This is a genomic window from Acetobacter sicerae (assembly GCF_011516765.1).
GTDB classification, from domain to species: Bacteria; Pseudomonadota; Alphaproteobacteria; order Acetobacterales; family Acetobacteraceae; genus Acetobacter; species Acetobacter sicerae.
Genome location: NZ_JAAABN010000007.1, coordinates 56,938 through 222,845, shown reverse-complemented (window position 1 = coordinate 222,845; position 165,908 = coordinate 56,938). Strand labels below are relative to the sequence as shown.

142 protein-coding genes and 5 tRNA genes (1 of these 147 running past the window's edge) are annotated in these 165,908 nt (G+C 56.2%); 55 read left to right on the top strand and 92 right to left on the bottom strand.

All coding sequences use genetic code 11. From position 1 onward, the window contains the following. From GVI59_RS10205 to GVI59_RS10180, 6 genes are all read right to left on the bottom strand, one after another. On the bottom strand, positions 1–331 hold a 331-nt coding region (locus GVI59_RS10205), incomplete at its 3' end, for a hypothetical protein (protein WP_173574162.1). A gap of 216 nt (positions 332–547) precedes the next feature. Next, the gene (locus GVI59_RS10200; RefSeq protein WP_173574161.1) at positions 548–742 is read right to left on the bottom strand and encodes a helix-turn-helix transcriptional regulator; all 195 of its coding nucleotides are present in this window, start codon (positions 740–742) and stop codon (positions 548–550) included. Positions 743–834: 92 nt separating this feature from the next. Beyond that, positions 835–1,515, bottom strand: coding sequence for a hypothetical protein (locus GVI59_RS10195; RefSeq protein WP_173574160.1), 681 nt, complete (start codon positions 1,513–1,515; stop codon positions 835–837). 243 nt (positions 1,516–1,758) lie between these two features. After that, the gene (locus GVI59_RS10190) at positions 1,759–2,157 is read right to left on the bottom strand and encodes a hypothetical protein (protein ID WP_173574159.1); all 399 of its coding nucleotides are present in this window, start codon (positions 2,155–2,157) and stop codon (positions 1,759–1,761) included. Then, a complete protein-coding gene (locus GVI59_RS10185; RefSeq protein WP_206752368.1) occupies positions 2,154–2,447 on the bottom strand; it encodes a hypothetical protein in 294 nt (97 codons plus the stop codon). The genes GVI59_RS10190 and GVI59_RS10185 overlap by 4 nt, the downstream gene beginning before the upstream one ends. An 8-nt stretch (positions 2,448–2,455) precedes the next feature. Next, positions 2,456–2,626: a hypothetical protein gene (locus GVI59_RS10180; protein WP_173574157.1), complete on the bottom strand. Its 171-nt coding sequence runs from the start codon at positions 2,624–2,626 to the stop codon at positions 2,456–2,458. A gap of 190 nt (positions 2,627–2,816) precedes the next feature. On the opposite strand from GVI59_RS10180, the gene GVI59_RS19380 reads away from it, so the two are divergent. The 3 genes from GVI59_RS19380 to GVI59_RS10165 all read left to right on the top strand — a co-directional run bounded on the left by GVI59_RS19380 (position 2,817) and on the right by GVI59_RS10165 (position 4,267). Beyond that, complete coding sequence (locus GVI59_RS19380) at positions 2,817–3,311, top strand: hypothetical protein (protein ID WP_173574156.1); 495 nt, start codon at positions 2,817–2,819, stop codon at positions 3,309–3,311. A 212-nt stretch (positions 3,312–3,523) separates the two neighbouring features. Beyond that, positions 3,524–3,817: a hypothetical protein gene (locus GVI59_RS10170; protein ID WP_173574155.1), complete on the top strand. Its 294-nt coding sequence runs from the start codon at positions 3,524–3,526 to the stop codon at positions 3,815–3,817. A gap of 246 nt (positions 3,818–4,063) precedes the next feature. After that, positions 4,064–4,267: a hypothetical protein gene (locus GVI59_RS10165; RefSeq protein ID WP_173574154.1), complete on the top strand. Its 204-nt coding sequence runs from the start codon at positions 4,064–4,066 to the stop codon at positions 4,265–4,267. Between the two features lie 167 nt (positions 4,268–4,434). Here GVI59_RS10165 and GVI59_RS10160 read toward each other — a convergent pair whose 3' ends face one another. From GVI59_RS10160 to GVI59_RS10140, 5 genes are all read right to left on the bottom strand, one after another. Continuing rightward, positions 4,435–4,755 (bottom strand): XRE family transcriptional regulator, encoded by a 321-nt coding sequence (locus tag GVI59_RS10160; protein ID WP_173574153.1) that lies wholly within the window; start codon positions 4,753–4,755, stop codon positions 4,435–4,437. Beyond that, positions 4,752–5,123 (bottom strand): type II toxin-antitoxin system RelE/ParE family toxin, encoded by a 372-nt coding sequence (locus GVI59_RS10155; protein ID WP_173574185.1) that lies wholly within the window; start codon positions 5,121–5,123, stop codon positions 4,752–4,754. The genes GVI59_RS10160 and GVI59_RS10155 overlap by 4 nt, the downstream gene beginning before the upstream one ends. A 232-nt stretch (positions 5,124–5,355) precedes the next feature. Further along, positions 5,356–6,564, bottom strand: coding sequence for a tyrosine-type recombinase/integrase (locus tag GVI59_RS10150; RefSeq protein ID WP_173574152.1), 1,209 nt, complete (start codon positions 6,562–6,564; stop codon positions 5,356–5,358). Between the two features lie 286 nt (positions 6,565–6,850). Next, complete coding sequence (locus GVI59_RS10145) at positions 6,851–7,111, bottom strand: hypothetical protein (RefSeq protein ID WP_173574151.1); 261 nt, start codon at positions 7,109–7,111, stop codon at positions 6,851–6,853. A gap of 292 nt (positions 7,112–7,403) precedes the next feature. Then, on the bottom strand, positions 7,404–8,564 hold the full coding sequence (locus GVI59_RS10140; protein WP_242013048.1) for a glycosyl transferase family 2: 1,161 nt from the start codon (positions 8,562–8,564) through the stop codon (positions 7,404–7,406). Between the two features lie 468 nt (positions 8,565–9,032). On the opposite strand from GVI59_RS10140, the gene GVI59_RS10135 reads away from it, so the two are divergent. After that, positions 9,033–10,928, top strand: a complete 1,896-nt coding sequence (locus GVI59_RS10135; protein ID WP_173574149.1) for a superinfection immunity protein — start codon at positions 9,033–9,035, stop codon at positions 10,926–10,928. 77 nt (positions 10,929–11,005) lie between these two features. Here the strand turns inward: GVI59_RS10135 and GVI59_RS10130 are convergent, their stop codons facing one another. From GVI59_RS10130 to GVI59_RS10110, 5 genes are all read right to left on the bottom strand, one after another. Next, positions 11,006–13,183 (bottom strand): beta-N-acetylhexosaminidase, encoded by a 2,178-nt coding sequence (locus GVI59_RS10130; protein ID WP_242013047.1) that lies wholly within the window; start codon positions 13,181–13,183, stop codon positions 11,006–11,008. A gap of 69 nt (positions 13,184–13,252) precedes the next feature. Next, a complete protein-coding gene (locus GVI59_RS10125) occupies positions 13,253–14,263 on the bottom strand; it encodes an aldo/keto reductase (protein WP_173574148.1) in 1,011 nt (336 codons plus the stop codon). 179 nt (positions 14,264–14,442) lie between these two features. Next, positions 14,443–18,996 (bottom strand): glutamate synthase large subunit, encoded by a 4,554-nt coding sequence (gene gltB / locus GVI59_RS10120; protein WP_408736611.1) that lies wholly within the window; start codon positions 18,994–18,996, stop codon positions 14,443–14,445. 5 nt (positions 18,997–19,001) lie between these two features. Further along, complete coding sequence (locus GVI59_RS10115; protein ID WP_173574146.1) at positions 19,002–20,435, bottom strand: NAD(P)-dependent oxidoreductase; 1,434 nt, start codon at positions 20,433–20,435, stop codon at positions 19,002–19,004. 257 nt (positions 20,436–20,692) lie between these two features. After that, positions 20,693–21,649, bottom strand: coding sequence for a complex I NDUFA9 subunit family protein (locus tag GVI59_RS10110; protein ID WP_173574145.1), 957 nt, complete (start codon positions 21,647–21,649; stop codon positions 20,693–20,695). 266 nt (positions 21,650–21,915) lie between these two features. Here GVI59_RS10110 and GVI59_RS10105 point away from each other — a divergent pair. Beyond that, positions 21,916–22,002: transfer RNA gene (locus GVI59_RS10105), tRNA-Leu, on the top strand. A gap of 182 nt (positions 22,003–22,184) precedes the next feature. Here the strand turns inward: GVI59_RS10105 and GVI59_RS10100 are convergent. After that, the gene (locus GVI59_RS10100; RefSeq protein ID WP_173574144.1) at positions 22,185–22,496 is read right to left on the bottom strand and encodes a hypothetical protein; all 312 of its coding nucleotides are present in this window, start codon (positions 22,494–22,496) and stop codon (positions 22,185–22,187) included. Positions 22,497–22,650: 154 nt separating this feature from the next. Between GVI59_RS10100 and GVI59_RS10095 the strand changes: the two genes are divergently transcribed. The 7 genes from GVI59_RS10095 (at position 22,651) to hpf (ending at position 29,232) form a co-directional block, all read left to right on the top strand. Next, positions 22,651–23,307, top strand: coding sequence for a ribonuclease D (locus GVI59_RS10095; protein WP_173574143.1), 657 nt, complete (start codon positions 22,651–22,653; stop codon positions 23,305–23,307). A gap of 76 nt (positions 23,308–23,383) precedes the next feature. Next, a complete protein-coding gene (locus tag GVI59_RS10090) occupies positions 23,384–24,427 on the top strand; it encodes a KpsF/GutQ family sugar-phosphate isomerase (protein WP_408736613.1) in 1,044 nt (347 codons plus the stop codon). Continuing rightward, positions 24,427–25,212 carry an LPS export ABC transporter periplasmic protein LptC gene (gene lptC / locus GVI59_RS10085; protein ID WP_173574142.1) on the top strand — a complete coding sequence of 262 codons (786 nt, stop codon included), beginning with the start codon at positions 24,427–24,429 and terminating at the stop codon, positions 25,210–25,212. Before GVI59_RS10090 ends, lptC begins: the two co-directional genes overlap by 1 nt. After that, a complete protein-coding gene (locus GVI59_RS10080) occupies positions 25,213–26,310 on the top strand; it encodes an LptA/OstA family protein (protein WP_173574141.1) in 1,098 nt (365 codons plus the stop codon). 1 nt (position 26,311) lies between these two features. Further along, positions 26,312–27,115: an LPS export ABC transporter ATP-binding protein gene (lptB, locus tag GVI59_RS10075; protein ID WP_232878358.1), complete on the top strand. Its 804-nt coding sequence runs from the start codon at positions 26,312–26,314 to the stop codon at positions 27,113–27,115. A gap of 9 nt (positions 27,116–27,124) precedes the next feature. After that, positions 27,125–28,570 (top strand): RNA polymerase factor sigma-54, encoded by a 1,446-nt coding sequence (gene rpoN, locus GVI59_RS10070; RefSeq protein WP_173574140.1) that lies wholly within the window; start codon positions 27,125–27,127, stop codon positions 28,568–28,570. A 65-nt stretch (positions 28,571–28,635) separates the two neighbouring features. Then, positions 28,636–29,232 carry a ribosome hibernation-promoting factor, HPF/YfiA family gene (gene hpf, locus GVI59_RS10065; RefSeq protein ID WP_173574181.1) on the top strand — a complete coding sequence of 199 codons (597 nt, stop codon included), beginning with the start codon at positions 28,636–28,638 and terminating at the stop codon, positions 29,230–29,232. An 85-nt stretch (positions 29,233–29,317) separates the two neighbouring features. On the opposite strand, the gene GVI59_RS10060 is transcribed toward hpf, so the two are convergent. From GVI59_RS10060 to fliF, 7 genes are read right to left on the bottom strand one after another with little or no spacing between them, the layout of a single operon-like run. Beyond that, complete coding sequence (locus GVI59_RS10060; RefSeq protein ID WP_173574139.1) at positions 29,318–30,268, bottom strand: flagellar biosynthesis protein FlhF; 951 nt, start codon at positions 30,266–30,268, stop codon at positions 29,318–29,320. Positions 30,269–30,286: 18 nt separating this feature from the next. After that, positions 30,287–32,437 (bottom strand): flagellar biosynthesis protein FlhA, encoded by a 2,151-nt coding sequence (gene flhA, locus GVI59_RS10055; RefSeq protein WP_242013046.1) that lies wholly within the window; start codon positions 32,435–32,437, stop codon positions 30,287–30,289. Next, positions 32,437–33,762: a sigma 54-interacting transcriptional regulator gene (locus GVI59_RS10050; protein ID WP_173574138.1), complete on the bottom strand. Its 1,326-nt coding sequence runs from the start codon at positions 33,760–33,762 to the stop codon at positions 32,437–32,439. Before GVI59_RS10050 ends, flhA begins: the two co-directional genes overlap by 1 nt. An 11-nt stretch (positions 33,763–33,773) precedes the next feature. Further along, positions 33,774–34,067, bottom strand: a complete 294-nt coding sequence (gene fliN / locus GVI59_RS10045) for a flagellar motor switch protein FliN (RefSeq protein WP_232878394.1) — start codon at positions 34,065–34,067, stop codon at positions 33,774–33,776. Positions 34,068–34,089: 22 nt separating this feature from the next. Then, positions 34,090–34,800: a hypothetical protein gene (locus GVI59_RS10040; protein ID WP_173574136.1), complete on the bottom strand. Its 711-nt coding sequence runs from the start codon at positions 34,798–34,800 to the stop codon at positions 34,090–34,092. After that, the gene (gene fliG / locus GVI59_RS10035) at positions 34,797–35,804 is read right to left on the bottom strand and encodes a flagellar motor switch protein FliG (RefSeq protein ID WP_173574135.1); all 1,008 of its coding nucleotides are present in this window, start codon (positions 35,802–35,804) and stop codon (positions 34,797–34,799) included. The genes GVI59_RS10040 and fliG overlap by 4 nt, the downstream gene beginning before the upstream one ends. Before the next feature lie 3 nt (positions 35,805–35,807). Beyond that, a complete protein-coding gene (gene fliF / locus GVI59_RS10030) occupies positions 35,808–37,475 on the bottom strand; it encodes a flagellar basal-body MS-ring/collar protein FliF (protein WP_173574134.1) in 1,668 nt (555 codons plus the stop codon). Positions 37,476–37,815: 340 nt separating this feature from the next. On the opposite strand from fliF, the gene GVI59_RS10025 reads away from it, so the two are divergent. Then, on the top strand, positions 37,816–38,622 hold the full coding sequence (locus GVI59_RS10025) for an NAD kinase (protein ID WP_173574133.1): 807 nt from the start codon (positions 37,816–37,818) through the stop codon (positions 38,620–38,622). 11 nt (positions 38,623–38,633) lie between these two features. After that, positions 38,634–39,794: a serine hydrolase domain-containing protein gene (locus GVI59_RS10020; RefSeq protein ID WP_173574132.1), complete on the top strand. Its 1,161-nt coding sequence runs from the start codon at positions 38,634–38,636 to the stop codon at positions 39,792–39,794. 148 nt (positions 39,795–39,942) lie between these two features. Here the strand turns inward: GVI59_RS10020 and GVI59_RS10015 are convergent, their stop codons facing one another. Beyond that, positions 39,943–40,956 (bottom strand): ferritin-like domain-containing protein, encoded by a 1,014-nt coding sequence (locus GVI59_RS10015; RefSeq protein WP_173574131.1) that lies wholly within the window; start codon positions 40,954–40,956, stop codon positions 39,943–39,945. A gap of 102 nt (positions 40,957–41,058) precedes the next feature. Beyond that, entirely contained in the window at positions 41,059–41,748 is a 690-nt protein-coding gene (locus GVI59_RS10010) for an ATP-dependent Clp protease proteolytic subunit (RefSeq protein ID WP_173574130.1), read from the bottom strand. 145 nt (positions 41,749–41,893) lie between these two features. Here GVI59_RS10010 and GVI59_RS10005 point away from each other — a divergent pair, with 145 nt between their 5' ends. Continuing rightward, entirely contained in the window at positions 41,894–42,922 is a 1,029-nt protein-coding gene (locus tag GVI59_RS10005) for a hypothetical protein (RefSeq protein ID WP_173574129.1), read from the top strand. Positions 42,923–43,005: 83 nt separating this feature from the next. Further along, a tRNA-Glu gene (locus GVI59_RS10000) sits at positions 43,006–43,081 on the top strand. A gap of 415 nt (positions 43,082–43,496) precedes the next feature. On the opposite strand, the gene GVI59_RS09995 is transcribed toward GVI59_RS10000, so the two are convergent. Beyond that, positions 43,497–43,790 (bottom strand): transposase, encoded by a 294-nt coding sequence (locus GVI59_RS09995; RefSeq protein WP_173574128.1) that lies wholly within the window; start codon positions 43,788–43,790, stop codon positions 43,497–43,499. Between the two features lie 398 nt (positions 43,791–44,188). On the opposite strand from GVI59_RS09995, the gene GVI59_RS09990 reads away from it, so the two are divergent. The 10 genes from GVI59_RS09990 (at position 44,189) to GVI59_RS09945 (ending at position 53,750) form a co-directional block, all read left to right on the top strand. Then, positions 44,189–45,226, top strand: coding sequence for an NAD-dependent epimerase/dehydratase family protein (locus GVI59_RS09990; RefSeq protein WP_173574127.1), 1,038 nt, complete (start codon positions 44,189–44,191; stop codon positions 45,224–45,226). 564 nt (positions 45,227–45,790) lie between these two features. Further along, positions 45,791–46,813, top strand: a complete 1,023-nt coding sequence (locus GVI59_RS09985) for a Dyp-type peroxidase (RefSeq protein WP_173574126.1) — start codon at positions 45,791–45,793, stop codon at positions 46,811–46,813. Between the two features lies 1 nt (position 46,814). Further along, positions 46,815–47,630: a family 1 encapsulin nanocompartment shell protein gene (locus GVI59_RS09980; RefSeq protein ID WP_173574125.1), complete on the top strand. Its 816-nt coding sequence runs from the start codon at positions 46,815–46,817 to the stop codon at positions 47,628–47,630. A gap of 115 nt (positions 47,631–47,745) precedes the next feature. Beyond that, the gene (locus GVI59_RS09975; protein ID WP_173574124.1) at positions 47,746–47,988 is read left to right on the top strand and encodes a hypothetical protein; all 243 of its coding nucleotides are present in this window, start codon (positions 47,746–47,748) and stop codon (positions 47,986–47,988) included. Positions 47,989–48,147: 159 nt separating this feature from the next. Next, complete coding sequence (locus GVI59_RS09970) at positions 48,148–49,524, top strand: aminotransferase-like domain-containing protein (RefSeq protein WP_173574123.1); 1,377 nt, start codon at positions 48,148–48,150, stop codon at positions 49,522–49,524. A 52-nt stretch (positions 49,525–49,576) separates the two neighbouring features. Beyond that, a complete protein-coding gene (locus GVI59_RS09965) occupies positions 49,577–49,891 on the top strand; it encodes an antibiotic biosynthesis monooxygenase (protein WP_173574122.1) in 315 nt (104 codons plus the stop codon). Positions 49,892–49,909: 18 nt separating this feature from the next. Further along, entirely contained in the window at positions 49,910–51,130 is a 1,221-nt protein-coding gene (locus GVI59_RS09960; RefSeq protein WP_173574121.1) for a Tm-1-like ATP-binding domain-containing protein, read from the top strand. After that, positions 51,117–51,947, top strand: a complete 831-nt coding sequence (locus GVI59_RS09955) for a phosphoenolpyruvate hydrolase family protein (protein ID WP_173574120.1) — start codon at positions 51,117–51,119, stop codon at positions 51,945–51,947. The genes GVI59_RS09960 and GVI59_RS09955 overlap by 14 nt, the downstream gene beginning before the upstream one ends. Before the next feature lie 41 nt (positions 51,948–51,988). Continuing rightward, entirely contained in the window at positions 51,989–53,113 is a 1,125-nt protein-coding gene (locus GVI59_RS09950; RefSeq protein ID WP_173574119.1) for an L-dopachrome tautomerase-related protein, read from the top strand. Between the two features lie 22 nt (positions 53,114–53,135). Continuing rightward, complete coding sequence (locus GVI59_RS09945; RefSeq protein ID WP_173574118.1) at positions 53,136–53,750, top strand: nitroreductase family protein; 615 nt, start codon at positions 53,136–53,138, stop codon at positions 53,748–53,750. A gap of 137 nt (positions 53,751–53,887) precedes the next feature. On the opposite strand, the gene GVI59_RS09940 is transcribed toward GVI59_RS09945, so the two are convergent. Next, on the bottom strand, positions 53,888–54,838 hold the full coding sequence (locus GVI59_RS09940; protein ID WP_232878767.1) for an MIP/aquaporin family protein: 951 nt from the start codon (positions 54,836–54,838) through the stop codon (positions 53,888–53,890). A 759-nt stretch (positions 54,839–55,597) separates the two neighbouring features. On the opposite strand from GVI59_RS09940, the gene GVI59_RS09935 reads away from it, so the two are divergent. The 5 genes from GVI59_RS09935 (at position 55,598) to GVI59_RS09915 (ending at position 60,604) form a co-directional block, all read left to right on the top strand. Further along, entirely contained in the window at positions 55,598–56,395 is a 798-nt protein-coding gene (locus GVI59_RS09935; RefSeq protein WP_173574116.1) for a tetratricopeptide repeat protein, read from the top strand. Positions 56,396–56,773: 378 nt separating this feature from the next. Beyond that, positions 56,774–58,144 (top strand): amidohydrolase family protein, encoded by a 1,371-nt coding sequence (locus tag GVI59_RS09930; protein WP_408736610.1) that lies wholly within the window; start codon positions 56,774–56,776, stop codon positions 58,142–58,144. After that, positions 58,144–59,208: an aldo/keto reductase gene (locus tag GVI59_RS09925; RefSeq protein ID WP_173574114.1), complete on the top strand. Its 1,065-nt coding sequence runs from the start codon at positions 58,144–58,146 to the stop codon at positions 59,206–59,208. The genes GVI59_RS09930 and GVI59_RS09925 overlap by 1 nt, the downstream gene beginning before the upstream one ends. Beyond that, positions 59,205–60,365 carry an L-dopachrome tautomerase-related protein gene (locus GVI59_RS09920; RefSeq protein WP_173574113.1) on the top strand — a complete coding sequence of 387 codons (1,161 nt, stop codon included), beginning with the start codon at positions 59,205–59,207 and terminating at the stop codon, positions 60,363–60,365. Before GVI59_RS09925 ends, GVI59_RS09920 begins: the two co-directional genes overlap by 4 nt. Before the next feature lie 164 nt (positions 60,366–60,529). Beyond that, positions 60,530–60,604: transfer RNA gene (locus GVI59_RS09915), tRNA-Val, on the top strand. Positions 60,605–60,929: 325 nt separating this feature from the next. Here the strand turns inward: GVI59_RS09915 and GVI59_RS09910 are convergent. The 4 genes from GVI59_RS09910 to GVI59_RS09895 all read right to left on the bottom strand — a co-directional run bounded on the left by GVI59_RS09910 (position 60,930) and on the right by GVI59_RS09895 (position 63,474). After that, on the bottom strand, positions 60,930–61,298 hold the full coding sequence (locus GVI59_RS09910; RefSeq protein ID WP_242013045.1) for a hypothetical protein: 369 nt from the start codon (positions 61,296–61,298) through the stop codon (positions 60,930–60,932). Between the two features lie 267 nt (positions 61,299–61,565). Next, a complete protein-coding gene (locus GVI59_RS09905; RefSeq protein ID WP_173574112.1) occupies positions 61,566–61,814 on the bottom strand; it encodes a hypothetical protein in 249 nt (82 codons plus the stop codon). Positions 61,815–61,853: 39 nt separating this feature from the next. After that, positions 61,854–62,339 (bottom strand): Hsp20 family protein, encoded by a 486-nt coding sequence (locus GVI59_RS09900; protein WP_173574111.1) that lies wholly within the window; start codon positions 62,337–62,339, stop codon positions 61,854–61,856. A 142-nt stretch (positions 62,340–62,481) separates the two neighbouring features. Next, complete coding sequence (locus GVI59_RS09895) at positions 62,482–63,474, bottom strand: glycoside hydrolase family 5 protein (RefSeq protein WP_173574110.1); 993 nt, start codon at positions 63,472–63,474, stop codon at positions 62,482–62,484. A gap of 276 nt (positions 63,475–63,750) precedes the next feature. On the opposite strand from GVI59_RS09895, the gene GVI59_RS09890 reads away from it, so the two are divergent. The 5 genes from GVI59_RS09890 to GVI59_RS09870 all read left to right on the top strand — a co-directional run bounded on the left by GVI59_RS09890 (position 63,751) and on the right by GVI59_RS09870 (position 71,173). Next, positions 63,751–66,021, top strand: a complete 2,271-nt coding sequence (locus GVI59_RS09890; protein WP_173574109.1) for a GumK N-terminal domain-containing glycosyltransferase — start codon at positions 63,751–63,753, stop codon at positions 66,019–66,021. Next, on the top strand, positions 66,018–66,986 hold the full coding sequence (locus tag GVI59_RS09885; RefSeq protein ID WP_173574108.1) for a glycosyltransferase family 2 protein: 969 nt from the start codon (positions 66,018–66,020) through the stop codon (positions 66,984–66,986). Before GVI59_RS09890 ends, GVI59_RS09885 begins: the two co-directional genes overlap by 4 nt. 576 nt (positions 66,987–67,562) lie before the next feature. After that, positions 67,563–69,008: a flippase gene (locus tag GVI59_RS09880; RefSeq protein ID WP_173574107.1), complete on the top strand. Its 1,446-nt coding sequence runs from the start codon at positions 67,563–67,565 to the stop codon at positions 69,006–69,008. A gap of 20 nt (positions 69,009–69,028) precedes the next feature. Beyond that, positions 69,029–70,132 (top strand): glycosyltransferase family 2 protein, encoded by a 1,104-nt coding sequence (locus GVI59_RS09875; RefSeq protein ID WP_173574106.1) that lies wholly within the window; start codon positions 69,029–69,031, stop codon positions 70,130–70,132. A gap of 90 nt (positions 70,133–70,222) precedes the next feature. Continuing rightward, on the top strand, positions 70,223–71,173 hold the full coding sequence (locus GVI59_RS09870; protein WP_173574105.1) for a glycosyltransferase family 32 protein: 951 nt from the start codon (positions 70,223–70,225) through the stop codon (positions 71,171–71,173). Between the two features lie 301 nt (positions 71,174–71,474). Here GVI59_RS09870 and GVI59_RS09865 read toward each other — a convergent pair whose 3' ends face one another. The 11 genes from GVI59_RS09865 to GVI59_RS09815 all read right to left on the bottom strand — a co-directional run bounded on the left by GVI59_RS09865 (position 71,475) and on the right by GVI59_RS09815 (position 81,457). After that, on the bottom strand, positions 71,475–72,206 hold the full coding sequence (locus GVI59_RS09865; protein WP_173574104.1) for a JAB domain-containing protein: 732 nt from the start codon (positions 72,204–72,206) through the stop codon (positions 71,475–71,477). Between the two features lie 94 nt (positions 72,207–72,300). Next, positions 72,301–73,884, bottom strand: coding sequence for a DHA2 family efflux MFS transporter permease subunit (locus tag GVI59_RS09860; RefSeq protein WP_173574103.1), 1,584 nt, complete (start codon positions 73,882–73,884; stop codon positions 72,301–72,303). Next, positions 73,881–75,053, bottom strand: coding sequence for an HlyD family secretion protein (locus GVI59_RS09855; protein ID WP_173574102.1), 1,173 nt, complete (start codon positions 75,051–75,053; stop codon positions 73,881–73,883). Before GVI59_RS09855 ends, GVI59_RS09860 begins: the two co-directional genes overlap by 4 nt. Before the next feature lie 190 nt (positions 75,054–75,243). Continuing rightward, a complete protein-coding gene (locus GVI59_RS09850; RefSeq protein ID WP_173574101.1) occupies positions 75,244–76,716 on the bottom strand; it encodes an ATP-binding protein in 1,473 nt (490 codons plus the stop codon). 28 nt (positions 76,717–76,744) lie between these two features. Further along, positions 76,745–77,977: a TIGR03862 family flavoprotein gene (locus tag GVI59_RS09845; protein WP_173574100.1), complete on the bottom strand. Its 1,233-nt coding sequence runs from the start codon at positions 77,975–77,977 to the stop codon at positions 76,745–76,747. A gap of 109 nt (positions 77,978–78,086) precedes the next feature. Beyond that, positions 78,087–79,172, bottom strand: a complete 1,086-nt coding sequence (locus GVI59_RS09840; RefSeq protein WP_173574099.1) for an EscU/YscU/HrcU family type III secretion system export apparatus switch protein — start codon at positions 79,170–79,172, stop codon at positions 78,087–78,089. Between the two features lie 34 nt (positions 79,173–79,206). Then, positions 79,207–80,010 carry a flagellar biosynthetic protein FliR gene (locus GVI59_RS09835; protein ID WP_173574098.1) on the bottom strand — a complete coding sequence of 268 codons (804 nt, stop codon included), beginning with the start codon at positions 80,008–80,010 and terminating at the stop codon, positions 79,207–79,209. Next, positions 80,007–80,279 carry a flagellar biosynthetic protein FliQ gene (locus tag GVI59_RS09830; protein ID WP_010668844.1) on the bottom strand — a complete coding sequence of 91 codons (273 nt, stop codon included), beginning with the start codon at positions 80,277–80,279 and terminating at the stop codon, positions 80,007–80,009. The genes GVI59_RS09835 and GVI59_RS09830 overlap by 4 nt, the downstream gene beginning before the upstream one ends. 22 nt (positions 80,280–80,301) lie before the next feature. After that, positions 80,302–80,643, bottom strand: coding sequence for a flagellar hook-basal body complex protein FliE (locus GVI59_RS09825; RefSeq protein WP_173574097.1), 342 nt, complete (start codon positions 80,641–80,643; stop codon positions 80,302–80,304). Continuing rightward, positions 80,640–81,047, bottom strand: a complete 408-nt coding sequence (gene flgC / locus GVI59_RS09820; RefSeq protein WP_173574096.1) for a flagellar basal body rod protein FlgC — start codon at positions 81,045–81,047, stop codon at positions 80,640–80,642. The genes GVI59_RS09825 and flgC overlap by 4 nt, the downstream gene beginning before the upstream one ends. A 14-nt stretch (positions 81,048–81,061) precedes the next feature. Then, positions 81,062–81,457, bottom strand: a complete 396-nt coding sequence (locus tag GVI59_RS09815) for a flagellar basal body rod protein FlgB (RefSeq protein ID WP_173574095.1) — start codon at positions 81,455–81,457, stop codon at positions 81,062–81,064. A gap of 207 nt (positions 81,458–81,664) precedes the next feature. On the opposite strand from GVI59_RS09815, the gene GVI59_RS09810 reads away from it, so the two are divergent. Together GVI59_RS09810 and fliP are read left to right on the top strand one after the other, a co-directional pair. Further along, positions 81,665–81,946: a flagellar biosynthetic protein FliO gene (locus tag GVI59_RS09810; RefSeq protein ID WP_232878011.1), complete on the top strand. Its 282-nt coding sequence runs from the start codon at positions 81,665–81,667 to the stop codon at positions 81,944–81,946. Beyond that, positions 81,943–82,737 (top strand): flagellar type III secretion system pore protein FliP, encoded by a 795-nt coding sequence (gene fliP / locus GVI59_RS09805; RefSeq protein WP_242013044.1) that lies wholly within the window; start codon positions 81,943–81,945, stop codon positions 82,735–82,737. The genes GVI59_RS09810 and fliP overlap by 4 nt, the downstream gene beginning before the upstream one ends. Positions 82,738–82,840: 103 nt before the next feature. Here the strand turns inward: fliP and GVI59_RS09800 are convergent, their stop codons facing one another. The 7 genes from GVI59_RS09800 to GVI59_RS09770 all read right to left on the bottom strand — a co-directional run bounded on the left by GVI59_RS09800 (position 82,841) and on the right by GVI59_RS09770 (position 92,683). Next, positions 82,841–83,521 (bottom strand): ABC transporter ATP-binding protein, encoded by a 681-nt coding sequence (locus tag GVI59_RS09800; RefSeq protein WP_173574093.1) that lies wholly within the window; start codon positions 83,519–83,521, stop codon positions 82,841–82,843. Further along, positions 83,514–84,767: a lipoprotein-releasing ABC transporter permease subunit gene (locus tag GVI59_RS09795; RefSeq protein ID WP_173574092.1), complete on the bottom strand. Its 1,254-nt coding sequence runs from the start codon at positions 84,765–84,767 to the stop codon at positions 83,514–83,516. The genes GVI59_RS09800 and GVI59_RS09795 overlap by 8 nt, the downstream gene beginning before the upstream one ends. Beyond that, positions 84,767–86,083: a proline--tRNA ligase gene (gene proS / locus GVI59_RS09790; protein ID WP_173574091.1), complete on the bottom strand. Its 1,317-nt coding sequence runs from the start codon at positions 86,081–86,083 to the stop codon at positions 84,767–84,769. The genes GVI59_RS09795 and proS overlap by 1 nt, the downstream gene beginning before the upstream one ends. Before the next feature lie 193 nt (positions 86,084–86,276). Next, complete coding sequence (locus GVI59_RS09785) at positions 86,277–87,536, bottom strand: allantoate amidohydrolase (protein WP_173574090.1); 1,260 nt, start codon at positions 87,534–87,536, stop codon at positions 86,277–86,279. A gap of 41 nt (positions 87,537–87,577) precedes the next feature. Beyond that, a complete protein-coding gene (preA, locus tag GVI59_RS09780) occupies positions 87,578–88,846 on the bottom strand; it encodes an NAD-dependent dihydropyrimidine dehydrogenase subunit PreA (protein ID WP_173574089.1) in 1,269 nt (422 codons plus the stop codon). 17 nt (positions 88,847–88,863) lie between these two features. Beyond that, positions 88,864–90,222: an NAD(P)-dependent oxidoreductase gene (locus tag GVI59_RS09775; RefSeq protein WP_408736609.1), complete on the bottom strand. Its 1,359-nt coding sequence runs from the start codon at positions 90,220–90,222 to the stop codon at positions 88,864–88,866. Between the two features lie 139 nt (positions 90,223–90,361). Next, the gene (locus GVI59_RS09770) at positions 90,362–92,683 is read right to left on the bottom strand and encodes a TonB-dependent receptor (RefSeq protein ID WP_408736612.1); all 2,322 of its coding nucleotides are present in this window, start codon (positions 92,681–92,683) and stop codon (positions 90,362–90,364) included. 308 nt (positions 92,684–92,991) lie between these two features. On the opposite strand from GVI59_RS09770, the gene GVI59_RS09765 reads away from it, so the two are divergent. After that, positions 92,992–94,047, top strand: coding sequence for a 2OG-Fe(II) oxygenase (locus tag GVI59_RS09765; RefSeq protein ID WP_173574087.1), 1,056 nt, complete (start codon positions 92,992–92,994; stop codon positions 94,045–94,047). A 145-nt stretch (positions 94,048–94,192) separates the two neighbouring features. Here the strand turns inward: GVI59_RS09765 and hydA are convergent, their stop codons facing one another. Then, positions 94,193–95,593 (bottom strand): dihydropyrimidinase, encoded by a 1,401-nt coding sequence (gene hydA, locus GVI59_RS09760; RefSeq protein WP_173574086.1) that lies wholly within the window; start codon positions 95,591–95,593, stop codon positions 94,193–94,195. 127 nt (positions 95,594–95,720) lie between these two features. Here hydA and GVI59_RS09755 point away from each other — a divergent pair, with 127 nt between their 5' ends. Next, positions 95,721–97,181, top strand: a complete 1,461-nt coding sequence (locus GVI59_RS09755; RefSeq protein ID WP_173574085.1) for an NCS1 family nucleobase:cation symporter-1 — start codon at positions 95,721–95,723, stop codon at positions 97,179–97,181. Here GVI59_RS09755 and GVI59_RS09750 read toward each other — a convergent pair. The 25 genes from GVI59_RS09750 to GVI59_RS09630 all read right to left on the bottom strand — a co-directional run bounded on the left by GVI59_RS09750 (position 97,102) and on the right by GVI59_RS09630 (position 123,365). After that, complete coding sequence (locus tag GVI59_RS09750) at positions 97,102–97,779, bottom strand: TetR/AcrR family transcriptional regulator (RefSeq protein WP_173574084.1); 678 nt, start codon at positions 97,777–97,779, stop codon at positions 97,102–97,104. The genes GVI59_RS09755 and GVI59_RS09750 overlap by 80 nt on opposite strands. Before the next feature lie 157 nt (positions 97,780–97,936). Continuing rightward, positions 97,937–99,586, bottom strand: coding sequence for a ribonuclease J (locus GVI59_RS09745; RefSeq protein ID WP_173574083.1), 1,650 nt, complete (start codon positions 99,584–99,586; stop codon positions 97,937–97,939). Between the two features lie 9 nt (positions 99,587–99,595). Beyond that, entirely contained in the window at positions 99,596–100,411 is an 816-nt protein-coding gene (locus GVI59_RS09740; RefSeq protein ID WP_173574082.1) for a type III pantothenate kinase, read from the bottom strand. Beyond that, complete coding sequence (locus GVI59_RS09735; RefSeq protein ID WP_173574081.1) at positions 100,395–101,201, bottom strand: biotin--[acetyl-CoA-carboxylase] ligase; 807 nt, start codon at positions 101,199–101,201, stop codon at positions 100,395–100,397. Before GVI59_RS09735 ends, GVI59_RS09740 begins: the two co-directional genes overlap by 17 nt. Then, positions 101,194–102,618: an NADH-quinone oxidoreductase subunit NuoN gene (gene nuoN, locus GVI59_RS09730; RefSeq protein WP_173574080.1), complete on the bottom strand. Its 1,425-nt coding sequence runs from the start codon at positions 102,616–102,618 to the stop codon at positions 101,194–101,196. Before nuoN ends, GVI59_RS09735 begins: the two co-directional genes overlap by 8 nt. 46 nt (positions 102,619–102,664) lie before the next feature. Further along, the gene (nuoL, locus tag GVI59_RS09725; protein WP_173574079.1) at positions 102,665–104,608 is read right to left on the bottom strand and encodes an NADH-quinone oxidoreductase subunit L; all 1,944 of its coding nucleotides are present in this window, start codon (positions 104,606–104,608) and stop codon (positions 102,665–102,667) included. A gap of 5 nt (positions 104,609–104,613) precedes the next feature. Next, on the bottom strand, positions 104,614–104,937 hold the full coding sequence (gene nuoK, locus GVI59_RS09720; RefSeq protein WP_149026452.1) for an NADH-quinone oxidoreductase subunit NuoK: 324 nt from the start codon (positions 104,935–104,937) through the stop codon (positions 104,614–104,616). Then, positions 104,934–105,659: an NADH-quinone oxidoreductase subunit J gene (locus tag GVI59_RS09715; RefSeq protein WP_173574078.1), complete on the bottom strand. Its 726-nt coding sequence runs from the start codon at positions 105,657–105,659 to the stop codon at positions 104,934–104,936. The genes nuoK and GVI59_RS09715 overlap by 4 nt, the downstream gene beginning before the upstream one ends. 60 nt (positions 105,660–105,719) lie before the next feature. Further along, complete coding sequence (gene nuoI, locus GVI59_RS09710) at positions 105,720–106,208, bottom strand: NADH-quinone oxidoreductase subunit NuoI (protein ID WP_173574077.1); 489 nt, start codon at positions 106,206–106,208, stop codon at positions 105,720–105,722. Then, positions 106,208–107,230, bottom strand: coding sequence for an NADH-quinone oxidoreductase subunit NuoH (gene nuoH / locus GVI59_RS09705; protein WP_173574076.1), 1,023 nt, complete (start codon positions 107,228–107,230; stop codon positions 106,208–106,210). The genes nuoI and nuoH overlap by 1 nt, the downstream gene beginning before the upstream one ends. A gap of 4 nt (positions 107,231–107,234) precedes the next feature. Beyond that, positions 107,235–109,271 carry an NADH-quinone oxidoreductase subunit NuoG gene (nuoG, locus tag GVI59_RS09700; RefSeq protein WP_173574075.1) on the bottom strand — a complete coding sequence of 679 codons (2,037 nt, stop codon included), beginning with the start codon at positions 109,269–109,271 and terminating at the stop codon, positions 107,235–107,237. Between the two features lie 5 nt (positions 109,272–109,276). Continuing rightward, entirely contained in the window at positions 109,277–110,611 is a 1,335-nt protein-coding gene (nuoF, locus tag GVI59_RS09695) for an NADH-quinone oxidoreductase subunit NuoF (RefSeq protein ID WP_173574074.1), read from the bottom strand. A 15-nt stretch (positions 110,612–110,626) separates the two neighbouring features. Next, the gene (locus tag GVI59_RS09690) at positions 110,627–111,256 is read right to left on the bottom strand and encodes a complex I 24 kDa subunit family protein (protein ID WP_173574073.1); all 630 of its coding nucleotides are present in this window, start codon (positions 111,254–111,256) and stop codon (positions 110,627–110,629) included. After that, positions 111,253–112,545 carry an NADH-quinone oxidoreductase subunit D gene (locus tag GVI59_RS09685; protein WP_242013043.1) on the bottom strand — a complete coding sequence of 431 codons (1,293 nt, stop codon included), beginning with the start codon at positions 112,543–112,545 and terminating at the stop codon, positions 111,253–111,255. The genes GVI59_RS09690 and GVI59_RS09685 overlap by 4 nt, the downstream gene beginning before the upstream one ends. A gap of 13 nt (positions 112,546–112,558) precedes the next feature. Further along, entirely contained in the window at positions 112,559–113,215 is a 657-nt protein-coding gene (locus GVI59_RS09680; protein WP_173574072.1) for an NADH-quinone oxidoreductase subunit C, read from the bottom strand. Beyond that, positions 113,208–113,780 carry a NuoB/complex I 20 kDa subunit family protein gene (locus tag GVI59_RS09675; protein ID WP_010668904.1) on the bottom strand — a complete coding sequence of 191 codons (573 nt, stop codon included), beginning with the start codon at positions 113,778–113,780 and terminating at the stop codon, positions 113,208–113,210. Before GVI59_RS09675 ends, GVI59_RS09680 begins: the two co-directional genes overlap by 8 nt. 53 nt (positions 113,781–113,833) lie before the next feature. Then, positions 113,834–114,199 (bottom strand): NADH-quinone oxidoreductase subunit A, encoded by a 366-nt coding sequence (locus tag GVI59_RS09670; RefSeq protein ID WP_077814404.1) that lies wholly within the window; start codon positions 114,197–114,199, stop codon positions 113,834–113,836. 366 nt (positions 114,200–114,565) lie between these two features. Beyond that, positions 114,566–114,640: transfer RNA gene (locus tag GVI59_RS09665), tRNA-Val, on the bottom strand. 139 nt (positions 114,641–114,779) lie between these two features. Then, the gene (locus GVI59_RS09660) at positions 114,780–115,064 is read right to left on the bottom strand and encodes an HU family DNA-binding protein (RefSeq protein WP_010668906.1); all 285 of its coding nucleotides are present in this window, start codon (positions 115,062–115,064) and stop codon (positions 114,780–114,782) included. 151 nt (positions 115,065–115,215) lie between these two features. Beyond that, positions 115,216–117,708 (bottom strand): endopeptidase La, encoded by a 2,493-nt coding sequence (gene lon / locus GVI59_RS09655; RefSeq protein WP_173574071.1) that lies wholly within the window; start codon positions 117,706–117,708, stop codon positions 115,216–115,218. A 240-nt stretch (positions 117,709–117,948) separates the two neighbouring features. After that, positions 117,949–119,214 (bottom strand): ATP-dependent Clp protease ATP-binding subunit ClpX, encoded by a 1,266-nt coding sequence (gene clpX / locus GVI59_RS09650; RefSeq protein WP_173574070.1) that lies wholly within the window; start codon positions 119,212–119,214, stop codon positions 117,949–117,951. Between the two features lie 123 nt (positions 119,215–119,337). Further along, positions 119,338–119,976, bottom strand: coding sequence for an ATP-dependent Clp endopeptidase proteolytic subunit ClpP (gene clpP, locus GVI59_RS09645; RefSeq protein WP_010666849.1), 639 nt, complete (start codon positions 119,974–119,976; stop codon positions 119,338–119,340). Between the two features lie 256 nt (positions 119,977–120,232). After that, positions 120,233–121,564: a trigger factor gene (tig, locus tag GVI59_RS09640; RefSeq protein ID WP_173574069.1), complete on the bottom strand. Its 1,332-nt coding sequence runs from the start codon at positions 121,562–121,564 to the stop codon at positions 120,233–120,235. 120 nt (positions 121,565–121,684) lie between these two features. Then, positions 121,685–121,769, bottom strand: a tRNA-Leu gene (locus GVI59_RS09635). A gap of 162 nt (positions 121,770–121,931) precedes the next feature. Further along, positions 121,932–123,365: an NAD(P)H-hydrate dehydratase gene (locus GVI59_RS09630; RefSeq protein WP_173574175.1), complete on the bottom strand. Its 1,434-nt coding sequence runs from the start codon at positions 123,363–123,365 to the stop codon at positions 121,932–121,934. Positions 123,366–123,503: 138 nt separating this feature from the next. Here GVI59_RS09630 and GVI59_RS09625 point away from each other — a divergent pair, with 138 nt between their 5' ends. The 5 genes from GVI59_RS09625 (at position 123,504) to GVI59_RS09605 (ending at position 129,736) form a co-directional block, all read left to right on the top strand. Beyond that, positions 123,504–123,953: a hypothetical protein gene (locus GVI59_RS09625; RefSeq protein ID WP_173574068.1), complete on the top strand. Its 450-nt coding sequence runs from the start codon at positions 123,504–123,506 to the stop codon at positions 123,951–123,953. A gap of 172 nt (positions 123,954–124,125) precedes the next feature. Beyond that, positions 124,126–126,342 (top strand): DEAD/DEAH box helicase, encoded by a 2,217-nt coding sequence (locus GVI59_RS09620; RefSeq protein ID WP_173574067.1) that lies wholly within the window; start codon positions 124,126–124,128, stop codon positions 126,340–126,342. Further along, the gene (locus tag GVI59_RS09615; protein ID WP_173574066.1) at positions 126,326–127,696 is read left to right on the top strand and encodes a class I SAM-dependent RNA methyltransferase; all 1,371 of its coding nucleotides are present in this window, start codon (positions 126,326–126,328) and stop codon (positions 127,694–127,696) included. Before GVI59_RS09620 ends, GVI59_RS09615 begins: the two co-directional genes overlap by 17 nt. Positions 127,697–127,914: 218 nt before the next feature. After that, a complete protein-coding gene (locus tag GVI59_RS09610) occupies positions 127,915–128,229 on the top strand; it encodes a hypothetical protein (protein WP_173574065.1) in 315 nt (104 codons plus the stop codon). Positions 128,230–128,398: 169 nt separating this feature from the next. Then, a complete protein-coding gene (locus GVI59_RS09605; RefSeq protein WP_173574064.1) occupies positions 128,399–129,736 on the top strand; it encodes a hypothetical protein in 1,338 nt (445 codons plus the stop codon). Between the two features lie 283 nt (positions 129,737–130,019). On the opposite strand, the gene GVI59_RS09600 is transcribed toward GVI59_RS09605, so the two are convergent. The 3 genes from GVI59_RS09600 to GVI59_RS09590 are packed head-to-tail and all read right to left on the bottom strand — an operon-like array spanning position 130,020 to position 133,669. After that, the gene (locus GVI59_RS09600; protein WP_173574063.1) at positions 130,020–131,384 is read right to left on the bottom strand and encodes a c-type cytochrome; all 1,365 of its coding nucleotides are present in this window, start codon (positions 131,382–131,384) and stop codon (positions 130,020–130,022) included. After that, positions 131,377–133,014, bottom strand: coding sequence for a GMC family oxidoreductase (locus GVI59_RS09595; protein WP_173574174.1), 1,638 nt, complete (start codon positions 133,012–133,014; stop codon positions 131,377–131,379). Before GVI59_RS09595 ends, GVI59_RS09600 begins: the two co-directional genes overlap by 8 nt. Before the next feature lie 19 nt (positions 133,015–133,033). Continuing rightward, entirely contained in the window at positions 133,034–133,669 is a 636-nt protein-coding gene (locus tag GVI59_RS09590; protein ID WP_242013042.1) for a sorbitol dehydrogenase family protein, read from the bottom strand. 355 nt (positions 133,670–134,024) lie between these two features. Between GVI59_RS09590 and GVI59_RS09585 the strand changes: the two genes are divergently transcribed. From GVI59_RS09585 to GVI59_RS09550, 8 genes are all read left to right on the top strand, one after another. Beyond that, entirely contained in the window at positions 134,025–135,257 is a 1,233-nt protein-coding gene (locus GVI59_RS09585) for a multidrug effflux MFS transporter (protein WP_173574061.1), read from the top strand. Between the two features lie 126 nt (positions 135,258–135,383). Next, positions 135,384–136,079 carry a 2OG-Fe(II) oxygenase gene (locus GVI59_RS09580; RefSeq protein WP_173574173.1) on the top strand — a complete coding sequence of 232 codons (696 nt, stop codon included), beginning with the start codon at positions 135,384–135,386 and terminating at the stop codon, positions 136,077–136,079. Positions 136,080–136,404: 325 nt separating this feature from the next. Then, the gene (locus GVI59_RS09575; protein ID WP_173574060.1) at positions 136,405–138,036 is read left to right on the top strand and encodes an electron transfer flavoprotein-ubiquinone oxidoreductase; all 1,632 of its coding nucleotides are present in this window, start codon (positions 136,405–136,407) and stop codon (positions 138,034–138,036) included. A gap of 127 nt (positions 138,037–138,163) precedes the next feature. Continuing rightward, the gene (locus tag GVI59_RS09570) at positions 138,164–138,913 is read left to right on the top strand and encodes an electron transfer flavoprotein subunit beta/FixA family protein (protein ID WP_173574172.1); all 750 of its coding nucleotides are present in this window, start codon (positions 138,164–138,166) and stop codon (positions 138,911–138,913) included. Between the two features lie 2 nt (positions 138,914–138,915). After that, positions 138,916–139,851, top strand: a complete 936-nt coding sequence (locus GVI59_RS09565; protein WP_173574059.1) for an FAD-binding protein — start codon at positions 138,916–138,918, stop codon at positions 139,849–139,851. A 200-nt stretch (positions 139,852–140,051) separates the two neighbouring features. Beyond that, positions 140,052–142,409, top strand: a complete 2,358-nt coding sequence (locus GVI59_RS09560) for an EAL domain-containing protein (RefSeq protein ID WP_173574058.1) — start codon at positions 140,052–140,054, stop codon at positions 142,407–142,409. Positions 142,410–142,607: 198 nt separating this feature from the next. Beyond that, the gene (gene mtnK, locus GVI59_RS09555) at positions 142,608–143,825 is read left to right on the top strand and encodes an S-methyl-5-thioribose kinase (RefSeq protein ID WP_173574057.1); all 1,218 of its coding nucleotides are present in this window, start codon (positions 142,608–142,610) and stop codon (positions 143,823–143,825) included. A gap of 234 nt (positions 143,826–144,059) precedes the next feature. Beyond that, the gene (locus GVI59_RS09550; RefSeq protein WP_173574056.1) at positions 144,060–145,790 is read left to right on the top strand and encodes a tetratricopeptide repeat protein; all 1,731 of its coding nucleotides are present in this window, start codon (positions 144,060–144,062) and stop codon (positions 145,788–145,790) included. Positions 145,791–146,322: 532 nt separating this feature from the next. On the opposite strand, the gene GVI59_RS09545 is transcribed toward GVI59_RS09550, so the two are convergent. From GVI59_RS09545 to purD, 8 genes are all read right to left on the bottom strand, one after another. Then, positions 146,323–146,868, bottom strand: coding sequence for a gluconokinase (locus tag GVI59_RS09545; RefSeq protein ID WP_173574171.1), 546 nt, complete (start codon positions 146,866–146,868; stop codon positions 146,323–146,325). Positions 146,869–146,958: 90 nt separating this feature from the next. Next, the gene (gene rpiA / locus GVI59_RS09540) at positions 146,959–147,648 is read right to left on the bottom strand and encodes a ribose-5-phosphate isomerase RpiA (protein WP_173574055.1); all 690 of its coding nucleotides are present in this window, start codon (positions 147,646–147,648) and stop codon (positions 146,959–146,961) included. Continuing rightward, positions 147,645–148,400, bottom strand: a complete 756-nt coding sequence (gene pgl / locus GVI59_RS09535; protein WP_173574170.1) for a 6-phosphogluconolactonase — start codon at positions 148,398–148,400, stop codon at positions 147,645–147,647. The genes rpiA and pgl overlap by 4 nt, the downstream gene beginning before the upstream one ends. Before the next feature lie 163 nt (positions 148,401–148,563). Then, positions 148,564–149,430: a Cof-type HAD-IIB family hydrolase gene (locus tag GVI59_RS09530; protein WP_173574054.1), complete on the bottom strand. Its 867-nt coding sequence runs from the start codon at positions 149,428–149,430 to the stop codon at positions 148,564–148,566. 29 nt (positions 149,431–149,459) lie between these two features. Continuing rightward, positions 149,460–150,455: a phosphogluconate dehydrogenase (NAD(+)-dependent, decarboxylating) gene (gnd, locus tag GVI59_RS09525; RefSeq protein ID WP_173574053.1), complete on the bottom strand. Its 996-nt coding sequence runs from the start codon at positions 150,453–150,455 to the stop codon at positions 149,460–149,462. Positions 150,456–150,477: 22 nt separating this feature from the next. After that, positions 150,478–153,333, bottom strand: a complete 2,856-nt coding sequence (locus GVI59_RS09520; protein WP_173574052.1) for a bifunctional transaldolase/phosoglucose isomerase — start codon at positions 153,331–153,333, stop codon at positions 150,478–150,480. 93 nt (positions 153,334–153,426) lie between these two features. Beyond that, positions 153,427–155,517, bottom strand: a complete 2,091-nt coding sequence (gene tkt / locus GVI59_RS09515; RefSeq protein ID WP_173574169.1) for a transketolase — start codon at positions 155,515–155,517, stop codon at positions 153,427–153,429. Between the two features lie 246 nt (positions 155,518–155,763). After that, complete coding sequence (gene purD, locus GVI59_RS09510; RefSeq protein WP_173574051.1) at positions 155,764–157,044, bottom strand: phosphoribosylamine--glycine ligase; 1,281 nt, start codon at positions 157,042–157,044, stop codon at positions 155,764–155,766. A gap of 75 nt (positions 157,045–157,119) precedes the next feature. On the opposite strand from purD, the gene xseA reads away from it, so the two are divergent. After that, positions 157,120–158,592: an exodeoxyribonuclease VII large subunit gene (gene xseA, locus GVI59_RS09505; protein ID WP_173574050.1), complete on the top strand. Its 1,473-nt coding sequence runs from the start codon at positions 157,120–157,122 to the stop codon at positions 158,590–158,592. Further along, on the top strand, positions 158,589–158,834 hold the full coding sequence (locus GVI59_RS09500; protein WP_173574049.1) for a hypothetical protein: 246 nt from the start codon (positions 158,589–158,591) through the stop codon (positions 158,832–158,834). Before xseA ends, GVI59_RS09500 begins: the two co-directional genes overlap by 4 nt. 145 nt (positions 158,835–158,979) lie before the next feature. On the opposite strand, the gene GVI59_RS09495 is transcribed toward GVI59_RS09500, so the two are convergent. The 5 genes from GVI59_RS09495 to hpnE form a co-directional block, all read right to left on the bottom strand. Continuing rightward, on the bottom strand, positions 158,980–159,669 hold the full coding sequence (locus GVI59_RS09495) for a fumarylacetoacetate hydrolase family protein (RefSeq protein WP_173574048.1): 690 nt from the start codon (positions 159,667–159,669) through the stop codon (positions 158,980–158,982). A gap of 235 nt (positions 159,670–159,904) precedes the next feature. Beyond that, on the bottom strand, positions 159,905–162,421 hold the full coding sequence (locus tag GVI59_RS09490) for a glycosyltransferase family 2 protein (protein WP_173574047.1): 2,517 nt from the start codon (positions 162,419–162,421) through the stop codon (positions 159,905–159,907). 215 nt (positions 162,422–162,636) lie between these two features. Continuing rightward, complete coding sequence (locus tag GVI59_RS09485; RefSeq protein ID WP_173574046.1) at positions 162,637–163,326, bottom strand: phosphorylase family protein; 690 nt, start codon at positions 163,324–163,326, stop codon at positions 162,637–162,639. A gap of 3 nt (positions 163,327–163,329) precedes the next feature. Beyond that, entirely contained in the window at positions 163,330–165,321 is a 1,992-nt protein-coding gene (shc, locus tag GVI59_RS09480) for a squalene--hopene cyclase (protein ID WP_173574045.1), read from the bottom strand. A gap of 110 nt (positions 165,322–165,431) precedes the next feature. Beyond that, positions 165,432–165,908, bottom strand: partial view of a hydroxysqualene dehydroxylase HpnE gene (gene hpnE, locus GVI59_RS09475; protein ID WP_173574044.1) — the 3' portion only. It continues 828 nt past the right edge of the window; only the last 477 of its 1,305 coding nucleotides appear in the window; its start codon lies off the right edge, out of view; it ends in the stop codon at positions 165,432–165,434.

Sequence of the window (165,908 nt, the reverse complement as noted above, 5' to 3'; positions counted from 1 at the left end):
CATCACATGCACCCTGAAGCGCCATGCAGTAGGCGTCCTCAAAGTCGTCGCGTACGAAGCCGAATTGCCTGAACGCTCCAATAGCGCCCTGCGCGACAAAGTGCGGAGCGATCAGAACACGTCCTGCGGCCGTCTCGATATTACGGACATCATCCTGCCATGGACCGGTTGCGGTCATATTGAGAAAGAGCTCCTGCCCGTCCTCTGGCAACGCAGCAGCCGACACCAGATCGGCGCAGGAATGCCATGGCAGAGCAACCACACCGTTGGGTGCGCGGAAGAAGCGGATGGCACGACCATTCAACTGGCCAGTAAATAGAGGGTCAGTCATGCGATGCCTCCCCTTTGCAAAGGCACCTTTGCCAGAATTTCGGCAAAGTTCGACCGTTCCCGTTTTTCAGGGTTCATTTTGCGTACTCCATGGCACGCACTACGATTTTTCTATGGACAGACCGACCTGAAATTCGTTATCAGAAGGGTGTTGGATGCCTCGTGATACTGATTTTCAGATCGCCGTCCTGTCTAATCGCAGGCGGCGTTTCTGTTTTCAGGAAGCATTCTGATTCAGAGACGCAATCCACTGCTCATAGCTTTCTGCCGGGATCAGTGTGTTACTCCCCACCTTTACCTTCTTGAGCGTTCCTGCAGCCAAAAGCCGGTCCACAGTCGCACGGCTCAATCCCGTCTCACGCCAGATATCTTCCCGGCGGTAGAAGCGGCGGCCTTTCTCATCTTTGTTCATGCTGTCTCCTGAGGACTTTTGTGCGTCTTGAAGCGCTGAGAGGACAATGGCCGATATTCATAAAAAGCCTCAAAGGAATAAGTTCGCACAACTTATTCCCGTGCCTTCGTCTGCGATCTCTTCAGTTTTGGAGAAAGATGTGGAGCAAATAAATCTATCGCGTCATCCAAAAGATCGTTTGCTCGTTCGTCATCGACGCCTGCCCATTCTTTTATGCGTGGAATAATTTCTTTACGAGAATGACCAAAACTATCAGCTGCAGAGAGAAATATAGAAATATGGTTCAATTTTTGTATTCTAGAAAAATCAGAAAGAGGTCCATGACCACGGCCCTTAGAAAGTAAAAGTGCTTTCAAAACAAAATTTCTTGCCTCTCTGGCATCAAAAGAACGCATATCTTTTTTTGTCGTTTTCTTATCTTTTTTGCGTGCTTTTTCTGACCTCATATAAGTTAAAAATTCCGATATGTCTTTTGGGGCGTTTTCTAAGAAAGATTTTCTTTCTTTTTCACTCTCTTCTTCAATTTCGGAAAAAATTTGCTCTCTGGATTTTTTCCATCCAGGGACAGGAACTGTGGTAACCGGCTCCTGTCCCCAACTTACGTTCCGCATATTGAAGGATGCCAAGAGTAAGTAATTAGCCACATTTGAAGGAATTGTCGCTTCGCCCTGAATAGCTAATGTTCCATCTTTCTGTACCGCTTGCTTTTCGAGCGCTCGATACAATTCTCCCCAAAGGAAAAGAGGATTTTCTGCAATATCTCGTAGACTCACAACTCTACATCTCCACTATGCATTTTTATTTTCATGGGTAGGGATGTGGCGATACTCTACTGCCATATCCTGATGTTTCGCCCGAACCAGGCACCACCTCCAGCACCTCAGTCCAATATCGTGAGCAAGTGATATGCGGCTTGCCAAGCGCTAGGCCGATCTCCCGCCATGTCTTCCCTGCTCGTCGCATACGCACAAGCAAGTCGATCTCATTGGCTTCCCATTGTTTACGGGGGCGTCCCATTACAGGTCAGCCTCTGGCGTAAACAGCTCAATGCGTTCATCAAACCAACTGAGACTATCCAAGCCTTGGGAAACTGCCCAATCGATCAATTCGACAACGAGGGCGTTTTCGTCGATCTGACCTCTCTGAACAGCGTCACGCATAAGGCATTTGATGACACAGAAGGCAGACGCGGTTCCCCCTGAAATTATTTCCGCTTGTGATTTGAAGAGTTTGACGTTCCGATGCCGTTGCTCTCCTTGGTATCTTATACGAAGAATTTCAGCTTCTTTTGCCGCTTCATGAATGGCTATTTTCTCTTGGGTGCGCGCTCTGGCGGCAGCAAGCTGTTCTTCATGCTGCGGAGGAATGTCCCCAGACCTTTTTGCGCCGCCCCGACGCGAAACTGTCTCGCTCATTCCACACCTCCATCTCTTGGAAGCGCCAGGTTCGCTTCGTCCAGATTATTGGCGATCCGCTTCACCCAATCGCGCAACTGTTCCAGCGGCGGCGGCTCGGACGCTCCAAGGAAACCGCCCAGAACCGTGGCGAGTGCATACAGGTCGCAGGTGGCTGCATGCGTGGCATCGTCAAGACGTTTGATAGCCTCTCGAAGCAGGAGCATCTTCTCAACTTGGTTATCTGCTTTGCTGAAAGTCTGAGGGTGCTCTCCACGTGCCTTTGCTTTAACCGGACGTTCGGCTGTCATGACTGCACTCATCGTACGGCCTCCACTGCATAAGCATGGCCGGTCGTGACAGGATCAGACGATCCCAGTCCAACTATGGACAGCACGATCAAGAAAGGGACGATGAGCGCCGTCAGAATGCTGGCGCGTGAGTCTGCTGCCTGCATGGGCGTAGGTGTGCTATGGGCGTTCTTAGCCATTGCCGAAACTCCGGTTCGGTTGTGGTTAGGCCGGATTTGGAGGTCCTACGCTCCTAATTCGGCCGTTATGCAGTGCTTGTTAAACACCGCACTTTTGCTGTAACCTAACCATGAAAATGAAGTCAACATTTTTGATGTAAGGTTTGTAGTGAAATTATCGTCTGCCCAATGCCGAGCCGCCCGTGCCCTTATGAATTGGTCACAGGGAGAGCTTGAATCTGCATCAAAAGTGACAAAAAAGACGATTGCTGATTTCGAAAGAGAAGCACGCACCCCTTATCCGCGCACCCTAGCCGCCATCCGTGCTGCCCTAGAATCCGCAGGCATCGAGTTCATCTCCGAGAACGATGGTGGTGCTGGGGTTAGACTGAGGAAAAGCGGTGTTTTAGCGCAGGGAATATTAGAAAATTTGGAGGGTAAAATGCTCGTGAAATTCTTTTCTATTTACATTGATCCGTCTGAAATCGAATGGATTGAAACTCGCGCTAAATATGAAGGGGAAAAACCTTTTTCAAAACGAATATACACAATAGAAATACACACAAAAAGCGGATCAAGTCTGCCTGTTCAAGAGATATCGGCAAATATGGAAGATAACGATGATATACAACGTGTAAATTCGCTCGTTGATAAAAATTTTGAGGCAATAGGAATTAAAAAAGAGGATATCGGGTTCAGAGTCTAAGCGCTCTTTTACGGGAACCCATCACCTACCCATCCGACTACCACCTTGCCACCCATCTGCCACCCAAGCGGCTACCTATCTGAAGGCGGCCCTTCATACACCATTGCACCGTTGGTGCGGGTGGCCCTGCGACGCGGCGCTATTAACCTCCAGCAAGGCGTGATACTGAAAACGCATCACTCATCTGCATGCCGGGTCGCCCGGAAAATTTGATGAAGCACGAAGAGTTCCGTGAGGGCGCGTCATTCTGGACAGCTTCCGGTGAATGGCGCTGCACAGACGTGGGGCGCCGCACCATCATAGCCATTCAGCTTGAACCCCAGTTGGATCCGTCCTGGTTCAAGGGGCCACCCTACGCCGTCGGCGAGTCGGTATTCGACGAATATGATCTGGAAGGCTGCTATCCAAGTGAGGCTGCCCTGCTGGCTGATATAGGGGGGTGCCGCCTTGTCACAGCGTGCACAGTGATAGTGCAGCGGTTTTGTAAACCGAAGGCCGGTGCTTGAGGGCGACGTGTGAGACGTGTGCACAGTGTGCACGCGCTCGATCATAGTTCTACGCAGTGCGCAAAAGATCTATCGAGGGGTGAAATCGCTCTCCCATGCCGTAGAGCATCGCCTTCACACGGCGGGGGTCACAGGTGCGAACAGGAAGGCACTGTGTTCGGGACGCAGGGGCCGAGGTTGCGAGCGTCGAGTCCATCGCCGAGAATGGGGGTGCGCCGGTGTGAGGCTGAGGAAGGAGGATGCGCCGTGAAGGTTTCTGTTTCGATCGACCAGGCTAAAGATCTTGAACAAGTGGTTGACGCTTGGTGCAAATGGCAAGCTGATCAGGGTTTGCCTGGGTATGTGAAACGCAACGGCAGCGGATCAGACAAGCGGATAACCTACACTGATCTGCCTAGCGATCTGTTCGATTTTGTTGGAAGAATGCTGCCCAACGCGGAACTTGATTAGCTATTTCTTTGGCTGCGATGAGGTGGATCGCGGAGAAAGGTGGCGGGGGCGCTGGGGTTAGGCTGAGGAAGCGCTGAAGCTGAAGCTGATGCTTGCGCGTTGAGGATTTTGCGCACACAAAAAAACCCCGCCGAAGCGGGGCCGCTAATTTTTCGTTCGAGAACTTTTTATAGACAAGCGTCTTCTTCTATTGGATCAAAGCGCAGTGACATCCGTAAGCTAAGTGCCTTAGCGGCACGCTGAACAGTATCAAGCTGAACTTTTGTATTTTCTGGATCTAGTAAACGGTCAACCTGTGTGCGACTAGTCGACATACTATGTGCCATTGCGGTTTTTGTCATTCCATCGGCCCGCATTTTATCAGCCAACTGCCAAGCAATAACTCTTTTAAGAGCAATTGCATCGACATCATCAAGGCTTCCATCCTCAATCAGGAAGTCCTCAAAGCTGCTCTCATTTGCTACAGATGCAACTTCTCGTTCCGTCATGACTTTTCCCCTTTTAGCGCTTTTTCGTGCGCACTTTGTCGCTTTAAAGCGAGTTCAATTTCAGTATCTGGGGTGGTTTCTGTTTTTTTTATAAACCCAGATAACAAAACCATCTTTTCTCTAGAGTCTATATAAAACAGCACCCTAGATATTCTATTAGTAAGGTTTGTGCGTACTTCGCATATACCTCCACTTAATGGACGACAGGTTGGCATGCCAATCGGCCATCCGTATTCTACTGTGCGAATATCAGCGTTGATTTTCCGCCGGTCTTCTCTGGGATCGATTGATCTCAAATAGTCCTTGACTGGCTCACGCCCAGAAACTGAGCGATAAAAAACAGCTTCGATTCGCTTTGGCATCTTCATACAGGCGTGATGCAATCTGCTCACCTATCCCGCAATTGATAATTTTATGTACCTCGCGAGGTGCATAGATGTAAATTGCTATTTTCCTTGCTTCTCCGGACGAGACATGTTCCACGCGCATATCAAGGTTAAAATTAAAGTGATCCCAAAAAAATCTTAATAAAGAATTTGTGAAAATTTCTTCCAGAATATCGCCGCAATAAATTCTTCGTATGGTTTGAAGCTCTTAATCTCAACACGTCTCTAAACACATTATCCACCACTCCTTCATCATCTCTCGCCGCTTCTCGAACAGATCTCCACGACGATAAGCGGCCTCTACCTTGTTGCTGATGGCGTGCGCCAGCGCCATCTCAGCCACTTCGCTTGGGTAGTCTGTCTCTTCGGCAGCCCAGTCACGAAATGTGGATCGCAGGCCATGCACGGTGACGTCCTTCGTGCCGGCCGCAATGTGCAGCGCCTTGGACAGAGCTACGTCTGATAGCGGCCTACCCCGCTTCTGGCCGGGGAACACCAGATCGCCGGCACGCTCATCGCGTAGAGGCATGATTTCCTGCAGGATGGCCACAGCGCCTTCTGACAGCGGGACGCGGTGTTCCTTCCCCATCTTCTTCATCCGGTGCGCTGGAATCGTCCACACACGCGCTTTCAGGTCGATCTCTGACCATGTGGCGTTGCGGACCTCGCCAGAGCGGGCCGCAGTCAGGCAGGTGAAGCGTACAGCCTTCGCTGCCACGCCCTGAGATTCAGTCAGTGCAGCCATTACGCGGCCAATGTCTTTGCGATCGATGGCCTTGTGGTGCTCCACCTTGGAAACATTCGAGGGTTTGGGGAGAATCGCGGAAATGTGGCCTTTCCAGCGCGCCGGGTTCTCGCCTACCCGCCAGCCATGGGTGCGAGCATAGTCGAGAATGCGCTCCATCCGGCCACGAAGCTTGTCCGCGGTTTCCGTCTTCTCCACCCAGATCGGGCGAAGAATGGAAAGGATGTCGTCAGTCTCGATCTTGGCGACCGGCTTATCACCGATCAGGTCATAGGCATGCAGTTCCAATGACCGACGCCAGTTCTTCGGACGCAGTGGAACACGCCAGCCAGCCGCTTGGTCGGAGATGTATCGCTCAGCCACATCACGGAATGGGATGCCCGCCTCTCGCCTTCTGACAGCGTCTTCACTCCGACGCTGCTCCAGCGGGTCAACCTTCTGGTTAAGCTGGCGTCGTGCGTCCGATGCGAGCATACGGGCCTCGGCTAGAGATATGTCATAGCCAGACCCGAGACTCATCTCCCTGCGTTTGTCGGTAACGGGGCTTTTATAGCGGAAGGTCCAGATCCGGGATGCGCCACGAACGACCAGCCAGAGGTTCCCGCCGTCACACAGATCACCCTCTTTATGGGCTGCAATCTGTCTGGCTGTTAAACGGTTTGGTGCAAGCCGACTCATAACCTTATCTGCCCCTCATAATGCCCCTCTTAAAACATGCGTTTAGCAGAGTCGTCGTGAGAAGTACAGAGATAAGGTATATCGCAACTTACTGTATTTTATAACGATTCCTGATGCCCACAGAGACTTACTGAGATGCGGGTTTCCTTCCTGCTTCGGGAACCACTTGTTATTATCTCCCTATAAAATCAAACAATTGAACCGTTCCCCGGAATGGTTTCCCTGCATGTTGCTCCCCGTTGCGGACTGACATTCAGAGCGCTGTCCCGCGGCTTGAAGAGGCGCTTCAGTCCTCAGCCTTCCCCAGAGCATCCTGCACATTACGGTTTCGGCTGACGCCATGAGCAGGAGGATTGTTTCCACTCCTCCGTCTGGGCTTGCCGGTCAGTGGATTGATCCTGACTTCCCTGACCTTCTTTGTCGTGTCCGGCACCACATGACAGTCGATCACCTCAGCCCGTCTTGCGGCGGCAAAATTCTCCGCATGGGACAACTGCGCCGCCTGATAGAGAATCTTATCTCCAATCATCACTTTGTGCTGCTTCATGAGTTCCTCCTGCACAGGAGGATAGCTTCCCGCAGCATCAACCCCCGAGATATTCAGCTCAATACATTCAATGGATTGGCTGATAATATGTCACGATTTCATATTTTGGATCTGCTGTCAGTCAAACCCGATAGAAATGCCGCTTCCGTGCCGACTGCTTTCTGACGTGATGTCAGGCGGCGGGTTACGCCCTTACCACTGACATCGATATTGGCATGGCTTCCCATGGTCAGACCGTTACGTGATTCGTTTAAAGAGCCGAACGCAGCGACAAGCTTTGATGGCCCGGATGCTAACTGACGACAGACCCGAGTAGTTTTTCGAATGCTCTGGGAGACCATCGACTGAAATCGAAACGATCACTTATCGGATCAGCACTGTTTATGATCTGGCTCCACAGGTCGCCCATGTAACCATGACGGTCGAGACACTCGTGAACTTCGTGACAGTATCCATTGGAAAGAAAGGCCATCACTGCGGCCCTCTGCATGGGCGTCAATGATGGAGTGGTGGAGAGTTGGTCCGGAGAACGGGCCGACAGACCATCCAACATGGAGCGCCCATAAGTGAGGACGCATTTGCCATCAAGCAGGCCCATCATTCCAACAGAAGATGAAATAGTGAGAACCGCCTCTACAAAAGGCAGAAGTGGTTCTGACGCGCCATCACTCAGATCTTTCGGGATAGGACGGAAGTTCGGGAATTCGCTGGCAATCGCTGCTTCCATTTCTGGGGGCAACCGCCAAAGCGGATGATAGGTCGGTATGGCAAGCCATTCCGGGGGAAGATCGGAAAGCCACCGCATGAGGAGCGCATCCAGCGGGATGGTCTCATAGGCGCCTTCATAAGTGAGCCAGTCGGGAGGCTGAAAGGCCAGAAGCGCGACAGGACGTCCTTCTTCCCTGACACTGGCCAGCCACCGGTCCAGTCCCCGTGTCCTGGCGGCTTCGATGCATCGATCGCGGACATTATGCTGCCACAGCGAGAGAACCTCATCTGCGTCGGCCTGCGGCAGAACGACGTTTCGCAGGCGGGAAGCGCCTTTCCGAAGAAGACTGGCGGTCTGATGACCACTTGGATCGAAGAAGAAAGCGGACTGACCGGTTATGCGTGGCAGAGGCGCCATTTCACTGAACACGTGCCGTTTGTCGTGAAATGCCGCTTCGATATAGCGGTTCTGGGCATAGTTCAGGATCAGGTCCGGGTTAAAGCTGTCACGGATTTCTGCAAAGACATCGACCAGAGCCTGATTAACAGGTGGGGTGGATGCAGGAGCATACAGATCTCTTAAATACCGGAACCGATCGCCACCGAATGGCTCAAGGACACGCCAAGGGCTGACCTCGATCTGCAATGTCGCTGTTTCCGGACCGGTCCCGCGAAAGAAGTCGCAGAGCCACGGACTGGTCGCGATGGCGAAATTGAACCGACCACCGCCCGCAGCGTTTTCCATTCTGACAAACTGGGCGACCCAACTCACCCACACACTGAGCAGCTTTGGGTCATTTCTGAAGCACACGGGCTCCACATAAAACAAGATGTTTTTCATGACCTGTGAAACAGTCGTTGTGCGGGGCGGAACATGGCATGTGCCGTATGAAGTGGACAACCAGCTTAGTACGCCACCTTGATGAAGAGGCCGTTACCGTACCCAATCCTGCCGGAACGGAGGACATCGCATACCGATAGAGATGACATAAAATATGCAGCTCTGAGAAACCGGCAGCATTTTCTGGCACAAGGCTGCCTGTTGCCCAAGCAGTGCGGCTACGCCCCGTCAGATCAGAGGGTGGGATCTTCATCCTGCATTTCCTGACAATATTTTCATTCCGTCGAGGCCCCGGCAAATCAACGGATTGATGACTTCAAATCACTGAAGTCTGCGCCTAAGCTCTCTGCAAACTGAAGGGAACAGGCTTCAATGAAGCGCCTGATTACAAAAAGTCTTTTGGCCATGCTGTGCGGTCTGTCGGCTGAAACCGTTGCTGCGCATGCTCGGGAAAGTTCGCCTCCGCTCGCTCACGCCTCGCTCGATGAACATGAGCATATCAGCCTGAACAACGCGGGACTAAATGCTTCTGTCGATCTTGTGGAAAAACCTGACTGTAGCGTTTCCACGCTGCTGAGCGGGAATGATGCGCTGGTGTCAGGGGCCTGCCGCATGGCGGTGCTCACCCTGAAAGACAGCACCCATCCGGATCGACCGGCCTTCACCACGTTGCTGACTCCCTACAGTCGGGACGGCAGCGATGTCCGGGACCTTCAGCTTGATCTGCGCCACCTGGACGCTGCCTCGCCACTCCCTCAGGCCGTGGTTTCGGTTTATACCGGCGGCGCTCACTGCTGCGCCCTGACATCAGTTGTCGGGATGACGAAAAGCGGCACGTGGAGTGCGACACGGACCTCTGAACTCTCCGGAGAAGATCGGCCGTTTTTTGCCGATATCGACAAGGATGGCGCTCAGGAAACTGTCATCAGCGATAGCAGTTTTCTCTACACCTTTGCGTCCCACGCGGGGTCTTACACACCGGCGATCATTTATCGCTACATCGACGGCCGTCTTGTGGACATCACGACGGACAGCGTGTCCCGGCCCTATCTGGAACAGACCCTGAAAGAAAACGAAGGGTTCTGGGTCCAGCAGAACCGCAATGAACCCAACGGTTTTCTTGCCTATTATGTCGCGACAAAAGCCAACATGGGCCAGTTTCAGGCAGGCTGGTCCTACATGCTGCCGCGCTATGACCACGAAATCGATGCCGGTTTTTCCCTTTCCCGCTGCGCACTCGGAGGACGGCTGGAGGCGGAATGCACCGCCGATGAACAGGCTCCCCTTCCCTTCCCGCAGGCGCTCGCCGGCTTTCTGGTTGCCGGAAATTATGTCACGTCCGAGCAGGCTCTGACCGCAGCACCGGAAGCCGAAGCCGCGATCCGGGCGGCAGATCATTACAGCCCGGACTTCTCCTGCCGCACCCCGCCCCAGAAAAACGGCGTAGCCATGATGCTGTGTGAAAACAGTCAGGCGGCAGAACATGAACTTCAGTTCGATCAGGTTTATTACGCCCTGCGCCAGCTTGTCGGTCCCGCTGGCTGGCGTGCGTTGAAGCAGGAAATCATTCTGGCTGAAAACACTGTTGACCAGCAATGCGGTCTTCCGGTTCCGGGTGAGGCAGACCAGACGCTGCCGTCTAACGCCACAAGCTGTTACGCAACAGGCATGGACAACCTTTCAGAACAGTATCGTAAAAAACTGTCCGGACCTGCTCTGGAAGAGTCAAAACGACCGATTGCCCGGCATATCGCCCTGCAGCGTCGCCTTATAAAGCTCGGTTATCTTCCGGCAGGCTCAACGGCTGACGGCGTGTATGGTGAATCCACACGAGCCGCCATTGCAGCATGGCAGCGCGACACGGGCCGTCCGGAGGTTTCATCTTTCCTGTCTGACGCAGATGCGGCTGTCCTGCTGGGCATCCCGTCTCCTGTCGAGGAAACCAGTCGACCTGCTGAGGCAACATCTCAAAAGACAGCTCCGCCTCCTCCGGCGATTGCAGCGTCCAACTCTGCTCAGCCCACGAAAAACACGTTCCAGCTGTTCGGACTTTCAGGAATCACAGCTCTGCTGGCTGCTGCTGCCGGGATCGCGCTGTATTTCGTGCCGTTCGTGATTGCCTGCGTCCGTGACACGGTGCGGAAGCCCGCTGTCTTTGCCGTCAACCTGTTCTTTGGCTGGACAGGTCTGGGGTGGATTGCAGCACTGGTCATGGCAGTGACATTTACACGGCTGAACACAGAGTTTTCCGCAAGAAATCAGCACTGAGAACAGCGCAGGACCGCCCTGTCGTGGCGGTCCTGATCTTTTGAAAACAGTATTCCCAGACCGATTATCCGACTGGATCAATGGACTGTGGGTATCCCGTCGACCAGCGCCCGTATCCCCGGCACGATATCAATCAGAAGACCACCCGGAGGCTGAGGCAAAGGCGGAGACAGCAATTGCCACGATGACGCGGCGAATGTTTCCTGCTGCTGGGACAGAAGTTTTTCAATCTGCGTTCTTCTGGCTGTGTTGATATGTCCATCCAGCGCTTCAAGACCTGCCTGCGCGAGCAGAGAAAGCTGTTGCGAGACAGGACGTATCATTTCCAGCGCCGCAACGCCTCCGCTTGTCTTCTCAAACTGCCCATCATTGGCGGCCCATTGTTCAAGATCATGGCGAAGTTCCGAAGCGCCGGAACGATCACCCTGAACATAGGCTTCAGCAAGCCGGTTAAACCGCATGGCCGGGAAGGAAACAGGCTCCGCCATGGCGACCGGCCAGGTGAGCAGATTCTCTCCCGCTTTCTTGATCATTCTGTTGATCGTGTAATTCCTGACCGGACTGGTCACCTGCAATAACGTATCCAGCGCGTGCGTGCTGGCAGCCGGATACCGTGACAGCATCTGCTCGTGATCCTGCTGTGTCGTCGTCAGAGCCAGCCTGTTCAACTGCGAGGCGACGTGTGGCAGACGGCGCTCCATATCGGCAACATCTCTTACCGTTTCAGGTGACCACAGACGTTCCGCAATCACGGCAGCACGGGGCCAGACTCTCTGATTCAGCATCTGTTCTGAAACGGCTTCCGTCCACAGAACCGCCTCACCACCCAGAACATATTGCTTTTGCCGGGCGCTCAGAGGCGGCAGCGCAGGATCAAGTGCAAACGCATCCGCCAGCCTGAAATGAATCTGCCGGGCGTGTTCCAGTTCCGGCCCCGCCAGACCGCTCGCCATCAGGTCATAGGGATCAACCTGATAATACTCGCTCGCAGGCCGTAAAAGATCGAGATAATATCCGGAAGAGACAAGAGTCGGATGCAGCTTGATCGTTGCTGCGCTGATCCATTTGGAAGAGCGCCATACATCAGCGACAACGGATTTTGGCACAGGTGCGGACAGAACCTCGTCCCATCCGATCATTGTCTTTCCCTGCCCCGCCAGAAAAGACTGTATTTTCGCTGTAAATTCTCCCTGAAGCGCTGAGGCGTCAGGATAGTTGTGGGCTTTCATATAGCTGGCGATCTGCGGATTGCCTGTCCACTGAGAGGCGACGACCTCATCACCGCCCGCATGGAAATAGGCATCCGGGAAGAGATGCATCATTTCCACAAAAAGCTTTTCTACAAAATCGAGCGTTTCCGGTCTGGTGGGATCAAGAGCCGGATTGTTGGCGTTACTACCCGCGATGCAGGCCGAGCCACCCGTGCAAGCCGCATTGGCGGCAGGCAGTGGCTGTGCTGCGAGTTCAGGATAGGCTTCCAGAATAGCCAGCGCATGACCGGGCACATCGAATTCCGGCACAACGCGAATACCGCGCTCAGCGGCATACGCGACAAGATCACGGATCTCGTCCTGCGTATAATACTGCCCATGTGAAGAAACAGCCTGTAGCCGGGGAAAAAGCTGGCTTTCCACGCGGAAGGCGGATCCATCACTCAGATGGAGATGAAGCACGTTCAGCTTGGTCAGTTCCATCGCATCGATCTGACGCCTGAGCGCAGGCACGGACATGAAATGTCGCGCCACGTCGATCATCAGGCCCCGCCAAGGAAAGCGGGGGGCATCGCTGATCGTCACATCGCGGAATGACACGCTATCTGGCGTTGATCCCGCCAGTTGCACCAGAGTTGCAAAACCATGCAGAACCCCGGCAGGCCCTTCCGCATTCAGCACAATCTTTCCCTGATGGATCGTGAGTCGATAATTTTCCTGCTCACCGATTGCAAGATAAGCGGGGTCATTCTTGCTGTGGATTTCCACAGAACAGGTCGTCTGTTTTTTATCAGAGCGTGAGGATAAGCGCAGAGAGTGCAGCAGGCGCTCACTGGCCCGTTCCAACATGGGACTATGTACGCCGTGCCAGTTGACCGTTATCTGATCACAGATTTTCACTTCGTCACCCTGCCATGAAATGGCGGCGGGGATTGGCATCAGTCCAGAAGAACTGGCGGCCTGCGCGAAAGAGTGTGGCAGCAGACAGAGAGAAGAAGCCCCCGCCAAAAAGAGGATTGCCCGCAGCCGGTTTCTTTTTGTCATAACGTGCTCTTCCACCCTTCCGACGCCATTATCCGACGAACAACTCTCTTCGCATTTTCTGAAATTATCTTAGGAGATTTTCCCGGTTACCACCTTCTCGCTGTCCAGAACCGCCATCTGTTTTGGATCATACCGCTCTCCTGCGGCTGCTCCTTTGGGTATAGCCTGCTCAATGGCTGCAAGGTCGGCTGGCGTCAGTGTGAGATCAGGAGCGCCAAGAGCTTCTGAAAGCCGGTCACGCCTGCGTGCTCCCACCAGCGGCACGATATCATCGCCCTGTGCCGCAACCCATGCGATGGCCAACTGGGCGACTGTCGTGTTTCTGGCTTTTGCAATTTCGCGCAATATTTCGACCAGAGCCAGATTCTGCTCGACGTTGCCTTCCTGAAAGCGCGGGCTGTGCACACGAAAATCACCGGGTGTTCTGGCTGTCTGCCAGTGTCCGCTGATCAGGCCACGCGCAAGTACACCATAGGCGGTAATGCCGATCCCGAGTTCGCGACACATCGGAAGAATGCTGTCCTCGATGCCGCGTGAAATCAGAGAGTATTCTATTTGCAGATCGCTGATCGGATGGACTGACGCCGCACGCCGGATGGTTTCCGGTCCGACTTCCGAAAGCCCTATGTGCCGTACATATCCAGCCTGCACCATGTCTGCGATGGCGCCAATCGTGTCTTCAACAGGCACTGCCGGATCGAGCCGGGCAGGTCGATAGATATCGATATGATCAAGGCCCAGTCGTTGCAGTGTATAAGCCAGAAAATTCTTCACTGCGGCAGGCCGAGCATCGTAAGCGCCCCAGTTTCCGGCCGGATCACGCATAGCGCCGAACTTGACGCTGACGAGGAATCTGTCGCGAGCAACGCCTTTGAGCGCTTCTCCGAGCAGCATTTCATTATGGCCCATGCCATAAAAATCACCTGTGTCGAGCAGCGTAACACCCGCGTCGAGTGCAGCATGGATCGTGGCGATACTCTCGGTTCGATCTGCAGGACCATACATGCCGGACATGCTCATGCAGCCAAGACCGATCTCGGAAACCTCGGGACCGCTCTTGCCAAGTTGCCGTAATTTCATAGCGGGGAATCTCTCTGTTCTCTGAACGGATGTCTTTTCAGACTGACGTTACTGAAAGTTCTTTTCTTCATGGGTAGTTTCCTGCGCGAACAGTCATCCTTCCTGAATGGGGAAACACTGTCGCAAATAAAAACGGGCAGCCCTGAGACTGCCCGCTGGAAACATCGCTGACCGTGCGATCAGGCGGAAATCGCCACCTGTTCCGGTGCCGCAAACCCGATGATTTTTGCATAATCTTTCGGAACTACCTGCCAGAAACGCGGCAGGACTTCCTCCCATTTATGCAGCAGCATCGCGGCATAGGAAGACTGTGTTTCGGTCGCATGCGCCTCGACAAGAGCGCGGAGTTTTTCTTCCCACTCCTTCTGATCGACACGCACCCAGAACACATTGTCCGGATTGACCTTCTGCTCGAACGATCCGTCCTCGTCGTAGACGAAGGCCATGCCGCCCGTGAAGCCCGCGCCAAAATTGTCGCCGGAGTCACCAAGGATTACAACCGTTCCGCCCGTCATGTATTCACAGGCATTGGAACCACAGCCTTCAACCACGGCGGTCGCACCGGAGTTACGCACGGCGAAACGCTCACCCGCGAGACCTGCGGCATACAGCGTGCCAGCCGTTGCGCCATACAGGACCGTATTGCCGACAATCGCGTTTTCATTCGACGCCAGCACGCTGGATGCCGAAGGACGCACGACGATGGTCGCACCGGACAGACCCTTACCGACATAATCGTTGGCGTCGCCATGCACTTCCAGCTTCAGGCCCTGCACGGCGAACGCACCGAGCGACTGACCGGCGGAGCCGCGCAGACGCACCGTCAGATGACCGGGCGCCAGCGTGGCCATGCCATACTGCCGCACGATCATGGAGGAGATGCGTGTGCCGATGGCGCGCATCGTGTTCTGCACGTTGTACTGAAGCTGCATCTTCTCGCCGTGATCGAACAGCGGACGGGCATCCGCGATCATCTGCGCGTCGAGCGTGTCAGGCACTTCGTTCCGACCTTCAAGCGTGCAATAGCGCGCGTGTGGGCCGGGGTCGGCCTGAACCAGAAGCGGGTTCAGATCGAGGTCATCGAGATACTCCGCGCCACGTGAGACCTGATGCAGCAGATCCGTGCGGCCGATCACTTCGTTCAGCGTCCTGAAGCCGAGCGATGCAAGAATATTCCTGACATCTTCGGCAATGAACGAGAACAGGCTGATGACCTTCTCAGGCGTGCCTTCGAACTTGGCGCGCATGGCCGGGTCCTGCGAGCAGACGCCCACCGGACAGGTGTTCGAGTGGCACTGACGGACCATGATGCAGCCCATCGCCACGAGGCTCGCCGTGCCGATGCCGAACTCCTCCGCGCCGAGCATGGCGGCGATCACCACGTCACGACCCGTCTTGATGCCACCATCGGTCCGCAGCGTGACGCGATGACGCAGACGGTTGAGCATCAGGACCTGATGCGCCTCCGCCAGACCAAGTTCCCAAGGCAGACCGGCATACTTCACGGAAGACAGCGGGCTGGCGCCCGTGCCACCGGAATGACCGGAGATCAGGATCGCGTCGGCTTTCGCCTTCGCCACACCTGCCGCAATGGTGCCGATACCCGAACGGGCCACCAACTTCACCGTCACGCGCGCATCCGGATTGATCTGCTTCAGGTCATAAATGAGCTGGGCAAGATCTTCGATCGAGTAAATATCGTGATGCGGCGGCGGGGAGATCAGCGTCACGCCCGGCGTCGCATGACGCAACTTGGCGATCAGTTCCGTGACCTTGAAGCCCGGAAGCTGTCCGCCCTCACCCGGCTTCGCACCCTGTGCAACCTTGATCTCAAGCTCGCGGCAGTCGTTCAGATACTGCGCCGTAACGCCGAAACGACCTGACGCAACCTGCTTGATGGCCGAGGAGGCATTGTCACCATTCGGGCGCGGCTTGGCGCGGGCCGGATCTTCACCACCTTCGCCGGAATCGGACTTCGCGCCGATACGGTTCATGGCGATGGAGAGTGTCTCATGCGCTTCCGGGCTGAGCGCGCCAAGCGATATGGCTGGGGCGATCAGGCGCTTGCGCAACTGGGTGATGCTCTCGACCGCTTCCACCGGAATGGCTTCACGGTCACTTTTGAAATCGAGCAGATCACGCAGAGCCACCGGCGGCTGACGACGCACGGCGTCGGCATAACGCTGATAGATGGAGAAGCTGTCTGTCCCGACCGCTGTCTGGAGCATGTGGATCAGCGTGCCGTCGAAGGCATGCGTCTCACCACTCCGGCGCAGCTTGTAGAGACCGCCAACCGGCAGAACCGCAGCCGACGTGCCCCATGCCTGCTCGTGGAAGCTCAGGATGTTCTTGGCGATACCGCCGAGGCCGATTCCCGAGATACGCGAGGCCATGCCGGGGAAGAACTCGGCGACCAGCGCGCGGGACAGGCCGACAGCTTCGAAATTGCAGCCACCACGATAGGACGCCATGATCGAGATGCCCATCTTGGACATGATCTTGAGCAGACCCTTGTCGATGGCCTTGCGATACCGCTCGACCGCCGTGCGCAGGGACATGTCGCCACAGAGGCCGCGACGGATCCGATCCGCAATGCTTTCCTGCGCGAGATACGGGTTCACCGTCGTCGCACCGACACCGAGCGTCACCGCCACAGCATGCACGTCCAGCACGTCCGAAGTCCGGACGTTCAGTGAGGTGAAGGTCCGCAGCGAGTTGCGCACCAGATGCGTATGCACGGCGGCAACGGCAAGGATGGTCGGAATGCCGGCGCGTTCGGCTGACTGGTTCTCGTCGGTCAGGAAGACATGCGAGCAGCCTTCCCGAACGCGCTCTTCAGCCTCCCGACGGATACGGGCGATGGCCTCACGCAGACCGGTCTCGCCTTCCGCCGCCACGAAGGTCGTATCAATGCTGCCGCCGCGATCGCCACAGAACTTGCGAAGCGCTTCGAACTCACCGCTCGTCAGGATCGGGCTGGGAAGCTGGAGCAGATCGCACTGATCTTCCGTTTCTTCGAGAATGTTCCCAAGGTTACCAAGCCGCGTAAGCAGGCTCATCACGCGCGCTTCTCGCAGGGAGTCGATTGGCGGGTTCGTGACCTGGCTGAAACCCTGACGGAAATAATGCGCCAGTCCGCGATACCGTTCGGAGAGAACCGCAAGCGGCGTGTCATCACCCATGGAGCCAACAGCCTCGCCGGCCGTTTCGACCATCGGCTGGAGAATATGCTCGAGTTCTTCAAGCGTGTTGCCGACAGACAACTGACGGCGACGCAGTTCTTCCGGCTGATACATGACGGGTTCGACCACGTCATCGCGCACCAGCGAACCGATCTTCTGGATCTTCTTGACCCACTGACCGAAATCCTGACGTCCCGCCAGCAGATCGAGCAGTTCGTCGTTGCCAAAGAGCTTGGCGTTATCGAGATCGACGCCAAGCATCTCGCCCGGACCAAGGCGACCCCGGCTGACGACAGCGGCTTCCGGCACCTTCACCATACCGGCTTCTGACCCGATGATCAGAAGATCACTTTTGGTCTGGGTATAACGCAGCGGACGCAGACCGGAGCGGTCCAGACCGGCGATGATCCAGCGTCCGTCCGTCGCGCACAGGGCGGCGGGACCATCCCACGGCTCCATGACGGCGTTGCAGTAGGCGAACATGTCGCGATGCGACGCTTTCATGTGGGAATGCGCGCCAACGCTGGCCGGAATCATTAGCGCCTTGACCGCAGGCGCGTCACGTCCGGCGTGGGTCAGCAGTTCGAAGACATTGTCGAGCGTCGCCGTGTCGGAACCGCCGACCTGCACTACCGGCTTGATGTCGTTCATGAACGGATCAAGTTCCGGATCGGCCAGCCGTGTTTCGTGGCTGCGCATCCAGTTCGCATTGCCGGAGATCGTGTTGATCTCGCCGTTATGGGCCACGCGACGGAAAGGCTGCGCCAGTTTCCAGGTCGGGAACGTGTTGGTCGAATAACGCTGATGATAGATCGCGAAACGGCTGGTGAAACGCTCATCCAGCAGATCCGGATAGAAATCCGTCAGGTTTTCCGCAAGGAACATACCCTTGTAGATCAGCGAACGGCAGGACAGCGAACAGATATAGAGATCGACCTGATCGGCAATTGCTGACTTTTCGATGCGGCGACGGATCACATACAGATCGCGCTCAAAGTCTGCTTCAGACCGGTCCGTTTTGCCCCGGATGATGATCTGTTCGATCTCGGGGCGTGTCGCATTGGCTTTTTCACCGATGCAGGACGTGTCGATCGGCACCTGACGCCAGCCATAGATGCTGTAACCGAACATGAGGATTTCGGTTTCGATGATCTGACGGCAGCGTTCCTGCGCGGCGAGATCGGTCTTGGGGAGGAACACCTGCCCCACGGCCAGTGGCACGCCCGCGTCACGCTCCGCCTGCGGCACACCGATGGCGTCGGCGAAGAAGTCCTGCGGGATCTCGACATGGATACCCGCGCCGTCGCCTGTCTTGCCGTCAGCATCGACAGCGCCACGATGCCAGATCGCCTTCAGCGCTTCGATACCGGCTTCGACAACGTCACGACGCTTGCGGCCATCCAGTGCGGCGACAAGGCCGACACCGCAGGAATCGCGTTCATCAGCCGGATCATACAGGCCGTTCTGCAGCGCGGTGCTGTTGCGCTCCCAGTTGGCGACAAAAGCCTCGCCGCTTTCGCTGGCGGGGGAGAAACCTTCAAATGAGTCCATTGTCATTACTCCGCAGCCAGAGAAGAAGAACGGGCGACAATCCACTGATCGATCTGCGCCGCCGCATCACGGCCATCACGGATGGCCCACACGACAAGGCTCGCGCCGCGCACAATGTCACCCGCAGCGAACACACCCGGCACCGAGGTTTCGAAGCTGACGCGGTCAACCTGCAACGTGCCCCAGCGCGAGGTCTTCAGTTCATCAGCTTTCCACAGGTCCGGCAGCGGCTCCGGGTCGAAACCGAGCGCCTTGATGACCATGTCGGCCTGCACAGTGAACAGACCATCCGGCTCGGCCTCAATCGACTGACGTCCGGAGCCGTCCGGCAGACCGAGGCGCATCTTCTGCGCCCGCACGCCGGTTACCGTCGTATCGCCAAGGAAGCTTTCCGGAGCCGCCAGCCAGACAAACTCGACGCCTTCTTCCTCAGCGTTTTTCACTTCACGCACGGAGCCCGGCATGTTCGCCCTGTCACGACGATACAGGCACTTCACGGACTTCGCGCCCTGACGGATGGCCGTGCGCACGCAATCCATGGCCGTATCACCGCCACCGATGACCACGACATCCTTGCCCGCGGCATCCAGTTCGCCTTCCGGCAGCGCATCACCCAGCGAGCGGCGGTTGGACGCGGTCAGATAGTCCAGCGCCCGCACAATTCCGCCAAGTCCGGAACCCGGACCGCCGATCTCGCGGGATTTGTACACACCGGTCGCAACCAGCACGGCGTCGTGCTTTTTCCGCAGATCCTCAAAAGCGATCTCACCTTCGCCCGCGCCAATGCCCTTGCCGAGATGGAAGACGACACCCTGCTCCTCCAGAAGCTTCTGGCGACGAAGGACAATATCCTTCTCCAGCTTGAAGCCGGGAATGCCGTAGATCAGCAGTCCGCCGACACGGTCATGACGATCATAGACATGCACCTGATGGCCACTTGCCCGCAGACGTTCAGCCGCCGCCAGTCCGGCAGGGCCTGCGCCGATGATGCCGACGGAGCTTTCCAGCTCCACGACCGGCATGACAGGCCTGACCCATCCATTCTCGAACGCCGTATCGGTGATGTAGCGTTCGACAGCACCGATGGTGACGCTGTCGAAGTCCTTCTCGATGACGCAGTTACCTTCACACAGCCGGTCCTGCGGGCAGATACGGCCACAGATCTCCGGAAAGGTGTTTGTCGCCTGGGAAACACTGTACGCTTCTTCAAGACGCCCGTCCGCCGCCAGCATCAGCCAGTCCGGAATGTTGTTTCCCAGCGGGCAATGAATGGAGCAGAACGGCACGCCGCACTGGGAGCAGCGACTGGCCTGTGTGGCCGCCTGTTCCGGCGAGAATTCATTATAGATCTCGTCGAAGTCCTTGCGCCGATCGTCTGCGAGACGTTTGGGCGGCTGGGCCTGCGGAACAGAGACGAACGAGAGCATCTTTGCAGACATGCGCTGGCTTCCTTAACCCGGCCGGACACTATTGGGCGGGGCATTCTGGCTAACTGAGAACCTTTCCCGTCGAGGCACGACTGGTCATCCGGCATTTCCGGCAGGTCTGAAACTGCGATAGCGCAGGGCCGCACACGACAAAAGACAGCAAAGCTGCCCTATTAACCGAAACGATCTCCGCCAGCCGCCCCAGAGCCCTCAAAGCAACCAAAAAACACGACAGCAAATCATACCTAAATATAATCAGATATATGATTTCAAACGTTAATTCTATCACCGCCCGGTGCATAGCGATTCATGTAGGCGGGAGCGATCATGTCCATAGCGACGGGGGCTATTCCCAGATCACGGAACCCCGGCAGGCTTTCATCGACCACATTATCGACCGTGAGCATCTTCAGCTGATCGCGAGTCAGCATGCGTCCGGGCAGACGTTCCAGCACTGCCGCCTGCAAGGAGGCAAGGCCTGAGGGCACTTCAAAAATCGGCTTATTCCGCCCCGTCATCGCCAGCACGCGTTCCGCGATGGCGCGCATGGTCAGGATTTCCGGACCACCCAGTTCGCACAGATTCGAACGGGTGGACGGATTCTCGTCAAAGGCCCTGACAATAACCCTGATCGCTTCCGCGACATCCGCCACATAAACCGGCTGCAGTTTGGCGGCAGCCCCATACACCGGCATGACGAACGGCGTGTAGCGCGCCACACCTCCGAGCATGTTGAGGAAATGATCCTCCGGGCCAAAAAGCACGGACGCTCTTACAATGGTGGCCGCCGGGAAATGCTTTGTGACTCCCTCTTCCCCTGCCGCCCTACTGCGTCCGTAGGCTGAAGGCGAAGTTGATGAGGCGCCAATGGCTGACATGTGGATAAACGTCTGCACCCCGGCGGCGGCGGCCAGCCGCGCCACGCGGCCGGCGCCCTCCACGTTCACGGCATTCAGAGCTGCAGCCGCAGGCGCGCCAAGAATAGCGGCGAGATTCACCACGACCGAGGCTTCGGACACGACCTCCGCCACTGCGCCTTCATTCTGGACAGGCGCATAAAACGGGACGACCTGCCCCACATCACCCAACTGCCTCAGATCGTTCGCCAGATCCGTACGACGGCATGCGACGCGGATGGTGTAACCGTCAGCCGCCAGCTTCCGAACCACATATTTTCCGAGAAACCCCGCTCCCCCGAACACTGTTGCCGTCTTGCGACCGATCATGGCGTTGTTCCTTCATGTCCAGTTTCTGCGAGGAAAATAGCACAGGCTCCTCTCGACACACCTTGCGCCACATCACCAGTTCCACAAAGCCGCAAAAGAAAAGCCGAAAGACGCGACCGGACACGGGGCGATACAGGTGCACGACAGCAGCCCGTCTCCCGCGATTTCATATTCCGCACAAAAATCTTCACAATGCCCCTTGACCCTGCGGCAAGAGGCCTTTAAACGCCAGCTCCACCACCCGGTTGCACCGGGTTGTCATCTCAGCCCAGATGGCGGAATTGGTAGACGCGCAGGTTTCAGGTACCTGTGGCCGCAAGGTCGTGGAAGTTCGAGTCTTCTTCTGGGCACCACAAATCATTGTCTCTCAATGATTTGTAATCAGGTTAGGTGACGGTCACACAGAGCGTGATGTCATCATCAACCTTTTGAGCATACGCTCCTCTCCCAAAATATAACAGACACTGTCTGCATAGAGTTCACCCGCCCGGGTCGGGCGCAATGCGCGACGCATCGCATCTATACACAGCCTGCGTCAGATCTTCTGCTCCCCGAATAGCTCAGGCTTCCTCCGCGCGAACCAGCCCATCATTTTTGCCGAGATACTCCGGCAGAATGAGACGTCTTCGGCCAACAAAAGCAGCCCGAGAGGCAGCATCCAGATCCCAAGCACAGGAAGAAACGACAGAACGCCCCCTGCACAAAACAGGAGTCCTGATGGCACTCTGGCCCACCAGCGCGATGGCTCAAGCAACCAGAGAGCGCCCTTCTCCAGACGATCCGGCAATTTGGCCAGAAGAACCGACCGGCGTTGATCAAAGAGAAACATGTCGGATTTTTTGTTCATGTCGCAGTCTATGCCAATCTGACGGATTAGCGAAACAAATCGGCGCCAGCGCGAGATTTCCCTGCCGCGTTTGGCAGCCCCTGCTTGCACAGGCGACTTCGGATTACTATTGCTCACGACCGGCAACCATTACCCCTGAAGGATAAGGCACTCCATGCGCGACAGGATCAGTAACGATGGGCCAATAACGCTACATCGGGACGATCTCCCCGATGATCTCGACCTCGGGACCTGCGTCGCCATCGATACCGAGACCATGGGGCTGAGACCCTATCGTGACCGCCTCTGTCTGGTTCAGCTCTCCGCCGGTGACGGATCAGCCCATCTGGTGCAGATCCTGCCGAGCGAACCTGGTGGCCCGCCAGCGGACTGCCCCAATCTGAAGCGCCTTCTCTCAGACCCGGCCGTCACCAAGCTGATGCATTTCGCACGATTTGATGTTGCGATCCTCCAGCATACCTTGGGGATTACGGTTGCGCCGGTAATCTGCACCAAGATCGCGGCGCGTCTCGTCCGCACCTTCACGGACCGGCATGGACTGGCCGCACTCTGCAGGGAAATGCTCGGCGTCGAGATGAGCAAGCACCAGCAGAGTTCGGACTGGGGCGCTCCGGACCTGACCCCGGAACAGCTGGCGTATGCCGCGTCCGACGTGTTGTATCTGCATGCTCTCTGGGGAAAGCTGGAAGCCCTGCTGGTCCGGGAAAATCGCCGCGATCTGGCGCAGGCCTGCTTCGACTTTCTGCCTGCCCGTGCCCGCCTTGATCTTCTAGGTTACGACGAACCCGACATTTTCTCTCATCGCGCCTGACTTTATTGCCCGGATTTTAGGTGTGGATCAGGTGGTTATGATTGACCGTCGCGCCTTCACGGACGATAGAAACGGCATGAGCCATCCTGCCTCTCCCGGATCATCCGCCGTCCTCGACAGTGTGACCGCGCCTCCATCAGACCGTGACCCGCTGGGTGCGGCCCGACGCACGCTGGCCATCGAGGCTGACGGTCTGGCGGCGCTTGGACGCGCCATGGATGCCGGAGATGGACTGGGCGCAACCTTTCGTCAGGCCGTCGACCGGATCGCAGACCTTGCAGGCCGTGTCGTTGTGACCGGGATCGGCAAGTCCGGCCATATCGGGCGCAAGATACAGGCCACGCTCAGCTCGACCGGCACACCCGCCATCTTCGTGCATCCCGTCGAAGCGTCGCACGGCGACCTCGGCATGGTGGCGCGGGGCGACGCGGTGCTGGCTCTTTCCAACTCTGGAGAAACCGCTGAACTGGCGGATATCGTGGAGCACAGCCGTCGCTTCGGACTGTTGCTAATCGCCATGACGGCGCGACCGACGTCGACGCTTGCACGCGCCGCCGATCTTGTTCTGCTGCTTCCCTCCGTTCCGGAAGCCTGCCCGATGGGACTGGCCCCGACGACAAGCAGCCTGCTTCAGCTTGCGCTCGGCGACGCTCTGGCCGTCGCGCTGATGGAGAGACGTGGCTTCACCGCCGGCGACTTCGGCGTTTTTCATCCGGGCGGCAGTCTCGGCGCCCGATTGCGGAGTGTAAAGGACCTGATGCGGACAGGCGAGGCACTGCCGCTTGTGTCGCCTGATACCGTCCTGCGGGATGTTATTGTCGAGATGACCCGGAAGGCGTTGGGCTGCGTCGGCATCGTTGACGCACAGGGGAAGCTCGTCGGCATCATCACCGATGGCGATCTCCGCAGCGCGTTGGATCGGGATCTCGCCACCACACCCGCATCGGCCGTGATGAATTCTTCTCCGCTGACAGTGTCGGCCGACATGCTTGGTGTTGAGGCGCTTCGCATCATGAATGACCGGCCCAAGCCGATCACGTCCCTGTTCGTGCTCAATGACGACCGGAATCCGACCGGCGTGCTGCACATCCACGATCTTCTGCGTGCCGGAGTCGCCTGATGTCAGACGACAAGACGCCCAATGATCCGGCCCAGAATGACCCCACCCGCAATAATGAGACCGGAAGCGGTGCGCGGGTAGAGAGACAGGATTTCAAACGCTCAGCAACGTCCGTAAAGCGCCAGCGCGAAGTCATTGAGGCGGCGATCGTCACCGCCCGCAAGGCTCCGGGACAGAAAGAGCTCGCACGCCGTCAGGCGACGCTCAAATGGGCGAAATGGCTTCTGCCCTCACTGGCGCTGCTCCTGCTGGCTTCAATCGCCATCTGGCCGGAAATCGACCGTCTGATGAACGCCAATCGCGCGGCGCTGACGGAAGTCACACGCCTCAAGATAGAAAGCGGCAATCTGGAAGGCGCCGTGTATCGCAGCGTCGACGTGCACGGACGGCCTTACATGATCACGGCGAAAACGGCGCACCAGATCAACGAAGACCGGATCGATCTGATCAATCCGGCAGCCGATACGCTGTCGCAGGGGGGAGAATGGCTCTACCTTCAGGCGGAAAAAGGCGTTTACATGCAGCATGAGCAGATCCTCGACCTGAAGGACGAGGTCACCCTTTACCGGGATGACGGTCTGATGATGCGGGGCCCGGTCGCTGACGTGTCCATGCATGACGGCGTGATCGCCTCTGATTCCTGGGTTCATGCAGAGGGTCCGTTTGGAGTCCTTGACGCCAGAGGGTATTGGCTGTCGCAACATGAAGGTATTGCCCAGTTCCGTGGTCCCGGGCGATTCATCCTGAATGACGATCGTAACGGACCGCACGACAAGGCCAGCTGAATGGTATCGCTTCGCACCTCTTCCCTGTTGTTCACCAAGCGCTTCTGGCGGAACCTTGCCCTGACGGGCGTCCTCGCCGCCTCTGGCGCCAGCCTCACCGTTTTCGGCACCGCCCCCGCCTTTGCTCAGGCCATTGACCTGTCGCATGGCGGCCAGATTACCGTAACGGCGGTAGGTGGCTTCGACTGGGATCAGAACGCACAGAAGGTGACGGCCTACAATCAGGCGCAGGCTGTCAGGGGCGACGTTACTGTCACTGCCGACAAGCTGATCGCGTATTACCGCAAGAAAGCCGCCTCACCCGATGCGCAGACGCCGGGCGCAGCGCCTCCCGCCACACCGGGAGCGCCCGCTGCAACGCCTCCTGAGGCCGACCATCCCACAGCGGTCAATCCCGGTGGAGCTGAAGAAAGCCCCGCCCCCGCCAAATCAGCAGACGCGCCTTCAGGAGGACCGGACTCTTCGGGATCGAACGAGATCTATCGTCTGGAAGCAATCGGCAACGTTCATATCTTCACCCAGACCGATCAGGCATGGGGTGACAAAGCGATCTACGACATTGACCAGGCCACGCTGGTCATGACGGGCCACGCGCTGAAGCTGACCACGCCGCAGGATCTCCTCACGGCGCGTGACACGATGGAATATTATTCCCAGACACGCATCTCCATCGGGCGCGGGAATGCAACGGTCACCACCAACGAAGGCAAACAGATCAGGGCTGACGTGCTGGTTGGTTACAGCGCTCCACCTGCGGATACACCCGCTCAACCGGCAGATGCGAAGAAAGCCGGCGGTGATCCAATCGCCAACGGTTCCGGCAAGCTGGAGAAAGTCAATGCTTTCGGCCATGTCTGGGTGCGCACGCAGACCGAAACCATCACTGGTGATCGTGGCGTCTATGTGCCGGACACCGGGATCGCCCGGATTGTCGGCAACGTCCATATCACCCGTGGCCAGAACCAGCTTCAGGGGTCTGCCGCCGTCATCAACATGCACACCGGTGTAGCGACCATGACTGAACAGCCCGGAGCCCGTGTCAGCGGACTCGTCGTGCCCAACGGTGACGGCAACGGCAACAGCAAGGGTGGACACTGAGATGAACGCAGAAGATTACATGCAGGATTTCGCGCCTGCCGCTGTTGACGCGGGCCCGGGCGCGCCTGTCCTGCGTGACCGCAGACATGGCCTGTTCGCAGACGGAATCGGCAAGTCCTATAAAAAGCGCGAAGTCGTACACAACGTCTCGATCGAAGTGCATCGTGGCGAGGCTGTCGGCCTGCTCGGCCCAAATGGCGCGGGCAAGACGACCAGCTTTTACATGATCGTCGGGCTGGTGCAGCCTGATACGGGCAGCATCACGCTCGACGGCGCGGACATCACCCGCCTGCCCATGTATCGACGCGCCCGTCTGGGAATCGGCTACCTGCCCCAGGAAGCCAGCATTTTCCGCGGTCTGAATGTCGAGCAGAACATCATGGCGGCGCTTGAAGTGGTCGAGCCTGATCCCGACAAGCGCGACGCAATGCTCGACGGACTCCTCGGCGAGTTCGGCATCTCCCATCTCCGCCGATCCCCTTCTCTGGCCCTCTCCGGTGGTGAACGTCGCCGTCTGGAAATTGCCCGCGCTCTTGCCAGCCAGCCGCACTATATCCTTCTGGATGAGCCGCTTGCCGGTATTGATCCGATTGCCGTCGGGGAAATCCGTGATCTGGTGTCGCATCTGAAGGATCGCGGCATCGGCGTGCTGATCACCGATCATAACGTGCGCGAGACGCTGGAAGTTATTGACCGGGCCTACATCATGCATGGCGGTCAGGTGCTGATGCAGGGTGTTCCGGAAGAGATCGTGGCGCACGAAGACGTCCGCCGCGTGTACCTTGGAGAAAGCTTTTCCCTCTAGTCTCACCGTATGGTGACACTCCCCGGGCTTCATCTCAGACAGACGCACAACCTTGCCATGACGCCGCAGTTGCGTCTGGCAATCCGGCTTCTTCAGATGACCAGCGCAGAGATCGAAGCGCTGGTGGAGGAAGAACTCGAACGTAATCCTTTCCTCGTTCGGGAAGCAACAGAAGAGCCTGTTATCTCGGCAGAACCTGTCGGTCTGCCTGCCGACGAAGCAGTCTCCGCTCAGGAGAAAGCCTCTCTCGATACCAGCTTCGCGCAGGAAGCGGCGGCAGGCGGATTCGACGACACTTACTCGGAAGACGGCTCTCCTGAGGACTGGCGACAGAGATATAGCGGCGAGGATCATGATGTCGCCGCACAAGTCCCCTCCCTGCCTGAACGGCTTGATGAGCAGCTTCGCCTGACATCGCACTTCACCAGGCAGCAACGTCTTATCGGCCGCAGCCTCATCGAGCATCTTGATCGTGCCGGGCGACTGGATTGCCCACCCGGCACGATCGCTGAAGAGATTGGAGTATCAGTCACCGCCGTCGAGAACGTCCGGCAGAGCATGATGCTGTTTGAGCCGGTCGGTCTCTTTGCGTGCTCACTGAGAGAATGTCTGGTGGCGCAACTGAGAGCCAGGAACCGCTACGATCCTGCCATGGCTCTTCTGCTCGACAATCTCGATATGGTCGCGCGCAAAGAGTATCGCGCCCTTCGGCAATTATGTGATGTCGATGAAACCGATTTTGCCGAAATGATTTCGGAACTGCATCATCTTGATCCCAAGCCCGGATTTGAAGCGCTTGCAGCCAATACCAGCAGCCGCATCGCAGATGTTTTCGTGCAACAGGATCCAGACGGACAATGGTCTGTGCGGATCAACGAAAACACTCTCCCCCGTCTGTATCTGGATCAGGGACTCCTTGCGAGGGCAAGGGAATCCAGTTCTGCCTCAGACAGACCGTTTATCAGAAATCAGGCTCATCATGCGTCATGGTTATTGCGGTCTATTGAACAGAGAACCAAAACGCTTCTCCGTGTTTCTTTAGAAATAATTAAACATCAGAACGATTTTTTGTCTTCTGGTCCTTCATTTATGCTGCCGCTCACAATGAAAACAGTGGCAACTGAAACCGGTCTGCATGAAAGCACCATCAGTCGTATCACCACGGGAAAATATATCGCGACTCCTCAGGGCCTCTTCGAACTAAAATATTTTTTCACACGAAAGATAGGTAGCATCCATCTTTCAAAAGAACACAGTTCAGAAGCCGTAAAATATAAAATTCAAAAAATGCTCTCGCAAGAAACAGGCGCACACATCCTGTCGGATGAGGAGATTGTGCAAAATCTTCGCAAGGAAGGCATAGACATCGCCCGCCGAACCGTGGCCAAATATCGGGATGCGTTGCATATCGGAAATTCAGTGCAGCGCAAACGGGAGAAAGCCGCCTCCGCCTGATGGCGCAGTACGGCACCATCAATGCTGGGGCGACCGGTTTCCTCAATAAAAAGGAGCCTGGCAGAATGCATATCCACGTTTCAGGTAAACAGATTGACCTTTCTGACGCACTAAAACATCGGGTTACCATGCACCTTGGTAATATTGCTGACCGATATTTCGAACAGGCGCTTGAAGCCAATGTCACCTTCAGTAAAGCCCGATCATTTTTCACATGCGATATCAATGTCCACGCCGGTAGAGGGCTGACATTAAGAGGGGAAGGCGAGGCCTCTGATGCGCACGGAGCGTTCGATGATGCTGCAGAACATATTGCACGACGCCTGAGACGTTACCGAAGAAGAGTTCAGACACACTCCAGAGCATCCGCACGTATTCAACGGCCAGAAATCGGTCGGAGTTATATTCTCCAGCAGACGGACGTGCAGGAACCTCCCAAGAACTCTCTGGAAGGCGCTTCGGAAGGGCCTTACGCGACCATTATCGCAGAACAGCCGACAGAAATTGCTTTTTTAAGTGTCAGTGAAGCTGTCATGCGACTGGATCTGGCTGACCGTAACCTTCTGGTTTTCCGCAATAGTGTCAGTCGACAGATCAATATTATTTATCGACGTGATGACGGAAACATTGGCTGGATCGAACCCAACGGACCCATAAATTAATCCGCACAATCCAGAAACATCTTCCTCACAGACAGATATGTCTGTGAGGCTTTTTATATCAGGCACACAGTATTCGTAACTGCCTTTATCTATTTTTCTCGTAGTCTTCCAATTTTTCGATGAGCAATGAAGCGAGTTTTTTTGCTGTCATTTTCTCAAGACCGCCATGACAATTATCAGATACACCATATTCAGTCATGACCAGCCCACAGGCCGCGGCTGTAATGATGTTGCCTAACCTACGCACCTGATCAAGTCTGGAGGCAATCATCATGCGGGCTCCAGCATTCCAGAACAACTCGGCCACATCAGCCGTTTCTTCAGAATCATACCCTGCGGGCATAACCACACACAATTCAGAACGCGTGACCAGTTCAAGTTCCATCAATATGGCCAGAGCATTTTGGTCATAAGGGTCGACAGGCGCTGTATCAATCAGCACAGGCTGATTGTTTCTTCTCTGGGCCATAGCCTGCTGGAGCGTCTTTTTGTCGTTTGCAACGATAAGAGGCAGTCCCAAACGGCGTGTATGGGTGGCCAACTGATCAATTCCACCTGCCCTTTCTCTGTCCGTCGTGATGACGAGCGGAGGATTTCCTGACAGAACAAGGCGGGAAGACAATTTCGCGACTGAAAGGCTTTTCCCCGCACCAGCGGTTCCAACCAGCGCCAGCGGTCTCTTGGCCTGTGAAAACGAAAAAGAACCAAACTGGATATTTCTTGCAATCACAGCTTCAAAATTAGCCGAAGAAAAAACATCAACCAAAGTATCCGGCACTCTATGCCATCTCAGAACGTCAGAAATTCTGGATATTTTCTGAATATCTTCTGCATAAAAGGATTTTTCCAAATCAACAGAATTCTCCTCTATCCCAGTCTCTATAGGAGAATGTTCCACAGAATCTTTTCTTGCAACAACCTCTATCCCATTATCCACCACACGCTCGGAAACAATCAAAGCAGTCTCACCCAAATTAGCCCGGGCTTTACGGACGGCATCTTTCATGTTGATTCCGACAAAAATCTCATTTTCCATAAAAGCACCAAATAAAAATTATTGTATTGTGGAAACAGTTCTAATTCTTGCTCGCGGTGCGATTTCAGCCTGCGCCATAACGGCAACTGATGGCTTCAGACGCTCCATAATAGCATGCACAGCATCACGGATTCCCCCATTCACAACAACAACGGGAGTTTCATTTACGCTCGCAAGATGATCAAATGCAGTCCGTAATTTTCCAATAAACTCATTGAGTTTGCTGGGCGCCATCGCCAACTGGCGATCGTCAGGCGGCCCCACCATGCTATCCAGAAATACCCCTTCCCATATCGGGCTCAAGGTTACGATGGGAATATAGCCATTGGGCCCCACCACAGACGCACTAATCTGGCGTGCCAGTCTGATACGCACGTGAGCGACGATCTGCGGCACAGCACGAAGTCCCTGTCCACACGCTTCCTGAATCCCTTCAAGGATTGTGGGCAGATCTCTGATCGAAACACGCTCAGATAAAAGCGCCTGCAGAACACGCTGAACTGCCCCCAGGGAAATCTGGGATGGAATCATATCCGCAACAAGCTTTTGCTGATCACGCGGCAATTCGTCCAGAAGTTTCTGTGTTTCTGCATAGGTCAGGAGATCAGAAAGATTTTCTCTTACCAGTTCGCTCAGATGCGTCACGATAACACTGGCAGGGTCAACAACAGTATAATTTGCAAAAGTCGCTTCCTCCCGCAAACCAATATCAACCCACATCGCCTGCAAACCAAAAGCTGGTTCTTTGGTTACTTCTCCCTGAAGCGCAGGCAGTCCACCCTGCGGGTTCATCACCAGCAATCTGTTGGGACGAACCTCACCTGACCCAACTTCAAGTTCCTTGATTTTAATAACGTACTGATCTCCAGAGAGCTGCAGATTATCCTGAATACGCACTGGCGGCAGAATAAAACCCATTTCACTGGCAATGGTTCTACGCAAAATTTTTATCTGTTCTGTCAGTTGAGGGTTTTCGCCCCCTGCCAGACCAAGAAGACTAAAACCAAGCTCCAGCCGGATCATGTCAATGCGAAGGGAATCCGTAATCGGGGGTTCCGCATTGTGCGGCACAACATGCGTTGCAGCTTCCTCTTCATCTTTTTCCTCAATCGGATGCATATGACGAGACCAGGCAACACCGCCGCAAATCGCAGCAATTCCTAAAAACGGAAGCGCTGGCAAACCAGGCATAATAGCCATGATTCCCGAAATACCGGCGGCTAGCGCTAGCGGTTTGGAGCCACCAGCCAGTTGCTTCAGCAATGTAGCGTCAGCTGCTCCTTCGGTCCCTCCTTTTGTTACAACGATACCGGCCGCAGTCGAAACCAGCAAAGCAGGAATTTGGGCAACAAGACCATCGCCGATAGTCAATGTTGTAAATGATCCAGCAGCTTCGCTCAGTGGCATTCCATGCCGCACAACGCCAATAGTCAAACCACCAATAATATTAATTGCAGTGATTATCAGGCTCGCAATGGCATCCCCTCTTACAAATTTAGCAGCGCCATCCATGGAGCCATAAAATCCACTTTCTTCTTCAAGTTCTTTTCTTCTCTTTCGCGCAACCTTGTCAGAAATTGCGCCTGATGCGAGCTCAGCATCAATCGCCATCTGTTTTCCCGGCATTGCATCAAGAGAAAAACGGGCTGCCACTTCAGCAATACGACCCGAACCCTTTGTAATAACCATAAAGTTAACGACAAGAAGAATCGAGAATAGAATGCCGCCGATAACGACATCCCCTCCCATAAGGAAGCCGCCGAACGCCGCCACGACATGACCGGCAGCGTATACGCCTTCATTGCCGTGTCCCAGGATCAGACGGGTAGTAGCCACTTCCAGCGCCAGACGCAGAAGTGTTGTCAAAAGCAGAAGTGTGGGAAAAGACGTAAAATCGAGAGGCCTTTGCAGAAACAGGGCCACCATCAAAATCAGCACGGAAATGGTAACTGAAATCGCCAGTCCCATATCCAGAAACATGGTCGGCAATGGGATAATCAGCACAGAAAGAAGAGCGGCAACGCCTAGCGCCAACCCTACGTCACTGCCGGGAACGAAATGACGCCAGCCACCGTTCCTCAAGGACTGAATATTAAAAGACTTTATGTTCCTCAGAATAAGCTGGACGTCAAACAGGCTTTTCAAAGAGGAATTTGTCGATTCTGACATTATATTTCTGTCAAGCTTTGATATGGAGGTGGAACTGCAACACCCTGCCCGGCGTATTCGCGCAATTTATTTCTCAGGGCCCTGATAGAGATTCCCAATATAGAGGCTGCCTGAGTCCGATTGCCATCCGTATGCGACAGCGTTTCTATGATAAGAGCCTGTTCGACTTCATCCACCCGATATCCAACCCAGGATGACAGGGAATGTTCCTGAGAATTTTGCTCTGACTGCATTTCAGGGAGGTCAAAACAATCGATATCTATAATATCACCCGAAGAGACGACAACGGCGCGATGAACCGTATTTTCCAGTTCCCTTACATTTCCCGGCCATCTGTAATGCTTTAATTTTTCAAGGGCGTCCTCAGATATAGTCTTTGGCGGAAGAGCGTTTATTTTACTGTAATAAAGGGAAAAATGATTTGCCAGATAAGGGATATCCATCACACGATCACGCAATGGAGGAATTTTTATCGATACAACATTCAATCTAAAATACAGATCTTCCCTAAATTTCTGCGCCTTGATCTCAGCCAAAAGATTCCTGTTGGATGTTGCAATAATGCGTACATCCACAGGAACAGGCGCATTCCCTCCTAACCTGTCTATTTCTCGTTCCTGAATCGCCCTCAATAATTTTGCCTGAAGGCGAATATCCATCTCGCTGATTTCATCAAGCAATAATGTTCCGTGATTGGCTGCTTCAAAGCGCCCAATCCGTCTGGCTGTTGCGCCGCTAAAAGCACCGCGTTCGTGACCGAAAAGCTCTGACTCGACCAATGTTTCAGGAAGCGCCGCACAATTCAGCGCAATAAAGGGACCCGTAGCCCTCTTTGACTGGAGGTGAATGTAGCGTGCAATAATTTCTTTTCCTGTCCCAGATTCTCCGGTCACAAGAACAGATGCTCCTGAAGCAGCTATCTTATCGACCTGCTTCAGCAATTTTTTCATAACAGGATCGACAGTATGAAAAATAGTCTTTTCGTTACTGGCATCCTGCAAAAATGCAGCGATTATGTCAGGATCTGGTGGAAGAGGAATATAATCCTCAGCACCATTGGCGATGGCATCTGCTGCAATGACAGGATCTTCTGGACCGCAGGCAATAACAGGAACAGCTATTCGCTCCTGCTTCAATGATTCAATTAAATTTGAAATATTCTCCTTTACCGAGCATATGATGAATTTATAGTCTCCACATGAACATATCTTCTTGATGGCATGCGTATTGCTCTCTGCATGATCCACACACGCTCCCCGCGCCAATACAATCTTTGCGGCCTTTCCCAATTCATCCGAAAGAGAACCAATGATCAGTATGCGCACAGGGAATAGCCTTAATTATTTTTTTCGGATTTGATAATTTCAGTCATGGTTATGCCGAGACGGCTCTCGTCAACCATCACAATCTCCCCTCGGGCAATGAGCCTATTATTGACGTAAATATCGATAGCTTCCCCAACTTTTCTATCCAACTCGACAACAGCTCCCCTGCCCAGTTTCAGCAACTGGCTCACCTGCATTGTCGCTCGGCCCAGAACAGCACTGACGGTAACAGGAATATCATAGACAGCTTCAATCGAATGCTCATGCTCACTTTCCGTGGGCACACCGGCTTCGTCCTGCTGCATCAAATCTTCCTGTAATGGCGCATTAACCATTAGCAATCTCCTCTTTCCCACTTAAGTCCACAGAATTTGATAAATCGGTTAATATATTCGAAACAATTGAATCTATATGACGAAATATTTTTCCATCGGAGTATTGTATCTCAAAGTCCGTTCGATTCAGATCTGAATCTTCTACAAATTTTATATGATCATCTTTTACATCTTTGTTTTTAAACAGTTTTTCTTTTATATCCTCACAAGCGTCAGGATGAATTTTTACACAAACGCTAAAATTCTCTGAAAAATATAAGAGTATTTTTTCCAATATACTTGGGCACCACAACTTTTCCTGAGAATTACTCCATACAGGAAATGCAGCCACAACAGTTGTCAATATCGCTCTTGATAAATTTTCAGAATATAACCGTAATGAAGAGTCTATATTCTCATTTATTGATTCAAATATTGATTGTATTTTTTGTTCATTCTCTTCTTCTATTTTTTTAATTTCTATCTGATGGACATTTTCCATCTCACTTCTGGTTTTTCCAATTGCTTCTGAAACAGATTCAGCAATAGCGGCATCCAGCTCTTCTTGCGAATAAGTCGGAGCTGGAGGCGCAGCAGGTTCTTCTGGAATAGTATCTTCATTAATATCGGCACATTCCTGCACGGCTCCAGGAATATCATCAAAATCCTCAGCAAACAGGATTCCAGACTTATTTTCTCCTGAAAGAACAATACACGTATTCATGCCAACATCTCATTGTTGTCACTTCCCGGATTGAGATCAATTTCTCCCTGATTTGCAAGATTTTTGGCAATATTAACAATTTCTGATTGTGCCGCATCAACATCCTTTATACGGACAGGACCCATTGCTGAAATTTCGTCTTCCAGTATTTTCCCGGCTCGTGATGTCATTGAGGACAGGAACAGTTTTCTTATATCTTCTGAGGCGCCCTTGAGTGCGAGAGGCAGTTTCTCCCGGTCAATATCTCTCATGATCCTCATAATTGCGTCGCGTGGCAGACGTTTCAGATCTTCAAATGTAAACATGAGCGCTTTAACCTGCTCAGCATCTTCAATATTGCGTTTTTCCAGCGCATTCATGAACTGGCCTTCGACACGCCGATCGAAATTATTGAAGACTTCGGCAAGAAGTTCATGACTATCCTGCTTGGACGAACGGGCAAGACTTGCCATGAATTCTGAGCGCAGGGTTGTCTCAAGGCTGTCGATGACATCTCTCTGGACATTTTCCATGTGCAACATACGCATCATGATATCGACGGCAAAATCTTCGGGAAAAAGCGACAACACCCGAGCCGTCTGCGATGCTTGAAGCCGGCTCAGAATAACAGCAACTGTCTGGGGATATTCATTACGGAGATAGTTGGCCAGAATATTTTCCGGAACATTTCCCAGCTTGTCCCACATGGTCCTGCCCGCAGGACCACGAATTTCTTCCATGATGGCGTTCACCCGGTCGCCCGGGAGTGCCTTTCGTAAAATCCGTTCTGTTGTATCGTATGTTCCGACCAGCGTATCAACAGAAGAAAATGCTCCTGAGAATTCGGCGCAAACAGCTTCGACCTTTTCTGCGGGCACAGCTCCCATGGTCGCCATTGCTGCTGAAATCTCACGAATTTCATGTTCCTGCATCGAGGAGACAAGCTGAGTGCCGTTTTCCTCCCCCAAAGCCAGCAAGAGTATCGCGGCCTTTTGCACACCGGTTAAGGCTGTTTTCACCAACATATCTCAGCCCTCATGCTGCGGGGTAAGCCAGCTGCGGATAACATTAAGGCTCTCTTCAGGATTTTCGGATGCCAGTTCACGCACATGACGAATAGCTGATGCCTTGAGACGCCCCTCGATACCAGAAAGATTCATGAAATCAGACGTCTTTTCACGAGGCCCTTCCAATGCGAGTTGTGTCGGAGAACCCTGCATCAGTTCATCCCCATCCGTTTCTGTCAACGGAGTAACAGAGCGCTCCTCACCAGCATTCAACGTTGCTGGCAACGCGGATGCCTCTCCGCCACCTTCACCTGCGTTATCTTTTTTCAGGAGTGGTTTGACGAAGAAGATAAGCGCCAGAAAGATAAGAAGGCCTGGCGCCAGACTGCGCAGCATCTGAATGGCGTCTGCCTTTTCGATCGGCAGGCCCATCCATGAAGCATGTGTGCTGGCTATATCAGTAGCTTCCGAAGCAAAACGCATCGAGACGACATTGACTGTATCGCCACGTTTTTCATCAAAACCGATGGCAGTCTTTGCAAGCGTCGTGATTCTATCCAGTTCGGCCTGGTCCAGCGGAGCCCATTCGATCTTACCGTCCGCGCCTTTGTTGGTCTTGCCATCAACCATGACCGCCAGACTGATACGTGACACGCGCGGTTGATCCTGAACAACGGTACGAACACGCTTGCCAATTTCGTAGTTATTCGTTTCTTCCCGTCTGTCATCCTGACTGCCGGCCCGCGGCTGTCCAGCATTCGCATTAGGCAGGTTATTGGCTACAGAAGTATTCTGCTGACCTTCTGTATTTACCGACTTGTCCGTTGTGCTCTGCTGAGAGCGCAAAACCTGTTGGTCAGGATCATAGCTCTCCTGAGTTTCATGCACCCGATCGAGATTCATCAGAACAGAAGCCTCGGCCCGCACATGCCCGGCACCGAGCGTCGGCACAAGCATGGCCTCCACTGTCTGGGAAAGCCTAGCCTCCATGGCCTGCCGCTGTTCATCGATATTCTGGGCAAGACCTGCCGGGCCATTACGATCTCCCGGTCGGGCCAGAACATTCCCGTGATTATCAATGATCGAGATATTCTGAGGAGAAAGCCCCGGAGTGGCTGCTGCGACAAGATTGAGAACAGCCTGAACACTTTCCGCATCCGGGCGACTTCCGCTCATCGTAAGCAGCACACTTGCCTGCGCCGCCTGCTGATCCGCTGAAAACATTTCCCGATGTGGAAGCACCAGATGAACACGAGCATTCCTTACGCCGTGAATCAGGCGGATTGATCGTTCCAGTTCCCCCTCAAGCGCACGGGTTTCGTCAATATGCTGCTCGAATTCCGTGGTTGTCAGCGTGTTGGAATGATCAAAGATCTCATATCCGACAGAACCTCCGGACGGCAGGGAATCACGGGCCAGAAGCAGGCGTGCGGCCGCCACCTGTGCAGGGGCCACATAAATCGCATCCCCCGACGGTGAAACGGTATGGGCAATGTGGGCTTTCTCAAGATCCTCCGCCATCTGCGCGGCTTCATGCAGATCGAGATCCCGGTACAGCAGCGCAGTAGCCTGCCCACCACCATGAAACGCGAAAACTGCCAGCATGCCCAATATGCCCAGACCAACGGCCCCCAAAGCAATCAGACGAGGCAGTCCGAGCGACTTCAGGCCGGAAAGTGTCGCTTTCAATTTTTATTTTCCGAACAATGAGTTAAGCTGCATGGGACTCCGGATGAGCGTCTTATTGGACCTTGCACGTGAATCACTTGGTTCCTGGTGTATCTCGAAACCAATCGTGCATAAGTGCCATTACTCTGGAGTTAATATCGGCAAAATTTGCCGGGTTGCTGACAAACAAAAAACTCCCATCACGAACACTGGAGCTCGAAACCTCGGGAATCAGCCACTTTATCCCTCAAAGACTATTTCCCTGACGCTCAGGAAGCCGTTGCCCGTAGCGTTCTATTCAGGTCACGTATAAGTTTGCGGCGACAACCAGTTCACAGCAGAAAGACGCGGACCGGGATATATGGATAGAGACTCCCCAGAGACCTGCTGGCCCCCCGCCACGCGCCCTGAACGCCTTGCCTTCGTCGCAGCGGATACTGCGACTGCTCAGGAAGAAAAGCTTCGGCTCTCCCGTCGTTACGGCAATTACGATCCAGAGAATGCAGAGGTCATCATCTGTCTGGGGGGTGATGGTTTCATGCTGGAAACGCTCCGGCAGGTCATGGACCAGAGCGTGCCTGTCTATGGAATGAACTGTGGCTCCGTAGGGTTTCTGATGAATCCGCTGGACGAGGACGATCTGCTTGAACGCCTTGCCGTGACCCAGAGCGCCCAGCTTCATCCCCTGCACATGAAAGCCGTCTGCACTGACGGCTCCGTCCATGAAGCCGAGGCCCTGAATGACGTCTTTCTGTTCAGGGAAACCCGTCAGGCGGCCAAGATCAGAATCGATGTGGACGGACGCGAACGCCTGTCCGAACTGATCTGTGACGGCGTGCTGGTCGCAACACCAGCGGGGTCAACCGCCTACAATCTATCCGCACATGGTCCCATTGTGCCGCTTTCCGGGAACCTTCTGCCGCTTACCCCCATAAGCGCCTTCCGTCCCCGTCGATGGCGTGGCGCGCTGCTTCCATCGAGCGCTGTCGTGACATTCTCGATTCTTGAGCAGGACAAAAGACCGGTCGCCGCTGTTGCGGACTTCACCGAAATACGGGACGTCAAAACCGTGTCCGTTCAGGAAAACCGCAACCGCTCGGTCACCGTCCTGTTTGATCCCGGACAATCCCTGTCAGAGCGCATTATTGCTGAACAGTTTTCGGCCTGAGATATCCAGTCATGAGCAGACGCCTCTTTCTCAAATGTTTATCGGGAGCCTTTCTTCCCGGCGCCGCAAGTCTCGCCGGTTGCACTGCCAATCGTCCCTCATATGATTTTTCCGAGGTTGACCGCCTTTTATCCGGCGCTGTCCAACGCGAAGAGATTCCGGGCGTTGTCGCCGTCATCGGACAGGGCGACCTCATCCTTCACGGCGCCGTCATGGGTCACAGGGCGCTTGTTCCCGCACCTGAGCCCATGTCGTGGGACACGCGATTCGATATGGCTTCGCTCACCAAAGCGACCATCACAGCACCGGCTCTCATGCAGTTCTGGGAACAGGGAGCGTTTCAACTTGATGACCCTGTTTCCCGTTATCTGCCTGATTTTGCGCAAAATGGAAAAGCGGCGATCACCATTCGCCACCTACTGACCCACTATTCAGGCCTTGCTCCGGATCTCGATCTGTCCACACCGTGGAGCGGCAAGGACGAGGCCGTCCGCAGAGCCATGGCCGCCATGCCTCAGGCTCCCGCCGGACAGCATTTTGTCTATAGCGACATCAATTTCATCGTTCTGGGGCTCCTGGTCGAGCAGTTCAGTCAGTTGCCGCTGAACGTCTACGCGACACGCCGCATCCTCCAGCCGATCGGCATGCAGGAATCCGGTTTTCTGCCATCAGAAACATTGCGGCCACTCATCGCTCCGACCCAGTATGATGAGAATCACATCCCGCTACGTGGTGTCGTGCATGATCCCACAGCGCGGCGCATGGGCGGTGTCGCCGGACATGCGGGCCTATTCTCAGACGCTCACGACATGGCGCTCTACGCTTCCAGTCTTCTTGACCGTCTTGCTGGGCGTGCCAGCAATTACCCGCTGCGCGCTGAAACGCTGCGACTGATGACATCTCCCCAGTCACCCGGAGCAACGGACAGACGCGGGCTCGGCTGGGACATCGCGACGCATTATTCCACCCCTCGGGGCGATATTTTTCCTGTCGGTTCTTTTGGCCACACCGGATATACCGGCACCTCTCTCTGGATGGATGCCGCCAGTTCTGCGTTCGTGCTGATCCTGACCAATCGCGTGCATCCGCTGGACGCCAACGGCAAGGCTATCGTCAAACTACGCCATGGTGTCGCGACAGTCGCCGCCCGCGCATTACGAGCCAGAGCGTAAGATCCGTTCCAAGCGTATCGGCTGAAAGAGCCAATCCATAAACCAATGGGAGCCGCAGTCAGTAAACTGCGGCTCCCATTAAAAAACTTGTATGATGCACAAGATAGGCGGGGACCCAGAAAACTACACCCCGCTCTCAGAACACACTTCAGGCGGCGACCGGAGCGCCTGTTTTCAGCGCATGCGGCTTGCGACCGAACAGACGCAGCACGAACAGAATCGTCTTGGCGATATTCGGAGCCAGTTTTGGCCTGAGCAGACGCGGATCATAACCCGAAAAACGTCTGGCGTTCTCGGTGAGGCAAAGCTGCATGAAGTCCGCCAGCGTAATATCCTGGCTGGTCATGTCCTTCGTGCCGGTCACCGTGAAGTTGTTATCCTGCTTATGCTCTTCACCATCCGCATCGACGGAACTCACAAGTCCGAGCCGCTCGTAAATCAGGAAGCCCCATACGGCGAGGATCTTCAGCTCGAACCAGGGCCGCTTCCATGCCGGCATGACCGCACGATACCAGGCCAGCCAGTTGGCGAAGAGCAGGATGTGACGACATTCTTCCTGCATTACGGGCTCAAACGTCTCGATCAGTTCCGCCGGGAAAAAGCCTGAGGTCTGGGCCACACGGAACATGCCGAACGCAAAGAAGCTGTCCACACATTCAGAGAAACCGGTGACCAGATAAGCCCATTCTACGTCTTTTGGCTCGATGTAAGGCGGCTCGGGCGCCATCTCGATTCCATAGGCTTCGACAAGCTTGCTCAGAACTTCCTTGTGCCGGTTTTCTTCCCAGGCATTGCGGGAAATCGCGTCCTTGATGTCCGGATCGTCGATCATACGGGCATAGGCCGCCATACGCAGGCGCGCCTTGCCTTCCGTCTGCACGGCGATGTCCCAGATCGGCAGGGACGTCACACGCTTCAGCGCATCCGGCTCCAGCTTGGGCCAGTTGATGACGGACGGACGGTAGGGATTGAAGGTATCCCGGAACATATCCGCCATCGCCCGCTTGTGCTCCGGTGAGCCGGGCTTGAGCGGACCGGGAATGGAAGAACTCCAGTGACGGGCGCGGTAATCGGCCTGCTCTACAGCCTCTGCGTTCGGCGGAGGGGGCAGGTCATCAATGCTGTCAGGGAGTCTGGTGTAGATATCAGCAAGTGCAGTCATTTCCACGTACCCATGTTGGAAAATGGCGTATCCCCGCAACGGAGACACGCCATATCTGATGATGGATCTCTTTCCGCGCACACAGCGCGGGACAGAGCGCGGTTAGTGGATATCGGACGGCTTGGAAATGATCCGTGTCACGAGACCGTAAGAAATCGCCTCTTCAGCCGACATCCAGTAATTACGATCCGTGTCCTTGCAGACTTTCTCGTAAGGCTGACCCGTTTCACGGGCGAACAGATGATTCAGACGCTCGCGCATCTTGATGATCTCGCGGGCCTCAATGTCGATATCGGTAGCCGGACCACGCACACCGCCCATCGGTTGATGCAGCAGGAAGCGCGTGTTGGGCAGACAGAAGCGGCGATCCTTGTGACCGGCCGCAAAAATCAGCGCCCCTGCGGACGCAACCCAACCGGTGCCGATCATGTTCACTGGCGCAACGGAATCGACAAAGCGGATCATGTCGTGAATCGTGTCACCACTTTCCACATGCCCGCCCGGGGAGTTGACGTAGACGTCGATCGGCTTGTCGGACGCACCGGCGAGAGCCAGCAGACGACCCGTCACATCACGAGCGATCTTGTCGTTGATGCCGCCGAAGATCAGAATCTTGCGCTGGTCGAAGAGCTTGGTTTCCAGCTCGTTGATCGGCGAGGACAGCGTCTTGTTGTCATCAGGCTCGGACGGCTCCGGACCTTCCGGAGCAGGAATGTCTGGGCCGTTCGGATCCTCGTCATCGAGTCTGATCCGCCCTTTGGTGACATCGTCGAGCATGCGATTGGCGCCCATCAGGTCGGCCTCCTTGGTTGGGTAATGTGATCTCATTCTTCTTATTCTGCGCCGCCCTGCTGGCAATGCCAAGAGGCACAGCGCAACATCGCTTTCACGACAGTGGCTCTCGCCAGAGAAACCCGAAGCGATTAAGATGAACTCAATGACAATTTTTCCGTTTCAGTCGGCTGTGAGCCGAAGCTTCCTCAGGATCATCCTGCCGTTTTCCTGTGCGCTTATGGCTGGCTGCCAGCATCGCGATCTGGTCGACACGACGGTGGACTGGTACCACCAGCATGAAGGCGGAGTCATTGCCCAGCAGCGTCCTCCCGCACCGGGACAGTTCGACTCTTATCCCCGTGTCGGCCTGACGCCCACCACGCCGCCGGAGCTTCCATCCCCGGAGCTGCGTCAGTCCATCACCAACAATCTGATTGCTTCCCGCAACCTTACCATGCGGACGGCAGCGCAGAACGGCACCCTGACCCCCGTCATTCCTCCTCCGCCCAATGCGGCCAGCGCGAACAAACCTGCGTCGCCTGATGCATCCAAGGGAGGAGCAACGCAGACCCCGGCGGCAGTCTCCACCCCGGTTCCTTCCGGAGGGATGGGCGCTGTCCTTGATGCGGCAGATTCTTCGCCCGCTCCGACAGGGTCTGGATCACCCACAGCCCCCTCTCCTGCCCCCAAGACCAAACCGGACGCTGCGCCAACAGCATCAGAGGCGGAACTCGCCATGCCCGAATTTCGGGGGGATGCTGCGGTTGTACAGACGTCCGTGACCCAGCCTCTGCCAGAGATTCCTGCCGGACCGCCCGCGATCCCGTCCATCCCGGGTTTCGCCCCTCCCCGCGACGCACTTTCCATGGAGCCGATTCGACCGGATTACGATGTCGCGCCCAAGGACGGCACGCTGATCGGTTTCCTTCCGGGATCGGATCAGATGAAGCCCGGACAGGATGGCGCTCTGAACAAACTGATCAACAGCCGCCACGGTGCCTCCTTGTTCCTGCACTGCAGCGGCGAGACAGTCTCCCTGTCACCGGAAGACCAGACACAGGCTGTCGAACTTGGTCTGTTGCGCGGCAGGACACTGGCAGACGCACTGATCAAGAAGGGGGTTCCCGCTTCCGCCCTGCATATCACCAGTTCCGCATTCGGCCCTGCGGCACGCGTCAGCACGCAGGGTTAGTCCCCGAAAGACATAAATTTATTTTTTCTTTCGTATCCCGCTTGACGCCCCTCACTCTCTCGCCTAATTACGCCCTCGCCTCTGTCCCGTTCGTCTAGAGGCCTAGGACACCGCCCTTTCACGGCGGCAACACGGGTTCGAATCCCGTACGGGACGCCATTGATTTTATTGGATAAAATCATAAGGCCGTAAGAGCGTTAATGGTTCAACTGAACCACTACAGCTCAAACTCATCAGCAATGCTCCACAGACAGGTCAGATCAAACTTCCGATAAGCACGGCGAAGCGTGACTGGATCGGTTGCAAGCCAATCTGATGCCTGGCCGATCAGCACCCGATCCATGGTAAGCCACGAAGCCACAGAGTGCTTGATGTGATGCGGTGTCGGCTTCCATGTCAGCCCTGCTCGCTCGCATGCTTTAGCGAATGATCAGTACAGGCCGTTGAGAACTGGCTTTCCGCGCCACTGGACGACATAGTCACCGACCGCCAACGTTTTGGCTTTTTCCATTTCAACTCTGAGCACCCTTGTCATGGGTGCGATAGACCGACGCTTGCTTGTCAGGACGTGTCGTCAGTTAATCGCGATACCAACTACGACGAGTTGTACAACCGCGATGAAGGCTGATTTCAGCTTGTCGTAGCGTGTTGCTGTGTCTCTGAACTGCTTCAGTCTGGTGAAGAAGCGCTCAATGATATTTCGTTTCTTATAAAGCAAGAACAGGATTTTCCGGGGATTGCGTCGGTTTTTCTTAGAAGAGATAACCGGTGTGATCTTCCGCTCTTCAAGCTTTTCGATGAGGGGATCGGCGTCATAAGCCTTGTCGGCGATGAAGGCCTCGAGATCGCCTTCATCGAGCAATGGCATGGATTTTGGTGATCAGCCTGCCACGGGATCGGCCGGTGGCCTGATCCGCGCCGCTTTTTAAGGGGGCCGCGCTGTGCTGTGTACCCGGACAATCATGCTGTCGATCATCATATATGCAGTATCGCGACAGGCAGCCATATCCGAAAAATCCACTCAATCACACCACTTTCACACCAGCGACGTAGCCCCCGAACCGGACAGGCAGAAACATTCACAGCAATGATCTGTCAGGTCGGGTTAAAGCTCTGCCCGTGAAAGCCAATGACACGCAAAGAGATCACCCTGATTTTACAATAATACAACAACAGGCAACCGGCAGGCTTCGTCTACAAGGAATGAAGGACATCTCCGGCGTTGCCAGACGCCATGCATCATCGCCGCTCAACAGGAGGACAGACATGGTTCACAAGGCACTGGTCGCCGGCGCAAACGGCATCATCGGCAAAGCCCTGCTGGAAGAACTGTCTGAAGCTTCCGAATGGGAGGGCCGCGGTCTTTCCCGCAGCCATGGAGATATCCGCGCCGATCTGACTGACGCCTTGCAGACGCGACGAGCGCTGGAAGCGGCTGCGGACACTACACACCTGTTTTACGCGGCCTATGGCTCTGGTGGAGGTCTGGCAGAGGAAGACACTCGTAATGCGGCCATGTTGCGGAATCTTCTGGACAGACTGAATCATGTCGGCGCACCGCTCAAGCGTGTCGTCCTTTATCAGGGCGCCAAGGTCTATGGGGTGCATCTCGGTCCTGTTTCCACACCGTTTTACGAAGACGAAAACCCCCGTCCCATCGGTCCGAACTTTTATTTTACGCAGGAACGCGAATTACAGGCACGCCACGATGCCGGTGGCCCGGAATGGACAATCCTGCGTCCCGATGTGGTCGTGGGCGATGCCGCCGGGAATGCGATGAACATCGCAACCGTCATCGGGGCTTACGCGGCAATCTGCGCTGCCGATCAGGCCGCCTTCCGGTTTCCGGGCTCTTACACGACGTATGACCGGTGTCTGGCGCAGGTCACTGATGCCCACGCGCTGGCCCGCGCAAGTCTGTGGGCGGCGACGGCGAACACCGCGGCCGGGCAGGCATTCAACTACGTCCACGCGCCTTTCAGGTGGCGACGGATCTGGGAACGTCTGGCCCAGCATTTCGGTCTGGAAGTGGGCGAACCGATCCCGTTTTCGCTGGTGAAGCATATGCCTGCGCTTGCTCCTGTCTGGGAACAGATCAGCGGGAATCTGGTGCAACCTGACTTTGCCATGGCGGTTAGATGGGAATTCGGAGACTTCGTATTCGGCACGGAGGCTGACGTCGTCTCCGACATGACGAAAATCCGACTGGCCGGATACTCCGCAGATGCGGATCCGCTCGACGCCCTGATCCGTGCGATCGAACGCCAGCAGAAACAGGGTGTGCTCCCGCGCATCGGACCGTAAGGACAGTCGGGATAGCCTGCATCACCTACCGCTATCCCGTGGCTACTGACGAAACCAGCATGACCGGACAGAATTGTGTCTCGACGCTCCAGCTTCGGTGCAATTGCACCGGAGGTCTTCTTGCGAGCCCGCCGATCCAATATCGTGACGTCCGTCATCCGTGCCCACGCGGTCCAACATATCCTTGCCGTTAAATGACCCACGACGGACCTGTTCATCAGTCCGATCAGCAGTTCACTCTGTTTCTACTGTGCCATCTACAGAAGCCTCAGCTTTCCATTACCCGGAAGGATCAATGATGCTGCATAGCAGATCATGCCATTCAGAAAGTCTTTCCATGAAGGAAACGCAGACGCTGACGTATCCAGAGACCTCCGGATATAGCTGCGCTCCCAAAAAAGACTCAAAAATACGATCTTGCATTCCATCCAGATTTCAAACCGGCCAGCAAATACAAACGCATAGTGATTATTTTAATTCGCGGCGTCCCTTGTCACAGTCGGGCGACAATTTATGCTTACTCCCCATTGTCACATGAAAACCGTATCAGAGGAGCATCGGTCATTGGCCACGCCTCAAGCCGTCGATACCAAATTGACCCAGGCCGCAGTTTTTATGGTCGCCACCCTCAACGATGGCGTCCCCGCATCGGCAACTCCCCAGATACGTGACCTGCTGGGCGATCTTTCCTCTCTGGTACGTGGCGTGGGATTTCGTGTTCCTGACGGACGTCTGAGCTGCGTAACGGGAATTGGTTCCAACGCCTGGGATCTTCTGTTCGGCACCCCACGTCCGAAGGATCTCCATCCGTTTCAGGAGATCCACGGGGTGCATATCGCCCCTTCGACCCCCGGCGATTTCCTGTTCCACATCCGCGCCACACGCATGGACCTCTGCTTCGAACTGGCCAGCGTGATCGTCTCGCGTCTGGAAGGCGTGGCGACGATTATCGATGAGGTGCATGGGTTCAAGTATTTCGACGAGCGGGATCTGCTCGGCTTTGTCGACGGCACCGAGAATCCCTCCGGTCAGGCGGCGATCGACGCCACACTCATCGGTGATGAAGATCCTGCCTTTGCCGGTGGCAGCTATGTCATTGTCCAGAAATATCTGCATGACATGAAAAAATGGAATGCGATGCCGACTGAAACGCAGGAAGACGTCATCGGTCGCAAAAAGCTCTCCGACATCGAACTCGCGGACAGCGCCAAGAAAAGCTACGCGCATAATGTGCTGACGAATATCGAGGAAAACGGACAGCAGCTTCAGATTGTCCGCGACAACATGCCATTCGGAAAAGCCGGTCAGGGCGAGTTCGGCACCTACTTCATCGGTTACGCCCGCTCCCCCGCGCGGACAGAGCAGATGCTGCAGAACATGTTCGTGGGAAAGCCACCGGGCAACTACGACCGGCTTCTCGATGTCAGCACAGCTGTCACCGGGACGCTGTTCTTCATCCCGACATCCGATTTTCTGGACAGCGCCCCTGATCTTGCGCCACCGGACAGTACGCCCGCAACGCCAGAGACACAGCCAGACCAGACCGACACCTCCCTGAGCATCGGCTCACTGAAAGAGGAACAGTGATATGAACAATCTCCATCGCCATCTCGCCCCCGTTTCCGGAGCAGCCTGGAAGGAAATCGAAGAGGAAGCCTCGCGCACCCTTCGACGTCACCTTGCCGGACGGCGCGTGGTTGATACGTCCGAGCCGCACGGCGAGGCATTCGCAGGCGTCGGAACAGGACGGTTCAGCGCGATCCAGACGCCCGATGCTGGCGTCCGCGCCGTGAAGCGTGAAGTGCTGCCACTCGTGGAACTGCGCGTCCCCTTCACCCTGTCACGTGAAGAGATCGACGCCGTGGACCGCGGCTCTCTGGACTCGGACTGGCAGCCGGTGAAAGACGCCGCAAAAAAAATCGCTTATGCCGAAGATCGCGCCATCTTCGATGGCTATGCGGCAGCCGGCATTCAGGGCATCCGTAAAGGCACGTCCAACGCTCACCTGAAACTGCCTGCTTCTCCCAAGGACTATCCCAAGGTGATCACTGAAGCGCTGGACGTCCTGCGTCTCGCCGGTGTGAACGGTCCTTACTCGATCGTTCTGGGCGCACAGGCCTGGCTGGCCGTAAACGGCGGCGATGATGAGGGTTATCCGGTCCGCAAGCATATCGAAAGCCTGATCGACGGAAAGCTTGTCTGGGCTCCGGCCATTGAGGGAGCGTTCGTCGTTTCCATGCGTGGTGGTGATCTGGCGCTCGATATCGGTCAGGACTTCTCGATCGGCTATCTGAGCCACACGGCGGACACGGTCGAACTCTACCTGCAGGAAAGCTTCGTTTTCCGCGTTCTGACCAGCGAGGCGACTGTCGCCATTGATGCGGCGTCAAAACTGGCGTCCTGAACAGCGGAATATTTGCTTAGCTGTTTCGTTTAATCCTTTGCAATGCTACAGAAATTATATGAAATCTTCTGTAGCATTCGTTACAGCTCTGCATGATTTCTGAGAAGGATCCATCATGTCACATGACCGCGCACCCCACGTTTCCAGTTCACTTCACGACCTCGCTCGTAAAGCCACGCACTCTCCAAAGCTCCTGACGAAGGAAGAAGTTATTCTTCTCGCCGAGCATGTGCTGAAAGGCGGAGAACACGCGACCGAGCAGGAAAAGGAAATCGCGAAAAAGGCGACCCACAATCCGGAAGGTATGGAAGCCGACGAACTGGCTCTGCTTGGCAAAAAGACGCTTGACGTCAAATAAAGCAGTTTTCTGATTTCAGAACTGACAGGGGCGCGTCTTTCTCACGGAAGGCGCGCCCCTGTCAGTTCTGGCATTTGAATCCTGTGGTGACCTGCGCGAGACTATCTTTCCGGAAATAACAGGATACTTCTGAAACGTGAGGTCCGGGCAGAGGAAAATATGCGCCTTCAGTCATCTTGGGACCCTCATCTCGCAGATGGAACCGCCTCTCCGGCGGAGCGGCTTGCGGAAGCGATGGGCAATGACATCCTTTCCGGAAAGCTCAAGGTAGATTCACGGCTCCCCGCACATCGGGACCTCGCCTGGCGGCTTGGTATCGGTGTCGGCTCTGTCTCGCGCGCTTACGCCATCCTTGAACGCCGTGGACTGGTGCGCAGTGTGCATGGCCGCGGCATGTTCGTCTCTGTCCGACAGGAAAATCCCGGAACCAGATTCGATCTCGCCACGAACATGCCGCCACCGATGTTCAGCAACAGGGCGCTGGCCAGCACGCTCAACCAGTTGGCGAAACAGGTCGATCCGGACCTGTTCAACGTCTATCCACCGGTCGCAGGACATCCAGAACATCGACGCATCATGGCGCACTGGCTTGCCGGCCTGGGCCTCGATGTGACACCGGAACGCCTGCTTCTGACGGCAGGCGCGCAGCAGGCGCTCAATGTGGCGCTGAACGTGGTCCGGCCACATGTGACCTGTGCCGTGACGGAGGAACAGACCTATCCCGGCATGCTGGGAGCCATGCGACAGAACCATCTGCCCGTTCATGCCGCCATGATGGATGCGGAAGGAATGCTTCCCGCCTCCCTCGACGAAATTCTGCAACGGAACCGGCAGGAACGCGCCGTCATCTATCTGACGCCCACCATGCATAATCCGACAACGGCGACCATGGAATTGCAGCGACGACAGGATATCGCCGCCATCTGCAGGAAGCACGACGCCCTGATCATCGAGGACGGGGTCTATGTCGCCGGGCGCGATCCATCGCGACCGTCCTTCATGGAACTCGCGCCGGAACGCACGTTCCACGTCAGCAGCCTCTCCAAGATCCTGAGTCCCGGGCTGCGCATCGGGGCGCTGATTCCACCTGCCAATTATATGGAAGAGTGCCTGCCCGCTCTTCTCGCCTCATCGCTGATGATCGCGCCGCTGTCCTACGCCATGATGGCGCTATGGATGCAGAACGGAACGGCGGAAAGCGTGCGCAGCGCGCTTCAGAACGAGGCCATCCGTCGTCAGGAACTCGTGGCCGCCAGCCTGCCTCAGGCCATACAGCCCCGCCATCATGCCTTTCATGCGTGGCTGCCCATGCCGTTGGAACAGGCTGCGCGGGTCATCGCTCAGGCACGAGACCTCGGCGTTTCCCTGCCTGCCGCAACGTCCTTTCAGGCGACAGAGACACCGCACAGCACCGGCGTGCGTCTTGCGTTGGGCAGCGTATCGTTCCGGCGACTGCCCGAGGCGCTCAGGCGTGTGCAATCAGCCTGTCTGTGCGCAGAGGGAAAAGTGTCACGTGACACTATACCGATATACTGAAAGTGTGTCTTTCGATTAGGCTCCCCTCACACCACCATTCGGGGGAAAGCCAGTGCACGAAACTACACAAGCTGTGACTGTCGTTGCATCCTTTCATCTCAGGAAAGAGCATCTCGACGCGGTTCTGCCTGCTGTGACGGCCTGCATCAAAGCATCCCGTCAGGAGCCGACCAACCTTTTCTATACCTGCCGTCGTGATCTGAATGATCCGCTGCATCTGGTGTTCATCGAACAATGGCAAAGCGTGGCGGCCATCCATGAACATGAGAAACAGCCCCATTTTCTCGCCATGAAAGCCGCGTTCGAGAAAGGCATGGAAGGAACACCGACGGTGACCATGCTTGAAGACGTGGCGACCTTTTCCTGACGACGGATGACGCGGATCATGACGCCGCATGTCTATCTTCTCGGAACGGCCGACACGAAATCAGCTGAACTGACCTATCTGCGCTCCATTCTTGTCGAGAATGGCGTTAAAGCCCTGATCGTGGATGTCAGCACCAGTTCGACGTCCTGTCCAGCGGACATATCAGCGCAGGAGGTGGCGGCCCATCACCCTGATGGCGCAGCAGCCGTTTTCTGCGGAGAGCGGGGGCAGGCGATCACCGCCATGTCCGTGGCGCTGGAACGCTTCCTGCCGGGATGCGCCGATCTGGCAGGAGTGATTGGTATCGGCGGTTCGGGCGGAACGGCCATCGTCGCACCGGCCATGCAGGCGCTGCCCATCGGTTTGCCGAAGATCCTGATTTCCACAGTCGCTTCGGGCAACATCAAGCCCTATGTGGGCGAGTCCGATATTGCGATGATCTATCCAGTCGTGGATTTGCAGGGGCTGAACCGCATATCCCGTCCCATTCTCGCCAATGCGGCCAACGCCATGGCGGGCATGGTGCGCCATCGGTATATACCTGCTCCAGAAATCCGACCGGCAATCGGGATCACCATGTTCGGCGTGACAACGCCCTGCGTCACGGAAGCAGTCCGGGTGCTTGAAAAGGATTTCGAATGTCTCGTTTTCCACGCGACCGGCTCTGGGGGGAACTCGATGGAGCGTCTTGTCGCACAGGGCGTTCTGCGAGGTGTGCTGGACATCACCACAACCGAGTTCTGTGATTTCGTCGCGGGCGGTATCTTCCCCTGCGAGGCGTCACGTCTCGATGTGATTGCCAGGACAAAGGCGCCGTATGTCGGCAGTTGCGGTGGTCTCGACATGGTCAATTTCGGCGCGATGGAGACAGTGCCGGAGCGTTATCGCAACCGCGTTTTCGTACGGCATAATCCGTTCATCACCCTCATGCGCACGACCGTTGAGGAGTGCCGCGAGATGGGACACCTGATCGGCGAACGCCTCAACCGCTGTGACGGACCCGTCCGGTTCTTTTATCCGGAAGGCGGTTTTTCACAACTCGACCGACCAGAACAACCTTTTTACGATCCGACAGCCGATACAGCTTTCCGCGATGCGTTGCTTGAAACATTGCAACAGACAGCGGATCGCCGTTTCATCAGTCTGCCGCTCGCCATGAACGATCCTGCCTTCGCTCGGGCCATGGCAGGAGAACTTATTGATCTTTTCAAGGAGAATGACTTCCATGCCCCGCATTGAACGTAGCGCCATCCTGCACCGTCTGCGCGGACTGATCGCCGAACGCAAACCGATTGTCGGCGGTGGAGCCGGCACTGGCCTCTCCGCCAAGTGCGAGGCGGCTGGCGGCATCGACCTGATCGTCATCTATAATTCCGGTCGTTACCGGATGGCGGGACGCGGATCGCTCGCAGGGCTTCTGGCCTATGGCAACGCCAACCAGATTGTCATGGACATGGCGCGTGAAGTGCTGCCGGTCGTGCCGAACACGCCGGTTCTGGCGGGCGTCAACGGCACCGATCCGTTTGTGGATTTCGACGTATTTCTCGACGACGTGCGTCGCGTCGGCTTTTCCGGCATTCAGAACTTCCCGACAGTGGGTCTGATCGACGGAAACTTCCGCAAGAATCTTGAAGAAACGGGTATGAGCTACAGTCTTGAAGTAGACGTGGTCGCCCGTGCGAACAAGAAAGATCTGCTGACCACGCCTTATGTTTTCGATGCCGAACAGGCGAAGGACATGGCCCGCGCCGGCGCCGATATTCTTGTCGCGCATATGGGTCTGACAACGGGCGGCAGCATCGGGGCCGAAACGGCTTTCACGCTGGACGATTGCATCAAGCTGATCAACGAGATTTCGGACGCGGCCAAGAGCGTGCGCGATGATGTGATCCTGCTCTGTCACGGCGGCCCTATCGCCATGCCTGTCGATGCGCAGAAAGTGCTGAGCGCATGCCCTGACTGTCACGGCTTCTACGGCGCTTCCAGTATGGAACGCCTGCCAACCGAGACCGCGCTGGTTGAACAGACCCGCACCTTCAAGGCGATGACACGCTGACGTTTCCCCAAGGCTGCATGTCCGTGCAGGAGGTTTTTCTCATGAAGATTTCACGACGCCTCGCTCTTGCTGCTTCTCTGACCCTCGCCGCCGGTTTTCCGGCGCTGTCTGCACGGGCGCAGTCCTATCCCGGTTCGGCGCTCCAAACGGTCTATTCGTCCGATCGCATCATGAACGCCGTGACGACCACGAACACAGGCCGTGTGTTCATGTCATTCCCCTATTGGGGCGGAGGCGGATCAGGGCCGACGGTGGGCGAGCTTCTGCCCGACGGTTCGATGAGACCTTTCCCGGATGCGTCGTGGAATGACTGGGAGCATTCACATGATGCGCTGAGCAGTTTCGTACGGGTCAACGCCATCCGCATCGGTCCGGACGGACTACTCTGGGTGGTGGATTCTGGCGAGGCGAATGTCGGAGGCAAACCCAACCCGGCAAATGGCGCTGCTCCGAAACTGGTCGCCTTCGATCCCGCCACCGGGCGTCCCGTACATCTGATCGTGCTTCGTCAGGGGATTACGCGTTTCAGCTATGTTGATGACCTGCGTTTCCATAACGACACGCTCATTCTCACGGACGCTGGCGATCCGGGCCTGATTCTTGTCAATCTTCGTGATGGACGGCAGCGTCGCGTTCTGGAGCATCAGCCCTGCGTTACGGATGAACGTCCGATGCGGGCCGAGGGACAGATCCTGATGACAGGGAACCGGGAAGCCCGGATCCACGCCGATCAGCTGGAAGTCTCGCCGGACGGTGAGACACTTTATTTCCAGCCCAGCTCGGGGCCGATGTCGAAAATTGCGACAGCAGATCTGGAAAATCACACCCTGACGGATGCACAGCTCAATGCGCGCGTAAAGCCATTCTATGACACGCCGACCACCGGTGGGACCGCCATTGATGGGGACGGCAATCTCTATGTGTCGGATGTGGACCATCTGCGCATTCTGAAAATCACGCCGGAAGGACAGGGCTCGACCTTCATTGACGATCCACGCTTGGTATGGGGGGACGCACTGTGGATCACCGACACAGGAGCCCTCTGGATTCCAGCCATACAGCTCAACCGTACGGCGACGTTCCAGCATGACGGTGTTTCACGGGTGAAACTGCCTGTCAGCATCTACGCGGTTGACGCTCATCTCAAACCCTCTCGCCGTTACTGAAAGAATCAGGAGAAGATTCCCTATGACACTCGATGTTGCCAGCGCCATTCTTGCTCGTCGTGCGACCAAGGTGTTCGATGCCGGACATCGCATGCCGGAAGAGGATCTCGAGACCATCCTCGGGCTGGCCCGTCGGATGCCGACCGCCTTCAATATCCAGAACTGGCGCTTCGTAGCAGTTCAGGATGAGGCGCTGCGTCGTGAAATACGCAAGGTTGCCTGGGACCAGCCGCAGGTAACCGATGCGTCCGTGTTGCTGATCCTGTGCGCCGACATCAGGGCGTGGGAGAAATCTCCCGGACGCTACTGGGAAAATGCACAGCCAGACACCCGTGAGATGATGGTCGGTGCGATCGATCAGTATTATCGCGGACGTGAACAGGTGCAGCGCGATGAAGGCATGCGTTCCTGTGGCATGGCGGCGGGCGCGATCATGCTTCTGGCCCAGAGCATGGGCTACGCCACGTGCCCCATGGACGGGTTCGACTTTCCTGCTGTCGGCAAGCTGATCCATCTGCCTGAAGACCATGAGATCGTCATGTTCGTGGCGCTGGGCAAACCTGCGAAAGCCCCTTTCCCCACAGGCGGCATCCTGCCCGCATCCGAGATCATCATCAGAAATACGTTTGAAAAATAAAGCTGAGATCCCATCATCAGTATGTGCGTGACGTTATCTGTCATGCACATACTGAGGGATGCTTTTCTGATATTTTCAGAGAGCACGACCTGCACAAGTTGCGGTCAGCATAACAGGTAGTCCGTGTCTCTATTGGCTCAGCTCTCTTTCTGTATCTTCTGAATTGTCTCAAGGTGCTGTTTATATTCCTCATAATGCTCGGGAGCCGCATGCACGAAGTGAGGGTCCTCCATATGAGGAACGCGGCCATGATGTCCGAAATTGACAAGCCGGGCTTCCCCGAGATGAAGTTTGCCGAAGATATCCGCTTTGATGGCGATAACAGCCAATGATGAACCGATGAATGGACCGAGAAGATAAATCCACAGCCCGTCCCAGTTGCCTGCAAACAGGTCTGGTCCGAATGTGCGTGCGAAGTTGGCGCTGTTTCCTGAAATCCAGGCTGTGAGCGGATTCATCACAAAAAAGAAAATTCCACCGATCCAGGGGGTGATCCATTTATGACGCGGATGAGCCGCCAGCCAGTAGAGTGTAGCGATCAGCAGACCCGTCACCAATGTCTCAGATCCCAGAGCATACCAGATGGAAATGCCCGAATAGGGTGTCGTCGCGCCATAATGGGTGACAACCGCATCGATCTTCCATGAAGAGATGAGATACCCCACGCAATAAACTGCCGTTGTTCCCAGAACCGCGCCAATAATCTGAGAAATGATATAGCCCAGAGCATCGATCCATACGATCTTCTTCGACAGCATGAAGGCCAGCGTCACCGATGGATTCAGATGCGCTCCACTCACCTTTCCGAACGGCGTCATGGCTGCGGCCGTTCCCGCCATACCGAAGCACAGACCACAGAGGGCAGCCTGAAGCGCCGGATGGGAGCTAAGTAATTTGCCCAGTAGAGTTCCGGGAGCAGAAAGAACGATGACACAGGCCAGGCCGATCACCATCAACACGGCGGTCGCGACCATTTCGCACAGATAGAGCCGCCAGTGGAACGGACGTTCCGGATGTGGTTCACCAGCAAGCGGACGGTCATGAAAATGGATATGGAAGTGTGGCCAGTGAATAGGTGGCAGTTTCACATGGGGAAGATGAAAGTGCGGCAAGTGAAGATGCGGCAGATGGACATGCCAGTCCTTATGCCTCTTCTTATCCTGTGACATTTCTTATTTCACCATCCTCAACAACTACCCGCATTCAGGTAGTCGTTTTATAAATTTTCATGAGATCATCTAACCACATATTGGCGTTGAATAGAAAAAGTTCAATATAACAATTTTTTGATTGATTTACGTTATATAGTAACAGTGTTCCTTTCATTTCATTTCTTATACATATCATTAATTGAATACAGCCTATTCTTAATATATATAAAACATTCCATATTTATAATGTTTACTTAAAATAATACACCTAAAATACCTTATTAAGCTCTTGCTGTTACACTCCAGAATTAAGACTACATCCTTCTGATCGCTCGCAATGGGTTGGCGTGATTGCAGGATCGTTCGACCTACCCGGCCGACAAACGGTTCAATTTCTGCACAGCCTGTCACGGTTCAGCATGGCATTATGATGCAGCTTCAGCGTTGAGCGCGTGCATGGAACAGAGTGCGCCTGCTGATAATAAGGTTTAACGCCCGTCGTCAGGCCAAGGAGAGGAGAGTATATGTTCCTCCATCCGGAATCGCTTCAAACGGGTGGATCAGGTCTGAACCTGTGACCATCCCCCCGGCTCCATGCTCCAACGAACCCGCAGCAATCGGCCAGCTCTTCGTTTTCCAAATATCTTATCAAAATCCGCGAGTTTGTTTACAAGTGATTGACATTCACCAGCTAATTTGACCTCCAAACTTTATCAAAAAGCTTTAAATCAAAGGGTTATTCAGTTGAAACCATTGACACGCCATGCCGGACTCATTGGATGTCTGTTGATGGCTGCGTGCTCTCATCCACCGGCGACGTTGGACAGACAGCTCGCTGTTTCTGATATTGAATTGCAGAATGGCGAGATGGAAAACGCGCTTCCTCAGCTGATTGAACTGAACCAGCGCTACCCCAACAATCCCGCCGTTCTTCTGAGACTTGCCAGAACGCATGAGGCGCTGGGAAGAGAAACTGCGGCAATCGAATTTTACAAGAAAATCATCGCAATCAATCATGATTCCAAAGATGGCTGGATGGGTCTTGTCAAAATATACATGCGACGCAAGCCGGAGACAGCGCTTACCATTCTGGAAAACATGGTCAAACTCTACCCGGATGATCCCCATATCGTAGATGATTACGGTGTGGCCCTGGATCTAAACGGTCATTATACCGAAGCGCAGAACGAGTACAAACGGGCGATTCAAATTGACCCCAGCATGGTCTCACCTGAAGTCAATCTCGGTCTTTCCGTTGGTCTGTCAGGCGATATTTCCAAAGGGCTGGCCATCATCAAACCTTATGCCGTTACAGGAGACGCAACGCCGCGGACACGGGAAAACTATGCTCTGCTCCTCATCGCTGCGGGACGTACAGATGAAGCCAAGGCCGTTCTGATATCCTATCTTCCCCCCGATGCAGCGGCTGCCAAATTCAACAGACTCTCAGACTTCTGGGCGCTCCACGCAGATGATAAAAGCAAACCCTCCTGAAAACCAAAACAAAACCACAAAAACATCATAATTTTACTTTGAAAACCGTATAATATTTCGCTTTAAACAATAACAAATAAACAATTACAGAATTAAATTTATAACAAAAAAGTGATTCCGTTCTTCTTGCGTCATAACCTCCCGCTTCTATCATGATGACAAGAAGTGAGCTGAACGCACACTGTGAAACCTTATTACGTATCAGCCACAACAGCAGGTGCATCAATATTTTCTGACAGAAACCGCAAATTTTATCACTGATAGTTTTTATGATCTATCAAAGATGCTTTCTGTGGCAGACGGCAACGCATGAAATGACTTTTCTACACGCCTCTGTATGGAACGAACTCAACCTTTATGTCGTTGGATCAGAAAAGCATGGAGTTTGTAATGAGACGTTTTTATCTGACAACAGCAGCACTCCTGCTCTCCGCCTCCCCCGCTCTTGCGGACTCCTCTCCCGTTACCGCCCTCACCCATGTGCGCATTATCGACGGCACGGAAGCGCCTCCCACTGAAGACGCCACACTGGTCATGCAGGGCGGTCGCATTCTGGCTGTGGGGAAAAATATCAACATTCCCAAACACGCCAGGATTCTGGATCGCTCAGGCGACACGGTCCTTCCCGGCATCATTTCCGATCACAGCCACGTCGGACAGTATGAAGGCGTTACAACAGGTTCTCAGTTTTATATCCGCCCCATCATCATCTCCGAGCTTGAACAGTATCGCCGCTACGGCGTAACAACCGTCACGGCGCTCGGCAACAATGCGCCAGATGTGTTTGACCCGCTGCGACGTGACGCCCATGCAGGCAAGACACCAGCCGATCTTTTTGGTGTGGATCAGGGCATTGGCGTCCCCAAGGGAGCGCCACCGGTCAATGTTGCGGCCGACCAGTTGTTTCGTCCCAGGACCGCAGAAGAAGCCCGCCGCAACGTGGACACAATGGCGGACGAAGGCACTGACCTGATCAAGATCTGGGTCGACGACTTCGATGGCACTCTGCCGGTAAAAATGTCTCCGGAGGTTATCTCTGCTGTCGTGGATGAGTCCCACAAGCGCAACCTGCGTGTGGCCGCGCATATTCATGATCTTGATGACGCAGAACATGTCGTTGCGGCTGGTGTGGACATTCTTGCCCACGGCATAAGGGATAAACCCGTTCCTCCCGCTTTGATCGAAAAGCTGAAATCCGGAAACATCTGGTACATCGCAACCCTGCAGCTTGATGAAGCCAGCACCGCGTGGGCAGACCAATCTCCCTGGACCAAAACACCGTTCACCCTTGCCGGACTATCAATACCCCTTCTTCAGCAGGTGAGTGACCCGGTCTGGCAGCAGAAGCACACCACCGGCAAGCAGGCGGATTTCGCCCGCACGTCGCTGGCGATGAATCTGCAGAATCTCAAGACGCTCTATGACGCAGGCGTCAAGGTCGGCTTTGGGACAGACAGCGGCGCAATGCCCCTTCGCGTGCCCGGCGTGGCCGAACATCGCGAACTTGCCCTGACCGTTCAGGCCGGACTGACACCACTCATCGCCATTCATATCGCCACCCAGAATGCTGCCGATCTGCTGCATCTGTCCGATCGGGGCGTTATCGCTGCCGGAAAACGCGCCGATCTTCTGGTGGTATCAGGCAACCCCGCAATCACTATCGGTGACACCGACAGGATTGTTGAAACATGGGAAAACGGAACGGCGGTGGCTGGTCCGGTTCCCCTGAATTCAGAAGGAAAGAACTGATGGAGTACCGTCTTCTTGGTCGGTCCGGCCTGAAAGTCTCAACGCTGATCCTCGGCACCATGACATTCGGGGGAAAAGGCGAGTTCGCCAAAACCGGAAATACCGACCTGAACGGAGCAAGACGTCAGATCGACATGGCGCTCGATGCGGGCGTGAACATGCTCGATACAGCTGATGTTTATTCTGATGGTGTCTCGGAAGAAATCATTGGCGAGGCGCTGGATGCAGCACGTCGCAACCGCGTAATGCTCGCCACAAAGGCCCGCTTTCCAACCGGCGATAAAGGCCCGAACGAGCGTGGACTGTCACGACATCATCTGATCAGAGCGTGTGAAGCCAGCCTGAAACGCCTCAGAACGGACCATGTCGAGCTTTACTGGTGTCATGAATGGGATGGCCAGACGCCGGTCGATGAAATTCTCGCAGCGCTCGATCATCTGCAGAGTTCAGGCAAGATCGGTTATGTCGGTGTTTCCAATTTCTCCGGCTGGCACATCATGAAAATGCTTGCCACGGCAGAGAAAGACAACACTGTCCGCCCCGTCGCTCAGCAGATTCACTACACGCTACAGGCCCGTGAAGCCGAGTATGAGCTACTACCGATCGCCGTTGATCAGGGTGTGGACGCCGTGATCTGGTCACCACTGGCCGGCGGTCTGCTCAGCGGCAAATACCGACGCGGCAAACCGGAACCCGAAGGCACGCGCAAGGCGGCGCAGTGGAGCGAGCCTCCCGTGCGCGACGTGGAAGCACTTTACGATATCGTGGAAGTTCTTGTCGAAGTCGCCACGCATTACGAAGGAGCGTCTCCCGCGCAGGTTGCTCTTGCATGGCTGCTGACCCGACCCGGCGTGCACAGTCTGGTTGTCGGCGCCCGCACGGAAGCGCAACTTACCGACAATCTGAAATCTGCCTCTCTGGCGCTGAGTGCGGACGATATCGCAAAACTTGAAGCCGTCAGCCGACCACCGCTGATTTATCCCTACTGGCATCAGGCCTCGACGGCGTCAGATCGTCTTTCACAGGCTGACCTGGCGCTTCTCAAGCCATTTCTAGAAAAATGAAAAAACTGCTTTCTCTGCTTATGACAGGCGCTGTCTGCGTCACCGCTGTTTCCGGTGCTCAGGCCGCTTCTCCGACCATTACCAGCAATCTGGACCCGGCGTTCGGAGCCAGCGGCACAGTGGAAATCGCCGCCTCTCTCACTGCGCCGGACCCATCAGGCATCGCCGTCGTCAATAATCGTCTTTTTCTGACCTTCCCCAAGCATGATGGCGATCATGCGGGGCCGGTGCTGGCGGAATGGAAGGATGGACACCTGATCCCATTTCCTTCTGCGGCCTTTTCGGAATCGACGACAGGCAGCCCTGCCTCCCGCCTCATCTCTCCTCATGGCATGACGACGGATACGCAGGGCAATATCTGGGTCATTGATGACGGGAAAATCAAAGGGCACTCCATCCCCGCAGGCGGAGCAAAAGTTGTCGGAATCAATCCGGCGACCGGCCAGATCATCGCCAGCGTGGTGCTGAAAGACGCGCTTCTGTCCGATAGTCACATGAATGATCTGCGCGTCGATCTGACGCATGGCGCGAAAGGAACGGCGTTCGTCGCTGACAGTTCTTTCGGTGGTCACCCCGCCCTTGTGGTGGTGGATATTGCTACCGGGCAGCAGAGGCGTGTTCTGGCGGGACACGTCTCCACGATGCCGGACAAGGGGTACCAGACTGTTCTGGATGGACGGGTGCTTCATTACGATCCCAAACATCCGACATTTCCGGCAGGTGGAGCTGATGGGGTCACGCTCTCCACAGACTCACAGACGCTCTATTATTCTCCGCTGGCCAGCCGTCGACTTTACAGTCTGCCTACGACAAAATTAGCCGATTTTTCCGTCAACTCAGATGAACTCGCTCAACTCGTTGTCGATGAAGGCGAGAAAGGCGCAGCCGACGGGCTTGCTACCGATCCATGGAATCGCATTTACACCACGGCAGCGGACCATGACGCCATATTCCGCCGCAACCCGGGTGGTGGATTTGAAATGATCGCCTCGGATCCGAGGTTCGTGTGGCCGGATGGAATCTTCGCGGATTCCCGGTATGTCTATGTCGTGCTTGGTCAGTGGAGCCGCCTGCCCCGCCTGCATGATGGTCATGACCTGCGCAAACCGCCTTTTCTGGTGGCAAAGGTCCCCATCACGCCTCCTGCATCTCACTAAGAAGCCTCTTCCTCCGCACCTGCTGCTTCATTTCCAGCAGGAGTGGAGAGCGTATCCCTTTTTCCGAGGATGGGCGGCTCCCCTCTCCTCATGATGTGTAAATTTACCCATTTGTATCTTGCGCTCTTTGTCGGTTCTGGTTATGAGCAGCCTACGCAAAATCGGGGTGCGTAGCTCAGCGGTAGAGCATCGCCTTCACACGGCGGGGGTCACAGGTTCAATCCCTGTCGCACCCACCACGATTTTGTAGGTTTCTGCCTAAAAAGAAACCCAAACTGCGTTACCAAATAATCTTATACTTCAAACTCTGGTTATTCTGGCGCAGAAAACCATGTTCTGACTTCACAATTATTACAATTTAGCGTAACACTCCATGAACACGGAGTAAATTATATGCATAAACTTCTGGCTCTCTCATTTTTAATTCTTCTAGCCGGATGTGGCATGCAGCATGCTGGCTGTCCTGACGATCTGCCGACTGCACCCGATGATAATTCCGGCGTCAAATCGGCGATCAGGACCTGCAATTAAAATTTCACCATTCAAAAACCAGTTCAGGAGCTATTACACTCCGCCGCCTTTGTGCAGGGCGTCCTTATCGTCCTGAACTCTCTCCATTATCTCTGACAGCTTGCTGGTGTAGGTCTTTTTCACCTTGGAAACAGCATTTTTAAGGCTTTCCTTTGGGGATTTCTGACATTCGTCCCTGATGGATTTGGAAAGCCCTTTCGTCACTTCGTCTGGAGCCTGGGATTCCGCCATTTTATTACCTGAATAATTATCATGTTCTTCATTCAGGTAATCCAAGCATGTTGCTTTGGTAGTTACTTTCCGGATCAACTCACCGTAGTCACTATCTTCTTCCTGCGCCATTGCTACGTTTGAACAAAAAAACAAAGCGCCAATAGAAAACAGAATTATAACTCTCTTCACCGTGGAAACCCTTCCAGTTTAATGTCATTTTATACCAAAACGCAGTCTTTCTGGATATATGCTGACACTGCAACACCAATTCAGTCCCCTAATCGTAACCAGAAGAGATCAGGACACCTCATCACAACATCTTATATTTCCAATAATTGACTATAAAATTATGGATATTTTGCGAAAGCTTCAATGGCCAGCAGCCCATCCGTTACAAAACAGGGGATGGAGCGGCCACCCACTCCATCCCCTGCTTCCAGATGCACTCAATGATGCCTAATGCAGCAGAGTTGCCACCAAAGCATGTTCATCAATTGCAGACCGAACCATGTCGCTATCTTCGGTGGTTCCCATCAACTCGCCATTCGCAGCGTAGATTGCGAACACCTCCTGTCCGAGCTGAGAATCTCTGCGCACATAGACCAGACTGGGCAGACCGAGACTCAGAAACTGCGCATCAGTCAGATTACGGATATCAATCATATCCCGGGCGGCAGCAGTATTGCCGGATGTCTTATGCTGCATGTCTCCCCCTTAGTCTGAGCCAGACTGTATTAAAAAAAATCATTCATCCCCTATGGTACGAACGGTTCGCGGAGATGCAGGAACGGAACCATCATTGGCGACCGATTTGGCGGCGCTGCCCTTGGTAATATCAATACGCCTTACACGCACTTCAGGTTCCGGACGGAACAAATCGATGTGCAGCAATCCGTTATCGAGCCACGCACCCCCTATATCGATCCCCTCCGCCAGCACGAAAGACTTCTGGAACTGACGGGCGGCAATGCCACGATGCAGGAAGATGCGCCCCTGAAGATCCTCGGACTGCCGGCCACGGATGACGAGCTGATTGTCCTCCTGCGTGATCTGGAGGTCTTCCATCGTGAACCCCGCGACAGCGAGAGTGATGCGCAACGCCGACGAACTGATCTGTTCGATATTATAGGGCGGATACCCATCCCCCGATGATTTGGACGCACGCTCCAGCATGGTCTCAAGATGATCAAAGCCGAGAAACATCGGCGATCCAAACACTCTTCCAGACATTTCAGCCTCCTCCAGTGAGCGAGACACTCTCTGACCGGTCCCGCTTGGGCGACCGGCTTGTTTGTAAGGATATGGAGTTCCTGTCGTGGCATGCAAGGGGGCCAGCTTGGCTGGCCCCACAGAAACAGGTCTGCTGCCGAGGCTATTCCGCAAACTGCTTCAGCACAGCCATCTGGGGTTTCTCGCTTCCGTCCTTCCCGGGCGCCACCGAATACATATAATTTCCCCACAAAGGACCGCCAGCCCAGTAAGTCCAGCCATACCAGACGTCTGACGTCTGATTGATGAAGTTCAGGGCAACTCGAAGATCGGCCAGGCATCCGTCATTGCTACTGACACCGAACTCACCGAGCAGACCCTTCGCCTTGTGAGCCTCCAGCCAGTCAGTGAACGGTGCCAGACGGGCTTCCACCTGATCTTCCGGTATGCACTCCGCCGAGCGCCCTGAACTGTCTTGATCGAAATATTCATGCGCCTCAAAAATCAGAGCGTGGAGCGGATCAGTAAGAGTCGCCAGCGCCTCCCCGTTCACCTGAGGAAAATTATGTGCCCCATCCCAGTTTATACCGGACACGGTAATCAGGTTTGTTGCGCCAGCGGCCCTGACCGCGTTGATGACTTTCTGCTGGATACCCGCCCAGTCCCCTGCAGAGGCAAGCTTCGGTTCATTCATTAAACCAAAGAGAACGTCGGTATCGTTACCAAAAACCCGCGCCAGCTTTACCCAGATATCAACAAAGGCATCGACCTTGACCGCGTCCGACCCGATAAGCTGGCCGCCATATGCGCCGTAATTATGCAGATCGATGATGACCTTTGCCTGACCGGCTTTCGCCATCGCAACCACATTCTGAATGTGCGCGAGATAGCCGGGGTCAAGGTCGGATAAAGGCTGGGGTTGCAGCCGCTCCCAGAGCACGGGAAGACGAATCAGCTTCATCCCGGCTTCAGTAAAATAATCAATCTCTCCCTGTCGGGGAAACATGTAATCCCAGCCGTCACGCCCCGGCACTTTGTTGCTGGCAAACGCGGCTGCGGACAGATTAATGCCAGCCACTGGCGCTGCGCTGACCTGCCCAGTCGCAAGACATGAAGCTCCGATAACGAAGCATGATACGAAACGGATCAGTTTCATTTATTTTCTCCGGCCCAATAAAAATACCATCAAACGATCACACAGAACCGGACATATCCTGTCGCATTGGTAAATATCTTAATCATATCAATAAATATCCACTATCAGACTTTAAAATTATGTCATCCCAATCATACGGACGCCTTGATCGATCCATGAAACAATCGATTTATTCAATCTCAACCTGTTGATTATGCAGGTCAGAATGGCAATGATCGGTTTGCGGGAAAGACGCCTGTTGCGTTGTTTCCGCAAACGGGGGAAACACGCTTCACCATGACGAACTTTCTTGTCCTTTCTGTGCATGACTTCCGTTCCCGCCGCAAGGCCAGCGTGCATTTCATCGCCACCGAACTGGCAAAACGCGGTCAGGTGAGATTCTATTCCACCGGTCTCAGTCGTCTTTCCGAACATCGCGGCGACACACGAACGGATCTCGCATCACGCGCCAATCGCGTCGAAATCGACAATGGCGTTGAGTGCTATCTCCAGCGCGGTTTATGGCATCCGTTCAGAATCATGAAGCCCGGTATGGGGCCAGTAGAAGCGACAATGTTCCGTTTCTACCGCTGGCGCATGCCCTCCATCCTGAAGCAATGGATACAGCAGGCGGACGTAGTCTTCATCGAATCCGGCATGGCGGCGGTCTACATTTCTGACGTGAAACGCCTGAATCCGAAAGCCCGGATTATCTATCTCGCTTCCGATGACCTTTCCGTAGTCGGAGCAGCTCAAACGATCCAGAAAGAGTTTGCCCGTAATTTTGACAAGATAGACCTCGTTCGCCTGCCCTCACGGCTTCTGCTTGAGGGAATGCCTCACAGCCGGAATGCAATCTTCGCCCCACAGGGTGTGGATCGGGATCTGATGGAGCGCAACCGTCCCTCTCCATTCAAGGGGCGTCTGGCCTGCGTCTCCGTCGGCTCCATGCTGTTCGACGCCAGTTTCTTCAATCTCGCGGCACCGGAATTCCCCGATCTGGATTTCCATATCATCGGAGCAGGACGGGCAGCCGAAGCACTCGACAAACGCCCTAATATTATCGTCCACGACGAAATGCCGTTTGAAGAAACACTGGGCTATGTCCAGAACTGCGCATTCGGAGTGGCGCCGTACAAAGACGCCAACACACCCCGCTATCTGTTCGATACATCCCTTAAACTGAAGCAGTTCGCCTTTTTTGGAAAACCGGCAGTCTGTCCCGAATTCGCCGCCGGGAAAGACCGGAGCCGGTTTGGCTACGTGCCCGGCAACAAAACGTCGATCCTTACCGCCATTCGGGGCGCTCTCACCTGCACCGACCCGATCACGCTGGATATTCCGACATGGGGCGAAGTCGTAGATCGACTGCTGGCTCCCGAACGCTTCCCCGAACATCGCATTGTGAATGCGACCAATGGTCAGACAGTCGCCATTTACCGTACTGAAATCCTGCCGCTTTCAGAAACCTTCGTGCGAGATCAGGCTCTCTGGCTTAATCGCTGGAAACCGGTGCTGATTGGTGAACGTGAAGTCAACAAGCTTCCTCTGGAAGGGCTGGAGGTACGATCCGTCTACAAAGGTGCCGCGACATTTCTGCAAAAAGCATGTGGCGCGATTGCCCGTCGACTTGATCTCCCTTCTCCCGGGATCATACGGATCGCCCGACAGGTGAATCCCAGCCTCATCCATGCCCATTTCGGCTTTGACGGCGTCGAGGCATGGCCGATTGCTCGCCGTCTCGGTGTTCCACTGGTGGTCACCCTGCATGGATCGGACATCACCACGAATATGAACTGGTTTGCTTCCGGACTGGGTGGGTATCGCTGGAAGGATTATCCTCGCAAACTGGCAAAGCTCGTAAAGCACCCGAATGTCAGTTTTATCGCCGTATCCGGACCAATCCGCGAGGCGGCCATTCGCATCGGCGTACCCGCCAACCGTATTTCTGTCTGTCATATCGGCATCAATATCGAGCGTTTTCAGCCTTCAGACCCACCGGCGGGCAAACGCGAGCCCATCATTCTGTTTGTCGGCCGCCTCGTAGAGAAAAAGGGGGCTTCCATCCTTCTGGAAGCTTTCCGTCAGGTCCGACATGCAGTGCCGGACGCACGGTTGATTATTGCCGGAGATGGACCGCTGAGGACCGCTCTGGAACAACAGGCCGCTTCGATCGACGCCGTGACTTTCACGGGTGCTGTCAGCCGTGAGACCATTCATTCCCTTATGAAAACAACGCGTGTTTTCTGTCTGCCCAGCATCACGGCATCAAACGGTGACGCAGAAGGGCTTGGACTTGTCCTTCTGGAAGCGCAGGCCAGCGGTGTCCCGGTTGTCACGTCCGCCAATGGGGGGGCTACAGAGGGCATGATTGACGCCGAAACCGGCTTTGCTTTTCAGGAGAAAGACACTGAAGCCCTCGCCCGTCATCTGATTACAATCCTGACCGATGACTCACTGGCGACCCGGTTTGGAAAAAATGCTCGCGCTTATGTTGAAGAAAAGCACGATATCAGAATCTGCACGGCACGTCTTGAAGCCGCATATGACTGGGCCTGCGCACAATGACCATTACGTTCTCTATTATCATTCCTGCCTACAATGCTAAAACCTTTCTGGACCGGGCTATTCGCTCGGCCCAGATTCAGACGGTGTCGCCAAAGGAAATTCTGGTCATCGACGACTGCTCTACCGACGGCACTTACGACAAAGTTGCAAATCTGGCGGAAAAAGATCCTCGCATACGGTTGCTGAAAACCTCTAAAAACGGAGGCCCTTCAGCAGCCAGAAATCTTGGCTTTGAAAATGCAACCGGTGACTGGATTGCTGTTCTCGATGCAGACGATGCTTTTGCTCCGAACCGTCTGGAGCAGTTTGCCGCAACAATAGATCGTTCATCGGCTGATATTCTTGCCGACGACCTGCTGTATTATGATTCTGGGGCAGCCTGCGTAACTGAGCCAGCTAGAGCGACACAAGGCTTCAATGAAAAATCTATCACGCTGGAAGATTTCCTGAGCCATAATGTGGTGGATGGAAAATCCATGGACTGGGGACTACTAAAACCTGCTTTTCGACGCGCATTTATTGAAAAAACAGGACTACGCTACCGTACCGACATTCGTCATGGAGAGGATTTTTCTTTTATCATCAGTCTTTTTTTAAAAGGTTGTCGATTTATTCTGATTGACCAACCGCTTTATCTTTACACACAGCGCTCCGGTACGATCAGCAAGAAACTGTCTGACCTGACGCGTACCAGCATAGCTTACGACGCACTCGCCAGTTCCGCTCTCGCTCTCACACATCAGGCCGGAATTGTAGGGCATCCTGAACTGGCTAGCTTACTCAAAAAACGTGCTAGTGGTCTGATGCGACTTGATGACGCCTATTTTTTTTCTATCGCTATCCGCAAAGGGGATATCAAAGGGTTAGTCAGCCGTTCAGTAAAACGGCCGGTATTTATGCTACACGCGCTCCACTCTATTCGACTCGCTCTTCAAAAAAGGATTACACGTCATCTCAAGAGGTAGATTATTTTTCAGAAAAGACTGAAGGACTTAAAAGATTTTGTTTTGATTGTTTGTATGCACCTAATCTATTACAAATCAAGAAATACGGTAAACGCACGAGGTCGCCGGATTTTTGACGTTAATGAATACCTCTTTTATCTGGGCGGATTAACCGACCTAAAGTTGAACTACTCATCTAGATGGTCGAAGGCAAACGAGTGACTGCAGAATCGATCTGGCGCACTATTGTCCACGCCATGCACCGCATCCTGTTTCTCGAAAGGATTAACACAGTGGTACGGCGTTCCAAACAAACACCACTCCACGCATATTGCAGTGCAAAGAAAAAAAGATCAAAGCCCAGTCAATCAGCATACCAGACGAGGATGAAATCAACCCATAGCATGGCGATCAATCAGTTGTTCAATCGCTCCGCCAACAATAACAATCCTCTCAGATATCCCTCATGATCAAGAAAATTGATACCGTTGTCATCTCAGAAACTATCAGTCATAAAACAGAAAGCTCTCCTTCTGAGTCAACACAAAAAGTGAGCGCCTCACTGCTAGCGCATTCGCAACACGACAGGTGCATTTAATGAACTCCTCTAAAAGCACTATGAATTTCATCTATAATGCTCTTGGGTCTATTCTTCCCATAATAATTTCCTTGGCAACAGTCCCATTATATATTCATTTATTAGGTCTCTCACGCTACGGCATTGTAACCCTCAGTTGGGTTCTTCTGGGTTACTTTGGATTTCTTGATTTTGGCATGTCGCGCGCGTCCGCAAACGCGCTGGCCCGCCTGCCGGAAGAAGATATACGCAGTAGATCAAAAGTATTTATGACGACACTGTATTCCAACATGATGATGGGTACTGTCGGTGGTCTTGGCATGTATTTTCTCGGAGGATTTATTCTTCTCCATGTTGTTAAAATTGAACCTGATTTAATCCATGAAACGCAACAAGCCTACCCTTGGATGGCAGCAATGCTGCCTTTCGGAATGCTTGGAGGCGTGCTGATCGGAGCACTTGAGTCGCGCGAACGTTTTCTGGCCGCCAATATACTGGGGACAACCGGCAATATCATTAGTCAGATACTTCCTCTTGCTTGCGCGTGGTTAATTACGCCCTCTTTGACCATAGTTATTCCAGCCATTCTGCTTTCAAGAGTCATTTTCGTCATGAGCGGTTTTATTCTGGTCGCTCAGAAAGAGAAGGAACTACGAATTCAGGATTTCAGCATGGAATGGCTAAAGAAACTTTTTGGTTACGGATCCTGGGTCAGCATTTCCGCTTTTCTCAATCCAATTCTGGATTCTCTTAATCAGGTCGTTATCGGTGCGATGCTCAATGCCGCAGCCGTAGCAAAATACTCCGTCCCCATGACACTGGCGATTCGTTCTCAGGTGGCTGCAACTGCTCTCGCACGAACCCTTTTCCCACGCCTTTCCCGAGCCACTCATGAGGAAGCTGTCGATACAACGCAGAAGTCAGTTGGCGCTCTGGCCTATGGCTTCGCCGTTATCTGCGGACCGGCTATTCTTTTCTCCTTCACCTTTCTCCATTTCTGGATTGGAGAGAAATTCGCCGTTGAATCTGGCACCGTCGCCGAAATCCTGTTGTTTGGCGCATGGACCAATGGCGTAGCATTCATTCCCTACAATTTCCTGCAGGCCCAAGGTCGTCCTCATGTAACAGCCATTGTGGGTATGATTGAAATATTACCTTTTCTAATAACACTCTGGATTTCCATTCATTTTTTCGGGCTGCCGGGGGCGGCTATGGCATGGACACTACGCGTTACGATAAATGCTCTTGTTCTGCTCAATCTCAGCCACTGCATTACACGAAAAATGCTCCACCTGCTTCCCGTGGTCGCGATGATGAGCGGCTCTCTTCTGTTGGCCCTGCTCGTTCCCATGACGCCTCTGATGGCCACAACGGTCTCTATCGTGGCTTTTCTGGCTTTTCTTTTCGCTGCCTTGCAGCTTGATCCTGTCTTCAACGAGACGATGCGCAAAAAACTTGGCTTGTAAGGTCGGATATGAGCAGAAATATGAAAATCTCAGTCGCACTTGCTACATATAATGGTGCCCGGTATCTCCGTGAGCAACTTGACAGCATAGCCCTGCAGACAATGCAGCCTTCTGAACTGGTTGTCAGTGACGATGGGTCAACCGATGAGACGCTTCAGATAGTCCGTGAATTCGCACAAAGAGCGTCCTTTCCGGTACGAATTCTGGCTAAAGAAAAAAATCTCGGATTCTCAGATAATTTTCTGTTCTGCGCCTCCCATTGTGAAGGAGATCTGATTGCTTTTTGTGATCAGGATGATGTGTGGCTACCTGAAAAATTAAAAATTGCTCACGACAGAATTATAGAAGACGGAAGTCTCCTGACAATTCATAAACAAATTTTGGTCGACGAAAATTTACGCCCTTTAGGAGAATGGGATCAAGGAATTACTCATGATGAGGTCGTGCAGCCGCTTACCCTCGATCTGATTCGTGGAGCATGCGGAAATACACTTATGATCCGTTCGGAATTAATTCATGATGTTCCGTATCAAGACCGACCTCAGCAACCAGAAGAAAATCACAAGCCACTTGCCCATGATACATGGTTTTTTATACTTGCTGCGGCTTTAGGAACGGTGTCCAGAATTGACAAGTCATTAATTCTATATCGTCAGCACGGCAACAATGTCTACGGTGTCTCTGCTCGCACGTGGAAAGAAAAACTTGCGCATCGTATTCATATAAACATGACGCGCATTAAAGAACGCCGTGATTTTTATTTGTCTTTTACTAAAATATTTTCTAATCTTGCCGAAAAAGACAGCCCCCTAAAAAAACAAGCCGATTTAGCTGAAAAGGTTTATCTGAACAGAATGATACCACTTTCCATGATGATACGGATTTATGAAGCAAAAGGAATCCAGAATAGACTAGATGCTTTTAAACGATTACATTTTCCGAGGAAATATACAAAAAACATAGACCCTTCTCTTATTGTGAATGGTCATACTTGTGAAGAACTGATTTTGGATGATGGTCAAAAAATTTACCGTGAGATAACACCGGCCATGCAACAGGCAATGCGCCGTGGTTCTATGACCGCCATCATTAAGGATGCCATCTTCGGTGTGATATGCGGGTGAACTCGCGAACTAATCTGACAGACAATACACTCTTTGTACCCGCCTAGGGTATGCCTACACCATTCTACTGCGATAAAGTGAGTATCAAATATGATAATAAACTGGAGAAAAATCCGTTTCTGGAAGGACGCTTTTAAAAGTATCATTTATGGAATAACCACCAGATCGCCGTACCCACCAGAATTTAAAGGTTGGACTAATACACTTGATATCAACCCGCACTCTCAAAGCGATAGTAACATTCCAAAGATTGTCTGGTTCTACTGGGACCAGAAGGAGAAACCTGATTTGGTCCGAGCGACTATTGATCGGGTATGTCTACTGAACCCAGACCATGAAGTAAAAATTATTGACACAGAAAATGCGTCTGAATTTGTTGACGCATCTTTTCTTTCTCGAAATGATATCCCTCAGCAACATAAGAGCGATCTGATCAGACTGGAACTTCTGGCCAAATACGGCGGAATCTGGTCCGATGCTACTTGTATATACAATGAAAATTTTTCTTGGATTCAGCATATCAGTCAGGAAAAATCGCCTGATTTGATAGCTTACTATAGAAATAAAGACACTTTTAATAAAAATTTTCCTATTATAGAAAGCTGGTTTCTCGCCTGTCCACCAAATAATAATTTCATTACGGAGTGGAAAAATGAATTCAAGAAAGTAATAAATACGGGTACCCATGAATATTTCAATTCACTAAAGAAAATGCCGAATTTTAATGACATAAAACAAGGAATAACAAGAGGAGAATATCTTATTATCTATTTTGCAGCTCAAGTTGTTATGAGAAAAACAGAAAAACCCAGTTTCCATTTAAGAAGAGCTGAAGATTCAGCCTTTTTGTATCAGGATATGCTCAACTGGAATCGCGAGAAAATTGCAGCTTATCTTTGCCGCCTGCGTCAACCCAACGCAGTTCCTCCAGTTATCAAACTGACACACAGCAATAGATATTTATTACCTTTCTTTATTTCTCATGGACTTGTCAAAAAAAATAGCATTCTTAGTAATTTTCTGAAACTGAAAGTCTATTAACGGCCATATCTGTTTGCCCCCTATTTTTCAATAGTATATTATTTTCACTGGAATGCTACGACCACAGAGACGAACCGGCGGCACTCCGTTGCGTTGCCATTCCTTTGAACTGCCTGTGCTGCTTCCGATATAGGGCATCGTTTGACTATTCCACGACATCCATCGACAAATGGATAGGTCGGATCATGAACCAAATGAGCAAGGAAACGACGGCCAAGCGTTTTTCACGGTCGAAACGCATGACCTTTGTTTTATGTTAGCACCTCATAGACTTCGTTGCCACTTACAATCATGCCGCCCCCTACAAACGCCTCAACTGCTTCAGACTCGCCCAGGTTCCGCCATGCAGGGCGAACACATCATGCAGTGTGATGGCCAGGAAACCACCAGCTCTCACCAGTTCACGCGCCAGAGGTTCATCCAGTCCAATAATCTTTCCTGGTTCCGAGCCTTCAGCGCAAAGACGGATCAGAATCAGCGCCGTCGCATGGACTTCCAGAGCGCGCCGCAGGATATCCGCCGCCTCCCGCACCGTCTCCCTGCCCTGACCGGATGTTCCGGAAACCGCCTCATCCGCCAGAAGACGGTTTTTGTTATCGAGAAAAAGCACGCGTAATTGCCCCGGCACAGCCCCTTCCAGAGCTGTATCGAAATATCCGAGCAGAGCTTCCCAGTTTCCCAGATGAGGGCGTTCCTTTGCCTCTGCTCCCCCGAGGCGCTGCGCTGCCAGTGAAGAAAGTCTGAGAGCCGCAATACTGTCACTGTTCATCCCGGCCTTTTTCAAGGAGACGACCGGGGCAGACAGAACGCCCGCAAAGGAACCAAACTGATTGATCAACGCTTTCGCCAGCGGCTTCGTATCGCCCCGCGGGATGCCACAGAACAGCAGCATCTCCAACAGTTCGTAATCCGCCAGCACAGATGCTCCGCGCGCAATCACACGCTCCCGCATTCTCCTGCGATGACCATAGGGTCCCGTGCTTGCAAACGGGAGAGCTTCATCTGTATGAGAATTGGGAGCAGAGCCGGGCATGAACAGATTCTGTCACTGAACAGGATAAATGCCAAGACAGCTCATTCCCTGCCGTCTTCTCGTCAAACCTGAAGCGCACGCACAGAAATGCGCTTCAGTGGACTGCAGTCGCCTTCTCGCCGCTCTTCATTCTGGAAAGCAGGAAACAGAACGGAACAACGCAGAAAGCGGCTATTCCGAAAATCATGAAGGCCTCATTGTAAGCCAGCATGGCAACCTGCTGACTAAAATCTGCAAACAGATGATGCGTAGCGAACGCATTTGCCTGTGGCTGATGGTTATGATCAAGAGCAACCTGCCGTCCACGCGCCAGATAGTCATTGTAAGGCTGATGAAATGGCGTCATCCAGTGAACCATATCGGACTGATGAGCCTGCCGACGCTCGATGATCAGAGATGTCGCACCGGAAATACTCAGAGAACCCAGAAAATTCCGCACCATCGAAAACAGCGCCGAAGCGTCTGCATTCATGGAACGCGGCAGTGTTGCATAGGCGATCGTGGAAAGTGGGACGAACAGAAAGGCCAGACAGGCCGTCTGGCTCATACGGAACATTACCAGATGCCTGAAATCAAGAGTAGGCACGAGATGCGCTGACCAGAACAACGCGCACCCCATCAGCGTAAAACCAAGTGCGATCACCGAACGTATCGGCATGAACGTCATCAGTTTGCCGACGATGGGAATCAGGACGATAACGGCAATGCCCCCCGGTGACAGCACAAGCCCCGACAGGGTCGCCGTGTATCCCATAACCTGCTGCGCAAACTGAGGCACAATGATCGCGGACGAATAGAGCAGTGCGCCCATGGCCCCCATCAGGAACGTCGCAACCGCAAAGTTGCGGTCCTTGAAGACACGCAGGTCCACAGCCGGGCGTTTTGTCGTCAGCAGCCAGATCACGGCGCCAATGATACCGATGGCGGCCAGCACACCCATGATGCAGATGAATGTCGAGCCGAACCAGTCGTCATCCTCACCACGATCGACCATGACTTCAAGGCAACCGAAACCGAGGGTGATCAGGCCGATGCCAATCACATCGAACGGTTCACGACGCTTCTTCGCCCAAGGCGGATCCTCCACCAGAAATCCGACGGCGATGGTGGTGAGGATGCCGAACGGCACGTTGATGAAGAAAATCCAGCGCCATGAAAAATTGTCAGTAATCCATCCCCCCAGCGTCGGACCGAGCACAGGCCCCACAACAGCGGCGATGGCCGTCAGCCCAAAGGCGGCGGCCCGTTTCTCCGGCGGAAAAACGTCAAGAATGATCGACTGCTGGTTGGGCTGAAGACCTCCGCCGAAAAATCCCTGCAACAGACGGAAGAGAATCAGTTCGCCAAGACTGGTGGAAATACCGCACAGAAAGGATGTCACGGTGAACATCCCGATGCACACCATGAAATAGAGTTTCCGGCCGAACAGTTTTCCAAGCCAGCCGGAAATGGTCAGCACGATACCATTCGCCACAAGATAGGACGTGAGCGTCCAGGTGGCGTCGTCATACGTACTGGAAAGACTGCCGGCGATATGCGGCAGGGACACGTTCACAATGGTCGTGTCGAGAATTTCCATGAACGCCGCCATGGTCACCACAAAAGCGACGAGCCACGGATTATATTTGGGCTTCCAGTTCTCGTCCTTTTTCTCGACGTCGCTGGAGGCCACGCTCATGGGTTGCCCTGCTCCAGCTCTTCGTGACCGGGATCACGGTTCACAATATGCCCGTCAGAACTGCGAGCCGGAGCGCTGTCCGTATGCACGACCGGCACGACAGAGAGACCAAGCGCCAGCGGGATATCCGGATTCAGTCCGCTATCGATACGGATCTTCACAGGAACACGCTGCACGATCTTCACATAGTTGCCAGTCGCGTTTTCAGGCGGGAAAGCACTGAAGGTCGCGCCCGTTCCCTTCTGCAGCGAGTCGATGTGACCATGCAGATCATGAGCAGGATAGGCATCGACAGAGAGATCGACCAACTGTCCCGGCCGCATGTTGGTGATCTGCGTTTCCTTGTAATTCGCGATCACCCAGACTTCAGGCTCCACGATCGAGAAAAGGCTCTGTCCGGCCGTTACGTAATTGCCGCGCTCGATATTACGCTGCGAAATCCAGCCGTCATGCGGCGCACGAATTTCCGTCCAGCCCAGATTCAGTTCGGCCTTGACCAGCGCCGCTTTCGCACTGGCCAGATCAGCCGTATCGCCCTCGATGGCCGCCCGCACATTGCCAATATTCGGCTGGACCGGAGTCGCTATCATCACCTGAGCCTGCGCCTGCTGCACATGCGCTCGGGCCTGATCAAGCGCCGCCTTGGAATAATCAATATCCTGCTGCGTCGTCGCGGCATGTTCCACCGAATGCTGACGCCGGTAATCGGTCAACGCCTTGAATTCATCCGCTTTTGCCGCAGCAAGCTCGGCCTGCGCCGCCGTCAGTCGTCCGGGGAAGTTTTTCTCCGCCACAGCCAGCATCATCTCGTGAGCGCTCATGCTGGCCTGACTCTGCTGAACACTGGCGACAGCACGGTCGCGCTCGGCCTGCCAGTCGCGGTTGTCAATGCGGGCAAGCAACTGTCCAGCGTGTACGAACTGGTTATCGTCCACCAGAAGCTCAGTCACATAACCGGAGACATGCGGCGCAATGGTAATGGAACGCCCTGCCGTAAAGGCGTCATCCGTCTCGACTTCGAAGCGGTGCAGGAACCAGTACACAGCGGCTCCCACAATGACCAGCAGGAGCACGAGAATAAGAATGACGCGGATAAGCGGACTCCGCTTTTTCTCCGGCTTCGTCTTTACGTCCTGCGTGCTGTCCTGTGTCTGCTGTCCGTCGGCCATGCCGTCTCCGTCCGCCTGATACCGCGCTTTTCAATGATCAGCGCTCTCTGAATGAAATTACACTGACCGATCGGTTCGGTCAGTTTCATGGCACGCCAGCGCCGCCCCATCAAGTCGGGAGCATGCCAACACCCCTCCGGATGCTTCCGAAATTAATGAAACAGCGCTGCCAGCTCCGCCCTTCGCGGTCTTATAGACCGGGGTCACCCGGCAGTGTTTCCCAGCCCAGACCAATGATCGCCGCACGACGTCGGCCCGCGCCATCCAGTCGAAGCACGATGACATTCTGCTCTTCCAGCCATCCCAGAATACGTCGCGCCCGCCCTGTCGAATGCGTGCCATAGACCTTGGCGATGGTTGTATCGGAAGGGCAGACCGCCTGTTCCAGCGCAGCGCGCGCCAGATAGAGAAACACCCCCTGCATGTCTTCGGGCAGCGTTGATGCGACAGCTTCCGCTTCCTGCCACTCGGCGGACTCGGCGGCTTCGATACTGATTCCGCTCCGGGCGGACGCGAGCGCGCGCCGGAAACTTTTCATATCCATCGCGTCGCGTCCGAATCCGGCGATACGACACCGAACCAGAAAATCCTGATAGAGCGAGGCCGGTGGACGGAACCCACCGTCATCTTCCGCCAGCACATCCCGCAGCACCGCTTCCATCTGCTGGCGACGCTCACGGGGATCGACAGAATCCTCTTCCTCAGATGTGTCTGTTTCGGCTAGGGACGCGCCGTGCGTGGCTAGCTGCGTCAACAGATCAGGCGGCGGTGGTGCGACAGGGCGCTTTGCACGCTGCATCACCTCGGCTTCCGGTAACGGCGCGAGAATCAGATCCGCAACCTGCTCGGTCGGCGGCCTGAACGGCTCCAGCACGGGTCCGGCAGAGCGACTTTCCGTTTCAACCTTCCCGATCCGGATCGTGACAGGACGACGACACAAAGCCGGACCAAGCGCCACGAACGTGCCACGCTGAAGATCACGGAAGGCTTCCGCCTGTCGCCGCTCCATCCCGAGCAGATCGGCGGCGCGCGCCATGTCGATGTCGAGAAAAGTACGCCCCATCAGAAAGTTGGATGCTTCGGCCGCAACATTCTTGGCGAGCTTGGCCAGACGTTGCGTGGCGATCACTCCAGCCAGTCCGCGTTTACGTCCACGGCACATCAGATTGGTCATGGCCCCCAGCGAGGCCCGTCTTGCTTCGTCCGAGACCTCGCCCGCAGCCGCCGGTGCGAAAAGCTGGGCCTCATCCACCACAACCAGCACCGGATACCAGTGCGACCGGGGCACATCGAACATGCCGCCCAGGAAGGCCGCCGCCCGCTTCATCTGAAGATCAGCGTCCAGCCCTTCCAGATTGAGCACCACGGAAGCCCGATGCACCCGCATCCGCTCTCCCGCGGCCTGCAACGCCATTTCCGTATGTTCCGCCGCATCGATCACGAGATGACTGTACGCCTCGGCGAGACTGACGAAATCGCCTTCCGGATCGATGATCGCCTGCTGCACGAGATTGCCTGTCTGCTCCAGCAGACGCCGCAGCAGATGTGATTTTCCAGAGCCCGAATTGCCCTGCACAAGCAGGCGGGTTGCTAGCAGTTCGGCGAGATTCATCATTGCCGGGCCGCCGCCGACAATCTCGCCCAATTCGATGGTGCTGGTCATGGCGCCCCGATACAGTCCCGACTCCTGTTCAGGCAACCGTTTCCCGCTCGGCAAGCCACGCCAGAACGCCCTGCCCCGCCGCCCGTCCGGTCGCCATGACCGCCTGCAACAGGTAGCCCCCCGTGGGCGCTTCCCAGTCGAGCATTTCGCCGCAGGCGAAAACACCCGGCAGCGCTTTCAGCATGAACCGTTGGTCCACACCGTCCTGACAGATGCCTCCGGCAGAGGATATGGCCCGCTCCAGAGGCTCAGTTGCCGTCAGCTTTATCGAGATAGCCTTCAGGCGCTGCGCCAGTCGTTCAGGGTCAGTCGGGATTTCTCCGGTTTCACGGAGAAGGCCCACTGCGATAGAGGGCAGTTGCAAGGCTTTGCGCAAGCGGTTGGAGAGACTTTCGCGTGCACGGGAGCGTTTCAGCCTCTCCGTCATCTGCGCCACATCGAAATCAGGCCGCAGGTCGAGCAGGACTTCAGCCTTCCCGTCACGTTCCAGAGCATCGCGCAGGCGAGCCGACAAGGTATAGACCGCGCCGCCTTCAAGCCCTCTCTGCGTGATCACAGCTTCTCCCCGGCATGTTTCACCGGCGAAAGACAGGGCTATCCGTTTCAGCGGAACACCGGAGAATCTTTCCTTGAATCCTTCAGACCATTCAACATGAAAGCCGCAGTTAGCCGGACGCAGAGCTGCGACAGGAACACCCGCAGCTGACAGAAGCGATGTCCACCCTCCGTCAGAACCCAAGCGCGCCCAACTTCCACCGCCTAAAGCCAGAACAGTAGCGTCAGGCGTGAGGATTTCCTCACCGCCGTTCCGGGACATCAGCACGACATTGCCGCTATCGTTCCAGCCCTGCCACCGCATTCCGGCGCGAAAACGCACTCCACGGTCAGAAAGTCGCTTCAGCCAGGCCCGCAGCAGCGGCGAGGCTTTCATCGTTTTTGGGAACACACGGCCAGAGCTTCCTGTGAAGCAGGGCTGCCCCAACTCCTCCGCCCACGCTTTCATCATGGAGGGAGAGAAGGCAGACAAGGCGGGCGTCAGCCACTCCTCAGCCGCACCATACCGTTTCAAAAAAGCAGTTTCGTGTTCCGCATTCGTCAGGTTGAGGCCGCTTCGACCAGCCATCAGCAATTTTCGACCAAAACTTGGCATATGGTCCACGACAGTCACTTCACAGCGGCCATCCGTCAGGGTTTCAGCAGCCGCCAGTCCGGCTGGACCACCGCCGATCACCAGCACATACGGCCTGCTTTTCTCTGTCATGGTGATGGGCTCCCCTGCTCGTCCGTCTTTTGGGGCTTCCTCCTATCCGCAAATCATCGGACAAGGATAGAGGCAGAGCTCTCAGCCCAATGTGTGCTACTGGGAACGCTTACGTCACCGGTGTGCGCTGTGTCCCGGCTGGCTGCTTCAGACGCCACACATAAGCAATGATGGCCGCGACTGCCTGAAAATACTCATATGGAATTTCAGTATCTTCCGGAAGTTTATACAAGGAACGGGCCAGAGGCGGATTTGAAACAACCGGCACTTTCGCCTCGTAGGCAAACTCCCTGATCCGTCCAGCCAGTTCGTCAGCGCCCTTTGCCACGATCTTTGGAGCGCCACTCGTGCCGACTTCATAGGACAGGGCGACGGCGTAATGGGTCGGGTTCGTGACAACCACTGTCGCTGACTGCACCGCTTTCCTGATCAGCTTCCGGTTGCGCTGCATACGCAACTGTTTCTGACGTCCTTTGACATGAGGATCACCTTCCGAATCCTTCATCTCATCCTTGATGTCCTGACGGCTCATCTTCAGATCCTGAAGTCTTTTGTACCGTGTCCATCCTTCATCAAGAACGATGATCGCCACCTGAACAACAAGAACAGAAATAAGGACTCTGAGCGTGATCTTGCTTATCTGAGCCGAAAAAGTTTCAGCGGACCAGAACATTGTTCTGGGAGCAAGAACAAGAACATCCTTCACCACGCCGTAGAGAATAAGAGAAAAGACAACAACTTTCAGAATGGATTTCAAGGCTTCGATAAGACTTGTAACGCCGAACATCTTCTTGATCCCCTTGAGGGGATTCAATCTTGTAATATCGGGTATCAGAGCTTCCGGACGAAACAGAAAACCTGACTGCATCGCGGCTGTTGCAATTCCACCCGCCACAGCCGCAACGATGACCGGGAAGGCCAGAATCATCAGCATCTTGCAGCTCATTTCCAGAAGAAATGCCACAGTCGCAGGATTGAGATGGATTTTATCGACATGATCACAGAGACCAGCCATCTGAGAGATAAAACTTCTCGCACTGACAGGGACGATCATGACCAGAGCAATGGTTGCCAACCCCAGACCAGAGAAAATATGCAACTCTCTCGACTGGGCAATATTACCCTGTTCGCGTGCCTTCTCTAGTCTTCGGCCTGTTGGGGCTTCTGTATTATCACCACTACCGGATTCTGCCATTTACATTAAATCCGACATGAAAAAATTTCAGTATTCAATGGAAAAGTCCGTATCCAGGCAACTGGACCAGACCGGCAGATGCTGCATGTGTCCAGACAGACAACATACCCTTGAGCAGCAAGGCCAACAGAAATATGCCTCCCAGCAGCTGCGCAGGCATTGCAAGGTTGTAAACCTGCAAACCGGGTGAAAAACGGCTCAGAAGACCCAGCATGATGGGCCAGATTGTGCCGATCAGAACAACGGGCATTGCCAGCTGAAACGCCAGAAAAAAGGAATATTCCGTTGCTTTCGCCACGGATTTTGCGGCATCGCCAAGAAATGGAAAATGTCCGGGCGGAAAGATCTGGTAGCTCCCCACAAGTGCATTCAATGGAAAAACATAGAGACTGGAAGAAAAAACAATCAGCGTGATCGACAACTGGGCCAGATGACTGAGAGGCGTGCTTTGCGCGCCCAGTTCCGGATCTGGCTGCAATACGTTCGATATGCCAATGAATGTTGACATGATCTGAATGGAGATCGGAAAAGACAGCATCATCAGTTGAGCAAGCCATCCGATCAAGGCGCCGCTAAGGAAATCAGAACAAAGCAACGCCAGAAGACGGGCCGGCACCATGACGTCATCAGAGATGGCGGAAGCAAATTGCGGCTGCACAAGCGGAAACAGAAGGAGACTGACACCGATCGCCATTGCGGCTCTGACTGTTGTCGGTGTGGACTGAAACATGAAAGCCGGAAAAGCGACGAACATCGCTGCCACCCGTGCAAGAATGGCAATAAAAATCACGGCCTGCGTTGGCAGGGTCGCAATAAACTGATCAAGATCAGGGTTCAAGACGCCCCTGCAACAATCAGCTGATCAAAAACATGCCGGGTGTAGGTGACGAGGGTTCCATACATAAAAGGCCCCCCCACCAGCAATGCCGCCATTGACGCAAGAAATTTCGGCAGGAACGCCAGAGTCGACTCATTGATCTGCGTTACTGCCTGAAAAATGGATACCAGCAATCCTGCAGCCATGGAGGCCAACAAGGCGGGAGCACCAACTTTTACAGCGACAAAAAGTGTTTCTCGTAATACGGATGCTACATCGACTGAATTCATTTAATAATATCCAATTAAATATTTAAATCGTCATACGCATGATATCCTGATAGGACTGAATCACTTTATCACGCACAACAGAGGCTGTTTGCAGCACCATTTGAGCCTGAGACACTGAAGTGACAATATCGGTCAGATTACCATGCCCTGTCAGACCCGATGCGGCCTTCAATTCAGCTTCTTTATTGCTGGAAACCGCCCCTTCTATTGCCGTTTCCAGAACATCCCCAAAATTCTGTCCGCCTGATACACCGGATACAAGACCATCAGCATCGTCTGCTGGAAGCCCTGTTTCCAAGGATGACTGGGTTTTGGCATAGGCTGCGGCGGCAGTTGAGTTACTTGCAGTCGAAGATATTATCATTTCAGGAGATCTATTGTCCGAGTTACCATTGTGCGGGTTGTCTGAAAGGTATTCAGATTTGCTTCGTAAGATCTCTGGGCTTCATGCGAGTCAACAACCTCGACCATGGTGTTAACATTGGGCATTTTGACATAGCCCCTTGTATCCGCAGCGGGATTTGTCGGATCATAACGCATTTCGAAATCGGACATATCATGGCCGACTTTTTTTGTTTTTACCTTTGAGACCCCAGTATTTTTATCAAGAACATTTTCAAATGAAATAGTTTTTCTGCGATAAGGATCCGCACCCGGCGTGGAACCCACAGTGTCTTTGTTGGCGATATTCTCCGCCACTACACGCAATCTTTCCGACTGCGCCTCCATTCCTGCGGCGGAGATGGATAATGTTGAATTGATATCCATTATCCAATTTCTCCTTATTTACCCAGAACGGAGTTGAGCATGCTCCGATAACTTGAATAGACATTGGTCGCGAGCCTTTGCTGATCCGATGTCTCGGCAACAAGCTGCATCTGGGTCTCAAGAGAAACACGATTACCGTCCAGAGACTGCGTGCTGGACGCTTCGTTCGACTTCTGATTTATGTTTTTCCTGCCAGCAATATGACGTTCTGAAGTCGTGGTAAGCTCACCACCGAACTGCGACAGCATACTCTCAAAAGGCGCCATATCTTTTGCGACATATTCCGGTGTGTCCGCATTCGCGATATTGGACGCCAGAACCTGCTCACGATTATCCAGCCAGTCCAGACGTCTCTGAGCGAGACCAAAGAGATCCACCCCACCCGTAGCGGGACGTGAAGCATCAAACATGCACAAATTCCTGTATCATGTGAGTGGGACGTTACAGCATCAGAAACTCCCGCCGTTATCGATCAGAAAAACTGCAATATCGTTAATATCGCCTCCAAATGGACCATTCGTTTACACAGAAAGAAAATGATCTTCTGTAAAGGAATGATTCATCTTCAGGGCCCAAATCAGACACTTCCGGAACCTAGACGACGGACCGTTATCTGTATGGGATTCTACGATACACTCTCTGTGACGCTGGCTCTCATAGCCGTGCTCGCCATGATTCTGCTCAGTCGAAATGGCTGGAAAATTGCAGCGCGGTTTAGTGGGAACCGTCGCAGTGCGGGCACGCTTTCCGTGGAATCCTCACTGGTTCTGGACACCAGAAGACGGCTGAACGTGGTCACATGGGAAGGGCAGCGCTTTCTCCTCCTGACCGGTGGCCCCAATGACCTCGTTGTCAGCGGAACCTACCCGTTATCCAGCATGGAAGAGCACGAAACATGATGGGTACCCAACGCCTTCCCTATACCCGCAACACTATTCTTCTGACGTTTCTTTCTCTCGCCGGCGTTGCCCTACTGAGCGGTCTGCTTCTTGCTGTCTGGCCCAGCACAGCCCACGCCCAAGCCATCAGTCTTGATCTGGGCCAGAAAGCAGGACCCGGCACAACCGGACGTCTCGTTCAGCTTTCCGCCCTGATCACCGTCATCTCTCTGGCTCCCAGTCTTCTGGTGATGGTGACCGCCTTCACGCGAATCATCATTGTCCTGTCGCTGTTGCGGGGCGCGATAGGAGCACAGGGCACACCGCCAAACACGGTTTTGATCGGATTGGCTCTCTTTCTTACTTTTTTTGTCATGCAGCCCGTATTTGAACAGTCCTGGAACGACGGCATTTCACCTCTCGTCAACGGCACCATCAGTGAAATGGATGGTATCAAGGCGACGGCGGAGCCTTTCCGGACCTTCATGATTCACAACACCCGATCCACGGATCTGGCTACCTTTTCCGGTCTCGCCCACGTCGAGCCGCCAAAGACCGCTGCTGATACCCCATGGCGTATTCTGATGCCTGCCTTCATGGTTGGAGAACTGCGCAGAGGCTTCGAAATGGGGTTTTTGCTCTATCTGCCATTTCTCGTGATTGATCTGGTCGTCTCAACCGTTCTCATGAGTCTGGGCATGATGATGCTGCCCCCCACGACGATTTCACTTCCGTTCAAACTCATCTTCTTCGTAATGGTCGACGGCTGGCAATTAACGGCAGGCAGTCTGGTAAGAAGTTTTGGTGGGTAATGAGTTAGCCGGATTTCATCAACGCGCTGTGTGTTGCGGATAACTCTGCAACACACTCACCTTTTCAATGACGTTTCAGGGAAAGAGTGAGCCATTCAGCCCGTTACCCTTCAACCAGCACACCATCCCGCAGGGTCACTACCCGGTCCATGCGTGCAGCAAGCTCTTCATTATGCGTTGCAATCAACGCACCGACGCCAGTGTCACGCACCACACGCAGCAGTTCTCCGAACACGCTATCTGCTGTCGAGACATCAAGATTTCCGGTTGGCTCATCCGCCAGCAGAACCGACGGAGCGTTAGCCAGCGCGCGGGCAATGGCGACACGCTGCTGCTCACCTCCGGACAGCTTGCCCGGCAGGTGATTCAATCGGTGGCCCAGTCCGAACAGACCTAGCAGTTCCTCCGCCCGACGACGCGAGGCCGATGGAGACGTTCCGGCAATCATCTGCGGCAGCGCCACATTTTCCCGCGCCGTAAATTCGGCCAGCAGGTGATGGAACTGGTAGACGAAACCAATTTCCGAACAGCGGATAGCCGTGCGGTCCTTGTCCGGCAGACGTCCGGCGTCGCGGCCGGCGATCTCGATCACGCCACTGTCCGGGTGATCGAGCAGCCCTGCTATATGCAGCAATGTGGACTTTCCGGTGCCGGATGGAGCAACAAGCGCGACCGTTTCACCTGCACGGAGTTCGAAATTCACACCGCGCAGGACATGCAATGTCTCGTCCCCGCTGACATAGGAACGCGTGATATCACGCAGCGCCAGAACAGCCTCACCCATGACGCAGCGCCTCCACCGGATCTGTCTTCGCCGCGCGCCATGATGGATAGAGCGTCGCCAGAAGCGACAGCCCCAGCGCCATGACAATAATCTCGATCACCTGCCCCCAGACCAGCTTCGCCGGAAGGTGCTCGAGGTAATAGACCTCCGGGTTGAACAGGTTCGTCCCCGTCAGCTTCTGCAGAAGCTGACGGATGCGTTCGATGTTTTCGCAGAACAGAACACCGAGAACCGTACCGAGCACCGTGCCGGTGACACCCACGGATGCGCCACACATCAGGAAGATGCGCATGATCGCACCGCGTGTCGCACCGAGCGTCCGCAGCACGGCAATATCGGCAGTCTTGTCCTTCACCATCATGATGAGGGACGAAATCACGTTGAATGCCGCAACCAGAATAATCAACGTCAGAATCAGGAACATGACGTTCTGTTCGACCTGCACCGCGCCGAAGAAGGCATTGTTGCTCTTCGTCCAGTCGAGCACACGGATACGCGGATCATCCAGAGTCTGCGTGATGGCCCGCGTGATCGGCTGCACGTTTTCCGCGTCAGTCGTCATGACCTGTATCTGGGTCACGGCATGGGGCTGCTGGAAATAGACCTGCGCGGCTTCAAGCGGGAGGAAAACATAGCCCGCGTTGTAATCGTTCACGCCCGCATCAAAGATCGCCACAACCTTGTAGGCCCGCACGCGCGGCACGGTGCCAAACGCAGTGGCGGCGCCATTGGGCGAAACCAGCGTGATCTTGGAACCGATGGTCAGGCCCGAGCGATCCGCCAGCGTGACACCAACGGCAATCGCGTCATCACCCTGAAAATTATCGAGAGAACCAGCAATGATCGATGAACTGACTTCCTTCAGGTCCATCAACCCCTGCTTCGTCATGCCATGCACGACGCCACCGGAACTGTAGTTGCCGACACTGAGGAGCACCTGCCCCTCCAGCAACGGTGTGGCGCTGACGACGCCCGGAACTTTCCGGACTTCACCAGCGATGGAATCATAATCCGTAATCGAGCGCGTGACGCTGGCGCTGTAGAGCGAAAGATCGCCATTCAGGCCGAGGATGCGTCCCATCAGGTCGGAGCGGAACCCGTTCATCACCGCCATGACGATGATGAGGGTCGCAACGCCGAGTGAGATGCCCACCAGCGAGAAGATGGCGATGACAGAGACGAAGCGTTCGCCTTTTCTCGCCCGCAGATACCGCCCTGCGACGGCGCGCTCGAAGGAGCCGAACATCAGGCGCTCAGGACTTTCGCCAGAGCTTCATCGACGGTTAGTTCGAAACGCTCGCCTGTGGCGCGACGTTTCAGTTCGACCTTGCCTTCCTTCGCGCCACGCGGCCCGACGATGATCTGCCAAGGATGGCCCATCAGGTCGGCATCGGCGAACTTGGCGCCAGCACGGTCGGAACGATCATCGTAAAGGAACTGCTCCGGGGCCTTGGCGTAGAGCGCCTCGCACAGCGTATCGCAGGTCTCGTCACCGACTTTCAGGTTCAGGATCGCGGCCTTGAACGGCGCGACATTGTCCGGCCAGATGATGCCTGCCTCGTCATGGCTGGCCTCGATGATCGCGCCGACCAGACGCGACACGCCAATACCATAGGACCCCATTTCCGGGTGAACCGGCGTGCCATCCGGACCGGCAACGGTGATATCCATCGACTTGGTGTATTTCTGGCCGAAATAGAAAATGTGCGCGACCTCGATGCCGCGTCCTTCACGACGACGCTCGGCGGGCACGGACTCCCACGCCTTCTCGTCGTGCTTCTCGTCAGTGGCGGCGTAGTACGAGGAGACATTATTGAAGAACTTCTCAAGGTCTTCCGACTTCTCCACGTCTACCGGATCGGCCAGCCAGTCGAGCGTGTCGAGCGCGCCGTCATAGAACACACCGCTCTCGCCAGTCGGCGCGAGGATCAGGAACTCGTGGCTCAGATCACCGCCGATCGGACCGGTGTCAGCCACCATCGGCACGGCGCGGACGCCGAGACGCTGGAACGTCCGGAGATAGGACAGCATCATCTTGCGATAGGTATCGACCGCGCCCTTGTAGTCGATGTCGAAGCCGTAACCGTCCTTCATATAGAACTCACGGCCGCGCATCACACCGAAACGCGGACGGATTTCGTCGCGGAACTTCCACTGGATCTGATAGAGGACTTGCGGCAGTTCCTTGTAGGACTTCAGTTCCTGCCCGACGACATCGGTAATAACCTCTTCATTGGTCGGCCCATAGAGCAGTTCGCGCTCGTGACGGTCCTTGATACGCAGCATCTCGGGACCGTAGGCGTCATACCGTCCGGAGCGCTTCCACAGATCGGCGGACTGAATGGTCGCCATCAGCACTTCCTGCGCACCGACGCGGTCCTGCTCTTCACGCACGATGTTCGCGATATTGCGCAGAACCTTCAGGCCAGCCGGAAGCCAGGTGTAAATGCCCGAAGCCGTCTGCCGGACGAGACCGGCGCGGAGCATAAGCCTGTGCGACGCGATCTGGGCGTCGGACGGGGTTTCCTTGAGGGTAGGCAGAAAACTGCGAGACAGACGCATGGTGGGCTTTCGTTCCTGCAGGACAGACTGTTGACCGGAAGCGGTCGTTCCCTTGCGTGATCACTCACACCGGCGCGGGATGCAAGCCCCTCCCCTGTCAAAACGTCGGTTTGATGGGCGTTACAGACAGAAAAGGCCGGATGGGTGAGGTTTGCCCACCCATCCGGCCTCATGGAAAACACTACCGTTTACCTTACTGATCGAACGCCTGATCCGCCTTGAGCACGGCCGCCAGCAGCACGTTTGCCCCCATCTCCGCGTCATGTTGCAGGATACTCTCCTCCTCATTGTGACTGAGACCGTCCTTACAGGGCACAAAGATCATCGCCGTCGGTGCGACCTTCGCCACATAACCGGCATCATGACCGGGGCCGGAAACGATCCGGCGTGCGCTATAACCATGTTCCGTCGCCGCTTCCTCCACCATGCCGACACAAGCCGCATCGAAGTGAACCGCTGGCGCGTCCCAGATCTGCACGATGTCCAGTTCGACACTGTTGTCCTGCGCGATCTTCTCCAGCTTCCCGCGAAGTTCCTCCTCCATGCGCAGGACCACGGCATCATTCGGATCGCGGATATCGATGGTGAAGAACACCTCTCCCGGCACGACATTGCTGCTGTTGGGACGATTTTCGAGCAGTCCCACAGTGCCCACCGCGCTGGGCCCATGGGCCTTCGCCACTTCACTGACCGCCACGATCATCCCGGCGGACGCAACCAGTGCGTCATGACGCAGCGGCATTGGCGTCGAGCCCGCATGCGCATCCTTGCCGCGCACAGTCACCTCATACCAGCGTGCGCCCTGAATGCCGGTGACGATGCCGATCGTCTTGTCCTCGGCCTCCAGAATCGGTCCCTGTTCGATATGCAGTTCAAAATAGGCCGAGATCGGATGCTGGCCGCAAGGCTCCTTGCCGCGATAGCCAATCGTGTCCAGTTCATCGCCAAAACGGATACCCGCGCGATCCCGCTTATCCAGCACCTCCGCTTCCGTGAAAATGCCCGCGAAAACACCGGAACACATCATCGGCGGAGAAAAGCGTGAGCCTTCTTCATTGGTCCAGTTGATGACCTCGACAGGATGACGCGTCGTGTAACCGGAATTGTGCAGCGCACGGAGTACGGACAGACCGCCGAGCACGCCGAGAATACCATCGAACTTGCCGCCTGTTGGTTGTGTATCCAGATGGCTGCCCATGGTGATGGGAGGCAGCGCATTGTCCAGTCCGGGACGGCGGGCAAAGAGATTGCCCATGGAATCAAAGGACACTTCACAACCCAGATCTGAGCAGGTGCGCACGAACCAGTCCCGGACCTGCCGGTCTTCATCCGTGAGAGTAAGACGACGGATGCCTCCTTTCGGCGTGCCGCCATACCGGGCCGTTTCCATCAGATCCACCCAGAGGGCGTTGCCATCGACCCTGAGATTGCTGCCTTTGACCGACTGGGACACGCTCTTTCTCCTTGCTCAGACTAAAATCAGGAAACAGGCCGTTACGCCATGATACGATGCGGATTATTGGGATGCTCCGGCCATGTCAGATGGCCTTCAACCGGCTGTGGCTCCATCGTGATGCACCCATCGATCGGGCAGACATGGGCGCACAGATTACATCCCACGCACTCCTCGTCGATCACTTCGTAATGCCGCTCGCCGTCGACACGCGTTTTCGCAATCGCCTGATGTGATGTGTCCTCACAGGCGATGTGACACAGGCCGCAACTGACGCAGGCATCCTGATCGATATTCGCGATGGTCTTGAACTTCATGTTCAACTGATTCCACGGCACGAACTGCTTGAGCGCCCGCCCTGAAACATCATCGATCGAGCTGTAGCCTTTCTGGTCCATCCATGCCGAGAGACCATCCGCCATGTCCTCGACAATGCGGAAACCGTAATGCATCGCCGCCGTGCAGACCTGAAGCGTGGTTGATCCCATCGCCAGGAATTCAGCCGCATCACGCCAGGAGCCGATGCCACCAATCCCCGAAATCGGCATTCCGGCCATTTCCGGATCACGCGCGATCTCACCAATCATGCGCAGCGCAATCGGCTTCACTGCCGGTCCACAATACCCACCATGCGTGCCCTTGCCGCCGACAACCGGCATCGGCGCCATCTGGTCCAGATCGACGCCGATCACGGACTGAATCGTGTTGATGAGTGACACCGCATCCGCACCACCGCGTTTGGCAGCACGAGCTGGCATAAGAATGTTGGTGATGTTGGGGGTCAGTTTCACAATCACCGGCATGCGGGTGTTTTGCTTGCACCAGCGTGTGACCATTTCCACATATTCAGGCACCTGCCCCACGGCAGCACCCATGTTCCGCTCGGACATGCCGTGCGGACAGCCAAAATTCAGTTCGATGCCGTCTGCACCCGTTTCCTCAACGATTGGAAGGATCGCTTTCCACTTGTCCTCTTCACAGGGCACCATCAGACTGACGATGACAGCGCGATCCGGATAATCCCTTTTGACGGCCTTTATTTCCGCAATATTGGTTGCAAGCGGTCTGTCCGAAATCAGCTCGATATTGTTCAGCCCGATCATGCGTGCACCGTTGAAGTCCAGCGACCCATAACGCGAACTCACATTTACCACCGGCGGATCTTCACCAAGCGTCTTCCAGACGACACCACCCCACCCTGCCTCGAAAGCGCGACGGACGTTGTATTCCTTGTCCGTCGGCGGCGCGGAGGCGAGCCAGAAAGGATTGGGAGAGCGAATGCCCGCGAAAACTGTTGTCAGGTCAGCCATATTCCCGTTCCCCTCTCTTATGCCACGCTCGAAAGAGCAGCATTGATGGCTTCCGCCGCATCTCGTCCGTCCCGCACCGCCGCGACCGTCAGGTCTTCACCCGGCGTGCAGTCTCCACCCGCGTAAACGCCCTTCATGCTGGTACGATAATCAGCATCCACCATGATACGGCCATTTTCGATTGCAATTTCTTCGCCGCTGATCGGGTCATGACAGAAGACCTGCCCGACAGCCTTCAGCACCATATCCGCAGGAATAAAGAACCGGTCTTCCGCGTTATAGACAGGCTTGCCAGACTCATTCAGAGAACCCCGTGCAAACTCAACTCCTGCAAGCGCGCCCTCCTGCTGCACGATCGCCACGGGGGACGCCCACAACCGCACGGTGACACCGTTCGTCTGCGCCCATTCCCGCTCGATTGCTGTGGCCGACATGTTTTCCGCGCCACGGCGATAAACCAGCGTCACTTCATCCGCGCCCAGACGACGCGCCTGCACCGCCGCATCGACGGCGGTGTTGCCGCCTCCGATCACCACGACACGCCGTCCGACAGGAACATCGGTTTTCGGCATTGAGCGCAGCGTTTCGATGAAGGAAACGGCGTCCTGAACACCGTCGAGCGCCTCCCCTTCCAGTTCCAACTGCCGGACACCGGTGAGACCGATCGAAAGAAACACGGCGTCATGGTCACGTTTCAGGTCTCCAACACTGAGATCGACGCCCAGCGTCCTGCCACCAACAACCGAAATCCCGCCGATGGCAAGGAGGAAATCCACTTCCTTCTGCGCGAAATCGTCTGAAAGCTTGTAGGCTGCAACGCCATATTCATTCAGACCACCCGCTTTCGCATGACGATCATACAGCACCACGTCATGGCCATACATCGCCAGGCGATGAGCGCACGCCAGACCGGCAGGGCCAGCTCCAACAATCGCCACACGTCGGCCCGTCTCCGGCTGGCGACGGAAAGGCTGGCCTCCATGCTCCATCTGCCAGTCAGTCGCATGACGCTGCAACTGGCCAATCCGCACCGGCCGCCCCTCTTCGAGCGTGTTGTGCACGCATTTCTGCTCACACAGAATTTCAGTCGGGCAGACCCGGGCGCAGGAGCCGCCAAGGATGTTGGAGTCCAGAATCGTACGTGCCGATCCCTGCATGTTGTCCGTCGCAATCGCCCGGATGAAACGGGGAATATCGATGCTGGTCGGACAGGCCTCGATACACGGCGCGTCATAGCAATAGAAGCAGCGCTCCGCTTCCACCAACGCCTGTTCGTGAGACAGCGGCGGATGCGCATCGGAGAAATTGTGATTGAGCTCCAGCTCAGTCAGACGGCCGGTTGCGATATCGGGGGATGGCATTGGCTGTTGATCCATCAAGATTCCTGTTCAACATGATCGTGACGAATATGATTCGTTTACGCAATGTTTTTCTGACCATTCAGTCAGGTTTTTATCGAATAAAAAAGGCCCGGCAGCTTTCGCTAACGGGCCTTCCCTGAACATGAAAGGAAAGTCAGAAACCGGTGGACATCGAAAAGGAAACCGAAAGAGGCGGCGCAAGGGTATAGGTCGGAGCCGAAGCGGACGTATACTGCGTGCCATACACGCCGGTGGTGGGATGGGCGAACGGTGTCATCGAATAGACTCCATTTCTGTAGAGTGATCCCGCCAGATTCTGGAAATTGAGCTGAATCTGGGGCGAGTGCAGATACCACACATTGGAGAAACGATAACCAACTGTCAGTGAGTCGGAAATATAGGGATGCAGTTTCTCATCATTGAGAAGTGTCGCGTACTGCGATCCAACATATTTCAGGTTGAGATCAAGGAATATATGGCCGTTGTCCCAGTCGACACCAAGCGCGCCCATTTCGTGCGGCGTCTGCGCAGGCCGCTTGCCTTTGGTGCGAAGGTAATCGTTCAGATAATGAATGTCCGAGTCCACGGTCGCATCAAGATATTCGAAGCTGACATAGGGACGGAAATGACCAAAGATTGGACGTGTCGCAAGCTGGACATCCACGCCTCGTGACGTCTGGTTACCGACATTCATTGTTGTCGCCATAGGCGCGCTGCCGAAATAACTCAGGACCGCCATCTGACGATTTGTAAAGTTGTAATTGAAGAAGGAAATATCACCAACAAAGATGTCGTCGTGATAACGGTAGCCGATTTCTTCATTAATTGAATATTCCGGCTTCACATTGTCTGAAGGCGCTGTCGACATGCTGCCATTCACATTATACAGCTCGAACATTGTATTGTTGTTGGGCATCTTGAAGCTGGTCGATCCCCGCAGATACAACTGGTGGTGGGAGTTGAATGTATAGCTGGCGCTGAACTGCGGCAGAGGTTCAAACACATTCTGCCCGCGATTCTGCACAATATTGGGCACATAACTGTTGACCTTGCGGCTGACCATCGCCAGACGCACACCGGCCTGCAATTCCAGCTTGTCCTGCAGGAGCTTCAGCCTGTCACCCAGGTAAAGCATGTTCACCTGCGTGAACGTGTTGTGATTGTTGAGGTACCACTTCTTGCCATTAGCCAGACGATAGATGTTGGGACCATAATCACCATAAATGTTGGCAGGGCCACCATCATTCTGATTGATGTAGGATACCGGAGTGGCCTGATTGGTGCGCGACCATTCATACCACCAGCCAAAGGTCAGGGTATTGATCCCCTTGGTCCATGTTACCTTCGCGTTGTTTCCGGTTCTGTGGTAGCTGAAATACAGCGGTGAATAGACGGTTGTGCCGTTCGCGACATTCACGTCCACCGGTTGATTGCCCGAAAAGGTCTGACCGTCCTCAATCGTGCTCACGCCACCAATGGTGCCAGATCCCCACCAGAGATAAGGCGTATCGTCAAACCGGAGACCGTCCGCCAGTTTCAGGGAAAGCGGTGCGGAAGCAATAAGGTTCTGGAAAGCATCCAGACCGTATTTGTAGTAATTCGTCCGATCATTCTTATCGAAGCGGGAACTGTAATCGAGTTTCTTGCCATATTGCGAGAACTGATCCTTGGTCGGATACATATCAAGCTGCAACTGGTTGGTATTATAGCTGGCGTTGATTGTCCAGCGGCTTTCCGGCGTAAAATCCTTGATCAGTTTGAAATCGACATGTTTACGGGTGAATTTGCCCGGACCACGCCAGTTATCTGCCGCCGTATTCGAGAATGAAGCAAACGCACGCACACCTGTTTTGCCGATATCGCCAGTTTCCAGCCGCACGAACTCTCTGTGCATGTCATAGGAACCATAGGAAAAATCGACAAAACCACCGCGTTTGTGTGAGGGATCAATCAATTCCGCATAGGCCGCTCCCGCAGCAGCGGAGATGCTCGGCGTATCAATATCGACCGATCCCGGCGTGAGAGAGACCGACTTCAGGTTGTCGCCATCCGATGTCTGGTTGGCATAAAAACCGCCGTCACCCACGTCATTGACCGGCGCGCCATTATAGATCCAGCCAACATGATCCCCGGGCAATCCCCGCAGGGTCAGATTACCCCCGGCGATCCCGTAGGGTTCGGTCAGCGTGACAAAGGCGCTTGGTGTCAGCGACAATACCTGCACGGGGTTGGCCGACGGTGGCTGTTTGGCGATAAAATCCCGTGTCACTGACTGGATGGTTCCGGCGCGCGTTTCCAGACGCATGAGACCGCCACCCGGCTGCCGTCCCGTCACACCCTGCGCGGACGCCGTGCGGCCTGTCACATGGATTGCCTCTCCCGGACCGCTGGCTTTCACCGAGCGCGGCCTGGAAACTGCGGGCTTTTTTACCACGCCATTTCCTGTGGCTGCTTTTGTCGTCTTTGCAGGAGACATCGTATCCCGCGCTGACGCCTGTTCAGTCAGAATTGTCTCCCCGCAGATCGTCCCTGCCAGAAGGAAATGAAAAACTGAAAGGCGTTTTCGGACCATATTCTTTTCCTGCTCCAGCATCGAAACGTAAAAGTGATCGACGTTGAGTAACTATAATTTTTTGATCCGGATTCGCAACGAAATTTCGACCAGATGGTTAAGTTTTTTGATGTCTCCTTTTTTCTACGGAATGAAACCCAACAAAAAATATGGAATAATCAGCATTTTCAATATAATAAGCGATAATCAACAGTGATCAGAGAATTCTGCTTATGATCCTCCCCGGCGATCCTGCTCCCCTGTTTCTACAGAAAGCCGACACCGACTGGGGTCGCTATAGTTTCGATATGGCTGCCGGGCGGTATAGCCTGCTCATCTTCATGCCGTCAGTTCAGTCTCCTCCCTCTGCTTTCGGCACAGAAGCATTCAGCAGCCTTACCGAGAAACGTAAGAACAATATTCTGGAAATTTTCTGTGTTGCAGGAAGCAGTGAGAGGAGGAGCAGTTCCTGTGCTGATCCCGTTAGCAGAGACAACATCGTTGTCTTTGACGATGACCAGAGCGTGCACAGACTTTACAATGTTGACAGTGACCAAGTGCTCTGGGTTCTTGTGGACCCGATGCTCCGAATCAAACAGGTTCTGCCCGACAGTCCCGAAGTCGCGAAATACCTGAACCAATGGCTGGATCATGCACCCCGATTCCAGAACGGTCCCATCCCTGCTCTCATGCTTGATGGCGTTCTTGAACCACAGTTCTGTCAGGCGCTTGTTTCATACTATCATAGTCAGCCGCAGAACTTCTCCGGCATCCTGACCCGCAACAGCGAAGGGGCAGCCGTGCAGACTGTCAGCCAATCTTTCAAGCGCAGGCATGATTGCGTTTTGCGCGACGAAGCACTGGTCAGAGGTTTGCAGGCCCGGATCATCCGACGTGTCGTTCCTGAAATCCGCAAGAGTTTTCAATGTACCGTCACCGGCATGGACCGCATGATCGTCGGGTGTTATGACGCCGCCGAACTGGGCGGTTTCGGACCGCACCGGGACAATACGGTCAAAGGGGCGTTTCACAGACTTTTTGCCATTTCCCTTAATCTGAACAAGGATTTCAAAGGTGGCGAACTGGTCTTTCCTGAATTTTCAGATCAGGGATTTTGTCCACCTGCCGGGGGCGCCCTCATCTTTTCCAGCGCACTCATGCATGCCGTCAGACCTGTCACAGAAGGAAAGCGCTATGCATGCCTTCCCTTTGCCTTCAACGAAGATTCGCTCGCCTATGCCCGCAGTCAGGAAGGCATGACGGAACATAAATCCGCCAACAGGAAATAGAATTGTTTTCCAAACAGTATCGACGCACAGATTTCTGCCTCTTCTGTTCACAGACGAGGCAGCTTCCCAAATACCGAACTCCCTTGTGAACCGCGCAACGAAGTCCGAAACTCACAATGCCTTTTCAAAATAAGCCGGTATATTTTTAAAGAGGCTTCCGCGGCGCACGTTTCAGAGCCGAACGGCTGAGATAACGCCCTGCCCCTTTGACCGCCCGCAAATCACCATCCTGCCAGACGATTTTTCCATTGCTGATCGTGGTCTGAGCCAGACCGGTCAGCGTCATACCTTCAAAGATATTGTAATCGACGTTCTGATGATGCGTCGCAGCCGAAATGGTTCGCTCTGCATCCGGATCCCACAGGACAATGTCGGCATCGGCTCCCGGCACGATCGTCCCTTTCTGCGGATAGATATTGAAAATCCGTGCCGTGTTGGCTGAAGTCAGAGCCACGAAATTTTCTGGCGACAGGCGACCTTTTTTCACTCCATAGTGCCACAGCACACTCATTCGATCCTCGATCCCCGGCGTTCCGTTGGGAATGCGCGTGAAATCTTTTAGCCCCGCTTCTTTCTGGCCCGCGCAGAAACAGCAGTGATCCGTTGCCGTCGTATGCAACTGACCAGACATAAGACCACCCCACAGCGATGACTGATGATGACGTGGACGGAAAGGCGGGCTCATCACATAGCGCGCCGCCTTCAGCCAGTCCGACGATTCATAAACGCTTTCGTCAAACACAAGATGCTGGGGCAGGACTTCGCCATACACTTCCTGTCCTCTCATGCGGGCATCAGCGATCGCTTTCGCCGCCTGCTCCGTCGAGACATGAACAATATAGACGGGCACACCCAGCAGACCCGCCAGCGTAATGGCGCGCTGGGCGGCTTCCCCCTCCACTTCCGGTGGACGCGACACGGGATGCGCCTCCGGTCCAGTCCGTCCCTGAGCCAGAAGATCCTGCTGGAGATAGGCGACGGCATCGCCATTCTCCGCATGAACGGTACAAATCGCGCCCAGTTCCGACGCACGCTTCATGGACCGAAGCAGCGTGTCATCCTCGACCATAAGGGCATTCTTGTAGGCCATGAAATGCTTGAAGGAGTTGACGCCGCACTCTTCAACCAGCGTGCCCATGTCGCGGTGCACCTGATCGTTCCACTCCGTGATGGCGACATGAAAACCGCAGTCAGACGCCGCTTTCGTCGCCTTTTCGCGCCACGCCTTCCATGAATCCAGCAGCCCACGCCCCGAGCCGGGGATCACGAAATCAATGATGCTGGTTGTACCACCAGCCAGACCGGCAGCCGTTCCAGTGAAGAAATCATCCGTCGCAATGGTTCCCATGAAAGGCATTTCCATATGCGTATGCGGGTCTATCCCTCCCGGCATGACCAGCAGGCCGCCAGCGTCCACCACGTCACAGCCAGCAGGTGTTTCCAGATCCGGTCCGACCTGAAGAATCCGCCCATCGTCGCCACACAGCACATCGGCCCGCATGGTGCGTTCCGCCGTTACAACGTCACCGCCTCTGATATGCAGCATGAGCGCGTCCTTCATTATTCCAGGAATCGTGGATTTCTCCACATTTCATGTCGAAACCGTATTGTTATTCTGACTATCTGGTCAATAAGATATTTCGGAAACGAATCATGTTCTCAGGGAGAGCACCATGAGCGGCCCTTCATCACTCCAAACAGGTTCATCCAGTCTGATCAATGACGATCTGGCTCCCGTGACCCGTCGCACATGGGGCGGCAAGGATTACCTGTTCCTGTGGATGTCCAACATTCATAGCGTGGCGGGCTATGTGACGGTCAGCAGCCTGTTCGTCATGGGATTACCGCTTCAGGACGTGTTCCTCGCCCTGCTCCTCGGTATTCTGGTGGTGCAGGTGGCGTGCAACCTTGTCGCCGCCCCCAGCTTCCGCACAGGCGCACCGTTTCCCGTCCTGGTCCGTATGACGTTCGGTGTGTATGGGGCCATCCTCGCCGCCCTCATACGCGGACTGATCGCCATAGGCTGGTACGGCATCCAGACCTGGCTCGCCTCCAACGCGCTCGTGGTGCTCGCTGTCAAACTCTGGCCTTCCATTGAACCATGGGCCATCGCCTCACAACATGGCTTTGTGGGGCTGTCACTGGTCGGGTGGATCGCCTTCATGACCGTATGGACCCTGCAGATCATGGTTTTCTGGAACGGCATGGACGCCATACGCCATTTCATCGACTGGGCCGGTCCCATCATTTACGGCATGATGGCGCTTCTCGACGGGTGGCTTCTTTTCAGGACGGGTGGGCATGTCTCGTTTCACATGTTCCATGTCGCGACACATCCCACCTTCACACAGCAGTTCTCCGGCATTGTGAATGCGATGGCGCTGATCTTCGCCTATTTCTCACCGATCATTCTCAATTTTGGGGATTTTGCACGCTACGGAGTCAGCATGCGCGCGATCCGCAGCGGCAACTTCTGGGGCCTTCCCTTCAATCTTCTGGCTTTTGCCTTCCTGACCCTCCTGACGATCGCCCTGACGCTGCCGGTCTTTGGTCATCTGATTTTCGATCCGGTGGAAACGGTGGTGAAAACCACGAGCCTGACCACAGCCCTTCTTGGCGTTCTGACGGTTGTGACTGCCACGATCGGCATCAACATTTCCGCCAATTTCGTTTCTGCTGCCTTTGATTTTTCCAATATTGCGCCCAACCGTCTTTCATGGCGTCAGGGAGGGCTGATCGCCGCAACAGGCGCCATCATCGTCACGCCATGGAACCTGTATGCACGCCCCGAACTGGTGCATCTCACACTCGATGTACTGGGAAGCTGCATCACGCCGATGGTCGCCATTCTTCTGGCCGATTACTACATCGTCAAAAAGCAGCACATCCAGCCAGAAGCTCTTTATTCCTCTGACCGGAACGATGCTTACTGGTATCAGGGAGGCGTCAACCCCGTCGCAATCAGCGCTCTTGTCGCGGGCACGCTCTGCGGGCTGAGCTTTATTTCTTTCTCTGCTTTCGCGGAGTATCGGAACCTGTCCTGTGTCGCCGGTTTTATGACCGCGCTCGGCTTCTATCTTGTTCTGGCGCAGATGTTTCCTCATCGATGCACACAGAAGAAAGCAGTTGCATGATGGTGTTCAGGCCCTCGTCATAATCGCTTTTCAGGAGTTTTTTCCGACCCAGCACTGCTGCAAACTGAACCTGCATGTCGGCGTAAGACTGTGTCATGGACCAGAGCAGGAACATGAAGTGCGGAACATTCACCGCCTTCATCTGCCCCCGCTCCTGCCAGACCCTGAAAACGTCCGACAGTCTCTCGACATGCTCTTTCAGCGTGATTCTGAGAAAATCCTCAATCCGGTCACCGCCGGACAGGAGTTCCTGCATGAAGAGCCGGGAGACCTCCGGCTTGCGTCGGGAAAAAATGATTTTTGCCTGAACGTATTTCAGCAGACCGTCATAGGGCCTGTTTTTTTCTGAAATCCACGCGTCAGCATCGGCCAGCCAACCATCAAGAAAACGCTCCAGCGTCGCATGATAGAGCTTTTCCTTGGTGCTGAAATAATAAAGGACATTTGCTTTCGGCAGATCGCAGACCCGGGCGATCTCATCAACGCGGGCACCAGAAAAACCGTGACAGGAAAAGACTTTTTCTGCGGCATCCAGAATATGACCTGTCATATTCTCGCGCAAAGACCCTGCGGGCCGGTTTCCGTCTTTCTGCCGCATCGAATTTTCTGTCTCTAGAGTCCTGTGACCATCGTCCGATGATTATGTCACCCGGTCATTGACCATACATGACCGCAGCATTTCGAAACGTATCATCTGCCGCGTTCAGGAACAGGCAGACACTTTCAGAACTGGTGCCTGCCTGAAACACGGTCTATCAGACGCGAAGGACGTGCACGTCCACAAGCGGACGCTTCTGAAGCTTGCGCCCCAGAGCGCGACGCAGCGCCGTCTTGGCGGCTTCCCGGAAAGAAACATCGTCCATACGCAGTTCGTCCGGAATCTCGTCGATTGCGTTGGAAAACTCTTCCTGCACGCGGATGCTTTCCGGTTCCCCCGCTTCCAGCAGCCCCGGCGCGCTGATCTTCGGCTCACCGATGACATAGCCTTCGTCATCCACCGCGACGCTGGCGATGATGATGCCGTTGAACAGCATCTTGCGACGCGCGGACAGAACATCGCCATCCATCGCCAGCAGACGATTGCCGTCCACAGCCAGACGACCCGTCGGCGCAGTGTCGACCACCTGCACCGCACCGGGAGCGAGGTTCAGGATGTCGCCGTCTTCCAGCAGGATGGAGGCGATGCCCTTTTCCTGAGCCAGAGCAGCATGAGCCGTCAGGTGACGCCATTCACCATGCGTCGGCACGGCATATTGCGGACGGATCAGGTCATACATCGTCCGCACGTCATCAGCCGTGGCATGGCCGGAACAGTGGATCATGTACCCTTCCTTGTCCGTGATGACACGGACACCGTTACGGGTCAGATTGTCCTGCACCTGCATGATGGCACGCTCGTTGCCGGGGATCATACGGCTTGAATAGATGACCGTATCCCCTTCCCCGAGCGCCACGCTCTGATGCGTGTCCGAGGCGATCCGCGACAGCGCCGAGCGAGGCTCGCCCTGACTGCCGGTGATGATCATGACGATCTTGTCGTCCTCGACATTGTTGATCTCGTATTCAGGCAGGAACGGCAGCACACCCGACAGATAGCCGCACTCACGCGCCGCCACATCGAGGTTCCGCAGGGAGCGACCGACCAGCACCACGACACGTCCGGCAGCCTGCGCTGCCATGGCGATGGTTTCCACACGGGCGACGTTGGACGCAAAGCAGGTGACGGCGATACGCCCTGTCAGCGTTCCCATCAGTTCCGTCAGGCCCTGACGCACTTCGGCTTCAGAGCGCGAGGCTCCCGGCGTCATGACGTTGGTGCTGTCACACACCAGCGCCAGCACGCCTTCGTCGCCGATCTGCCGCAGACGCTCGATATCGGTCGGCGGACCAACCAGCGGCGTCGGATCGATCTTCCAGTCACCGGTATGCACCACAACGCCCTGAGGCGTACGGATGGCCATCGCCTGCGCTTCCGGCACCGAATGGGTCACCGGGATGAACTCGATGTCGAACGGACCGACATTGAAACGTCCACCGCAGGGGATCACGTGGATCTTCACCTGCTGGTCGAGGCGGGCCTCACCGAGTTTGCGACGCAGCACGGTCGCGGCGAAAGGCGTCGCGTAGATCGGACAACCGAGGCGTGTCCAGAGATGCGCGACTGCGCCGATATGATCTTCATGGGCGTGGGTGATGACCAGACCGGCCAGTTTCTCCCGACGTTCCACGATATAGGTCGGGTCCGGCACCAGAATTTCCGCTTCCGGCGTATCATTGCCGGAGAACCCGATGCCGCAATCCACTGCGAGCCATGTCTCCCCCAACCTGTAAAGGTTGAGGTTCATACCGATCTCGCCCGTTCCGCCGAGTGGCAGAAAGGCCAGACCGCTATCCTTTTCCGTCATGTCGTATTGTTATCCTTCTTCCTGTGTACTGTCTGTGATGGTGTGTAATGGCGGCTCCGGGTTTCGTTCGAACAGGAACCGCAATCCGTTGATGGTCAATTCAGGGTCGATATGGTCGAAGACCTGTGTTCCTTCGGAGAAGAGCGGCGCGAGACCACCGGTCGCAAGCACCTTCATGGGCGCTCCGAACTCCCGTTTGATCCGCTCGACAAGCCCTTCGATCAATCCGACATATCCCCAGAACACGCCTGACCGCATGGCCATGTTCGTGTTCTTCCCAATGACAAGACCCCCTTCCGGGCGACCAATTCCAATCCGCGGCAGACGTGCCGCGGCCATATGCAGGGCCTCAACCGACAGGTTGATGCCGGGGGCAATGATGCCGCCCAGATAGGTTCCGTCCTCCGCCACGACATCGAACGTGGTGGCCGTGCCGAAATCGATGACCACCAGCGGGCCACCATAAAGGCGCTGGGCTGCAAGCCCGTTCAGCAGACGGTCGACACCCACTTCCGTCGGGTTATCAAGAGCAATCTGGAAACCCCAGTCCAGACGCGGTGACGCCACGAGAGGCTCGACATTGAAATACTGACGGCAGAGCTGGCGGAGGTGATAGAAGGCGGCAGGCACAACCGTGCCGATGGCGGCTCCTGTAATATCCTCTGGCGCGATCCCTTCGTTATGCAGCAGCGTCAGCAACCACACCGCGTATTCGTCACTGGTACGCTGGGTCTGCATGGAAATGCGCCACGTTCCGCGCCATTTCTCTCCATCATCGACCGCAAAAACAGCGTTCGTATTGCCTGCGTCAATGACCAGCAGCACGACCGGTTTCCAGCGCGTTCACCGTGGGATCACCATAAAGCACTTCACCCGTAATCACTCTCTCGACCTTTCCATTACAGTCGAGGAGCAACTCACCATCCTCACCAATCCCTGCAAATCTGCCTTTAGAATAGTGTCCGCCGCCATTTACTACAAGAGGCGCACCCAAAGGCAGCGATCGTTCAAGCCATGCGAGGCGAATTGCGGCGAAGCCTTCAGTCCTGAAAACCTGCCGCCAGTGCGCCAGAGCGACAAGAATTCTCTCCGCGACAGCGCGCGGCTGGCAGGAGGCTGTCCACTCCGCCAGAGAGGCCAGTTTCCGGCCGGGAATGGCGGGCGACGCCACAAGATTGGCCCCGAAACCAATGACCAGCCAGGCGGCCGCGCCTCCGCCGGCTTCAACCAGAATACCGCCCATCTTGCGACCATCGAGCACGATGTCATTGGGCCATTTGATCCGCAGTCGGGAACTTTCCCGCCCTGAAGCAAGCCCATCATGAAACGCCAGAGCCGCGATGAATGCCCAAGCGCCCGGCTGTTTTCGTTCGTTCGCATCCGGACGCAGCAACACCGAAAGGGCCAGACTGTCGCCGGGATCAGACCAGAGACGTCCGCGACTGCCGCGCGGACTTGTCTGGTGAAACGCCAGAGCGGCGAAACCATCCGCCTCACCTTCCTCCGCCTTTGCCAGACAGAGGTCAGATGTTGAAGGCAGTTCGTCAAAGCATGAAAGCCGCCAGTCGGACGACTGATCTGTGCCGCTCCCCCGCGGCGCAACCCGCTCAGCCAATGAGCGCCTGCGCCGCAGCCTGCGCAGCCTCGCTGATCGGACCCAGACCAATCAGGAACAGGACTGTCGCCAGCCCCATTGCAATGGACACGAACGAAACGGACGGAGCAGGACGATCGAAGGCCGGAGCCGCTGGATCGAAATAGGCCACCTTAACGATACGCAGGTAATAGAACGCGCCAACGATGGCCGACACCACGCCCACAGCGATCAGCGGATACAGGCCAGCATTCCAGGCTGCTGCGAACACCATGAACTTGCCGAAGAACCCGGCCAGCGGCGGCACGCCGATCATGCTGAACATGCAGATCGCCAGCACCAGAGCCAGTCCCGGATTGGTGCGGCCAAGCCCTGCGATGTCGGAGATTTCCGTGACCTCACGTCCCTGCCGACGCATGGCGGTGATCACGCCGAACGTACCCGCATTCATGATCAGATAGGTCGTGAGATAGACCAGCGTGCCGGTCGTCCCTGCGGGCGAAGCAGCAGCAAGACCCATCATCGCGTAACCCATATGGCCGATCGAGGAATAAGCCATCAGGCGCTTGATGTTGCGCTGCGGAATAGCGGCGAAGGAACCGAACAGCATGGACAGCGCCGCGATCACCTCGATCAGCAGCTGCCAGCGTGGCGACATGGCGCCGAACGGTCCCGCCATCACACGCAGGATCAGGGCGAAAGCCGCGAACTTCGGCGCACCAGCCATGTAGGCCGTCACCGGTGTCGGCGCGCCCTGATAGACATCCGGCGTCCACATGTGGAACGGCACGGCGGACAGCTTGAACGCCAGTCCGACGATGACGAACACCATGCCAATGACAAGGCCGATCGGCAGAATACCGGCGCTATTGATCTCGGCGGCGATGGGAGCATACTCCATCGTGCCTGCGTAACCGTAGACCAGCGACACGCCATACAGCAGCAGGCCGGACGCCAGCGAACCGAGGATGAAGTATTTCAGTCCGGCTTCAGCAGACCCCAGACGATCCCTCTCCAGAGCGCACAGCACGTAGATCGCCAGCGAGGAGAGTTCCAGTCCGACGAACAGCGTCATCAGGTTGGTGGACGACGCCATGACCATCGCGCCAAGCGTGGAGAACAGGACGAGAATGGGCATCTCGAACGGCAGTTCGCGGTGCTCGTTAGTGTAACCGACCGACAGCGCAATCGCGACCACGCCACCGACAATGGCCAGCAGCTTGATGAAGCGGGCGAACGCATCGACCACGAACAGTCCGTCATACCCCACGCCACCCGGCGAGAGAGCCACCAGAAAACCGGTCACCACGAAGGCCGCGATGCTCAGCGTCGCTGACGGCAGGAAGGCATGACCCTTCTTCGTGAGCACACCCACCGAGAGGATAAGAAGACCGCTGACCGCCAGAACGATTTCCGGCAACGCAAGTATCCAGTTCATCGTCCATTCTCCCCGGCGATGACGTGCAGGATTTCAGAAAAACCGCTCATTGGAAAAACACCACGGTGGTGACGAACACGACCAGACCAACAAGCATGGTGAACGCATAGATCGCGATGGACCCGGTCTGCGTGCGCGTGGCGGAGACCGCCGTGCCGCGCGTCGCCTCGGCAAGACCGACGGGGATCTTCTCGATCACCCCCTCGTCCACGCCGTGCCACAGGGCGCGGGCAATGGCGCGGTAGGGCTTCACGAAGATCACGTCATACAGTTCGTCGAAATACCATTTGTTGAGCAGGAACTGGTAAACCGGGCGGAAGGACGTGGCGATCTGCTCCGGCAGTTCCGGCCTGGCGACATAGAGGACATAAGCCAGAGCAATGCCCAGCAGACCGACAATGCTCGGCATCAGACCGATCAGCGTCGGAACATCCTCAAGCGAGGCCATGACCGTGTTGCCCGGCGCATTGAAAATCGCGCCTCCCCAGAACCCTTCCTGCTTGCCGCCGATATAGAACGGAGCCAGAACCGCACCGGCGATCAGTGCGCCGACCGACAGGATCAGCACCGGACCCAGCATGACGGCCGGGCTTTCATGCGCATGATCGAACGCATGCTGGTCACGCGGCTTGCCGTGGAACACGAGAAAGATCAGACGCCAGCTATACAGCGCCGTAATGAACGCCGTGACCGTGCCGAGGATCCAGCCATAGGTGCCCATGCCGGAATGGGAAACCCATGCCGCATTCAGGATGGCGTCCTTCGACCAGTAACCGGCGAAGGGGAACACGCCCGCCAGCGCCAGACTGCCGATCCACATCATGGCGTAGGTCACCGGAATTTTCTTCCACAGGCCGCCCATGCGGAACATGTCCTGCTCGTCGTGCATGGCGTGAATCACGCAGCCTGCGCCAAGGAACAGCATCGCCTTGAAGAAAGCGTGGGTCGTCAGATGGAAGACCGCCGCCTGATAAGCTCCCACACCGATGGCCATGAACATGTAGCCAAGCTGCGAGCAGGTGGAATAGGCGATCGTGCGCTTGATGTCTGGCTGCACCAGACCGACCGTCGCCGCGAAGAAGCAGGTCGTGGCACCGATCAGCACGATGAAGATCCGTGTGTCAGGCGCGAACTCGACCAGCGGCGACATGCGCGCCATCAGGAAGACACCCGCCGTGACCATGGTGGCGGCGTGGATCAGCGCTGACACAGGCGTCGGGCCTTCCATCGCGTCCGGCAGCCAGGTGTGCAGGAACAGCTGAGCCGACTTGCCCATCGCGCCGATGAACAGCAGCGTGGCGATCACCTCAAGCACGGAATGGGTCGAACCGAACAGGTAATAACCCGTCTGGACGTGATCCGGGACCGTGGCGAAGATGTCGTCATACTGAACCGTACCGAACACCACGAAGATCAGGCCGATACCGACGAGGAAGAACAGGTCGGCAATGCGGTTGACCACGAAAGCCTTGATCGCGGCGGCGCAGGCGCTCGGCTTCTGATACCAGTAGCCGATCAGCAGGTAACTCGCGAGACCGACGCCTTCCCAGCCGAAGAAAAGCTGGATCAGGTCGTTGGACGTGACCAACATCAGCATGGCGAAGGTGAACAGCGAAAGATAGGAGAAGAACCGGTAACGCGGCATCGTCTCATGCGACATGTAGCCGATGCTGTAGATGTGCACGAGCGTTGAGACGGTCAGCACCATCGCCACCATGGTGGCGGACAGCGTATCGAACCGAAGCGCCCAGTTCACATGGAAGGAACCGGCGTCAACCCAGTGCGCCAGCAGGGCCACGCTGGGCATCCCGCCGCCGACCATGCCGCCGAGCAGCGCGCCATAGCTGCATACCGTGGCGATGAGCATGCACAGGACCGTCACGGCCTGCGCCGCGCCGTCACCGATGCGACGTCCGAACAGTCCCGCGATAGCCGAACCGCACAGCGGCGCCAGTGTCGCGACCGAAAAGAGGATGAGTGCTGCCTGCATGGTGCTCAGCCCTTCATCGTCGCAACGTCCTCGACCTGAATCGAGCCACGGTTGCGGAAATAGACAGTGAGGATGGCCAGCCCGATCGCGGCTTCAGCGGCCGCGATGGTCAGGACGAACAGCGTCAGCACCTGCCCCGAGAGATCGCCCAGCACGGAGGAAAACGCCACCAGATTGAGGTTGGCGGCCAGCAGGATCAACTCCATCGACATCATGATGATGATGATGTTCTTCCGGTTGAGGAAGATGCCGAACACGCCGAGCACCAGCAGCGCCGCGCTGACCGTCAGGTAGGGACCGAGCCCGATCTGGGCGATTGCCGTGTTCATTCTGCGTCTCCTTCACCCGGCTCGCGTTTTTCGGCGGCAGGGACTCCGTAAGAGCCCGGAACGGCTGTCACGTAATAGGAATCGTTGGGGCGGATGAAACCGCCGTTGGCATCCGTGCCCTGCCCCAGCGGCAGGTTCATCATCTCCAGCGTGTCGGCGCGCTTGCGCTCATGCTGGCGGGAGATGATCTGACGACGGCCCATCGGGCGGTCACGCAGGGTCAGGGTGATCGCGCCGATCATGGCGACGAGCAGCACGAGACCGCAAAGCTGGAACAGCAGGATGTAGTGCGTGTAGATCAGGTTGCCGAGCGCGCCGGTGTTGGTCGCAGCGCCTCCGGGCTGGCCGAGGCCGCCCGTAATTGGCGCAGGCATGACCGGGGACATGCCCCAGTGCAGGCCCGCCATCACCAGTTCGACGAACAGGATGCAGCCGACAACGCCGCCGATGGGCGCGTAACGCTGCAAGCCTTCCCGCATTTTGGTGAAGTCGATGTCGAGCATCATCACCACGAACAGGAACAGCACGGCGACCGCGCCGACATAGACGATCACCAGGATCATCGCGAGGAACTCGGCCCCGGCAACCAGAAACAGACCCGCCGCGTTGAAGAACGCAAGGATCAGGAACAGAACCGAATGGACCGGATTGCGTGCGCTGATCACCATGGCGGCTGAGCCGACCAGAATGGTGGCGAACACATAAAAGACGAGCTGGACCATCAGACACAGCCTCCCCTGCGACAGGCGGCGGACACGGCGACAGACATAGCGTGGGGCCGATCAGCGATAAGGCGCATCAAGCTCGAGCCTCCGTGCCAGCACGCTCTCCCAGCGGTCGCCGTTCGAGAGCAGCTTTTCCTTGTTGTACATGAGCTCTTCACGGGTCTCCGTGGCGAACTCGTAGTTCGGTCCCTCGACGATGGCGTCCACCGGACAGGCTTCCTCGCACAGGCCGCAATAGATGCACTTCGTCATGTCGATGTCGTAGCGCGTGGTGCGGCGGGAGCCGTCGTCACGCGGCTCGGCCTCGATGACGATCGCCTCCGCCGGGCAGGTCGCCTCGCACAGTTTGCAGGCGATGCAGCGTTCCTCGCCATTCGGGTAGCGGCGCAGCGCGTGCTCACCACGGAAACGCGGAGAAAGCGGTCCCTTTTCATAAGGGTAGTTGATGGTGACTTTCGGCTTGAACATCGTCCTGAATGTCGCGGCCATGCCGGAGACGATTTCAGTAAGCAGAAAAGCCTTCAGCGCACGATCCATGCCAGCCATCAGCTTACTCCCTGCGGCAGAAGACCCGTTGCAAGCAGGAACCCGGCGGTCGCGATCATCCAGAGCAGCGAGAATGGCAGGAACACTTTCCAGCCAAGGCGCATGAGCTGGTCATAACGGAAACGGGGGAACGTTGCACGGGTCCAGATAAAGACGAAAAGACAGAACAGGATCTTGGCGATCAGCCAGAGCGGCCCCGGAATCCATGTCAGCGGCGCGATGCCGAGCGGCGGCAGCCAGCCACCAAGGAACAGGATGCTGACCATGCCGGACATGAGGATCATGTTGGCATATTCGCCAAGGAAGAAGAGGCCGAAGGAGAGCGAGGAATATTCGACGAAGAAGCCCGCCACCAGCTCGCTCTCGCCTTCGGGAAGATCGAATGGCGCGCGGTTCGTCTCGGCCAGCGCCGAGATGAAGAACAGGATGAACATCGGGAACATCGGCACGCAGAACCAGACATGACGCTGCGCCAGCACGATATCGTTGAGGTTCAGACTCCCGACCGCGAGCAGTACGGAGACGATCACCAGACCGATGGAGACTTCGTAGGACACCATCTGCGCGGCGGACCGAAGACTGCCGAGAAAGGCGTATTTGGAGTTCGACGCCCAGCCCGCGATGAGCATGCCGTAAACACCGAGCGAGGAAATCGCCAGCAGGTAGAGAATGCCGACATTGATGTTGGCGACCGCCAGCCCGTTGCCCGTCGGGATGACCGCCCAGGCCGTCATGGCCAGCGAGAACGTCAGAAACGGCGCGAACAGGAACAGGAAGCGGTTGGCCCCGGCGGGGATGATCGTTTCCTTGGTGATCATCTTGATCGCGTCGGCGAAAGCCTGAAGCAGACCGAAAATGCCGTTCACGTTCGGACCACGACGCAACTGCATCGCCGCCATCACCTTGCGCTCCATGAGCGTCAGGTAAGCCACGCCGATCAGCAGCGGCACGAGAACCGCCAGAGTTTCCAGCACCATGAGGATGAGCTGGCCGGCAAGCGTATGGAAGAAAAAGTCAGCCACGTTCCTACTCCGCCGCTACAGCCACACTCGGCGCGTAGACTTCCGCGCACTCGACCATGGTCGGACTGGACCGGCTGATCGGGTTTGTCAGGTAATAACTCCGGGAGGACGCCAGAAGCGGTTTGGCCTGGATGGTGTCGACGCCGGGCTCTTCCGCCGTTTCTCCTGCTGCCGAGGACACGCCGAGTTGAAGTCGCTCACGCAACGCTTCGATCGTGTCGTAAGGCAGCTTCGCGCCAAGAACTTCTGACGCGGCGCGGATGATTTTCCAGTCTTCCTTCGCCTCGCCCGGTGGAAAGACGGCCTGAAAGCTGCGCTGGATACGACCTTCGGTGTTCACCCATGTGCCTGATTTCTCGGTGTAGGCCGAACCCGGCAGGATCACGTCGGCACGGGCCGCGCCCGCATCACCATGATGGCCCTGATAGATCACGAAGGTTTCCGGGCTGATGGCGTTCACGGAGAACTCGTCCGCGCCCAGAAGCCACAACACATCGACGCCGCTGCTCAGCATTCCGCGCAGACTGCGTCCCCCGTTGCGTGGCACAAAGCCGAGATCGAGCGCCGCAACACGCGACGCCGCCGTGTGCAGGATGTTCAGACCGTTCCACCCGTCCGTCAGCGCGCCAACCGATTCCGCCAGAGCGCGACAGGCTTTCAGAATGGCGCCGGAATCTTCACGGGTCAGCGCCTCCTGCCCGACGATGATCATCGGTTTCTTGGCGGCTTTAAGCTTTTCGACAAATTCGACATTGCCGCTCAGCAGACCGTTCACCGAGACCGGATTGCTGCCCAGATCCTCGTAAGCCCATGTCGGATCGGACGACAGCGTGCCAATGACACCGATCGGCAGACCGCCACGTCCCAGTGACAGATAGCGCTTGCGGATGCGGGCGTTCAGAACCGGCGCATCCAGACGCGGGTTGGCCCCGACCACAAGGATCGCGTCCGCCTCGTCAATGCCAACAATGCCGCTTACGAATGTATAACGCGAACGATCCGACAGATCGTATTTCGCGCCATCCTGACGGCAGTCGAGGTTCAGCGAACCCAGTGACCACATCAGGTCACGCAGCGCCATGATGCTCTCGGCGTCGCACAGGTCGCCGACAATCGCGCCGATCCGGCTGCCCTGCACGCCCTCAAGCCGTTTGGCGATGGCGACGAAAGCATCCTGCCAACTCGCCGGGTGCAGCTTGCCGTGCACGCGCACCCACGGACGATCGAGACGACGACGCTTCAGACCATCGACAGAGAAACGGCCCTTGTCGGACAGCCATTCCTCGTTCACCTCGTCATTCACGCGGGGAACAATGCGTTTCACCTCGCCGCCACGCGCCTGAATCTGGATGTTGGTGCCGACCGCATCCATCACGTCGATGGCGTCGGTCTTCCGCAGTTCCCACGGACGGGCCTGAAAGGCGGATGGCTTGGAAGTCAGAGCGCCGACCGGACAGATGTCGATCAGGTTGCCGGACAGTTCCGACGTCAACGCCTTCTCGACATAGGTGGTGATCTCAAGGTTCTCACCACGCGAAATGCCACCCAGTTCCGGCGTACCCGCCACTTCCGCACTGAAACGGACACAACGCGTGCACTGGATGCAGCGTGTCATCACGGTTTTCACCAGCGGACCGAGATTTTTGTCGGTGACCGCCCGCTTTTCCTCATGATAGCGGGAAATACCGCTACCGTAGCCGTACGCCTGATCCTGTAGATCGCACTCGCCGCCCTGATCGCAGATCGGACAGTCGAGCGGATGGTTGATAAGCAGGAACTCCATCACCGCCCGGCGCGCCTTGCGGACCGTTTCCGTGTCCGTGAAGATCTGCATGCCCTCGTTTACAGGGAAGCCACACGAGGCGACCGGTTTCGGGGCCCGTGCGACCTCAACGAGGCACATGCGGCAGTTACCCGCGACCGACAGGCGCTCATGATAGCAGAAACGCGGAATTTCCTTGCCCGCCGCCTCGCACGCCTGAAGCGCGGAGGAACCGGGAGCGACATCGACCGGTGTGCCGTCAACAATGACTCTGACCATCAGCCTTACTCCGCCGCAATCGCTGCAACAGGCGTGCCCGCAGGCACCTGCACCTGCTGGGAGCCGCCATGCCGCCGCTTGTAGTCACGGATGCGCTCTTCCATGAGCGGACGGAAATGCCGGATCAGTCCCTGAATGGGCCATGCCGCCGCATCGCCGAGCGCGCAGATCGTGTGACCCTCGACCTGCCGGGTGACCTGCTCCAGCATGTCGATTTCCTCGATTTCGGCGCGTCCTTCGACCATGCGGTTCATGACGCGCATCATCCAGCCGGTGCCTTCACGACAGGGCGTGCACTGGCCGCAGCTTTCATGTTTGAAGAACTGCGAGAACCGGGCGATCGCCTTGATGATGTCGGTGGATTTGTCCATCACGATCATGCAGCCCGTGCCGAGACCGGATCGCTCCGCCCTCAGGCTGTCATAGTCCATCAGCACCGTCTCGCAGATGTCTTTCGGCAGCAGCGGCACCGAGCAGCCGCCCGGAATGACCGCCAGCAGATTGTCCCATCCGCCGCGCACGCCGCCGCCATGCTTCTCGATGATTTCCTTCATCGGCACGCCGAGTTCTTCCTCGAACACGCACGGCGTATTCACATGACCGGAAATGGCCATCAACTTGGTGCCCGCATTGTTCGGACGACCGAGACCGGAGAACCACGCCGCACCACGACGCAGGATCGTGGAAGCCGAGGCAATAGACTCGACATTGTTCACCGTCGTCGGGCAGCCATACAGACCCGCGCCAGCCGGGAACGGCGGCTTCATACGCGGCTGGCCCTTCTTGCCTTCGAGGCTTTCGAGCAGAGCCGTTTCCTCACCGCAGATATAAGCGCCTGCGCCGCGATGCAGATAGAAATCGAAATCCCAGCCTGTGCCCGCAGCGTTCTTGCCGAGCAGTCCGGCTTCATACGCTTCATCAATGGCGATCTGGAGATGGCGCGCTTCGTTGTAGAACTCGCCGCGCACATAGATGTAGGACGCGTGCGCCCCCATCGCGAAGGAGGCGATCAGAGCGCTCTCGATCAGCTTGTGCGGCTCGTGACGCAGGATCTCGCGATCCTTGCAGGTGCCCGGCTCGGACTCATCGCCGTTGATGACAAGATAGCGTGGCGCGGGTCCATCACCTTTCGGCATGAAGGACCACTTCACACCGGTCGGGAAGCCTGCCCCACCACGCCCACGCAGGGCGGACGCCTTCATCTCGTTGACGATCCAGTCGCGGCCTTTGTCGGTGATCGCTTTCGTATCGTTCCAGTCACCACGGGCGCGGGCCCCAGCCAGTCGCCAGTCATTCTGGCCATACAGGTTGGTGTAGATCCGGTCCTTATCGCTCAGCATTGTCGCAGATCTCCCTCAACCCTGACCGGAACCGGTCTCTTCGAGCAGCACCCGGCGGCCGCCCTCCGGCTCCGCGCCATGACGCCCGTTGGTCGGACCCGGCTCCGGATATTCGCCGCGCTTCAGCGCCTCGATCAGCGTTTCCGTGCGGGGACCATCGAGATCCTCGAAAAAATCGTTATCCACCTGAAGAATTGGCGCATTGGAGCAGGCCCCAAGGCACTCGACTTCGCTCAGCGTGAACAGCCCGTCTTCGCTGGTCTCACCGATGTTATGAATGCCGGTCGCCTTCTTGCAGGCTGACAGCACATCGTCCGATCCTCGCAGCCAGCAGGATGTTGTCGTGCAGACCTGAAGGTGATACTTCCCGATCGGCTTCGTGTTGAACATGAAGTAGAAGGTCGCGACCTCGTAGATACGGATCGGCGCGACTTCCAGCTTCCGGGCCACGGCGTCCATCGCCACGGTCGGCACCCAGGCGCTGCCGGTCTGCCGTTTCATCTGGTTCTGCGCGACGTAGAGCAGCGGCAGAGCCCCGCTCGCCTTCCGCTCGGGCGGATACTTGGCGAGGATCGTTGCGATTTCGCCTTCGCTGATCTCATCAAATTCGAAGTGATCAGGCTGCACGTTTGTGACAGTGCTCATCGGTCCACCTCACCAAAGACGAGATCCAGCGAGCCGATGATCGCCACGGCATCAGCCAGCATGCCTCGTCGAGAGAGTTCATCAATCGCCTGCAGATGCGCGAAACCGGTCGGTCTGATCTTGCAGCGATACGGACGATTGCTTCCGTCAGCCACGAGATAGACACCGAATTCACCCTTCGGCGTTTCGACCGCCGTGTAGGTCGCGCCCGGCGGCACATGATAACTCTCGGTAAACAGTTTGAAGTGATGGATCAGGGCTTCCATCGACCGCTTCATCTCGGCACGCGGCGGCGGTGAAAACTTGGGGTCCTGCACCTTGATCGCGCCAGGTTTGATCTGCGCCAGACTCTGCTTGATGATCTTCACGCTCTCGCGCATTTCGGCCACGCGAACGAGATAGCGATCATAACAATCGCCATGCCGCGCCACGGGAATTTCGAAATCGACCTTGTCGTAATTGTCATACGGCTGGGAACGACGCAGATCCCACGGCACGCCGGAGCCACGCAGGCAGGGCCCGCTCCAGCCCCATGCCAAAGCCTGCTCGCTGGTGAACACGCCGATACCTACAGTCCGCTGCTTCCAGATGCGGTTTTCCGTCAGCAGACTTTCGAGATCATCAATCCATGCGGGGAATTCTTCGGCCCACGCTGCGATTTTCTCTTCCATGCCGGCCGGCATGTCGCGTGCGACACCACCGGGGCGGAAATAGTTGGCATGGAAACGTGCGCCGGAAACAGCCTCATGAAACTCAAGCAGCTTTTCGCGCTCTTCATAGCCCCAGAGCGCAGGCGTCACCGCACCGCAGTCGAGCCCCATCGCTGTGAGGTTGAGGATATGGTTCAGGATGCGGGTGATTTCCGCGAAGATCACACGGATCCACTTGGCGCGATCCGGCGCTTCGATACCCAGAAGCTTCTCGGTGGCCAGCGCGAAAGCGTGCTCCTCGCACATCGGAGAAGCGTAATCGAGCCGGTCAAAATACGGCAGCGCCTTGGGATAGGTCTTGTATTCGATCAGCTTTTCCGTACCGCGATGCAGCAGCCCGATATGCGGCACGGCACGCGCGACAACCTCGCCTTCCATCTCCAGCACAAGACGCAGAACGCCATGCGCTGATGGATGCTGGGGGCCGAAATTCAGCGCATGGCTGTCGATCTCGACCGTCCGACGCTCCACTTCCTCCTCTGCTACCGGCTCCGACAGCAGGGTCTCAGGCAGCGGACCTTCACCAAGACTGTCATGCAGACCGAGAAGGTTTTCGTCCTGTTTCAGGGCCTCTGTCATGCTCCGGCTCCTGTTACTGTATCTTTTTCATGATCTGACGCAGTTCATGCGCCCGCTCGTCACCCGGCAGCGTCAGCACGCCTTCCCAGGGAGACACGAAATCAAAGTCACGGAAATCCTGCGTCAGTGTGACCGGCTCACGCACAATCTGACGACGCTCCGGATCGTAGCGAACCTCAGTGTAACCGGTCAGCGGGAAATCCTTGCGGAGCGGATGTCCTTCAAAGCCGTAATCACTGAGAATACGACGAAGATCAGGCTGACCCGAGAACAGCACGCCATACATGTCGTAGCACTCACGCTCCCACCATGTGGCGCAGGGCCAGATCTGATGCACGGACTCCACCGGGGTCAGTTCATCCGTTGTCACGATCACCCGGACACGATGGTTCAGGCTCACGGACAGAAGATTGTAGACCACATCGAACCGTTCGGCGCGTTGAGGGAAATCAACCCCGCACAGGTCCATGAGCTGCTCGAACCGGAACCGCGGATCATCACGCAGAAGCATCATCAGCGGGATCAGACGGTCACGATCCGCCCGCACCACAAGCTCCCCACCTTCAATGGCGGCGGAAGAGATACCCGGTAACGACGTTGATAGCGTGAAGGCCAGAAAGGAGAGGCAGGAATTACCTCTGGCGACGGGTGCAGTGGATTGATCAGCCACGGAGAATCGTCCCTGTCCGACGGATTTTCTTTTGGAGCAGCATGATGCCGTAGATCAGCGCCTCGGCCGTCGGCGGACAGCCCGGCACATAGACGTCAACCGGCACGACGCGATCACAGCCGCGGACAACCGAATAGGAATAATGGTAGTAGCCGCCGCCATTGGCGCAGGAGCCCATCGAGATCACCCAGCGCGGCTCGGCCATCTGGTCGTAAACGCGCCGCAGGGCCGGAGCCATCTTGTTGGTGAGCGTTCCAGCGACGATCATAACGTCGGACTGACGCGGCGAACCACGCGGAATGATGCCCATCCGGTCAAGATCGTAACGCGGCATGTAGGCGTGGATCATTTCCACAGCACAGCAGGCCAGACCGAACGTCATCGGCCAGAGGCTTCCGGTCCTGCCCCAGTTCACGAGCTTGTCGAGACTGGCGACGACAAAGCCTTTCTCGCTGATCTCACCCGTGATGCCACGGACGATGGCGTCCTGCTCCGGTCCAGCCGGAACCGCATCCCGGTTCCAGACGATATTGGCGTCCGAACCCACAGCATTATCACCGCTCATTGCGCGTTCTCCACCTTCACTGCCGTTACAGCCACGTCCGTCAGCATCACAGATCAATCCCAGTCCAGCGCGCCCTTGCGCCACTCATAAAGGAACCCGATCCCCAGCACGCCAAGGAATCCCATCATCGACAGGAAGCCATAAAGACCGATCCGCGACAGGCTGACCGCCCACGGAAACAGGAAGGCCACTTCCAGATCGAAGATGATGAACAGGATCGAAACGAGATAGAAACGGACATCAAAACGACGGCGCGCATCGTCGAATGCTTCGAAACCGCACTCATAGGCTGTCAGTTTTTCCGCATACGGCTTCTGGTGCCCACACACGAGAGACGCGCCCAGCATGGCCCCTGCGATCACCACGGCGAGAATGCCGAAAATGAGAACCGGCAGATAATCGTTGATCACCGACGGCATCATGCCCTCCGTAATGATTTTCCGTTTCCACATCCGGGCCTTGCGGCTCGAACCGTGAGATAATGCGGCCAAACTATGCCCGGAATGTTCCTGTGGCCACCCTCATACCAACGCGACTCAGAAACTTTCCCGTGAGGAGTTCAGTATAATGAACACCATTCATCGAAATGAATTTCATTTCGGGAATGGCTCATTCAAATCATATTCCTGCTGTCCGGCGAATGATCTGACCCCTATCTATATACAAATAAATATAGACATATACGTCAGACGCGGGGCCAGACATCCGCTGGCGACATGCGTTCGACGCAACAGGGATGCCAGTCTGGAACAGGCTGTCATTACAGGACTAAATTTTAAGGAAAATGGTGGGCGATGACGGGATCGAACCGCCGACCCTCTCGGTGTAAACGAGATGCTCTACCGCTAAGCTAATCGCCCGTCGCACTGGGTAGACAAAACGGAGCCATCAATCAAGCCCCGGCAGGCACAAAATTACAAAGAAAAGCGCCACATAAAAAAACAGGCAGGACGGTGAAACCATCCTGCCTGTCTGCAAAGCACTCAGGAATGCAGCGTCTTAGCTGACTGCGTCCTTGAGGGTCTTGCCGGGCTTGAAACGTACAGACGTCGAAGCCGGAATGTCGATTTCCTCGCCAGTGCGGGGATTGCGGCCCTTGGTCGCCTTACGGTGAGCCGTGACGAACGAGCCGAACCCGACGAGACGGACTTCCTGTCCACCCTTCAGGGCCTTCTCAATGGCTGAGAATACAGCGTCAACCACTTCGCCAGCCTTCGCCTTGGGCAGGTCTACATCATCTGCAACAACCGAGACGAGTTCCTGCTTGTTAAGCGGCTTGTCCATACATACGCCTTTCTATGTTCAAGTCTCTCGTACGGCTCGGTGCCGCCAGAGACATTCCGCGGCGCACTATGAAGCCGTTTTCGGCCACGTCAACAGCCAGTGACGGCGGCAGGGGCGCAAAATTGCCTCCCCTGCCTTTTCCTCACATCTGTCAGTGCGCTACCGCAATGGGTGTTCCCGAAGCCGCAATCGGCGCAACCAGATCGCTCTCGTCTTCCCATTCAATCGGCTGCGGAACGCTGACAAGGGCGCGGCCAATCACCTCATCCACATGGGAAACGGGGATCAACTCCAGATTTTTCTTCACAGTTTCTGGAAGTTCCGCGATGTCCTTCTCATTGTCCTTGGGCAGGAAGACCGTCTTGATCCCGGCCCGCAGAGCAGCAAGCAGCTTCTCTTTCAGACCACCGATCGGAAGAACACGACCACGCAGGGTGATCTCACCCGTCATAGCCACGTCACGCCGAACAGGAATGCCTGTCAGGACGCTGACAAGCGACGTCGCCATGGCGATACCAGCCGACGGACCGTCCTTCGGAGTCGCCCCTTCAGGCACATGAACGTGGATGTCACACTTCTCGAAGAGTGTCGGCTTGATCCCGAAATAAGGGGCTCTGCTCCGCACGTAGGACAGTGCCGCGGACACACTTTCCTGCATGACATCGCCGAGCTTGCCCGTCTGCTTGATGTTGCCCTTGCCCGGCACCATCACGCTTTCGATCGTCAGGATCTCGCCACCGACTTCGGTCCAGGCCAGCCCCGTCACCATACCGACCATGTCGGTAGATTCGGTCTCACCATGTGTGAAACGACGCACGCCAGCGAACTTGCCGATATTTTTCTCGGTCACAGCCACCTTTTTCGCCTTACCTGTGACGATCTCCTTCACGACCTTGCGGGCCACGTTGGCGATTTCACGTTCAAGACTACGGACGCCAGCTTCACGCGTATAGAAACGGATGAGATCCATCAGCGCCGCGTCGGAGATCGACCATTCCTCAGGCTTGAGGTTATGCGCCTCACCCTGCTTGGCGATCAGATGACGCTTCGCGATGTTGAGTTTCTCGTCTTCCGTGTAGCCGGAGAGGCGAATGATCTCCATGCGGTCCAGCAGAGGCTGAGGCATGTTGAGACTGTTCGCCGTGGTGACGAACATCACATCCGACAGGTCATAATCGACCTCCAGATAATGATCGGAGAAGGTGCTGTTCTGCTCCGGGTCCAGCACTTCAAGCAGCGCCGAAGCCGGATCACCACGCCAGTCGGCGCCAAGCTTGTCGATTTCATCAAGCAGGAAGAGCGGATTGGAAACTTTCGCCTTCTTCATACCCTGAATGATCTTGCCCGGCATCGCGCCGATATAGGTCCGACGATGTCCGCGAATCTCGGACTCGTCGCGCACGCCACCAAGCGACATGCGGACATAATGACGTCCCGTCGCCTTCGCGATGGCGCGCGCCAGCGTGGTCTTGCCGACACCCGGAGGCCCGACAAGGCACAGGATCGGCCCCTTCACCTTCTTCGAACGGCTCTGAACCGCGAGATACTCAAGGATACGCTCCTTGACCTTCTCCAGTGCGTAATGATCCTCGTCGAGAACCTTTTCGGCCGCATCAAGGTCATTCTTTACCTTGGTCGCCTTTTTCCAGGGCACGCCCAGCAGCCAGTCGAGGTAGTTGCGCACCACCGTCGATTCGGCGGACATCGGACTCATCCCGCGCAGCTTCTTCAGCTCGCCAACGGCCTTTTCCCGCGCTTCCTTGGTCAGCTTGGTCTTGACGATCTTTTCTTCGATTTCGGCAGTCTCGTCCTTGCCGTCCTCGCCCTCGCCAAGCTCCTTCTGGATCGCCTTGAGCTGCTCGTTCAGATAGTACTCGCGCTGCGTCTTCTCCATCTGCCGCTTCACGCGGTTACGGATACGCTTCTCGACCTGGAGAACACCGATCTCGGCTTCCATGTGGGCGAGAATCTTCTCAAGCTGCTTCGTCACGGACGGCAGTTCGAGAATTTCCTGCTTTTCGGAAATCTTCAGACTGAGATGACTGGCGATCGTGTCAGCAAGCTTGGAGAGGTCGCTGATCTGGTTAAGCGAAACCAGCACTTCCGCTGCGATCTTCTTGTTGAGCTTCACATACTGCTCAAACTGCCCGACCACGGCACGCGCCAGCGCTTCAGCTTCTTCTGTCTCCACCGGCGCATCGGTCACAAATTCGACATCGGCCTCGAAATGCCCGTCGACATCGTGAAGCGCCACCACGCGGGCACGCTGGTTGCCTTCGACAAGCACTTTCACCGTGCCATCCGGCAGCTTCAGAAGCTGCAGAATGGTGGAGGTCGTGCCGAAGCGATAGATGTCGTCCGAACCCGGATCGTCCACCGTCGCTTCTTTCTGCGCGACCAGAAGGATTTTCTTGTCATCCTTGGTGACGGATTCAAGCGCCTTCACAGATTTCTCACGCCCGACAAACAGCGGCACGATCATGTGAGGGAACACAACGATGTCACGCAGAGGCAGAACCGCCACACGCTCTGTCGTTGGGGTGGCAACTTTCTTCGCTGCGGTCTTTTTTGCCGGTACAGTCGTCGTATCGGCAGCTTTGGTGCGCTTGCGGCGCGGCGTCGATGTTTTGGGTTTTTCTGTCATGATGCCGATCTCCTGAATGGACGATCCGGCGACGCATGCCCATTCATTGGCACACACATCGCCCATCCGCCCCGGCAATGGGTGGATTTCTCCGGATAACGCCTTCTGACGGTTCCGGAGCGGTCGTTTATACTGATGAATATCGGAATGATTTTCGGCACTATCAAGAGCCGGGCGCATGAATCAGGTGGTCCCGCCAGAACGGAACCACCTGCATGTCATGGTTTTGTGCGAAAGCGGTCAGGCTGACTGCTCCGCAGGTTTTTCCTTGGCTTTCCCGTAAACGAAAACTGGCGAAGCTTTTCCTTCAGCCACGTCCTTGTTCACGACAACCTCGTCCACATTTTCGAGACCCGGAAGCTCGAACATGGTTGTCAGCAGAATACTCTCCATGATCGAGCGCAGACCACGGGCCCCGGTTTTCCGTTCAATAGCCCGATGGGCGATCGCCTTGAGCGCATCCTCCGTGAAGGTCAGCTTCACGTCTTCCATCTGGAACAGCTTGGCGTACTGCTTGACCAGCGCGTTCTTCGGTTCAGACAGAATCTGCACCAGCGCCGTTTCATCGAGATCACCTAGGGTGGCGACAACCGGCAAGCGGCCGATGAACTCGGGGATCAGGCCGAACTTGATCAGATCCTCCGGCTCGACACTTTTCAGAATCTCGCCTGTGCGACGATCTTCCGGCGCCTGCACATCCGCGCCAAAGCCAATTCCCGAGCCTTTACCGCGTGCCGAAATGACTTTTTCCAGCCCGGCGAAAGCACCGCCGCAGATGAAGAGCATGTTGGTCGTATCGACCTGCAGGAACTCCTGCTGCGGATGCTTGCGGCCACCCTGCGGCGGAACGGAAGCAACCGTGCCTTCCATCAGCTTCAGAAGCGCCTGCTGGACACCTTCACCGCTGACATCACGGGTGATGGACGGGTTATCCGACTTCCGGGAAATCTTGTCGATTTCATCGATATAGACGATGCCGCGCTGTGCCCGCTCGACATTGTAGTCGGCTGCCTGCAGCAGCTTGAGAATGATGTTCTCGACATCCTCACCGACATAGCCCGCCTCGGTCAGAGTCGTAGCGTCCGCCATCGTGAAAGGCACATCGATGATACGGGCGAGCGTCTGCGCAAGCAGCGTCTTACCCGAACCGGTCGGACCGATCAGAAGGATGTTCGACTTCGAGATTTCGACATCATTGTTCTTCTGCGCATAGGCGAGGCGCTTGTAGTGGTTGTGCACCGCAACCGAGAGCACCTTTTTCGCCTCGAACTGGCCGATGACGTAATCGTCGAGAATCTTGCAGATCTCTTTTGGAGTCGGCACGCCGTCCCGCGACTTCACCAGCGTCGTCTTGTGCTCCTCACGGATGATATCCATGCAGAGCTCAACGCATTCGTCACAGATGAACACCGTAGGCCCCGCAATCAGCTTGCGGACCTCATGCTGTGACTTTCCGCAGAACGAGCAATACAGCGTGTTCTTGGAATCGCCGGACTTTGCGTTCATCTGCAGTCCCCTAATCTTGACCCCTTCCGGAGCCGCCCGGCCATATTACCGGGCAAAGCGAAAATCGTAACCGGACCAGCAAGACGCATCAAGTGATAGCCAGGCATGACGGTGTCTGAAGGCTCAGGCCTTCTCTCCGGACTGGGCCGGGTGTTTCTTGATAACTTCATCCACAATCCCGAAGGCTTTCGCTTCATCGGCGGACATGTAGCTGTCGCGCTCAAGTTTCTGCTCGATATCTTCAAGCGTCTGACCTGTGTGTTCGCGGTAGATCTCGTTGAGACGCTGGCGAATCGTGAGTATCTCACGCGCCTGAATCTCGATGTCGCTGGCCTGCCCCTGCGCACCGCCTGAAGGCTGATGCACCATCACGCGAGCGTTCGGCAGAGCGAAACGCTTACCCTCGGCGCCGCCTGCCAGTAGCAGGGAGCCCATTGAAGCAGCCTGACCGATGCACACAGTGCTCACGGGACTCCGGATATACTGCATGGTGTCATAGATCGCGAGACCGGCAGACACCACGCCACCCGGGCTGTTGATATAAAAGGAGATTTCCTTGTTCGGATTCACGCTCTCCAGATAGAGAAGCTGTGCCGAAATGACGGAAGCCACCTGATCGTAAACCGGCCCGGTCAGAAAGATGATCCGCTCCTGCAGAAGACGCGAATAGATATCGAACGCGCGCTCCCCGCGGGAAGTCTGCTCGACCACCATCGGCACAAGAGCGTTGTTAAAAATCTCTACGGGGTTCGAATCCCTCATCACATCATTCCCGACTTATATGCCGCTACGCCGCGTATCCTGCCCCGTCCCCTGCCATCGGACAGGATAGGTTCAACCCAGACAGAACGCCCGGTCTGCTTAAGATAGAGATAATCAGACCCAGCGCCACCCCATTGGGTGAAAATCCTGCATTTCCGACCTGCTCATCGTAGCGGGCCACATAAACAAACGGCACTTTCCCCTCAAAAAAGAAGAAAGTGCCGCATTATCGCTTACTGTAAAAACAGTGAGACTATCAGACGTTGGCCGCTGGCATGTCAGCCAGTTCTTCCGGCGTCACATCCTTGTCTTCAACTTTCGCCAACTCGGTGATGTAGTCGATCACCTTGTTTTCGAAGATCGGACCACGAAGGGACTCGGCAGCCTGCGGGTTCTTCATGAAGAAGTCGAACACAGCCTGTTCCTGACCACGGTAGCGCATGGCTTCCGCACGAATGGCGCGCGCCATCTCGTCCTGCGTGACCGTGATACCCTTCGCACGGCCGATTTCAGCAAGAAGCAGACCAAGCTTCACGCGACGCTCGGCGATCTTGCGATAATCAGCCTTCAGCGTGTCTTCGTCCTTGCCCTGATCTTCCTCGTCCAACTCGCCGGACTTGCGATCAGCTTCAACACGCGCCCAGATCTGGTCGAATTCTGCGTCAACCATGCTTTCCGGAGCCGGGAAATCCGTCTTCTCGGCCAGCTTGTCCAGCAGGTCACGCTTCAGGCGCAGACGGGAAAGCTGCTCGTACTCGTCTTCAACCTGCTTCGTGATGACTTCACGAATCTTGTCGAGATTTTCGAAACCGATCTTCTTGGCGAGCTCGTCATTGACCTCAACGTCGACCGGCTTCTTCAGCTCTTTTGCCTTGATGTCGAAGGTTGCGACCTGACCGGCCAGTTCCTTCGCGCCGTATTCCTCAGGGAAGGTCACCGTGATGATCTTCTCTTCGCCCGGCTTCATGCCTTCGAGCTGCTCGGCGAAACCGGGAATGAAACCCTCGCCACCGATCTCGACGCTCACGTCTTCCGCCGTGCCGCCTTCGAAGGGAACGCCATCGCGCTTGCCAACAAAATCGACGACCAGAGCGTCACCCTGAGCAGCCGGACGATCCTCTTCAACGACCACGAAATCGCGCTGACGCTTCGCAATGTCGTTCAGAGCCTTGTCCACGGTCGCCGCATCAGGCGTCGCCTTCAGGCGCACCAGAGACACGTCGGACAGGTCAGGCTCCTTGATTTCAGGGAGAACTTCCGTCTCGACCTTCAGCTCAAGATCACCCTTGCCGTCGCCACCGGAAACAACATCAACCTTGGGCTGCTGCGCCGGGCGCAGATTACGCTCCTCAAAGAGGTTACGCAGCGCATCGTTCACCGCCTGCTCCAGCACTTCACCCTTCACGGATGCGCCGAAACGCTGACGGATAACGGACAGCGGCACCTTACCCGGACGGAAACCGGGAAGATTGGCGGACGCGCCGACTTCCTTGAGGCGCGCCTCTTCCTTCTTCTCGAGTTCGGCCGACGGAACGACCACGGTGAAGGCGTGCTTCAGGCCCTCGGAAAGCGTCTCAGTAACCTGCATATGCCCAGGCCATCCTCTCGTGCGAACTCTTCAATACACAGCGATCTTCACCGACCGCCAAAACTCTTCCGGCAGAATAATCATGGGATGCAAACCCAGCCTCTGCCGTTGTGACAGGGCTGGTACGGGTGGAGGGACTTGAACCCCCACGACTCTCGCCACCAGAACCTAAATCTGGCGTGTCTACCAATTCCACCACACCCGCGTGGCCTATCAGCGCAACCCATAACGCCGAGGGCGCACCGATTACCGCAGTCTCAACCTTACGGCAAGGTCACTCCGACACGCATCCTGCAATTAAGCTGATTTCCGATGTCTCCGCAGGGTGACTTCACCTGAATGTCACACAGAACATCGGCCATAGCTTTCATGGCTCCTCCTGAAGCCGCGTCGCCTTGTCCCTTGCCTTCCCGAGATACCGATCCAGATCTTCCGCAACCAGCCAGTTTCCGGCCTGCAAGGCCGCTTCCCCATGCAGCCACACACCTGCGCATGCGGCATCCCACGGCTCCATACCAGCCGCCAGCAGGGCTCCGATGATACCAGTCAGCGTATCGCCAGAACCTGCCGTTCCGAGCGCCGAGGTCGCGTGGGTATTCAGCGCCACCTTCCCGTCTGGTGACGCGATCACGCTCGTCGCCCCCTTCAGGACTACCACTGCGTTCACCCGTTTGGCGGCAGCCCGCACGGCCGCCAGTGGGTCAGCACCCGGCGCACCGAAGACCCGGGTAAATTCTCCCCCATGCGGCGTCAGGACTGCCGCGCCCCGCAGACGATCCGGCGCGTCTGCCGCCCATGAGAAGGCGCCCGCGTCAGCGAGAATCTGCCGCTCCGCCGCAACCAGTTGCGGGAAAACCTGCTCCACCTCTTCCGGCAGGAGGCCCGGGCCGCAAATCCATGTCCGACGGCGATGATCTTTCAGCAGGTCCGCCAGCGGCTCCTCGTCGATAATGAGTCCCGGCTCGCCCAGCCGAAAGGCAGGAGCCGCCTTCCCAGCCGCAATCCGGACGAGACCCGCACCGGTGCGACGCGCCGAAGCCGCCGCCAGCCGGGCTGCGCCGGGCATCGCTTCACCGGCGCACAGACTGACGACACCACGGGAATATTTATGAGCCTCAAGCTCCAGAACGGGCAGTTTCCAGAGACCGGGTTCATTCCGCCATGTGGTGACGGTGATTTCCTTCAGTGCCTCAGCAGGAATCCCGATATCCCGCACCTCGAACTGCCCGAGATACTCACGTCCCGGCAGCACCAAGTGACCGGGTTTTGCCCGGAAAAACGTCACGGTCAGATCGGCGGCGCGAGCGTATCCGCGCACCTGTCCGGTTGCGCCATCAATGCCGCTGGGCATGTCGATAGCGACCACGCGTTTGGCGGCAGCCAGCACGGACGGAACAGGTTCCTGCACATCACGACTGAGCCCAGCCCCGAACACTGCGTCGATCACCAGATCAACCCTGGCGGCTTCTTCTGGTGAGAACGGCACTCGTGGACCATGGAATCTCCCCGCAACAGCTGCGGCGTCACTTCCCTCACGCGGTTCAACCAGCGCGGCGACAGCAACAGGCCACCCCATCTCGGCGAGGTAACGCGCCGTGACATAACCATCTCCGCCGTTGTTACCCGGACCGCACAGCACCAGCACGCGACAGGGCTTCGTAAAATATTTTACGGCCCACGCCACAGCCCGTCCGGCGTTCTCCATCAGGGTCGCCACAGGAATGGTGCGGGATGCAATATGGTCAACACTACCCATCTCCTTCGGGGAGAGGACAGCGAATCTGTCGGGTTGGCCGGACATGACGAATGCCTCCATATGCGAATGCGGCGGAATGAACCCGCCTGAAACCTGCCTCCAGAAACGGGGAGCCTTGCGTTCGACGCTCTGATTGGCGACACAGCTTACGACCGTACAGCCAATCTGTCCGATGGAGTCCGCATGCCACATATTCTCTGGAGTCTTGTTCTGACGCTGCACATCGCCGGAATGGCGGTGTGGGTAGGTGGCGCGACCTATGCCGTAGCCATCCTGCGTCCAAGCCTGTCTTTGCTCGACAAAGCCCAGCGCAGCGCCGTGCATCTGCTGACGCTGAAACGTTTTCTTCGGGTGATCTGGCATATCATGCCGATCGTACTGATTACGGGCTGGCTCATGATCATTCATGAGGGCGGTTTTGCGGTGATCCCCTGGACCACAAACGCCATGCAGGTTCTCGGTCTGATCATGGCAGGTCTGTTTCTGCGCGTTTTTTACGGCCCCTATCAGAAAGCACGCCGCGCCATCCGTCCGCAGCCGCAGACATTCGATTCCATCCGCAGCCTCATGCTGGGTGTTGTCGCCTGCGGCGTTCTCGCCATCCTGTGTGCGTCAATTGGACACGGTCTTTAAACTTTCATGAGAGCCTGACGGTTATTCTGTCGAAAACCCGTGCGGTCAGTCTGAAACTGAAACGACTGCCGCTTGATTTTTCGTGCAGGACGGCCTACCGACAGGCACCGGTTTTTTCCGGCCCCTTCTGTGCGCCACGCCTTCGAGGCGACCGACCTAATCTGAGAGCGACTTGAGCCCCAAAGCTTCCGACACGACCGAGAAAAAGCCGCGTAAAGCGGCCCCCCGTACTCGCACCCGCAAGGCCGCGACGACCGGCGACGCGGTGACGACAGAGTCTGCTGCCGTCGAGGCTGAAGCCTCCCCTGCGCCTGCTCCGAAGCGAGCGACGACGCGACGGAAGAAAGCGGTCGAAGAAACAGTCGCTACAGAAGTGACTCCTGTTGCCGAAACTGCCGCTCCAAAGAAGCCCGCACGGACACGTCGGAAAAAGGCCGAACCTGCTGAAGCCGAAGCTGCGGCCACTACAGATGAGACCGTAGAGGCCAAGCCTGCCGCGAAAGCTCCGCGCCGTACGACACGTAAAAAGGCTGAACCTGTCGTAGCGGATAAAGAGGAAGCCGCACCGACAGAGGTGTCCCCCAAGGAAACACCTGTCAAAAAGCCGCGCACGCGCAAAGCCGCCGTTGCGAAAAGTGCGGACACGGAAACCTCTCCGGCGCCCGCAGCCAAAAAACCGACACGCCGTCGCAGCACCAAAACGGAAGCCAAGTCTGTGGACGAGGCTACTGTCGAAGATGCAACGGAAGCTCACCCACTTCATGTCGGCGGGGCTCTGGACGGTATCGTCGAACAGGACGCCGAGATTCATCCGCCCGCGGCTCCTGCTCCTGTTGCAGAGCCTGCCAAAAAAGATGTCCCTGAGGAAAGCACTCAGGTAACGTTTGCTGATCTGGGACTTTCGGAACCGCTTCTTCGTGCCGTAACCGAGATGGGTTATGTCCATCCGACTCCCATTCAGGCGCAGGCGATCCCTTCTGTTCTGCATGGTCAGGATGTTCTGGGTGTCGCCCAGACCGGCACTGGCAAGACAGCGTCCTTCACGCTTCCCATGCTGGAGATTCTTTCCGGTTCCCGCGCCCGCGCCCGGATGCCGCGCTCGCTCATTCTTGAGCCGACGCGTGAACTGGCGCTTCAGGTCGCCGAGAATTTCGTCAATTACGGCAAGCATCTGAAGCTGACGCACGCCCTTCTGATCGGCGGCGAAAGCATGGCTGACCAGAAAGAAGTCCTGAACAAAGGCGTCGATGTTCTGATCGCCACGCCGGGCCGTCTGCTTGATCTGTTCGAGCGCGGTGGTCTCCTGCTGACGCAGACACGGATTCTCGTGATCGATGAAGCCGACCGCATGCTCGACATGGGCTTCATTCCGGACATTGAACGGATCGTGGGTCTGCTTCCGGCGAATCGTCAGACACTGTTCTTCTCCGCAACGATGGCGCCTGAAATCCGTCGCCTCGCCGACGCGTTCCTTCAGTCGCCCAAGCAGATCACCGTCAGTCGTCCTTCGACTGTCGCGACGACCATTGAAACGGGCCTGATCGTCGTTGACGAAGACGACAAGCGAAAGGTTCTGCGCAAGCTGCTGCGGGCTGAAAACCTTCAGAATGCGATCGTCTTCTGTAATCGCAAGCGTGATGTTGACATTCTGCTCAAGTCACTTCTGAAACATGGTTTCTCAGCGGGCGCTCTGCACGGCGATCTGCCGCAGTCGGTACGTTTCCAGACACTGGAAAAGTTCAAGTCCGGCGAACTGAAGATTCTGGTCTGCTCGGATGTGGCCGCACGCGGTATTGATATCGGTGGGCTGTCTCACGTCTTCAACTTCGATCTTCCCTTCCATGCAGAGGACTATGTCCATCGCATCGGTCGTACGGGACGCGCCGGAAAGGAAGGTAAGGCCTACAGTCTTGCCACACCTTACGACCGCAAATTTGCGGAAGCGATTGAAACGCTGACAGGCAAGCCCATTCCCCGTCTGGAGCGTGATGGTATCACGCAGCTTGACTGGGCGAGCGAGGAAGAATCACGCGGCAGTCGGGGCAAGAAAAAGCGCACCGGTCGCGGTTCTGAGCGTGAACGCGATAACGAGCGTCCAAAACAGTCGGAAGCACCGGCTCGCAAAAAGGAAGTCGAGAAGAAGCCGGCAACTCCTGTTGAGGCGACGCCTCAGGCAGAGGCACGAGAGGATCGTCGCGGACCACGGGACCGCAACGATCGTAATGATCGCAACCGGCGGGATGATAACCGTCGTCGCGGCTCTGAAATTGCCGATGCACCGGGCGAGAATGTTCTCGGCTTCGGGACGGATGTTCCAAACTTCATGAAACTTCCCCGGCGTGTGCCGGTCGCAATCGAGGCAACGGGCGAGGATGGCACGGAAAGCTGAAGGGAGAGGCCGTCGCAGGCCTCATTCTCGTCAGCCCCCCTCTCCTGCCATTGACCCGACACCACGACGCTATCGTATTGAAGCGCTTGGCGTCAGTGGTGATGGTATTGGCCGTCTGACGGATGCAGGAGCGACACAGGCCGCTCCTGTCTTCATCCCCTATACGGCGCCCGGCGATGAAGTTCTTGCCCGCAGCACGGGCAAAGATCGGGCATCCATTCTGGAAATCTGCGCCTCTGCGCCTGAGCGTGTCACGCCCCCCTGCTCCCTGTTCGAAACCTGTGGCGGATGCTCTCTTCAGCACCTGTCGGCGGAATGGATACTGGAGTGGAAGACGGCTGAGGTCATAACAGGATTACACCGGGCAGGTGCGGTTGACCTTCCGCCAACAGCCTCGTTTCAGACCCCACCCGCCACGCGTCGACGCGCCGATCTGGCTGCAAGACGCAAGCATGATGGCGTCATTCTGGGGCTGCATCGACGCGGTGGCGATGTCGTCGATCTGACGGAATGTTCCCTGCTGCATCCTGAGATCGTCAGCCTTCTCCCTGTCCTTCGCACAGTTCTTGAACGTCTGGATCTTTTTCGCAGAGAGGCGGATCTGGTCATCAACCTTCTCGATTCAGGACCGGATCTTCTGTTGGCGTCGGATGGGCTGCCCAGCACGGCCGACCGCACAAAACTCGCCGCATTTTGCAAGACTCACCGCATTTCCCGCCTGTGCTGGAAGCAGAAAGACTCGCAGGAAAACCCGGAAACACTCGTGCAGTTGGCCCCTTCTGTCATCACATTCGATGTCGTGGAGATAGAACCGCCTTCCGGCGCCTTTCTTCAGGCGAGTCGCGAGGGTGAAGCGGCGATCCGCACCGCCGTTCTTGACGCTCTTCCGCCTTCAAAAGGTCGGAAAGCAAAAATAATCGAACTTTATGCGGGCTGCGGCACTCTGACTTTTGGTCTGGCCACCCATGCCCGTGTTGAGGCCTACGAAGGACATCCCGGAGCGGTGGAAGCCCTCGCGCGCGCAGCTGCGGGACACAATGTCACGGCCCATCTCAGAGACCTGAACAGGCAGCCTGTAGAAACAAAGGAACTGGCTTCCTCTCTGACCGTGGTTCTTGATCCGCCACATTCCGGTGCGGGTCTGCAGATGGACGGGATTCTCGAAGCCCGGCCAGAGGTCATTATCTATGTCAGTTGCAATCCGCGCACGCTCTACCGGGACACCGGGCGTCTTCTGAAAGCGGGTTACCAGATCGACGCCCTGACGATCATTGATCAGTTTCTCTGGTCAGCAGAAACTGAGGTCGTGTGCCGCTTCTCTCGCAAATCGCAGAAAAGACATAACAAGCATTAAATGTACATATTTACATAATAAGTAATTACAGTACATATATAGATCGAATTATTAACGGTTTTTTTCAAAAACAATACAAATTGCTATTCCCGTCAATCTTTCCAAATAGTTTAGATAAAGTTACTGTCGAAAGAAGAGAAACCGCTGAGTTTCTCACATATGGCTCTTTTATATGGAGAGAGCATTTATCAAGCGTTTTATTGCGGAGAAATCTTGCCATGCGTGAACTCACGGTTTCCGAACTGAATGAAATTTCCGGGGGTGCTGGTCTGGACTCACTGGTCGGTAACGCCCTGATCGGTGCAGCCAACACCTTTAATTCTTTTCTTGATGCAATCGGACCTGTTGGCGTTGCCCTCACCTATGCTGGCGGTCCTGTCGTAGGCGCACTTCACGAATTCAACGATTACGTTGTCTATGAAGGCTCAAAAGCCATCGATACCATTGGGCAGGCTCTCGGCGGCACGCTGACCCCGGACTATCACTATGTGAACGAATGGCAGGGCAACGGCGCTCTGAGCAAGTATTTCTGATTCAGCAGAAGTAATTTTCCTGCTGAACAGGCAGAAAACCAAATCGGGTTGTGTCACACCACGATACAACCCGGACAAATCATGAAAACAAAAACAAGTAAAATGATGAATTTCATTTTGCTTTTACTGCAACCATTCTGCAGCGCAGAAATTTTTCTTGGATGGAAAAATGCTGGAGTCTTCTTCGACTTCTTCACCTCTGGCTCTGACTGAAGAGCAGATCGAAAAGCTTCGTACCGATACGGATAACGGTACGGCCAATCCTCTAAAGGGTTATCAGGACATGATAACCTTTCTTGATGCCGCGAATGCTGCGGGCACGGATACGCTCGATGATGCAAGCCAGTTCTGGTATCAGCAGGCAATCACCATCAACGGTGACGATCCTACCAGCTTCGGCAACATCTTCATCCACGCAGCGACAGCCTACGGAGCGGCCTGGGACGGAAAAACCGTTGATTTCCAGTCATTGTCCAACAAAATCGGCCTTGCCGTCATCAACGGCACCTTGGAAACAGGCACACTGCAGAGCATCAATTCGATGCTGGAAGACGATATCGGAACGTCACTTTCCTATGGCGGTATGACAGTCGGCGGCTGGGGCGGTTCCTTCTATTACTGGAACACTCCGTTCGAAGGAACCGAGACCGTGGGTCAGGCCATCATGGCAGACCCGGAACAGTACGATAAATTCATTGCCACAACAGCAAATGCCGTTGTCGTCACAGGCAATACCGCGATTGAAGAACTCGGTCTGAGTTTCAATTCCGGTTCAATCACCAACGAAGTCGATCAGTTCCTGAATATTCTGCAGGTAGGCGTGCCCACCATTGTCGACGCAAGCGTGCAGACAAGCGTCAAGGCGGAAGTCATCGCCCGCGCTTTTGAAGAAGACGTTCTGGGACAGAGTGCTGCCGGCAATCCGGACCTGATCAACGGTTATCAGTATGTTGGCAAGAGCTGGTTCAGCAGCAGTGAGTGGGTCGCCACAGCCAATGCGGGCATCAGCTCGGTCAATGTCACTGACACCAAGGAACTCGATGCCCTGCGCACCACGCGCCTTGAAGAGCAGGACACCAAATCTGGTGATGCTGTCACCAATATTTACTCTGCACTTGCCAAGGCTGCCGACGCAGGCGTTACCGGCAGCATGACGCTTCCCTCCGAGCTTCAGCTTCCGGCAGGGTCAACACTGACAGCAAGTGACCTGACGGCTTCCAAGGTTACACTGAACCTGCCCGCTCTGCCGACGGATCTGGTTACAGACACCATCAAGGACGTATTGGCGGACATCGCTCCTGCGGTTTCTGCTGACTTCCTTGCGCCTGTCGTTTCGATTGTCGGAACAGGTCTTACAGACGCCCTGAATTTTGCCGGCAATATCCTGACCGATCTGACGGGAAGTTCCGCTTCCACATCGTCTTACGGAGCAAGCCTCTTCAGCGCGCAGACGACTCACGTTGCACCAGGCAGCCATCAGGATCTGTTTTCATCGCTGTTTGCATGATCTGAACTGCCCTGCCTTTCGATGAAAAGCAGGGCAGTTTGCTCTTATGTCTGCGGAAACAGGAAGCGCCGTTCCACACCAACGTATTGTGTGGAGCAACAAGAGCTACTGATGTCGTCTTTTTGAAAGGACGACATCATCCGAAGCTTTCAGAAGAAAGCTTCGTCGAAAAATTCCTCACAGTGTGCCGAACATTTCACGTTCAGAAATTCCGTAATCGTACCGGGTAAAGTGCCTGCAGATAGCGCCTTATACCATGGTGAGGCGCTATCTGCTTTGAAGGTCACTGTTTTCTGAATTCCGCGACCTTTTCGGCTGTCACATTCACCGAGCCAGAGCCGAATTTTTCCATCAGGAAATTCACTAGGCTTGCGATTTCCGCATCACTCAGACGCTCGACCTGAGACTGATCATTGAACCCATGCATGAACGCATGATGATCTCCAACTTTCCGATCGACGCCGTTCAGGATCACCATAATCAGATTATCCGGACGTGCTGACCCGACCACTGAATTGGAAAACAGTGACGGCACGGCACGATCGGTTGTTCCGGCGCCATTGCGACCATGACAGGCGGCGCAATTATCATCAAAGATCTGCAAGGCGCTCATCTGATCCAGATTATCGATCCGCTTTGGCACGGCCGTCCGAATATCAGGATCGTTCATGGGCTGCCCAAAGCTGTCACGCGCCTTGTGGTCTACCTCGTCATCAAGGGCAGGGACCTGCTTGATGTAAGCAGCCAATGCGTGCAGGTCCGTATCGCTCAGCTTGCTCGTGCTGAAGGAAACAACCTCCCCCATGGAACCGGCTGCCTGAGCGCGCCCATGGACCCGGCCCGTCTTCAGGTAGGCGACGAGGTCGTCTTCACTCCAGTCGCCGATACCACCTGTTTCGCTGGAGGTGATATTGGGCGCATACCATCCTGCAAGCTGGCCACCGCCGAGATAGCGATCCGTTTTCTCACCCAGCATGAAATTGCGCGGCGTATGGCAGGTGCCGCAATGCTCCAGAGCATTGGCCAGATATTTTCCACGCCTCAGACTATCGAACGTCATGGAATCACCCGTCTCAGGCGTTTCCGACGCCGCCAGCAGATTCCACACCTTCATGGCGGACCGCACATTGGCAGGAAACGTCAGAGCCGTTTCAGGTGGCGTGGTCGCAACGGGCTGCACGCGATGCATGAACCACGCATACAGCGCTTTCATGTCCTGATCCGTCATTCCGGCATAGGACACATAGGGCATGACAGGATAGAGATTGGCCCCATCAGCCCGGATACCGTGACGCACGGCCTCGTCGAACTGGGTCTCCGTATATTTCCCGATACCATGCTCGGGGTCCGGCGTGATGTTGGTTGAGATGACATTCCCCATCGGGGTTGCAATCTTCAGGCCGCCAGCAAAGGGCTTTCCATTCTTTGTCGTGTGGCAGGCCATACAGTCCGCAGCAATAGCAACGTCTGCGCCGCGCTTGAGCAGAGCCTCATCGTCTGCGGCTGGTGTGGCAGGAGGCGGTGCGGCCTCTGCAGCCTTGCTGTCCGCCGTCTTTTCATCTGCTGCCTGAACAGGCGCGCCATACAGCGCCCCGAGAACACTGCCTGCAATCAGAAAAGAACGGAATGTCTTGAAAATATCAGGCATGGTTCAGCTCTTTTTTCAGCGTATCGGCGACGCGCAGAGCCAGTGCCGCAACCGTCAGGGTAATGTTGCCAGTTCCCACCGTTGAAAAGACGGAAGAGCTGGCGATGAACAGGTTTTCATGGTTATGCGTACGACAGTGACCGTCCACAACTGAATCTTTCGGATCCACGCCCATGATGGTGCTGCCGGAGGGATGGTCCTGCGGGAAATAACCCGGCGTCCACTGCTCGTCGGTGCCATGCATGAGCCCGATCAGTTCACGGAACACCTTGCGGGTGTGCTCACAGCTACGCACCGTATATTCAGGCAGCTTGTAATAGACGTCCGGATGCGGAATCCCCAGAGCATCCTTGCGGGTTTTATTGAGCGTCAGACGGTTGTTCGGATCAGGCAGCGCTTCGTTATGGCTGAACAGACGCACCGTATGCGCGGCCAGATAACGGATGCGCTCTTCAAGCTCCCGCCCGACATAGCCTTTGGCGATGGCCATCTGGGTCGCAAGATCGACCTGATTGTCGTCCACCATGTGCACCAGATAGGCGCCGCGCTCATTCCGCCAGTCACCATCACGGAAGTTGTCGATCACATTGGTTTCCAGCGGACCACGTCCCGGCCACAGCGCCTTGTCACCACTGATGAAGGTCACCTGCACACCCGTGTGATCCATCATGTTGCGGCCAACCTGATCGGAACTGTTGGCGACACCTGTCGGACTTTTGTCGTCAGCCGATACAAGCAGGAGCTTGGCCGTCTCGATGCAGTGCGCTGCAATGACGAAGTATTTTCCGGTGACGCGATGTGATCCCTTGTCCGGATCGAGATAATGCACGGCGGTGACAAGCTTGTTCGCCTCGTCACGCTCGATCTTGTAGACAACGGCGTTGGGAATGAAGGTCGCCCCGGCCGCCTCGGCGTCGTAGACCGAATAGCTGCCGTTGTACATCGCGCCAATCGGACAGATCGGCATGCAGTTGTTATGACCTTCACACGTCGGACGATTGGCGTAAGGCCGTGTATTACGCGCCTGCGGCTCATGCACCACGCGCCATGGCGTCTTTTCGTCAATCAGCTTGCGGAACTGCTGGGCGGCATAGGAAATGGGCAGCGCATCCATCGGGTAAGGCTGCCTGCGCGGCGAGCCGAGATCCTCAACGGCAGGATCCGGGCCACAAACGCCCATCATCACTTCCGCCTGATAATAGAACGGCTCCAGATCATCATATTTCAGCGCCCAGTCACGGCCCTGACCGTAACGCGATTTCAGTTCGAAATCCGAAGGCAGATAACGCCAGGCACACCCAGCCCAGTGCCATGTCGTGCCACCAATCATCCGCAGATAGACCTGCTGATAGGCCTCCGCGTCCGGACCGGAGGTATGCAGATATTCGTTCGGAGTCTGCTGGTCAGGCGGATGTGGAGCCCACGGAACCGATGGGAAAGGCCCCTGATAGGACGGCTTGTTTTCCAGATTACGGAAATTTTCTACAAAGTGCTGACGGTCCACACGTGGCCCGGCTTCCAGCACGATGACGGAAATTCCTGCGCGCACCAGTTCATTGGCGATCGAACTGCCCGCGACACCGGACCCGACGATGACGACATCGGCGGAGAGATTTTCTGAAGACATCAGGATTATACTTTTTCTGTTTTCAGGTCGGTTCAACGACGAATTTCGACGAAGACAGCGCAGGCCGGCCCTTCGGTGGGTCGACTTCAGGTGGTTTCGACGTCCAGTAGAACGGTCCACCGGCAGCATACGTCTTCGGATAGACGGCATCCCTGGTGATATCGAACATCAGCGCCGAGCGATAAACCACGACCTTTCCGTTGGCCACGCCCCGATACCAGCCCGCCATGATGTCATGGATCAGATCCTTGAAGGCCGGATCCTGTTTTTCCGCAGCGCGCGCAAAGTCGGAGGCTGACGCGAACTGTCCTCCCTCAAGCAGGGCATGCAGTGCCTGAATCTGCCCTTTCCGCTTTTCACCGGACTGCACGATGTTCGTGCAAAGCGCAGCACCGATCCATTCATTCAGAGTGTCCCGATCCGTCAGACGACGTGACAGATCCTGAAACTGTTTCACCAGAGGATCATTGATCGACAGCAGTTGCGCCTGTGCCTGTGCCTGTGCATCCGGTTCCGACGCACGGGCTGAGACCAGTCCTCCGGCTGCAATCGTTCCCATGCCGCCAAGCAGGACATCGCGCCGCGACATTCGCAGCAATCTGCTCAAACGCATTCGGTTGGGAGAAACCATCCAGAGCGATGAAGAGTTTTCTGCCATTCTCCTGAACAGCTCCTTATCGATATTCGTTGCGCCATCAGAAGATCGCACAACCTGAATTTACCATTTCATCATGGTCGTAGGCTGCGGATTATGTTCACGCAACCATCAAAGGATGTAAAATAACATCCACGATGAATGAGATTTATTTGAAAATTCTCTTAAAACGTCCTGTGTAGCATTTCTTTAATTGAAAAATATCGTTTCTGCTCTCTATCACGCCGTGCGTGTCACGTCTGTCGGGAGGGATGGAAAACTCATCCCACCAGATGCAGGACACCATTCACAATCCGGCATGGACAGCCCTGCCGCAAGACGGCATAGCCGTTCCTCCTTTTCAGGGCGGGCGCCAGACATGTCAGGCAAGATGTCAGTAGAGACGATGCAGGCCAGTCAGCGCCTGCCCTTTTATCTTGTGGCCCTGCTGGGACTGATTACAGCGCTCGGCCCTCTGTCCACCGACATGTATCTGCCCGCCTTCCCGATTCTCGATCAGGAGCTTGGAGGCGGTCCCGGCTCGGCGCAGTTCACTCTTGCGACATGGTTCATCGGACTGGCCGTGGGACAGTTCTCCTGCGGCCCGCTCTCCGACCGCTTCGGTCGGCGTGGCCCGCTGATCGCCGGGCTTGCGCTCTACACGCTGGCCTCCATCGGCTGTGCGATGACGTCGGACTACCGGCTGTTCTGCCTGTTCCGCTTCTTCGCCGCCCTCGGCGGGTCAGGTGGGGCCGTCATTCCCCGCGCCATGATCCGCGATATCGCCACAGGGAGAGCCGGGGCGCATATCATGACCCAGTTGACCCTCGTCTTTGGCGTCATGCCGATCCTGGCCCCCTCCCTCGGCGGCCTGATTCTGGAAATCGCGACATGGCGCTGGATGTTCTGGGTGGCCGCCCTGTACGGCGTGGCGGCCATCGCAGGCGTCTGGTTCGTGCTGCCGGAGACCCTGCCGCTTTCACGCCGCCTGCGCCTGCCAGTCAGCACAATTCTTACGCGCTACATGACGATTGTCAGAGAGCCGCACTTCTTCCTGAACGCTCTCATCGCCAGCGCCTCGACCTTCGTGATGTTCGCCTATCTCGGCGGCGCGCCTGTGGTGTTCGAGCATCTGATGGGCTTTTCACCCCGGCACTTCGCCATCTTCTTCGGCGTCAACGCCGCCATCTTCATCCTCTGCACCCAGATCAGCGGCAGGCTGGTGCATCGCGTGCGCCTTGAAACGCTCATGCAGTTCGGTATCGGCTGGTGCGCCTTTGCCGGAGCCATGAACGTGCTGCTGACCACCACTCACGTCATCACGGCGCAGACCCCTGTCTTCGTCGTCATGATGATCATGTTCATGACCGGCTCCCTTGGATTTATCGGCGCGAACGCAACTGTTCTCGCCTTCCATCATCACGGCGCTCATGCAGGAAGCGCCTCCGCACTGCTGGGAACGATGCAGTTCAGCATCGGCGCCGTCAGTGGTCTGATGATGGGCTATATGCCGACGGATTCGATCATCCCGACGGCCTGCGTGATGGCGGTCGGCGCGGCGATGATGGTGATCGCCAATATCTTCCGCGTTCTCCTCTGCGCGGAAACCTGACACCTCACTCGCCATTCCCGCACCTTTTTGCTAGACAGGTCGTCCCTTGTCGCGAACGCCTCTCCCGCTTTCGCGTTATAAGGTCTGATCGCTCCGGCCACTCTTCCGCCGCGTGCGAAAAGGATGATGATGACACACAGCACACGGACATCGGCATTGGCTTCAGACCGCACAGCCTGTGAGGCCGCCATCGCGGGCCTGCGTAACTCTCTCGACACCGCAGAGTGTTCGACAACGCCATTCCGACACTGGACGCTGTCCGACATCCTGCCGCAGGAAGCGTGTGATGCACTTGTGGCGTGGGAGCCGGAAGACAACGCCGTTGCAGGCGATACCGGCGGCCGACGCGAGACGCGCAACGGCTCCCGTGTTTTCGTGGAACCGGAAGCCCGGGCGCGGGATGCGCGACTTGATGTGCTGGCGCATATGTTCGACAGCCCCGAAGGACGCGCCGCCGTGGAAGCACTCTGCGGCACGAAACTCGATCATACCGCCCTCCGGCTTGAGCTGAGTCTGGATACGGATGGTTTCTGGCTGGAACCGCATACAGACATTGGCGCGAAGAAACTGACGCTGCTTATTCCCCTGTCCGTTCATGAAGACGCCGAGCAGTGGGGCACGGACCTGATGAACGCAGAGGGGAATACTGTTGTTCGCAGCAGTGGCCGCTTCAATACCGGCACCCTGTTCGTGCCGGGAGATGATACCTGGCATGGCTTCCAGAAACGGCCGATCAACGGTCTGCGACGCGGCCTGATCGTCAATTTTGTTGATTCAAGCTGGCGCGCAACACATGAACTGGCCTTCGGGCCAGCGCAATAAAGTGATGCTTTCCCACCAATGAGGTAGGAGACTTTTCTTCCGACAGCGCGTTGCAGGCCAGAATAACTCCCTTCAAGACGCCTTATGGAAACTTGTACACGATTTCGAGCAGACTTTTAGGCCTGTCGCCAGGCATCCGTGAGGCGACAGTTTTTCTGCCACACTTCTCTTTGAAACGTCCCTGTTCAGGCCTTTCAGAGGGATAAACAGCCTTGGCAAACCGGGACGAACCCCTTACCCGGACACTTCAAATCACAGACAGCCCGCGAGAGAGCCCCATTTCGCCTTCTCGCCCATGGCATTTGACGACAAGGAACGAGGACCGATGAGCGAACGCGAGGCGATGGAATTTGATGTCGTCATCGTGGGTGGCGGCCCGGCGGGTCTGGCGGCAGCCATCCGCCTGCGTCAGCTTAACCCCGAAGCCAATGTCTGCCTGATTGAAAAGGGCAGCGAGATCGGCGCGCACATCGTCTCCGGCGCGGTGATCGAGCCTCGCGCTCTTGAGGAACTGTTTCCCGACTGGCTGGAACGCGGCGCTCCCCTGAAGACTCCGGTGACCGAGGAGGAGATGTATTTCCTCACCGAGAAAAAGGGCTTCAGGATTCCGGCTCTTGACCGCGTGATGCCGCACCTCGCCAATCACGGGAACTACGTCGTCAGTCTCGGCGATGTCTGCCGCTGGCTGGCCGAGCAGGCGGAAGAACTCGGCGTCGAGATCTATCCTGGTTTCGCGGGCGCTGAAGTGCTGATCGAGAAGAATCGCGTGGTAGGCGTGGCGACCGGCGACATGGGCATCACCCGTGACGGCGAGAAAGGCCCGAACTATCAGCCCGGCATGGAACTGCGCGCGAAATACACGCTGTTCGCGGAAGGCTGCCGTGGCTCCCTCACCAAACAGGTGATGGAACACTACAACCTGCGTAAAGGCGTCGATCCGCAGACCTACGGCCTCGGCATCAAGGAAGTGTGGGAAATCCCCGCCGAAAACCACCGTCCCGGTCTGGTCGTGCACAGCTTCGGCTGGCCGCTCGACGACAGGACCTATGGCGGCGCGTGGCTCTACCATTTCGGCGAAAACCTCGTCTCCTACGGCTTCGTCACGGGTCTCGATTACGAGAACACGTGGCTGTCGCCGTTCGACGAAATGCAGCGCACGAAGCTGCACCCGATCTTCCGCAAGCATTTCGAAGGGGGCCGTCGCCTCATCTACGGCGCACGCGCCCTGTCCGAGGGCGGTCTCCAGTCTATCCCTCGCCTCACCTTCCCCGGTGGCGCGCTGCTCGGCGATTCGGCGGGCTTCCTCAACACGCCGAAGATCAAGGGCACGCATACGGCCATGAAGTCCGGCATGCTGGCTGCCGAAGCCGTGATCGACGCGCTGAAGGCCGAGCGGGTCGAACCTGCCGCCTATACGAGCCTCGTTCGCCAGTCGTGGCTGTATGACGAGCTGAAATCCGCCCGCAATGTCCGTCCGGCTTTCGCCCGCTGGGGTTCGAAACTGGGCGCGCTTTATGCCGGGTTCGACGCCATGGTGCTGCGCGGCAAGGCCCCGTGGACACTGCATTTCAAGCATGCGGACAACGAGACCCTGAAGCCGGCCTCTCTCAGCACGCCAATCGCTTATCCGAAGCCGGACAACACGATCACCTTCGACAAGCTTTCCTCGGTGTTCCTGTCGAACACCAATCATGAGGAAGACCAGCCGGTTCACCTGAAGGTCCGCAACATGGGTCTGTGGAAGACGGTGAACTGGGATGTGTTCCGTTCGCCGGAGAGCCGTTACTGCCCGGCGGCAGTCTATGAAGCGGTTGATACGGATGCCGAGGCGCGTCTGGTGATCAATTCCCAGAACTGCGTCCACTGCAAGACCTGCGACATCAAGGACCCGACGCAGAATATCGACTGGTGCACGCCTGAGGGCGCTGGCGGGCCGAATTACCCTTCGGGTATGTGATTTTTGTCGATAGTACGTTAAGGCAGCCGTCAATTCCGGTGGCCCGATCGCCGGGCGTAGTTCCTGCGCCCACGTCCGCGCGCCTCCATCTGCGGCCACCACCTGCGGGTAGTATGCGAGAGAGATGATGAAGATACTTGTCCCGGTAAAACGGGTTGTTGATTACAACATCAAGGTTCTCGTCAAATCGGACGGAACCGGTGTTGAGACGGCCGGTCTGAAGATGTCGATGAACCCCTTTGACGAAATTGCCGTCGAAGAGGCTGTCCGACTGCGTGAAAAAGGTTCTGCGACCGAAGTGATCGCGGTATCGATTGGCGTCCAGCAGGCGCAGGATACACTGCGCACGGCCATGGCTATGGGTGCTGACCGCTCCATCCTCGTCCTGTCAGAAGAAAGCCCGGAACCTCTGGCCGTCGCCAAGGTGCTGAAGGCTCTGGTCGAGCGCGAGAAGCCGGACCTCGTCTTCCTTGGCAAGCAGGCCATCGACGACGACATGAACGCGACGGGCCAGATGCTCGCCGGTCTGCTGGGCTGGGGTCAGGGCACCTTCGCCAGCAAGGTCGAGATCGTCGATGGTCGTGCGGAAGTCACCCGTGAGATCGACGGCGGCACCGAGACGGTGTCCCTCGCCGTCCCCGCCATTGTCACGGCTGACCTGCGCCTGAACGAGCCGCGTTATGCGTCCCTGCCGAACATCATGAAAGCCAAGAAGAAGCCGCTTGAGACGATTCAGGCTGCTGACCTCGGCGTGGACATGACCCGCCGCCTGACGACAGTGTCCGTGGCTGAACCGCCAGTGCGCAAGGCAGGCATCAAGGTCGGCTCCGTGGCCGAACTGGTCGAGAAACTGCGCAACGAAGCGAAGGTGATCTGATCATGACCGTTCTTGTTCTTGTCGAGACCGAAGCCGGTCAGATTCGTCAGGCTTCCCGTTCCGCCATCACCGCAGCCACCAAACTGGGCGACGTTCATGCTCTGGTCGTGGGCAACGCAGCGGATGCGGATGCTGCTGCTGCTCTCGCCGCCAAGGTAACGGGCGTGGCCAAGGTGCTGAAGGCCGGAGCCGACGTGCTGACGCATGAACTGGCCGAGCCTGTGGCCGACCTGATCGTCTCGCTGGCGGGTGACTACAGCCACATCGTCGCGGCCTCTACCGCTGTCGGTAAAAACGTCCTGCCCCGCGCGGCCGCATTGCTCGACGTTCAGCCGATTCCGGACGTGATGGCCGTCATCGACGCCGACACGTTCGTTCGCCCGATCTACGCGGGTAACGCGCTGGCGACCGTGAAGTCTTCCGATGCGAAGAAGGTTCTGACAGTCCGTGCGACCAGCTTTGACCCGGCTCCGGCTGAGGGTGGCTCCGCTGCCATCGATGCAGTCAATGTCACCGTTCAGGACACGGTTTCCCGCTTTGTGTCCGAGCACACGCCGACCAGCGACCGTCCGGAACTCGAGTCGGCACGCGTAATCGTCTCCGGCGGTCGTGGCCTCGGCAGCGCCGAGAACTTCCAGTCCGTGCTCACACCGCTGGCCGACAAGCTGGGAGCCGCCATCGGCGCATCCCGTGTGGCGGTTGATTCCGGCTACGCAGAGAACGATTGTCAGGTCGGCCAGACCGGCAAGATCGTGGCTCCTGAGCTGTATATCGCCGTCGGTATTTCCGGAGCGATCCAGCATCTCGCTGGCATGAAGGACAGCAAGGTGATCGTCGCCATCAACAAGGATGCCGACGCTCCGATGCTTCAGGTTGCGGATTATGCGCTTGTTGGCGATCTGTTCGAGGCCGTGCCGGAACTGGCCAAGGCGCTGTGATAGCCGCTTAGGTTACTGGTATTTTGTGAAAGCCCCACCCTTTATCCGGTGGGGCTTTTTTTTGGGGCGGCATGACTCATTACGGGAAACAGTCTGCGCACGACATGCTGTTTCCGGACCAGAATCACAGCAACTCGTTAACGGGTGATTGACCAGAACAAGGCAGACTGACGGCAGTTCCACAGGATCAGCCCGGCGTCATGTCTGACAATCTTCCAGAATTCACTGGCTACAACTTCACCTTCGCGTTCGGTGCGTTAATTCTCTGCACCCTGACCATGCTGATCGCAGTGCGGATGGTCTGTCGCGCCGCCATGGTGAAAGGTCGCTCCCGCCAGAAAAGGCTGCTTTTCAGCGCCTGCATAGCCGGGAACGGTGTATGGGCAACTCATTTCGTCGCCATGCTGGGTTGCGCGCACAGTCTGGCGACGACCTACCAGGCGCCGCTGACAATCCTGTCCATGTTCGTCGCCATGGGACTGTTTGTCCCGACATGGTGGAGCGAATGCCAGACTCCCAACCGGTCCCTTTCTCCCCGCACCGCGCTGCTCATGACCGTGGCCGTCGGAGGAATGCATTATATCGGCATCGCCGCCATGACAGGGGCGGCTCAGGAGTCCATCCCCCCTTTCAGAATCATTCTCTCTCTGGCTGTCGGTTTTGTATTTTTCTACGCAGGCACCCTTCTCCTGCGCCAGCAACATGGACGTCGCAGATCTCTGGCTGCAATCATATGGGTTCTCGGCGTGTGCTCCCTGCATTTCATGGGAATGCCCCACTCATCCCTCACCCATCAAGCAATGAGCGGCATGCCGCAGCATATCGCCTCTCTGTCCCTCGCCGGAATGGTCGGAGCAGGCGCATCGATTTTCCTCGCATTGGCCAGTATTTTTCTTCTGCTTGAATATCAGTCGGCAAAACGCAAAATCGAAGACAGCACGCGCGCACGCAACTTCGCCGATGCCGCCCTGGAAGGTCTGGTCGTCACAACAGGAAGCGTAATTCTTGATGCCAACAGCGCCTTCTGGAACCTTGCCGGAACAAAATCCAAAAGTACATATCAGCTGAAAACCTTTTTTCCTGTCCTGACGGCGGAAGATATTCTTCAAAAGCTCATTAAAGAAGAAACTCCTCGTGAAATTCAGATGATACGGCACGATGGAGAACGCATTCCCGTTGAAATTTATGCTCGTGAAAGTTCCTGGCGGGGTAAGCCACGCACCATTCTTGCGATTATCGATCTTCGCGCACGCAAGGAAACCGAGGCTACCATCAAGGAGCTTGCGATCACGGATATGCTGACCGGGATCGGCAACCGTTCCTTTTTCGTCGCCAGCCTTACCGATCTCCTTCAGGATAAAACAAGAAACAATCCGGTCGTCGTCTTCCTTGTGGATATTGATCGTTTCAAGAATATCAACGAGACCTGTGGACATGCCATGGGTGACAAGGTCCTTTCCCACATCGCGAAACGTCTTCAGATTCTCGTGCCGCAGGATGCGATCATGGCGCGTATTGCCGGAGACGAATTTGCTGTCGCCTGCGTGCTGAGCCCAGATGATGTGACGGACTTCGCTTCCTACCTTGCGCTGGAACTGAAAATCCCCCTGCCTGACGGGCATGATGAATTACCGGTCTCCGTAAGCGTGGGTTTTGCCGTATCCGACGATGACATGCAGGATGGCGGACAGCTTCTGCACTGTTCAGGAATCGCTCTTCTGGCCGCAAAGCAGTCAGGTCGCGGGAATGTACGCGAGTATGACAGTTCTTTTGACAGCGCCATTCAGGATCGCATCCGTCTTGAGCGCGAAATTCAGCGCGGCATCGAACGCGACGAATTCTTTCTTGAATACCAGCCGATCATGTCGACGCATGACCGTTCACTGGTGGGATATGAAGCTCTGGTCCGCTGGCAGCATCCGGAACGCGGTCGCGTGCCGCCCGACCAGTTCATTGGAATCGCTGAAGAGTGTGGACTGATCGCCCAGCTTGGCGAATGGGTCGTACGTCGTGCCTGCCGTGACGCCGCAAGCTGGCAGAATGGACTGAATGTATCCGTCAATGTCTCCCCCATTCAGTTCACCACTTCGGATCTGCCTGAAGTCATCAAGTCGGCTCTTGACGATTCCGGACTGACATCGAACCGGCTCAGCATCGAAATCACCGAAAGCACATTCCTTATCGGCAATCAGATCATTGATATTCTGAAAAGGCTGCGTGCGCTTGGTGTCGGTATCGTCATGGATGATTTCGGCACGGGATACTCCAGCCTCAGCCATCTCCGCAATTTCCAGTTCGACAAGGTGAAAATCGACCGCTCCTTTATCTGGGACATGATCAAGCGCCCCCACGCGGCTGCTATCGTAGACGTGATTCTTTTTCTTGGTCGTCGTCTCGGGGTAGATATCGTTGCCGAAGGTATTGAGACATCCGAGCAGCTTGCTTATCTGCAGGAACGGTCATGCTCGCTGGTTCAGGGGTATTTCATAGGCAGACCAAGCCAGACCATTGCCGAGAAGCCACGGGAGGAAGTTCTGGAATCCCCTGTTCCAGCATAAAGCCTCCTCACTATCCGTTTTTACACGGTCGACATATGTGAGCCGGAACCCTGCTTTCCGAGAAAAACAGACCAGAGCGCCCCGCCTTCACATCCAGCGAAGGCGCCTGATCCGTGCAAGCATGAATGTTCGACAGGACATCGCCTTTGAGTAGTATACTCCCGCCTACATCGATCACTCAGGCCAGAGTATACGCCTTTGACCCAGGATACACAGTATCACCCCCTGAATCCTGACAGTCTCCGACAGGTTCTGTCTGATTTACCTTCTTTGACGGCTCGTCTTGGGGGCACCCCGTCCGACTGGAATATTCGGGAAGTCAGCGATGGTAATCTCAACAGCGTCTGGCTTGTTCACGGTCCTTCCGGCTCTCTCTGCGCCAAGCAGTCTCTTCCCCATGTGCGGGTCGATCCTTCATGGAAAATGCCGCTTGACCGGACGACTTTTGAGGCACGCTGGTTACAGGCTGTGGCGCCGCTGGTACCTGACATGGTCCCGGAATTTCTTCATTTCGACCCGCAGCTTTTTCTTCTGGTAACAGCCTGCCTCGATGATCATGTCACTTTCACTGAGGCATTGTCCCAAGGCGTTGACCCGGCCCCGATCGCCCGTCAGATCGGTCGCTTTATCGCCAAATCCACATTTCACACTTCATGGCGTGGTGGGCCATTCGAAAACACGGCGCGCCTTGAATGCTTTTTTTCCGGCAATACGACTCTTTCCCGCATCACGGTCGACCTGGTTCTGACAGACCCCTATCACGATCACCCCCGAAATCATTATCACCCGGCGCTGCAACCGCTGGTGCAGCAGCTTCATAGCGACCCAGCCATTCATCAGTCCGTCTGTCACATGCAGTCACGCTTTTTCACTGCCCGTGAAGCTTTGCTCCATGGGGATCTGCACAGTGGCTCCATCATGGTCGGCCTCAATGGCGCGTCCGTGATTGATGGGGAGTTTTCATGTGTCGGCCCGATAGGGTTTGATTGCGGCATGTTTGTCGCCAGCCTGATACTTTCTTCATTTGCAGCCCCATCCGTGTCACGACGCGAGCAGATTCTTCACACTATCTCGATGTTCCAAGAAAGTTTTATCAAGACTTACTGTGATGAATGGCTCCACAGTGATGCCAGAACCGATCTTTCGCCGGCTTTTCTAACGCGTAATGAGTATGCCGAAATTCAACGTCAGCAGCAGGAGGAATGTGATCGCATTACAGCCGACACAGCGGGTTTTGCCGCCATGGAAGTCATTCGCAGACTGACAGGATATGCTCACACTTCGCATTTCGATAATCTGCCCGACGCATTGAAGGGGCAACAGCAATATCAGGCTCTTTCCTTTGCAATACAGCTTCTTTCCGATCTGAAGGCAGCGCCGGAAAAACTCTTTCCGGAGAAAACAGCAATCGCCTGAAAAGGCTCAAGAATATATTTATGAAAAAGCAATACACTCTCAAGAAATATTCTAAGATCTCTCTACTACAATTCCAAAAAAAATTATGTATTTTTTAAATACGGGCACGGGGCGTTTCGGGAGATGCCTCCACGCAACGCCACACCTCCGTCAAAGATCAGGGTGCATCCTCCCTGATCGCAACAGGCTTTTAACCTGCCCTCTGTAAAAGAAGACTCACCAAAGGAGTCTGCCATGCCCGTTCTCGATGCCCCTACTCCAGCGATGTCTTCGGAACTCGAAGCATGCCTTGCCGAAGCACGCATTTTCGAGAAACTGGGTGACATGGCTGGCGTGAGAAAAACCGCCCTGACATATCTGGCGCACTTTCCACGGGAACCGGCTGTTCTGGCGCTTCTGGGACGCGCTGAACTGCTGCTCGGCCACCCCGCCCGCGCACTGGCTCCTCTGGCTCGCAGCGCCCGCCTGACCAACCATTTCATTTTTTATCTTCTACAAGCCGATTGCTTAAAAAAACTTGGTAGCATTCAGGAACAGCAGAACATTCTTGAACGGGCCGCTCTCTGGATGCCTCAAACCGGCACGGCCTATTTTATGGCGGGCATCGCTTTTGAAGGCGTCAAAGAAACCGATCGCGCCATCCGTTTCTACAGACAGGCTTTGATGACACTTCCCAACGAAGTATCCATTCAACATCGCCTCGGTCGCGCACTGGTTGAAAAAGGTGAGACCATCGGAGCCCTGCATTATCTTGAGCAGGCTTTGGCAACCCGTCCGGATGATCCTGCCTACCTTGTCGATTTCAGTGTCGCTCTTGAACATGCAGGCAGGCTTGAAGAAGCGCTGACCACAATTGAAAAATCTCTTGCCATTCAGCCTGATAATCCAGAAGCCATCCACAACCGGGGCCACCTGCTTTTCAATCTGAACCGTTCTGCAGAAGCTCTCGCCGTATTTGATGAAGCATTGGCGACAGGACGCGATTGTTCGAAAACCCGTTTTTCTCGTGGAGTCAGTCTGCTCAAGCTTGGGCGCTTCAAAGAAGGCTGGGCTGACTACGAAAGCAGATGGAAAACCTCGCAGACGCTCCCATCCAACCTCCCCGCCCCATTATGGCAGGGAGAATCCCTTCAGGGATGTCATATTCTCCTTCATGCGGAACAGGGTTTTGGAGATTCACTCCAGTTCATCCGTTTCGCACCGCAACTTGCTGCACAAGGTGCCATTGTAACAGTTCTGGTGCCACCACCATTGCAGAGACTTTTCACAACAGTCGCAGGCGTGACCCACAGCGTGACGGATCTCCCTGCTAACGCGCATTTCGACTACCATTGCCCGCTCGCCAGCCTGCCGCATCGTCTGGGCATTACGCAGGAAACTATTCCCTCTGCCCCCTATTTTTCCGTTCCCCCGGAAGAAGCGTCCCGGCAAGGCGGTCCTATCCGTCGTCTCATGTGGGCAGGCAAGCATCCAGCCCGGCGTGTTATCGGACTTGTCTGGTCAGGCGCTCCCCGACCATCACACGTCGAAGCGCATGCTATCGACCAGCGACGCTCCATGCCCCTCACTGAACTCGCGCCTCTGTTTGAGGTGCCTGACACAGTTTTTGTCAGTTTCCAGCTGAATGGGGCGCAGCAAATCTCTGAATCAGCTTTGCCGATTCATGACGGAACTCACGAAATCAGGGATTTTGCGGATACAGCTGCCCGCCTCCTCGGCATCGACCTGCTGGTTTGCGTGGACACATCAATCGCCCACCTTGCTGGCGGTCTGGGGCTGCCAGTATGGATGATGTCCCGCTTTGACGGCTGCTGGCGCTGGCTGGAACAGCGCAATGATACGCCGTGGTATCCCACCATGAAAATCTTCCGCCAGCCCAGACCGGGAGATTGGGCAGGGCTAGTCAGCACCCTGAAAGAGGAACTGGCAGCTTACACACCGGCCGCGCTGGCTGCCGTGTCGTGAAATAGCGCCTTATGCCTGACTCGACGCAGCCCAAACGTCAGATTCTACTCTGGAAGTAGCTCAGGATAGCGCCAGTAGCGGTATTCATGCGAGCCAGACTGTTTTTCTGGAAAACAACACATCAACAGTTATGCCATGTGATGACACGAAACATGGCGATATCATTGGGTTAAAATTCTATAGGACTCCCACAACCACACCCATTACAATACAAATACTGTTATGCGGCAACTCCCTAATACTAGAATATCATTTTTTAAACACACAAACATTCAGAAAATAAATTTATAATTAACCAATATCATCAAATATTTTACAGGAAGAACGTCAGCACAAGAGACAAGTCATGACTTACTGCAGCGTAAGCGTACAGGAAGAGAAAGCAAAAACCCTTCCTCACACTGTGTCATTCTCTCTTGGGAACGGATTGAAATGTGTTTCCTGTGGCGGCTGGCTACATTGGCAGGGTCAGCACGCCAGATGTCAGAACAGGTGTGAACACACGGTTGTCGCCATTCGTCGGAAGTAATGCTCAGCGTCGGCTTTCCTGATCCTCACAAAGAAGATCAATCGCTTTAGCAATCACATCTGCCGGATGATCCACGGCATCCAGCACAAGAATATGTTCCTTGTCTGATGGCGCTTCCAATGTTTCCAACTGACTGTCCAGCAGGGTAACAGGCATGAAATGCCTTTTGCGACCTTTCAGGCGACGTTCAAGTTCATCGCGGGGCACCCTGAGAAAGAGGAATGTGACATCCACTCCCTCCTGTCTCAGAATATCACGATAAACACCCTTGAGCGCCGAGCAGGCTAGAACCCCTCCCCTGCCATCCCTCGCACGTTCAGCAAGCCACTCCCGGCATTTTTCCAGCCAGGGCAAGCGGTCCTCATCCGTGAGAGGTTCGCCTGAAGACATCTTGGCGATGTTGTGTGGAGGATGAAGATCATCCCCCTCCTGAAAAGGCCAGCCGAGTTGGGAACGCAGCCCCTCCGCCACCACAGTCTTGCCGCTCCCGGAAACGCCCATGACGACCACCAGACGAGGCATGACGCCGTTTGGACATGACTGCGCCATAGCCTGCTCTCCCAGCATCACAGTTCCAGTTCAGAAACAACACTGACAAGGAATCGGAAGTCCCCCATCCGTTTCACCGTCAGGACGTATTCACGCACCCACGGTCAGATGAGCAATCCCTTCTCCGCCGGCCACAATAGCGTCCGTCGCCATTCCGACAAACAGCCCACTCTCAACCACACCGACAATTGAGCGGATATCCTGCTCAAGACGTCCGGCATCGGAAATCACCGGGAAACGACAATCAAGAATCAGGTTACCACCGTCACTGACGAAGAAAGCCCCTTCCCGATTGCGACGGGGAGATGCCTGCCCGCCCAGCCGCTCAATCTGGCGGGCAGTCGCTTCCCAGCCGAAAGACGTCACTTCCACAGGCAGAAGTGTCTTCATCCCGAGATGATCAACCAGCTTCGTGTCATCCGCCACAATCACCAGACGGTCCGATGAGGCCGCGACAATCTTTTCACGCAGAAGCGCGCCACCGAGCCCTTTGATAAGGTTGAGCGTGCCGCGCTGGATTTCATCAGCGCCATCAATGGTCAGATTGACCCTTGCATGTTCCCCAAACGTCGTAAGGGGAATACCCAGTCCCAGCGCCTGCTTTTCGGTCGCCACGGAGGTCGGGATCGCTACGAAACGCAGGCCTTCCTTGTGCCGTCGCCCCAGCGCCTCGACGACAAAAGCTGCCGTGCTTCCAGTGCCAAGACCGACGACCATGCCGTCTTCAACCATCTCGGCCGCCAGCTCTGCTGCCTGACGTTTGTATTCGCTCGCGCTCATCGTCCCGTTTTCCCCTCGGCCTGCCCCGCAGCGCCTCTGTCGATAATCCACATAATCTCACCATCCGAGCGGATATGGCTGGCTGGTTCAGCCGGATCTCCGGCACGAACGCGGCTGAGAACGTCTGCCTTGGATGGTCCCGTCACGAGAAACAGCACATGCCGACTGGAGGCAATCACCGGATAGGTCAGTGTCAGTCGTGTATGGGGTGCATCGTCCGGCACACAGAAGGCAACCCACCGCGTTTTCTCTTTCAGAACCGGCTGCCGTGGAAAGAGAGAAGCTGTATGGCCGTTCTCACCCAGACCCAGAAGCACCACGTCAAAAAGCGGTTTGCCAGCAACGAGTGTGTCGGCGCCGTACGCCCGCTGAAGATCAGCTTCGTAGGAACGGGCGGCGTCATCCGGTTCACCACGATCGGGCATCGGATGGATATTTTCTGGCGGAACGGGGACATGCGCGAACAGGATCGACTGCACCATGCCGCGGTTACTGTCCGGAGAGTCGGCTGGAACGAAACGATCGTCCCCGTAAAAGAACTCTGTGCGATCCCAGGGAAAACGCCCGGCATAACCGGCTTTCGCCATGAGTGCGTAGAGTTTGCGCGGAGTGGAGCCGCCTGAAAGCGCAATGCGAAACACGCCCTGTGCAGCACACGCTTTTTCCATCAGAAAGTCGGCTACGTACTGCGCCACGGCATCGGGCGTTTCCAGCACGACTTCCCGCGCCGTCATCACATCCTGTCCACCCATCAGTCCCGCTCCCAACGCACGCTCATCATGACGCTTCTCTCGGAAACCCTCAGCCACCGTGGGGCGGCTTTAATCCATCCAGAAGTCGCATACAACACCGGGGACTGACCACACATCCCCGACGTCATGATCAGAACAACGGAAGCGCGCCCTTATCCCTCTCTCAGGAAACCGATCCGCTAACCCGCGGAAGAATCCATCGTTCGACAGCCTTCGCCCAGCCTTCGTTGTCATTCGTATCCGTCACGAAATGGGCATGCGAGGCAACTTCGTCGGAGGCGTTCCCCATGGCGATCGACAGACCGGCGATGTCAAACATCGGCACATCGTTCTGCATATCGCCAAGACAGGCGATTTCATGCGGCTCAAAGCCGAGCTGCCGTCCGATTTCACGCAGCGCATAGCCCTTGTTGGCATTGAGCGGCGTGATGTCGAGGTAATACTGCGCCGAACAGGCGACACTGGCCTGTCCTTCCAGTAACTGGCCAACCTCCCCCTGAAGACGTCCCAGAAGATCATAATCCGCGCTGGAGCCGGTAATCTTGCCGACCTTATCCTCCCACGGACCGAAGTCTTTCGTCACGACAAGAGCAAGGCCAAGCACTTTCTGCTCATGCGGCACATAGCCCGCCGTCTCGTCCTTGACGATCCAGTCGGATCCACAGAACAGCCAGCCATCGACTTCATGGACATCCAGCATGTCGATGGTCGCCTTCACCGCCTCGACAGGCAAGGTGAGCGTGGACAGGGTTTTTCCCTGCCCGTCCCGCACGATGGCGCCATTCATGGCGGCATAAGGCGTATCGAGGTTGAGCGCCTGATGATACCGCTCGATCCCCACGGGTGCGCGGCTGCTGACGAGACACACCGCCACACCGGCGGCGCGCAGTCTGTCGATCATATCGACACTGCTGCGCGCTACCTGCTTTTCCGGCGTCAGAAGCGTGCCGTCCATGTCCGTCACCACGAGGCGGACATGATCCGTCGGCGCAGGCTTCGCATCATGTCTGGCGATATCATCAACTTTCACAGCATACTCCCAGCGTCGCAGACAGGACGTTATTTCTTCTCGACGTGACCACCAAAGCCGAACCGCATGGCCGAAAGCACTTTCTCACCATAGGTGTTGCCGCTGCGCGAACGGAAGCGCGTAAACAGCGCCGCCGTCATTACCGGCACGGGAACCGCTTCCTCGATGGCCGCTTCGATCGTCCAGCGACCTTCGCCGGAATCCTGAACTTCGCCGCTGAACTCGGACAGTTCCCCATTCCGCGCCATCGCTTCGGCCGTCAGATCGAGCAGCCAGGACGACACGACACTGCCACGACGCCAGACTTCGGCGATATCAGCCATGTTCAGGTCGAACCGCTCGTCTTCCGGCAGAAGCGGCGAGTTCTTGCTTTTCATGACGTCAAAACCTTCCGCGAAGGCCTGCATCATGCCGTATTCGATGCCGTTATGAACCATTTTCACAAAATGGCCTGAACCTGCCGGGCCACAATGCAGGTATCCCTGCTCGGCGCGGGGATCGAGGTCAGCGCAGTCGCGGTCCGGTGTCGGCGGAATGTCGCCTTTGCCGGGAGCCAGCGCGCTCAGGATCGGGTCGATATAAGCAGCAGCCTCTTTCGAACCGCCGAACATCATGCAGTAGCCACGCTCCAGCCCCCACACGCCACCCGACGTGCCGACATCGACGTAGTCCACGCCCTTCGTCTTCAGGGCCGCCGCACGGCGCAGATCGTCCTTATAGTAGGTGTTGCCACCATCAATGAGGATATCGCCTTTGCCGAGCAGACCGCCAACGGACTGAACGGCGGCTTCGGTGATCTCACCGGCGGGCAGCATCAGCCAGACGACCTTTTTGTCACCCGCAAGCTTCGCCACCAGATCGGTTTCACTCACCGCGCCGACAGCACGACCACCCTCGGCGCGGTCCACGACCTTCTGTACCGTAGCGGGGTCACGGTCATACACAACCACATCATGTCCATGACGGGTCAGACGGACCGCGATGTTGCCGCCCATACGGCCGAGGCCAATGATTCCGATCTGCATGTTCTTCTTTTTCCTTCCTGCCTCAGATCGCGGCCTTGATGGCGGACGCAAGCGTCGCCAGACCTTTTTTCAGATCACCCTTGATATGCACGCGCAACGCACGGCGGCCACGCTCGGCCAGCACGTCGAAATCACCACGCGCCTGCGCCGCTTTCACAACACCGAAGCTGTAACGCTCGCCGGGCACCGGCAGATCGTGCGCGTCATCCGCCGTGATCTGCAGGAACACACCGCTGTCGGGACCACCCTTGTAAGCCTGTCCGGTGGAGTGCAGGAAACGCGGACCGAACTCGGCGGCTGTCGCGACTGTCTTGGCGTCCCGGATGGCCAGACGCGTGTGCTGGATCCATTCGATGCTGTTGCGGTCACGCTCGATATAGGCCAGCAGACCGACATAATCGCCCGCCTTCACGCGATCGAAATGCGCCTTGAGGATCGCCTGCGCCGTGTCGCCCTTCAGTGCTGCTGCGTTCTTCCTGTCAGCGAAGAACTCCAGATCACCATCCGTGGCGAACGGCGATTCAGCCGGAAGCGAACCGGTTTCGTTATAAGCGGCGGTCAGCTTCTTGGTCTCGATCTTGCTGGCTTCGACATCCGGCTGATCGAACGGATTGATGCCCAGGAACGCGCCTGCGACCGCCGTGGCGATCTCCCAGCGGAAGAACTCCTGCGCAATCTGACGACGGTCATGCAGGTTGACCGTCACAACCGGCTGGCCTGCATCGATCAGCGTCTTCACGGCCTCGTCCTGCTCATGCGAGTGCTCGTTGGACAGGCGGAAATAAACGAACAGACGGTCCTTGCCGTAATGCGTCGGGCCCGCCAGCGTCTCGTCGTCGATGGGGATCAGCCCCTTGCCGAGCTTGCCCGTGGACTCGGCGATAAGCTGCTCGGCCCATGCGCCAAAATCCATCACCTGTTTCGTGGCGATGATGGTGATCTTGTCGCGACCGAACTTCTCAGCGCCGATACCGAACACCGTGCCAAGCAGCACGCCCGGATTGACGGCGGGCGGCACGCTGCCGTCGCACGCTTTCACGCCATGCAGGGCGTCTTCAAGAAACAGTTTCAGCGGCACGCCAGAGGCTGCTGCCGGAACCATGCCGAAATTCGACAGCACGGAATAGCGACCGCCGATCTGCTTGTCGCCGTGGAAGACTTTCCAGAATCCGTCGGTAGCCGCCTTCTTCTCCAGCGCCGAACCGGGGTCCGTCACGGCGACGAAGTGCTCACCGGCTTTCGCGCCAAGCGCCTTCTTCGCGACATCGAAGAAGTAGGACAGCATGATGTTCGGCTCCAGCGTGGAACCGGACTTGGATGAGACGATAAACAGCGTCTCTTTCGGATCGATCCTGCCTTCGAACGTGCGGACCTGCTGCGGATCGGTGCTGTCCAGCACATAGAGATGACCGTAGCCCTCATGCTTGCCGAACGTCATGGCCAGCACTTCCGGACCGAGGCTTGAGCCGCCCATGCCCAGCAGCAGCACCTGTTTGAAGCCGCGCGCCTTCACCTCTTTCTGGAAGGCTTCCAGTTCCGGAAGATGCTTCAGACGGTCTGCAACAATACCGAGCCAGTTGAGCCACTTCGCTTCCGGCCCATTGGTCCAGACCGACGCGTCCTTCGCCCACAGGCGGCGGATGGTGCCGTCCTTGCGCCACGCTTCAAGACCGGCCTTCACGGCGTCATCGAAATCTTTCGGCAGCGAGAACTTCGTTTCCGTCAGCTTGTTGCCAAGAAGCTCGTTCTGCTTCTTCGCGACCGAACCGAGCAGTCCGTCAAAAGCCTCTTCAAACGAGACCACACCCTCGGAGACCAGCTTGGTCGTCATGCCGTCGAGGTCGAGGCCAAGGCGCTTCACCTCCGCCATGACGTGTTTCGCGGCATCGACATTTTCTTCCAGCGAATCACGGGGTTTACCGTGGTCGCGGAACGCATCCAGCGTCGCGGGCGGAATGGTGTTGACCGTCTCGGGGCCAATCAGTTCATCGACATACAGCACGTCGCTGTACGCCTTGTCCTTGGTGCCGGTCGAAGCCCAGAGCAGACGCTGCGGCTGAGCGCCGGCTGCCTTCAGCTTTGCCCAGCGCTCGCTCTTCATGATCTCCTGCCAGTGCAGGTAGGCCATCTTTGCATTCGCAATGGCGACCTTGCCACGAATGGCCTTCAGCGCCTCGGCGTCCTTGTCACCAGCCTTCACGCGACGGTCGATCTCGCCATCGACCTTACCGTCCACACGGCTGACAAAGAACGAAGCAACTGACGCAATGCCCGCGACGCTCTTGCCTTCCTTATGGCGCGCTTCAAGGCCGGAGATCCACGCCTCCACCACAGCCTTGTACATTTCCAGCGAAAAAAGCAGCGTGACGTTGATGTTCACGCCATCCGCGATCTTCTGATGGATGGCGGGGATGCCTTCCTTCGTCGCCGGGATCTTGATCATCAGGTTCGGCTCGGACACTGTCTCCCAGAGACGTCCGGCTTCTTCGACAGTCGCTGCCGTGTCCAGCGCCAGATAAGGCGAGACCTCAAGGCTGACATAGCCGTCGATACCCTTAGTCTGGTCAAAGACCGGTTTCAGCAGCTTCGCTACTTCCCGAATGTCTTCAATCGCCAGACGCTCATACAACTCACCAGCAGAGACAATCTCCTTGGCGAGAACGTCCCTGATCTGGGCATCGTAATCCGTGCCCTCGCCCATGGCTTTCTGGAAGATGGCCGGGTTGGAGGTCACGCCCTTGACGCCATCTTTTTCAATGAGGGCCGCCATCGACCCGTCCCGCGTGTAGCCCCTGCGCACAAAATCCAGCCAGGGTGACTGCCCGAACTGTTCCAGAGCACGTAAGGAGCTTTTTCCGGTCACGGATGAGGCGTTCATCGAGCAATTCTCCCCGGCAGCAGCAACGGAACCTGCCGATCCATTCATTCAACAAAAAGCCCCGCACCCGAACCCGGATGCAGGGCTGGTTTCTTAAAGCGTCAGCTGCCGACGGGCAGCATCCAGCACGGCGTCAACCGTAAAGCCGAACTTCTTCATCAGGGCGGAAGCCGGAGCCGACGCGCCGAAGCCGTTCATGCACACGACCTCTCCCGTGAGACCGACATAACGATGCCAGCCGATGGGAGACGCCGCCTCGACAGCCACACGCGCCGTGACGGAAGGCGGTAGCACCTCATCACGGTAGGATTGTGGCTGTTCCTCGAACAGTTCCCACGACGGCATGGACACGACACGCGCCGCAACGCCGTCCGCCGCCAGATTCTCATAGGCTTCGACCGCCAGCGAGAGTTCACTGCCTGTCGCGATGAGAATGACGGCAGGCGTCTTGCCGCTGTCGGCCAGCACATAACCGCCCTTCGCCACACCGGAGGCAGACGCATATTTGCTGCGATCCAGCGTCGGCAGGTTCTGACGGCTGAGAGCCAGCACGGCGGGGCGATCGCGGAACGGGATCAGCGTGCGCCATGCCTCGGCGACCTCGTTGGCGTCGCCCGGACGGATGGTGACGATGCCCGGCGTCGCCCGAAGCTGCACAAGCTGCTCGATCGGCTGGTGCGTCGGACCATCTTCTCCCACACCGATGGAGTCATGCGTGAAGATATAGATGGACGGCAGGTGCATGAGCGCCGACAGACGGATCGGGGCTTTCATGTAATCCGAGAAGATCAGGAAGCCCGCGCCATAGGTCCGCAGACCCGACAGGTTCATACCGTTGACGATGGAACCCATCGCGTGTTCACGCACGCCGAAGTGGAAGTTCCGACCGGCATAGCTGCCGCCCCATGCTTCCGGCTGGAACGCGCCGCCATCCTTGATGAGCGTCTTGGTGGACGGCGCGAGGTCAGCGGAACCACCAACGAGCCAAGGAATGTGTTTCGCCACCGCATTCTGCACCTCGCCAGAACTGGCGCGGCTGGCGATGCCTTTTGCATCCGCCGGATAGGTCGGGATATCAGCATCCCAGCCTTTCGGCAGTTCGCCTGACAGGATCAGGTCGAGTTCAGCCGCCTCGGACGGAAATTCCTTGCGGTAGGCGGCGAACAGATCATCCCACGCCTTGCTGGCTTTTGCGCCACGCAGGCCCAATCCCTGCTGGAAATGCTCCGTCACGCCTTCCGGCACGTAGAACGACTTGTCTTCCGGCCAGCCATAGGCGCGCTTGGTCGCTGTGATTTCGTCCACGCCCAGTGGTTCGCCATGCGCGGCGGCCGTGCCGGCTTTCTTCGGCGCGCCATAGGCGATGATGGAATGAACGATGATCATCGTCGGACGATCAGTTTCAGCTTTCGCCTCGGTCAGCAGCTTTTTGAACTCTGCCGTATCGTTGGCGTCCTTCAGCGTCAGAACCTGCCAGCCGTAGGCCTCGAACCGCCTGCCGACATTTTCCGTAAAGGCGAGTTCGGTCGAACCTTCGATAGAGATCTGATTGGCGTCATACATCCAGATCAGATTGCCGAGCTTCAGATGACCGGCCGTGGAAGCCGCCTCGCTCGATACGCCCTCCATCATGTCGCCATCACCGCACAGCGTATAAACATGATAGTCGAACAGCGGGAAACCCGGCTTGTTGAAGCGGGCAGCCAGCCATTTCTCAGCAATCGCCATACCGACGGAATTGCCACAGCCCTGTCCGAGCGGACCGGTGGTCGTCTCAACACCTGCCGTGTGGTGATATTCCGGGTGACCCGGCGTTTTCGAATCAAGCTGACGGAACTGTTCGAGATCAGCGACAGTGAGCGACGGCGCGTTCAGCACCTTGCCATTCTTCACGTCGCGGATGCCGCTGAGACAGATCAGCGAATAAAGCAGCATCGACGCATGACCAACGGACAGCACAAAGCGGTCGCGGGCTGGCCAGATCGGGTTGGCCGGGTCGTAGCTCAGCACATCCTGCCAGAGCGTATAGGCCACCGGAGCGAGCGCCATGGCTGTGCCGGGGTGACCGGAATTCGCTTTCTGCACCGCGTCCATCGCCAGTGTGCGGATGGTGTCAATGCAGGTGCGGTCGATGGTGTGACCGGCTGCTCCGCCTGTTTCAGGCGCCCGGGTCGCACTGGCCATACCATCTGTCGCCCCATACGCGGCGGCGTGGAAAGAACGCATTGTAACCGATCCTCTATCAATCAGGCCTGCAACGGATCATCTTCCGTTGCGGCGAAAACCCTCCCGGCACGAGAGGGTCATACCATCACACGCCCCTTTTGCCTCGACAAGGCAGGCACACAGGGGCGCCACCCACGGAACTCAGGAACTCAAGCCCACAAGGCCGTTCCGGTTTCCGTCATCACGAGTTTGTGAGAATGTTTCTCAACCGCCCGCCGCCAGCGCTCGCGCGCCAATATCGCGCCGCCAGACAGCCTCTTTCCAGCGAATGGCGGAAACACCCTGATAGGCCGCGTCAATGGCTTCCTTCAGGGTCGGCGCAATGCCGCAGACAGCCAGCACGCGTCCACCGGACGAAACGAGATGCCCCTGCGGATCGCGGGCCGTACCAGCCTGAAACACCTGCACGCCCGGCACGGCCTCCGCACGATCAATCCCTTCGATCAGGCCACCCTTGGCGTAGTCGCCGGGATAGCCTTCCGCCGCCATGATCACCACGGCGGATGCATCATCCGAGAAACTGACCTGCACCTCGTCCAGCGATCCCTTCGCCAGCGCCACGAGCGCGGGCAGCAGGTCGGATGTCAGACGTGGCAGCAGAGCCTCCGCCTCCGGATCGCCAAAGCGGACATTATATTCGATCAGCTTCGGCCCTTCGGCTGTCAGCATCAGACCGGCGAAAATCACGCCATGGAACGGCGTTCCACGCTTCACCATCTCGGCCAGCATCGGGCGCACCAGAAGATCAAGCGCCTTTTCCTGTGCAGCACGATCGAACCCGGCTGGCGGCGACACAGCGCCCATGCCACCGGTGTTCGGACCGGTGTCACCGTCGCCGATACGCTTGTGATCCTGCGCCGCGCCGATCAGCACCGCCGTCTCGCCGGAACAGAAGGCGAAAAGAGAGACTTCCTCGCCCACCATGCACTCCTCGATCACCACCGAATGGCCAGCGTTACCGAGTTTGCTGGACGTCATCATGTCGGTGACGGCTTCTTCGGCTTCCGCCGCCGTCTGCGCCACGACCACACCTTTACCTGCGGCCAGACCATCGGCTTTCACGACGATCGGCGCACCACGGCGACGCACGAAAGCGATGGCATGCGCCGGATCGGTGAAGCGCTCCCATTTGGCGGTCGGGATACCTGCCGCGTCGCACACTTCCTTCGTGAAGGTTTTGCTACCTTCGAGTTGCGCCGCCGCTTTTGTCGGTCCGGCGCAGGGAATCCCGACCTCGGCACAGGCGTCGGCGAGTCCGGCGACGAGCGGCGCTTCCGGCCCCGGCACGACGAGGTCGATATTTTCCTTCTGCGCGAACGCCACCAGAGCCGGAACATTGCCTGCCGCAATGGCGACATTCGTGCCGCACAGGGCCGTGCCCGGATTTCCGGGAGCGATATAAAGCTGCGTGAGAGCTGGCGACTTCGCCAGCGCCGCCGCGAGCGCGTGCTCACGGCCACCCGAACCAACCAGCAGGACTCTCATCGCATCACCTTCTTTCCGACCACATGGACTGCGGCTCTTGTTGAGAACGCTGCGTCTGTAGCATAGGGTCGCGTCATGGACGATGGCTCTCCGACACCTCCCTCTCCCTTTCCCGGCGTCAATGTGCCGGAATATTCGGTCTCCGAAATTTCGGGGGCTATCAAACGGACCCTCGAAGGAACGTTCGGACGGGTGCGCGTGCGTGGCGAGATCACGGAATTCAAGCGCTACAGTTCCGGCCACCTCTATTTTTCGCTGAAGGATGAGGGAGGCAAGATTTCCGGCGTCGTCTGGCGCGGTTCCGTGTCACGCCTCGGGCTGGTGCCGGAAAACGGGCTGGAGATCATCGCCACGGGCCGCGTCTCTTCCTATGGCGAGCGCTCCAGCTATCAGCTGATCGTCGAGAAGATGGAGTATGCGGGCGAAGGCGCTTTGCTCGCCCGTATTGAACGGCTGCGCCTGAAACTCGCGCAGGAAGGGCTTTTCGACACCGAACGTAAGCGCCGGATTCCGCGTCTGCCGCGTGTCATCGGCGTGATCACCTCCATGCAGGGCGCGGTGCTGCACGACATCCGCACCACCATCGCCCGACGCTTCCCGCGTCACCTGCTGATCTGGCCCGTCGCCGTGCAAGGCGACGGCGCCGCCGCGCAGATTGCCGCTGCTGTTGAAGGCTTCAGTCTGCTGGGTCGCCCCGGTCCCGGCGAAAATCTGCCACGCCCGGACGTGCTGATCGTCGCCCGCGGAGGCGGCTCACTGGAAGACCTCATGGCCTTCAATGACGAGGCCGTTCTCCGCGCCGTCGCCGCCTGCCCGATTCCGGTCATCTCCGCTGTCGGACATGAAACCGACACCACTCTGATCGACTTCGTCTCAGATATGCGTGCGCCCACGCCGACGGCCGCCGCCGAACTGGCCGTGCCGGTGCGTGACGAACTGCTGGCCGATCTCACCCATCGCATCGCCCGCATGGGAAGTGCGCTGAACCGGATCGCGCAGACCGCACGCCTTCGTCTGGACCGTGCAGCGTCCGGTCTGCCGGACCTGCCTTCCCTGCTCAGCACGGCGCGTATGCGACTGGATGACCGCTCACACAGGCTGGACCTCGCCCTCCCCGCGCTGCTGGAACGTCGCAAGGCGGCTCTTGTTGCGGCGGAACGCCATATGCCTGTTCCATCGGCTCTGTTCAGCGACCGGCGTTCCCGTCTTTCGTTGGATAATGCCGCTTTGGATGCCGCCATGACGGCAGTTCGCCGGGCGTCAGAAGCGCGTCTGGGACGCCAGCGTCTGACCGCAGCACCGTTACAGGCCTTGTGCCGCGAGCGGCAGGCCCGTCTGCTGGGTGTCGGGAATGTGCTGGAATCGGTCTCGCCTCGCGCCGTTCTCGACCGAGGCTATGTGCTTGTCCGTGACACAACGGGCGAACCGGTCACACGTGCAGCCGGACTGAACCCGGGCCAGCGCGTCACTCTCGTTTTTGCTGATGATGAGCGTCTCGCCCGCATCGAAGCCCGCAAGGATACGGCCCAGGGAGCCCTTGATCTATGAAAAACATATTCAAAAATCTGAAGTCCATTAAGCCGGATTTCAGCAGGATCGCCTCCCCTGATGCCGATGGTGCGGAAAGCCGTCCTGAAAAACTGATGTTCATCATCATGATCGTGCTCGCCTCCGTCTCCATGCTTCTCTACATCGGCGGGTCATTCGTAAACGCCCTGCGCGTGTCGGAACAGCCTCCGACTGTGGAGCAGACTGCACCAGCGTCACAGCCGAGCAATGCACATCAGTAATTCGCTTGGCTGCTTTTTTATCTGAAGCTTTTTGAAAAACGTTTCACCAAAAACATTCATTTATTGGCGTTTTTCAAACGAGTTGTGGGGTGTCTTTCTGATCCCTGAACCCGCTTAGGAGACATCGCCCGTTCTGCAGGAACCTTCAGCGTTCCGTGTAGCGCACATGAAGTTTCCCGACGCCTTCACACTCTCCTTCGAGCCTGTCCCCGACTTTTACCGGCCCCACACCAGACGGCGTTCCGGTCAGAACAAGATCGCCCGGACGCAATTCGACAAAGCTCGAGAGAATGGAAATGATTTCCGGGATTGGCCAGATCAGGTCACTGATATCCCCCTGCTGACGAACCGTCCCGTTTACAGCAAGACTGATCCGTCCTTTCACGAGATGCCCGGACTGCGCCACTGGTACAATCGCGCTGATAGGGCAGGACTGATCGAAGCCCTTGCTCAGATCCCATGGCTGACCGGATTTCTTGGCGACAGCCTGAAGGTCGCGCCGTGTCATGTCCAACGCCAGGGCATAACCGAACACATGATCCAGCGCTGTCTGCACCGGAATATTCACGCCCTGCTGACCGATCGCTACCGCCAATTCAATTTCGTGATGAAGATTTTCTGTGTGCAATGGATAGGGAAGAACCTCTTCCATCGTGACTGCGTCAGAGGGCTTTGCAAAAAAGATCGGAAGATCATGCGCAGGATCGCCCCCCATTTCCCGCGTATGCTCTCCATAATTACGCCCGACACACCAGATCCGTCGAACAGGAAACCGGGCGTCAGTCTCACGAACAGAAATGGATGGGATCGAAAGAGGCTCAAAGAGATAATGCATGGGACAAATCCGTTCTTTTCTTGAAGGATAGCATCACCTCACAGCCGGTTTCATCGGTTAATGAATCTGCTCTCAGGATTGTGTGGAGGCATTGGCTTTCATGAAGATTCCAGTTTGAAAAACACTCGATCAGCACAGATGAAACAGTTCCATAACTCCATAGAAAAGCATCCGCCTCAGAGAAGCGGGTGCTGTCAGAAGCCGGTTATCCCGACCAGGATCTGATATTTTCGTCTTATTCCGGCGTGACGAGATCGTAATAACTCTGATCAAGCATGAAGTGGGGGGAGTAGGCCGGATCATGCTGATAAATCGCATGATCACCCCAGTGCTGATGCATATGCTGGGTCTCGGCAAAGAACCGGGCCTCATGCTCGGGACGATCATCACTCCCACGCGACACGCTCTCATGGTGAACCGCGAGGAAGTTGTTGCACTGGATAATACGCCACCCCGCTTCACGCATCTTCAGGCAGAGATCAACGTCGTTATAGGCGACTTTCAGATTTACCTCGTCAAAGCCACCAACTTCACGGAAGGCTTCGGCACGCACCAGCATGCCGGCGGCTGTAACAGCCGTGACTTCATGGGACAGGATCGCACGGGAAATATAACCGTATTCATGCGCCTGCAGGCCACGATGCACGTGTGAGGCTACGCCATCGGGCCCGACAACGACACCGACATGCTGAATCGCCCCGTTGGGATAAACAAACTTTCCGCCGACTGCACCGATATCCTCACCAGCCATCGCCTCACCCACAATGGTTTTCAGCCATTTGGGATCGTCCACGAAAAGATCGTTATTCATGAAGAACAAGAATTCGGACGAACTTGAAGCGGCGGCAAGATTATTCAGGCGTGAGAAATTGAATTCTTCCTGAATCGAAAGAACCTGGACCCTTTTTTTACGGGACATCTCCTTGCAGAAAGCAAGCGCGTCTTCATCCGTCGACCAGTTATCAATCAGAATAATGTCGTAGGCCTTGTAGTCCGTATGCTCCAGAATGCGTGAGACACATTCCCTTGTCAGATCAGCCTGATTGCGGAACGGAATAATGATGGAAACCGTCGGCTCGCGGTTTATGCCCCACCAGACATTATAGATGGTCAGATCATTGATCGCCTCGACCCGCGCATCATGCCCGACACGTCTCAGATGATCCGCAACCGCCCGAACGCCTGCATTCACAGCATACTGCTTGTTGCTGATCGTCATTGCTGTCGAATTCGGTGTTTTCCGCCAGTGATAAAGAACCTCCGGCACATGCAGGAAGCCTTCCCGTGGCACAATCTCCGTCAGACGCAGCATCAGGTCATGATCCTGTGCGCCGTCATAACTGGCGTTCAGATCTCCAACCTGTTGCAAAACCTCGTTACGCACCATGGTGAGATGACAGATGTAATTACAGCCCAGAAGATACCGGTAATCAAAGTCCGGCTTGAAATTCGGCTCGAGGAAATAGCCCGCCTGATCGACCTTGTCCTCGTCTGAATAAATCACCTGCGGATCAAGTCCGGCTGCTGCCTGCAACATGGCTTCCAGAGCCACGTCAACCATGGCGTCATCATGATCGAAGAAAGCGACCCACTCGCCTTTAGCCGCCTTGACGCCTTCGTTCGTCGCTCCGGAAATTCCAAGATTTTTCTTGAGACGGATCAGTTTGATGCGGGGATCATTCCGGCAATATTCCGCCATCCTCGCCGCAACTTCCAGAGACTTACCTCCGTCATCCACAACGATGAGTTCCCAGTTGCTCCAGGTCTGCGCCATCACAGATTCAACGGCAGCAATGAAATCCGTCATATCCGGTTTGTAGGTCGGACAGATGACACTCACCAACGGCCCTTTAGCGACAAAGTCAGGACCAAGCTGCTGCCGACGCTCCGCCACCCGGGCCCGCAGGACATTGAAATACCGCCGCGCCCAGTTGTCATAATCGCCAAGATTGAAACGCTGCTCGGGCAGCAGGTTGCTTACCGTCGCACGCAGGGAAGAGATCTCACGGTGCAGTCTCGCAATGGTCTCACTGACGCCGAGCAGATGTTCTTCCAGCTTGTTGTCGACCAGCGACGTGGTGACAGGGCTGCCCATCAGTTCCACATCACCCGGCACAGCCAGAAAACGGATTGTTCTCGTGCCTGTCTGACGCCGATGTTTCGGAATAACCAGTTCGAAGCCGCAATTGGCGTCGCCGCCGACAGCGGCCGCAACATCGCCCCTGAAACGGTCCGCGCGAATACGGGCGAAAGGTGCACCGTCCATAAAGACAGCGACCTCACACTGGCCTTCCCGGGTGCCGTCCGCCGTATTGATACGCTGCACCCATCCACGCAGCGCGCCACGCGTGAAACCATCCACGCAGGATTCGTAATTGAACTGCGGTTGAAAAACGACTGTGATATCTTCCTGTTTGATCGAGCCGTCATCTGTCACCAGACAGGGTACGACGGACCGGTTCGGAAACCGCAGACCGATCCGATGTTCTTTGCCATCAGCAAGGGAATCCGGAAGTCTGAAGGAAAAACCCAGATTGGGCGTCATGACCCCGATATTTTCCTGCACATCCGGACGGGGCAGATCGCAGGCCAGTGACCCGATTTCCTGTCCGTCAACGATGACATGGAGCGTGGCAGGTACACGCGGCGCGGCCAGATTGCAGGCCCAGCCTTTTACTTCCAGACCATCCAGATGATCAAAATAACCAATAAACTGTGTAATCTGACGGGAAGTCGGCAAGGGAGCTTTCATGAAAATCCTCGTTTCCCTGGTCTGCGCCAAAAAGCACACCCTAGGATAAAGCACTGTCCGGAAGGCATATTAAAAACACCCCTCCTTCAGAACATACCAATTCAAAACACACTCTTCATGCAGAACACTCTGGAAGAGGCCAGAAACGCCACGGCTACAAGGTGTATTCAGGCATAATTCCCGACTACCTCGCAGACGTCCCGTCTTCTGCAGCATTACGATGATAGGGCAGAAGCCTTAACTTCCAGAAAACGCTGCATGGCGTGACGGGCCCGGGAAGCATCACTTCCAAGACGGATCAGACTGCCAATCTGGAGAGGATTACGCAGCAGCGATGACATCAGAGCGCCCGCACCCAGACCACCATCCGGAGAAAGCGCAATGCCCGCAGCAGGAGGCAGCGTCCGGTCAGCCGGATCACACACCACACGCAGCACACCGAAAGGCCGTTTCACGGCCTGCGCCGCCGCCGCCAGAAAGCCGCTCTCCATATCAAGAGCACAGCAGCCGCTTTCCATGGCCAGACGCTGCTTTTCTTCGGCAGTCAGTACGACGACATCACTGTGCAGCAGCGCACCCGCCACCACGCCGGAGCTTCCATCCGCCCCAAGACGACGCCGCACAGTCGGTGAACAGGGATAAAGTTTTCCGTCTTTCACTACTGCGTCCGGCACAAGAATCGTGCCGGGCCTGAGCGCGGGATCCAGTCCCGCCGCCAGGCCGAACGACACGACAGAAGGCACGCCGGAAGCAATCAGTCGTGCGGCGCCTTTCTGTGCGCCCTCCCGTGTGGCCCCGCTGATCGCGACCGGCGATCCGGGAAAGAACTGTCGCAGAAGAGAGGCCTCAGCCTTCAGTCCCACAAGAAATCCGATATCGGCAGGAGAAAGAAGGCTCTTGTTCATGGCTCAGAAACCGTAGCTCACTTCACCGGAGTTGCTGCTCTTGAGATTCCGGTAACGTGACACGGCCAGAAGCGGGAAGAACTGCCTGTAACCGTGATACTTGAGATAGAACACCTTGGGGAAACCAACGGCGTTGTAGGGATCCTCTTCCCACTCGCCATTTTCACCCTGCTGTTTTGACAGCCACGCGATTCCGCGCACCACGGCCGGATCATCACGACGACCAACCGCCATCATACCCAGCACCGCCCACGCCGTCTGGGACGGAAGGCTTTCCTTGTACTGGCCACGAGGGCCGTCTTCGTAGCTCTCACACCCTTCGCCCCAGCCACCATCAGGACGCTGGACGGAACGGAGCCATTCCACGGCGCGCACCACCATCGGATCATCATGGGAAACACCGGCCGCGTTCAGCGCGCACAGGACAGACCATGTGCCATAAATGTAATTGGTGCCCCACCGACCAAACCAGGAACCATCCTTTTCCTGATCGCCGCGCAGATATTCCAGAGCGCGCTCAATCACCGGACGATCCTCAGCGTGACCAAGCTGCGCAAGGAAAGACACACAGCGCGCCGTCACGTCGGCTGTCGGCGGATCAAGAAGCGCGCCGTGATCCGAGAACGGAATGTGGTTCAGCAGTTCCTTGTCATTATCGACATCGAATGCGCCCCAGCCGCCATTGGTGCTCTGCATCCCCACAATCCACTTGCGGGCGCGCTCAATCGCTTCATCATTGGCCGGGTCGTTCTGGCGATGCAGCAGCATGCCGACAACCGCTGTATCGTCCACATCCGGATAATAGTCATTGCGATACTGGAAGGCCCAGCCACCCGGCTCAAGGTCAGGCCGGTTGATCGCCCAGTCACCCTTCACATCCAGAATCTGGCGGTCACGCAGCCATTCAGCCGCCTTCGCCATCTTCTCTTCCGTTTCCTTCCGGGCGATCGGGTCGGAGCCACTGCCCGCTTCCATCATGGCATGACCAGCAAGACCGGTATCCCAGATGGGCGACACGCAGGGCTGGCAGTACACTTCATCACCATGATCGACCAGAAGCGCCCGGACCGACTCCCACGCCGTATTGGCCCGTGGATCGCTGTCCGGCACGCCCATGGCGCGATACATCATCACCGTATTGGCCATCGCAGGATAAATGGCGCCGAGACCATCAATGCCGTTCAGACGTGGCTCGATAAAGTCCACCGACGCCTTGATGGCCTTCTCATGCACTTTCTGCGGGATCAGCTTCACCACCGGACGCAGAACCTGATCCAGCACCTTGAAGGCATGACCCCACCTGGAACGATAAGGTCCCCTGATCCAGTCTTTCACCTGATCCGGTGGTGTGACGAACAGTTCCTGCACATGCACGCCACGCGGATTGACCGCGACAGGACGCAGCGCCGCCAGCACCAGCAACGGGGCGATCACAGTGCGTGACCAGTAGGACATGTTCCAGACAGAGAAAAACGCCGAGCGCGGCAGCAGCATCAGTTCAACCGGCATGACCGGCGTACCGTGCCAGGGAACTTCTCCGAACAGCGCCAGCTGGAAACGTGTGAAGACGTTGGTGCGTTCAGCGCCGCCATGATCGAGAACCGCCTGACGGGCGCGCTGCATGTGCGGCGCATTGATGTCGTCACCGATGCACTTCAGCGCGTAATAGGCTTTCACCGTCGCGGAGATGTTGAAATCGCCGTCATGGTAGAGCGGCCAGCCGCCGTGCTCGCCCTGAATACGGCGCAGATAGACGCCGATCTTGTCTTCCAGAGGCTGGTCGATCCGGTCGAGGAAGTGCTCAAGCAGGACATATTCCGCCGGAATGGTCGCATCGGCTTCCAGTTCGAAAACCCAGTGACCGTCGTCATTCTGCTTGCCACCGAGTGCCGCATGAGCACGCTCGACCACACGATCCAGTTCACTGGAGGTCAGTTCGCTGAAGGCCGACCCTGTGTTCTCGGTAGTGGCAGAGTTCGTTACATCGTCCAGCATGGCCTGCAGTCATTCCCCCAGTAGAAACACGTCTCTTCAGAAATCGTGTCAATCATTAACGCAATCCACGGCCTTACCGTGAAACCCGAATCAAAATCAGTCAGATCCCATCAGTCAGACATGGGACCGCGAAGCCCAAGCGCCTTCACGGCGGCGACGCCGGAACGAATGGAACCGTCGATGGTGGCGGGCAAACCCGTCGCCGTCCAGTCCCCGGCCAGCGCCAGATTGACAAGACCTGTCGCAGCACCGGGCCTCTTCCGCAACTGCGAGGGCGTCGCGGCGAAGGTTGCACGCTTCTCCCACACCAGTCTCTGCAAAGGTGGTTCGACGGGAAGCGGACCTGCCAGAAGTCCGTCCATCGCCTGACGCACCTCCTGCCAGATCTGCCGTCCAAGATCCTCGGGATCACGGTCGGCATAACGGTTCGCCGCACTGACCGTAACCGAGAGAATGTCATCCTTGAGGAAAATCCATTCCGTTACGGCGCCCACGACACCGACAAAACGGGTCTTCGCAAAAGCACCCACCGGCGCCGGAGGGCGCTCAAGACGGAAATGTGCGTTGAAAATGCCTTCAAACTCGTC

What these genes read in the sequence shown, in the direction of transcription:
- GVI59_RS10200 (WP_173574161.1), bottom strand. Translation starts at nt 742, where the DNA reads ATGAACAAAGATGAGAAAGGCCGCCGCTTCTACCGCCGGGAAGATATC.
- GVI59_RS10190 (WP_173574159.1), bottom strand. Translation starts at nt 2,157, where the DNA reads ATGAGCGAGACAGTTTCGCGTCGGGGCGGCGCAAAAAGGTCTGGGGAC.
- GVI59_RS10185 (WP_206752368.1), bottom strand. Translation starts at nt 2,447, where the DNA reads ATGACAGCCGAACGTCCGGTTAAAGCAAAGGCACGTGGAGAGCACCCT.
- GVI59_RS10180 (WP_173574157.1), bottom strand. Translation starts at nt 2,626, where the DNA reads ATGGCTAAGAACGCCCATAGCACACCTACGCCCATGCAGGCAGCAGAC.
- GVI59_RS19380 (WP_173574156.1), top strand. Translation starts at nt 2,817, where the DNA reads ATGAATTGGTCACAGGGAGAGCTTGAATCTGCATCAAAAGTGACAAAA.
- GVI59_RS10170 (WP_173574155.1), top strand. Translation starts at nt 3,524, where the DNA reads ATGAAGCACGAAGAGTTCCGTGAGGGCGCGTCATTCTGGACAGCTTCC.
- GVI59_RS10160 (WP_173574153.1), bottom strand. Translation starts at nt 4,755, where the DNA reads ATGACGGAACGAGAAGTTGCATCTGTAGCAAATGAGAGCAGCTTTGAG.
- GVI59_RS10155 (WP_173574185.1), bottom strand. Translation starts at nt 5,123, where the DNA reads ATGAAGATGCCAAAGCGAATCGAAGCTGTTTTTTATCGCTCAGTTTCT.
- GVI59_RS10150 (WP_173574152.1), bottom strand. Translation starts at nt 6,564, where the DNA reads ATGAGTCGGCTTGCACCAAACCGTTTAACAGCCAGACAGATTGCAGCC.
- GVI59_RS10145 (WP_173574151.1), bottom strand. Translation starts at nt 7,111, where the DNA reads ATGAAGCAGCACAAAGTGATGATTGGAGATAAGATTCTCTATCAGGCG.
- GVI59_RS10140 (WP_242013048.1), bottom strand. Translation starts at nt 8,564, where the DNA reads ATGGAAAACGCTGCGGGCGGTGGTCGGTTCAATTTCGCCATCGCGACC.
- GVI59_RS10135 (WP_173574149.1), top strand. Translation starts at nt 9,033, where the DNA reads ATGAAGCGCCTGATTACAAAAAGTCTTTTGGCCATGCTGTGCGGTCTG.
- GVI59_RS10130 (WP_242013047.1), bottom strand. Translation starts at nt 13,183, where the DNA reads ATGACAAAAAGAAACCGGCTGCGGGCAATCCTCTTTTTGGCGGGGGCT.
- GVI59_RS10125 (WP_173574148.1), bottom strand. Translation starts at nt 14,263, where the DNA reads ATGAAATTACGGCAACTTGGCAAGAGCGGTCCCGAGGTTTCCGAGATC.
- gltB (WP_408736611.1), bottom strand. Translation starts at nt 18,996, where the DNA reads ATGGACTCATTTGAAGGTTTCTCCCCCGCCAGCGAAAGCGGCGAGGCT.
- GVI59_RS10115 (WP_173574146.1), bottom strand. Translation starts at nt 20,435, where the DNA reads ATGTCTGCAAAGATGCTCTCGTTCGTCTCTGTTCCGCAGGCCCAGCCG.
- GVI59_RS10110 (WP_173574145.1), bottom strand. Translation starts at nt 21,649, where the DNA reads ATGATCGGTCGCAAGACGGCAACAGTGTTCGGGGGAGCGGGGTTTCTC.
- GVI59_RS10100 (WP_173574144.1), bottom strand. Translation starts at nt 22,496, where the DNA reads ATGAACAAAAAATCCGACATGTTTCTCTTTGATCAACGCCGGTCGGTT.
- GVI59_RS10095 (WP_173574143.1), top strand. Translation starts at nt 22,651, where the DNA reads ATGCGCGACAGGATCAGTAACGATGGGCCAATAACGCTACATCGGGAC.
- GVI59_RS10090 (WP_408736613.1), top strand. Translation starts at nt 23,384, where the DNA reads ATGAGCCATCCTGCCTCTCCCGGATCATCCGCCGTCCTCGACAGTGTG.
- lptC (WP_173574142.1), top strand. Translation starts at nt 24,427, where the DNA reads ATGTCAGACGACAAGACGCCCAATGATCCGGCCCAGAATGACCCCACC.
- GVI59_RS10080 (WP_173574141.1), top strand. Translation starts at nt 25,213, where the DNA reads ATGGTATCGCTTCGCACCTCTTCCCTGTTGTTCACCAAGCGCTTCTGG.
- lptB (WP_232878358.1), top strand. Translation starts at nt 26,312, where the DNA reads ATGAACGCAGAAGATTACATGCAGGATTTCGCGCCTGCCGCTGTTGAC.
- rpoN (WP_173574140.1), top strand. Translation starts at nt 27,125, where the DNA reads ATGGTGACACTCCCCGGGCTTCATCTCAGACAGACGCACAACCTTGCC.
- hpf (WP_173574181.1), top strand. Translation starts at nt 28,636, where the DNA reads ATGCATATCCACGTTTCAGGTAAACAGATTGACCTTTCTGACGCACTA.
- GVI59_RS10060 (WP_173574139.1), bottom strand. Translation starts at nt 30,268, where the DNA reads ATGGAAAATGAGATTTTTGTCGGAATCAACATGAAAGATGCCGTCCGT.
- flhA (WP_242013046.1), bottom strand. Translation starts at nt 32,437, where the DNA reads ATGTCAGAATCGACAAATTCCTCTTTGAAAAGCCTGTTTGACGTCCAG.
- fliN (WP_232878394.1), bottom strand. Translation starts at nt 34,067, where the DNA reads ATGCAGCAGGACGAAGCCGGTGTGCCCACGGAAAGTGAGCATGAGCAT.
- GVI59_RS10040 (WP_173574136.1), bottom strand. Translation starts at nt 34,800, where the DNA reads ATGAATACGTGTATTGTTCTTTCAGGAGAAAATAAGTCTGGAATCCTG.
- fliG (WP_173574135.1), bottom strand. Translation starts at nt 35,804, where the DNA reads ATGTTGGTGAAAACAGCCTTAACCGGTGTGCAAAAGGCCGCGATACTC.
- GVI59_RS10025 (WP_173574133.1), top strand. Translation starts at nt 37,816, where the DNA reads ATGGATAGAGACTCCCCAGAGACCTGCTGGCCCCCCGCCACGCGCCCT.
- GVI59_RS10020 (WP_173574132.1), top strand. Translation starts at nt 38,634, where the DNA reads ATGAGCAGACGCCTCTTTCTCAAATGTTTATCGGGAGCCTTTCTTCCC.
- GVI59_RS10015 (WP_173574131.1), bottom strand. Translation starts at nt 40,956, where the DNA reads ATGACTGCACTTGCTGATATCTACACCAGACTCCCTGACAGCATTGAT.
- GVI59_RS10010 (WP_173574130.1), bottom strand. Translation starts at nt 41,748, where the DNA reads ATGGGCGCCAATCGCATGCTCGACGATGTCACCAAAGGGCGGATCAGA.
- GVI59_RS10005 (WP_173574129.1), top strand. Translation starts at nt 41,894, where the DNA reads ATGACAATTTTTCCGTTTCAGTCGGCTGTGAGCCGAAGCTTCCTCAGG.
- GVI59_RS09995 (WP_173574128.1), bottom strand. Translation starts at nt 43,790, where the DNA reads ATGCCATTGCTCGATGAAGGCGATCTCGAGGCCTTCATCGCCGACAAG.
- GVI59_RS09990 (WP_173574127.1), top strand. Translation starts at nt 44,189, where the DNA reads ATGGTTCACAAGGCACTGGTCGCCGGCGCAAACGGCATCATCGGCAAA.
- GVI59_RS09980 (WP_173574125.1), top strand. Translation starts at nt 46,815, where the DNA reads ATGAACAATCTCCATCGCCATCTCGCCCCCGTTTCCGGAGCAGCCTGG.
- GVI59_RS09975 (WP_173574124.1), top strand. Translation starts at nt 47,746, where the DNA reads ATGTCACATGACCGCGCACCCCACGTTTCCAGTTCACTTCACGACCTC.
- GVI59_RS09970 (WP_173574123.1), top strand. Translation starts at nt 48,148, where the DNA reads ATGCGCCTTCAGTCATCTTGGGACCCTCATCTCGCAGATGGAACCGCC.
- GVI59_RS09960 (WP_173574121.1), top strand. Translation starts at nt 49,910, where the DNA reads ATGACGCCGCATGTCTATCTTCTCGGAACGGCCGACACGAAATCAGCT.
- GVI59_RS09955 (WP_173574120.1), top strand. Translation starts at nt 51,117, where the DNA reads ATGCCCCGCATTGAACGTAGCGCCATCCTGCACCGTCTGCGCGGACTG.
- GVI59_RS09950 (WP_173574119.1), top strand. Translation starts at nt 51,989, where the DNA reads ATGAAGATTTCACGACGCCTCGCTCTTGCTGCTTCTCTGACCCTCGCC.
- GVI59_RS09945 (WP_173574118.1), top strand. Translation starts at nt 53,136, where the DNA reads ATGACACTCGATGTTGCCAGCGCCATTCTTGCTCGTCGTGCGACCAAG.
- GVI59_RS09930 (WP_408736610.1), top strand. Translation starts at nt 56,774, where the DNA reads ATGGAGTTTGTAATGAGACGTTTTTATCTGACAACAGCAGCACTCCTG.
- GVI59_RS09925 (WP_173574114.1), top strand. Translation starts at nt 58,144, where the DNA reads ATGGAGTACCGTCTTCTTGGTCGGTCCGGCCTGAAAGTCTCAACGCTG.
- GVI59_RS09920 (WP_173574113.1), top strand. Translation starts at nt 59,205, where the DNA reads ATGAAAAAACTGCTTTCTCTGCTTATGACAGGCGCTGTCTGCGTCACC.
- GVI59_RS09905 (WP_173574112.1), bottom strand. Translation starts at nt 61,814, where the DNA reads ATGCAGCATAAGACATCCGGCAATACTGCTGCCGCCCGGGATATGATT.
- GVI59_RS09900 (WP_173574111.1), bottom strand. Translation starts at nt 62,339, where the DNA reads ATGTCTGGAAGAGTGTTTGGATCGCCGATGTTTCTCGGCTTTGATCAT.
- GVI59_RS09895 (WP_173574110.1), bottom strand. Translation starts at nt 63,474, where the DNA reads ATGAAACTGATCCGTTTCGTATCATGCTTCGTTATCGGAGCTTCATGT.
- GVI59_RS09890 (WP_173574109.1), top strand. Translation starts at nt 63,751, where the DNA reads ATGACGAACTTTCTTGTCCTTTCTGTGCATGACTTCCGTTCCCGCCGC.
- GVI59_RS09885 (WP_173574108.1), top strand. Translation starts at nt 66,018, where the DNA reads ATGACCATTACGTTCTCTATTATCATTCCTGCCTACAATGCTAAAACC.
- GVI59_RS09880 (WP_173574107.1), top strand. Translation starts at nt 67,563, where the DNA reads ATGAACTCCTCTAAAAGCACTATGAATTTCATCTATAATGCTCTTGGG.
- GVI59_RS09875 (WP_173574106.1), top strand. Translation starts at nt 69,029, where the DNA reads ATGAAAATCTCAGTCGCACTTGCTACATATAATGGTGCCCGGTATCTC.
- GVI59_RS09870 (WP_173574105.1), top strand. Translation starts at nt 70,223, where the DNA reads ATGATAATAAACTGGAGAAAAATCCGTTTCTGGAAGGACGCTTTTAAA.
- GVI59_RS09865 (WP_173574104.1), bottom strand. Translation starts at nt 72,206, where the DNA reads ATGCCCGGCTCTGCTCCCAATTCTCATACAGATGAAGCTCTCCCGTTT.
- GVI59_RS09860 (WP_173574103.1), bottom strand. Translation starts at nt 73,884, where the DNA reads ATGAGCGTGGCCTCCAGCGACGTCGAGAAAAAGGACGAGAACTGGAAG.
- GVI59_RS09855 (WP_173574102.1), bottom strand. Translation starts at nt 75,053, where the DNA reads ATGGCCGACGGACAGCAGACACAGGACAGCACGCAGGACGTAAAGACG.
- GVI59_RS09850 (WP_173574101.1), bottom strand. Translation starts at nt 76,716, where the DNA reads ATGACCAGCACCATCGAATTGGGCGAGATTGTCGGCGGCGGCCCGGCA.
- GVI59_RS09845 (WP_173574100.1), bottom strand. Translation starts at nt 77,977, where the DNA reads ATGACAGAGAAAAGCAGGCCGTATGTGCTGGTGATCGGCGGTGGTCCA.
- GVI59_RS09840 (WP_173574099.1), bottom strand. Translation starts at nt 79,172, where the DNA reads ATGGCAGAATCCGGTAGTGGTGATAATACAGAAGCCCCAACAGGCCGA.
- GVI59_RS09830 (WP_010668844.1), bottom strand. Translation starts at nt 80,279, where the DNA reads ATGAATTCAGTCGATGTAGCATCCGTATTACGAGAAACACTTTTTGTC.
- GVI59_RS09825 (WP_173574097.1), bottom strand. Translation starts at nt 80,643, where the DNA reads ATGATAATATCTTCGACTGCAAGTAACTCAACTGCCGCCGCAGCCTAT.
- flgC (WP_173574096.1), bottom strand. Translation starts at nt 81,047, where the DNA reads ATGGATATCAATTCAACATTATCCATCTCCGCCGCAGGAATGGAGGCG.
- GVI59_RS09815 (WP_173574095.1), bottom strand. Translation starts at nt 81,457, where the DNA reads ATGTTTGATGCTTCACGTCCCGCTACGGGTGGGGTGGATCTCTTTGGT.
- GVI59_RS09810 (WP_232878011.1), top strand. Translation starts at nt 81,665, where the DNA reads ATGGGATTCTACGATACACTCTCTGTGACGCTGGCTCTCATAGCCGTG.
- fliP (WP_242013044.1), top strand. Translation starts at nt 81,943, where the DNA reads ATGATGGGTACCCAACGCCTTCCCTATACCCGCAACACTATTCTTCTG.
- GVI59_RS09800 (WP_173574093.1), bottom strand. Translation starts at nt 83,521, where the DNA reads ATGGGTGAGGCTGTTCTGGCGCTGCGTGATATCACGCGTTCCTATGTC.
- GVI59_RS09795 (WP_173574092.1), bottom strand. Translation starts at nt 84,767, where the DNA reads ATGTTCGGCTCCTTCGAGCGCGCCGTCGCAGGGCGGTATCTGCGGGCG.
- proS (WP_173574091.1), bottom strand. Translation starts at nt 86,083, where the DNA reads ATGCGTCTGTCTCGCAGTTTTCTGCCTACCCTCAAGGAAACCCCGTCC.
- preA (WP_173574089.1), bottom strand. Translation starts at nt 88,846, where the DNA reads ATGGCTGACCTGACAACAGTTTTCGCGGGCATTCGCTCTCCCAATCCT.
- GVI59_RS09775 (WP_408736609.1), bottom strand. Translation starts at nt 90,222, where the DNA reads ATGGATCAACAGCCAATGCCATCCCCCGATATCGCAACCGGCCGTCTG.
- GVI59_RS09770 (WP_408736612.1), bottom strand. Translation starts at nt 92,683, where the DNA reads ATGTCTCCTGCAAAGACGACAAAAGCAGCCACAGGAAATGGCGTGGTA.
- GVI59_RS09765 (WP_173574087.1), top strand. Translation starts at nt 92,992, where the DNA reads ATGATCCTCCCCGGCGATCCTGCTCCCCTGTTTCTACAGAAAGCCGAC.
- hydA (WP_173574086.1), bottom strand. Translation starts at nt 95,593, where the DNA reads ATGCTGCATATCAGAGGCGGTGACGTTGTAACGGCGGAACGCACCATG.
- GVI59_RS09755 (WP_173574085.1), top strand. Translation starts at nt 95,721, where the DNA reads ATGAGCGGCCCTTCATCACTCCAAACAGGTTCATCCAGTCTGATCAAT.
- GVI59_RS09750 (WP_173574084.1), bottom strand. Translation starts at nt 97,779, where the DNA reads ATGCGGCAGAAAGACGGAAACCGGCCCGCAGGGTCTTTGCGCGAGAAT.
- GVI59_RS09745 (WP_173574083.1), bottom strand. Translation starts at nt 99,586, where the DNA reads ATGACGGAAAAGGATAGCGGTCTGGCCTTTCTGCCACTCGGCGGAACG.
- nuoN (WP_173574080.1), bottom strand. Translation starts at nt 102,618, where the DNA reads ATGAACTGGATACTTGCGTTGCCGGAAATCGTTCTGGCGGTCAGCGGT.
- nuoL (WP_173574079.1), bottom strand. Translation starts at nt 104,608, where the DNA reads ATGCAGGCAGCACTCATCCTCTTTTCGGTCGCGACACTGGCGCCGCTG.
- nuoK (WP_149026452.1), bottom strand. Translation starts at nt 104,937, where the DNA reads ATGAACACGGCAATCGCCCAGATCGGGCTCGGTCCCTACCTGACGGTC.
- GVI59_RS09715 (WP_173574078.1), bottom strand. Translation starts at nt 105,659, where the DNA reads ATGGTCCAGCTCGTCTTTTATGTGTTCGCCACCATTCTGGTCGGCTCA.
- nuoI (WP_173574077.1), bottom strand. Translation starts at nt 106,208, where the DNA reads ATGGCTGGCATGGATCGTGCGCTGAAGGCTTTTCTGCTTACTGAAATC.
- nuoG (WP_173574075.1), bottom strand. Translation starts at nt 109,271, where the DNA reads ATGGTCAGAGTCATTGTTGACGGCACACCGGTCGATGTCGCTCCCGGT.
- nuoF (WP_173574074.1), bottom strand. Translation starts at nt 110,611, where the DNA reads ATGCTGAGCGATAAGGACCGGATCTACACCAACCTGTATGGCCAGAAT.
- GVI59_RS09690 (WP_173574073.1), bottom strand. Translation starts at nt 111,256, where the DNA reads ATGAGCACTGTCACAAACGTGCAGCCTGATCACTTCGAATTTGATGAG.
- GVI59_RS09685 (WP_242013043.1), bottom strand. Translation starts at nt 112,545, where the DNA reads ATGACAGAGGCCCTGAAACAGGACGAAAACCTTCTCGGTCTGCATGAC.
- GVI59_RS09675 (WP_010668904.1), bottom strand. Translation starts at nt 113,780, where the DNA reads ATGAGCGGTGATAATGCTGTGGGTTCGGACGCCAATATCGTCTGGAAC.
- GVI59_RS09670 (WP_077814404.1), bottom strand. Translation starts at nt 114,199, where the DNA reads ATGCCGTCGGTGATCAACGATTATCTGCCGGTTCTCATTTTCGGCATT.
- GVI59_RS09660 (WP_010668906.1), bottom strand. Translation starts at nt 115,064, where the DNA reads ATGGACAAGCCGCTTAACAAGCAGGAACTCGTCTCGGTTGTTGCAGAT.
- lon (WP_173574071.1), bottom strand. Translation starts at nt 117,708, where the DNA reads ATGACAGAAAAACCCAAAACATCGACGCCGCGCCGCAAGCGCACCAAA.
- clpX (WP_173574070.1), bottom strand. Translation starts at nt 119,214, where the DNA reads ATGAACGCAAAGTCCGGCGATTCCAAGAACACGCTGTATTGCTCGTTC.
- clpP (WP_010666849.1), bottom strand. Translation starts at nt 119,976, where the DNA reads ATGAGGGATTCGAACCCCGTAGAGATTTTTAACAACGCTCTTGTGCCG.
- tig (WP_173574069.1), bottom strand. Translation starts at nt 121,564, where the DNA reads ATGCAGGTTACTGAGACGCTTTCCGAGGGCCTGAAGCACGCCTTCACC.
- GVI59_RS09630 (WP_173574175.1), bottom strand. Translation starts at nt 123,365, where the DNA reads ATGTCCGGCCAACCCGACAGATTCGCTGTCCTCTCCCCGAAGGAGATG.
- GVI59_RS09625 (WP_173574068.1), top strand. Translation starts at nt 123,504, where the DNA reads ATGCCACATATTCTCTGGAGTCTTGTTCTGACGCTGCACATCGCCGGA.
- GVI59_RS09615 (WP_173574066.1), top strand. Translation starts at nt 126,326, where the DNA reads ATGGCACGGAAAGCTGAAGGGAGAGGCCGTCGCAGGCCTCATTCTCGT.
- GVI59_RS09610 (WP_173574065.1), top strand. Translation starts at nt 127,915, where the DNA reads ATGCGTGAACTCACGGTTTCCGAACTGAATGAAATTTCCGGGGGTGCT.
- GVI59_RS09605 (WP_173574064.1), top strand. Translation starts at nt 128,399, where the DNA reads ATGCTGGAGTCTTCTTCGACTTCTTCACCTCTGGCTCTGACTGAAGAG.
- GVI59_RS09600 (WP_173574063.1), bottom strand. Translation starts at nt 131,384, where the DNA reads ATGCCTGATATTTTCAAGACATTCCGTTCTTTTCTGATTGCAGGCAGT.
- GVI59_RS09590 (WP_242013042.1), bottom strand. Translation starts at nt 133,669, where the DNA reads ATGGCAGAAAACTCTTCATCGCTCTGGATGGTTTCTCCCAACCGAATG.
- GVI59_RS09585 (WP_173574061.1), top strand. Translation starts at nt 134,025, where the DNA reads ATGTCAGGCAAGATGTCAGTAGAGACGATGCAGGCCAGTCAGCGCCTG.
- GVI59_RS09580 (WP_173574173.1), top strand. Translation starts at nt 135,384, where the DNA reads ATGATGACACACAGCACACGGACATCGGCATTGGCTTCAGACCGCACA.
- GVI59_RS09575 (WP_173574060.1), top strand. Translation starts at nt 136,405, where the DNA reads ATGAGCGAACGCGAGGCGATGGAATTTGATGTCGTCATCGTGGGTGGC.
- GVI59_RS09570 (WP_173574172.1), top strand. Translation starts at nt 138,164, where the DNA reads ATGAAGATACTTGTCCCGGTAAAACGGGTTGTTGATTACAACATCAAG.
- GVI59_RS09565 (WP_173574059.1), top strand. Translation starts at nt 138,916, where the DNA reads ATGACCGTTCTTGTTCTTGTCGAGACCGAAGCCGGTCAGATTCGTCAG.
- GVI59_RS09560 (WP_173574058.1), top strand. Translation starts at nt 140,052, where the DNA reads ATGTCTGACAATCTTCCAGAATTCACTGGCTACAACTTCACCTTCGCG.
- GVI59_RS09550 (WP_173574056.1), top strand. Translation starts at nt 144,060, where the DNA reads ATGCCCGTTCTCGATGCCCCTACTCCAGCGATGTCTTCGGAACTCGAA.
- GVI59_RS09545 (WP_173574171.1), bottom strand. Translation starts at nt 146,868, where the DNA reads ATGGCGCAGTCATGTCCAAACGGCGTCATGCCTCGTCTGGTGGTCGTC.
- rpiA (WP_173574055.1), bottom strand. Translation starts at nt 147,648, where the DNA reads ATGAGCGCGAGCGAATACAAACGTCAGGCAGCAGAGCTGGCGGCCGAG.
- pgl (WP_173574170.1), bottom strand. Translation starts at nt 148,400, where the DNA reads ATGGGTGGACAGGATGTGATGACGGCGCGGGAAGTCGTGCTGGAAACG.
- gnd (WP_173574053.1), bottom strand. Translation starts at nt 150,455, where the DNA reads ATGCAGATCGGAATCATTGGCCTCGGCCGTATGGGCGGCAACATCGCG.
- GVI59_RS09520 (WP_173574052.1), bottom strand. Translation starts at nt 153,333, where the DNA reads ATGAACGCCTCATCCGTGACCGGAAAAAGCTCCTTACGTGCTCTGGAA.
- tkt (WP_173574169.1), bottom strand. Translation starts at nt 155,517, where the DNA reads ATGGCCAGTGCGACCCGGGCGCCTGAAACAGGCGGAGCAGCCGGTCAC.
- purD (WP_173574051.1), bottom strand. Translation starts at nt 157,044, where the DNA reads ATGAGAGTCCTGCTGGTTGGTTCGGGTGGCCGTGAGCACGCGCTCGCG.
- xseA (WP_173574050.1), top strand. Translation starts at nt 157,120, where the DNA reads ATGGACGATGGCTCTCCGACACCTCCCTCTCCCTTTCCCGGCGTCAAT.
- GVI59_RS09500 (WP_173574049.1), top strand. Translation starts at nt 158,589, where the DNA reads ATGAAAAACATATTCAAAAATCTGAAGTCCATTAAGCCGGATTTCAGC.
- GVI59_RS09495 (WP_173574048.1), bottom strand. Translation starts at nt 159,669, where the DNA reads ATGCATTATCTCTTTGAGCCTCTTTCGATCCCATCCATTTCTGTTCGT.
- GVI59_RS09490 (WP_173574047.1), bottom strand. Translation starts at nt 162,421, where the DNA reads ATGAAAGCTCCCTTGCCGACTTCCCGTCAGATTACACAGTTTATTGGT.
- GVI59_RS09485 (WP_173574046.1), bottom strand. Translation starts at nt 163,326, where the DNA reads ATGAACAAGAGCCTTCTTTCTCCTGCCGATATCGGATTTCTTGTGGGA.
- shc (WP_173574045.1), bottom strand. Translation starts at nt 165,321, where the DNA reads ATGCTGGACGATGTAACGAACTCTGCCACTACCGAGAACACAGGGTCG.